The organism is Serratia sp. AS12, from assembly GCF_000214195.1.
In the GTDB taxonomy this organism is placed as follows: Bacteria; Pseudomonadota; Gammaproteobacteria; order Enterobacterales; family Enterobacteriaceae; genus Serratia; species Serratia plymuthica.
This window is the reverse complement of sequence record NC_015566.1, coordinates 5,142,144-5,371,084: the sequence shown is the minus strand read 5'-3', so window position 1 is coordinate 5,371,084 and position 228,941 is coordinate 5,142,144. Positions and strand designations below refer to the sequence as shown.

At 55.9% G+C, this 228,941-nt stretch carries 203 protein-coding genes, 4 tRNA genes, 3 rRNA genes, 2 pseudogenes and 1 riboswitch (2 of these 213 cut by a window edge); of the genes and pseudogenes, 112 read left to right on the top strand and 100 right to left on the bottom strand.

The window, feature by feature from the left end:
* From typA to fabY, 5 genes are all read left to right on the top strand, one after another.
* A protein-coding gene (gene typA, locus SERAS12_RS24835; protein WP_013815046.1) for a ribosome-dependent GTPase TypA crosses the window boundary here: on the top strand, nt 1–91 show its 3' portion. The gene continues 1,733 nt to the left of window position 1, outside the view; only the last 91 of its 1,824 coding nucleotides appear in the window; the start codon falls outside the window, past its left edge; it ends in the stop codon at nt 89–91.
* Nucleotides 92–255: 164 nt separating this feature from the next.
* Nucleotides 256–846, top strand: coding sequence for a glucose-1-phosphatase (gene yihX, locus SERAS12_RS24830; protein ID WP_013815045.1), 591 nt, complete (start codon nt 256–258; stop codon nt 844–846).
* 49 nt (nt 847–895) lie between these two features.
* Nucleotides 896–1,786 (top strand): virulence factor BrkB family protein, encoded by an 891-nt coding sequence (locus tag SERAS12_RS24825; RefSeq protein ID WP_013815044.1) that lies wholly within the window; start codon nt 896–898, stop codon nt 1,784–1,786.
* Nucleotides 1,783–2,220 (top strand): D-aminoacyl-tRNA deacylase, encoded by a 438-nt coding sequence (gene dtd / locus SERAS12_RS24820; RefSeq protein ID WP_004953406.1) that lies wholly within the window; start codon nt 1,783–1,785, stop codon nt 2,218–2,220. The genes SERAS12_RS24825 and dtd overlap by 4 nt, the downstream gene beginning before the upstream one ends.
* Before the next feature lie 23 nt (nt 2,221–2,243).
* Entirely contained in the window at nt 2,244–3,191 is a 948-nt protein-coding gene (fabY, locus tag SERAS12_RS24815; protein WP_013815043.1) for a fatty acid biosynthesis protein FabY, read from the top strand.
* A gap of 38 nt (nt 3,192–3,229) precedes the next feature.
* On the opposite strand, the gene SERAS12_RS24810 is transcribed toward fabY, so the two are convergent.
* On the bottom strand, nt 3,230–4,891 hold the full coding sequence (locus SERAS12_RS24810) for an AsmA family protein (protein ID WP_013815042.1): 1,662 nt from the start codon (nt 4,889–4,891) through the stop codon (nt 3,230–3,232).
* 131 nt (nt 4,892–5,022) lie between these two features.
* Nucleotides 5,023–6,423, bottom strand: a complete 1,401-nt coding sequence (locus SERAS12_RS24805) for an NCS2 family protein (RefSeq protein WP_013815041.1) — start codon at nt 6,421–6,423, stop codon at nt 5,023–5,025.
* Nucleotides 6,424–6,664: 241 nt separating this feature from the next.
* Here SERAS12_RS24805 and gltS point away from each other — a divergent pair, with 241 nt between their 5' ends.
* Nucleotides 6,665–7,876 carry a sodium/glutamate symporter gene (gene gltS / locus SERAS12_RS24800; RefSeq protein WP_013815040.1) on the top strand — a complete coding sequence of 404 codons (1,212 nt, stop codon included), beginning with the start codon at nt 6,665–6,667 and terminating at the stop codon, nt 7,874–7,876.
* A 57-nt stretch (nt 7,877–7,933) separates the two neighbouring features.
* Here the strand turns inward: gltS and recG are convergent, their stop codons facing one another.
* The 5 genes from recG to gmk are packed head-to-tail and all read right to left on the bottom strand — an operon-like array spanning nt 7,934 to nt 13,796.
* A complete protein-coding gene (gene recG / locus SERAS12_RS24795; RefSeq protein ID WP_013815039.1) occupies nt 7,934–10,015 on the bottom strand; it encodes an ATP-dependent DNA helicase RecG in 2,082 nt (693 codons plus the stop codon).
* A complete protein-coding gene (gene trmH, locus SERAS12_RS24790) occupies nt 10,012–10,707 on the bottom strand; it encodes a tRNA (guanosine(18)-2'-O)-methyltransferase TrmH (RefSeq protein ID WP_013815038.1) in 696 nt (231 codons plus the stop codon). The genes recG and trmH overlap by 4 nt, the downstream gene beginning before the upstream one ends.
* Nucleotides 10,708–10,712: 5 nt before the next feature.
* Nucleotides 10,713–12,824 carry a bifunctional GTP diphosphokinase/guanosine-3',5'-bis pyrophosphate 3'-pyrophosphohydrolase gene (gene spoT, locus SERAS12_RS24785; protein ID WP_006320163.1) on the bottom strand — a complete coding sequence of 704 codons (2,112 nt, stop codon included), beginning with the start codon at nt 12,822–12,824 and terminating at the stop codon, nt 10,713–10,715.
* Nucleotides 12,825–12,842: 18 nt separating this feature from the next.
* Nucleotides 12,843–13,118 carry a DNA-directed RNA polymerase subunit omega gene (gene rpoZ / locus SERAS12_RS24780; RefSeq protein ID WP_004953385.1) on the bottom strand — a complete coding sequence of 92 codons (276 nt, stop codon included), beginning with the start codon at nt 13,116–13,118 and terminating at the stop codon, nt 12,843–12,845.
* Nucleotides 13,119–13,172: 54 nt separating this feature from the next.
* On the bottom strand, nt 13,173–13,796 hold the full coding sequence (gmk, locus tag SERAS12_RS24775) for a guanylate kinase (protein ID WP_013815037.1): 624 nt from the start codon (nt 13,794–13,796) through the stop codon (nt 13,173–13,175).
* A gap of 311 nt (nt 13,797–14,107) precedes the next feature.
* Here gmk and ligB point away from each other — a divergent pair.
* Nucleotides 14,108–15,740 (top strand): annotated as a pseudogene (gene ligB, locus SERAS12_RS24770) (NAD-dependent DNA ligase LigB).
* 7 nt (nt 15,741–15,747) lie between these two features.
* Here the strand turns inward: ligB and SERAS12_RS24765 are convergent.
* The gene (locus SERAS12_RS24765) at nt 15,748–17,301 is read right to left on the bottom strand and encodes an MFS transporter (protein ID WP_013815036.1); all 1,554 of its coding nucleotides are present in this window, start codon (nt 17,299–17,301) and stop codon (nt 15,748–15,750) included.
* A 116-nt stretch (nt 17,302–17,417) separates the two neighbouring features.
* On the opposite strand from SERAS12_RS24765, the gene SERAS12_RS24760 reads away from it, so the two are divergent.
* On the top strand, nt 17,418–18,311 hold the full coding sequence (locus SERAS12_RS24760) for a LysR family transcriptional regulator (RefSeq protein ID WP_013815035.1): 894 nt from the start codon (nt 17,418–17,420) through the stop codon (nt 18,309–18,311).
* A 6-nt stretch (nt 18,312–18,317) separates the two neighbouring features.
* Here SERAS12_RS24760 and SERAS12_RS24755 read toward each other — a convergent pair whose 3' ends face one another.
* Entirely contained in the window at nt 18,318–18,935 is a 618-nt protein-coding gene (locus SERAS12_RS24755) for a trimeric intracellular cation channel family protein (RefSeq protein WP_013815034.1), read from the bottom strand.
* A gap of 286 nt (nt 18,936–19,221) precedes the next feature.
* Between SERAS12_RS24755 and SERAS12_RS24750 the strand changes: the two genes are divergently transcribed.
* Nucleotides 19,222–19,656, top strand: a complete 435-nt coding sequence (locus SERAS12_RS24750) for a DUF3574 domain-containing protein (protein WP_041416510.1) — start codon at nt 19,222–19,224, stop codon at nt 19,654–19,656.
* Nucleotides 19,657–19,686: 30 nt separating this feature from the next.
* Here SERAS12_RS24750 and SERAS12_RS24745 read toward each other — a convergent pair whose 3' ends face one another.
* Nucleotides 19,687–20,871 (bottom strand): NupC/NupG family nucleoside CNT transporter, encoded by a 1,185-nt coding sequence (locus tag SERAS12_RS24745; RefSeq protein ID WP_006328931.1) that lies wholly within the window; start codon nt 20,869–20,871, stop codon nt 19,687–19,689.
* Nucleotides 20,872–21,203: 332 nt separating this feature from the next.
* Between SERAS12_RS24745 and SERAS12_RS24740 the strand changes: the two genes are divergently transcribed.
* Nucleotides 21,204–21,593, top strand: a complete 390-nt coding sequence (locus tag SERAS12_RS24740; RefSeq protein ID WP_013815032.1) for a hypothetical protein — start codon at nt 21,204–21,206, stop codon at nt 21,591–21,593.
* Between the two features lie 53 nt (nt 21,594–21,646).
* Here the strand turns inward: SERAS12_RS24740 and SERAS12_RS24735 are convergent, their stop codons facing one another.
* Nucleotides 21,647–22,510: a YicC/YloC family endoribonuclease gene (locus tag SERAS12_RS24735; protein WP_006328929.1), complete on the bottom strand. Its 864-nt coding sequence runs from the start codon at nt 22,508–22,510 to the stop codon at nt 21,647–21,649.
* 126 nt (nt 22,511–22,636) lie between these two features.
* Here SERAS12_RS24735 and rph point away from each other — a divergent pair, with 126 nt between their 5' ends.
* Nucleotides 22,637–23,353, top strand: a complete 717-nt coding sequence (rph, locus tag SERAS12_RS24730; protein WP_004953365.1) for a ribonuclease PH — start codon at nt 22,637–22,639, stop codon at nt 23,351–23,353.
* 93 nt (nt 23,354–23,446) lie between these two features.
* The gene (gene pyrE, locus SERAS12_RS24725) at nt 23,447–24,088 is read left to right on the top strand and encodes an orotate phosphoribosyltransferase (RefSeq protein ID WP_004953362.1); all 642 of its coding nucleotides are present in this window, start codon (nt 23,447–23,449) and stop codon (nt 24,086–24,088) included.
* A 48-nt stretch (nt 24,089–24,136) separates the two neighbouring features.
* Here pyrE and slmA read toward each other — a convergent pair whose 3' ends face one another.
* From slmA to coaBC, 3 genes are all read right to left on the bottom strand, one after another.
* Nucleotides 24,137–24,733 (bottom strand): nucleoid occlusion factor SlmA, encoded by a 597-nt coding sequence (gene slmA / locus SERAS12_RS24720; protein WP_013815031.1) that lies wholly within the window; start codon nt 24,731–24,733, stop codon nt 24,137–24,139.
* A gap of 259 nt (nt 24,734–24,992) precedes the next feature.
* The gene (dut, locus tag SERAS12_RS24715; RefSeq protein ID WP_013815030.1) at nt 24,993–25,451 is read right to left on the bottom strand and encodes a dUTP diphosphatase; all 459 of its coding nucleotides are present in this window, start codon (nt 25,449–25,451) and stop codon (nt 24,993–24,995) included.
* The gene (gene coaBC, locus SERAS12_RS24710; RefSeq protein WP_013815029.1) at nt 25,429–26,646 is read right to left on the bottom strand and encodes a bifunctional phosphopantothenoylcysteine decarboxylase/phosphopantothenate--cysteine ligase CoaBC; all 1,218 of its coding nucleotides are present in this window, start codon (nt 26,644–26,646) and stop codon (nt 25,429–25,431) included. The genes dut and coaBC overlap by 23 nt, the downstream gene beginning before the upstream one ends.
* 181 nt (nt 26,647–26,827) lie before the next feature.
* On the opposite strand from coaBC, the gene radC reads away from it, so the two are divergent.
* The 4 genes from radC to mutM all read left to right on the top strand — a co-directional run bounded on the left by radC (nt 26,828) and on the right by mutM (nt 29,079).
* The gene (gene radC, locus SERAS12_RS24705) at nt 26,828–27,511 is read left to right on the top strand and encodes a DNA repair protein RadC (protein WP_013815028.1); all 684 of its coding nucleotides are present in this window, start codon (nt 26,828–26,830) and stop codon (nt 27,509–27,511) included.
* Between the two features lie 263 nt (nt 27,512–27,774).
* On the top strand, nt 27,775–28,011 hold the full coding sequence (gene rpmB / locus SERAS12_RS24700) for a 50S ribosomal protein L28 (protein WP_004953342.1): 237 nt from the start codon (nt 27,775–27,777) through the stop codon (nt 28,009–28,011).
* Between the two features lie 11 nt (nt 28,012–28,022).
* The gene (gene rpmG / locus SERAS12_RS24695; protein WP_002208990.1) at nt 28,023–28,190 is read left to right on the top strand and encodes a 50S ribosomal protein L33; all 168 of its coding nucleotides are present in this window, start codon (nt 28,023–28,025) and stop codon (nt 28,188–28,190) included.
* A 79-nt stretch (nt 28,191–28,269) separates the two neighbouring features.
* A complete protein-coding gene (gene mutM / locus SERAS12_RS24690) occupies nt 28,270–29,079 on the top strand; it encodes a bifunctional DNA-formamidopyrimidine glycosylase/DNA-(apurinic or apyrimidinic site) lyase (RefSeq protein ID WP_013815027.1) in 810 nt (269 codons plus the stop codon).
* Here mutM and coaD read toward each other — a convergent pair whose 3' ends face one another.
* Genes coaD through waaA form a run of 3 tightly spaced genes read right to left on the bottom strand, consistent with a single transcriptional unit; the run spans nt 29,080 to nt 31,620 of the window.
* Complete coding sequence (gene coaD, locus SERAS12_RS24685) at nt 29,080–29,565, bottom strand: pantetheine-phosphate adenylyltransferase (RefSeq protein ID WP_006320126.1); 486 nt, start codon at nt 29,563–29,565, stop codon at nt 29,080–29,082.
* A gap of 3 nt (nt 29,566–29,568) precedes the next feature.
* A complete protein-coding gene (locus SERAS12_RS24680) occupies nt 29,569–30,342 on the bottom strand; it encodes a glycosyltransferase family 2 protein (protein WP_013815026.1) in 774 nt (257 codons plus the stop codon).
* Complete coding sequence (waaA, locus tag SERAS12_RS24675) at nt 30,343–31,620, bottom strand: lipid IV(A) 3-deoxy-D-manno-octulosonic acid transferase (RefSeq protein WP_006328922.1); 1,278 nt, start codon at nt 31,618–31,620, stop codon at nt 30,343–30,345.
* A 125-nt stretch (nt 31,621–31,745) separates the two neighbouring features.
* Here waaA and SERAS12_RS24670 point away from each other — a divergent pair, with 125 nt between their 5' ends.
* Complete coding sequence (locus SERAS12_RS24670; protein WP_013815025.1) at nt 31,746–32,759, top strand: glycosyltransferase family 9 protein; 1,014 nt, start codon at nt 31,746–31,748, stop codon at nt 32,757–32,759.
* A 33-nt stretch (nt 32,760–32,792) separates the two neighbouring features.
* On the opposite strand, the gene SERAS12_RS24665 is transcribed toward SERAS12_RS24670, so the two are convergent.
* The 3 genes from SERAS12_RS24665 to rfaQ are packed head-to-tail and all read right to left on the bottom strand — an operon-like array spanning nt 32,793 to nt 36,099.
* A complete protein-coding gene (locus tag SERAS12_RS24665) occupies nt 32,793–33,890 on the bottom strand; it encodes a glycosyltransferase (RefSeq protein WP_013815024.1) in 1,098 nt (365 codons plus the stop codon).
* Nucleotides 33,891–33,892: 2 nt separating this feature from the next.
* Complete coding sequence (locus SERAS12_RS24660) at nt 33,893–35,020, bottom strand: glycosyltransferase family 4 protein (protein WP_013815023.1); 1,128 nt, start codon at nt 35,018–35,020, stop codon at nt 33,893–33,895.
* Nucleotides 35,017–36,099: a putative lipopolysaccharide heptosyltransferase III gene (rfaQ, locus tag SERAS12_RS24655; protein WP_013815022.1), complete on the bottom strand. Its 1,083-nt coding sequence runs from the start codon at nt 36,097–36,099 to the stop codon at nt 35,017–35,019. Before rfaQ ends, SERAS12_RS24660 begins: the two co-directional genes overlap by 4 nt.
* A 337-nt stretch (nt 36,100–36,436) precedes the next feature.
* Between rfaQ and SERAS12_RS24650 the strand changes: the two genes are divergently transcribed.
* The gene (locus SERAS12_RS24650; protein ID WP_013815021.1) at nt 36,437–37,393 is read left to right on the top strand and encodes a polysaccharide deacetylase family protein; all 957 of its coding nucleotides are present in this window, start codon (nt 36,437–36,439) and stop codon (nt 37,391–37,393) included.
* Nucleotide 37,394: 1 nt separating this feature from the next.
* Complete coding sequence (locus tag SERAS12_RS24645) at nt 37,395–38,486, top strand: glycosyltransferase family 9 protein (RefSeq protein WP_013815020.1); 1,092 nt, start codon at nt 37,395–37,397, stop codon at nt 38,484–38,486.
* Nucleotides 38,487–38,496: 10 nt separating this feature from the next.
* Here SERAS12_RS24645 and SERAS12_RS24640 read toward each other — a convergent pair whose 3' ends face one another.
* From SERAS12_RS24640 to rfaD, 6 genes are read right to left on the bottom strand one after another with little or no spacing between them, the layout of a single operon-like run.
* Nucleotides 38,497–39,480, bottom strand: coding sequence for a glycosyltransferase (locus SERAS12_RS24640; RefSeq protein ID WP_013815019.1), 984 nt, complete (start codon nt 39,478–39,480; stop codon nt 38,497–38,499).
* A gap of 5 nt (nt 39,481–39,485) precedes the next feature.
* Nucleotides 39,486–40,721, bottom strand: a complete 1,236-nt coding sequence (locus tag SERAS12_RS24635) for an O-antigen ligase (RefSeq protein WP_013815018.1) — start codon at nt 40,719–40,721, stop codon at nt 39,486–39,488.
* Between the two features lie 22 nt (nt 40,722–40,743).
* Nucleotides 40,744–41,913 carry a glycosyltransferase family 4 protein gene (locus SERAS12_RS24630; RefSeq protein ID WP_013815017.1) on the bottom strand — a complete coding sequence of 390 codons (1,170 nt, stop codon included), beginning with the start codon at nt 41,911–41,913 and terminating at the stop codon, nt 40,744–40,746.
* Nucleotides 41,913–42,875, bottom strand: coding sequence for a lipopolysaccharide heptosyltransferase RfaC (gene rfaC / locus SERAS12_RS24625; RefSeq protein WP_013815016.1), 963 nt, complete (start codon nt 42,873–42,875; stop codon nt 41,913–41,915). Before rfaC ends, SERAS12_RS24630 begins: the two co-directional genes overlap by 1 nt.
* Nucleotides 42,876–42,881: 6 nt before the next feature.
* Nucleotides 42,882–43,928, bottom strand: coding sequence for an ADP-heptose--LPS heptosyltransferase RfaF (gene rfaF / locus SERAS12_RS24620; RefSeq protein WP_013815015.1), 1,047 nt, complete (start codon nt 43,926–43,928; stop codon nt 42,882–42,884).
* A gap of 22 nt (nt 43,929–43,950) precedes the next feature.
* Entirely contained in the window at nt 43,951–44,880 is a 930-nt protein-coding gene (gene rfaD, locus SERAS12_RS24615) for an ADP-glyceromanno-heptose 6-epimerase (protein WP_013815014.1), read from the bottom strand.
* 240 nt (nt 44,881–45,120) lie between these two features.
* Here rfaD and kbl point away from each other — a divergent pair, with 240 nt between their 5' ends.
* Nucleotides 45,121–46,317 (top strand): glycine C-acetyltransferase, encoded by a 1,197-nt coding sequence (gene kbl / locus SERAS12_RS24610; protein ID WP_013815013.1) that lies wholly within the window; start codon nt 45,121–45,123, stop codon nt 46,315–46,317.
* 9 nt (nt 46,318–46,326) lie between these two features.
* Entirely contained in the window at nt 46,327–47,352 is a 1,026-nt protein-coding gene (gene tdh, locus SERAS12_RS24605; protein WP_004953275.1) for an L-threonine 3-dehydrogenase, read from the top strand.
* Between the two features lie 34 nt (nt 47,353–47,386).
* On the opposite strand, the gene SERAS12_RS24600 is transcribed toward tdh, so the two are convergent.
* The 3 genes from SERAS12_RS24600 to gpmM are packed head-to-tail and all read right to left on the bottom strand — an operon-like array spanning nt 47,387 to nt 51,243.
* Nucleotides 47,387–48,352, bottom strand: a complete 966-nt coding sequence (locus SERAS12_RS24600; protein ID WP_041416506.1) for a divergent polysaccharide deacetylase family protein — start codon at nt 48,350–48,352, stop codon at nt 47,387–47,389.
* Nucleotides 48,353–48,354: 2 nt separating this feature from the next.
* Complete coding sequence (envC, locus tag SERAS12_RS24595) at nt 48,355–49,689, bottom strand: murein hydrolase activator EnvC (RefSeq protein ID WP_013815011.1); 1,335 nt, start codon at nt 49,687–49,689, stop codon at nt 48,355–48,357.
* A 9-nt stretch (nt 49,690–49,698) separates the two neighbouring features.
* A complete protein-coding gene (gene gpmM, locus SERAS12_RS24590; protein WP_013815010.1) occupies nt 49,699–51,243 on the bottom strand; it encodes a 2,3-bisphosphoglycerate-independent phosphoglycerate mutase in 1,545 nt (514 codons plus the stop codon).
* Between the two features lie 298 nt (nt 51,244–51,541).
* On the opposite strand from gpmM, the gene SERAS12_RS24585 reads away from it, so the two are divergent.
* From SERAS12_RS24585 to cysE, 5 genes are all read left to right on the top strand, one after another.
* The gene (locus SERAS12_RS24585) at nt 51,542–51,976 is read left to right on the top strand and encodes a rhodanese-like domain-containing protein (protein ID WP_013815009.1); all 435 of its coding nucleotides are present in this window, start codon (nt 51,542–51,544) and stop codon (nt 51,974–51,976) included.
* Between the two features lie 28 nt (nt 51,977–52,004).
* A complete protein-coding gene (gene grxC / locus SERAS12_RS24580; protein ID WP_004953258.1) occupies nt 52,005–52,253 on the top strand; it encodes a glutaredoxin 3 in 249 nt (82 codons plus the stop codon).
* Nucleotides 52,254–52,312: 59 nt separating this feature from the next.
* Entirely contained in the window at nt 52,313–52,783 is a 471-nt protein-coding gene (gene secB / locus SERAS12_RS24575; RefSeq protein ID WP_004953255.1) for a protein-export chaperone SecB, read from the top strand.
* Nucleotides 52,783–53,802: an NAD(P)H-dependent glycerol-3-phosphate dehydrogenase gene (gpsA, locus tag SERAS12_RS24570; protein ID WP_013815008.1), complete on the top strand. Its 1,020-nt coding sequence runs from the start codon at nt 52,783–52,785 to the stop codon at nt 53,800–53,802. Before secB ends, gpsA begins: the two co-directional genes overlap by 1 nt.
* 166 nt (nt 53,803–53,968) lie before the next feature.
* Nucleotides 53,969–54,790, top strand: a complete 822-nt coding sequence (gene cysE, locus SERAS12_RS24565) for a serine O-acetyltransferase (protein WP_013815007.1) — start codon at nt 53,969–53,971, stop codon at nt 54,788–54,790.
* 64 nt (nt 54,791–54,854) lie between these two features.
* On the opposite strand, the gene SERAS12_RS24560 is transcribed toward cysE, so the two are convergent.
* The 5 genes from SERAS12_RS24560 to cpxR all read right to left on the bottom strand — a co-directional run bounded on the left by SERAS12_RS24560 (nt 54,855) and on the right by cpxR (nt 59,075).
* Nucleotides 54,855–55,526: a DUF3313 domain-containing protein gene (locus SERAS12_RS24560; protein ID WP_004953244.1), complete on the bottom strand. Its 672-nt coding sequence runs from the start codon at nt 55,524–55,526 to the stop codon at nt 54,855–54,857.
* 131 nt (nt 55,527–55,657) lie between these two features.
* Nucleotides 55,658–56,407 carry a CHAD domain-containing protein gene (locus tag SERAS12_RS24555; protein WP_013815006.1) on the bottom strand — a complete coding sequence of 250 codons (750 nt, stop codon included), beginning with the start codon at nt 56,405–56,407 and terminating at the stop codon, nt 55,658–55,660.
* A gap of 62 nt (nt 56,408–56,469) precedes the next feature.
* A complete protein-coding gene (gene trmL, locus SERAS12_RS24550) occupies nt 56,470–56,943 on the bottom strand; it encodes a tRNA (uridine(34)/cytosine(34)/5-carboxymethylaminomethyluridine(34)-2'-O)-methyltransferase TrmL (RefSeq protein ID WP_006317734.1) in 474 nt (157 codons plus the stop codon).
* 63 nt (nt 56,944–57,006) lie between these two features.
* Nucleotides 57,007–58,380 carry an envelope stress sensor histidine kinase CpxA gene (cpxA, locus tag SERAS12_RS24545; RefSeq protein ID WP_013815005.1) on the bottom strand — a complete coding sequence of 458 codons (1,374 nt, stop codon included), beginning with the start codon at nt 58,378–58,380 and terminating at the stop codon, nt 57,007–57,009.
* A complete protein-coding gene (gene cpxR / locus SERAS12_RS24540) occupies nt 58,377–59,075 on the bottom strand; it encodes an envelope stress response regulator transcription factor CpxR (protein ID WP_004953234.1) in 699 nt (232 codons plus the stop codon). Before cpxR ends, cpxA begins: the two co-directional genes overlap by 4 nt.
* Before the next feature lie 148 nt (nt 59,076–59,223).
* On the opposite strand from cpxR, the gene cpxP reads away from it, so the two are divergent.
* From cpxP to SERAS12_RS24520, 4 genes are all read left to right on the top strand, one after another.
* Nucleotides 59,224–59,718 (top strand): cell-envelope stress modulator CpxP, encoded by a 495-nt coding sequence (cpxP, locus tag SERAS12_RS24535; protein ID WP_004953231.1) that lies wholly within the window; start codon nt 59,224–59,226, stop codon nt 59,716–59,718.
* Nucleotides 59,719–59,834: 116 nt separating this feature from the next.
* Nucleotides 59,835–60,737, top strand: a complete 903-nt coding sequence (fieF, locus tag SERAS12_RS24530) for a CDF family cation-efflux transporter FieF (RefSeq protein ID WP_013815004.1) — start codon at nt 59,835–59,837, stop codon at nt 60,735–60,737.
* A 231-nt stretch (nt 60,738–60,968) separates the two neighbouring features.
* Complete coding sequence (pfkA, locus tag SERAS12_RS24525) at nt 60,969–61,931, top strand: 6-phosphofructokinase (RefSeq protein WP_004953227.1); 963 nt, start codon at nt 60,969–60,971, stop codon at nt 61,929–61,931.
* 184 nt (nt 61,932–62,115) lie between these two features.
* A complete protein-coding gene (locus tag SERAS12_RS24520; protein WP_004953224.1) occupies nt 62,116–63,105 on the top strand; it encodes a sulfate ABC transporter substrate-binding protein in 990 nt (329 codons plus the stop codon).
* Nucleotides 63,106–63,170: 65 nt separating this feature from the next.
* Here the strand turns inward: SERAS12_RS24520 and tpiA are convergent, their stop codons facing one another.
* Together tpiA and SERAS12_RS24510 are read right to left on the bottom strand one after the other, a co-directional pair.
* A complete protein-coding gene (gene tpiA / locus SERAS12_RS24515; protein WP_004953219.1) occupies nt 63,171–63,938 on the bottom strand; it encodes a triose-phosphate isomerase in 768 nt (255 codons plus the stop codon).
* Between the two features lie 127 nt (nt 63,939–64,065).
* On the bottom strand, nt 64,066–64,656 hold the full coding sequence (locus tag SERAS12_RS24510; protein WP_013815003.1) for a DUF1454 family protein: 591 nt from the start codon (nt 64,654–64,656) through the stop codon (nt 64,066–64,068).
* Nucleotides 64,657–64,856: 200 nt separating this feature from the next.
* Between SERAS12_RS24510 and SERAS12_RS24505 the strand changes: the two genes are divergently transcribed.
* Nucleotides 64,857–65,282, top strand: a complete 426-nt coding sequence (locus tag SERAS12_RS24505; protein WP_013815002.1) for a DUF805 domain-containing protein — start codon at nt 64,857–64,859, stop codon at nt 65,280–65,282.
* Between the two features lie 8 nt (nt 65,283–65,290).
* Here SERAS12_RS24505 and fpr read toward each other — a convergent pair whose 3' ends face one another.
* Nucleotides 65,291–66,037 (bottom strand): ferredoxin--NADP(+) reductase, encoded by a 747-nt coding sequence (gene fpr, locus SERAS12_RS24500; RefSeq protein WP_004953210.1) that lies wholly within the window; start codon nt 66,035–66,037, stop codon nt 65,291–65,293.
* A gap of 3 nt (nt 66,038–66,040) precedes the next feature.
* Nucleotides 66,041–66,664, bottom strand: coding sequence for a metalloregulator ArsR/SmtB family transcription factor (locus tag SERAS12_RS24495; RefSeq protein ID WP_013815001.1), 624 nt, complete (start codon nt 66,662–66,664; stop codon nt 66,041–66,043).
* 296 nt (nt 66,665–66,960) lie between these two features.
* Between SERAS12_RS24495 and emrD the strand changes: the two genes are divergently transcribed.
* Nucleotides 66,961–68,145, top strand: a complete 1,185-nt coding sequence (gene emrD / locus SERAS12_RS24490) for a multidrug efflux MFS transporter EmrD (protein ID WP_013815000.1) — start codon at nt 66,961–66,963, stop codon at nt 68,143–68,145.
* A 31-nt stretch (nt 68,146–68,176) separates the two neighbouring features.
* Here emrD and glpX read toward each other — a convergent pair whose 3' ends face one another.
* Nucleotides 68,177–69,187 (bottom strand): class II fructose-bisphosphatase, encoded by a 1,011-nt coding sequence (glpX, locus tag SERAS12_RS24485; protein WP_013814999.1) that lies wholly within the window; start codon nt 69,185–69,187, stop codon nt 68,177–68,179.
* On the opposite strand from glpX, the gene SERAS12_RS26505 reads away from it, so the two are divergent.
* Complete coding sequence (locus SERAS12_RS26505; RefSeq protein ID WP_158307047.1) at nt 69,168–69,320, top strand: hypothetical protein; 153 nt, start codon at nt 69,168–69,170, stop codon at nt 69,318–69,320. The two genes, glpX and SERAS12_RS26505, sit on opposite strands and share 20 nt — an antisense overlap.
* Here SERAS12_RS26505 and glpK read toward each other — a convergent pair.
* Complete coding sequence (glpK, locus tag SERAS12_RS24480; RefSeq protein ID WP_013814998.1) at nt 69,317–70,825, bottom strand: glycerol kinase GlpK; 1,509 nt, start codon at nt 70,823–70,825, stop codon at nt 69,317–69,319. The genes SERAS12_RS26505 and glpK overlap by 4 nt on opposite strands.
* 43 nt (nt 70,826–70,868) lie before the next feature.
* A complete protein-coding gene (locus SERAS12_RS24475) occupies nt 70,869–71,714 on the bottom strand; it encodes an MIP/aquaporin family protein (RefSeq protein WP_004953195.1) in 846 nt (281 codons plus the stop codon).
* Between the two features lie 540 nt (nt 71,715–72,254).
* Between SERAS12_RS24475 and zapB the strand changes: the two genes are divergently transcribed.
* Nucleotides 72,255–72,494, top strand: a complete 240-nt coding sequence (zapB, locus tag SERAS12_RS24470) for a septal ring assembly protein ZapB (protein WP_004953193.1) — start codon at nt 72,255–72,257, stop codon at nt 72,492–72,494.
* A gap of 57 nt (nt 72,495–72,551) precedes the next feature.
* On the opposite strand, the gene rraA is transcribed toward zapB, so the two are convergent.
* The 7 genes from rraA to priA form a co-directional block, all read right to left on the bottom strand.
* The gene (gene rraA, locus SERAS12_RS24465) at nt 72,552–73,037 is read right to left on the bottom strand and encodes a ribonuclease E activity regulator RraA (protein ID WP_013814997.1); all 486 of its coding nucleotides are present in this window, start codon (nt 73,035–73,037) and stop codon (nt 72,552–72,554) included.
* A gap of 75 nt (nt 73,038–73,112) precedes the next feature.
* On the bottom strand, nt 73,113–74,030 hold the full coding sequence (locus SERAS12_RS24460) for a 1,4-dihydroxy-2-naphthoate polyprenyltransferase (protein ID WP_006328846.1): 918 nt from the start codon (nt 74,028–74,030) through the stop codon (nt 73,113–73,115).
* Nucleotides 74,031–74,123: 93 nt separating this feature from the next.
* On the bottom strand, nt 74,124–75,458 hold the full coding sequence (gene hslU / locus SERAS12_RS24455; RefSeq protein ID WP_013814996.1) for an HslU--HslV peptidase ATPase subunit: 1,335 nt from the start codon (nt 75,456–75,458) through the stop codon (nt 74,124–74,126).
* Between the two features lie 12 nt (nt 75,459–75,470).
* A complete protein-coding gene (hslV, locus tag SERAS12_RS24450) occupies nt 75,471–76,001 on the bottom strand; it encodes an ATP-dependent protease subunit HslV (protein WP_004953184.1) in 531 nt (176 codons plus the stop codon).
* Between the two features lie 102 nt (nt 76,002–76,103).
* Nucleotides 76,104–77,060: a cell division protein FtsN gene (gene ftsN, locus SERAS12_RS24445; protein ID WP_013814995.1), complete on the bottom strand. Its 957-nt coding sequence runs from the start codon at nt 77,058–77,060 to the stop codon at nt 76,104–76,106.
* A gap of 65 nt (nt 77,061–77,125) precedes the next feature.
* Nucleotides 77,126–78,154, bottom strand: coding sequence for a DNA-binding transcriptional regulator CytR (gene cytR / locus SERAS12_RS24440; RefSeq protein ID WP_013814994.1), 1,029 nt, complete (start codon nt 78,152–78,154; stop codon nt 77,126–77,128).
* A 289-nt stretch (nt 78,155–78,443) separates the two neighbouring features.
* On the bottom strand, nt 78,444–80,639 hold the full coding sequence (gene priA / locus SERAS12_RS24435; protein ID WP_013814993.1) for a primosomal protein N': 2,196 nt from the start codon (nt 80,637–80,639) through the stop codon (nt 78,444–78,446).
* 201 nt (nt 80,640–80,840) lie between these two features.
* Between priA and rpmE the strand changes: the two genes are divergently transcribed.
* Complete coding sequence (gene rpmE / locus SERAS12_RS24430) at nt 80,841–81,056, top strand: 50S ribosomal protein L31 (RefSeq protein WP_004953176.1); 216 nt, start codon at nt 80,841–80,843, stop codon at nt 81,054–81,056.
* A 78-nt stretch (nt 81,057–81,134) separates the two neighbouring features.
* On the opposite strand, the gene metJ is transcribed toward rpmE, so the two are convergent.
* Nucleotides 81,135–81,452, bottom strand: coding sequence for a met regulon transcriptional regulator MetJ (gene metJ / locus SERAS12_RS24425; protein WP_006317756.1), 318 nt, complete (start codon nt 81,450–81,452; stop codon nt 81,135–81,137).
* A 317-nt stretch (nt 81,453–81,769) separates the two neighbouring features.
* On the opposite strand from metJ, the gene metB reads away from it, so the two are divergent.
* The 4 genes from metB to SERAS12_RS24405 all read left to right on the top strand — a co-directional run bounded on the left by metB (nt 81,770) and on the right by SERAS12_RS24405 (nt 87,256).
* On the top strand, nt 81,770–82,930 hold the full coding sequence (gene metB, locus SERAS12_RS24420; protein ID WP_004953172.1) for a cystathionine gamma-synthase: 1,161 nt from the start codon (nt 81,770–81,772) through the stop codon (nt 82,928–82,930).
* 2 nt (nt 82,931–82,932) lie between these two features.
* On the top strand, nt 82,933–85,368 hold the full coding sequence (locus SERAS12_RS24415) for a bifunctional aspartate kinase/homoserine dehydrogenase II (RefSeq protein ID WP_013814992.1): 2,436 nt from the start codon (nt 82,933–82,935) through the stop codon (nt 85,366–85,368).
* 233 nt (nt 85,369–85,601) lie between these two features.
* Nucleotides 85,602–86,495, top strand: a complete 894-nt coding sequence (gene metF / locus SERAS12_RS24410) for a methylenetetrahydrofolate reductase (RefSeq protein WP_013814991.1) — start codon at nt 85,602–85,604, stop codon at nt 86,493–86,495.
* A gap of 128 nt (nt 86,496–86,623) precedes the next feature.
* A complete protein-coding gene (locus SERAS12_RS24405) occupies nt 86,624–87,256 on the top strand; it encodes a LysE family transporter (RefSeq protein ID WP_013814990.1) in 633 nt (210 codons plus the stop codon).
* Here the strand turns inward: SERAS12_RS24405 and SERAS12_RS24400 are convergent.
* From SERAS12_RS24400 to argE, 3 genes are all read right to left on the bottom strand, one after another.
* Entirely contained in the window at nt 87,253–88,041 is a 789-nt protein-coding gene (locus SERAS12_RS24400; RefSeq protein ID WP_013814989.1) for an AraC family transcriptional regulator, read from the bottom strand. The two genes, SERAS12_RS24405 and SERAS12_RS24400, sit on opposite strands and share 4 nt — an antisense overlap.
* A gap of 75 nt (nt 88,042–88,116) precedes the next feature.
* Nucleotides 88,117–90,753, bottom strand: a complete 2,637-nt coding sequence (ppc, locus tag SERAS12_RS24395) for a phosphoenolpyruvate carboxylase (RefSeq protein WP_013814988.1) — start codon at nt 90,751–90,753, stop codon at nt 88,117–88,119.
* Nucleotides 90,754–91,012: 259 nt separating this feature from the next.
* Complete coding sequence (gene argE / locus SERAS12_RS24390) at nt 91,013–92,158, bottom strand: acetylornithine deacetylase (protein ID WP_013814987.1); 1,146 nt, start codon at nt 92,156–92,158, stop codon at nt 91,013–91,015.
* A 216-nt stretch (nt 92,159–92,374) separates the two neighbouring features.
* Here argE and argC point away from each other — a divergent pair, with 216 nt between their 5' ends.
* The 4 genes from argC to argH all read left to right on the top strand — a co-directional run bounded on the left by argC (nt 92,375) and on the right by argH (nt 97,000).
* On the top strand, nt 92,375–93,379 hold the full coding sequence (argC, locus tag SERAS12_RS24385) for an N-acetyl-gamma-glutamyl-phosphate reductase (RefSeq protein ID WP_013814986.1): 1,005 nt from the start codon (nt 92,375–92,377) through the stop codon (nt 93,377–93,379).
* Between the two features lie 29 nt (nt 93,380–93,408).
* Nucleotides 93,409–94,182: an acetylglutamate kinase gene (argB, locus tag SERAS12_RS24380; RefSeq protein WP_013814985.1), complete on the top strand. Its 774-nt coding sequence runs from the start codon at nt 93,409–93,411 to the stop codon at nt 94,180–94,182.
* Between the two features lie 25 nt (nt 94,183–94,207).
* The gene (locus SERAS12_RS24375; RefSeq protein WP_004953146.1) at nt 94,208–95,428 is read left to right on the top strand and encodes an argininosuccinate synthase; all 1,221 of its coding nucleotides are present in this window, start codon (nt 94,208–94,210) and stop codon (nt 95,426–95,428) included.
* Nucleotides 95,429–95,626: 198 nt separating this feature from the next.
* Nucleotides 95,627–97,000 (top strand): argininosuccinate lyase, encoded by a 1,374-nt coding sequence (argH, locus tag SERAS12_RS24370; protein ID WP_004953144.1) that lies wholly within the window; start codon nt 95,627–95,629, stop codon nt 96,998–97,000.
* A 63-nt stretch (nt 97,001–97,063) separates the two neighbouring features.
* Here argH and SERAS12_RS24365 read toward each other — a convergent pair whose 3' ends face one another.
* A complete protein-coding gene (locus SERAS12_RS24365) occupies nt 97,064–98,512 on the bottom strand; it encodes a dihydrolipoyl dehydrogenase (RefSeq protein WP_013814984.1) in 1,449 nt (482 codons plus the stop codon).
* Between the two features lie 76 nt (nt 98,513–98,588).
* Nucleotides 98,589–99,320 carry a glutathione peroxidase gene (locus tag SERAS12_RS24360; RefSeq protein WP_004953139.1) on the bottom strand — a complete coding sequence of 244 codons (732 nt, stop codon included), beginning with the start codon at nt 99,318–99,320 and terminating at the stop codon, nt 98,589–98,591.
* A 150-nt stretch (nt 99,321–99,470) separates the two neighbouring features.
* Between SERAS12_RS24360 and oxyR the strand changes: the two genes are divergently transcribed.
* Entirely contained in the window at nt 99,471–100,388 is a 918-nt protein-coding gene (gene oxyR / locus SERAS12_RS24355; protein ID WP_013814983.1) for a DNA-binding transcriptional regulator OxyR, read from the top strand.
* Here oxyR and sthA read toward each other — a convergent pair.
* Nucleotides 100,371–101,768, bottom strand: coding sequence for a Si-specific NAD(P)(+) transhydrogenase (gene sthA, locus SERAS12_RS24350; RefSeq protein WP_013814982.1), 1,398 nt, complete (start codon nt 101,766–101,768; stop codon nt 100,371–100,373). The two genes, oxyR and sthA, sit on opposite strands and share 18 nt — an antisense overlap.
* Before the next feature lie 216 nt (nt 101,769–101,984).
* Between sthA and fabR the strand changes: the two genes are divergently transcribed.
* Complete coding sequence (fabR, locus tag SERAS12_RS24345) at nt 101,985–102,617, top strand: HTH-type transcriptional repressor FabR (protein ID WP_006317771.1); 633 nt, start codon at nt 101,985–101,987, stop codon at nt 102,615–102,617.
* A 12-nt stretch (nt 102,618–102,629) separates the two neighbouring features.
* Nucleotides 102,630–102,998, top strand: a complete 369-nt coding sequence (locus tag SERAS12_RS24340; RefSeq protein ID WP_006328796.1) for a YijD family membrane protein — start codon at nt 102,630–102,632, stop codon at nt 102,996–102,998.
* 38 nt (nt 102,999–103,036) lie between these two features.
* On the opposite strand, the gene trmA is transcribed toward SERAS12_RS24340, so the two are convergent.
* Complete coding sequence (gene trmA, locus SERAS12_RS24335; RefSeq protein WP_013814980.1) at nt 103,037–104,140, bottom strand: tRNA (uridine(54)-C5)-methyltransferase TrmA; 1,104 nt, start codon at nt 104,138–104,140, stop codon at nt 103,037–103,039.
* Between the two features lie 120 nt (nt 104,141–104,260).
* Nucleotides 104,261–104,474, top strand: a riboswitch (cobalamin riboswitch).
* Nucleotides 104,475–104,541: 67 nt separating this feature from the next.
* Between trmA and btuB the strand changes: the two genes are divergently transcribed.
* The 13 genes from btuB to yjfF all read left to right on the top strand — a co-directional run bounded on the left by btuB (nt 104,542) and on the right by yjfF (nt 118,036).
* Nucleotides 104,542–106,434, top strand: coding sequence for a TonB-dependent vitamin B12 receptor BtuB (btuB, locus tag SERAS12_RS24330; protein ID WP_013814979.1), 1,893 nt, complete (start codon nt 104,542–104,544; stop codon nt 106,432–106,434).
* Nucleotides 106,379–107,242, top strand: coding sequence for a glutamate racemase (murI, locus tag SERAS12_RS24325; RefSeq protein WP_013814978.1), 864 nt, complete (start codon nt 106,379–106,381; stop codon nt 107,240–107,242). The genes btuB and murI overlap by 56 nt, the downstream gene beginning before the upstream one ends.
* Nucleotides 107,243–107,655: 413 nt before the next feature.
* Nucleotides 107,656–109,197: ribosomal RNA gene (locus tag SERAS12_RS24320) — 16S ribosomal RNA — on the top strand.
* A 103-nt stretch (nt 109,198–109,300) separates the two neighbouring features.
* A tRNA-Ile gene (locus tag SERAS12_RS24315) sits at nt 109,301–109,377 on the top strand.
* Between the two features lie 123 nt (nt 109,378–109,500).
* Nucleotides 109,501–109,576 (top strand) — tRNA-Ala (locus SERAS12_RS24310).
* Nucleotides 109,577–109,781: 205 nt separating this feature from the next.
* Nucleotides 109,782–112,691: ribosomal RNA gene (locus tag SERAS12_RS24305) — 23S ribosomal RNA — on the top strand.
* Nucleotides 112,692–112,799: 108 nt separating this feature from the next.
* A 5S ribosomal RNA gene (gene rrf / locus SERAS12_RS24300) occupies nt 112,800–112,915 on the top strand.
* The 16S, 23S and 5S rRNA genes sit together here with 4 tRNA genes alongside, the layout of an rRNA operon.
* A gap of 95 nt (nt 112,916–113,010) precedes the next feature.
* Nucleotides 113,011–113,087: transfer RNA gene (locus tag SERAS12_RS24295), tRNA-Asp, on the top strand.
* Nucleotides 113,088–113,140: 53 nt separating this feature from the next.
* A tRNA-Trp gene (locus tag SERAS12_RS24290) sits at nt 113,141–113,216 on the top strand.
* A gap of 317 nt (nt 113,217–113,533) precedes the next feature.
* Nucleotides 113,534–114,490, top strand: a complete 957-nt coding sequence (gene ytfQ, locus SERAS12_RS24285; RefSeq protein ID WP_013814977.1) for a galactofuranose ABC transporter, galactofuranose-binding protein YtfQ — start codon at nt 113,534–113,536, stop codon at nt 114,488–114,490.
* 23 nt (nt 114,491–114,513) lie between these two features.
* Nucleotides 114,514–116,028, top strand: a complete 1,515-nt coding sequence (gene ytfR, locus SERAS12_RS24280; protein WP_013814976.1) for a galactofuranose ABC transporter, ATP-binding protein YtfR — start codon at nt 114,514–114,516, stop codon at nt 116,026–116,028.
* Nucleotides 116,025–117,047 carry a galactofuranose ABC transporter, ATP-binding protein YtfT gene (gene ytfT, locus SERAS12_RS24275; protein ID WP_143760048.1) on the top strand — a complete coding sequence of 341 codons (1,023 nt, stop codon included), beginning with the start codon at nt 116,025–116,027 and terminating at the stop codon, nt 117,045–117,047. Before ytfR ends, ytfT begins: the two co-directional genes overlap by 4 nt.
* Complete coding sequence (yjfF, locus tag SERAS12_RS24270; RefSeq protein ID WP_013814974.1) at nt 117,044–118,036, top strand: galactofuranose ABC transporter, permease protein YjfF; 993 nt, start codon at nt 117,044–117,046, stop codon at nt 118,034–118,036. The genes ytfT and yjfF overlap by 4 nt, the downstream gene beginning before the upstream one ends.
* Before the next feature lie 4 nt (nt 118,037–118,040).
* Here yjfF and hdfR read toward each other — a convergent pair whose 3' ends face one another.
* On the bottom strand, nt 118,041–118,868 hold the full coding sequence (gene hdfR, locus SERAS12_RS24265) for an HTH-type transcriptional regulator HdfR (protein ID WP_013814973.1): 828 nt from the start codon (nt 118,866–118,868) through the stop codon (nt 118,041–118,043).
* Nucleotides 118,869–118,987: 119 nt separating this feature from the next.
* On the opposite strand from hdfR, the gene SERAS12_RS24260 reads away from it, so the two are divergent.
* Nucleotides 118,988–119,326, top strand: coding sequence for a DUF413 domain-containing protein (locus SERAS12_RS24260; RefSeq protein ID WP_004951725.1), 339 nt, complete (start codon nt 118,988–118,990; stop codon nt 119,324–119,326).
* Nucleotides 119,327–119,353: 27 nt separating this feature from the next.
* Here the strand turns inward: SERAS12_RS24260 and SERAS12_RS24255 are convergent, their stop codons facing one another.
* Nucleotides 119,354–120,877 carry a YifB family Mg chelatase-like AAA ATPase gene (locus tag SERAS12_RS24255; protein ID WP_013814972.1) on the bottom strand — a complete coding sequence of 508 codons (1,524 nt, stop codon included), beginning with the start codon at nt 120,875–120,877 and terminating at the stop codon, nt 119,354–119,356.
* Nucleotides 120,878–121,218: 341 nt separating this feature from the next.
* Between SERAS12_RS24255 and SERAS12_RS24250 the strand changes: the two genes are divergently transcribed.
* The 8 genes from SERAS12_RS24250 to SERAS12_RS24220 all read left to right on the top strand — a co-directional run bounded on the left by SERAS12_RS24250 (nt 121,219) and on the right by SERAS12_RS24220 (nt 129,934).
* Nucleotides 121,219–122,451 (top strand): MFS transporter, encoded by a 1,233-nt coding sequence (locus tag SERAS12_RS24250; RefSeq protein WP_013814971.1) that lies wholly within the window; start codon nt 121,219–121,221, stop codon nt 122,449–122,451.
* Between the two features lie 133 nt (nt 122,452–122,584).
* Complete coding sequence (ilvL, locus tag SERAS12_RS25985) at nt 122,585–122,683, top strand: ilv operon leader peptide (RefSeq protein WP_013814970.1); 99 nt, start codon at nt 122,585–122,587, stop codon at nt 122,681–122,683.
* 142 nt (nt 122,684–122,825) lie between these two features.
* On the top strand, nt 122,826–124,472 hold the full coding sequence (gene ilvG / locus SERAS12_RS24245) for an acetolactate synthase 2 catalytic subunit (RefSeq protein WP_013814969.1): 1,647 nt from the start codon (nt 122,826–122,828) through the stop codon (nt 124,470–124,472).
* Nucleotides 124,469–124,726 carry an acetolactate synthase 2 small subunit gene (gene ilvM / locus SERAS12_RS24240; RefSeq protein WP_004951714.1) on the top strand — a complete coding sequence of 86 codons (258 nt, stop codon included), beginning with the start codon at nt 124,469–124,471 and terminating at the stop codon, nt 124,724–124,726. Before ilvG ends, ilvM begins: the two co-directional genes overlap by 4 nt.
* A 22-nt stretch (nt 124,727–124,748) precedes the next feature.
* Nucleotides 124,749–125,675 carry a branched-chain-amino-acid transaminase gene (ilvE, locus tag SERAS12_RS24235; protein ID WP_013814968.1) on the top strand — a complete coding sequence of 309 codons (927 nt, stop codon included), beginning with the start codon at nt 124,749–124,751 and terminating at the stop codon, nt 125,673–125,675.
* A 135-nt stretch (nt 125,676–125,810) separates the two neighbouring features.
* Nucleotides 125,811–127,661, top strand: a complete 1,851-nt coding sequence (ilvD, locus tag SERAS12_RS24230; RefSeq protein WP_013814967.1) for a dihydroxy-acid dehydratase — start codon at nt 125,811–125,813, stop codon at nt 127,659–127,661.
* A gap of 5 nt (nt 127,662–127,666) precedes the next feature.
* Nucleotides 127,667–129,211, top strand: coding sequence for a threonine ammonia-lyase, biosynthetic (gene ilvA / locus SERAS12_RS24225; RefSeq protein WP_013814966.1), 1,545 nt, complete (start codon nt 127,667–127,669; stop codon nt 129,209–129,211).
* A gap of 21 nt (nt 129,212–129,232) precedes the next feature.
* Nucleotides 129,233–129,934: a DUF2461 domain-containing protein gene (locus SERAS12_RS24220; RefSeq protein WP_013814965.1), complete on the top strand. Its 702-nt coding sequence runs from the start codon at nt 129,233–129,235 to the stop codon at nt 129,932–129,934.
* Between the two features lie 125 nt (nt 129,935–130,059).
* Here SERAS12_RS24220 and ilvY read toward each other — a convergent pair whose 3' ends face one another.
* Nucleotides 130,060–130,941, bottom strand: a complete 882-nt coding sequence (ilvY, locus tag SERAS12_RS24215; protein ID WP_006328776.1) for an HTH-type transcriptional activator IlvY — start codon at nt 130,939–130,941, stop codon at nt 130,060–130,062.
* A 179-nt stretch (nt 130,942–131,120) separates the two neighbouring features.
* Between ilvY and ilvC the strand changes: the two genes are divergently transcribed.
* Nucleotides 131,121–132,596 (top strand): ketol-acid reductoisomerase, encoded by a 1,476-nt coding sequence (ilvC, locus tag SERAS12_RS24210; RefSeq protein WP_004951700.1) that lies wholly within the window; start codon nt 131,121–131,123, stop codon nt 132,594–132,596.
* Between the two features lie 197 nt (nt 132,597–132,793).
* Here the strand turns inward: ilvC and SERAS12_RS24205 are convergent, their stop codons facing one another.
* Nucleotides 132,794–133,726, bottom strand: a complete 933-nt coding sequence (locus SERAS12_RS24205; protein ID WP_013814964.1) for a sugar kinase — start codon at nt 133,724–133,726, stop codon at nt 132,794–132,796.
* 165 nt (nt 133,727–133,891) lie between these two features.
* Complete coding sequence (locus SERAS12_RS24200) at nt 133,892–134,095, bottom strand: 2-hydroxymuconate tautomerase family protein (RefSeq protein WP_004951695.1); 204 nt, start codon at nt 134,093–134,095, stop codon at nt 133,892–133,894.
* 142 nt (nt 134,096–134,237) lie between these two features.
* On the opposite strand from SERAS12_RS24200, the gene pdeH reads away from it, so the two are divergent.
* Both pdeH and SERAS12_RS24190 read left to right on the top strand, forming a co-directional pair.
* Nucleotides 134,238–135,023 carry a cyclic-guanylate-specific phosphodiesterase gene (gene pdeH / locus SERAS12_RS24195; RefSeq protein WP_013814963.1) on the top strand — a complete coding sequence of 262 codons (786 nt, stop codon included), beginning with the start codon at nt 134,238–134,240 and terminating at the stop codon, nt 135,021–135,023.
* 102 nt (nt 135,024–135,125) lie between these two features.
* Entirely contained in the window at nt 135,126–137,159 is a 2,034-nt protein-coding gene (locus tag SERAS12_RS24190; RefSeq protein ID WP_013814962.1) for an AsmA family protein, read from the top strand.
* A gap of 28 nt (nt 137,160–137,187) precedes the next feature.
* Here the strand turns inward: SERAS12_RS24190 and SERAS12_RS24185 are convergent, their stop codons facing one another.
* From SERAS12_RS24185 to yhjD, 3 genes are all read right to left on the bottom strand, one after another.
* A complete protein-coding gene (locus SERAS12_RS24185; protein WP_041416496.1) occupies nt 137,188–137,946 on the bottom strand; it encodes a CDP-diacylglycerol diphosphatase in 759 nt (252 codons plus the stop codon).
* 102 nt (nt 137,947–138,048) lie between these two features.
* The gene (locus tag SERAS12_RS24180) at nt 138,049–139,371 is read right to left on the bottom strand and encodes an MFS transporter (protein WP_013814960.1); all 1,323 of its coding nucleotides are present in this window, start codon (nt 139,369–139,371) and stop codon (nt 138,049–138,051) included.
* Nucleotides 139,372–139,699: 328 nt separating this feature from the next.
* A complete protein-coding gene (gene yhjD, locus SERAS12_RS24175; protein WP_013814959.1) occupies nt 139,700–140,719 on the bottom strand; it encodes an inner membrane protein YhjD in 1,020 nt (339 codons plus the stop codon).
* Nucleotides 140,720–141,058: 339 nt separating this feature from the next.
* Between yhjD and SERAS12_RS24170 the strand changes: the two genes are divergently transcribed.
* On the top strand, nt 141,059–141,925 hold the full coding sequence (locus SERAS12_RS24170) for a crotonase/enoyl-CoA hydratase family protein (RefSeq protein ID WP_013814958.1): 867 nt from the start codon (nt 141,059–141,061) through the stop codon (nt 141,923–141,925).
* A 16-nt stretch (nt 141,926–141,941) separates the two neighbouring features.
* Here the strand turns inward: SERAS12_RS24170 and pdeR are convergent, their stop codons facing one another.
* Nucleotides 141,942–143,936: a cyclic di-GMP phosphodiesterase gene (gene pdeR / locus SERAS12_RS24165; protein ID WP_013814957.1), complete on the bottom strand. Its 1,995-nt coding sequence runs from the start codon at nt 143,934–143,936 to the stop codon at nt 141,942–141,944.
* Between the two features lie 558 nt (nt 143,937–144,494).
* Here pdeR and spy point away from each other — a divergent pair.
* Nucleotides 144,495–144,989 (top strand): ATP-independent periplasmic protein-refolding chaperone Spy, encoded by a 495-nt coding sequence (gene spy, locus SERAS12_RS24160; protein WP_013814956.1) that lies wholly within the window; start codon nt 144,495–144,497, stop codon nt 144,987–144,989.
* Nucleotides 144,990–145,117: 128 nt separating this feature from the next.
* Here the strand turns inward: spy and SERAS12_RS24155 are convergent, their stop codons facing one another.
* Nucleotides 145,118–145,951, bottom strand: coding sequence for a phosphoenolpyruvate hydrolase family protein (locus tag SERAS12_RS24155; protein WP_013814955.1), 834 nt, complete (start codon nt 145,949–145,951; stop codon nt 145,118–145,120).
* A 12-nt stretch (nt 145,952–145,963) separates the two neighbouring features.
* Nucleotides 145,964–147,181 (bottom strand): Tm-1-like ATP-binding domain-containing protein, encoded by a 1,218-nt coding sequence (locus SERAS12_RS24150; RefSeq protein WP_013814954.1) that lies wholly within the window; start codon nt 147,179–147,181, stop codon nt 145,964–145,966.
* A gap of 317 nt (nt 147,182–147,498) precedes the next feature.
* Here SERAS12_RS24150 and SERAS12_RS24145 point away from each other — a divergent pair, with 317 nt between their 5' ends.
* The 4 genes from SERAS12_RS24145 to SERAS12_RS24130 all read left to right on the top strand — a co-directional run bounded on the left by SERAS12_RS24145 (nt 147,499) and on the right by SERAS12_RS24130 (nt 156,139).
* Entirely contained in the window at nt 147,499–148,134 is a 636-nt protein-coding gene (locus SERAS12_RS24145; protein WP_013814953.1) for a TetR/AcrR family transcriptional regulator, read from the top strand.
* Nucleotides 148,135–148,539: 405 nt separating this feature from the next.
* Entirely contained in the window at nt 148,540–151,641 is a 3,102-nt protein-coding gene (locus tag SERAS12_RS24140; protein ID WP_013814952.1) for an autotransporter outer membrane beta-barrel domain-containing protein, read from the top strand.
* Nucleotides 151,642–151,710: 69 nt separating this feature from the next.
* Complete coding sequence (locus SERAS12_RS24135; protein WP_013814951.1) at nt 151,711–154,800, top strand: autotransporter outer membrane beta-barrel domain-containing protein; 3,090 nt, start codon at nt 151,711–151,713, stop codon at nt 154,798–154,800.
* A 487-nt stretch (nt 154,801–155,287) separates the two neighbouring features.
* Nucleotides 155,288–156,139: a helix-turn-helix domain-containing protein gene (locus tag SERAS12_RS24130; RefSeq protein ID WP_013814950.1), complete on the top strand. Its 852-nt coding sequence runs from the start codon at nt 155,288–155,290 to the stop codon at nt 156,137–156,139.
* Here the strand turns inward: SERAS12_RS24130 and SERAS12_RS24125 are convergent.
* From SERAS12_RS24125 to SERAS12_RS24115, 3 genes are all read right to left on the bottom strand, one after another.
* On the bottom strand, nt 156,129–157,913 hold the full coding sequence (locus SERAS12_RS24125; RefSeq protein ID WP_013814949.1) for an ATP-binding protein: 1,785 nt from the start codon (nt 157,911–157,913) through the stop codon (nt 156,129–156,131). The two genes, SERAS12_RS24130 and SERAS12_RS24125, sit on opposite strands and share 11 nt — an antisense overlap.
* Nucleotides 157,910–158,404, bottom strand: coding sequence for a molybdopterin-dependent oxidoreductase (locus SERAS12_RS24120; protein WP_004951652.1), 495 nt, complete (start codon nt 158,402–158,404; stop codon nt 157,910–157,912). Before SERAS12_RS24120 ends, SERAS12_RS24125 begins: the two co-directional genes overlap by 4 nt.
* A 161-nt stretch (nt 158,405–158,565) precedes the next feature.
* The gene (locus tag SERAS12_RS24115) at nt 158,566–159,213 is read right to left on the bottom strand and encodes a hypothetical protein (protein ID WP_013814948.1); all 648 of its coding nucleotides are present in this window, start codon (nt 159,211–159,213) and stop codon (nt 158,566–158,568) included.
* 91 nt (nt 159,214–159,304) lie between these two features.
* Between SERAS12_RS24115 and SERAS12_RS24110 the strand changes: the two genes are divergently transcribed.
* Nucleotides 159,305–160,060 carry an AraC family transcriptional regulator gene (locus SERAS12_RS24110; RefSeq protein WP_013814947.1) on the top strand — a complete coding sequence of 252 codons (756 nt, stop codon included), beginning with the start codon at nt 159,305–159,307 and terminating at the stop codon, nt 160,058–160,060.
* Nucleotides 160,061–160,180: 120 nt separating this feature from the next.
* Nucleotides 160,181–160,753 carry a DinB family protein gene (locus tag SERAS12_RS24105; protein ID WP_013814946.1) on the top strand — a complete coding sequence of 191 codons (573 nt, stop codon included), beginning with the start codon at nt 160,181–160,183 and terminating at the stop codon, nt 160,751–160,753.
* A 77-nt stretch (nt 160,754–160,830) separates the two neighbouring features.
* Here the strand turns inward: SERAS12_RS24105 and SERAS12_RS24100 are convergent, their stop codons facing one another.
* Entirely contained in the window at nt 160,831–162,483 is a 1,653-nt protein-coding gene (locus tag SERAS12_RS24100; RefSeq protein ID WP_013814945.1) for a ShlB/FhaC/HecB family hemolysin secretion/activation protein, read from the bottom strand.
* Nucleotides 162,484–162,535: 52 nt separating this feature from the next.
* Nucleotides 162,536–163,816 carry a filamentous hemagglutinin N-terminal domain-containing protein gene (locus SERAS12_RS24095; protein WP_013814944.1) on the bottom strand — a complete coding sequence of 427 codons (1,281 nt, stop codon included), beginning with the start codon at nt 163,814–163,816 and terminating at the stop codon, nt 162,536–162,538.
* A 1,172-nt stretch (nt 163,817–164,988) separates the two neighbouring features.
* Between SERAS12_RS24095 and SERAS12_RS24090 the strand changes: the two genes are divergently transcribed.
* A complete protein-coding gene (locus SERAS12_RS24090; protein ID WP_013814943.1) occupies nt 164,989–165,759 on the top strand; it encodes a winged helix-turn-helix domain-containing protein in 771 nt (256 codons plus the stop codon).
* A complete protein-coding gene (locus tag SERAS12_RS24085) occupies nt 165,737–166,234 on the top strand; it encodes a hypothetical protein (protein WP_013814942.1) in 498 nt (165 codons plus the stop codon). Before SERAS12_RS24090 ends, SERAS12_RS24085 begins: the two co-directional genes overlap by 23 nt.
* A 194-nt stretch (nt 166,235–166,428) precedes the next feature.
* Here SERAS12_RS24085 and SERAS12_RS24080 read toward each other — a convergent pair whose 3' ends face one another.
* On the bottom strand, nt 166,429–167,199 hold the full coding sequence (locus SERAS12_RS24080; protein ID WP_013814941.1) for a winged helix-turn-helix domain-containing protein: 771 nt from the start codon (nt 167,197–167,199) through the stop codon (nt 166,429–166,431).
* A gap of 418 nt (nt 167,200–167,617) precedes the next feature.
* Here SERAS12_RS24080 and SERAS12_RS24075 point away from each other — a divergent pair, with 418 nt between their 5' ends.
* The 11 genes from SERAS12_RS24075 to SERAS12_RS24025 all read left to right on the top strand — a co-directional run bounded on the left by SERAS12_RS24075 (nt 167,618) and on the right by SERAS12_RS24025 (nt 178,308).
* Nucleotides 167,618–168,166 carry a fimbrial protein gene (locus SERAS12_RS24075; protein WP_013814940.1) on the top strand — a complete coding sequence of 183 codons (549 nt, stop codon included), beginning with the start codon at nt 167,618–167,620 and terminating at the stop codon, nt 168,164–168,166.
* Between the two features lie 89 nt (nt 168,167–168,255).
* On the top strand, nt 168,256–168,798 hold the full coding sequence (locus SERAS12_RS24070) for a fimbrial protein (protein WP_013814939.1): 543 nt from the start codon (nt 168,256–168,258) through the stop codon (nt 168,796–168,798).
* Between the two features lie 62 nt (nt 168,799–168,860).
* Entirely contained in the window at nt 168,861–171,404 is a 2,544-nt protein-coding gene (locus SERAS12_RS24065; protein ID WP_013814938.1) for an outer membrane usher protein, read from the top strand.
* A gap of 83 nt (nt 171,405–171,487) precedes the next feature.
* Complete coding sequence (locus SERAS12_RS24060; protein ID WP_013814937.1) at nt 171,488–172,243, top strand: fimbria/pilus periplasmic chaperone; 756 nt, start codon at nt 171,488–171,490, stop codon at nt 172,241–172,243.
* Nucleotides 172,244–172,294: 51 nt separating this feature from the next.
* Nucleotides 172,295–172,951: a fimbrial protein gene (locus SERAS12_RS24055; RefSeq protein WP_013814936.1), complete on the top strand. Its 657-nt coding sequence runs from the start codon at nt 172,295–172,297 to the stop codon at nt 172,949–172,951.
* A 54-nt stretch (nt 172,952–173,005) separates the two neighbouring features.
* Nucleotides 173,006–173,461 (top strand): fimbrial protein, encoded by a 456-nt coding sequence (locus tag SERAS12_RS24050; RefSeq protein ID WP_013814935.1) that lies wholly within the window; start codon nt 173,006–173,008, stop codon nt 173,459–173,461.
* 11 nt (nt 173,462–173,472) lie between these two features.
* Nucleotides 173,473–173,970: a fimbrial protein gene (locus tag SERAS12_RS24045; protein WP_013814934.1), complete on the top strand. Its 498-nt coding sequence runs from the start codon at nt 173,473–173,475 to the stop codon at nt 173,968–173,970.
* 9 nt (nt 173,971–173,979) lie between these two features.
* Nucleotides 173,980–174,528 (top strand): fimbrial protein, encoded by a 549-nt coding sequence (locus tag SERAS12_RS24040; protein ID WP_013814933.1) that lies wholly within the window; start codon nt 173,980–173,982, stop codon nt 174,526–174,528.
* Between the two features lie 431 nt (nt 174,529–174,959).
* Nucleotides 174,960–175,712, top strand: a complete 753-nt coding sequence (locus tag SERAS12_RS24035; RefSeq protein WP_239440967.1) for a hypothetical protein — start codon at nt 174,960–174,962, stop codon at nt 175,710–175,712.
* Between the two features lie 275 nt (nt 175,713–175,987).
* On the top strand, nt 175,988–177,691 hold the full coding sequence (locus SERAS12_RS24030) for a PglL family O-oligosaccharyltransferase (RefSeq protein ID WP_013814931.1): 1,704 nt from the start codon (nt 175,988–175,990) through the stop codon (nt 177,689–177,691).
* A gap of 29 nt (nt 177,692–177,720) precedes the next feature.
* Nucleotides 177,721–178,308 (top strand): response regulator transcription factor, encoded by a 588-nt coding sequence (locus tag SERAS12_RS24025; RefSeq protein ID WP_013814930.1) that lies wholly within the window; start codon nt 177,721–177,723, stop codon nt 178,306–178,308.
* Nucleotides 178,309–178,999: 691 nt separating this feature from the next.
* Here SERAS12_RS24025 and SERAS12_RS24020 read toward each other — a convergent pair.
* From SERAS12_RS24020 to SERAS12_RS24005, 4 genes are all read right to left on the bottom strand, one after another.
* A complete protein-coding gene (locus SERAS12_RS24020) occupies nt 179,000–182,833 on the bottom strand; it encodes a GLUG motif-containing protein (protein ID WP_013814928.1) in 3,834 nt (1,277 codons plus the stop codon).
* Between the two features lie 61 nt (nt 182,834–182,894).
* Nucleotides 182,895–184,469 carry a ShlB/FhaC/HecB family hemolysin secretion/activation protein gene (locus tag SERAS12_RS24015; RefSeq protein ID WP_239440966.1) on the bottom strand — a complete coding sequence of 525 codons (1,575 nt, stop codon included), beginning with the start codon at nt 184,467–184,469 and terminating at the stop codon, nt 182,895–182,897.
* A 602-nt stretch (nt 184,470–185,071) separates the two neighbouring features.
* Complete coding sequence (gene gorA, locus SERAS12_RS24010; RefSeq protein WP_013814926.1) at nt 185,072–186,424, bottom strand: glutathione-disulfide reductase; 1,353 nt, start codon at nt 186,422–186,424, stop codon at nt 185,072–185,074.
* A gap of 129 nt (nt 186,425–186,553) precedes the next feature.
* Nucleotides 186,554–187,396 carry a 23S rRNA (adenine(2030)-N(6))-methyltransferase RlmJ gene (locus SERAS12_RS24005; protein WP_013814925.1) on the bottom strand — a complete coding sequence of 281 codons (843 nt, stop codon included), beginning with the start codon at nt 187,394–187,396 and terminating at the stop codon, nt 186,554–186,556.
* A 135-nt stretch (nt 187,397–187,531) separates the two neighbouring features.
* On the opposite strand from SERAS12_RS24005, the gene SERAS12_RS24000 reads away from it, so the two are divergent.
* The 4 genes from SERAS12_RS24000 (at nt 187,532) to rsmJ (ending at nt 191,332) form a co-directional block, all read left to right on the top strand.
* Nucleotides 187,532–187,936: an ASCH domain-containing protein gene (locus SERAS12_RS24000; RefSeq protein ID WP_013814924.1), complete on the top strand. Its 405-nt coding sequence runs from the start codon at nt 187,532–187,534 to the stop codon at nt 187,934–187,936.
* Nucleotides 187,937–187,953: 17 nt separating this feature from the next.
* A complete protein-coding gene (locus SERAS12_RS23995) occupies nt 187,954–188,415 on the top strand; it encodes an HIT family protein (RefSeq protein ID WP_013814923.1) in 462 nt (153 codons plus the stop codon).
* A gap of 120 nt (nt 188,416–188,535) precedes the next feature.
* Nucleotides 188,536–190,578 (top strand): oligopeptidase A, encoded by a 2,043-nt coding sequence (gene prlC / locus SERAS12_RS23990; RefSeq protein ID WP_013814922.1) that lies wholly within the window; start codon nt 188,536–188,538, stop codon nt 190,576–190,578.
* Nucleotides 190,579–190,585: 7 nt separating this feature from the next.
* Nucleotides 190,586–191,332, top strand: coding sequence for a 16S rRNA (guanine(1516)-N(2))-methyltransferase RsmJ (gene rsmJ / locus SERAS12_RS23985; protein WP_013814921.1), 747 nt, complete (start codon nt 190,586–190,588; stop codon nt 191,330–191,332).
* 36 nt (nt 191,333–191,368) lie between these two features.
* On the opposite strand, the gene SERAS12_RS23980 is transcribed toward rsmJ, so the two are convergent.
* The 8 genes from SERAS12_RS23980 to uspA form a co-directional block, all read right to left on the bottom strand.
* Nucleotides 191,369–191,968 (bottom strand): SIS domain-containing protein, encoded by a 600-nt coding sequence (locus SERAS12_RS23980; RefSeq protein WP_013814920.1) that lies wholly within the window; start codon nt 191,966–191,968, stop codon nt 191,369–191,371.
* Entirely contained in the window at nt 191,968–193,605 is a 1,638-nt protein-coding gene (locus tag SERAS12_RS23975) for an FGGY-family carbohydrate kinase (protein WP_013814919.1), read from the bottom strand. Before SERAS12_RS23975 ends, SERAS12_RS23980 begins: the two co-directional genes overlap by 1 nt.
* Before the next feature lie 13 nt (nt 193,606–193,618).
* Nucleotides 193,619–194,572: an ABC transporter permease gene (locus tag SERAS12_RS23970; RefSeq protein ID WP_013814918.1), complete on the bottom strand. Its 954-nt coding sequence runs from the start codon at nt 194,570–194,572 to the stop codon at nt 193,619–193,621.
* 1 nt (nt 194,573) lies between these two features.
* A complete protein-coding gene (locus SERAS12_RS23965; RefSeq protein ID WP_013814917.1) occupies nt 194,574–195,563 on the bottom strand; it encodes an ABC transporter permease in 990 nt (329 codons plus the stop codon).
* A complete protein-coding gene (locus SERAS12_RS23960; protein WP_013814916.1) occupies nt 195,556–197,055 on the bottom strand; it encodes a sugar ABC transporter ATP-binding protein in 1,500 nt (499 codons plus the stop codon). Before SERAS12_RS23960 ends, SERAS12_RS23965 begins: the two co-directional genes overlap by 8 nt.
* Nucleotides 197,056–197,293: 238 nt before the next feature.
* The gene (locus SERAS12_RS23955; protein WP_013814915.1) at nt 197,294–198,280 is read right to left on the bottom strand and encodes an autoinducer 2 ABC transporter substrate-binding protein; all 987 of its coding nucleotides are present in this window, start codon (nt 198,278–198,280) and stop codon (nt 197,294–197,296) included.
* A gap of 338 nt (nt 198,281–198,618) precedes the next feature.
* Nucleotides 198,619–199,962 carry an NADP-specific glutamate dehydrogenase gene (gdhA, locus tag SERAS12_RS23950; RefSeq protein WP_013814914.1) on the bottom strand — a complete coding sequence of 448 codons (1,344 nt, stop codon included), beginning with the start codon at nt 199,960–199,962 and terminating at the stop codon, nt 198,619–198,621.
* 322 nt (nt 199,963–200,284) lie between these two features.
* Nucleotides 200,285–200,731 carry a universal stress protein UspA gene (gene uspA, locus SERAS12_RS23945; protein ID WP_004951550.1) on the bottom strand — a complete coding sequence of 149 codons (447 nt, stop codon included), beginning with the start codon at nt 200,729–200,731 and terminating at the stop codon, nt 200,285–200,287.
* A 616-nt stretch (nt 200,732–201,347) separates the two neighbouring features.
* Here uspA and uspB point away from each other — a divergent pair.
* Nucleotides 201,348–201,683, top strand: coding sequence for a universal stress protein UspB (gene uspB, locus SERAS12_RS23940; RefSeq protein WP_013814913.1), 336 nt, complete (start codon nt 201,348–201,350; stop codon nt 201,681–201,683).
* A 75-nt stretch (nt 201,684–201,758) separates the two neighbouring features.
* Here the strand turns inward: uspB and pitA are convergent, their stop codons facing one another.
* The gene (pitA, locus tag SERAS12_RS23935) at nt 201,759–203,261 is read right to left on the bottom strand and encodes an inorganic phosphate transporter PitA (protein WP_004951543.1); all 1,503 of its coding nucleotides are present in this window, start codon (nt 203,259–203,261) and stop codon (nt 201,759–201,761) included.
* A 301-nt stretch (nt 203,262–203,562) separates the two neighbouring features.
* On the opposite strand from pitA, the gene SERAS12_RS23930 reads away from it, so the two are divergent.
* The gene (locus tag SERAS12_RS23930; RefSeq protein WP_006328685.1) at nt 203,563–204,762 is read left to right on the top strand and encodes an NAD(P)/FAD-dependent oxidoreductase; all 1,200 of its coding nucleotides are present in this window, start codon (nt 203,563–203,565) and stop codon (nt 204,760–204,762) included.
* Nucleotides 204,763–205,140: 378 nt separating this feature from the next.
* Here SERAS12_RS23930 and SERAS12_RS25980 read toward each other — a convergent pair whose 3' ends face one another.
* Nucleotides 205,141–205,434 carry a hypothetical protein gene (locus tag SERAS12_RS25980; RefSeq protein ID WP_013814912.1) on the bottom strand — a complete coding sequence of 98 codons (294 nt, stop codon included), beginning with the start codon at nt 205,432–205,434 and terminating at the stop codon, nt 205,141–205,143.
* Between the two features lie 246 nt (nt 205,435–205,680).
* Here SERAS12_RS25980 and SERAS12_RS26765 point away from each other — a divergent pair.
* Nucleotides 205,681–205,862, top strand: a pseudogene (locus SERAS12_RS26765) (Tn3 family transposase); the annotation flags it as partial.
* Between the two features lie 313 nt (nt 205,863–206,175).
* On the opposite strand, the gene SERAS12_RS23920 reads toward SERAS12_RS26765, so the two are convergent.
* From SERAS12_RS23920 to SERAS12_RS23910, 3 genes are all read right to left on the bottom strand, one after another.
* Nucleotides 206,176–206,472 carry a hypothetical protein gene (locus SERAS12_RS23920; RefSeq protein ID WP_013814911.1) on the bottom strand — a complete coding sequence of 99 codons (297 nt, stop codon included), beginning with the start codon at nt 206,470–206,472 and terminating at the stop codon, nt 206,176–206,178.
* 12 nt (nt 206,473–206,484) lie between these two features.
* The gene (locus SERAS12_RS23915) at nt 206,485–207,504 is read right to left on the bottom strand and encodes a hypothetical protein (protein WP_013814910.1); all 1,020 of its coding nucleotides are present in this window, start codon (nt 207,502–207,504) and stop codon (nt 206,485–206,487) included.
* A 699-nt stretch (nt 207,505–208,203) separates the two neighbouring features.
* The gene (locus SERAS12_RS23910) at nt 208,204–208,830 is read right to left on the bottom strand and encodes a TetR/AcrR family transcriptional regulator (RefSeq protein ID WP_004951537.1); all 627 of its coding nucleotides are present in this window, start codon (nt 208,828–208,830) and stop codon (nt 208,204–208,206) included.
* A 219-nt stretch (nt 208,831–209,049) separates the two neighbouring features.
* Between SERAS12_RS23910 and SERAS12_RS23905 the strand changes: the two genes are divergently transcribed.
* The 8 genes from SERAS12_RS23905 (at nt 209,050) to SERAS12_RS23875 (ending at nt 215,148) form a co-directional block, all read left to right on the top strand.
* Nucleotides 209,050–209,712 (top strand): DUF3313 domain-containing protein, encoded by a 663-nt coding sequence (locus SERAS12_RS23905; RefSeq protein WP_013814909.1) that lies wholly within the window; start codon nt 209,050–209,052, stop codon nt 209,710–209,712.
* Between the two features lie 149 nt (nt 209,713–209,861).
* On the top strand, nt 209,862–210,494 hold the full coding sequence (locus SERAS12_RS23900) for a paraquat-inducible protein A (protein ID WP_013814908.1): 633 nt from the start codon (nt 209,862–209,864) through the stop codon (nt 210,492–210,494).
* Nucleotides 210,487–211,092 (top strand): paraquat-inducible protein A, encoded by a 606-nt coding sequence (locus SERAS12_RS23895; protein WP_013814907.1) that lies wholly within the window; start codon nt 210,487–210,489, stop codon nt 211,090–211,092. Before SERAS12_RS23900 ends, SERAS12_RS23895 begins: the two co-directional genes overlap by 8 nt.
* Entirely contained in the window at nt 211,089–212,738 is a 1,650-nt protein-coding gene (locus SERAS12_RS23890; RefSeq protein ID WP_013814906.1) for an intermembrane transport protein PqiB, read from the top strand. The genes SERAS12_RS23895 and SERAS12_RS23890 overlap by 4 nt, the downstream gene beginning before the upstream one ends.
* Nucleotides 212,735–213,328, top strand: a complete 594-nt coding sequence (locus SERAS12_RS23885; RefSeq protein ID WP_013814905.1) for a membrane integrity-associated transporter subunit PqiC — start codon at nt 212,735–212,737, stop codon at nt 213,326–213,328. Before SERAS12_RS23890 ends, SERAS12_RS23885 begins: the two co-directional genes overlap by 4 nt.
* A gap of 297 nt (nt 213,329–213,625) precedes the next feature.
* The gene (locus SERAS12_RS25975) at nt 213,626–213,805 is read left to right on the top strand and encodes a hypothetical protein (RefSeq protein ID WP_013814904.1); all 180 of its coding nucleotides are present in this window, start codon (nt 213,626–213,628) and stop codon (nt 213,803–213,805) included.
* A gap of 76 nt (nt 213,806–213,881) precedes the next feature.
* A complete protein-coding gene (locus SERAS12_RS23880) occupies nt 213,882–214,172 on the top strand; it encodes a hypothetical protein (RefSeq protein ID WP_013814903.1) in 291 nt (96 codons plus the stop codon).
* Between the two features lie 70 nt (nt 214,173–214,242).
* Nucleotides 214,243–215,148 carry an arginase family protein gene (locus tag SERAS12_RS23875; protein ID WP_013814902.1) on the top strand — a complete coding sequence of 302 codons (906 nt, stop codon included), beginning with the start codon at nt 214,243–214,245 and terminating at the stop codon, nt 215,146–215,148.
* 5 nt (nt 215,149–215,153) lie between these two features.
* Here the strand turns inward: SERAS12_RS23875 and SERAS12_RS23870 are convergent, their stop codons facing one another.
* Nucleotides 215,154–215,576 carry an Lrp/AsnC family transcriptional regulator gene (locus tag SERAS12_RS23870; protein ID WP_013814901.1) on the bottom strand — a complete coding sequence of 141 codons (423 nt, stop codon included), beginning with the start codon at nt 215,574–215,576 and terminating at the stop codon, nt 215,154–215,156.
* Between the two features lie 134 nt (nt 215,577–215,710).
* On the opposite strand from SERAS12_RS23870, the gene ctlX reads away from it, so the two are divergent.
* Nucleotides 215,711–216,637 carry a citrulline utilization hydrolase CtlX gene (ctlX, locus tag SERAS12_RS23865; RefSeq protein WP_013814900.1) on the top strand — a complete coding sequence of 309 codons (927 nt, stop codon included), beginning with the start codon at nt 215,711–215,713 and terminating at the stop codon, nt 216,635–216,637.
* Nucleotides 216,638–216,649: 12 nt separating this feature from the next.
* Here the strand turns inward: ctlX and SERAS12_RS23860 are convergent, their stop codons facing one another.
* The 9 genes from SERAS12_RS23860 to SERAS12_RS23820 all read right to left on the bottom strand — a co-directional run bounded on the left by SERAS12_RS23860 (nt 216,650) and on the right by SERAS12_RS23820 (nt 225,670).
* Entirely contained in the window at nt 216,650–217,261 is a 612-nt protein-coding gene (locus SERAS12_RS23860; RefSeq protein WP_013814899.1) for a LuxR family transcriptional regulator, read from the bottom strand.
* A 2-nt stretch (nt 217,262–217,263) separates the two neighbouring features.
* Complete coding sequence (locus SERAS12_RS23855) at nt 217,264–218,898, bottom strand: PglL family O-oligosaccharyltransferase (protein WP_013814898.1); 1,635 nt, start codon at nt 218,896–218,898, stop codon at nt 217,264–217,266.
* 24 nt (nt 218,899–218,922) lie between these two features.
* Nucleotides 218,923–219,462: a fimbrial protein gene (locus SERAS12_RS23850; protein ID WP_013814897.1), complete on the bottom strand. Its 540-nt coding sequence runs from the start codon at nt 219,460–219,462 to the stop codon at nt 218,923–218,925.
* Between the two features lie 18 nt (nt 219,463–219,480).
* Nucleotides 219,481–220,485: a fimbrial protein gene (locus SERAS12_RS23845; protein WP_013814896.1), complete on the bottom strand. Its 1,005-nt coding sequence runs from the start codon at nt 220,483–220,485 to the stop codon at nt 219,481–219,483.
* Nucleotides 220,486–220,499: 14 nt separating this feature from the next.
* Nucleotides 220,500–221,114, bottom strand: coding sequence for a fimbrial protein (locus SERAS12_RS23840; RefSeq protein ID WP_013814895.1), 615 nt, complete (start codon nt 221,112–221,114; stop codon nt 220,500–220,502).
* An 11-nt stretch (nt 221,115–221,125) separates the two neighbouring features.
* Nucleotides 221,126–221,875 (bottom strand): molecular chaperone, encoded by a 750-nt coding sequence (locus SERAS12_RS23835; RefSeq protein WP_041416484.1) that lies wholly within the window; start codon nt 221,873–221,875, stop codon nt 221,126–221,128.
* Between the two features lie 25 nt (nt 221,876–221,900).
* On the bottom strand, nt 221,901–224,402 hold the full coding sequence (locus SERAS12_RS23830; protein WP_013814893.1) for a fimbria/pilus outer membrane usher protein: 2,502 nt from the start codon (nt 224,400–224,402) through the stop codon (nt 221,901–221,903).
* Between the two features lie 98 nt (nt 224,403–224,500).
* Nucleotides 224,501–225,052, bottom strand: coding sequence for a fimbrial protein (locus tag SERAS12_RS23825; RefSeq protein ID WP_013814892.1), 552 nt, complete (start codon nt 225,050–225,052; stop codon nt 224,501–224,503).
* Between the two features lie 87 nt (nt 225,053–225,139).
* Entirely contained in the window at nt 225,140–225,670 is a 531-nt protein-coding gene (locus SERAS12_RS23820; protein WP_013814891.1) for a fimbrial protein, read from the bottom strand.
* A 765-nt stretch (nt 225,671–226,435) separates the two neighbouring features.
* Here SERAS12_RS23820 and SERAS12_RS23815 point away from each other — a divergent pair.
* The 4 genes from SERAS12_RS23815 to fetA form a co-directional block, all read left to right on the top strand.
* A complete protein-coding gene (locus tag SERAS12_RS23815) occupies nt 226,436–226,849 on the top strand; it encodes a hypothetical protein (protein ID WP_013814890.1) in 414 nt (137 codons plus the stop codon).
* Nucleotides 226,850–226,851: 2 nt separating this feature from the next.
* Nucleotides 226,852–228,018, top strand: coding sequence for an FKBP-type peptidyl-prolyl cis-trans isomerase N-terminal domain-containing protein (locus SERAS12_RS23810; RefSeq protein ID WP_013814889.1), 1,167 nt, complete (start codon nt 226,852–226,854; stop codon nt 228,016–228,018).
* A gap of 20 nt (nt 228,019–228,038) precedes the next feature.
* Nucleotides 228,039–228,320: a FaeA/PapI family transcriptional regulator gene (locus tag SERAS12_RS23805; RefSeq protein ID WP_013814888.1), complete on the top strand. Its 282-nt coding sequence runs from the start codon at nt 228,039–228,041 to the stop codon at nt 228,318–228,320.
* Nucleotides 228,321–228,527: 207 nt separating this feature from the next.
* A protein-coding gene (gene fetA, locus SERAS12_RS23800; protein ID WP_013814887.1) for an iron ABC transporter ATP-binding protein FetA crosses the window boundary here: on the top strand, nt 228,528–228,941 show its 5' portion. 264 nt of this gene lie beyond the right edge of the window; 414 of the gene's 678 nt are visible here — the first part of the coding sequence; its start codon is at nt 228,528–228,530; its stop codon lies beyond the right edge, outside the window.

Sequence of the window (228,941 nt, the reverse complement as noted above, 5' to 3'; positions counted from 1 at the left end):
AGAAGTAACGCCAACGTCCGTACGTATTCGTAAACGTCACCTGACGGAAAACGATCGTAAGCGTGCAAGCCGCGGTCCTAAAGACGCTTAATCGCTGACTTAGTCTGCAATGCTTAGGGCGCGTTCTGCGCCCTGAGTTTTTTCCTCTGCCTTTCCCTATTTCTGCCGCGCGCTATGCGCTTTTCCGCCTGCTCTCTGTTCAGCCCCCCCTTTTCCCGCTACAGTGAAATCTCACCGGCCCATCAGGAGAGGACTATGCTGTATATCTTTGATTTAGGTAATGTGATTGTCGATATCGATTTCAAACGTGTACTGGGTGTATGGAGCAATTTGAGTGGCACGCCGCTGGCGGTATTGTCCGAGCGTTTCACTCTGGGTGAGTTGTTCCAGCAGCATGAGCGCGGTGAAATCAGCGACGAAGATTTTGCCGAACAGCTAAGTGATGAAATGGGTATCGCCCTCAGTTTTGAGCAGTTCGCTACCGGCTGGCAGGCGGTGTTTGTCGCCCTGCGTCCGGAGGTGATCGATATCATGAAGCGCCTGCGCAGCGAAGGTCACCGGGTGGTGGTGTTGTCGAACACCAATCGTCTGCATTGCAACTACTGGCCGCAGCATTATCCGGAAGTGGCCGAGGCCGCCGATCATCTGTATCTGTCTCAGGACATCGGCATGCGCAAACCGGACGCCAACATCTATCTGCACGTACTCAACGCCGAAAATACGCCGCCGGAAGCCGCAGTGTTCTTCGACGATCACCCGGATAACGTCGCCGCCGCCCAGGCGCTGGGAATCAAAACGGTGCACGTGACCGACCGTAACGTGGTGCCGGCTTATTTTGCCCAATGACCGCGAAGGGTTAAGCTTAAGGCGTACAAACTGACATCAAGGAGTGACCATGTCGTTTTTCCGCCGTAAAAAGTTGTCTTCTGCGATCAAACCCAGCGTCACCTTTGGGCGGCTGTTGTTCCAACGCGTCGATAACGATGGTCTGACCATGCTGGCGGGCCATCTGGCCTATGTTTCCCTGCTGTCGCTGGTGCCGTTGATTACCGTGGTGTTCGCGCTGTTTGCCGCGTTCCCGATGTTTTCCGACATCAGCGTCCAGTTGAAAAGTTTTATCTTCTCTAATTTCATGCCTGCCGCCGGCAACGTGATCCAAAGTTATCTGGAGCAGTTTGTCGCCAACTCCAACAAAATGACCGCCGTCGGGACCTGCGGGCTGATTGTCACCGCGCTGCTGCTGATCTCCTCGGTGGACAGCGTGCTGAATACTATCTGGCGCAGCAAGAACAAACGGCCAATCGTATTTTCGTTTGCGGTGTATTGGATGGTGCTGACTCTGGGGCCGCTGTTGGTGGGGGCCAGCATGGCTATCAGCTCCTATCTGCTGTCGCTCAACTGGCTGGCGCAGGCTGGCGTGAACAGCCTGGTGGATCAAGTACTGCGAATTTTCCCGCTGATCCTGTCCTGGATATCGTTCTGGCTGCTGTATTGCATCGTGCCGACGGTGCGTGTGCCGCCCAAAGATGCGCTGATCGGCGCGCTGGTGGCCGGGGTATTGTTTGAGCTCGGCAAGAAGGGTTTTGCGCTGTATATCACCATGTTCCCGTCTTATCAGCTGATATACGGCGTGCTGGCGGTGATCCCGATTTTATTCCTGTGGGTCTACTGGAGCTGGTGTATCGTGTTACTCGGCGCGGAAATTACCGTTACCCTCGGGGAATACCGTGACTACCGCCGGCAAAAGACGGAGCAACAGGATCAGACACAAGAAGGGCAGTTATGATTGCGTTAATACAACGGGTGTTAAACGCCAGCGTCACGGTCAAGGGAGAGACGGTAGGCAAGATTGGCCCCGGTTTGTTAGTGTTATTGGGCGTGGAGCAGGACGATAACGAGCAAAAAGCCGTGCGCCTGTGTGAACGCGTGCTGGGGTATCGCATCTTTGGCGACGAGAACGACAAGATGAATCTCAATGTCCAGCAGGCGGGAGGCAGCCTGTTGGTGGTTTCGCAGTTCACGCTGGTGGCCGATACCCAAAAAGGCATGCGCCCGAGTTTCTCACGCGGTGCAGTACCGCAGGAGGCCGATCGGTTGTATCAATATTTTGTTGGCCAGTGCCGCGAACGCGGCGTAGAAACACAGACCGGGGAGTTCGCCGCCGACATGCAAGTGGCGCTGGTGAATGACGGACCGGTGACGTTTTGGCTTCAAGTCTAAGTATTTTGAGAGAGAAGGCGTCTATGTATCACCTACGAGTACCCGTAACAGAACAAGAGCTGAAGGATTATTACCAGTTTCGTTGGGAAATGCTGCGCAAGCCATTGCACCAACCGGTGGGTTCGGAAAAGGATGCCTACGACGCCATGGCGCACCATCAGATGGTGGTGGATGAGGGCGGTAAAATTGTCGCTATCGGGCGGCTGTATATCAATGCCGACAACGAGGCGGCGATCCGCTTTATGGCGGTAGACCCTACGGTACAGGACAAAGGCCTCGGCACGCTGGTGGCGATGACGCTGGAATCCGTGGCACGTCAGGAAGGGGTAAAGCGGGTGGTGTGTAGCGCCCGTGAGGATGCGGTGGAGTTCTTTGCCAAGCTGGGGTTCGTCAATCAGGGTGAGATCACCGCGCCGCAAACCACCCCGATCCGCCATTTCCTGATGATTAAGCCGGTGGCCACGCTGGACGATATTCTGCATCGCCCCGATTGGTGCGGCCAGCTGCAGCAGGCCTGGTACGATCATATCCCGCTCAGCGAGAAAATGGGGGTGCGCATCAGCCAGTATACCGGCCAGCGTTTCGTCACCACCATGCCGGAGATTGGCAACCAGAACCCGCACCATACGCTGTTTGCCGGCAGCCTGTTCTCTCTGGCCACGCTGACCGCCTGGGGGCTTATCTGGCTGCTGCTGCGTGAGCGCCATCTGGGCGGCACCATTATTCTGGCAGATGCGCATATCCGCTACAGCAAACCTATCACCGGCAGACCGCGTGCGGTGGCGGATCTCAGCTCGCTGAGCGGCGATCTGGCACGTCTGGCGCGGGGCCGCCGGGCACGGGTGCAGGCGGAGGTGCATCTGTTCGGTGACGACGATAAAGGCGCGATATTTGAAGGCACTTATATGGTGCTGCCGGCCGAGTCGGACGCGCCCCTGGACCAGGGCGGCTCTGAGGCGATAGAAAGCTGAGTTATCGGCCCTCTTCCCTGGGAAGAGGGCGTGAAAGACTAGGGTAACTGTTGGTCGACCGTACGGCCATCGCCGGCGGTGGCCTGCAGTTCGCCCTTAAGTGAAGATTTAAACGGGCCATCGCTGTTCAGCAACCCTTTCAACTGCAACTGCAGATTTCCGTCACCTTCCAGCGGAACCTGCTGCCACCCCCATTGCTGCAAAGTATTCACCGGCACCGAGCGGCCGTTCAACGACAGCGTAAACGGCTTGCCCGGCAGTTGTTCGACCGTGGCTTTGGCTTCCAGTAATCCCTTTGGCATAAAGGCGCTTAGCTCGGTGACGTTGATCTGCCCGTCGTTAGCATTTAGCGCCAGCGATGGGCGTCTAACGTCAATCTTGTTGAAGGTGGCTTCGCTGCCGTTCAGGTTCAGCGTGCCGGACCAAATGCCCCACTGGTGGTCACGCGCCAACAGCAGGTTGCCGCCGTAGCCGTCCAGCGCGGTGATCTGGAACGGGAAGTTCGGATTAATATCGATGATCAGGTTGCGATTGGTGGTCAGCTTGTTGACGTAAACCTCCGCCAGCCAGTGCGGCAGCGGTTTCAGCCACAGTGCGCGCCAATCTGACGGTAAAGTGTATTCCAGTGCGGCGACGGCCACTTCGTCCAGTTGCAGGCGATTGTTGGCGCGCAGCCAGTTGCCGGAGGTGCGCAACAATCCGCCTTCCCAGCGGCTGGTGAACTGCTGAATGGCGATACCGGCCGGTGAAAGCCGCATATTCATGATCGGGTCGATCAGGTGGAAACCCCCGTTGATCAGATCGCTGGCGTTGAAGTTCAGCGAACCGTCCTCGCTGCGCCAGTCGCCCTGCTGGAAGGTGATGTTCTGCAGCGACAGATCGAGATCGTTGAACGCCCACTCCTTGCCTTCCAGCCGCGCGTCGATCAGATCAAAGCGTTTGAGAGTGACCGGCGGCAGGGCGGTAAAGCGTTGCCAGAATTCGGCCAGCGTCAGCGGGGTTTGCATGCGTACGCCACTCAGCCGCAGGCGTTCCACCAGCCAGCTGCCGTCGGTGGCGCGGCTGGCTACCCCGGTCAGGTCACCTTGCGCCAAATCGGCGCCGAAGTTGTTGAGCTTCAGCTGGTTCTGTTTAAGTTCACCCTGTACCAGCACCTGCGAAGCCGGGATACCGTTCAGCGTCATCGAGCCGGCGCTGAACTGGAACTGATTGTTTTCTCCCAGCAGATGGCCGGCTTTGGGTTGCCAGGGCGTAATGCCGGCATTGACCTGTTGCGCATTGAGCTGCCAGGTTTCGTCGCTGGACTGCAGCGCCATATTGCTCAACTGCAACACATCGGCCTGCACCGGCAGTGTCGCGGTTTGCGGCTGAACGGTAAGCGTGCCGTCGCGCAGCGTTACGCTGTGAAAATAGCGTGGTTCGGTGATTTGGCGCAGGCTCAGGCCAAGATCTACCCGTTTGGCGATCAACGCCTGCGGCCGATTATTTTTGGCCAGTTGGACGTCTTCCAGGCTGATTTGGCCCGGCTGATTCCATGAGTGCGAGATTTTTGCCACCGACAGGCGATATTCGCTGTTATCGCTGATCCAACGGCTAAGCCAGCCCGCCGCCCAGCCGGTTTGCCCCACGACGTACAACAGCACAATGGCAAGCACTACCAGCAGCAGCAACGTCAGCAACAGTTTTCCGATAAATTTCATCGTCTACATCCGCGTCGGTCAAAAAAGATACCCTGTTTATGCCGCAATTGGCCGGGCATCTCAAGTGCAATGGTCTGATAGGCAATAAAAAACGGCCGCAAGCGGCCGTTTGTGGCAGGCAGCGCGGTGGATTATGGCTTCTCGTGTTCGTGCGGGAACACCAGGTTGAGCACTATGGCGGTGATGCCGCCGGCGGCAATGCCTGAGGAGAGCAGGGTTTTCAGCCAGTCCGGCGCGAACTGCAGGATCAGCGGTTGCTGAGAAACGCCCATACCGACGGCCAGCGACAGCGCCATGATCATGATCGCGCGGCGGTTCAGCCTTTCGCGTGACACGATACGCACGCCCGATGCGGCAATGGTACCGAACATTACCAGGGTAGCACCGCCAAGCACCGGCTCAGGAATATGTTGCACGAAATTGGCCACTGCCGGGAACAAGCCCAGCGCGATCAGCATCAGCGCCACCACAAAGCCGACGTAACGGCTGGCAACTCCGGTCAGTTGGATCACGCCGTTGTTCTGACCAAAACAGGAGTTGGGGAAGGTGTTGAACACCGCCGACAGCATCGAGTTCAGGCCGTTGGCCAGCACGCCGCCCTTCAGGCGCTTCATATACAGCGGGCCGCTGACCGGCTGTTCCGACACGTCTGAGGTGGCGGTGATGTCGCCGATGGTTTCCAGTGAGGTGACCATAAAGATCAGCATCAGCGGCAGCAGCAGGCTCCAGTCAAAGCCCAGGCCGTAATACAGCGGGATCGGAAGGGTGACAGCCGCCGTTTGCGGAGCCGGTTGGCTTGCCGGCAGCATGTCCATCGCCCAGGCTAGCAGGTAGCCGACCGCCATGGCGATCACCAGCGAGGCGACGCGCAGGTACGGGTTGCGCTGGCGATTAAGCAGAATAATCACCGCCAATACTGCGCCGGCCAGCAGCAGATTTTTCGGTGCGCCGAAGCTGCCTCCGCTCATCGCGGCATAGCCGCCGCCAATGGAGGTCAGGCCAACCTGAATCAGCGACAACCCGATAATCATCACCACAATGCCGGAGACCAGCGGGGTGATGATGCGTCGCGCCAGGTGCAGCACGCGGGAAAGCAAGATCTCGGTGCAGGAGGCGACCATCAGCGTGCCGAATAACGCGGCCATCATGGTGGGGACGTCGGCACCACCGTTTTTCAGCGCCAGCCCGCCCATAATCAGTGGCGAAACAAAGTTGAAACTGGTGCCCTGAATCGACAGCAGGCCGGAACCGACGGGTCCCCAGGTTTTAATTTGCAGAATAGAGGCCAGGCCGGAGGCAAATAGCGACATGCTGATAATGTGCTGAGTATCCTGTGCCGGCAGACCGAGTGCCTGACAGATCAACAGAGCCGGAGTGATTACCGCCACGAACATCGCCAGCAGATGCTGACCGGCGGCAAACAGCGTTTGCGGCAGCGGCGGGCGGTCTTCCAGGCGATAAATCAGTTCGCTGGCGTGGGGCGTTACGGTGGCTTTTTGCACGGGATCAAGCTCGGTGGATGGCATGGTCATGATGTGGCATTTCCAGAAACGGCAAAGCAGGCATTTTAATGATCCACCCCGCAAAAGCAAACGGTTGCGCAACAATATTACGTCAGGGTTATCAATGCCTATGTCGTATTTTTGTTCATTTTTTCTTGTCTTCTCAGCATTTTTTACTTCTAATCCCACCCTCATCAAGTTTTAAAAACTGAGTGGTTTTCTATAACTTATTATTTCTTATTGGATCTTTTCCGTTACAGGGAGTACCCGGATGTTTCATCTTGATACTTATGGCACGTTAGTCGCGGCAACGCTGGTTTTGCTCCTTGGGGGCAAATGCGTCACAAGCATCCCGCTGTTGCGAAAATACACTATTCCCGCACCTGTCGCCGGTGGTTTGCTGGTGGCGCTCTTGTTGTTAGCCCTGAAAAAGTTCGCCAACTGGGAAATCAGCTTCGATATGTCGCTGAAAGACCCGTTGATGCTGGCCTTCTTCGCCACTATCGGCCTGAATGCCAACCTGGCGCGGTTGCGCGCGGGTGGCAGAGCGCTAATGGTGTTCCTGTTTGTGGTGCTGGGCCTGCTGGTGGTGCAGAACGCCATTGGTATCGGCATGGCGAAAATACTGGGTCTGGATCCGCTGATGGGCCTGATCGCCGGTTCAATTACGCTATCTGGCGGTCATGGTACCGGCGCAGCCTGGAGCAAACTGTTTATCGAGCGCTATGGGTTTGAAAATGCTACGGAAGTGGCGATGGCCTGCGCAACTTTCGGCCTGGTGCTGGGCGGCCTGATCGGCGGCCCGGTGGCGCGTTACCTGGTGAAACACTCCTCTACACCGGAGGGCACACCGGAAGATAGCGTGCAACCTAGCGGTTTTGAAAAGCCGGAAAGCGGTCGACTTATCACGTCCTTGGTGATGATCGAAACTATCGCGATGATCGCCATCTGCTTGAGCCTGGGGCAGTTTATTGCCGGCCTGTTGAATGGCACGGTGTTTGAATTACCAAACTTTGTTTGCGTGCTGTTTGTCGGGGTGATTCTCAGCAATACGCTGGCGTTCAGCGGTTTTTACACCGTGTTCGAACGGGCGGTGTCGGTACTGGGGAACGTCAGCCTGTCGCTGTTCCTGGCCATGGCGCTGATGAGCCTGCGCCTGTGGGAGCTGGCGTCGCTGGCGCTGCCGATGCTGGCCATTCTGGCTGTGCAGACACTGGTGATGGCGCTCTACGCGATTTTCGTCACTTACCGGGTGATGGGCAAAAACTACGATGCGGCGGTACTGGCTGCGGGCCACTGTGGTTTTGGCATGGGCGCTACGCCAACGGCGATCGCCAATATGCAGGCGATTACCGATCGCTTCGGTCCATCGCATCTGGCATTTCTGGTGGTGCCGATGGTGGGGGCGTTCTTTATCGATATCGCCAACGCGATCGTGATTAAGCTGTATCTGCTGTTGCCGGTGTTCCCGGCGGTGGGCTGAATAACGTTCGAGAGGTAAAGCAAGGGCGCCATTGGCGCCCTTGTCTATGGCAGAGGGTCAGGCGTTGGAATAGCGCGCTTTCTCCGGTAGCCAGCGTTCAATCAGGGCGCGGGCATGTTCCGGGTACTGCTGATGAATATGACGGGCGACGCGTTGCACTTCCGGTATCATCGCCTGGTCGCGCAGCAAATCGGCCACCTTGAACTCCGCACTGCCGGTCTGGCGCGTCCCAAGCAGCTCGCCTGGGCCACGAATTTCCAGATCGCGCTGGGCAATCACAAAGCCATCGTTACTGTCGCGCAGAACCTGCAGACGTTTCTGCGCAGTTTTACTCAGCGGGGTTTTGTACAACAGCACGCAATGCGATGCCACTGCGCCACGGCCAACGCGGCCGCGTAGCTGATGCAGTTGCGCCAACCCAAGCCGCTCCGGGTTTTCGATGATCATCAGACTGGCGTTCGGTACGTCGACGCCTACTTCGATCACTGTGGTTGCCACCAACAGCTGCAACTCACCCTGTTTAAAGGCCTGCATTACCGCCTGCTTTTCCTGCGCCTTCATGCGGCCGTGAACCAGCGCGACTTTCAGTTCGGGCAGTGCAGTCTTCAATTCTTCCCAAGTGGCTTCCGCCGCCTGCGCTTCCAGCAACTCTGATTCCTCGATCAGCGTACAGACCCAGTACGCCTGCCGGCCTTCTTCCATACAGGCGCTTTTTACCCGCTGGATAATATCGGCACGCCGAGTGTCTGGAATGGCGACGGTGGTGACCGGCGTCCTGCCTGGCGGCAGTTCGTCTATCACCGAGGTATCGAGATCGGCATAGGCGGTCATTGCCAGCGTGCGTGGGATTGGCGTGGCGGTCATGATCAACTGGTGGGCATGGAAGCCTTGCTCCTCGCCCTTTTCCCACAGAGCCAGCCGCTGGTGCACACCAAACCGGTGCTGTTCGTCGATGATCACCAGCGCCAGGCCGGAAAACTGTACCTGTTCCTGGAATATGGCGTGCGTACCGACCACCATCGACACTTTTCCGCTGGCGATCGCTTCCTGCTGAGCAAGGCGTGCCTTGCCTTTTTGCTTACCGGCCAGCCAGCCCACTTCAAGCCCCAGCGGTTCAAACCACTGGCGGAAGTTATTGGCGTGTTGTTCGGCCAGCAGTTCGGTGGGCGCCATCAATGCCACCTGTTTGCCGTGGGCGATGGCGCGTAGCGCCGCCAGTGCGGCCACCAGCGTTTTACCTGAGCCGACATCACCTTGCACCAGCCGCATCATCGGGAAGCCTTTTTGCATATCGGCTTCGATATCGGCCACTACGCGATCTTGCGCGCCGGTCGGCGAGAACGGCAATTTGGCGAGAAATTGTTTTTTCAGACGGTCATCCGGCATCAGCGGCAGCGCCTGATAACTCTGCGCACCGGCGCGCACTGCCAGCATGCTGAGGTTATGCGCCAGCAGCTCTTCCAGGATCAGGCGTTTTTGCGCCGGATGCTTGCCCTGCTCCAAATCTTCCAACTGAATATCCGGCGGCGGGCGGTGCAGGGTGTGCAGCGCCTGCGGCAGGCTCATCAGCCCGCCACTGAGTTCCGGTGGCAGCAGTTCGGCGATGGCGCAGGTGTCCAGCAGCTCCAGCGCCTGATCGGTCAGCTTGCGCAGCGTGGCCTGCCTGATGCCTTCTGTGGTCGGATAAACCGGCGTCAGTGAGTCCTGCAGTTCAACCTCGCTGCTTTCCCCCTGAATGCGGTATTCCGGGTGGATGATTTCTGCGCCGTGGTTGCCGCGTTTGATCTCACCGTAAGCGGTTACGCGGCGGCCTGCGGCCAGGCTGTTTTTCATCGCTGCGTTGAAGTTAAAGAAACGCATGGTGAGCAGGCCGGTGCCGTCGCTGATCTGGCAGGTCAGCATACGCCGACGGCCAAAACTGATATCGCTGCGCAGCACTTCGCCTTCCACAGTGGCAAAAATGCCCGGCAGCAGGTCGTTGATCGGATAAAGGCGGGTGCGGTCTTCATAACGCAGCGGGAGGTGCAGCAGCAGGTCCTGAATGGTTTCCAGGCCAATTTTGGCCAGCTTGCCCGCTTGGCTGGCTCCAACCCCGGAAAGCGTGGTGAGAGCGACGGCGTCCAGCAGGCGGCCTTTCATCGGCGTACCGTTGCCTGCATGGTCGCCCACCATTCGGCGTCGGCGACCACCTGGCCCTGTTGGTCAATCTGCGGACGCGGCAACCCTTTGCGCTTGGCGACGTTGGCCAGCACCGGGTAGCCGCCCTCGAACAGCAGGCGTTGTTGTTCTTCTTCGTCCAGCGCACTGTGGGTGCGCAGGTACATACCGGCGTTGTGGCGTTGGCGCTGCGCTTCGTACAGGATCAAGGCTGAGGCGACCGACACGTTGAGAGATTGCACCATGCCGATCATCGGAATGATGATGTCCTGGTCGGCCAGGGCCAGCGCTTCTTCGGTGATACCGGTTTTTTCCTGGCCCAGCAGCACGCAGGTTGGGCGGGTGTAATCCACCTCGCGGAAATCAACCGCGCGGGCGGAAAGGTGGGTCGCCAGAATCTGCATGCCTTGATCTTTCAGGTGGGTCACCGCGTCAGAGATGGTGCGGTGGGTTTTTACATTGACCCAGCTGTTGCTACCGGCCGCGGAGGAAACCAGGGTACGCATGCGTGAGGTCGGCCACACGGCATGCACCTGATGCACGCCGACGGCGTCGGCGGTACGGATAATGGCGGAGACGTTATGCGGTTTGTGTACCTGTTCCAGGCAGACCGTCAGATCCGGCTGCCGGGTTGCCAGCATTTCACAAATCCGCGCATAGCGTTCAGGGCTCATAGGCGCTAATTTCGGTTACGGTTAACTTTAATCACATCCGGCATGATACGGATTTTACGCATAATATTTGCCAGATGGATGCGATCGCGGGTGGTCAGGCGGATAAAGGCGCTATAAACCCGGCCGTCTTTCTCTTCAGTGTTCAGGCTCTGAATATTGGACTCGGCCGCGTTGATGGCCGCCGTCAGGTTGGCCAGCGCGCCCTGATGGTTAAACATGTCCACTTTGATCTCGGCGATGAATTCCTGCTCGATGTCCTTATCCCACTCTACCGCCATGAATTTCTCAGGCTCTTTCTGGTAGCCGCGGATGTTTCGGCAGGATTCATGGTGGATCACCAGCCCTTTGCCCGGGCTGACGTGGGCAATGATCGGGTCGCCCGGAATAGGTCGGCAGCACTTGGCGAAGGTGATCAGCACGCCATCTGCGCCCTTGATCGCCAGGTTACGAACCCCGGAGGAGGTGCCCAGATTGGATTGGTCACCCTGCAGGTTTTTCGCCACCACCACGCTCATGGCGTTGCCGAGGCCGATTTCAGCCAGCAGATCGTCCAGGGTCGCCAGTTTCATGCGATCCAGCTCGTGCTGGATATTTTCCGGCGGAATTTCTGCCAGTTTGCGGCTGCCGCCCAACGCATGGTTCAGCAAGCGGCGGCCGAGGCCGACTGAGTCATCACGCTTGAGGTTTTTCAGCATCTGGCGGATTTTGGCGCGCGCTTTCGAGCTGACGACAAAGTTCAGCCAGGCGGCGTTTGGTCGGGCACCCGGTGCGGTGATGATTTCCACCGTCTGGCCGCTGCTCAGCGACTGCGACAGCGGATAGGGCTGGCGATCGACGCGGGCGCCAACGCAGGCGTGACCGATATCGGTATGCACCGCGTAGGCGAAATCGACCGGCGTTGCGCCTGCAGGCAGTTCAACGATGCGGCCTTCCGGGGTGAAAACGTAAATCTCATCCGGGAACAGATCGGATTTCACGCTCTCGATAAATTCAAATGAACTGCCGGCGCTTTGCTGCAACTCCAGCAAGCTTTGCATCCAGCGCTGGGCGCGGATTTGTGCAGTGGTGCCGGTTTCGCCCTGTTCTTTTTCTTTATAAGCCCAGTGCGCGGCCACCCCCATTTCTGCCATCTGATCCATATCTTCGGTACGGATCTGTACCTCAACCGGCACGCCGTGAGGGCCGATTAGGGATGTGTGCAGCGATTGGTAGCCGTTGGCCTTGGGAATGGCGATATAGTCTTTGACCCTGCCCGGGCGCGGTTTATACAGGCTGTGGGCCTGGCCCAGCACGCGGTAACAGGTATCGACTTCCTTCACGATCACCCGGAACGCGTAGATGTCCATAATCGAATGGAACCGCTGTTCTTTCAGGTGCATCTTGAGGTAGATGGAATACAGATGCTTTTCTCGCCCGCTGACGCGGCAAGGAATGCCGGCTTCGTTCAATCGGCCTTCGATCTCGGAGAGAATCTTTTGGATCATCTCCTTACGGTTACCGCGAGCGGCTTTCACCACTTCTTTGATTACACGGTAGCGGTTCGGGTACAACGCCTCAAAACCCAGCTCTTCCAGCTCGGTCTTCAGGTGGTGAATACCCAGGCGATGGGCCAAGGGGCTGTAGATTTCCAGGGTTTCACGCGCGATACGCCGCCGTTTGTCAGGGCGCAGCGAACCCAGGGTACGCATATTGTGCGTGCGGTCGGCCAGCTTGATCAGCACGACGCGGATATCCTGCACCATCGCCATGATCATTTTGCGGAAGTTTTCCGCCTGGGCTTCTTTTTTATCCTGGAACTTCAGCTTGTCGAGCTTGGATACGCCTTCAACCAGTTCAGCGACGCTCTTGCCGAACAGCTGTTCCATATCCTGGTAGGTGGCCGGGGTGTCTTCGATGACGTCATGCAGCAGCGCGGCCATCAGCGTCTCATGATCGAGACGCATTTCCGCCAGAATGCAGGCCACGGCGACCGGGTGAGTAATGTAGGGCTCACCGCTGGAGCGTGTCTGTCCCTCGTGAGCATCACGTGCAACGAGGTATGCCTGTTTGAGGCGCTTAATCTGCTCCTCAGGCAGGTAACGTTGAATCAGCAGATTCAGGCTTTCAAACAGGTACAAGGCAGACTCGCAGTCTAATTAACGACGACCTTCAGCAATTGCGGTAACCGCTTGAATTTCTGCGGCTTCCTGCTCTTGCTGCTCCTGACGATCACGAACATCGAGGATCTGGCTGGTGATCAGGCCTTCTTCGATTTCGCGCAGAGCGATAACGGTGTACTTGTCGTTCTCTTCCGGAACAAGTGCATCTTTACCGCCAGTCTGGATTTGACGTGCCCGACGAGCAGCGACCAACACCAGGTCAAAACGGTTACCAATTTTCTCTACAGCGTCTTGAACAGTTACGCGTGCCATATTTGTGCTACTCCACAGGTGACGAAAAGACTGGGCATAATACTGAAACTGTCTTCAGTCTGCCAATAGTTTGCTGATTAAAGCGTCATGCCGCAGTAATTGCCGGCCTAAACGCAGGCGCTCGGCGCGAATAATGGTTTTCAGATCGGACAGGGCCAGATCGAAATCATCGTTCACGATTAAATAATCATACTCCGCGTAGTGCGTCATCTCCGCCACGGCCTGCGCCATGCGTTTGGCGATCACCTCTTCAGAGTCTTGCCCGCGGCTACGCAGGCGGCGGCCAAGTTCATCCTTCGACGGCGGCAAAATAAAGATGCTGCGCGCCTGCGGCATTTTAGCGCGGATCTGCTGCGCACCTTGCCAATCGATATCCAGGAAGACGTCTACGCCGGTCGACAGCACCTGCTCAATGGCGGCGCGTGAGGTCCCGTAATAGTTGCCGAACACTTCGGCATGCTCAAGAAACGCATCCTGCTCAATCATCCGGCGGAATTCATCTTTTGAGACGAAGAAATAATGTTCGCCGTGATGTTCACCCAGGCGGCTGTCGCGCGTGGTGTGCGAAACCGAAACCTGCGTGTCGTACAGCGGTTGCGTCTTTAACAAAGCCTGAATCAGACTTGATTTCCCTGCGCCACTGGGGGCAGAGACAATAAAAAGCGTGCCTTGAGCCATGATGATGTTCGTTGATAGCGGTTGATGTGCCAATAACAGCGGATGTGTATTTTCTCCGCACAGTATACACGGCTAACGCGCCGGGTGCAGCGTTAGCTCGCATTTTGCCCGCTGCTTTGTGCTGAAAAAACCGCTAAACGGCGGATTTGCGCAGCGGATCGGTAAATTTCCGCGATTTCATGTAACGCAGCCTCCCTTTCTCGAGCCGCTAGGCAGTTCGGAAAACTGCCCGTTGCCGAGGCGCCGCTACCCGGTTTTACTGCCGGTTATCAGGGAGGTGCACTATGCGAACATGTGGAATACGGGTCGGGATGACGCTGTTGGGCGGGGTAATGTTCTGCGGTGTGCTGCGGGCGGAAAGTTGTCCGGCGTGGCGGCCGGAGCGGCTGCAACTGGAGATAACCACGTTAAAAAACCAGCTTGAACGCTGGGATGTGGCTTATTACCAACAGGGCGACAGTTTAATTGAGGATGAGGTCTATGACAGCCTGCGGCAAAAGCTGCAGTTGTGGCACCGTTGCGCCGGGCTGGAAAGGGGCGAGGAGGCCAGTCCGCTTTTACCGGCGGGCAAGACGCCTCACCCGGTGGCGCACACCGGGTTGCATAAATTGGCGGGGCCTACAGCCGTCGCCCAGTGGCTGCGTGGCCGCAGCGATGTCTGGGTTCAGCCTAAGGTGGACGGCGTCGCTATTACTTTGGTGTATCGCGATGGAGAACTGGCTGGAAAAAGTGCGGACTATTCCGGCGATACCGGCAGCGGTGAAGGGCGCTCCGCCGACGCTGATCCTGCAAGGCGAACTCTTTTTGATGGTGAACGATCATCAGCAAAAGATTCATGGCGGCATCAATGCCCGATCCACGGTAGCCGGTGCGCTGATGAAAAACCAGCTTTCGCCGGTCTTGCAACAGATAGGTCTGTTTGTCTGGGCATGGCCGGATGGCCCACAAGAAATGACTCAGCGTTTGCAGCAGCTTGCCGCAATGGGATTCCCTCTTGCATTGGCTTATTCACAGCCCGTGAGTTCACTGGACGATGTGCGGCAATGGCGTGAGCGTTGGTATCGCGAATCATTGCCCTTCGTCACGGATGGCGTGGTGATTCACCAGGCGCAGTCACCCCAGGGGCGCTACTGGCAGGCAAAGCCCGGCGATTGGGCGGTTGCCTGGAAGTATCCGCCGGTGCAGCAGGTCGCCAGGGTCAATGATGTCGAGTTCAGTGTAGGCCGTACCGGAAAGATTGCCGTGGTGCTGAAGCTTGATCCCCTCAGGATGGATGATAAATGGGTCTCGCGCGTTAACCTGGGATCGCTGCCCCGCTGGCGGCAGTGGGCGGTTGTACCCGGTGACCAGGTGGCTATTAGCCTGATGGGGCACGGGATCCCGCGTCTGGATAAAGTGGTCTGGCGGGCCACAGAAAGAAGAGAGCCCAGTGCGCCGGCTGCAGATCGCTACCATGCTTTGAGTTGCTTTACCTGGCTACCGGAGTGTCGCCAGCAGTTTCTGGCGCGGCTGGTGTGGTTGGGCGGCCCGCAGGGACTCGGCCTGCACGGCATCAGTGAATCTACCTGGCAGGTGCTGATTGATCAGGGACTGGTGCGACACTTGCTGGATTGGCTGGCGTTGACGCCGGAGCAACTGATGTCAGCGCCCGGCATCGGTGATAAACGCGGACGAAGCATCCACCGGCAATTTCAGCAGGCGCGACAACAGCCGTTTGCTCGCTGGCTGATAGCCTTGGGCGTGCCGCTGAGCCTGCAACAAACGCCGGCGCTGAAAAGCTGGCATCAGATACAGCAACTCCCCGTAGGAGAGTGGCGAAAAATGACCGGGATAGGCGCGAAAAAGGCCGAGCAAATCACCGGTTTTCTGCAGTATCCGCCATTTCTGACGCTGGTCAGCACGCTGGAGGCACAGGAAATAACAGGTTTTATCGGAACCCAATGATGTGCTGTTACTCCGTAGATCTCTCGGCAAGTGAGTTTGCGTCTGCCGTTTGTGGATGCGTGATTGGCGAGGGCGAGGCATGACGCAGGAAAATAAAAACGATGCCTGCTGAAATCCCCGTCATTAACGCCAGAATATACAGCAGGTTATGAAACGCGGCTTCGTAGCTTTGTTTCAAGGCCACCGTATCGACCTTCAGCAGTGCCGCCGCTTGTGGCAGGTCGCCCATTGCCAGCCGGTGGGCGCCGGCGGCAGCATTGGCCAGCGGAGAGCCCGGCAGATGCTGCTCAACCAGGGTGGCCAGCAGCGCGCCCACCACGGCGAGTGCGATACCTTCACCTGCTACGCGGACGGTGCTAAAAATGCCGGTAGCCATACCTGCACGATCCTTCGGCACCACGCTGACGGCCAGGCCGTCCATTAAACCCCAGGGCAGGCTGATGCCGCAGCCAATGGTCAACAGTGGCAGGATCAATAGCACGAAGGGTTTCCCCGGCGCATATTGCGCGAGCCATAACAGGCCGAAGGCGCAGATCAGCAGGCCCAGACTGGAAATGACACCGGCGGAAAACCGGTGCGCCAACATGCCTGCCAGCACAGGCAATATCAGCATTGGCGCTGAGAGTGCGAACATAATGATACCCGCCTCCAGGGTGCCGTAACCTTCGATGCCAATAAAGCGCAGCGGGAGTAAAACCAGCAGCACCACGTAGGAATAGGCCGGTGCGGCAGCCAGAAACTGTACGCCGACAAAGCGCGGATAGCGGAATAAAGACAGATCAAGCATCGGCCTGCGCACGCGATTCTCGATCACGACAAAGGCAATCATGAAAAGCAGCGCGCCGCTGAACAGGGCGATGACTTCACGGCTGCCCCAACCGCTGTCGGGGGCTTGCAGTACGGCATAAGTCAATAATGTCAGAACCAGCGTAAAGGTGGCCGCGCCGGGCCAGTCGAGTTTGGCCGCAGCAGGATCGCGTGATTCATGCATATAGCGTATACCGGCGAACAGGGCGATGGCACTGAACAAAGACACGCTGATAAAAATCGCACGCCAGTCAAAATGCTGTACCAAAAAACCGGCCAGCAGCGGGCCAAATGCCAGACCTATGCCAAAGGTGGTTCCCAACAGGCTGAAGGCTTTGGCGCGTTCTGCGCCATCGAATACCTGAGCCAGGCCGGCGGTTCCTCCGGCAAACGCCGCTGCGGCGGCAACACCTTGAAGCGCACGAATCACATCAAAGGCGATGATATCTTGCACCGTCAGCATAACCATTGAGCTTAGGGTAAGCACCGCCAGGCCGCTGATGAACATGCGTTTGCGGCCAAAGCGATCGGCGAGCGCGCCGGCAATCATCAGGCTGCAGCCAAAGGTCAGCATAAAGGCGTTGGTGACCCAACTGAGGGCGACTACGCTGCCGCCCAGGCTGGCGGCGATAGCGGGCAAAGAGACTGCCGGGCCGGTAAAGTTAATCGGCATGATCAACCCCGCCAGGCAGACGGAGAACAGGATAATCCAGCGCTGCGGATCGGGATCTGGAAGACGGTGAGGATGATTCATGATGAGCTCCAGCGACAGTATTGTCGGTTGGGATGGATGATAAAGTGGATTTAATTGGCTAGAAATGGGGCTATATTCCACTCTTTAAGGACAATAACGCTCTAATTGGAGATCCTATGGACAGCCTCAGTGGCTTATTGGCTTTTGTGCGCGCTGCCGAGCTACGCAGTTTTGTCGCCGCAGGTGAACGGTTGGGCGTGTCCGCCTCTGCCGTCGGGAAAAGCGTGGCCAGGCTTGAGGAATCGTTGGGCGTCAGGCTGTTTAACCGCAGCACCCGACGTATCAATCTCACCGACGAGGGGGCGTTGTTTTTTGAACGCTGCCAACGCATCGTCAGCGAAATTGAGAATGCAGAAGCCGAAATGGCGAGGATCTCCGAGGCGCCGCGCGGCAAACTGCGCGTGAGTATGCCAGCTATCGGCTATCGAATGCTGGTACCTCTGCTTGCCGATTTCAGCGCGCTTTATCCTGAGGTTGAGCTGGACGTGGACTTCAATGACCGTAGGGTGGATCTGATCGCTGAGGGAATTGACGTGGCGGTTCGCAGCGGTGAGTTGGTGGATTCCCGGCTGATGGCCCGGCGACTGGGGCCGTTCCGGTTGATACTGGCGGGTTCGCCTGAGTATTTACAGCGTCGGGGCGTGCCGCAGGGGCCGGAAGATTTGCTCGACCATGCCTGCCTGCGCTACCGCTACCCGGGGGGCCAGCAACTGCAGGAGTGGAGGTTGTTTGCTGATGGAGAGCCGGTTTCCCAACGAATCCCGGTGACGCTGAGCTGCAACAGCATTGAAGCGCTGATCCACGCCACCCAGGAAGGATTGGGTATCGCTTACCTGCCGGATTTTACGCTGTGTTCGGCCATTAACGCCGGGCAACTGGTGGCGGTGTTGGATCAACATACGCAGGAGCAGGGATTTTTCTCAGCTTTGTGGCCGTCAAGCCGGCATATGCTGCCCAAGGTGAGGGTCTTTGTAGACTACCTGGCGCAGCATATGTTGCCTCTGAGGTGAGCCGTATTAATGATCCGGATGCTGGTAGTTGAATACTGGCAGCCCCAGGCGAAAGCGCAGGGCGATCAAGCGTGCGCTCAGGCCGGCGACCAACGTGATGGTGACGACCAGATTGTGCGGCAGGCTGAAGTGTTGCAGGCCGATGTACAGCCAGGCGGCGGCGAAGGAGATACCGGCATAGATTTCCTTCTGAAAAACCAGAGGGATGCGGTTGCAGAGCATATCGCGCAGCACGCCACCGAACACGCCGGTGATGACAGCCGCAATGGCGGCGATGATAGGGCCGTGGCCCATATCCAAAGCGACCTGCGCTCCGATGATTGAAAATACAATCAGGCCAACGGCGTCCAGCACCAGGAACAGGCGGCGCAAGTGGCGCATCAGCGGCGCTACCCAGGTAGTGACAATCGCGGCAATGGCGACAATCACGATATATTCAGGATGCTTGACCCACCCCAACGGAAAGTGCCCGAGCAGCATATCGCGCACCGAGCCACCGCCAATAGCTGTGGCCGAAGCGATAATAATCACGCCAAACATATCCATCTGGCGGCGGCCGGCAGCCAGCGCGCCGGTCATGGCTTCGGCGGTGATGCCGATGATATAAAGAATGCTCAGTAACATAAGGTATTCACAGGGTGGGCGGGAGTGAGTGTAAGGCCGAAAGGGTAATCGCCGACGAGGCATATCGCTACTGAGTTTTTCTAACCAATGCCAATTCGGATTACTTTAATTAATCTGGTGGCGGTTTATCTGACTTGTTATTGGCCTTTTTTAACCTTTCAATGGCCATACAGGTATTAGATATTTCGTGTTAGTTTCTAGTGCTGACTATCTATCTTTACGCTGCGCATCGGCGATGTCTTTCAGGCTGATGAGGGGTGTGCTCACCGAGGAATATGAATATAAAATGAAAAATACTCCCATGCTGGCGGCGGCCTTGGTTACCGCCCTGTTGTTGAGCGGCTGTGTTGCAACGGCCCAGAATGCTACGCAGCAAAAGCCGAAGGTTTGCGGCACCGGCGATCCGATGGTCCAAACCACGCTTTATTTTGGTCTGAACCGCCCAACCGGGCCGGTGATTACCGCAGCAGAGTGGCAGGGTTTTGTCGATCGACAGGTGACGCCGCGCTTTAAAGACGGTCTGTCGGTGTTTGATGCCAAAGGGCAGTGGCTGGGCAATGACGGCAAGCTGACGCGCGAGAACAGCAAGGCATTGATGCTGATTCATGCGCCGGGCAAGGACAGTGAAACCGACATCGAGGCGCTGCGCAGCAGCTATAAGCAGCAGTTTGCGCAGGATTCGGTGATGCGTGTTGATGCACCGGTGTGCGTCGCGTTCTGAGATGATCCCGGCCGGGGCCGGGATATTGATTTACAGCACCAACCCTGCAATGGCTGCCGAGAGCAGGCTGACCAGCGTTGAACCGTAGACTAGTTTCAGGCCAAAGCGGGACACCACGTTGCCTTGTCGTTCATTCAGCCCTTTGATCGCCCCGGCGACTATGCCGATAGAGGCAAAGTTGGCAAAGGAGACCAGGAACACGGACAGAATACCCAGGCCGCGTGGCGACAGTTCCGCCGCAATTTTCTTCAGCTCGATCATCGCCACGAATTCATTGGCCACCAACTTGGTCGCCATGATGCTGCCGGCTCGCAACGCATCCTGCGCCGGGATGCCGATCAACCAGGCCAGCGGATAAAACACGTAGCCCAGAATTTGCTGGAAGCTGATGCCGAAAACGGCGGAGAACAGAGCATTCACCGCAGAGATCAGCGCAATAAAGCCAATCAGCATCGCGGCGATAATCATCGCAATCTTGAAGCCCGCCAGAATGTATTCACCCAGCATTTCAAAGAAGCTCTGATCTTCATGCAGCTTGTTCAGTTTCAGCTCAGGTTCATCGTCCAGTTGATAAGGGTTGATGATCGACAGAATGATAAAGGTGCTGAACATATTGAGGATCAGTGCGGCGACCACGTATTGCGCATCGATCATCGACATGTAGGCGCCAACGATGGACATGGAAACCGTCGACATGGCGGTTGCAGCCATGGTGTACATACGGCGCGGCGAAATATCGCCGATAATGCCCTTATAGGCGATAAAGTTTTCCGACTGACCGAGCACCAGCGTGCTGACGGCGTTGAAAGACTCCAGCTTGCCCATGCCGTTAACCTTTGACAGCAGGGTGCCGACCAGGCGGATAATCAGCGGCAGAATACGAAAGTGCTGCAAAATACCGATTAGCGCGGAAATAAAGATAATTGGGCACAAAACGCCCAAGAAAATGAATGCCAACCCGTCCTTGCTCATGCCACCGAAAACAAAGTCGGAGCCTTGCGCTGCGTAGGTCAGCAGCGTTTCAAAGAAGCCGGCGACGTGCCTGATTACGCTGAGGCCACTTTCTGAATGCAGAAAGAAATAGGCGAGTGCGCCTTCAATGACCAAGAGCTGAATAATATAGCGCAGGCGGATTTTTTTGCGGTCGTTGCTGACCAGCAGCGCCAGGGCGATGATCACCACCAGGGCAAAAATAAATTGCAGAATTTGCGGCATAAAGGGTCCGTACGGCTTGCGGGCATGAAAAAAACACATTTAGCCACAGCTTAGCCCGCCTTTCATTACCTTACGTGATAATTAGAACAAAATACTTCGGGCGACTGGTATGGGTTATGGATTGTCATTCTCTGGGTGATCGCCGCAGTTTTTCGTAAAAGCCTCGCTTTTACGGCGGAGATCGCCGATGGAGCGGGGGCCAACTGGAATCTGTCCCGCATAATCTGAACGTTATCCCGCTTTAATATTGATTTTTTCCTCGCTGAGAGAGAAAAAGAGTTCACTACTTCGCCGCACAAGACGGCCTACTTTCTCAGGATGAGGATGCGGATATGAAGACACAGGCAATGTTGCGGGCGCTGGCAAATGGCATTAACCCCGAGACGGGGGAGTTGCTGGGTACGGCGTCAATGACCGGTTCGCCGGAGGCGATTCGGCTACTGTTTGCATTGGCCGAGGAGTTTCAGGCTGAGCCGGAGCGCCAGAAGAAAGTAAAGCTCTCACCGGAAGAGCGGCAGCAGAAGAACATTGCCGAGGGGCGGCCGGCGAAATCGCACTTCCCATGGGCAGAGGAAGAAAAACAGCGGCTGCAGGAGAGCTATGCAGAGGGCGGAACGCTTGAGGCATTGAGCAGTGAATTTGAACGCACCACTTGGGCCATCGCCGTTCAACTGCAAAAAATGAGGCTGATTACCGAACAGCAGGCGGCCAGGTATATATAGGGTTAGTTCAGAAAAAACCCGCATAACGCGGGTTTTGGTTAGTGAAGAAAATATCACTCGATGTTCTGGATCTGCTCACGCATTTGCTCGATCAGCACTTTCAGCTCGATAGCGGAAGTGGTGACTTCGGCATTAATCGACTTGGAGGCCAGTGTGTTCGATTCGCGGTTAAACTCCTGCATCATAAAGTCGAGGCGGCGGCCCACGGCTTCTTTCTTCTTCAGGATGTTATGCGTTTCTTTTACGTGGGCTTCCAGACGGTCCAGCTCTTCGGCAACGTCAATACGTTGTGCCATCAACACCAGCTCCTGCTCCAGGCGGGTGTTTTCCAACTGCACCTGAGCTTCTTCCAGCTTGCTGACCAGGCGCTCACGCTGCCATTGCAGGATGTTTGGCATCTGGGCGCGCACTTTGATCACTTCGGCGCTGACGCCGTCGAGGCGCTGTTCGATCAGGGCTTTCAGCGCGGTGCCTTCGCTTTCGCGAGCGGTGATGAAATCATCCAATGCGCTGTCCAGAGCCTGCATCAGCTGTGCGCTGATGGCGTCCAGATCCTGCTCCTGAGCAGACATCACGCCCGGCCAACGCAAGACGTCGATAGGATCGATTTCCCCTTCGTCGCTCTGCATTTTTACCCAGTTGGCGGCTTCAACCAGCTGTTTAGCCAGTTTTTCGTTCAGGATCAGCGAGCTTTGCGCGCTCGGGTCCAGCTCGAAGCGCAGGTTGCATTCCACTTTGCCACGGGTCAGACGGCCACGGATACGTTCGCGGATCACCGGCTCCAGGCTGCGGAATTGTTCCGGTAAACGGATGTAGGTTTCTAGATAGCGTTGGTTCACGGAACGCAGCTCCCAAGCTGCGCTGCCCCATTCACCCTTGATTTCACTCCGTGCGTAGGCGGTCATGCTGCGGATCATTGATGCGTACCCGTAATAGGAAAAGATGGAACGATTATAACGTTGGACCTCCGGGCAGGATAGGCATTACGTCACGAAGCCCGTATAATGCGCAGCCAATCGTAGATTAGAAGCCGGAGAGAGCCCATGCGTCCTGCAGGCAGAGCACCACAACAAGTTCGCCCACTGACATTGACCCGTCACTATACCAAACACGCTGAAGGTTCAGTGCTGGTTGAGTTTGGCGATACCAAAGTTTTGTGCACCGCCACGGTAGAAGAGGGCGTTCCGCGCTTCCTGAAAGGTCAGGGCCAGGGTTGGATCACCGCCGAGTACGGCATGCTGCCGCGCTCCACCCACAGCCGTAACGCTCGCGAGGCTGCAAAAGGCAAGCAGGGCGGCCGTACGCTGGAAATCCAGCGCCTGATCGCCCGTTCGCTGCGTGCTGCGGTCGATCTGAAAAAACTGGGTGAGTTCACCATTACCCTGGATTGCGACGTACTGCAGGCTGATGGCGGCACCCGTACAGCCTCCATTTCCGGTGCCTGCGTTGCGCTGGCTGATGCGCTTAATGCATTGGTTGCTGCGGGCAAACTGAAGGCCAACCCAATGAAAGGGTTGGTGGCTGCAGTGTCTGTCGGCATCGTCAAGGGCGAAGCGCTGTGCGATCTGGAGTACGTTGAAGACTCTGCGGCAGAAACCGATATGAACGTGGTGATGATGGAAGACGGCCGCATGATCGAGGTGCAGGGTACCGCCGAGGGCGAACCCTTCAGCCACGACGAGCTGTTGGCGCTGTTGGCGCTGGCTCGAGGGGGCATCGAAACCATCTTCCAGGCGCAGAAAGCGGCGCTGGCGGAGTAATTTTTAAGGCGACTGAAGAGTCGCCTTTTTTACGCCCGACTATCGGGTGGCAGTAATAACAGATCTAACAGACCCAGACGAGGAGAAGCAGTAATGAAAGCCTATCAGCGCCAGTTTATCGAGTTCGCGCTTAACAAGCAGGTATTGAAATTCGGTGAGTTCACTCTGAAATCCGGCCGTACCAGCCCGTATTTCTTTAACGCCGGCCTGTTTAATACCGGGCGTGATCTCGCGTTGTTAGGACGCTTCTACGCCGAAGCGCTGATGGACTCCGGCATCGATTTTGATCTGCTGTTTGGCCCGGCATACAAAGGTATCCCGATCGCCACCACCACGGCGGTAGCGCTGGCGGAACACCATGAACGCGACGTGCCTTACTGCTTTAACCGTAAAGAAGCCAAAACCCACGGCGAAGGCGGCACTTTGGTGGGCAGCCCGCTGCAGGGCCGAGTGATGCTGGTGGACGATGTGATCACCGCCGGTACCGCAATCCGTGAGTCGATGGAAATCATCGGCGCCAGCGGTGCGACGTTGGCCGGGGTGTTGATCTCCCTGGACCGTCAGGAACGCGGGCGTGCGGAGATTTCGGCTATTCAGGAAGTCGAGCGCGACTATCACTGTAAGGTGATTTCCATTGTGACGCTGAAAGATCTGATTGCTTATCTGGAAGAGAAGCCGGAAATGGCGGCGAGTCTGGCGGCGGTGCGCGCCTATCGTGAACAGTACGGGGTTTAACACGCTATTCACTTTGCCAGGCGCGCCAAAACGCGCCTGGCAAAGGGCTTATTGCAGCTGTGCCGCCAGCAGCGGCCAGCGGCCGTCGAAGTCTTGCGTAGGACGGTAACGGAACTCGGAGCGCACGTAGCGTGACAACATGCCTTCGCAGAACGCCAGCAGTTGGCTGGCCAGTAATGTTTCATCCACGATAAAGCTTTTGCCTTCCCGCAGCTTGCGCTCTTTCAGCACTTGCCGCAGCTGCGCCTCTATACGTTCAAACAGCTGGCTGATCCTGCCCTGCAAGCGGTCCTGCTCAAACATCAACGCATGGCCGGTCATGATGCGCGTCAGGCCAGGGTTACGTTCGGCGAACCCCAAAATCAGCAACAGGATCAGGCGCAGGCGGTTAAAGGTTTCTTTTTCGTCCTGCAGGATCAGGTTGATGCGCGTTATCAGGCTGTCTTCAATAAATTCGATCAGACTGTCGAACATCCGTGTTTTGCTGGGAAAATGCCGATACAACGCAGCTTCGGAGACACCGACGTTAGCGGCCAGTTTCGCAGTGGTGATACGCTGGCTGCCGTCGCTGGATTCCAGCATCTGGGCTAACGCCTGCAGTATTTCCTCGCGCCGGTTCCTTTTGGTATTTTCTTTTTCTGCCATGTCTGATTAGACCCTTGCTAAAACTGCTTAGACTTTCGGAAACCCGCGCACCGGCCATTGCAGAGAGATCTCTGTGCGGCTTATGTGATAGCTTTTTTACGATGCTGGGGTCAGCGGCCTTAACGACCTGTGTTCTCCGCGCGACCTGGTGTGCGCTGTAATCGTTGCCGGACAAACCTTGCCATAGAAATGTCCTTTTCTCTGGGCGGCAAGGTTTCGGACGACATTTCCCTGCCGACCATCAAGTCTTGGGCTGCGCTTAGTGGCGACCCGAGTGGCCAAAGCCACCTGCGCCACGTTCGCTGCTGTCGAACTCTTCTACCAGATTGAACTCAGCTTGCACAACAGGCACAAAGACCATTTGCGCGATACGTTCGCCAGGTTCAATGGTGAAGGATTTTTGGCCGCGGTTCCAGACGGAAACCATCAGTTGGCCCTGGTAGTCGGAGTCGATCAGGCCAACCAGGTTGCCCAGCACCACGCCGTGCTTGTGGCCCAAACCTGAGCGCGGCAGGATCACCGCCGCCAGGTCGGTATCGGCAATGTGAATAGCCAGGCCGGTAGGCAGCAACGTGGTTTCACCCGGCGCCAGTTCAACCGCGGTATCCAGACAGGCGCGCAGATCGAGACCGGCTGAACCTGGGGTGGCATAGGTCGGTAAAGGGAAATCCTGTCCGATACGCGGGTCGAGGATTTTAACGTCGATTTTTTTCATCATAACGGCTGACTATCTCGTCTATTAAACGTTGGCCAAGGAGTGCCTTATCGCTCAGCGCCAGGCGCTTTTCTCCATCCTGCCAAAAAAGGTGCAAGGCATTGGTGTCACTGTTAAACCCATGCTCTGCAAGCGATACATCGTTAGCGCAAATTAAATCCAGTTTCTTACGCGCCAGTTTTTGTCGCGCGTATTCTTCCACATTCTGGGTTTCGGCGGCAAACCCCACGACAAAGGGACGATTTTTAGTCATTGCGGCGACGCCGGCAACGATGTCGGGGTTTTTTACCATTTTGAGGATGATTTCATCACCCTGTTTTTTTATTTTTTCACCGGCGATCTGCCCGGCACGGTAATCGGCTACGGCGGCACAGGAAATGAAAATGTCCTGCTGGGCGGCGCGCTGCTGCACTGCCTGCTCCATTTCCAGCGCGCTGATGACGTCTACCCGGGTTACCCACGGCGGCGTCGGCTGGTTGACCGGCCCGGTAATCAACGTGACCTGCGCACCGCGTGCGGCGGCGGCTTGGGCGATAGAGAAGCCCATCTTACCGGAACTGTGGTTGCTGATGAAACGCACCGGGTCCAGCGCTTCACGCGTTGGGCCGGCGGTGATCATAATCTTTAAATGTTGCAGATCTTGCGAAGCGGAGAAATAACTGTTCGCCAGATCGACGATGTCCAAGGGATCGAGCATGCGGCCAGGGCCAACATCACCACAAGCCTGGCTGCCGCTGTCCGGGCCCCACAGCAACATGCCGCGTGCCTGCAGCGTTTGCAGATTGGCCTGGGTGGCGGTGGCGCGATACATCTGTTGGTTCATGGCAGGCGCTGCGGCTATCGGTGCGTCGGTCGCCAGGCAAAGGGTCGTCAGCAGATCGTTGGCCATACCGGCGGCGACGCGTGCCAGCAGATCGGCGGTAGCGGGGGCAAGAATCACTAAATCCGCCCATTTTCCGAGCTCTATGTGACCCATCGCGGCTTCGGCCGCGGGATCCAGCAGATCGTCGGAGACCGGGTAGCCGGAAACCGCCTGCAGCGTCAGCGGCGTGATGAACGCTTTCGCCGCGTTGGTCATTACCACACGCACTTCCGCGCCTCTGTCACGCAGGCGGCGCACCAGTTCTGGGCATTTGTATGCAGCGATACCGCCACTAATGCCAAGCACAATATGTTTGCCGGAAAGTCCCGTCATCATGATTGTCCGATTGAAAACCGAAAGATGCGCCATTTTAGCATAACCGCCAGACAGGTGAGCGATTCCGCTGTCTCTGCAGTTCGTTACATTGCGCTTTGCGCAGCACTTCGCAATGTTATCAAACACCTGTCGTTACCCTTTGTTCTGCATGGCATGCTTGGACGCTTTCGGGAGGATGATGATGAGCAGTCAGGTAATGACCTTGTGGCCGGGAGCGCTTGCACCCCGGGAAAAGTTACTGCGGTATGGCGCGGCGGCGCTGTCCGATGCGGAGTTGCTGGCGATTTTTCTGCGTACCGGCTTTCCCGGTCTGCATGTCATGCAACTGGCGGAGCAGCTGTTGGGGCAGTTTGGCTCGCTGTATCATCTGATGTCGGCGGATCATCAGGTTTTCTGCAGCCACAAAGGATTGGGCAATTCGAGCTATGCGCAGCTGCAGGCGATTTCAGAATTGGCGTTTCGCTTCTTTTCCAGCCATCTGGCGCAGGAAAATGCCATGCTCAATCCCAAAATAACGCAGCATTATCTGCAAAGCTTACTGGCGCACCGTGAGCGGGAGGTGTTTTTGGTATTGTTTTTAGACAATCAGCACCGTGTTATTCGCCATCAGGAGATGTTTGCTGGTACCATCAGCAGCGTCGTCGTGCACCCGAGAGAAATTGTGCGTGAAGCGTTGAAGGCTAATGCGGCCGCCATTATTCTGGCGCATAATCATCCTTCGGGTAAGGCTGAACCCAGTCACGCTGACCGTTTGATAACAGAGCATGTGGTTAATGCCTGCCTGTTATTGGAGATCCGAGTGCTCGATCATTTGGTGATAGGTCGGGGTGAATGCGTCTCTTTTGCCGAGCGCGGATGGCTTTAAGCGATTTTTTCGCGATCCTTCGGGGATCTTTAGCTGTTCGGGACTTGAGCACTTACGCCTCAGAGCGTATACTACGCCACCTTTGAGAATCTTGGGTTTGGCGTAAGAGCCTATCTCAGCAGGTTTCTAACCTGATGTGTGGTTTCTGACCTGATGACGGGAGTCTCCTCAGTATGGAGTTTGCTGAGATGGGCTCTAAAAGCCTGACGAGGCGGCCATACCCTATACGAAGCTCGAGCTGATTTGATTTTTGGAGAATAGACATGTCCCGAGTCTGCCAAGTTACTGGCAAGCGCCCGGTGAGCGGTAACAACCGTTCCCACGCAATGAACGCGACCAAACGCCGTTTTCTGCCGAACCTGCACTCACACCGTTTTTGGGTTGAGGCTGAGAAGCGCTTTGTAACGCTGCGTGTATCTGCTAAAGGTATGCGTGTTATCGATAAGAAGGGTATTGAGACGGTCTTGGCCGATCTGCGTACCCGTGGTGAGAAGTATTAAGGAACTGCATCATGGCTAAAGGTGTTCGCGAGAAGATCAAGCTGGTTTCTTCTGCTGGTACTGGTCACTTCTATACCACCACGAAGAACAAGCGTACTAAGCCGGAAAAATTGGAACTGAAGAAATTCGATCCAGTTGTCCGTCAACACGTACTGTACAAAGAAGCTAAAATTAAATAATTTTAGTGGATTAATAAAAACCCGGCTTAGGCCGGGTTTTTTGTTTTATAAGGGTAGAAAACCGACGGGAGAGCGCCAGATGCCTGAATTACCAGAAGTTGAGACCAGCCGACGTGGTATTGAACCTTATCTTGTCGGCCATAGCATTCAGTATGCGGTGGTGCGCAACGCGCGGCTGCGCTGGCCTGTTTCCGAGCAAATTCTGGCGCTGAGCGACCGGCCGGTACGCAGCGTGCAACGCCGCGCCAAGTATCTGCTGATTGAACTGGACCACGGCTGGATTATCGTCCATTTGGGGATGTCCGGCAGCCTGCGTATGCTGGCCGAGGAAACCGAAGCCGGGAAGCACGACCATGTTGATCTGGTGATCAGCAACGGCATGACGCTGCGTTATACCGATCCCCGTCGTTTTGGCGCCTGGCTGTGGTGCGAAGATTTGGCGAACAGCAATGTGCTGGCCCACCTTGGGCCGGAACCGCTAAGTGAAGCCTTTACTGGCGCCTACCTGTACGAAAAGTCACGCAATAAGCGCACGTTGATCAAACCCTGGCTGATGGATAACAAGCTGGTCGTGGGGGTTGGCAATATCTACGCCAGCGAATCACTGTTTACCGCCGGGATCCTGCCCGATCGCCCGGCCGGTTCGCTGAGCAAAACGGAAGCTGAGCTGCTGGTGGAAACCATTAAAGCGGTATTGCTACGCTCGATTGAGCAAGGTGGCACCACGCTGCGCGATTTCCTGCAGTCGGACGGTAAACCGGGCTATTTCGCGCAAGAATTGCAGGTGTATGGTCGTGCGGGGGAGCCTTGCCGCGCGTGCGGCACGCCGATTGAATCAGCTAAACACGGGCAGCGCAGCACCTTCTTCTGCCGCCGCTGCCAACGCTGATTATTGTGCAGCGAGCTTTTCCATCAGTGCCTGGGTGACCACGTCCGGTAGGAAAGGTGCGATATCGCCGCCGTGACGTGCCACTTCCTTCACCAGGGAGGAAGAGATAAACGACCACTCTTCGGAAGGCATCAGGAACACGCTTTCCAGCGTCGGCATCAGGTGGCGGTTCATGTTCGCCAACTGCAATTCATATTCAAAGTCAGACACCGCACGCAGGCCGCGCACCAGAATGTTGGCATTTTGATGGGCGGCAAAATGCGCCATCAGCTCACTGAATCCCAAGACTTCGACATTATCGAGATGCGATGTTACCTGAGTGGCTAACGCCACTCGCTCTTCCAACGTGAACAACGGTTTTTTGCTTGGGCTGGCGGCAATGGCCAGAATGACGTGATCGAACATCAATGACGCGCGCGTCACCAAATCCAGGTGGCCGTTAGTCAGGGGATCGAAAGTACCGGGATAAATGGCTTTACTGGTCATGATTCACTTCTCTGAAGAGTTGCGGCCCAATGCCCACAATGCGGCATATTTATTGAAAGTATATTGCGCGTTGACCACGGCTAACAGCAACCCCTGTTTACCGTCGAGGAAGCCGGCGCGCAGCAGCCAGGTTTTGCAGAAGGCACCGAGAGTATGAGTCAGTATGGAGGAGTAACCGCAGCGCTTGCCGGCCTGATGACGCTGATTGGCCCATTCTTCGGCATAACGCAGCTGCTTGCGCTGGAAGGCGAAAAAGTCACGACAGGTCAGATGTAGCAGATCGCCGCTGAGGGGCACCACTTTCGCGGTGCCGATATTGAGCGATTCATGCACCAGATCGTCGTTATAGCGATAGCGTCGGTTGGCGTACAGCCGGTTGACGCGATCCGGATACCAGCCGCTGTGACGCATAAAACGTCCAAGGAACAGGTTGCGGCGTGCACAGCTGTAGACCTGATTGTCGTCAGGCGCGACCAAGGTCTGCTCAATCGATTGGCGCAGTTCGGGGGTGACGCGCTCGTCAGCGTCGATCATCAGAACATAGTCGTGGCTGGCGTAGCTTTGGGCCAGTTGGCGCTGTTTGCCGAAGCCCTGCCAGTCGGTATGGACGAACACTTTGGCGCCGAGGCTTTCGGCAATGGCGATGCTGTCATCCTGGCTACCTGAATCGAGAATGACGATTTCGTCCGCCCAGGCTACAGAGTTCAGGCAATCCGGCAGCAACCCGGCTTCGTTCTTGGCGATGATCACCACCGACAGGCTTTTGCGGTCGCTCATTTAATGGCTCCGTGGCGGCAGGTGCGGTTCCAACAGTTGCAGCAGGCGCTGCAGCGCTCCCTGATTCTGATACAGCACTTCCACGGCGTGGCGGCCGTAATAGCGGCGATAGTCTTCGTCGGTGAGCAGAGTGGCGACTTCCTTGACCAGCGAGTCCTCGTCGGCCACGGTAATCAGCCCTTCGGCCTGTGATAACTTGGCGCAGATATCTTTAAAGTTGAAGATATGCGGCCCCATCAGCACCGGAATGGCGTGTGCGGCGGCTTCCAGCGGGTTATGTCCGCCGCGTTCCACCAGGCTGCCGCCGACAAAGGCCAGGTCGGCAATGCCGTACAGCAGCATCAGTTCGCCCATGGTATCGCCAATCACTACCTGGGTACTGCCGGAGGGGATTTCACCGCTGCTGCGCAGGGTGTAGCTGAAACCGGCTTTCTGCACCAGTTCTTTGGCGGTAGAGAAACGTTCAGGGTGACGCGGCACCAGGATCAGCAGCAGGTCGGGATGTTTTTCCAGCAGCTTGCGGTGTGCCGCCAGCAGAATGGTTTCTTCACCTTCATGAGTGCTGGTCGCGATCCACACCGGGCGACGCGGTGCCCATTGGCGGCGTAACGTGATCGCACGTGCAGCCAGCTCGGGAGTGACGGAAATGTCGAATTTCAGGCTGCCGGTCACGGTCAGCTGTGAGCGTTTCAGGCCAAGTTCGATAAAGCGTTCGCCATCTTCCTGATTTTGCGCGGCGATTAGCGTAATGCGGCGCAGCATGTCGCGGACAAAACCGCCGATTTTTTTATAACCGGCGGCAGAGCGAGCGGAAAGGCGCGCGTTGGCGATCACCAGCGGGATCTGACGCTGATGCAGCGCGTTAATCAGATTTGGCCATAGCTCGGTCTCCATGATGATAACCAGCTTGGGGTTCACCTGATCGAGGAAACGGCGCATGGAGCCGGGCAGGTCGTAAGGCAGATAAACATGATGAACGTCTTTACCGAAAGCGGACTGAACGCGCTCTGAACCAGTTGGCGTCATCGTGGTCACAGTAATCGGTAAATAAGGATAGCGGTGGCGCAGCGCGCGGACCAACGGGATGGCTGCCAACGTTTCCCCCACGGAGACGGAGTGCAGCATGATGCCGCCCGGCACCACTTTTCCGGCGCAGAAGCCATAGCGTTCTGCCCAGCGTTTACGGTAGGCTGGAGCTTTGCGGCTGCGCAGCAGTAAGCGGAGCCAGATCAGGGGTTGGATGAGGTAGAGTAGTACCTGATATAAACGCAGCAACATTCTATCAATTTCATTTATATGGGTTAGTCAGAATAGTACCATAACTGGAAGGGAAAGGCGCTAATTTGGTAACCTTTGGTGTCAGTTTTAGACAACAGGCGAGAGATTTCGCTGATAGGCTTGGAATGAAGAATATTTTAATTATTCGCCGTGACAATATTGGCGATCTTGTTTGTACGACTCCTTTGATTGAAGGGGTGAAAATTGCCTATCCGGATGCCAAACTTTATCTGTTAATCAATAAAGTCAGCCAGGATGTCGTTAAAAACAACCCGCACCTTGAAAAGGTTTTCGTCTATAAAAAGGCAAAGCACAAGGCGAAAAATGAAACGACATTAGGCGTTTATTTTGAACGGCTGATGATTTTTCTTAAGCTGCGTAAAATAAAATTCGACGCGGCGATCCTGGCCAACCCGGTTCCTTGCAAGTACAGCCTGCGGTTGGCGAAAATGGCGGGAGTCAGCAATATTATCGGCGCAGATTTAGGTACGCCTGATATTCATCATCCTTTCCGTAAGGAAAATTTCAGCGGCAAGCATCAGGTAGAGCATACCTACAGCTACCTATCGGCGATTACCGAACAGCGCATCCCGATCCCGCCGGTCCGCGTTTTTCTGACCCCGGAAGAGCGCCAGCAGGCGGCGCAACGTTTGCAGAAACTCTTGCCGCCGGTCGGGCGAGTTTGCGCGGTCCATATCAGCAGTCGCAGCCCTAAACGTCGCTGGCCGATAGAACGCTATGCTGAAATTATCAATCGCTTAGTTGCCGATCAGAACACCGGAGTGCTGATTTTCTGGTCCCCGCAAGGCACGCTGACGCCTGATGATATCGGTGACCAAAAACGTGCAGAGCAGTTGTTGGCGCTGTGTCAGAATGAACGCGTGGCGCTTTACCCGACGGCCTCGGTGCGGGAATTACTGGCCGGTTTTGATTTATGCGACAGGGTGTTGTGCAGCGATGGCGGGCAGATGCATCTGGCTGCGGCGTTGAATAAAGATATGGTGGTCTTTTTTGGCGACACGGATAAAGAATCCTGGCATCCCTGGACGGGGCGTTATCACATTCTGCAAACCGAGTCGGGTGATTGTATTGATGTGTCCGTTGACGATGTCTGGCAAAAAATACAAACGTTCGATTAATTAAAATAATGGCAGGGAGTTCCCTGCCATTATTTATTTCTTGAGTGCCAAATAACGCTGACAAATAGATTTCAGCCCATAGCTAAGCAACTGCTGGTGATTAATCTCAGGAGGTTGGGCATAAATTCTCGCCATTTTTTCCGCCAACGATTTTTCATTGAGTTCTGCCAGTGCGTTACCCATCCCGGCTTTTTCCAGAATTTCCGCAGGCCCCCCTGGGCAACGGGTACTGACCACCGGCGTACCGCATAACAATGCTTCCACCAGCACATTGCCAAAGCCTTCGCTGTCGGAGCTGAGCACCAGCAGCGATGCGTGCCGGATAAAGGGATAAGGGTTGGCCTGGAAGCCGAGGAACAGTACGCGGTCGGCGATACCCAACTGGTTGGCCAGCTGTTTCACTTCCCCTACGTTAGCTTCGCTGCCGGCGCCAATCAGTGCCAGCGGCGCTTGTATACCCGATTGCGCATAGGCTTTCAACAGGCGATCGTGCCGTTTGTGCGGATGAAAGCGCCCGACGTGCACCAGATATTCCTGGCCTGCCAGTTCACAGGGTTCCGCCGCCTGTTGTTCGATGGCGGCAATATCAAACGGATTGTTGATGATTGCCAACCGGTTCGGACGGATAGGCAGGTTTTGTTGCAGATCGTCACCGACGGCCTGTGAGACGGCAACGATATTTTGACCCTGATAAACGCCGGCGATTTTCCGCTGTTTCAGCCAGCGATCCAGGCCCTTGCGATGACCGAGATAAGAGGTCGATAGCATGCCGTGGATGCAAAACCACAGGCGATCCGAGGAGAGCCGCTTGCTGCGGCTGACGATGCGATCGGTTTTATGCAGGTTCGAGAATACCAAATCATAGGCACCCTGCTGGCGTTCGTTGTTGGCAATCACCCGATCCAGCGCGGCGGCGCGACGTGACAGTTCGGTCAGTTTGCGCCAGGGGGTGCGGCTGTGATCCGCAACCACCTGATAATGAACGCCGGCCGGGATAGGGTAGTTACAGACGTCGCGAAGTGAAATCAGGCTGACGTCATTGCCCATTTCCTGCATGCCCTGACACAGCGTCAGCACCACTTTTTCTGCGCCGCCGCCGGGCAGGCCATCGATAATCATCAAAATACGCATAGTTAATCCAGCAGCCGGTTATAAAGGGAGATCAACTGTTCCGACAGGTGCGCCGGGGTGGCAGACATGATACGTGCTCTCGCGGCTTCACCCATGGCGGAGCCCAGCGCCTGGCGTGGCAATGCTTTGATTGCCGTGACGAGGGCGGGAACATCCAGAGCATCGGTAACGAAGCCGTTTTGCCCTTGAGCGATAAATTCCGCGCCGCCGCAGGTGGTGCTGGTGATGACCGGCAGACCGCAGGACATTGCCTCCAGAATCACGTTGGGGAACGGGTCGTACAGCGTTGGCAACAGCAGTGCATCGGCTGCCTGATAGAACGGCAGCGTCTGTTTTTGCACGCCCATGAACCGCACCCGATCGCCGCACCCTAGTGACTGTGCCAGCGCCTGATAGCGCTTTTCAGCCTTATCTTTGCCGACGACCAGCAGATAACTGTCCGTGGCCGCGACGGCGCGGATAGCGGCGGCCAGCCCTTTGCGCTCAAAACCGGAGCCGACAAAAATCAGGCAGTGCGCCTGCTCAGGGATCTGGTGTTGCCGGCGCAATTGCTGCCGCTGCTCGGTCGTGGCCGGCAGAAATTTTTGATTATCAATGGCGTTGTAGATCACCGTGATTTTATCGGCCGGGACCCCAAAGTCGTCGATGATTTCCTGTTTAATCATTTCCGCATTGCAGATGACCGCTTTCAGTTCCGGCGCGGCATACATCGCACGTTCCGCACACATTACGTAACGGTGATAGCGGTTGGAGAACAGCCATTTGCGGCGCCATTCGGGCAGCAAACGCGCTCTTTGCAGCAACCAGCGGCGGTGAACGCCATCGCCGGCGCGGTAAATATCGCAGCCGGGGATGCGTTCGTGGCTCTGCACCAGATCAAATTTCTCTTTCTGCCACAACGCTCTGGCGGCCTCGGCAAAGCCGCGCTCACGGCTGATGCGCCCAAGCTTTATCGGATTGCACAAATGAATATGCCAGTTCGGATGGGTGTCACCCTGCCATTCGCGGGTGATAACGTTCAGATCGAGGTTCTGTTGCTCCAGTGCTTCCAGAGCGCGTGAGACGAAACGCTCAGCGCCACCGTCCGGGCGGTACTTTTGACGAACGATCGCCAAACGAAATGCTTTCATGCTAGCCGGCTCCGCGCGGCTGCAATCACCGCGTCTGTAGGGATAAGGTCCAGGTAACGTTCATCAGTGCCGGTGTTGATGGCGTCCGGATCGGGTAAGGTGCCGAAGTCGCCGGCCCATATCACGCAGCCGTTAACCTGCCATGGGCGCCAAAACACCAGCTTGGAAGGACCAAACAGCGCAATGCAGGGTGTCTGCAGCGCAGCGGCCATGTGCATGGGCACCGAGTCTACACCGATAAACAGTTTAGCGTGGTCGATCAGGGCGGCAAGCTGACGCAGCGTTAACTGGCCGGCCAGCGAAACGACTCCCTGCGGCGGACAGAGCGCCAGAATGCGCTCTACCATTTCCCGTTCTTTTGTGTCCGGCCCAGAGGTGATCACCAACCGGTGGCCGTCGGCCTGCAACGCGCTGACAGTGGCGGCCATTTTTTCTTCGCTCCAGCATTTGAAGAACCAGCGGGACGTAGGTTGTACCACGATATAATCGCCGGTAATGCCCTGTTGCCGTAACAACTGCTCGCAGGTCTGCCAGTCCTGCGGCGGATAGCTCATGGTTACCTGCTGGCTGAGGGCCGGCAGACCGAGCGGTTGCAACAGAGACAGGTTCTGTTCAACGGTATGCAACCGTGCGTGATCGCTTACCGGCACCAAATGCGTGTGGCAATGGCGCCATAAGAAGCCTCGCCGTTTGGGTAAATCGAAACCCAGCCGAATGCGCGAGCCGGTCAGGCGGGCGATAATGGCGCTGCGCCACTGATCGGCCAGATTGACCACCAGATCGTAACGTTGGCCTTTGAGCTGCCGGATCAGGTTAAGTTCGTGGCGCAGATGAGCTTTCGTACCCTGTTTTTTCCACTGGCGATCGATAACGAAGACATTCGACAGCGCCGGGTGGCTGGCCAGCATATCCTGGGTTTCTTTATACAGCAGCACGTCGATCTGCGCCTGCGGATAGTTTTGCTGCAGGCTATTGATGACCGGTGTGACCAGCAACATGTCGCCATGGTGGCGAAGTTTAACGATCAGAATACGCTGTATCGAGGTATCAGGAGCTAGGGCTGGCGCGTCGTTCATCATGAGTCGCTTTCAGGGAAACCAATCTTTGATTCTAAATGACCCGATCGCATGTGGCTACTGTTGCACGGTTTTCTTGCCGCGAAGTGAAAAAATAGCGCGAAGGAGAGACAAAAGGCCTTCAACGTTGTCCAAACCAGGCAGTAAAGTCGTTTGCCCTGGCGAAACGCCCTGCGTAACATGCATACCCTATGAATTTCAAGTTGCAGCCAGGCGAGCAGCTTACTCACTCCTGGAGTTTGCTGTGGTAAGTGAGTGGGGTGCGTTAGTGCAGTTAACAACCCTGCGGCTTGAAAGGCGACGGGTATAATGCATTTTGTTGATATCAGGCTCTATATTCATGACTAAACCGGCGTTTCTGATCACCATTGATACCGAAGGCGACAATCTGTGGCAAAACCACGATCGTATTTCGACCGAAAACACGCGCTTTTTGCCGCGCTTTCAGGCGTTGTGTGAGAAATATGGCTTCAAGCCGGTGTATCTCACCAACTATGAAATGGCGGTAGATGCCGAATACGTCGAGTTTGCCCGCGATGTGATTGCGCGCGGTACCGGGGAAGTAGGAATGCACCTGCACGCCTGGAACAGCCCGCCTCTGACGCCGTTGACCGACGATGACTGGCGGCACAAACCTTATCTGATCGAATACCCGGCCGATCAAATTCGCGCCAAGGTCGATCATATGACCAAGTTGCTGGAAGATGCCTTCCAGACAAAAATGCTCAGCCACCGCGCCGGGCGCTGGGCGTTTAACGAGTACTATGCGGCGTTGTTGCTGGAATACGGCTATCAGGTAGATTGCTCGGTCACGCCACGCGTCAACTGGCAATATTCGCCGGGCAACCCGCAAGGGAACGGCGGTACCGACTACCGGCACTTCCCGTCGCAGGCCTATTTTATCGATCCGGACAATATCGCTGCAGCGGGAGCCTCAACGCTGTTGGAAGTGCCGATGAGCATCCAGTATAAGCATTCTGCGCTGATGAATACGCTCAAGCAGGGTTATGATCGGTTGCGTGGCAAGCAGCGTTCGCCGTCGGTAAACTGGTTGCGGCCAAGCGGCGGCAATCTGGAAAAAATGCAGCAGGTGGCTGAACGTTGCCTGATGCAGGGACATGACTACGTTGAATTTATGCTGCACTCTTCCGAGTTTATGCCCGGCGGCAGCCCGACGTTTAAAACCGAGCAGGATATTGAAGTGTTGTATCGCGATTTAGAGCAGCTGTTCGCCTGGCTACAGCAGCGTACGGTGGGCATGACGCTGGCCGAATATTATCAACTTAAAGTGAACTGACATGTCGAAAAAATGGAAAATTAAGGTCGCGGATTGGTTTTTGCGACGTTATACCGCAAAGTCCGGCCGTTTCCAGGATAAGGCGACTTTCGACAGTCGGCTTCAGTTTGACAATATCGTCATCTATTCGACCACGGCGTTGGGTGATTTTATGTTCAACACCCCCGCGCTGCGGGCGATGCGGGAACGCTATCCCGATGCGCACATTACGCTGGTGGTGCACAAGAAGAATCAGGAACTGGTGGAGAACGGCCGCTACTACGATCGCGTGGTGTATTGGGACAGTAAAATCAAGAGTATGCGACCGCTGCTGAAGTCACTGCGCGAGCATCAGCCGGATTTGGCGCTGATCCTGCATTCGCATCTGCCGTACGACATCATCAGCGCGGTATTATCCGGGGCGAAATATATTATCCGTGATAACTACAGCTCCGGGATTTGCGGGCTTGAACCCTGGCTGACCAATTATATCTTCCATTATTACGGTCATTTTATTCGCCGTAAGCTGGAGCTGATCTCAATTTTGGGCTGTCGCAGTGACGATCCCACCATGGAAATCCCTGCGCCTTATCAACCGGGTATCAAAAGTAGCGAGCACTGTACTGTTGGCCTTCAGCTGGGCGCTTCTACCGAATCACGCTGCTGGCCGGTCTCGCATTTCGTCCGGCTGGCGGATGAACTGGTGGCCAAACACGGCAAGGTGCGTATTGTGCTGATTGGCGGCCCTTTTGATGAGGGGAAAGCGCAGCAGTTCCTGAGCCAGGTGAACCCTGAAACCCGGGCTTGCGTGGACAATCGGATCGGCAAAACGGGATTGCAGGCGTTGCTGACGCTGATCGACAGCTTCCATGTGCTGATCACCGGCGATACCGGGCCGCTGCATCTGGCGGTCGCGCTGAAAGTAAAAACCATCAGCCTGTTCGTCACGGCGGATTCACGTTCTACCGGGCCCATTCAGGATCCGGAGCTTCATCGGATTATTCAGGTTTCCCGCACCGGTTACACTATGCCGCTGGAAGCTGAAAGCCCGATGGGCGTGATCCAGCCGCAGCGTATTTATGCTGAGGTGGTGGAGCATCTGTCATTGAATTAAGCGTGTTTTTTTAGCGCGTTTTCAGCCGCCAGCGGATTTTTGACAGCCAGGTATCGACCTGGGCATACCGCATCTGCCGGATTTTTTTTCGCGGTACGCCGCTGTTGCGGCATACCTCAGCCACGCGGTTGAAGGTGCGCAGTGTTTCCGGCTCATAATGGTAGTAGCCGTACAGCGCTTTCGACATGCTTTTCACTTCCGAGAAACAGTTGGCGAGCATTAAGGCCGCCAATTGTCGCAAAGGCTCATCATGCGGGTGCTGATCGATAAAACGCAGCGTTTTATCGATGGCAAACAGCATATCTTCAATATCTTTGGCTTTGACGTTGCGGGTGATGCCCTGGCTGTTATCCCGATAGAAATAGAGCTCATGATCGAGATGGGCGATTTTCCGGGTTTTGAAATACTGGAACGGCGTGAAGATAACGTCTTCATAGCGCCGGCCGTTCTCGAATGATTCCCCGTCCAACAGCGTACGTCGGTAGACCCGGCTCCAGAGATGCCACATTGAGCGGGCAAACAGCGGAGCGAGGCAGGACAGGCCCTGGTTGTCAAAATCATAAACGCTGCGGCGGACGGTTGTCTGGTGAGGCAGCACTGGCGGGGCATCGATAAACTTTTGATAATTAAAGTCGATCAGGTCATCTTCATCGGCCAGTAGCAACGGCCGCAGAATGGCCAGGTAGTCGCCGCTCAGCAAATCGTCCCCGTCAAGGAAGGTAATATAGCGTCCACGCGCGTGTTGTAGCCCGATGTTCCGGGCACAGGCGATGCCGCCATTTTTCTGTGAGATAAAGGTCACATGCGGATGCGGGATTTCTGCCAACAACTGGCGTACCCGATCGGCGGAAGCATCGGTTGAGCCGTCGTCAATGATGACCACTTCAATATCATCGCCGATTTGGTCGAACAGTGAACCCAGGCTGGCGACAACGAAATCCTCATTATTGTAAAAAGGCACAATAAAGCTGAGCAGCAGCGGTGATGAGTTCATATCGTTCAATCCTGGGAAACCGGCATTTTCTTCATTGAAAGCACGCTGGCAATAATCGCCAGGCAAAAAATTGCCGTACCTTCAGTACTAAAGAATATGACGTCGCTGAGCCCATACACAAACAGGCTGAAGGTCACCCCTAACAATAACGCATTACGATGTGGCTTAAGAGAACTGACGAATAAGCCAACGTAGAGCGCGAGTAAAAACAGCACACCCCAAACACCTTTGAGCGAGTAGGTTTCCAGCAGCTCGTTATGCAGATGCACATTGATATAAGGCATGACGCCGGACAGATGGGGCTCGTGGGCAACTATGGCGCGGATTTCTTCCCCGCGTTGTTCTGCGGATTGGCCCAGCGGCGCCGCCGAACCGGCGCGTATTGCGACGATCTGCATTGAGATGCGGGAAATAATCGAGTTCTCGGTCTGCGGTTGATCGATCAGCCGCATATCGGTCTGAAATGCCGCGATGCGCTGCTCTATTTGTGATTTGAAGACCAAGCCGCAGGCTAGCAACAGCAGCGGCACTGAGGCTATCAGCAGGATCTTGTGCTTATGGGATATCAGTTTTTTCGTCGCCAGTATCGACAGGCCAATCGCTACCGGATAGACCAGCATGGCCGCTCGCGTTCCGGTGAGCACCAGCGTAGAGAACGTAACCAGGAAGCCAATGATATACAAAGGGATTCTGTAATTACTGCGCAGCATCAGTATCGCCTGCAGCATCACCAGATTGATGGCGGTAATCAGGTAGGCGGCGACAGTGGCGCGATCGAAGTTGATTTCTATACGCGGAATATCCAGCCACAACCCTTGGTAAAGCGAATAACCGTTGACCGCGATGCCGGTCGCCAGCGCGACGACAACAAACGCGCGCTGTATGCAAAGACGTTCATTTAACGCAATCAACAGGATAAACGCGGTAGCGATCAGCAATTTCCCGGTCGACATATAGGAACGGTAAATATTGATGTATTCACCGGGCTGCTTGAAATGGTTCATCCAGAAAATCGTCGACATGCCTACACAGAAAAACAGGACCGGCAGAATTAAGTTTCTTTTGTTTCTAACAAAATACTTCATGTTCAGGCAGACGGCGATAAACGAGATATAGCTGGAAATATAAAACAGATTGCGCCCGGTGGCGGAGCCAAAGGGGATAGTGCAAAAAGCGATAGCGCATCCCAAATAAATAAGATAGCTGAAGGCGGGATGCGGGGTTGTTTCTTTTAGCAGCATGGGGCTGGGTTTCCTGCTCATATCACGTTTGGGCAATAAATGATTTCAGCGCATCATCAAACTCGGTCTTGAACATAGCGTAGCTGAAATGTTCGACGGGGTAACGCTGCGCATTTCGGCTCATGGTTTGGTAGGTTTCCGGCACCATCAGTTTTTCGATCGCATCGGCGCACTCCAGGTGCGACAGCAGCTTTGGCACCACCAGGGCATCGGTTGCCGGATCGTAAACATCGTGAGGGAAATCCACCTTGATGCCGGTCAGTCGGTAATGTTCTTCGATTGTCACTGCAGGCGTCAGCCCAATACCGCACTGCCCGTCCTTGATCACTTCAGGCTGGCCATCCACCTGCGGGAAAATCACCGGCACGCCAAAATACAACGCTTCCATACAGGATAAGCCGAAGGGTTCGGTAATCGGCGTGCTCATATAGATATGGGTACGGTTGAAAAAGTCGGCCACGTTATCCTGAAAGCCGCTGAAGGTGACTCGGTCGGCCAGTTCGAGTTTTTCTGCCAGTGCTTCAAACGCCGCCCGATCCGGCCCCTTGCCGGCGATTTCCAGGGTGACATCATGCCCGCGGCGCAGCAACTCTTGCAGCGTCAGCAATGAAACGCTGATGCCTTTCAGGCTCACCAGGCGAGACGCCGTACCTATCCTCACCGGCTGGCTCAGTGGCTTCAAACTATCATGGATACCGATAGGGGTTTTAAGCCGGTTAATCACCACGTGATTGGGGCAGGGCAGGTTAAACCGCAGCGCCATCACCCGCTTTGAGGCGTAAGACGCAGAGATGCAGCCGTCCAGCATGGCAAGGAATCGTAATGTCTTTGGATTTTTCGGATAGCGCCAGGAGCAGCCATGATCGTAATAAATCAGTTTGCCGCGTTTAGGTTTCGCTGCCAGGCCGGGTACAAGATCCCAGACAATCACTACGTCGGCGTTGGCTTTCTCGATTTTTCTGTTCAGCAGGTATTTGCGCAAGAATTGCGGGCAACGCAGCGGGAACGCGTTAATCAACCGGTTGGCAAAGGTGATCTTCTGGTCAGGCATTTGCCGACGGATTTCTTCACCGACCTCACCGCTGATGCAAATGACTTCGTTGCTGCCATCGGTCGTGTCGTTGATATACTGCAGGAACAGACGTTCGACACCACCCATTTTCCCTAAATTGATAATGTGCAGTTTTTTCATCAAATAACCTTTTGCAACTCTGCCCAGACTGCGTCAGCGGTGAGGGTCGCCATGCTTTTTTCCGGAGAAATCAGGGAATGCTGATTTTGCCCGTAGCCGCCGATCAATCCCGGATCGGTCGGGCCAAACAGCGTGATATTAGGCCTGTCGAGCGCAGCGGTCAGGTGGCTGAGGCCGGTATCGACCGAGACCACGCCTTTCGCGCCTGCCAGCACCTCGGCTACCTGCTGCAGGCTGAGTTTTGGCAGCACCTCTACGTGCGGGAAGCTTTCTGCCAAACGCAGCGCACGCAGGCGTTCGTGTTCCGCGCCCCATGGCAATTTGATCTTCAGCCCGCTTGGCGCCATCAGCTCAATCAATTCGCGCCAGTGCGACTCAGGCCAATGTTTCTCATCGCGGGTCGTTGCGTGCAAAAACACCAGGTATTGCCCGGCATCGGCCGGCAGGTGGCTGAGAAAGCGCGCCGCAATGGCGTAATCGCCGTAGCTTTCCGGCTTGTCGTAGCCCAGGCTTTTGGCGAACAGCTCACGGGTGCGCTCCACGGCGTGCTGCTGTTTGTCGATCTCATGACGGTGGTTGTAGAACCAGCTGGCAAAGGGTTCGCGGGCGCTCTTGGCATCCTGGCCGTGCTTGCTGCCTTTGGCGATGCGGGTGATCAATGCGGCGCTTTTGATTAGTCCCTGGGCGTCGATCACCACGTCGTAGGTGCGCTCTTGCACCAGACGTTTAAAATCGCAACGCTCCTGACGGGTCTCGCTGCCAAACCAGTTTTTGCGCCAGCGGCGGATCGCCACCGGGATCACTCGGTCTACCGCCGGATGCCAGGTGGGGATCTGGCTGAAACCTTCCTCCACCACCCAGTCGAAGCGAATGCCGGGAATGGCCTGCATGGCGTCGGTCAACGCCGGTAGCGTATGGAGCACGTCTCCCATCGAGGAGGTTTTTACAATCAACACCTGCATGCTTATTTATTCCTCGCTGGCGGCAAGTAACGGCGTCAGCGCGTCCAACACCTGCTGTGGCTGAATATCGATCAGGCTCTGATGGTAACCCTGATCGGCATCGCCTTTGCGTATCTTATGGTAACCACTGATTAAGCGGATCACTTTGGCTTTATCGGACAGCGGCGGCGTGAAATCCGGGCTGCTTGGCCCGTACAACGCTATCAGCGGCTTATTCAAGGCCGCAGCAACGTGCATCAGGCCTGAGTCGTTGCTGACCACGGCCTGGCAGGACGCCAGCAGGATCACGGCCTGCTCCAGCTGGGTTTCCCCAGCCAGATTCATGCAAAATCCTCGGGCACCGTCATCCAGCGCCGCGCGAATTTGTTCGCCCGCTTCGTGATCCTTGGCTGATCCGAACAGCGCGATTTGATAACCCTGGTCGATCAGCATCTGGGCCAGCCGGGCGTAGTGGTAGTGCGGCCAGCGTTTGGCCGGGCCAAATTCGGCCCCCGGGCAGAAACCGATAATCGGCCGATTATCGGTCAGGTTGAAGGCCGCGGTGGTTTCGGCAATTTCTTCGTCACTCACCTGCAACTGCGGCCACAGCAGCGGCTGCGGCAGATCTTCGGCGCGATGGATGCGTTGCTTGTCGTAAGCCAGCGCCACATAGCGCTGTACCATCAATGGAAAGGCGGCTTTGTCCAGGACGCGGAGATCATTGAGCAGGCCGTAGCGCATTTCGCCACGCCAGCCGGTACGCTGCGGCACCTGAGCAAAGAACGGCACCAATGCGGATTTGAACGAGTTCGGCAGCACGTAAGCGCGATCATAGCCGTTGGCGCGCAGGGCGCGCCCCAAGCGCCGGCGTTCACCGAGCGCCAGCGCGCCGTGGCCTAACGGCATCGGCAGGGCCTGATTGACCTCCGGCATACGCGCCAGCAACGGACGGCACCAGGCGGGTGCCATCACGTCAATTTCCGCTGTCGGGTGCTCGGCCTTCAGGGTGCGGTAGAGACTTTGCGACATCATCATATCGCCAACCCACGAAGGGCCGATAACCAGTATTTTCATACCCTGAGTGATTTCCTTCAGCTTAAGCGGTGCGGTTCAACCAGGCCATGTACTCTTTCACGCCTTCGGCGACCGTTTTGAACGGCGCGTCATAGCCGGCAGCGCGCAACTTGGTCAGGTCGGCCTGGGTAAACGCCTGGTAGCGGCCCTTCAGCTTTTCCGGGAACGGGATGTTTTCCACCGCGCCTTTCTGGTGGAAATCGACTACCGCGTCGGCCACCGCCTGGAAGGTTTCTGCACGGCCGGTGCCGCAGTTGAAGATGCCGGACACGCCGCTTTTCCAGAACCACAGGTTTACCGCAGCCACGTCGCCGACGTAGATAAAGTCACGCTTGAAGTCCTGGCTGCCGTCGAACAGTTTCGGGTTCTCGCCGCGGTTGATCTGGCTGTTCAGGTGGAATGCAACGCTGGCCATGCTGCCTTTGTGGCCTTCGCGCGGGCCATAAACGTTGAAGTAACGGAAGCCGCAGATTTGTGAATCCGCTTCAGGCAGGATTTCACGTACGTACTGATCGAACAGGAATTTGGAGTAACCGTACACATTCAGCGGCTCTTCAAACTGGCGCTCTTCGATAAATTCTTCACGGCCGCCGTAGGTGGCTGCCGATGAGGCGTACAGGAACGGGATTTCGCGATCCAGGCAATAATGCAGCAGGTCTTTGGAGTACTGATAGTTGTTGTCCATCATGTACTTGCCATCCCACTCGGTGGTGGATGAACAGGCACCTTCATGGAATATCGCGTCGATTTCACCCAGATCGTCACCGGCCACGATGTTGGCGATAAAATCTTCTTTATCGATATAGTCGGCGATATCCAGATCGACCAGGTTGGCGAATTTGGTGCCGTCTTTCAGGTTATCTACCACCAGGATATCGCGATACCCTGTGTCATTCAGCGCCTTAATGATATTGCTGCCGATCATGCCGGCGCCACCAGTAACGATAATCATTGGGTTACCCCTATTATTCTGCCCGGTGGGACAGGGTGCCCCACGCTCAATGCCGCTTATAATAGCATTTCATGCCGCCGCAAACATCGGACGGGCTCCGAATATCCCGCGATGTCGAGCATCAAAGCACTTTGCCGTGATATCTGCTGCAATTTTCATATTCTCTCCTGTGTATTGTCGTCAGTTTGGTTACAAATCAGTAAAATATGTGGGAAACAGACCCATCCTGGAGATAACCGAATGTCCGCGTCTTTTTATCAGCAGTTGGAACAACAGCTTGCAACCGCCCGTAGCGAAGGGTTGTTCAAGGAAGAGCGCATTATCACCACCGCTCAGCAGGCAGATATCGCCGTTGCCGACGGCCGTCATGTGATCAACTTCTGCGCCAACAACTACCTTGGCCTGGCCAACCATCCGGCGATGATCGCGGCGGCCAAGGCCGGTATGGACAGCCACGGTTTCGGCATGGCGTCGGTGCGCTTTATTTGCGGCACCCAGGACAGCCATAAGCAGCTGGAACAGAAATTGGCCGACTTCCTCGGTATGGAAGACGCTATCTTGTATTCCTCCTGCTTCGATGCCAATGGCGGGCTGTTCGAAACGCTGCTTGGACCGGAAGATGCGATTATCTCCGACGCGCTGAATCACGCGTCGATCATCGATGGTGTACGTCTGTGCAAGGCGAAGCGTTACCGCTATGCCAATAACGACATGAACGAGCTGGCCGCACAGCTGAAACAGGCCAAAGCCGATGGTGCGCGCCACATCATGATCGCTACCGACGGCGTGTTCTCCATGGACGGCGTGATCGCCAACCTGAAAGGGGTATGCGATCTGGCGGACCAGTATCAGGCGCTGGTGATGGTGGATGATTCCCATGCGGTAGGCTTCGTTGGCGCCAACGGGCGTGGCACCCACGAGTATTGTGAGGTGATGGGCCGCGTCGACATCATTACCGGCACTCTGGGCAAAGCGCTGGGCGGCGCTTCCGGCGGTTATACCGCGGCGAAAAAAGAGGTGGTGGAGTGGTTGCGCCAGCGTTCGCGGCCTTATCTGTTCTCCAACTCGCTGGCGCCGGCGATTGTCGCCGCTTCGATCAAAGTGCTGGAACTGCTGGAGCAGGGCGATGCGCTACGCGATCGTCTGTGGGCCAATGCGAGCCTGTTCCGCGAAAAAATGACCGCGGCGGGCTTTGAGCTGGCCGGGGCCGATCACGCCATCATCCCGGTGATGTTGGGTGAAGCAAAGTTGGCGCAGGAGTTCGCCAACGCGCTGCTCAAGGAAGGCATTTATGTGACCGGTTTCTTCTATCCGGTGGTGCCGAAAGGCCAGGCGCGCATCCGTACCCAGATGTCTGCTGACCACACCCCGGAGCAAATTGAACGTGCGGTCGCGGCGTTCATTCGTATCGGTAAGGATCTTGGCGTTATTGCATAAGGTAAAACCATGAAAGCATTGTCAAAACTGAAAGCGGAAGAAGGGATTTGGATGACCGATGTGCCTCAGCCGGAGCTGGGCCATAACGACATCATGATTAAAATCCGTAAAACCGCGATCTGCGGTACCGATGTTCATATTTATAACTGGGATGAATGGTCGCAGAAAACCATCCCGGTACCTATGGTGGTCGGCCACGAGTACGTGGGTGAAGTGGTTGCCATGGGTCAGGAAGTGAAAGGGTTTAACGTCGGGGACCGCGTTTCGGGCGAAGGCCATATCACCTGTGGCCACTGCCGTAACTGCCGTGGCGGCCGCACCCATCTGTGCCGCAACACCATTGGCGTGGGCGTGAACCGTCCGGGCTCCTTTGCTGAATACCTGGTGATCCCGGCGTTTAACGCTTTCAAGATCCCGGACAATATTTCCGATGAGCTGGCGTCAATCTTCGACCCGTTCGGCAACGCGGTTCATACGGCGCTGTCGTTCGATCTGGTTGGCGAAGATGTGCTGGTTTCCGGCGCCGGCCCGATAGGCATTATGGCCGCTGCGGTGTGCAAGCACGTTGGTGCCCGCCACGTGGTGATCACCGACGTGAACGAATACCGGCTGGAACTGGCGCGTAAAATGGGCGTGACCCGTGCGGTGAACGTCAGCAAAGAAAACCTGAACGACGTGATGGCCGAGCTGGGTATGACCGAAGGGTTCGACGTGGGGCTGGAAATGTCCGGCGCGCCACCGGCGTTCCGTACGCTGCTGAACGCGATGAACCATGGCGGGCGCATCGCCATGCTGGGTATTCCACCGTCGGATATGTCGATCGACTGGAATCAGGTGATCTTCAAAGGGTTGTTTATCAAAGGGATTTATGGCCGTGAGATGTTCGAGACCTGGTATAAGATGGCGGCGCTGATCCAGTCTGGTCTGGATCTGACGCCTATCATCACCCACCGTTTCTCGATCGATGAGTTCCAGCAAGGCTTTGATGCCATGCGCTCCGGGCAGTCCGGAAAAGTGGTTTTGAGCTGGGATTGACAGTAAAAAGGGCCGGAAAATTCCGGCCCTGATTTTATGCTTTCGGTTTGTCTGGCGCTGAGCCGACCCAGCGATGCCACTGACGCTTGATAAACTCTGCCGCCGGCGACTGTGTCACGCTTTCGCCGATCACGCTTATCGCCTTGCCTGCGTTGACTTTTTCCTTCGGCAACTTGACCTTGCACTGCTTGATACCGCCGGTGAACGGGTTCTTCGGCTGCGGTTTCTGCGGCTTGACCGGAGGTGGAACGTAACTCCCGCCACCGCTGTTGCTCTGCGGTTCATTCAGCAGCGAACTGGGTTTCACCAGCACGATATCGGCCGGCAACGTCGACAGCATTTGCTGCAGCACTTTCACCGTCGCCGGGCGTGGATGGCCTATCGCGATGGCAGAACCGTTGCGCCGTGCCAGCTCGACCGCACGGTTAAACTGGCGGCGAATATCGGCCTCGTTGGCGGTATCGTCCAGGAACACTTTACGCTTGATGACCTTCACCCCGGTGCCTGCAGCGGCACGGGTGGCCTGGCTATTGCCGATGGTCATGCTATCGAGAAAATACAGGCGGTAACTTTCGAGCGCCTGCATGACTTTCTGCATGCCCGGCAGGCTGGAGGTCATGGCGCTGCCCATGTGGTTGTTCATCCCGACCGCATAGGGCACATTATTCACCGCATTGCGGATGATGCGCTGGATCTCTTCGCTGCTCATGGAGGGCTGCAGCGTATCGCGCTCCAACGGCTGTTTGCTGAGCGGCGCCATTGGCATGTGAATCAATACTTCGCGGCCCTGGCTGTGGGCGCGGGTGGCCATTAAACGGGCGTGGGGGGCGTTGGGCAGCACGGCAACGGAGATCGCCGTCGGCATTTGCAGCACGGCGCCTTCCTCGTGCGGCCGATAACCCACGTCATCGATAACGATGGACAACTTCCCTGCCTGTGCGGCGTAAACCTGCAGCAGACAGCCAATCAATACGACAGTACGGGTTTTGATATAGCGCAAATCTATCTTCCCAACCACGGTAGTGGGTTAACCGCCTGACCTTGACGACGGATTTCGAAATAAAGCGATGGCGTTCCCTGGCCCCCGCTGGTGCCGACCAGGGCTATCGGCTGCCCGGCGCGGACCTGCGCCCCGACGTTGACCAGCGCGCTCTGGTTGTAGCCATACAGGCTCATATCGCCTTTACCGTGCTCGACTACGACGACCAGGCCATAGCCTTGCAGCCAGTCGGCCAGCAAGACGCGGCCGTCGGCAATGGCTTTCACTTCGCTGCCTTCGGCGGCCGAGATCACCATGCCTTTCCAGCGTAACTCACCCTGCAATTGTTCACCGAAGCTGTGCAAGGTGCGGCCACGAACCGGCCACATCGCTTGTCCGCCTGGTCTGCCAAGGCCGCCGGTACGGGCTATCAGCGAGCGATCGGCTTCGCTAGGTTTGTAACTGGTGCCGGTTTTCTTCGCCTGCTGTTCTTTGGCGCGCATTTGCTCGCGCACCTTGGCGGCTTCACGCGCTTCACGTTCGGCACGGGCGCGGGCTTCACGTTCAGCTCGGGCAATTTTATCGCGCATGCGGGTTTCGTTCTGACGCAGTTCCACCAGCCGCTGCTGATCTTTTTCCAGCGAAGCTTCCAGTGCGGTCAACGTTTGCTTACGTGCGCCACGAGCCTGCTCCAGCTTCTGCTGTTGCGTCTGCTGTTCGCCCAGCAGCGATTTCTGTTGGCCCTGTTTGGCCACCAGCGTGGTTTTTTGCTTTGCCAGCTCGGCACGGGTTTGCTTCAGTTCTTCGATAGTTTGCTGACGCGCCTCGTTCAGATAGCTGAAGTAAGCCAGAATACGCTCGCTGCGCTGGCTCTCCTCACCGCTGAGGATCAGTTGTACGGCACTGTGTTGCCCCTGCCGGAAAGCGGCGTCGAGCTGTTTGGCGAGGATCTCTTGCTGAGTAGACTGCTGCTTTTGCAGCTTGGCGATGGAGGCGTTCAGGCCGGAAATGTCTTTCCCCAGTTGGCTTAGCGTGCCCTGGGTATCACGCAGCAGGCGGCTGGCCTGCGCGATGGTTTTTTCCTGCTGTTTAAGCTGATCCTGCAATGAGCTGCGTTGCTGCTGCTGCTGTTTAACCGCCTTCTCTTTTTCGGCGATGCTTTGCTGGATGTCTTTGAGCTGGGATTTGTTGTCTTCCGCCGCCTGTCCGGCTAACGGCAACAGCAATACGCCAGCGCAAAATACGCTGGCGCACATGGCGGTCAACTTCCTTGGCGCGGTGCGTTCAGGCAGCGGCTGGCTGCCTGCGTTTGCGCTTCGGGTTACCCTTGATAGTGCAAAAAACGCCTTCTCCCTCATGGAGAAGGATTATTCCACGATGAACAGCGGCTTACCAGTCATCTCTTTCGGGATTTCCATTCCCATCAGCGTCAACATGGTCGGCGCGATATCGGAAAGCTTGCCGCCATTGACCGCGCGAGCAGGCTTGCCGACGTAAATCAGCGGCACCGGCAGGCTGGTATGGGCGGTATGCGCCTGACCGGTGGCCGGATCGCGCATTTGTTCGGCGTTGCCGTGATCGGCGGTGATCAACAGCTGCCCGTCAACGGCCTTAACGGCCTCCACGACCTGCGCGATGCAGCTATCGAGGGTTTCCACCGCTTTCACCGCCGCGTCATAGACGCCGGTATGGCCCACCATGTCGCCGTTCGGGTAGTTGCAGATAATGGCGTCGTATTTGCCGCTGCCGATGGCACTCAGCAGTTTGTCGGTCAGTTCGGCTGAACTCATTTCCGGTTGCAGATCGTAGGTGGCGACCTTCGGCGAGTTGACCAGCACGCGTTCTTCGCCTTTGAACGGCTCTTCCACGCCGCCGTTATAGAAGAAAGTGACATGCGCGTATTTTTCGGTTTCCGAGATGCGCAACTGAGTTTTGTCGTGCTTCATCAGCCATTCGCCGAAGGTGTTGCTTAACGACGCCGGCGGGTAGGCGCAAGGGGTTTTGATGTCGGCGGCATATTCGGTCAACATCACGAAATCACCGAAGTTCACCACCTTGGCGCGGGGGAATCCGCCGAAATCGGCATTCACGAAGGCGCGAACAATCTGGCGCGCGCGATCGGCGCGGAAGTTCATGAAAATCAGCGCGTCGCCATCCTGCAAAGCGGCAGAGGCTTCACCGGTGGCCTGAAGCACGGTCGGTTTCACGAACTCGTCGTTTTCGCCGCGCTCATAAGCGGCTTGCAGTGCGGTAACGGCGTTATCGGCCACGTAATCGCCCTGAGCCTCAGTCATCAGATCATAAGCCAGTTGAACACGGTCCCAGCGGTTGTCGCGGTCCATGGCGTAATAGCGGCCAATCAGCGAGGCGATGCGCCCGACACCCAGTTTGGCAAAGGCGTCGCTAAAGCGTTGCAGCGAGTTTTCTGCGCTGCGTGGCGGAGTGTCACGGCCGTCCAGGAAGGCGTGCAGGTACACGGCTTTCGCGCCGCGTTGAGCGGCCAGTTCAATCATGGCCAAAATGTGGTCTTCGTGACTGTGCACGCCGCCCGGCGACAGCAGGCCCATGATATGCACCGCTTTGCCCGCCTGTACGGCCTTGTCGACCGCCGCCGTCAGCGTCGGGTTGGCGAAGAAGTCGCCGTCTTTGATTTCTTTATCCAGTCGGGTCAAATCCTGATAAACGATGCGTCCGGCGCCCAGGTTGACGTGGCCCACTTCCGAGTTGCCCATCTGGCCATCAGGCAAGCCCACGTCCAGGCCGGAAGCGGCGATCAGGGTGTGCGGCTGCTGTTGCCACAGGCGATCCATCACCGGCGTTTTGGCGTTCAGAATGGCATTGTCCTGTTGCTCCTCCCGATGGCCGTAGCCGTCCAGGATCACCAGCACCATCGGCTTTTTGTTACTCGACATTGCATTAACCTCGTTATGAACTTTTAAGTTGTGAATAGCCATCTGCCCGCGATCGGAATGATGGCTATTCACCTTAAAACCGCCTGATTTTACAACGCGCACGATTAAAAAGAGCCCCGAGAGATCAAAGTTGCGGCGAACAAGACCGGCTTTTATGCTCTGACGTTAGGAATTTCTCAGCGTACTCCGCAGTTTCTGCAATAGCGCTTGCTTATTGGCTGTATTTGCCGCACTCGGCAGGTATACTCTGGAGCCTTGACTTATTTTATCCCTTAACTGACGGGAGTTGTTACACCCCATGCTGCAAGAAATTATGCAATTCGTTAGCAAGCATCCGATACTGAGCCTGGCTTGGATTGGCTTGCTGGTTGCCGTGATCGTCATGACGTTCAAAAGCCGTTTCTCCAAGGTGAAAGAGATCGCTCGTGGTGAAGCCACCCGCCTGATTAATAAAGAAGATGCCGTTGTGGTTGATACCCGCAGCCGTGATGATTTCCGTAAAGGCCACCTGGCCAATGCCATCAACCTGACGGCGAGCGAAATCAAAAGCGGCAGCCTGGGCGAGCTGGAAAAACACAAGGCTCAGCCGATCATCGTGGTTTGCGCCAACGGCACCGCCTCTCGCGAGCCGGCGGAAAACCTGAGCAAGGCCGGTTTCGAAAACGTGGCCACGCTGAAAGACGGTATTGCCGGCTGGAGCGGGGAAAACCTGCCGTTAGTGCGCGGTAAGTAATTCTTTAATGTATTTGAGGTGGTAATCCATGGCTAACATTGATATCTACACCAAAGCGACCTGCCCGTTCTGCCATCGCGCCAAAGCGTTGCTGAACAGTAAGGGCGCGGCGTTTAACGAAATCGCCATTGATGGCGATAATGAAAAACGCGAAGCGATGATTGCGCGCAGTGGGCGCACCACCGTGCCTCAGATTTTCATCGACGACCGGCATATCGGCGGCTGCGATGATTTATATGAACTCGATGCTCGTGGTGGTCTGGATCCGTTGCTATAAGCGGACCACTGCCGGTTACTGAGTGTCAATAAGGACGTTTAACCAAGGGTATTACACACATGTCAGAACAAAACAGCACAGAGATGGCTTTCCAGATTCAGCGCATTTACACCAAGGATATCTCCTTCGAAGCGCCAAACGCTCCGCAGGTTTTCCAGCAGGAATGGCAGCCAGAAGTTAAACTGGATCTAGATACCGCTTCCAGCCAGTTGGCTGACGAAGTGTATGAAGTTGTACTGCGCGTAACCGTGACTGCGTCTCTGGGCGAAGAAACTGCGTTCCTGTGTGAAGTGCAGCAGGCGGGCATTTTCTCCGTTGCAGGCATCGACGGCACGCAGCTGGCGCATTGCCTGGGTGCATACTGCCCGAACATTCTGTTCCCGTATGCGCGTGAGTGCATCACCAGCCTGGTTTCTCGCGGCACATTCCCGCAACTGAACCTGGCCCCGGTTAACTTCGACGCGCTGTTCATGAACTATCTGCAACAGCAGGCGGAAGGCGAAGGTGCCGCACCACATCAGGATGCCTGATGAACACCGTCAATGCTTCAATGACCGTTATCGGTGCCGGCTCGTACGGCACCGCATTAGCCATTACGCTGGCGCGTAACGGCCACCCCGTGGTGCTGTGGGGGCATAACCCAGAGCAAATTCAAAAATTGCAGCGTGACCGCTGCAATCAGGCATTTCTTCCCGACGTTGCCTTCCCCGATACGCTGCTGCTCGAAGCCGATCTGGCACGTGCGCTGGCTGCCAGTCGCGATGTGCTGGTGGTAGTGCCAAGCCATGTGTTCGGTGACGTATTGCGCCAGCTAAAGCCGCATCTGCGCCCGGATGCCCGCATCGTGTGGGCGACCAAAGGGTTGGAAGCGGAGACCGGCCGGCTGCTGCAGGACGTAGCGCGCGAAGCGCTGGGCGATGATATCCCGCTGGCGGTGGTCTCAGGGCCAACCTTTGCCAAAGAGCTGGCCGCCGGGCTGCCGACCGCGATTGCGCTGGCCTCCACTGATACTCAGTTCGCTGAAGATCTGCAACAGCTGCTGCATTGCGGTAAAAGCTTCCGCGTTTACAGCAACCCCGATTTTATCGGCGTGCAGTTGGGGGGGGCGGTGAAGAACGTGATCGCCATCGGCGCCGGGATGTCAGACGGTATCGGCTTTGGCGCCAATGCGCGTACTGCATTGATTACCCGTGGTCTGGCGGAAATGAGCCGCCTCGGCTCGGCGTTGGGTGCCGATCCCTCGACCTTCATGGGCATGGCCGGTTTGGGTGATCTGGTGCTGACCTGCACCGATAATCAATCGCGCAACCGCCGTTTCGGTATTATGCTGGGGCAGGGAAAAGGCGTGCAAGAAGCGCAAGACAGTATCGGTCAGGTGGTTGAAGGCTATCGCAATACCAAAGAGGTGTTGGCGCTGGCGCAGCGACACGGTGTGGAAATGCCGATTACCGAACAGATTTACCAGGTGCTGTACTGCCATAAAAATGCCCGGGAAGCCGCGTTGAGCCTGTTAGGGCGCACCAGAAAAGACGAAAAGCACAGCGTCTAATCCCCATACCCTGGGGATTTCAGGTTGCAGCCAACGGTGCTGCGGCTTGAAGGGTGACAAGTATAAAACCGATAGGCGGGGCAGCAAGCTGACCCCGGCAATTGATTTGGGCTGCCTGACCGTGATGCGGTGAGGCAGCCTGTTTTGCAAGGTGGAGAGGAACCTGATGTCGTCAGAAGAGTTAGAGCAGGTCTGGAAGAGCATCAAATCAGAAGCGAGAGAGCTGGCTGAGTGTGAACCGATGCTGGCTAGCTTTTTCCATGCGACATTGCTCAAGCATGAAAACCTGGGCAGTGCGCTCAGCTATATTCTGGCAAACAAGCTGGCAAACCCGATTATGCCGGCTATCGCGGTACGTGAAGTGGTGCAAGACGCCTACCTTGCCGATAAGCAGATGATCGTCTCGGCTGCGCGCGATATCCTGGCGGTGCGCCTGCGCGACCCGGCGGTAGATAAATACTCGACGCCGCTGCTGTATCTGAAAGGTTTCCATGCGCTGCAGGCTTACCGTATCGGCCACTGGCTGTGGTTGCAGGGGCGTCAGGCATTGGCGATTTACCTGCAGAATCAGATTTCGGTTGCCTTTGGCGTGGATATCCACCCAGCGGCTACCATCGGCTGCGGTATTATGCTCGACCATGCCACCGGCATCGTTATTGGTGAAACCGCAGTAGTAGAAAACGACGTGTCCATCCTGCAGTCGGTCACCCTTGGCGGTACCGGCAAAACCAGCGGCGATCGTCATCCGAAGATCCGAGAAGGCGTAATGATTGGTGCCGGGGCTAAAATTCTTGGCAATATCGAGGTGGGCAAAGGCGCAAAAATCGGTGCCGGCTCGGTAGTGTTGCAATCGATACCGCCGCATACCACCGCCGCCGGGGTGCCGGCGCGCATCGTCGGCCGGCCGGAAAGCGATACGCCTTCGATGGACATGGATCAGTACTTCAACGGCACTAATCAGGGTTTTGAGTTCGGCGACGGCATTTAAACCGGTTTGCTGATGCATAACATCGGGGGAGCTTTTGGCTCCCCCGATGTTTTCCGGCAGAGAATTAACCCTGTTTCGGGAATTTCACGATATCGGTAACCATGCTATCGATAGCCGCTTTGACCTCGTTCGCCGTCACCGGCGCGGAGTCATTGCTGACGGTCTTGCCATAGCCCTTACGCACCACTTCCATCACCGTTTTGCCGGTATCCTGATCGATCAGTTGCGCTTCGAGGAACAGCGTGGTGTTTTGCGTGCGGTGCCCGCTGGCGGCCATGGTGCTGGCGATCACTGCGGTAACCGGGGTGACTTCATAGAACTTCAGATCTTCATTTTCAGCCGACACGGCGGTGATCGCCACTTTGGCGAGCAGCACGCGCGATCCTGACGGGCTTTGCAGCACGGTCATTCGCTCGCTCAGTGCGGCGTTGATTCGCTGATTGGCGTAGTCTTTGATTTTGTTCAGCGTATCCTGGTTGACGCGTGCCGTCGGTTTGGCCGCCGGGTAATAGGTCACAGGAGAAAAATAGACGCCCCGGTAATTGGATTCTTTAAAGGTAGGATCGATCCAACGCAGCGTTTTATGGCCGGTGGCCGATTCGGTTTCCTGCAGCTTGCTGTAATCGCTCAGAAAACCTGAATACTGCTGCTTATTTGCTACTTTAGACGAACAGCCCGCCAACAACAGGCCTGTTGCCAGCACCGCCATGGCAACGCTCAAGCGTTTTTTTTTCATACGATTTCCTATGATGAATGTCTATTACCCTTACAAAACATAGCTCATTATCCTCTATTGCAGCGAATGTTTTGGGGCCAGACGTGCACTGTCTTTACATACTTTGTCAGGATCGTGATGCGTCGCGGGTTTTAGAGGTTGAGCGCACGTGAAAGCGCAAGCAATGCAGCTTCAGCCCTCTCCAGCGTCGTTTCCTGAGCTTTTTGCCATTCTGGCAGCAGCGGCCAGAGATCTTGCTGATTTTCGGCTTGTCGGCACCAGACAAAACGATCGTGCCAGTCGCCCAGTGCGTTTTGCGCCACTTTCAGGCTGGCGGCGGCTTCCGGTGTGATAAGCGAGAACTGTGGGTAGGCATCGGTAACATAGCGTACCCGCTTGATCAGCAGGCGCAGCCGGTGGCGATCGTAGTGCCCGTCGGCCAGCGCCAGACGCAGCTGTTTCACCTGCCGGGACAGGCGATGGGCAACGCGGCGTTTTGTGTGTCGGCATTTGGATTTATGGAAGCTTTTTGGCCAGTCATGCAGCAAGTTGGGGAAGCGGAACAGCAAGGGATGTGACGCAAGGGTGAGGTTGCGGCTTTGCAATTCGGTTTTGCGGACGTTGGTCTGCCACTCTAGCGGATGTCGCGCCAGCTCGGCGATCAGCACTTCCAAATCGCGTATCGGCGTGGTGAGTTTTCCCAGGCTGGCGGCGGCGTTGTCGAGTTGTGCGACGCCGGGTGTGCCGCGCAATGGCCTCAGCAAGCTCCTGATACGCCTTAGGTTGATGCGTACGTCGTGCAGAGCCTCAGTGTCCGTCGTGTCCTGTAAACGCGACAGCGCCTGATTCAGCGCGTTCTCGAGCCTGCGGAAGTGGGCGATAATACTCTCGGTGAAAGCCATGCGATGTCCCCGGAGAGGTGATCTGTTCAGATTATCCTCCCCGCAGGGCGGGTTGTCACCGCTTAAGGCTTAATCAGTGCACCGGCATAGTCCAACTGCCGCCAGGCTTCGTACACCACCACCGCGACGGCGTTCGACAGGTTCATGCTGCGGCTTTGCGCCTGCATGGGTATGCGGATTTTCTGTTGTGCAGGCAAGGCCTCGAGGATCTCGGCGGGCAAGCCGCGCGTTTCCGGCCCAAACAGCAGGTAGTCGCCGGCCTGATAGCTGACCGCGCTGTGTGCTGGGGTACCTTTGGTGGTCAGGGCAAACAGCCGCTGCGGGTTTTCGCTGGCGATAAAGGCGGCGTAATCGGCGTGACGCCGGATATTGGCGAATTCATGATAATCCAGCCCGGCGCGGCGCAGCCGTTTGTCATCCCACGGAAAACCCATCGGTTCTATCAGGTGTAACTGGAAGCCGGTATTGGCGCACAGACGGATAATATTGCCGGTATTGGGTGGAATTTCAGGTTCAAATAAAACGATGTTCAGCATGTAAAAGGCCCCTCATGAAGAGGGGCGCAGAATAACAAAATCTTGCCGATCTGTCTTAGGCGATCAACGCTGGTGCAGAGGTAGCCACAGCACCAGCCGCAGGCCGCCGAGCGGGCTGTCTTCCGCCTTCACCCAGCCGCGGTGTTGATTGACCGCCGCCTCAACGATCGCCAGGCCCAGACCGGTGCCGCCCGATGCGCGATCGCGTGCTTCGTCGGTACGGTAGAACGGCCGGAAAATCTGCTCGCGATCTTCCTCGCTGACACCAGGACCGTCGTCGTCGACCACAATAGTGATGCCCTGACTGTCGGCGCTAAACGCTACGGCAATACGCGTGTTTGAATAGCGCAGGGCGTTACGCACGATGTTTTCCAGCGCGCTGTCTAATGCGCTGGCGTTGCCGAATAGCGCCCAAGGGCCTGGAGGGGCGCTGACTTCCAGGTGTTTGCCCATTTGCTCGGCTTCGAATCCGGCGTCATCCAGCACGTCGGCCCAGAGTTCGTTGGCCAGCAGCCGCTCACGTGCCAACTCGCTTTTTTGCTGCCCGCGCGACAGCACCAGCAGATCGTTGATCATCGAGTCCAGACGTTGCGCCTCGGTTTCGATGCGCGCCAGTTCATGGCCTTCGCCGTGACGACGGCGCATTAGCGCGGTAGCCAACTGCAGGCGGGTGAGCGGTGTGCGCAGTTCATGCGAGATGTCGGAGATTAGCCGCTGCTGGGCGGTCATCATGCGCTCCAGCGCACTCACCATCTGGTTGAAGCTGGCACCGGTGGCCAGAAATTCTTGCGGCCCAGATTCCAGCTCCGGATGTTGTTTCAGGTTGCCGCGGGCGACGTCATCGGCGGCGTTTTTCAACTTACGCGCCGGTTTTGCCAGGCTCCAGGCCAGCCACAACAGTAAGGGGGCGCTGATCAGCATGGTGACGATCAGCAGCAGCAGCGGCCGGTCGAACATCAGGTTGATAAAATCGGATTGTGGGCTGTTGGCGGGACGAATGAGATATAACTGGTAGTTGTCCTCGCCATCGCGCACGGAGAACGGGCCGACCAGTTCGACGCGACCGTATTTTTTCTTCTTCGGATGATCAGAGTTATCAGACTGGCCGATAAAGTTACGCACCAGCTGCATTTCGTTGCGCTGCATGTTACCAATCACGCGGCCTTCGCTGGTGACCAGAAGCAGGCGCTGCCCTGGCGGGGCCCATTTTTCAATGGCGCGAAATAAGCGCCGCCACCACATCAGGTCGTTGGCCGGATCGTTTTGCAACTCGGCCTCGACGTGTTGTTCCAGCATTAACCCCTGCCGCTGCTCGCTGTCCAGCAGGGAGGTCATTTGGCGGGAGTCGAGCTTGGGCACCATCAACACCAGCATCAGCACCAGGGCCAATGTGAACCAAAAAATGGCGAAGATACGTGCCGTCAAACTGTTGATCATGTTGCAGATACCATTAAATAACCCCGGCCGCGCAGGGTCTTGAACCACGGATGGCCGTCTTTGCGGTTCGGCAGCTTACGTCGCAGGTTGGAGATATGCATGTCGATGGCGCGATCGAATGGCGTCAGGCGCTTGCCCAGCACTTCCTGGCTCAGCAGCTCACGCGACACGACCTGGCCAAGGTGCTGCGCCAGCAGGTACAACAGGGTAAATTCGGTGCCGGTGAGATCCAGCGTTTGGCCGTCAAAGCTGGCCTCCTGGCGGCCCGGATTGAGCTGCAGGCCGTCAACGTCCAGCGTCGGTGCGCCGGTATCGACATTTTGCTGCTGTTCGCTCCAGTTGGAACGGCGCAGGATGGCGCGGATACGCGCCACCAGTTCACGATCGTTAAAGGGTTTCGGCAGGTAGTCATCGGCACCCAGTTCCAGGCCCAGCACGCGATCCAGTTCGCTGCCGCGGGCGGTCAACATAATAACCGGCGTCTGGTGATGCTGACGCAATTCTTTCAAGGTATCGATACCGTTTTTCTTCGGCATCATGATATCGAGCAGCAGCAGATCGATGGAGCTGTCGAGCAGCGACAACGCCTGTTCGCCATCGTAAGCAACGACGATAGTAAAACCTTCCATTTCAAGCAGTTCTTTTAACAGCGAGGTCAGCTCGCGGTCGTCGTCAACTAACAGAATTTTATTCATTATGTTTTACCTCCTGACGCAAAATACGTCATCAACTGTTGGCATTCCATGACTTTACGTAGTTTTACATGCACTGACGCATGTTTGCAGGTGCAGCAGTACACTGCTCCTCGTTGATTCGCAAAGTGAGAAAGAACGAGGAGTTAGAATGCGTAAGGTAACCGCATTAGTTATGGCATCAATGCTGGCAATAGGTTCTACCGCTGCGTTTGCTGCTGACACTACTTCGGAAACTGCACCGACTCCCGGAAATGATGCGATAACCAGAGTCCCTGGCCAGCACCACATGTTTGACGGTGTCAGCCTGACTGAGCAGCAGCGTCAGCAAATGCGCGATTTAATGCGCCAGGCTCGCCACGATCTGCCTGGTGTCAATGTAGCTGAAATGGAAGCCATGCATAAACTGGTGACCGCAGACAAATTTGATGAAGCCGCCGTGTATGCTCAGGCGGAAACAATGGCCCAGCAACAGGTTAAGCGCCAGGTCGAAATGGCCCGGGTGCGTAATCAAATGTATAACCTGCTGACGCCACAGCAAAAAAGCGTTTTAGACCAGAAACATCAGCAGCGAATGCAGCAGATGGAGCAACAAATTTCTGGTTTGCAGCAAACTTCTGCCCAGAAGTTGAGTATGACTGAGTAGTCCCCTGTTTTTCCTTGCCATAGACACCATCCCTGTCTTCCCCGCCATGATGGCGGGGCTTTTTTTGCCCGTCATTCCGTTATACTGACCCTCTCATGTTTTACCCAAGGTGGGTTATGGAACCGCAATATGCGCGTCTGGTGAAGTCCGCCGCGTTAGCTGCCACCGTGTTGGCCTCCACGCTGTTACTGATAAAAATTGTCGCCTGGTATCGCACCGGTTCGGTGAGCCTGCTGGCTGCGCTGGTGGATTCCCTGGTGGATGTTGCCGCGTCGCTGACTAACCTGCTGGTGGTGCGCTACTCGTTGCAACCGGCCGATGAGGAACATACCTTCGGGCATGGTAAGGCGGAGTCGCTGGCGGCGCTGGCGCAAAGCATGTTTATTTCCGGCTCGGCGCTTTTTCTGTTTCTGACCGGTTTTCAGCATCTGTATTCGCCGGACACCTTGCGTGATCCCGGCATCGGTATTGCCGTGACAATCGTTGCGCTAGTCAGCACCCTGATCCTGGTCACCTATCAGCGTTGGGTGGTAAGAAAAACTCGCAGTCAGGCCGTACGAGCAGATATGCTTCATTATCAGTCAGATGTCATGATGAATGGTGCTATTCTTATTGCGCTTGGGCTAAGCTGGTACGGTTTTCAGCGGGCAGATGCGCTGTTTGCATTGGGAATTGGTGTCTACATTCTCTATAGCGCGCTGCGGATGGGCTATGAAGCGGTACAATCGCTGTTGGACAGGGCATTACCGGATGACGAGCGCCAGGCGATTATCGACGTAATCTCTTCCTGGCCGGGGGTGAAAGGCGCGCACGATCTGCGCACACGGCAGTCCGGCCCGACGCGTTTTATCCAGTTGCATCTGGAAATGGATGATGCGTTGCCGCTGATGCAGGCGCATATTCTGGCCGAGCAGGTGGAGCAGGCGCTGTTGCATCGTTTTCCGGGGGCGGATGTCCTCATCCACCAGGACCCTTGTTCCGTGGTGCCATCGGGCCGGCAGGGGCATTGGGAGCTATAATTCATGCAGGGCGGTCAGGATAAGTACGGCAGGCGAATAACGAGTTAGCTCAGCGTGCCATGTCGATTTTTTACCGTAATATTGCGTGACTTGAATCAATTCAGCTGGGTGTTTTTGTTATAATATCCAGCAATAAAGCCGTAACGCTGGTTTTCTGCAGCCGGAGAGGTTCCAAGGCAATCGGCGAATACAGAATTCTTAAGAAATTGCATCTACAGTTCAGAGGTAGTCATGATCAAGAAAATCGGTGTACTGACGAGTGGCGGTGATTCGCCGGGTATGAATGCTGCGATCCGTGGCGTTGTGCGTGCCGCGCTTTCGGAAGGTCTGGAAGTTTTTGGTATTTACGATGGCTACCTTGGTTTGTACGAAGATCGCATGGAACGGTTGGACCGCTATAGCGTGTCCGATATGATCAACCGCGGTGGTACTTTCCTTGGTTCAGCGCGTTTCCCTGAGTTCAGAGACGACAGCGTACGTGCCAAGGCGATTGAAAACCTGAAAAACCGCGGTATCGATGCGCTGGTGGTGATCGGCGGCGACGGTTCCTATATGGGGGCCAAGCGCCTGACGGAAGAGGGTTTCCCTTGTATCGGCCTGCCGGGCACCATTGATAACGACGTGGCCGGTACCGACTACACCATCGGTTTCTTCACCGCGCTTGAAACCGTGGTTGAAGCGATTGACCGTCTGCGCGACACCTCATCTTCGCATCAGCGTATTTCCATCGTTGAAGTGATGGGACGTTATTGCGGCGATCTGACGCTGGCTGCGGCCATCGCCGGTGGCTGTGAATTCATCGTGTTGCCTGAAACCGAATTCAACCGCGAAGACCTGGTCTGTGAAATCAAGGCCGGCATCGCCAAAGGCAAAAAACACGCGATCGTGGCGATCACCGAGCACATCTGCGATATCGATGAACTGGCGCGCCATATCGAACAAGAAACCAAGCGCGAAACCCGTGCTACCGTGCTGGGGCATATTCAGCGCGGCGGTTCGCCGGTGGCTTACGATCGTATTCTGGCTTCCCGCATGGGCGCTTACGCCATCGAACTGCTGTTGCAGGGCTACGGTGGCCGTTGCGTCGGTATCCAGAACGAGAAGATGGTGCACCACGACATCATCGATGCGATCGAAAATATGAAGCGTCCGTTTAAGGGCGACTGGTTGGATACGGCGAAAAAACTGTACTGATCCCCGCCCAGCCCAGCAGTCACAGCCTCCGCATGCGGGGGCTTTTTTTTGTCCGGCGCGTTTATATTCCATAATCGTCTAGCCCAAAATTTTTAATTCTTTAATTGGTGAGAGAGTTTCTGGCAGGCTCTGATGCTAAATCAACCGATTGAGGTTGCGATTATTTTCCTGGGAGAACGAGTCGATGCGTAAATGGGGTGTAGGTCTGACAATAATGCTGCTGGCGTCCGGTGCCATGGCGAAAGATATCCAACTGCTGAACGTTTCGTACGACCCGACGCGTGAGTTCTATCAGGAATATAACACCGCATTCGGTAAGTACTGGCAGCAGCAAACCGGCGATAAAGTGACTGTGCGTCAGTCGCATGGCGGTTCCGGCAAGCAGGCCACCTCGGTGATTAACGGTATTGAGGCCGACGTGGTAACACTGGCGCTGGCCTATGATGTGGATGCTATCGCCGAACGTGGGCGCATCGACAAAGACTGGATCAAACGTCTGCCGGACAACTCCGCGCCTTATACCTCGACCATTGTGTTCCTGGTGCGCAAAGGCAACCCAAAACAAATTCACGACTGGGCCGATTTGATTAAACCGGGTGTGTCGGTGATTACACCGAATCCGAAAACCTCCGGTGGTGCTCGCTGGAACTATCTGGCTGCCTGGGGTTACGCGCTGCACCACAACAATAACGATAAAGCCAAGGCGCAGGAGTTCGTGAAGAACCTGTATAAAAACGTTGAAGTGCTGGATTCCGGTGCGCGTGGCTCAACCAATACCTTCGTTGAACGCGGTATCGGCGACGTGCTGATTGCCTGGGAAAACGAAGCGTTGTTGGCGGAAAAAGAGCTGGGCAAAGACAAGTTTGAAATTATTACCCCGAGCGAATCGATTCTGGCTGAGCCGACTGTCTCAGTGGTAGATAAAGTGGTCGATAAGCGCGGCACTCGCGATGTGGCTACGGCTTACCTGAAGTATCTGTATACGCCGGAAGGACAGACTATCGCGGCGAAAAACTACTATCGCCCGCGTGATGCGGCAGTGGCGGCCAAGTTTGCCGACCAGTTCCCGAAACTGAAGCTGTTCACCGTGGATGATACCTTCGGCGGCTGGACCGAAGCGCAGAAGGTGCACTTTGCTACCGGCGGCGTGTTCGACGAGATCAGCAAGCGCTGATGTTTTTGTGACGGCAATAAAAAACCCCGGCATGCCGGGGTTTTTTATTTATGAGCCGAATGAAATCAGGCTTTTTTAGCGGCTGCAGCGGCTTTGACGATCACGGCGAAAGCGTCAGCTTTCAGTGATGCGCCGCCAACCAGCGCGCCGTCGATGTCCGGCTGGGTGAACAGCTCGGCAGCATTCTTATCGTTCACAGAGCCGCCGTACTGGATAATCACTTCTGCAGCTACGGCTGCGTCCTGCTTGGCGATGTGATCGCGGATAAATTTGTGTACTGCCTGTGCCTGCGCAGGAGTAGCTGATTTGCCGGTACCGATGGCCCAAACTGGCTCATAAGCGATAACGGTACCTTTGAACGCTTCCGCGCCCTGGGTTTTCAGCACGGCGTCGATCTGGCGTGCGCAAACTTCTTCGGTTTTACCCGCTTCGTTTTCTGCATCGGTTTCACCGATGCACAGCACCGGGATCAGACCAGCCGCTTTCAGCACGGCAAATTTTTCGGCGATCGCAGCGTCGGTTTCTTTGTGGTAAGTGCGACGTTCGGAGTGGCCGATGATGATGTATTGCGCGCCTACATCTTTCAGCATGTCAGCGGAAACTTCGCCGGTGAATGCACCGGACAGGTTCACGTCTACATTTTGAGCGCCCAGAGCAATGCGGCTGCCGGCCAGAGCGTGCTTGGCCTGATCCAGGTACATCACCGGCGGTGCGATAGCCACGCCACAACCGTCAACGCTGCTCAGTTCATTGCGCAGAGCGGCAATGAGTTCGTTAACCATGTGAGTGCTGCCGTTAAGCTTCCAGTTACCCATAACTAATGGATGACGCATGTTTTTTCCTCCAACAAGGGAACGCGAGAGTCGAAATAACCACTGCCGGACCGGCAGTTTACCTGCCCAACAGTATAGAGATGATTAAGCGCGAAGGCTTTGCTTTTCGTCATTAAATACCGTGCTGTTAAGGCTCGGATAGCGTCAGCTTAACCGGTTCAACAGCGAAAGTTATCCCTTTATCGCCGTTGTCCGATACCACGTAGCGGATCGCGCCGACCTGCTGTTGGTAGAAGCGTGAGCCTTTGCCCTTTTCCAACAGGCTGGCCACTTTCGCCAGGCTTTGCTCCACCGTCAACGCCGGTTCAAATTGGCGCATCAGCGCGGCCATGTAGCTGACGGCAATGCTGCGGGCGGCCTTTTCTTCGCTGCTTTGTTGCAGCGGCAGGTGAGTGATCTGCAGCGTTTTGATTTTACCGGTGCCTTTTTCCAGCGCGGTGGAGGCATAGAGGTTTTCATTCAGCTTGCTGGCGGCACGGGTCAGCAGGGGCGAGTCGTCTTCTGCGGTTGCAATGGCGCGAAATTCGCCGATCGGCAGCGTTGGATTATCGCGGTTGTATTTTTCGCGGAATATTACCACCGTCAGATCAAACGTCGGCGCACCGGCCAGCAGGTAAGGTGCGGCGGGCGACGTACTGGCGGCGGCATCCGGTGGATCGGCCCAGGCACTGCTGATACCCAGCAACAGGCAGGCGATGGCGATGGATTTTCTCAGCATGGCATACACGGCATCAAGAACAAAGATGGCTCCGATTAAAGCGATAACCGAGGGGGATTGTCAAAGATCCCGCGCCATTATCGCTCGCTGACAGGAAAGCTGTGCGTTACTCCGCGTAATGCAGGGCGTAAATCTCTGCCCGGCGGCGCCTATGTTACACTGCGCGACAGAATATGGGCAGGCTAAGAGCACAGGAATCGATGACGTTACAGCAGTGGTGTTTTTCTTTTAAGGGCCGTATCGGGCGGCGTGACTTCTGGATTTGGATGGGTGCCTGGCTGGTCTTGATGGCCGTCGCCTTTACGCTGGCGAATTACCAACTGGTGGCTATCCAGTCGATAGCGTTCTTTATCGTTGCGTTGCTGTGGCCAACCACGGCGGTGCTGATCAAGCGCCTGCACGATCGCAACAAGGCCGGCTGGTGGGCGCTGCTGTTGATTCTGGCGTGGATGCTGGCGGCGGGCAATTGGCAGATGCTGGCGCCAATCTGGCAGTGGGGCGTCGGGCGTTTTATCCCGACGCTGATTCTCGTGATGATGATGATTGATCTGGGCGCCTTTGTCGGCACCCCAGGGAACAACCGTTTCGGCCCGGAAGCCGAGCCGGTCAGGTTCCGCAGTAAATAAGCCTGCGGTTACCAGTAATGCTCGCTGGTCATATGGCCCGGCTTGCGGCGCAGGTGTTTGCGCATCTGCCGCTGATCCTTCAGCGTCTGCTGGGTATCTCGCACCATCTGCGGGTTACCGCACAGCATGACGTGGCAGGTTTCGGCATCAAGGGGCAGCCCCACCGCCGCTTCCAGCCGGCCGTCTTCGATCAGCGCCGGCACGCGTCCGGTCAGTGAACCTGCGGCGTCTTCGCGGCTGACGACAGTCTGAATGCGCAGCTTACCGTTGTAGCGCTGCTGCAATTGCTGCATCAGCGGCAGGTAGCTGAGATCGCGCGCAAAGCGGGTGGCATGCACCAGCACCAAATTTTTGAAGCGTTCCAGATCTTTGCCTTCCTGCAGGATGGACAGGTAAGGGCCGATAGCGGTGCCGGTCGCCAACATCCACAAGGTGTCGCATTCCGGCACTTCTTCCAGCACGAAGAAACCGGCGGCCTCTTTGGTCACCATCACTTCCGATCCCGGCCGCAATTGATTGAGCCGCGGGCTCAGTTTGCCTTCCGGCACGGTGACCAGGTAAAACTCCAGATTCGGATCGCTGGGCGCGTTGACGTAGGAATAGGCGCGCTGCACGCGCTCACCGTCAACTTCCAGCGCCAGTTTGGCAAATTGCCCGGCGGTAAAGGTATCAATAGGGGCATGGACGGTAATGCTGAACAGCCCGTCGGTCCATTGCTCTACCTGCGTAACCTTGCCATTAACCCAGTCAGCCATACTCTAAAGCTCCAATGGTCGAATCAAATAAGCGCAATGTCGTGAGCCGGAAATGGCATGCGCAGCGCGTTCTATTCGGTAGCCGTGGCCAAACAGGCGGTGAAACAGCCGCAGTTCCGAGTTGCACAGGTTGCTGCAGACGGTGGCCGCCACGCCGATCGGGCAGTGGTTTTCCACCAGCAGCATGCCCTGCGGATGTTCGAACAGTTCGGCCATGTAGCCATCGTGCTGCCGCAGGCGCACCAACCGGGCGAGTCTGCCCTGATGGCTGCGTTCTTCCGACAGCTCTTTGGCATAGCGCTGATAAAGCTTTTCTTCCCGTTCGCTAATCAGCTGTTCCACACCTTCGGCGCCAAACAACTGATGGGCAGACTCCAGTAACGCCGTGGCAAGCGTATCGTGGCAATCGGCGAACTCAGCGTGGCCTTGATGGGTCAGCGACCAGTAACGCGTTGGGCGGCCTACTTTGGTACGCGCCTCTTCGTAACAAACCAGCTCACGTCTTTCCAGGGATTGCAGATGCTGACGAATACCCATTGGGGTGATGTCCAGACGCTCAGCCAGCATTTTGGCGGAATGCGGCCCCAAGGTTTTCAACTGCAATAAAATCAGCTCTGGTGTTTTCATGAACCAAATCCCTATGGTGTTATTTTATTTCAAGATGATGAAAATAATTATCGATTAAATGCTAAAGCCAAATTACGGCGATCTCGCCATTTTTACCCCTTAAGCGTTAGACGTACAGTTTAATTTACGAGGTTGGTTGCCTTTGCTGCCAGTGTGACCGGGATCAATATCTGTCTGAAACTCGCTAAAAAAATCAGATTTGTTAGCTTATGCCGCCATAGAGGGCTGCTCGCCGTTCTGACTCAATCCGGAGTCATGCCGGGACGCTGTGACGAGTTAATACGCTAACGAAGACAATGAGAAAAATAGACAATTTTCACCTGCTGGTGATGCTCACCCTGTTGGTGGCCGTCGGTCAGATGGCGCAAACCATTTATGTTCCTGTCATTGCTGACATTGCCCGAGATCTGTCGGTGCGCACCGGTGCGGTGCAGCGCGTGATGGCGGCGTATCTGATGACCTATGGCTTTTCACAGCTGATTTACGGCCCGTTGTCGGATCGCATTGGCCGCCGCCCGGTGATCCTCGCCGGGATGATGATTTTCCTGATTGGCGCCCTGGGCGCGTTCTTGTCCAATAGCCTGACGATGCTGGTTGTCGCCAGCGCCATTCAGGGGATGGGCACCGGCGTGGCGGGGGTGATGGCGCGTACCATGCCGCGTGATCTGTATGCCGGGACCTCGCTGCGCTATGCCAACAGCCTGCTCAATATGGGCATTCTGGTGAGCCCGCTGCTGGCACCGATCATCGGCGGGGCATTGGCGATGATATTCGGCTGGCGCGCTTGCTACGCTTTCCTGTTGGCGCTTTGCGCCGGCGTCGCCTTCGCCATGTTCCGTTGGCTGCCGGAAACCCGGCCTCAGCAGACAGAAAAACGGCGCATGTTGGCGAGTTTCGGCAAGCTGCTGGCCGACGGCACTTTCAGCTGCTATCTGGTGATGCTGATCGGTGCGCTGGCGGGGATCGCGGTATTTGAAGCCAGCTGTGGCGTGCTGATGGGGGGCGTGTTGGGCCTGAGCGGGCTGACCGTCAGTATCCTGTTTATCCTGCCGATCCCTGCGGCGTTCTTTGGCGCCTGGTACGCCGGCCGTGACGGCAAAACCTTCCACAGCCTGATGTGGCATTCGGTTATCAGCTGTTTGCTGGCAGGCCTTATGATGTGGATCCCGGGTTGGTTCGGCGTGATGAACATCTGGACGTTGATCGTGCCGGCGGCGCTGTTCTTTTTCGGCGCAGGGATGTTGTTCCCATTGGCTACCACCGGCGCGATGGAGCCTTTCCCCTATCTGGCGGGCGCGGCGGGCGCATTGGTGGGCGGTATGCAGAATATGGGATCGGGCCTGGCGACCTGGCTCTCCGCCATGCTGCCGCAAACCGGGCAGTTCAGCCTCGGCCTGCTGATGTTTGCGATGGCGCTGCTGATTTTGCTGTGCTGGTGGCCGTTGTCAAATCGTCTCCAGCATCAGGGACATACCGCATAAACCCACAGGGCGCCAATGGCGCCCTGTTTAATTACAGCAGGAACTCGTGCAGCGCCGGATCTTTACGGTCCAGATAATGGGTTGAGCGAATGCGGCGGATAGTGCGGGACTTGCCGCGGATCAGCAAGGTTTCCGTGGTGGCCATATTGCCCTGGCGGCTAATGCCTTCCAGCAGATCACCCTTGGTGATGCCGGTGGCGGAGAAAATGACGTTGTCGTTGCGCGCCATTTGGTCCAATACCAACACCTTGCCGGCCTCAATCCCCATCTCTTTGCAACGCACCAGTTCTTCTTCGCCGATGCGGCGGTTCTCGGCGCTGTCGCCTTTCACCTGATGACGCGGCAGCAGTCGCGCCTGCATATCTCCATCCAGCGCGCGGATCACCGCAGCGGAAATCACCCCTTCAGGTGCGCCGCCGATACCGTACATCACATCGACTTCGCTTTCCGGCAAGCAGGTCAGGATGGAGGCCGCCACGTCGCCATCGGGGATAGCGAAGACCCGCACCCCGAGCTGTTGCATCTGCGCGATAACGCCGTCGTGGCGTGGCTTGGCCAGAATGACCACCGTCAGCTGCGCCAGCGGCTTGTTCAGTCGGGCTGCGACCTGGTTCAGGTTTTCTGCCAGCGGCAGGTTGAGATCGATAGCGCCGCGCGCCGCCGGGCCCACCACCAGCTTTTCCATATACATGTCCGGCGCGTGCAGGAAAGTGCCGCGATCGCCCACCGCCAGCACGGCCAGTGCGTTGGGTTGGCCCATGGCGGTCATGCGGGTGCCTTCGATGGGGTCGACGGCGATATCTACCGCATCGCCCTGGCCGCTGCCGACGTGCTCGCCGATATACAGCATGGGCGCTTCATCAATTTCGCCTTCGCCGATCACGATGCGGCCATCGATATCCACTTTATTGAGCATAATGCGCATTGCGTTGACCGCAGCGCCGTCGGCGGCATTCTTGTCGCCGCGTCCCAGCCATTTGTAGCCCGCCAGCGCGGCGGCTTCGGTAACGCGGGAAAATTCGATGGCTAATTCACGTTTCATGGCAAAACCCGTTGTGAGAAAGGAAGAAAATATCGGCAAAGTTTATCACAGCAGGGCGGCAGCGGGCGGGGCAAAAAAAACGCGCCACCCGGAGGCAGCGCGTGATTCGGTCAACAAAGCAAAAGGGGGTTAGTCGTGATCTTCCCATGCCTGGGCGCGGGCTACCGCTTTTTTCCATCCGCTGTAGCGGAAGTTACGCTCGGTGGTTTCAATGCTTGGGCGGAACTCACGCTCGATAACGGCTTTGCTCTTCACCTCATCCAGATCGTTCCAGTAGCCAATGGCCAGGCCCGCCAGGAAGGCTGCACCCAGAGCCGTCGATTCGCGCACTTCAGGACGCTCCACACGGGTACCGAGAATGTCGGACTGGAACTGCATCAGGAAGTTGTTGGCAACTGCGCCACCGTCCACACGCAGCGACTGCAGGCGGGTGTTGGAGTCGGCCTGCATGGCGTCGAGCACGTCGCGCGTCTGGTAGGCGATGGACTCCAGCGTGGCTCGGATGATGTGGTTGCTGTTCGCACCACGAGTCAGGCCGAAGATAGCGCCACGGGCATATGGGTCCCAGTAAGGGGCACCCAGGCCGGTGAAGGCCGGTACTACGTAGACGCCGTTGCTGTCTTTCACCTTGGTGGCGAAGTATTCGGAGTCGGCCGCATCGCTGATCAGTTTCAACTCATCGCGTAGCCACTGGATGGAGGCACCGCCGATAAATACCGCGCCTTCCAGCGCATAGTTCACTTCACCGCGCGGGCCGCAGGCGATGGTGGTCAGCAGGCCGTGGTTGGAACGTACCGCTTCTTTGCCGGTGTTCATCAGCAGGAAGCAGCCGGTGCCATAGGTGTTCTTCGCCATACCCGGTTGAACGCACAGTTGGCCGTACAGCGCCGCCTGCTGGTCACCGGCGATACCGGCGATAGGAATACGCGTGCCGCCTTTACCGCCGATATTGGTCTGGCCGTACACCTCAGAGGACGGGCGGACTTTCGGCAGCATGACGCGTGGAATATCCAACGCTTCCAGCATGCGATCGTCCCAGTCCAGCTCATGGATGTTAAACATCATGGTGCGCGAGGCGTTGGTGTAATCGGTCACATGCACCCGTCCCTGGGTCATTTTCCACACCAGCCAGGTGTCGACGGTACCGAACAGCAGTTCGCCGCGCTTGGCGCGTTCACGGGCACCTTCAACGTTATCGAGGATCCACTTCACCTTGGTGCCGGAGAAGTACGGGTCAACCACCAGGCCGGTGTTGTGACGAATGTACTCTTCCAGGCCATCGCGCTTGAGCTTTTCGCAGATGTCGGCGGTGCGGCGACATTGCCAGACGATGGCGTTGTAAATCGGCTTGCCGGTCTCTTTTTCCCAGACGATGGTGGTTTCACGCTGGTTGGTGATGCCGATGCCGGCAATCTGATCGGAATTGATGTCGGCTTTTGCCAGCACTTCCACCAGCGTGGAGCTTTGTGACGACCAGATCTCCATCGGATCGTGTTCAACCCAGCCGGCTTTCGGGTAAATCTGCGTGAACTCGCGCTGAGATACCGCAACAATATTGGCATCGTGATCGAGCACTACGGCACGTGAACTGGTGGTTCCCTGGTCGAGAGCGACAATGTATTTTTTTTCTACTGTCATGATCTTAATCCTGCTGTTGTTAACCGTTTTAAAACTGTGTCAATCACGCTTTGCGCTGCTGGGCCTTGGTAGCGGGTTCTTCTTCCTCTACGCAAACATCGCACGGCAGATGGCGACCAATCAGAGCGCGGTAGCCGAAGGCACCCAGACCGGCACCGAGGATGGGGCCAAAGATTGGCACCAGGAAGTACGGAATATCACGTGCACCGGTGAAGGCCACTTTGCCCCAGCCTGCCAGATAAGCGAACAGTTTCGGGCCGAAATCACGCGCCGGGTTCAAAGCAAAGCCGGTCAATGGTCCCATGGAGGCGCCGATAACGGCAATCAGAATACCGATCAACAGCGGCGCCAGCGGGCCACGTGGAATACCATTACCGTCGTCGGTCAGCGCCAGAATCAGGCACATCAGAATCGCGGTAATCACCGTTTCCACCAGGAAGGCCTGGCCGACGGAGATATGCGCGTTAGGATAAGTGGAGAAGATACCGGCCAGAGCAAGGCTCTCGTCGCTGCCGCGGACCATATGGTTGGCCGCTTCGAAATCGAAGAACAGGTTGTAATACAACCCGTAGACCAGGGCTGCTGCGCAGAAGGCTCCGGCGATCTGCGCGACAATGTAAGGGAGTACTTTGCGTCCGTCAAAGCAGGCGAACAACCACAGCGCGATAGTGACGGCCGGGTTAAGGTGCGCACCGGAGATGGCAGCAGTCAGATAGATGGCCATGGCAACGCCCAGGCCCCAAATGATACTGATTTCCCACTGGCCGAAGCTGGCACCTGCCAGTTTCAGTGCGGCAACGCAGCCTACGCCAAAAAAGATCAACAAACCTGTGCCGAGGAACTCGGCGATACACTGGCCTTTTAGGGTCGGACTGGTGGTTTGGCTCATAATGTTGTTGTCCTGCAAAACGGCGGTTATAGGTTTATAGGCTCACTGTGCTAATCCACTTGGCCTATGGGTACAGTTTTTTTCATCTCGTCCAATTATTAATTGAGGACGTGATGTAAATTTATCGTTAACGAACATAAACGAGAAATAGCGAAATCAAAATGTGTGTGCTTCGTCATAAAGTTGAGCGAATTCGCGTCGTTCGGTGTTCTTTCTGCGCCATGAAAGTGTGATCTGACCAGTGGTTTTCCCACCAATTGTTAACAAACCCTTTTTTGTCCGATGGGCATTTTCAGTTTTTGCTGATAGTGAGGGCAGGAAAATTGCAACAGACTGCGCGATGAGCCGGTATGTTGCTAGACAGTCGGGGACAGGCTACTTACAATCGTTTTTATCGAAAGAAACGTTTTATCGAGACAGGCGCGCTTTTTTCAATAAAAGCGCGTGTCACTTGGCGCGATGCATATTCGCAACGGTTGCAACCTGAGTTGCGGCTGTTAGCTATAGATGTACGCCTTGCTATCATGAGGGGACCGAAGAATGTCATTTGAAGTATTTGAGAAATTGGAAGCAAAAGTTCAGCAGGCGATCGATACCATCACCCTGCTGCAGATGGAAATTGAAGAACTGAAAGACAAAAACAATACTCTGTCTCACGAAGTTCAGGCTGCCTCAGGCAACCACGAATCTCTGGTGCGTGAAAATCAGCAACTGAAAGAAGAGCAGCACGTATGGCAAGATCGCCTGCGCGCGCTGCTGGGCAAAATGGAAGAAGTCTGATTCCCTGATGCCAGAATCGAAAAGGGCGCCTTAGGCGCCCTTTTTCATCTCTGCGGGTTACTCGATATCGAGCGGGTCCTCAGACAGAATGATCCCGGTATTGTCGGCATAGAGATGATCGCCGGAGAAGAAGGTGACGCCGCCAAAGTTAACGCGAATATCGCTTTCGCCAACGCCTTCGCTGATGGCGCCTGCCGGAATGGCCGCCATCGCCTGAATGCCGATGTCCAGCTCTTCCAGATCGTCTACCTGGCGCACAGCACCGTAAACCACGATGCCTTCCCATTCGTTCTGGGTTGCCAGACGCGCCAACTCAGCGTTGATCAGGGCGCGACGCACCGAGCCGCCACCGTCGATCAGCAAGACGCGGCCACGGCCGTTCTCCTCGAGCAGATCGAATAACAGGCCGTTATCCTCAAAGCATTTCACCGTAGTGATTTGCCCGCCAAATGAAGTACGCCCGCCAAAATTGGAGAATAGAGGCTCAACAACGTTCACCTCTTCATGATAGATGTCGCAAAGTTCGGAAGTATCGTATTTCATAGGATTTTACGTCTGTTTGCCGCTGGAATAACCAGTATATCCCTTTATTCGCCCTGTTGGCAAAATCATCAGTTTTTAACTGAGTGCCACGCCGATGGCGAACAATACGTTGGCCAGCAGCGCCGCCTTGACCATATGTTCCAGCATCGGCCGCATGCCGGCCGGGGTCGGATCGCGCAGCACGCGCAGGCCATGACGCACCAGCAGCGGGATAGCCAGCACAAACAGCCAACCCCAAAGGCTATGCAGATTAAGCAGCGTAAACAGCGCAAAACACGCCACCGCACCGATCAGCAGCAAGGCGTGGTAGTAGCGCGCCTTCTGCGGGCCGAGCCGCACCGCCAGGGTATTTTTGCCGTTGGCGCGATCGCTTTCGATATCGCGCAGGTTATTGATATTGAGTACCGCGGTTGCCAGCAGTCCGCAGGCGGTGGCCGGCAACATCACGATGCTGTCAAAAGCGTGGGTTTGCAGGTAGTAGGTACCCGCTACGCTCAACCAACCAAAGAACACCAGCACCGAAATATCGCCCAATCCCAGATAACCGTAAGGCTTGTTACCTACGGTGTAGGTAATGGCGGCGACGATAGAAAGCCCGCCCAGCACCAGGAAGCCTATGACGTCGCTGGGCTGCTCACAGGCCACGGCGATCAGCGAACAGCCGGCGATGGCAATCAATACCACCGTCACGACCAGCGCACGTTTCATCTGTGCCTGGGTGATCATGCCTTTCTGCATGCCGCGTAGCGGTCCGATACGATCTTCCTTGTCGCTGCCTTTTACCGCATCGCCATAGTCGTTCGCCAGATTGGAGAGAATTTGCAGCAGACCGGCGGTCAGCAGTGCCAGCAGTGCCACGCCGGGTTTCAGGCTGTCATGCAAGGCGGCAATGGCGGAGCCGACCACGATCGAGGCAAAGGCCAGCGGCAGGGTGCGCGGTCGTAAACTTTCAAGCCAGGCTCTGGCCGGGGAGGTGGAAGTTGATGAGCTCATTTTTCGCTTCAGAGTAAGTGGCTGTGTCCGTTAGAAATAATTGTGGGAGGCAATGCCTCCCACACAGATGACCGACAGGACATGATTGAGCGATTATAGGATAAAACGACTCAAATCTTCATCCGCTACCAGTTCATCCAGATGATTACGCACGTAATCCGCATCAATTGTAATGGATTGACCGTTAATTTCACTCGCATCGTAGGAAATATCTTCCATCAGACGCTCAAGCACGGTGTGCAGACGGCGCGCACCGATGTTTTCGGTGCTTTCGTTAACCTGCCACGCGGCTTCGGCGATACGACGGATACCTTCGGCGGTGAACTCGATATTGACGCCTTCGGTGCCCATCAACGCTTTGTACTGCTCGGTCAGCGAGGCGCTTGGCTCGGTCAGGATACGCTCGAAATCTTCGGTGGTCAGCGCCTGCAATTCAACGCGGATCGGCAGGCGACCTTGCAGTTCCGGGATCAAATCTGACGGGCTGGCGGTCTGGAATGCGCCGGAGGCGATAAACAGAATGTGATCGGTTTTCACCATGCCGTGCTTGGTGGAAACGGTACAGCCTTCCACCAGCGGCAGCAGATCGCGCTGCACGCCTTCGCGTGACACGTCCGGGCCGGAGCTTTGGCCACCGCGCTTACAGATTTTGTCGATCTCGTCGATAAACACGATACCGTGTTGCTCAACCGCTTCGATCGCCTGTTCTTTCAGCTCTTCCGGGTTCACCAGCTTGGCGGCTTCTTCTTCGATCAACAGCTTGAAGGCTTCTTTGATCTTCAGCTTGCGCGGTTTGTGCTTCTGGCCGCCCAGGTTCTGGAACATCGACTGCAGCTGATTGGTCATCTCTTCCATGCCCGGAGGCGCCATGATTTCCACGCCCATGGGCGCAGAAGCCAGATCGATTTCAATCTCTTTGTCGTCCAACTGGCCTTCACGCAGTTTTTTGCGGAATGCCTGACGCGCTGCAGACGGCTCCTGTTGCTCTTCCGGCTGGCCCCAGTTGTTTTTGGCCGGTGGGATCAGTACGTCGAGAATGCGTTCTTCCGCCATCTCTTCGGCGCGAGTGCGGTTTTTCTCGATCGATTGCAGACGCACCATTTTGATTGCGGCGTCGGTCAGATCGCGGATGATGGAATCCACTTCTTTACCGACATAGCCTACTTCGGTGAACTTGGTGGCTTCTACCTTGATGAAGGGGGCATTAGCCAGCTTCGCCAGACGACGGGCGATTTCAGTTTTACCGACGCCGGTCGGGCCGATCATCAGAATATTTTTTGGCGTGACTTCATGACGCAGCATCTCGTCGAGCTGCATGCGGCGCCAGCGGTTACGCAGGGCGATGGCAACGGCACGTTTGGCCTTGTTCTGGCCGATAATGTAGCTGTCCAGCTCGCTGACGATCTCGCGCGGGGTCATTTCAGACATAGTATTCGATCCTTACGCTTTGGAAGGCAATTCTTCGATGGTGTGGAAATGGTTGGTGTAAATACAGATGTCACCGGCGATGTTGAGTGATTTATCAACGATTTCGCGGGCGCTCAGCTCGGTATTTTCCAACATCGCGCGAGCGGCAGCCTGGGCGTATGGGCCGCCGGAACCGATCGCAATCAAATCATTTTCAGGCTGGATCACGTCACCGTTGCCGGTGATGATCAGCGAAGAGTGTTCATCCGCCACGGCCAGCAGCGCTTCAAGCTTGCGCAGCATGCGGTCGGTACGCCAGTCTTTAGCCAACTCAACGGCCGCTTTAACCAAATGGCCCTGGTGCATTTCCAGCTTGCGCTCGAACAGCTCAAACAGCGTGAAGGCATCCGCAGTGCCACCGGCGAAACCGGCAATCACTTTGTCGTTATACAGGCGACGCACTTTCTTGACGTTACCCTTCATTACCGTATTGCCCAAGGTGGCCTGGCCATCGCCACCGATCACTACCTGGCCGTTGCGGCGTACGCTTACAATTGTTGTCACGAGCAGACCCTCGTTGAAGACGGAAAGAAGCCCTCGCAGCATCTGCTTGCGCAGACACTACGAGGCATATTGAGAGTATAGATGGGGGGGGATTGACGCTTTTCAACCCCCAACGGAGAGGGGAATGCAACTTGACATGCCGGCGCCCTTCAGACGCGATAGGGTTTTGTCCGCGGTTGCGCGGCTGCTGTAGGGGCCGAGCACCACGCGATTCCAACCGCCGCCGGCGGTGATGCGGCTTTCGATACCTTCAAACGCCAGGCGCGCACGGACCGATTCCGCCTGATCGGTGGCACGGAACGAACCGCATTGCACCATCCACTTCTGTTTCTGCTCAGGCTTGGTTTCCTGCTTGGCCGTTTCCTGTTTCACTTCCGGCTTGGTTTCCGGTTTTACCTCAGGTTTTGGCTGCGCTTTAGGCTCAGGTTGCTTAACCGGCTGCGGCTGCGGCTTGGGTTTGGGTTGAGCCTGCTGGTGCTGTTGCTGTTGCACCGGCGCCGTGGTTGCACCGTTGTTAAACGGATTACGCGGCTGGGTAACCTGTGGTTGCTGCGTCTGTTGCTGAACTTGCTGCTGTATTTGTTGTTGCTGCACCTGCTGCTGACGGCTGTTGCCGCGCGCCGCAGCTTGAGAAGGGTCGTTATACGGCACTTCATTCAACTGCGTTGGGCGCTGTTGCATATCCGCCTGCATTTGTTCCAGCAGTTGGCGTTGTTCAGTGGTCAACTGAGTCTTGGAGTTGACTTCGCCGCCGGCCGTTGGCTCGGTCGGGGTCTGCACGCCAATCTGGCGGTTCTCCAGCTCTTTGATATAGCGCCAGCGCTCTTCCGGTTTCGGCGGCAGGCCATTGCCAGGGCGGTTGCTGTGCGCAGGCAACAACGGTACATCGTCCGGTTTATTGTGCGTAATGAAATAGAGGCCACCGATAAAGATCACCAGAAGTGCTACGGCTAACGCCAGCACGGTTTTGGATACTTTCGGAGAACTGCTCTTTTTACGGCTGGGGGTTTTGCGCCGCGCTCCTGTGCGCCCACGGCCTACATAGTCTTTTTGTGCCACTATTATTCCGCTGTGTCCTGATGAGGAGATAAGTCCTGCATGTTACTGAACCCTAAAATATTTGACTAGCGTTTAGGGGCAGCAGTGCTGCCTCTGATAATTAACTCACTGTCCAATAGCCGGGAGCCACTTGGTACTGCCTGTCCGTGCAGTTGTTCCAACAACAGCAGCATCGCTTGCCGGCCGATCTCATAGCGCGGTTGAGCCACCGTGGTTAACGGCGGATCGCAATACTGCGTCAGCTTGATGTCGTCAAAGCCAACGATGGAAAGGTCCTGCGGTACTCGCAGCCCCATTTTTTTCGCCTGTGACAGCACGCCGATTGCCATGACGTCACTGTGGCAGAATATTGCCGTCGGGGGTTTTGGTTGCGCCATCAGCGCTGTCAGCGCCTGCGCACCGGCTTCGTACGTGAAATCACCCCGGGTAATATAGCTGCTTTCGACGTTAATGCCATTACGACGTAGCGCCTGAATGTAGCCTTGCAGCCGATAATGGCTGAGCGGCATCTGTTCCGGTCCGGCGACACAGGCGATTTGCTTGTGTCCGAGCTGGTGCAAATAATGTACAGCCTCGAAGGCGGCGGTCAGGTTATCGATGTGTACCGTCGGCAGTTCCAGCTCCGGGGCAAACTCGTTGGCCATCACCATTGGCGGCAGATTACGCTGCTCTTCCTTGCTGGCGTCGAAGGGCAGGTTGGAGCCGAGCAGCAGCATGCCATCGATTTGCTTGGTGATAATCAGATTGACGAAGGTTCGTTCCTGCTGGTTCTGCTGAGCGCAGTCGCCAATCAGCACCAGATAGCCTTGCTGCGCCGCGGTCTGCTCGATCCCCTGGATCACGTCGGCGAAGAACGGATCGCAAATGTCGGGGACGATCACCAGAATGGTACGGGATTCATTACGCTTGATATTGCGCGAGAGGGCATGAGGAGAGTAGCCCACGGCCAAGACGGCCTGCTCCACTTTCTGACGCGTCGGCGTTGACACCTTCTCCGGGTTCATCAGCGCGCGCGACACGGTTGCCGTTGAAACGCCCGCCATCTCGGCAACGTCTTTCATGGTTGCCATGGGTAATTCTTTCTTGTGTTCCAACGCCTTTCTCCTTGCGTTAGCCCCATGCCAACGCGACTACTGCAGTTTGCTCACAAATTCTGGCGTACGGTGGTGTTGTTATCATTTAGCGCCATCCGCACTCGAACATTCTGTCACGGTGCTACTTTAGGTGCCAAAATTGCCTTGGCAGACATTCTAAACAGAATATGTCCCGCCTTTGTTACCTAATTTGCATAAAAAGTGTGACCCGGGAAGGTTTTTTAGCGTTCGCTCGCAATTTCAAGGGTAAACGTTTGCCTTGCCTGAACTGAATCAGACTTTTCCGGGTTCAGCTATCTATCGGATCGACGTCCAGCGTCCATTTCACCTTACGTGCCTGTGGCAGTGTGCCGATCAACGGCAACGAGCTTTTCATCAACTGTTGCAGCACGCGTCGCGAAGGGTGCTGCAACAGCAGTTGCCAACGGAAGCGGCCGCCGCGTTTTGACTGCAATGCCGGGACGGGCCCCATGACCCACAACGAGTCGTCTTTCAGCGGGCTGGCCTCCAGCAGATTGCGCAGCTGCTGCAGGAACAGCGGCGCCTGTTGGTTATCGTGATCTTCCGAACGCACGATGATATGGCTGGTGTAGGGTGGCAGGAAGACGCTGTTGCGTTCCGCCAGCGTCTGTTTGGAAAAGGCCTCGTAGCCCTGCTGCAACAGAATTTGCAGCAGCGGGTGTTCCGGGTGGTGAGTCTGCAAAAGGACTTCACCCTGTTTGCCGGCGCGGCCTGCACGGCCGGAGACCTGGGTATACAGTTGAGCAAAGCGTTCAGCGGAACGGAAATCAGCCGAAAACAGCGCGCCGTCGACGTCCAGCAGGGCGACCAGCGTCACGTCCGGGAAATGGTGACCTTTTGCCAACATTTGGGTGCCGATCAATATGCGTGAGCCACCACGGTGAATATCCGCCAGATGTTGCTCAAGCGAGCCCTTGCGGCTGGTGGTGTCTCGGTCAATACGGGTAATCGGCGTTTCCGGGAACAGCGGCGCCAGTTCGTTTTCCAATTGCTCGGTACCGACGCCGACCGAGACCAGGTGCGTTGAACCGCATTGCGGACACTGGTGCGGTACCGGTCGCTGGCTGTCGCAGTGGTGGCAGCGCAGTTGGCGCTGGTTCTGATGGAAGGTGTAGTAATGATCGCAGCGTTGGCATTCGGCGATCCAGCCGCATTCGTGGCACAACAACGCGGGCGCATAGCCGCGGCGGTTAAGGAATAACATCACCTGATTACCGGCTTTCAGATGGTGCTGCATGCTTTTCAGCAGCGGCTGCGACAAACCCACCTTCAGCGGCAGGCCTTTCAGGTCGATCAGGTGCTGCGCCGCCGGTTTGGCGTTGCCCGCGCGCTGGGTGAGTTTGAGCTGACGGTATTTACCCAGTTGCACGTTGTGCAGCGTTTCCAGCGCCGGCGTGGCGGAACCCATGACCATCGGGATGTTCTCTTCCCGGGCGCGGAACACCGCCAGATCGCGTGCGTGGTAGCGCCAGCCTTCTTGCTGTTTATAGGAGCTGTCGTGCTCTTCGTCGATAATGATCACGCCCAGGCGTGAGAACGGGGTAAACAGCGCCGAGCGGGTACCGATGACGATCGCCGCCTCGCCGCTGCGGGCGCGCAGCCATACCGCCAGCCGTTCGCTGTCGTTGAGGCCGGAGTGCAGTACGTCTACCGGCGCATTGAAGCGTTCGCGAAAGCGAGCGATGGTTTGCGGCGTCAGGCCGATTTCCGGCACCAGCACCAGCGCCTGTTTGCCCATGGCCAGAATGTTTTCCAGCACGCTGAGATAGACCTCTGTCTTGCCGGAGCCGGTGACCCCGGCCAGCAGCCAGGCGGCAAACTGATCGTCTTCGCTGCGGATCGCACCCACGGCGGTGGCCTGTTCGGTATTCAGCCGCAGCCGTTCGCCGAGCACTGTAAAACCCGGTCGCCAGTCCTGCGTCGCCAATGCCTGAGCCCGTAAGTCGATCAGCCCTTTGGCGCGCAATGCCTGCAGGGCGCTCTCGGTCAGTTCAAGTTCGCTGACCTGGTGGCGATACACCGGGCGCTGCAGCAGCGCAGCCAGCGCCTGCTGTTGTTTGGGGGCGCGTTTCAGGCTTTCCGGCGGCGTGGCGCGGCCCTGTTCAGTGGCGAACCATTGCCACAGCGGCGCAGCTTCCGCCGGCTTTCCCTGTCTTAGCAGGATCGGCAGCGCATGGAACAACACTTCACCGATCGGGTAATGATAATAGTCGCTGGCCCAGCGAAGAATGCGCCACAGGCTGGGGGAGAACAGGGAGGCGTTGTCGATGATACTGTCGATGGGCTTAAGCTTATCCAGCGGCAGTTCGCTGGTGTCGCTGCTGCCGGTGACGATGCCGATCGCCCGTTGCTTACCCCAGGGTACACAAACGCGCGCGCCGGCGACCGGCTGCAGGCCTTGCGGCAGCAGATAGTCGAAGGTGCGGGCGAGGGGAACCGGTAAAGCAACGTGTACAACGGGCATGTGGCGGCCATCCAGATGGAAAAAGTGTCGGGTAGTTTACACTGCGGGCCGCAAAATGTACGGATCCAATTGCGCGCCACATTGAATTTCTGTATAATTTGCCGCCTTTGGTATAATCCGATACCAAAATATATTATCAACCACGTGTGGTGTCTGGCGAAACAGGGCTGGATAGCGACACGGCCTTAACTGAGGTTTCCCATGAAACAAGGTATCCACCCAAAATACGAAGAAGTTACTGCTAACTGCTCTTGCGGTAACGTGATCAAAATCCGCTCTACCGTGGGTCACGATCTGAACCTGGACGTTTGTGGTCAATGCCACCCGTTCTACACTGGCAAGCAGCGTGACGTTGCTACCGGTGGCCGCGTTGACCGCTTCAACAAGCGTTTCAGCGTACCAGGCGCTAAGAAATAATATTTCTTACCGTCAGATGAAAAAGGCGCCTTCGGCGCCTTTTTTCGTTTCTGCCGCCTGCTTTCGCAGGCCGACGAGTCAGTATTCCCAGGTATCGGGATCCACACCCAATTCACGCATCAGCACTTTTGCGGCTTCCGGGATTTCATCGCTGCGTTCTTTGCGCAGGTCTTCATCGTTCGGCAGCGGCTGGCCGGTAAAAGCATGCAGGAATGCTTCGCACAGCAATTCGCTGTTGGTGGCGTGGCGCAGGTTATTGACCTGGCGACGTGTCCGTTCATCGGTGAGGATTTTCAGGACCTTCAGCGGAATGGATACCGTGATTTTTTTTACTTGCTCGCTTTTTTTACCGTGTTCAGCGTAAGGGCTGACATACTCGCCGTTCCACTCAGCCATGGGACACCTTAAATTTGTCAGAAAAATTACAAAATTCTAAAAACCGGCCAATTATGCCCGATCTTCACTGTTCTCACTAAATAAATGTCAATTTTACGCGACCAGGGTCACTGTATGCTCACGATCAATAGGTGTCGCCTATGCATTTCGCGTTAACATCGTATCGTCATCTCAAACCGGCATAATTTTAGCGGGTATTACCGCTTTGCTCAATCTATACGCAAAGAAGTTTAGATGTCCAGATGTATTGACGTCCATCTCCACTGCGATTAATCTTTAGCCCTCATTCATCCGAATCCTGAGAGCCGAGCGACCCTATGACGCGTAAACCAGCCACGATTGCCGTACGTAGCGGCCTGAACGATGACGAACAGTACGGCTGCGTTGTCCCGCCGATCCATCTTTCCAGCACCTATAATTTCACCGACTTCAACCAGCCTCGCGCTCATGACTACTCACGCCGCGGCAATCCGACGCGCGATGTGGTGCAACGTGCGCTGGCGGAGCTGGAAGGCGGCGCCGGTGCGGTAATGACCAGTAGCGGAATGTCGGCGATCCATCTGGTGACCACCGTATTCCTGAAACCCGGCGATCTACTGGTGGCGCCGCACGATTGCTACGGTGGCAGCTACCGTCTTTTCGATAGCCTGAGCAAGCGAGGCGCTTACCGCGTGCTGTTTGTCGATCAGAGTAATGAAGAGGCGTTGGCGCAGGCGTTGGCGCAAAAGCCAAAACTGGTGCTGATTGAAAGCCCAAGCAACCCGCTGCTGCGCGTGGTGGACATTGCGGCAATTTGCGAGGCGGCGCATGCGGCAGGCGCGCTGACGGTAGTGGATAACACCTTCCTCAGCCCGGCGCTGCAGCAACCGATTGGACTGGGTGCCGATCTGGTGGTTCACTCCTGCACCAAATACCTCAACGGCCATTCCGATGTGGTAGCCGGCGCGGTGATCGCCAAAGATAAAGATTTGGCGGTGGAGCTGGCTTGGTGGGCCAATAATATCGGCGTTACCGGCGGCGCGTTCGACAGCTATTTGCTGTTGCGCGGCATGCGCACCCTGTCGCCTCGCATCAAGGCGGCGCAACAAAACGCCGAAGCGATTGTCAGTTATTTACAGCAGCAACCGCTGGTGAAAAAGCTGTATCATCCTTCTCTGCCACAGAACCCAGGGCACGAGATTGCGCGCCGCCAGCAACGCGGCTTTGGCGCGATGCTCAGTTTTGAACTGGATGGTGATGAGGCGCTTCTTCGCCGTTTCCTCTCTGCCCTTGAGCTGTTTACTCTGGCAGAATCCCTGGGGGGCGTAGAAAGCCTGATTTCGCATGCAGCGACCATGACCCATGCCGGTATGGCAGCGGAAGCACGTGCGGCGGCCGGTATCTCCGAGAGCCTGCTGCGTATTTCCGTGGGTATTGAAGACAGTGAAGATTTGATTGCCGATCTGGAACGTGCTTTCCAGGCGGCGGCAACGAGGTAAGCATGAATGCAATTGCGGTAGCAGGGCCGGTGAGCGGGCGTCAACTGCACAAGTTTGGCGGCAGCAGCCTGGCGGACGTGAAGTGTTATCTGCGTGTGGCCGGGATCATGGCCGAATACAGCCAGCCGGGCGATATGATGGTGGTGTCGGCTGCCGGCAGCACCACCAACCAACTGATTAGCTGGCTGAAGCTCAGCCAGAGCGATCGCCTTTCTGCGCATCAGGTTCAGCAGACGCTGCGCCGTTATCACAGCGAATTGATCGGCGGTTTATTGCCGCCGGAAACCGCCGAACCGCTGATCGCCGAATTTATTCAGGATCTGGAACGTCTGGCGGTCTTGCTGGATGACAAGATTGACGACGTGACCTATGCCGAGGTCGTCGGACACGGCGAAATCTGGTCGGCGCGGCTGATGGCTGCGGTGCTGAACAAGTTGGATATGCAGGCGGCCTGGCTGGATGCGCGCGATTTCCTGCGTACGGAACGCTCTGCTCAGCCGCAGGTCGATGAAGGCCGTTCTTACCCGTTGCTGCAACAATTGCTGGCTCAACACCCAGGCAAACGCCTGGTGGTGACCGGTTTTATTTCACGCAACGACGCCGGTGAAACCGTGCTGTTGGGGCGTAACGGCAGTGACTATTCTGCGACCCAGGTCGGCGCTTTGGCCGGCGTGGAGCGCGTGACTATCTGGAGCGACGTGGCCGGGGTGTACAGCGCCGACCCACGTAAAGTGAAAGATGCCTGCCTGCTGCCGCTGCTGCGGTTGGATGAAGCCAGCGAACTGGCGCGTCTGGCGGCACCGGTGCTGCATACCCGCACCTTGCAGCCGGTTTCCGGCAGCGATATCGATCTTCAGCTGCGATGCAGTTACCAGCCGGAACAGGGTTCAACGCGCATCGAGCGCGTGCTGGCTTCCGGTACGGGCGCGAAGATTGTCACCAGCCATGATGACGTGTGCCTGATTGAGCTGCGCGTCGGCAGCCAGCATGATTTCAAGCTGGCGCAGAAAGATCTGGATCTGGTGCTGAAGCGCGCGCAGATCAAACCCTTGGCCGTCGGCATTCATCCGGACCGCAACCTGGTTCAGCTGTGCTACACCTCGGAAGTGGTGAACAGCGTGCTGCGTACCTTGCAGGATGCCGGGTTGCCGGGGGAACTGAAACTGCGCGAAGGGTTGGCGCTGGTGGCGTTGGTGGGGGCGGGGGTTTGCAAAAACCCGCTGCACAGCCATCGTTTCTACCAACAGTTGAAAGACCAGCCAGTTGAGTTTATCTGGCAGGCAGAAGACGGCATCAGCCTGGTGGCGGTGCTGCGTCAGGGGCCGACTGCCTTACTGATTCAGGGCTTGCACCAGTCATTGTTCCGTGCTGAAAAACGCATCGGTCTGGTGCTGTTCGGCAAAGGCAACATTGGCGCACGCTGGCTGGAACTGTTTGCCCGCGAGCAGAAAAATATTTCCGCCCGCAGCGGTTTTGAATTCACACTGGCCGGGGTGGTGGACAGCCGCCGCAGCCTGCTGGATTACGACGGGCTGGACGCCAGCCGCGCGCTGGCATTCTTCGAGGACGAAGCGCAGGAGTTGGACGAAGAGTCTCTGTTCCTGTGGATGCGTGCGCACCCGTTCGACGATCTGGTGGTGCTTGACGTTACCGCCAGTGAAAATCTGGCAGAGCAGTATCTGGACTTTGCCAGCTACGGTTTCCACGTGATTAGCGCCAACAAGCTGGCGGGCGCGTCGTGCGGCGATAACTATCGCCAAATCCGCGATGCTTTCGCCAAAACCGGCCGCCACTGGTTGTATAACGCGACCGTCGGCGCGGGCCTGCCCGTCAACCATACGGTGCGTGATTTGCGCGACAGCGGCGACAGCATTCTGGCGATCAGCGGTATCTTCTCCGGTACCCTTTCCTGGTTGTTCCTGCAGTTCGACGGCACGGTGCCGTTCACCGAGCTGGTGGATCAGGCCTGGCAGCAGGGGCTGACAGAACCGGATCCGCGCGTCGATCTCTCCGGTCAGGACGTAATGCGCAAGCTGGTTATTCTGGCGCGCGAAGCGGGCTATGACATCGAACCGAATCAGGTGCGGGTAGAGTCGCTGGTGCCTGCCGGTGCCGAGCAGGGCTCTGTCGATCAGTTCTTCGAGAACGGCGATGCGCTGAACCAACAGATGCTGCAGCGTTTTGAGGCTGCCAGCGAAATGGGGCTGGTGCTGCGGCACGTGGCGCGCTTCGATGCCAACGGCAAGGCGCGTGTCGGAGTAGAGGCGGTGCGGCCTGAGCACCCACTGGCGGCGCTGTTGCCATGCGACAACGTGTTTGCTATCGAAAGCCGCTGGTACCGCGATAACCCCTTGGTGATCCGCGGGCCGGGCGCCGGGCGCGACGTCACGGCCGGGGCGATCCAGTCAGACCTTAACCGTTTGGCGCAACTGCTTTAATTTTCTTGCGGGCGCGGGTTCACCGCGCCCCTCGTTTTTCCTGCCATAATTCATCTTGTTTCGAACATGAAATTCTTTCTCTTTGCGGGTGAGGATTAATCATCTTATTCCCCCAGTTTCCTGTTGACTCTTTAGCCAACATACGGCATTTTCTATTTAGACGTCTAAACGTATAGACGCTTATTAAAATAAAGCAAAATGCAAAACAGCGATCGATAAGAGGCGGACAGGGTATGAGTTTTTTTCACGCAAACCAGCGGGAAGCGCTGAATCAGAGTCTGGCGGAATTAAGCGGCCAGATTAACGTGTCGTTTGAGTTTTTCCCGCCGCGCACCAGCGAGATGGAAGATACCCTGTGGCAGTCCATTGATCGTCTGAGCAGCCTGAAACCTAAATTTGTCTCTGTGACCTATGGCGCAAACTCGGGCGAGCGTGATCGTACCCACAGCATCATCAAAGGGATTAAGGACCGCACCGGTCTGGATGCAGCCCCACACCTGACCTGCATCGACGCCAGCCCGGCGCAGTTGCGTGAAATCGCCACCGATTATTGGAACAACGGCATTCGTCATATCGTGGCGCTGCGCGGCGATCTGCCACCGGGTGGCGGCAAGCCGGACATGTATGCGACCGATTTGGTTCGGTTGTTGAAAGAGGTCGGTGATTTCGATATCTCCGTTGCCGCCTACCCTGAAGTGCATCCGGAGGCGAAAAGTCCGCAGGCGGACCTGATTAACCTGAAGCGTAAAATCGATGCCGGCGCCAACCGCGCGATCACCCAGTTTTTCTTCGACGTGGAGAGCTATCTGCGTTTCCGCGACCGTTGCGTCGCCACCGGTATTGACGTGGAAATCGTGCCGGGCATTCTGCCGGTATCCAACTTCAAGCAGCTGCAACGTTTCGCTACCATGACCAACGTGCGCGTACCGAGCTGGATGACCAGCATGTTTGAAGGGCTGGACGACGACGCCGAAACCCGCAAAATGGTCGGCGCCAATATCGCGATGGACATGGTGAAGATCCTCAGCCGCGAAGGGGTGAAAGATTTCCACTTCTATACGCTGAACCGCGCCGAGATGAGCTATGCCATCTGCCACACGCTGGGTGTGCGCCCGGCCGCTGCATAATCCATTCGCTATCGGGAGGGGCGCTGCGTAAAAACAGCGCCCTTTTTGTTGGGCGCAATTTCTTCCAATACCCCTCTTCAGCGGCATGATGAGATGACGCATCATCCCCACGAAAAGAGCTCGTCGCCATGCTGCCGTTTTCCAATGGTTTTTTACTCAGTCTGTCGCTTTGTCTGGATATTGGCATCGCCAATATCGCCATGATCACGCTGGCGATGCAGCGCGGCTATTTTCACGGTTTCTGGCTGGGGATCGGTACCTGCGTGGGTGACCTGATTTATGCGGTGCTGGCGCTGGCGGGCATGGCGGTGCTGTTGCAATACCCGGGTGTCCGCTGGGTACTGTGGGTCGGCGGTTCAATGATGCTGCTGTGGTTCGCTTACAAGATGCTGCGCGCGGCCTTCGCCCAGGCGACTGAGTTGGCGGTGGCTGAGCCGGACACGCCACGTTCGGTGCCGCGCAACTTCCTGCGCGGCGTGGTGCTGGCTATGTCTTCTCCTACGGCGATCTTGTGGTTTGCGGCGGTGGGCGGTGCGCTAATTTCACGTATGGGTCAGGGGGGGCCGGCGGCAACGTCGTGGTTCCTCTCCGGCTTTTTTATTGCCGGGGTGGTGTGGACGGCGGTGCTTTGCTCCGTTGGTAGCCTGGGCGGCAAAATGTTGGGGTCTCGCCTGCTGAAATATTCTTACTTTGCCTCGGCGGTGATTTTTGGCTACTTCGCGCTGTACGTGGTGGTGTCGGGCTACCGCGAGTTTATTTAGCGGGTGAAGGATTGCAGATAGTGATGTGGCGTGATGCCCATCGTTTTGCGAAAAGCGTTAATAAAATGACTTTGATCGTAAAAACCCAAGGCCAGCGCCACGTCCAGCGTGTGTTGATTCTGCCGCAGCAGGTTACGCGCCTCCAGCAGCCGCAGCTGCATGTGATATTGCAGCGGGGGCATGCCGATACGTTGCCGGAACAGCCGGACAAAATGATATTTACTCATGCCGCTGACCTGGGCCAGCGTGTCCAGGCTGATTTTCAGCGTCAGGTTGTCGCGCATGAACTCCAGTGCCCGGCCGACGGTTTCCGTCGGTTGCGGGTGATCCGCGGTGCGATCGTCCAGCAGGGTACCCAGCAGCCACAGCAGATTTTGCTCTTGTTCAACAGCGTCGTGCGGAGTGCAGGCATAGCGGCAAATGGCGTCGAACAACGCCGGGTTGCGCAGTACGCCTTCGGTCAGCACCGGCGCCTGACGATGGGACCCCAGGTTATGGTTGTTGGCCAGGCTGCGCAGCAGTGATTGCGGTAAGTGCACGCTACAGAATTCGACTTTCTCACTGCCAAATTGCGAGGACTGAATGCTGGCCGGGTTGTAAACGGTGATCTCGCCACCGCGCACCAACGAGGTTTTGCCGTCCAGCCAAATCTGTTCGGTACCGCTCAAATTGGCGCTGATCACGTATTCATCGTGGGTGTGACGGGGGAAGGAGGCATTGATCGCCGTCAGGCGCGAGCACTCGATATCGTTGGCAACAAACCAGTCCGAGAGGGATAACGCCATCGCGCACCTCCGCGCCCGTCAGCGACACATAGAAAAACGGCTCCTGTGAACAGGAGCCGTGCTTTGACGCGCAACCTAGCCGGTGTTGCGCATGCCGGCGGCGACGCCGGCAATGGTGACCATCAATGCCTGTTCAACGCGGGTATCAGGATGTTCCTGCTGGCGGGAGCGGTGCAGCAGCTCTGCCTGCAGCACGTTCAGCGGATCGGTATACACGTTGCGCAGCGCGATGGATTCGGCGATCCACGGCAGGTCTTCCATCAGGTGAGCGTCATTGGCAATGGTCAACACAACCTTGATGTCGCTTTCGAGCTGATCGCGCAACTGCTGACCCAGTGGCCACAGCGATTTGTCGACCAGGCGCTGATCGTAGTATTCCGCAAGCCACAGGTCGGCCTTGGCGAAGACCATTTCCAGCATGGCGATGCGGGTGGAGAAGAACGGCCAGTCGCGGCACATGGCTTCCAACTGATTCTGTTTGCCAGCTTTCACCGCTTCCTGCAAACCTGCGCCGGCGCCGAGCCAGGCCGGCAGCATCAGGCGGTTCTGCGTCCAGGCGAAGATCCACGGAATGGCGCGCAGGCTTTCTACGCCGCCGTTTGGCTTGCGCTTGGCCGGGCGTGAACCCAGCGGCAGTTTACCCAGTTCCAGCTCCGGTGTTGCGGCGCGGAAGTAAGGCACGAAGTCCGGATTCTCGCGCACGTAGCCGCGGTACATTTTGCATGATGTCTCTGACAGGTCGTCCATCAGCGAACGCCACTCTTTCTTCGGCTCCGGCGGCGGCAGCAGGTTGGCTTCGAGAACCGCGCCGGCATACAGCGCCAGGCTGCTGATGGCCACTTCCGGCAGGCCAAATTTGAAGCGAATCATCTCACCCTGTTCGGTCACGCGCAGGCCACCTTTCAGGCTGCCCGGCGGCTGCGACAGCAGCGCCGCATGTGCAGGCGCACCGCCGCGGCCAATCGAACCGCCACGGCCGTGGAACAGCGTTAACGCCACTCCGGCCTTTTCACAAGTTTTGATCAAGGCATCTTGCGCGCGGTACTGCGCCCAGGAAGCGGCCATCACCCCGGCGTCTTTCGCCGAGTCGGAATAGCCGATCATCACCATCTGCTTGCCCTGGATAAAGCCGCGATACCAGTCGATATTCAGCAACTGGGTCATAACGTCGTCGGCGTTGTTCAGGTCGTCGAGGGTTTCGAACAGCGGCGCTACCGGCAGCGCAAACGGGCAACCGGCTTCTTTCAGCAGCAGATGGACCGCCAGCACGTCAGAAGGGGTGCGTGCCATGGAGATGACGTAGGCGGCGATGGAGCCTTGCGGCGCTTCGGCGATCACGCGGCAGGTTTCCAGCACTTCCTGGGTGTCGGCGCTCGGTTCCCACTTCAGCGGCACCAGCGGGCGTTTGGAGTTCAGTTCGCGGATCAGGAATGCCTGTTTGTCGGCTTCTGACCAGCTTTCGTAGTCGCCGAGGCCCAGATAACGGGTCAGTTCGGCGATGGCTTCGGTATGGCGGTTGCTTTCCTGACGGACGTCGATACGCACCAGCGGCACGCCAAAGCAACGGACACGGCGCAGGGTATCCAGCAACTGACCGTTGGCAATGATGCCCATGCCGCAGGCCTGCAGCGACTGATAACAGGCGAACAAAGGTTCCCACAGCTGATCGTTGCTTACCAGCAGGTCGTTCGGCTTCAGCACGCGTTCGCCCTTCAGGCGGCCTTCCAGATAGGCCTGAGAACGCATCAACTGGCCGCGCAGCTGTTTCATGATTTCGCGGTACGGTTCCTGCACTTCGTCGCCACCGGCGAGGGCACGCAATTCCGGGGTACATTCGGTCATCGACAGCTCGGACACCAACACCTGGATATCGCGGGTGAACAGGTCGCAGGCTTTCCAGCGGCTGAGCAGCAGCACATGACGGGTAATTTCGGCGGTCACGTTCGGGTTACCGTCGCGGTCACCGCCCATCCAGGAGGTGAAGCGAACCGGCACGGCTTCCGCCGGCAGGCTGTAATCGATGGAGTTTTCCAACTGCTCGTTGAATTCGCGCAGGAAGGCAGGCACCCCTTCCCACAGGCTGTTTTCCACCACCGCAAAGCCCCACTTGGCTTCGTCGATAGGTGAAGGGCGGTTTTTACGGATCTCGTCGGTGTGCCATGACTGGGCAACCAACTGGCGCAGGCGGCGCATGATCTTGTTGCGCTCGTAATCGGCCAGATCGTTATGATCGAGTTGGCTCAGACAGGTGTTGACCTCAACCAGCTTGTGGATCAGGGTGCGGCGGGTGATTTCCGTCGGGTGCGCAGTCAGCACCAGCTCGATGGAGAGCTGAGAGACCGCATTTTGCAGCTCTTTGGTGCTGAGCTTTTTGTCTTTCAGCCGGGTGAACAGTTGGGCCAGCGCTTCGGGATTGCTGGCGGCTTCGCCATTGGGCGAAATGCTGTGGTACTGCTCGGCGACGTTGGTCAGATTAAGGAACTGGCTGAAGGCGCGCGCGACCGGCAGCAACTCGTCGTTGGACAGGTTCTGCAAGGTGGAAAGCAGCTCCTGACGGTGCGCCTCGTTACCGGCACGTGAAGATTTGGAAAGCTTACGGATAGTTTCAACGCGATCGAGAATATGCTCGCCCAGCGCATCTTTGATGGTATCGCCGAGCAATTTGCCGAGCATACTGACATTACTTCGCATTGCCGAATATTGTTCGTTCATATAACCCCTGGCCCAGTTCTGTATGATTTTTTATCTTGTAAGTAAATTTCACGTGTCAGGCGAAGAGCGCCTGTTTCATCTCGCCACGTTCCTGTCCAATCGTCAATTGACACTATTTTTAGCAAAAAAACATCAAAATCGGCGCATTTTCTGAAATTTAATTACGGCGCGCCGGTTATCAGTCTGGCTTATTATATTGTTTTGATACTTCTTAATAGGTAGGGCGATGATAAATCATTAACCCTACTTTATGTCAGGTTTATTGGTGGCAAAAGTGCTCGACCAACTGGCCCAGCAGCTTGCGCGTCGGCTCGATAAACGCCGTATCAATGTATTCATCCGGTTGGTGCGCCTGGTTGATTGACCCCGGGCCAAGCACCAGCGTCGGGCACACCTGCTGGACGAACGGCGCTTCGGTGCAGTAGTTGACCACCTGAGTGCGGGTGCCCAGCAGTTTCTCAATCACCGCCACCATATGATGATCGGTCGGGCACTCGTAACCCGGGACCGAGGCATGCAGTTCCTCAATGTTCAGGCGGCCCGGCCAGCACTGGCTGATCGGCTCCAGCGTCTGGTGCATCAGCTCGTTGATATTGTCGAGCGTCATGCCTGGCAGCGGGCGAATATCCAGGTGCAGTTCACAACAGGCGCAAATACGGTTGGCCGCGTCGCCGCCGCTGATATGGCCGAAGTTCATCGTCGGATAAGGCACGGCGAATGCCGGATTGTTGTAGCGCTCCTGCAACGTTTTGCGCAGTTCCATCAGGCGGCCAATGGTTTCGTGCATCAAATCGATGGCGTTGACGCCGCGCGCCGGGTCGCTCGAGTGGCCGGACTGGCCGACAATGCGGATGGCGTTGGCCATATGCCCTTTGTGCGCGCGCACCGGTTGCAGTGAGGTGGGCTCGCCGATAATGGCGAAATCCGGGCGGATGGCGGTCGAGGCGGCGAAATAACGTGCGCCGGCCATCGTCGTTTCTTCATCTGCGGTGGCCAGAATGTACAGCGGCTTGGTCAGTTTGCCGGCATCGATGTCGCGCACGGCATCCAGAATAAAGGCAAAGAAGCCTTTCATGTCCGCAGTACCCAGACCGTACAGCTTATTGTCGTGCTCGGTCAGGGTGAAGGGATCGCGTGTCCAACGGCCTTCGTCATAAGGTACGGTGTCGGTGTGGCCCGCCAAAAGCAGGCCGCCGCTGCCTTCACCGATGCTGGCGAGCAGGTTGAATTTGTTGCGGGTATCGGGCACCGGCTGTACGTCGACGCGGAAGCCCAAATCGGCAAACCATCCGGCCAGCAAGTTGATTAACGCTTCATTACTCTGATCGAGGGCGCCATCGGTGGCACTGATCGACGGAGTGGCGATCAACGCCCGGTACAGCTCAATAAATGGAGGTAATTTCATCTTCACTGTTGACAGCCTTTGGTTAGGGTAGTATCAATATTCATGCATTTATTTTGAATAAAAATACAGTAAGCTAGAGCGTAAGGGAACCCGATTCCCGGATGATTATAAAAACATCAACGCTCGACCACGTGGGTGAACGGCGAAACAACGCTGGTGAGCCCGGTTACCTGAGTCGAATATGACCACTCGTAAGCCAAGAAGGTGAAAGGCCACATGTTGAATACGCTGATCGTTGGTGCCAGCGGTTACGCCGGAGCGGAGCTCACGGCCTACCTGAATCGTCACCCACATATGAACATAACCGCATTAGCGGTTTCAGCGCAAAGTGCAGATGCAGGAAAATTGCTTTCTGATTTGCATCCCCAGTTAAAAGGCATCGTCGATCTGCCGTTACAACCGCTGGTTGACGTGGCCGCCGCCGCCGATGGTATCGACGTGGTGTTCCTGGCCACGGCGCACGAGGTCAGCCACGATATCGCGCCTTTGTTCCTGGCTGCGGGCTGTGTGGTGTTCGATCTGTCCGGTGCGTTCCGCGTGAAAGATGCCGGTTTCTATACCCAGTACTACGGTTTCGAGCATCAGCATCCTGAACTGCTGGATCAGGCGGTATATGGCCTGGCGGAGTGGCAGAGCGAAAAAATCAAACAGGCGCAACTGATCGCCGTACCGGGCTGCTACCCGACGGCGGCGCAGCTGGCGCTGAAACCCTTGATCGATCAACAGTTGCTGAACCCTGACCAATGGCCGGTCATCAACGCCACCAGCGGCGTCAGCGGCGCGGGCCGCAAAGCCAGCGTGACCACCAGCTTCTGTGAAGTGAGCTTGCAACCGTACGGCATCTTCAACCACCGTCATCACCCGGAAATCGTTGCGCATCTGGGGGTACCGGTCATCTTCACGCCACATTTGGGTAACTTCCCGCGTGGTATTCTTGAAACCATCACCTGCCGTTTGAAAGCCGGCGTTACCGCGCAGGACGTGGCCGCAGCTTATCACGCCGCCTATGACGACAAACCGCTGGTGCGGCTGTACGACAAAGGCGTGCCGGCATTGAAAGCGGTGGTGGGCCTGCCGTTCTGCGATATCGGCTTTGCCGTTCAGGGTGAACACCTGATCGCCGTAGCGGCAGAAGACAACCTGTTGAAAGGCGCGGCCGCTCAGGCGGTGCAATGCCTGAATATCCGTTTTGGGTTCCCGGAAACCCAGTCATTACTTTAATGAATAACCAGCGTGGGATGTAAACAGCGATGAACCCGTTAATTATCAAGTTAGGTGGCGTGTTATTAGACAGTGAAGAGGCGTTGGAGCGTTTATTCACCGCCCTGGACAGCTACCGTCAGCAGCATCAGCGCCCGCTGGTTATCGTTCACGGCGGCGGTTGCCTGGTGGATGAGCTGATGAAACAACTTTCTCTGCCGGTGGTGAAGAAAAACGGTCTGCGGGTAACTCCTGCTGACCAGATCGACATCATTACCGGCGCGCTGGCCGGTACTGCCAACAAGACCCTGCTGGCATGGGCCATCAAGCACCAGATCAATGCGGTGGGCTTGAGCCTGGCGGACGGCGGCAGCGTTTCCGTGACCCAACTCGATCCGGCGCTGGGCCATGTAGGCAACGCGCAGCCGGGTTCACCGGTGTTGCTCAATACCCTGCTGGGCGCCGGCTACCTGCCGGTGATCAGCTCTATCGGCATCACCGCCGAAGGGGAATTAATGAATGTGAACGCCGATCAGGCGGCGACGGCTCTGGCCGCCACGCTGGGTGCGGATTTGATCCTGCTGTCGGATGTCAGTGGCATTCTCGATGGGAAAGGGCAACGCATTGCAGAAATGACGGCACAAAAAGCGGAACAACTGATTGCCCAAGGCATTATCACCGATGGTATGGTGGTGAAGGTGAATGCGGCGCTCGACGCGGCCCGTACCCTTGGCCGGCCGGTGGATATCGCCAGCTGGCGCCATGCCGATCAGCTTCCAGCTCTGTTTAACGGCGTGTCGATTGGCACCCGGATCCTCGCTTAAATTTAGAATTAAAAAGGAAAAGACCATGCAAAACCAAGGCATCAAAAAAATCGTTCTGGCGTACTCTGGCGGCCTGGATACTTCGGCCATCATTCCTTGGCTGAAAGAAAACTACGGCGGCTGCGAAGTGGTAGCGTTCGTGGCGGATATCGGCCAGGAGCGCAGCGATCTGGAAGGCGTGGAGCAAAAAGCCCTGCAATCCGGTGCCTCTGAGTGTCACGTGGTTGATCTGCGTGAAGAATTCATCCGCGATTACGTTTATCCGGTTCTGCAGACCGGTGCGCTGTATGAAGGCAGCTATCTGCTGGGCACTTCAATGGCGCGCCCGATTATCGCTAAAGCGCAGGTTGAGCTGGCGTTGAAAGTCGGCGCCGATGCGCTGTGCCACGGTGCAACCGGCAAAGGCAATGACCAGGTGCGTTTCGAAACCACCTACACCGCGCTGGCTCCACATCTGAAAGTGGTTGCCCCTTGGCGGGAGTGGAACCTGCGTTCCCGTGAAGCGCTGCTGGACTACCTGAAAGAGCGTAATATCCCGACGACCGCGTCGCTGGAAAAAATCTACAGCCGTGACGAGAACGCCTGGCATATCTCTACCGAAGGCGGCGTGCTGGAAAGCCCGTGGAACGCACCGAACAAAGACTGCTGGGTCTGGACTGTCGATCCGCAGGAAGCACCGGATCAGCCTGAGCAAGTGACCATTACCGTAGAAAAAGGCCGTGTTGTGGCGGTTAACGGTGAAGCGCTGAGCCCGTACAAATGTCTGGAAACCCTGAACGTGCTGGGTGCCAAACATGGTGTGGGCCGTATCGATATCGTGGAAAACCGTCTGGTGGGCATCAAATCCCGCGGTTGCTACGAAACCCCGGGCGGCACCATCATGGTGGCGGCACTGCGCGGCGTTGAGCAACTGGTTCTGGATCGCGACAGCTTCAAATGGCGTGAGCAGTTGGGCCTGGAAATGTCCTACGTGGTGTACGACGGCCGCTGGTTTGCTCCGCTGCGTCGTTCTCTGCAGGCCTCTGCAGAAGCGCTGGCCGAAGAAGTGAACGGCGAAGTGGTGCTGCAGCTGTACAAAGGCCAGGTGACGGCGATTCAGAAGAAATCCGCCAACAGCCTGTACTCTGAAGAGTTTGCTACCTTTGGCGAAGATGAAGTTTACGATCACAGCCACGCTGGCGGCTTTATCCGCCTGTTCTCGCTCTCTTCACGCATTCGCGCGTTGAACGAGAAAAAGAACAAGTAATTTCATTATTCGGCGTGACTTATTAAGGGCGCAGCGTGCTGCGCCTTTTCGTATAAAATTCATACCCTAAATAATTCGAGTTGCAGGAAGGCGGCAAGAGCGAGAGTCTCGATGAGCTTACATCGGTAAGTGATTCGGGTGAGCGCTCGCAGCCAACACACCTGCGGCTCGAACTATGAAGGGTACAGGAGTAAAGGTATGGCACTTTGGGGCGGACGGTTCAGTCAGGCGGCAGATCAGCGGTTCAAACAGTTAAACGACTCTCTGCGCTTTGATTATCGCCTGGCGGAACAGGACATTGTTGGCTCTGTAGCCTGGTCGAAAGCGCTGGTCACCGTCAACGTGCTGACGGCAACCGAACAGCAACAGCTTGAGCAGGCTTTGAGCGTGTTGTTGGAAGAGGTGCAGGCCGACCCGCAGGCAATTGTCAGCAGCGATGCGGAAGATATTCACAGCTGGGTGGAGCAGAAACTGATCGACAAAGTCGGCGATCTGGGCAAGAAGCTGCATACCGGCCGTAGCCGTAACGATCAGGTCGCGACCGATCTGAAACTGTGGTGCAAACAGCAAATCGGCGAACTGCATCAGGCCATCGTGCAACTGCAGCAGGCGCTGGTGGAGACTGCCGAAGCCAATCAGGATGCGGTGATGCCGGGTTATACCCACTTGCAGCGCGCGCAACCGGTCACTTTCGCCCACTGGTGTTTGGCCTATGTGGAAATGCTGGCGCGTGATGAAAGCCGCCTGCAAGATACGCTCAAGCGCCTGGACGTCAGCCCGCTGGGCAGCGGCGCATTGGCCGGCACCGCTTATCCGATCGATCGTGAGCAGCTTGCCGGTTGGTTGGGTTTTGCCTCGGCCACCCGCAACAGCCTGGACAGCGTTTCCGACCGCGATCACGTGTTGGAGCTGCTGTCTAATGCTTCCATCAGCATGGTGCATCTGTCGCGCTTTGCCGAAGACCTGATCTTCTTCAACAGCGGCGAAGCGGCGTTTGTCGATCTGTCCGACCGTGTAACCTCCGGCTCGTCGTTGATGCCGCAGAAGAAAAACCCGGATGCGCTGGAACTGATCCGCGGCAAATGCGGCCGTGTACAGGGCGCATTGACCGGCATGATGATGACGCTGAAAGGCTTGCCACTGGCGTATAACAAAGACATGCAGGAAGACAAGGAAGGGTTGTTCGACGCGCTCGATACCTGGATGGATTGCCTGCAGATGGCGGCGCTGGTGCTGGACGGCATTCAGGTGAAACGACCACGCTGCAAAGAGGCGGCTGAGCAGGGCTACGCCAACTCGACCGAACTGGCGGACTATCTGGTCGCCAAAGGCGTGCCGTTCCGTGAGGCGCACCATATCGTCGGTGAAGCGGTGGTAGAAGCCATCCAACAGGGCAAGGCGCTTGAGGCGCTGACGCTGACCGAATTGCAGAAGTTCAGTGCGGTGATTGGCGACGACGTGTACCCGATTTTGGCGCTGCAATCTTGCCTGGACAAGCGTTCGGCCAAGGGCGGCGTTTCTCCTCAGCAGGTCGCCAGTGCGATCGCCGAAGCGAAACAGCGGTTGTTTTAAGTTAAGTTAGTCCGTTCATAAGGGCGCGGTTCACAGTGTGAGCCGCGCTTTTTTTATGGTGGTTTACTCGCCCGGGCAGCGCTGGCAGCGTTCCGCCTCGGCCTCACCCAGTTTGAGCTTGGCCTGCAGGTCGCGCAGTGCGGTGCGCAGGCCTTCTTCGATCACCGGGTGGTAGAACGGCATATCCAGCATCTGGTTGATGGTCATCTGCTGCTGATGTGCCCAGGCCAGCAGGTGAGCGATATGCTCAACGTCCGGCCCCATCATTTCCGCGCCCAGGAAACGCCCGGTGCCTTGCTCGCCGTAGACGTGCAAGAGGCCTTTATTACGCAGCATCACGCGAGAGCGCCCCTGATTCTCGAACGAAACCTCGCCGACGTCGAAGCAGCCGCAAGCGCTGAATTTCTCGCTCAGTTCGCGGAAGGTCGAACCGACCATGGCTATCTGCGGATCGGAGAATACGACTGAAATCGCGCTGCGGCGCAAGCCTGGGGTGATTTCCGGGAAGCTGCCGGCGTTGGCCCCGGCAATGCGGGCCTGATCGCTGGCCTCATGCAGCAGCGGCAACTGGTTGCTGGCGTCGCCGGCGATGAAAATATGCGGCACGTTGGTTTGCATGGTCAAACGATCGGCCTGCGGCACGCCTCGGGCGTCGAGTGTGAGGCGGGTGTTTTCCAGGCCCAGCTTATCGACGTTCGGCCTGCGGCCGGTGGCGGCCAGTACGTAATCCACCATGATTTCCTGTGGCTGACCCTGCAGATCCTGATAGCGGATAAACACCTTGTCGCCTTCGCGCTGCATCATCTCTACCTTCACGTCGGCATCAAGATAAAACTCTTCGCCCAGGGCTTTGGCGGCATAGCTGCGTACTGCACTGTCGGTTAATGGACCGACGGCGCCGCCAACGCCAAATACTTTGGTGTCGACCCCCAGACGGTGCAGCGCCTGACCCAGCTCCAGGCCAATGACACCCGGGCCAAACACCGCGACGGACTGCGGCAAATCGTCCCAGTTAAACACGTCGTCATTGACGATCAGCCGGTCGCCCAGTGCATTCCATGCTGCCGGCCAGCTTGGGCGGGAACCGGTGGCGATAACGATCCGTTGCGCCACGATGCGCGTGTGTTCATCGACCTGCAGGGTATTGTCGTCGATAAAGCGGGCGTAGCCGTGAATCTTGTCGGCGGCCGGGATCTCGTCGACGCCTTCCAGCACAAAGCCGACAAAGCGGTCACGCTCGCGTTTGACGCGATCCATCACTTCACGGCCGTTAACGGTGGTTTTACCGGCGGGATACACGCCAAAGCCGGGGGCGCGCTCGATTTGATGCACCGCTTCGGCGGCGGCGATCAGCAATTTGGATGGCATGCAGCCAACGCGTGCGCAGGTGGTGCCATAAGGCCCGCCTTCGATCATCACCACGCTGGGGGTAGAAAGTTTGGCAGCGCGATAGGCGCCCAGACCGGCGGTGCCGCCGCCGATAACCGCGACGTCAACATTCAACTGTTTCATATCCGCTCCTGAAAGGTAAAAAAAGGGCGGGCCGGGGCCCGCCAAAGTTCACGTTGGCTTCGTTATTATTGATTAATCAGGCTGACAGGAAATTTTCCAGGTCATCGCTGCCGCCGATGTGACGGCCGCCGATAAACACCTGAGGTACGGTGGCGCGGCCGCTGACGGCACGCAGGCTGACGGTGGTGGCGTCTTTGCCCAGCACGATTTCTTCATACTGGATACCGCGTTCTTGCAGCATCTGTTTGGCTTTGGCGCAGAACGGGCAGCCGGGCTTGGTGAACAGCGAAACCGATTCCTGCACTTTGAATTCCGGCGCCAGGTATTTCAGCATGGTGTCGGCATCAGAGACTTCAAACGGGTCGCCCGGCTTGTTGGGCTCGACGAACATTTTTTCGACCACGCCGTTGCGCACCAGCATCGAGTAACGCCATGAACGTGGACCGAAGCCCAGATCGGCTTTCTCGACCAGCATGTTCATGCCTTTGGTGAACTCTCCGTTGCCGTCCGGCACGAAGGTGATGTTTTCCGCGTGCTGATCGGCTTTCCAGGCGTTCATCACGAAGGTGTCGTTCACCGAAACGCAAAGGATGCTGTCAACGCCGTGCTGTTTGAATACGCTGGACAGCTCGTTGTAGCGTGGCAAATGGCTGGAAGAGCAGGTTGGGGTAAACGCGCCTGGCAGCGAAAACACGATGACGGTTTTATCTTTGAACAGGTCATTGGTGGTGACATCAATCCATTGGTCGCCCTGACGGGTGTGGAAAGTAACCTGAGGAACTTTTTTGCCTTCTTGGCTGGTAAACATGGATTAACCCCTTAATTAGGAAAATAATTTTTGGCTGTTAGCGCTGTATCGCTTCGTTGGGACACATTATTGACGTCGGGGCTTGATAGATCTAATCGCTCATTGCTATCTTATCTATCGCCATGAGCTATCATGGTCTGGAGGGAAAAAATGAATATTCGTGATTTAGAGTACCTGGTCGCCTTGGCCGAGCATCGGCATTTCCGCCGTGCCGCCGATTCATGCCATGTTAGCCAACCCACGCTAAGTGGGCAGATCCGCAAGCTGGAAGACGAACTGGGTGTGATGCTGCTCGAACGTACCAGCCGCAAGGTGTTATTCACCCAGGCGGGCCTGTTGCTGGTGGAGCAGGCGCGTACCGTGCTGCGCGAAGTCAAAGTCCTGAAAGAGATGGCCAGCCAACAAGGTGAAGCGATGTCAGGGCCGCTGCATATCGGCTTGATCCCGACCGTCGGGCCTTATTTGCTGCCACAGATCATTCCTACCTTGCACAAAACCTTTCCCAAGCTGGAAATGTACCTGCATGAAGCGCAGACCCATCAGTTGCTGGCGCAGCTCGACAGCGGCAAGCTGGACTGTGCCATTCTGGCGCTGGTGAAGGAAACGGAGGCCTTTATCGAAGTACCGCTATTTGATGAGCCGATGAAGCTGGCGGTGTATTCAGATCACCCTTGGGCGCAGCGCGATCGCGTAGCGATGCCGGATTTGGCGGGCGAAAAACTGCTGATGCTGGAAGATGGCCACTGCCTGCGCGATCAGGCGATGGGTTTTTGCTTCCAGGCGGGAGCGGACGAGGATACTCACTTCCGCGCGACCAGTCTGGAAACGCTGCGCAATATGGTGGCGGCAGGCAGCGGCATTACCCTGTTGCCAACGCTTGCGGTACCGCCGCAGCGTGAGCGAGACGGCGTCTGCTACCTCGACTGTTATAAACCGGAACCGAAGCGCACCATTGCGCTGGTGTACCGCCCCGGCTCCCCATTGCGCAGTCGTTATGAGCAATTGGCCGAGGCGATCCGCGAGCACATGCAGAACTACTTCAGTACCACGTTAAAACAGGCGGTTTAAGCCGTTTAGCGCTGCCACCCGGTAGGCTTCGGCCATGGTCGGATAGTTGAAGGTCGTATTAACGAAATATTCGATAGTATTGCCTTCACCTTTCTGTTCCATGATCGCCTGACCGATGTGGATGATCTCCGCCGCACGCTCGCCGAAGCAGTGGATCCCGAGGATCTGCAAGGTGTCGCGATGGAACAGGATCTTCAGGCTGCCGACGTTCATCCCGGCAATTTGCGCACGTGCCAGATGCTTGAACTGGGCGCGGCCCACTTCATACGGCACTTTCATTGCCGTCAGTTCCTGCTCGGTTTTACCGACGGAGCTGATTTCCGGAATGGTGTAGATACCGGTCGGAATGTCTTCGATCAAATGCCCGCTGGCTTCGCCGGAGGCGATCGCCTGTGCGGCGATTCGGCCCTGATCGTAAGCGGCGGATGCCAGGCTCGGATAACCAATCACGTCACCCACGGCGTAAATGTGCGACAGCGCGGTCTGGTACATGCTGTTCACTTTCAGCAGGCCGCGGCTGTCTGACTCCAGACCGACATTCTCCAGCCCGAGTGAATCGGTGTTACCGGTACGCCCGTTGGCGTACAGCAGGCAATCCGCTTTCACTTTCTTGCCGGATTTCAGGTGAACGATTACGCCGTCGTCGGTACCTTCGATCTTCTCGAACTCTTCGTTGTGACGGATCACCACGCCGTTATTCCAGAAGTGGTAAGACAGCGAGTCCGACATTTCCTGATCGAGGAACGCCAGCAGGCGATCGCGGGTGTTGATCAGATCCACCTTCACGTTCAGACCGCGGAAGATCGACGCATATTCGCAGCCGATGACTCCGGCACCGTAAATGATTACGTGGCGTGGTTCGTGGCTCAGTTCGAGAATAGAGTCGCTGTTATAAATGCGTGGATGGTTAAAATCTACGCTCGACGGGTTGTAAGGGCGCGAGCCGCAGGCGATCACGATATGATCGGCGCGGATGGTGTCCTGGGTGCCATCCATGTAGCTGACGCTGACGGTGTTGGCGTCGATAAAGCGCGCATCGCCGGCAAACAGTTTGCACTGGTTGCGTTCATAGAAACCCTGGCGCATTCGGGTTTGCTGATTAATGACGTTATCGGCGTGGCGTAAAATGTCAGGGAAGGTTGCACTGAGCGTGCGTGAATTATTGTAAAGCGGGTTCTGGTTGAATTCGATAATGCGGCTGACGGCGTGGCGGAGGGCTTTGGACGGGATGGTACCCCAATGAGTACATCCGCCGCCCACATTATTGTACCGTTCGATAACGGCCACGCGGGCGCCCTGTTTCACCAGCCCCATAGCGGCACCTTCACCACCAGGGCCCGAGCCAATTACAATGGCATCAAATTGATAGTGCTGTTGCATGTAGGAGAGACCTGTTTTTATACAAAATTACAACGGTATCTTAACATCATAGCGCTGAGCGCCCAATCACCATTAGGCTTTTTGAGGCAAAGCACAAATGGTACAGGCTGAAACTGTGACAGGACGCGTTTGTATAAATGCTGTTGCAATAAAATTTGCTATATTGCCGACTCCACGGCGTTAGACTCAATGAATGGATCTTATCTGGATATGCATATGGGCGTCAGAGCACAACAAAAAGAACGGACTCGTCGTTCCCTCATTGAGGCGGCATTCAGCCAGCTAAGCGCCGAACGCAGCTTTGCCAGCCTGAGTTTGCGCGAAGTCTCACGCGAGGCGGGCATCGCGCCAACGTCATTTTACCGCCACTTCCGTGACGTGGACGAGCTTGGGCTAACCATGGTCGATGAGAGTGGCCTGATGCTGCGCCAACTGATGCGGCAGGCGCGCCAGCGTATCGCCAAGGGCGGCAGTGTGATCCGCACTTCGGTCTCCACCTTTATGGAGTTTATCGGCAATAACCCCAACGCCTTTCGCCTGTTGTTACGTGAGCGTTCCGGTACTTCGGCCGCCTTCCGTGCGGCGGTGGCGCGTGAGATCCAACATTTTATCGCCGAACTGGCGGATTACCTCGAGCTGGAAAACCATATGCCGCGCAGCTTCACCGAAGCGCAGGCGGAAGCCATGGTAACTATCGTGTTCAGCGCCGGTGCCGAAGCGCTGGACATTGACATCGACCAACGGCGTCGGCTCGAGGAACGTTTAGTGTTGCAACTGCGGATGATTTCCAAGGGCGCTTATTACTGGTATCGCCGCGAGCAAGAAAAAGCTTCTGTGTCCCACGTATAAAGGTAGAAAATGATGGAAAAATCAGGCCGTGAGAATGGCACTTTACTGCTGGCGTTGATTGCCGGCCTTTCAATCAATGGTTCGTTTGCCGCGTTGTTCAGCTCGGTAGTGCCGTTTTCTATTTTCCCGATAATTGCTTTGGCTCTGGCGGTGTACTGCCTGCATCAACGCTATCAGCACCGCGCCATGCCGGATGGCATGCCGAAACTGGCCGCAGCCTGTTTCCTGCTGGGGGTGCTGTTATACAGTGCGATTGTGCGTGCGGAATACCCGCAGATTGGCTCTAACTTCTTGCCGGCGATTGTCGCTGTGGCGCTGGTGCTCTGGATTGGCGTGAAGCTGAAGGCGCGCAAGGCGCTGGAGGGGAATACGCAGGCGTAAAGGTTGGACAGGGGCGCAGCAACGGCGCCCCTGTCAGGTTAAACGCGCTTTTCCAACAGTACACCGCATTCCATATGATGGGTGTACGGGAACTGATCAAACAGCGCCAGACGACTGATTCGGTGAGTCTCCTGCAGCGTTTCCAGATTGGCGCACAGCGTTTCCGGGTTGCATGAGATATACAGAATACGCGGATAGGCTTGCACCATTTTTACCGTTTCATCGTCCAGCCCGCTGCGCGGCGGATCGACAAAAATGGTTTCGCAGTTATAGCTGCTCAGATCGATACCTTTCAGCCGGTTAAACTCCCGTACCCCGTTCATCGCCTGGGTGAAATCTTCCGCTGCCATACGGATAATCTGCACGTTATCGATCTGGTTGGCCGCAATATTGTACTGTGCCGCAGCGACCGAAGGTTTGGCGATTTCGGTAGCCAGAACCCGCTCGAAGTTACGCGCCAATGCCAAAGAGAAGTTACCGTTACCGCAATACAACTCCAGCAAATCGCCTTTAGAACCGGTGGTTACGTCCAGCGCCCATTCCAGCATCTGTATATTCAGCGCCGCATTCGGTTGGGTGAAGCTGTTTTCCACCTGGCGATAGATCATGTCGCGGCCAGCAACCGGCAGCACTTCGTCTACATAATCCTGATCCAGCATGATTTTCATTTTAGACGCGCGGCCAATCAGTTGCAGGTCAAAGCCTTGAGCGCGCAGATCATCACGCAGCTTTTCTGCCTGCTGCTGCCATTCGTCGTCCAGTTTGCGGTGATACAGCAGTGAGGCAATGATTTTGCCGCTGCGGGTCGACAGGTAGTCAATCTGGAAAAGCTTGCGGCGCAGAATCGGCTCCGGCTTGATGGCAACGATCAGGGCGCTCATCAGGCGGTTAATCAATTCGCTGGCGGCAGGAAACTTGTCGACGCGGATGCGCTGTTTGGTCTGCTGATCAAACATGATGTGGTACATCTCGTCTTCATCATGCCAGATGCGGAATTCGGCGCGCATGCGGTAGTGGCTTACCGGCGAGCGGAACACTTCCGGCTCGGGTGCCGTGAACGGTGACATCAGCGTTTTCAGCCGGGCAGTTTTCTCCGCCAGTTGGTCATCGTAACGTTCAATAGGCAAGTTCTCGGGCGTCATGTTTCTTCTCGTCAGGCAAAATTGATCAGCGGGGATTGTAGGGAATCAGTCCGTGAAGTCCAGTTTTGTCGTGTTTATTATTTGTAACACTGATAGCAGTCTAGACATCTATTTACATTGATCGTAGCATTGTCGTCCGGCCTCAAGCAGCGAGTGAAAAGGGAATCCGGTTCGAATCCGGAGCTGACGCGCAGCGGTAAGGGGAAGTCACGGCGATAGCGTTTTACGCAGACACTGTCCATTGCAGGATGGGAAGTCATCGCCCGGTGCTGGTAGCTCACAGGCCACCCGCAACTCCCAAGCCCGAAGACCTGCCGGTGTTACGTCGCAATGCCCGTGGCCGTCGCGAAATACCGGCCATGATCCTGCGGCATCCGCCAATTAAGTTTGGATGCTTTTTCATGACAATTACAAAAAATACACTGCTGGCGGTGGTTTCTTCCATCACGGCTTTTTCTGGATGGGCGCAAGACAACACCAAAGCCAATAACAGCGATGACCTGGTGGTTTCCGCCAACCGTTTTTCACAGCCGGTTTCTTCCGTGCTGGCACCCACCTCTGTCGTTACCCGTGACGAAATCGACCGCTGGCAGGCAAAAAGCCTGACCGACGTGATGCGCCGTCTGCCGGGTGTAGACGTGTCACAAAACGGTGGCCTGGGGCAAACCAGTTCGCTGTTTATTCGCGGTACCAACTCCAGCCATGTATTGGTGCTGATTGACGGTGTTCGCCTTAACCAGGCTGGCGTCAGCGGCTCCTCCGACCTTAGCCAGATCCCGATCTCGCTGGTACAGAAAATTGAATTCATCCGTGGACCGCGCTCGGCGGTCTATGGCTCCGATGCCATCGGCGGCGTGGTCAACATCATTACCACCCGTGAAAAGAACGGCACTACGCTTTCCGCCGGCATGGGGTCAAACGGCTATCAAGCCTACGATGCGTCCACTCAGCAACAGTTGGGCGACAGCACGGTTGCGACCCTCGCCGGTAACTACACCTATACCAAAGGGTATGACGTGGTGGCGAATCTGCCAGACAGCTTTGGTAACCCGGCGCAAACTGACCGCGACGGTTTCATGAGTAAGTCTCTGTATGGCAGCATAGATCATAAGTTTAATGAGGCTTTCAGCGGATTTGTTCGCGGCTACGGTTATGACAACCGTACGGCTTATGATGGTAATTACAGCTATTCCGACCCGACACATTCAGACGCACTGCCGGATACCCGTCAGCTCTATAGCCAAAGCTGGGATAGCGGCCTGCGTTACCAGGACGGTATTTATGCCACTCAGTTGATTGCCAGCTATAGCCACAGTAAGGACTATAACTACGATCCCAAGTATGGCCCTTATTCTGCTTCTGCAACTTTGGATGATTCTACACAATACAATGTGCAGTGGGGTAATACGTTCCAGGTTGCCAATGGCAACATCAGTACGGGTGTTGATTGGCAGGATCAGAAAATTGAGCCAGGTACAGCTTATATTACCGACAGCAAGAGTCAGCGTAATACCGGACTTTATCTGACGGCACAGCAACAGATCGATTCCTTTACTCTGGAAGGGGCGGTGCGCGGTGATGATAATTCGCAATATGGCTGGCATGGCACTTGGCAAACCAGTGCTGCGTGGGAGTTTGTTGAGGGCTATCGTGCAATTGCTTCCTACGGTACTGCGTTTAAAGCACCGAATCTGGGGCAACAATACGGCAGCTTTGGCGGCAACCCGGATTTGAAGCCAGAGGAAAGCAAACAGTGGGAAGGTGGCTTTGAAGGATTGACTGGGCCGGTTACCTGGCGTGTCACGGGTTACCGTAACGATATAGACAATCTTATTAGCTATGCATCCAGCGGTTCTGGTTCTGCTTATTACAACGTTAATCAGGCAACCATTAAAGGCGTTGAAGCTACGGCTTCCTTTGATACCGGGCCGTTGACCCACCAGATTGGCTATGATTATGTTGATCCACGCAATGCCAAAACCAACGAAGTTCTGCTCCGTCGGGCCAAGCAGCAGGTGAAATATGAGCTGGACTGGCAGGTCTATGATTTCGACTGGGCCGTGACCTACCATTATCTGGGGGAACGTTATGACGGCGATTACAGTGGTTACACGACACGCACTGTCAAACTTGGCGGCGTCAGCCTGTGGGATCTCGCAGTTTCGTATCCGGTCACATCTCATCTGACAGTTCGTGGTAGAATTGCCAACCTGTTTGATAAAGATTATGAGACGGCTTATGGCTACGCTACTCCAGGAAGAGAATACTACCTCACTGGAAGCTATACCTTCTAACACCACCGCGAAGACCCGTCCGACGGTGCTGGTATTTGATTCCGGCGTCGGCGGGCTGTCGGTGTATCAGGAGGTTCGGCAACTGCTGCCGGACCTCCACTATATATACGCTTTCGATAATGTGGCGTTCCCCTACGGCGAGAAATCCGAAGAGTTTATCGTTGAACGCGTGCTGGAGATTGTCGGCGCGGTGCAACAGCGGCATCCTTTGGCGATTGTCGTCATCGCCTGTAATACCGCCAGTACCGTATCCTTACCGGCCTTACGTGAACGCTTTACCTTTCCGGTCGTTGGTGTGGTACCTGCCATCAAACCTGCCGCCCGTCTGACCGCCAATGGCGTTGTCGGCCTGCTGGCTACTCGCGGTACCGTACAGCGCACTTATACCCATGAGTTGATTGCCCGCTTCGCTACCGATTGCAAGATCGAGCTATTGGGATCTTCAGAGCTGGTGGAACTGGCGGAAGCCAAGCTGCACGGTGAAGCCGTACCGCTGGCCACGCTGAAGAAAATTCTGCATCCATGGCTGAGCATGCGTGAGCCACCGGATACCGTGGTACTCGGTTGCACCCACTTCCCTCTATTAGCAGAAGAGTTAATGCAGGTGTTGCCTGAGGGAACCCGACTGGTGGATTCCGGCGCGGCTATTGCCCGTCGTACCGCTTGGCTTATTTCTTCGCAGGAAAATCTGGTATCGACTCAGGAAGATAATCTGGCGTATTGCATGGCGTTGAATGAAGACACTGACGCTTTATTGCCCGTTTTGCAGGGATATGGCTTTAAATCGTTGAAAAAACTGCCTCTTTAACAGGGTTTTGGTTAAACATTCAACGGTTGGAAAAAATATTGAAATTAGGGGTTGCGGCCTTCTGAGAACTCCCTATAATGCGCCTCCACTGACCGGGAACAACGACTCCTCTAACGAGAACCAGTCGCCCAGCCAGGAAGAAGCAAGCCGGTGAAAACACCGTTTCTTAATAAGAAAAAAGCTTGACTCTTCAGCGGGAAAGCGTAATATGCACCTCCCGCGTTACCGAGAGTTATCTCAGTAACGAACGCTCTTTAACAATTTATCAGACAATCTGTGTGGGCACTCCACAAGACGATATCCAGTACCTTCGGGTACGAAAAAATATCAAGTCTTGAAGAGTGACTACTGAAGTAAAATTCATTTAGTAACCTTTGAGCATCGCTTCACGAGTTGAAGCAAATCGAACTTTTAAATTGAAGAGTTTGATCATGGCTCAGATTGAACGCTGGCGGCAGGCCTAACACATGCAAGTCGAGCGGTAGCACAGGAGAGCTTGCTCTCTGGGTGACGAGCGGCGGACGGGTGAGTAATGTCTGGGAAACTGCCTGATGGAGGGGGATAACTACTGGAAACGGTAGCTAATACCGCATAACGTCTACGGACCAAAGTGGGGGACCTTCGGGCCTCACGCCATCAGATGTGCCCAGATGGGATTAGCTAGTAGGTGGGGTAATGGCTCACCTAGGCGACGATCCCTAGCTGGTCTGAGAGGATGACCAGCCACACTGGAACTGAGACACGGTCCAGACTCCTACGGGAGGCAGCAGTGGGGAATATTGCACAATGGGCGCAAGCCTGATGCAGCCATGCCGCGTGTGTGAAGAAGGCCTTAGGGTTGTAAAGCACTTTCAGCGAGGAGGAAGGGTTCAGTGTTAATAGCACTGTACATTGACGTTACTCGCAGAAGAAGCACCGGCTAACTCCGTGCCAGCAGCCGCGGTAATACGGAGGGTGCAAGCGTTAATCGGAATTACTGGGCGTAAAGCGCACGCAGGCGGTTTGTTAAGTCAGATGTGAAATCCCCGCGCTTAACGTGGGAACTGCATTTGAAACTGGCAAGCTAGAGTCTTGTAGAGGGGGGTAGAATTCCAGGTGTAGCGGTGAAATGCGTAGAGATCTGGAGGAATACCGGTGGCGAAGGCGGCCCCCTGGACAAAGACTGACGCTCAGGTGCGAAAGCGTGGGGAGCAAACAGGATTAGATACCCTGGTAGTCCACGCTGTAAACGATGTCGATTTGGAGGTTGTGCCCTTGAGGCGTGGCTTCCGGAGCTAACGCGTTAAATCGACCGCCTGGGGAGTACGGCCGCAAGGTTAAAACTCAAATGAATTGACGGGGGCCCGCACAAGCGGTGGAGCATGTGGTTTAATTCGATGCAACGCGAAGAACCTTACCTACTCTTGACATCCAGAGAATTCGCTAGAGATAGCTTAGTGCCTTCGGGAACTCTGAGACAGGTGCTGCATGGCTGTCGTCAGCTCGTGTTGTGAAATGTTGGGTTAAGTCCCGCAACGAGCGCAACCCTTATCCTTTGTTGCCAGCGATTCGGTCGGGAACTCAAAGGAGACTGCCGGTGATAAACCGGAGGAAGGTGGGGATGACGTCAAGTCATCATGGCCCTTACGAGTAGGGCTACACACGTGCTACAATGGCGTATACAAAGAGAAGCGAACTCGCGAGAGCAAGCGGACCTCATAAAGTACGTCGTAGTCCGGATTGGAGTCTGCAACTCGACTCCATGAAGTCGGAATCGCTAGTAATCGTAGATCAGAATGCTACGGTGAATACGTTCCCGGGCCTTGTACACACCGCCCGTCACACCATGGGAGTGGGTTGCAAAAGAAGTAGGTAGCTTAACCTTCGGGAGGGCGCTTACCACTTTGTGATTCATGACTGGGGTGAAGTCGTAACAAGGTAACCGTAGGGGAACCTGCGGTTGGATCACCTCCTTACCTAATGATATTGATTCGAGTGGCGTGCTCACACAGATTGTCTGATGAAATGAAAGAGAGCATAAGGCTTAATCTTATCGGTTAAGTCTTAAAGCACCTTGTCGGGTCTGTAGCTCAGGTGGTTAGAGCGCACCCCTGATAAGGGTGAGGTCGGTGGTTCAAGTCCACTCAGACCCACCAATTCCCTCCTATCCTGCGTTGTCGACTCACATGTTTACGTCAGTAAACGTTGTAGGCCTTCGCTTTGACGAGAAGCGAATTGGCGAAGGTAGTAGACAGGGTGTAAAAATGCTTTTCTGATATGGGGCTATAGCTCAGCTGGGAGAGCGCCTGCCTTGCACGCAGGAGGTCAGCGGTTCGATCCCGCTTAGCTCCACCATATCAAAAAATCTTAAAACTGATTCGCAAGAGTCACGTTTAAGATATTGCTCTTTAACAATCTGGAACAAGCTGAAAATTGAAACATGACAGCTGAAACTTATCCCTCCGTAGATGTATTGGGGTAAGGATTAACCTGTCATAGAGTCTCTCAAATAAACAGCACGACAGTGTTTTCTGTTTACAGAAACACCTTCGGGTTGTGAGGTTAAGTGACTAAGCGTACACGGTGGATGCCTAGGCAGTCAGAGGCGATGAAGGGCGTGCTAATCTGCGAAAAGTGTCGGTAAGGTGATATGAACCGTTATAACCGGCAATACCCGAATGGGGAAACCCAGTGCAATTCGTTGCACTATCATACGATGAATACATAGTCGTATGAGGCGAACCGGGGGAACTGAAACATCTAAGTACCCCGAGGAAAAGAAATCAACCGAGATTCCCCCAGTAGCGGCGAGCGAACGGGGAACAGCCCAGAACCTGAATCAGTTTATGTGTTAGTGGAAGCGTCTGGAAAGTCGCACAGTAAAGGGTGATAGTCCCGTACACTAAAATGCACATTCTGTGAGTTCGATGAGTAGGGCGGGACACGTGACATCCTGTCTGAATATGGGGGGACCATCCTCCAAGGCTAAATACTCCTGACTGACCGATAGTGAACCAGTACCGTGAGGGAAAGGCGAAAAGAACCCCGGCGAGGGGAGTGAAATAGAACCTGAAACCGTGTACGTACAAGCAGTGGGAGCCTACTTTGTTGGGTGACTGCGTACCTTTTGTATAATGGGTCAGCGACTTATATTTTGTAGCAAGGTTAACCGTATAGGGGAGCCGTAGGGAAACCGAGTCTTAACTGGGCGAATAGTTGCAAGGTATAGACCCGAAACCCGGTGATCTAGCCATGGGCAGGTTGAAGGTTGGGTAACACTAACTGGAGGACCGAACCGACTAATGTTGAAAAATTAGCGGATGACTTGTGGCTGGGGGTGAAAGGCCAATCAAACCGGGAGATAGCTGGTTCTCCCCGAAAGCTATTTAGGTAGCGCCTCGTGAACTCATCTTCGGGGGTAGAGCACTGTTTCGGCTAGGGGGCCATCCCGGCTTACCAAACCGATGCAAACTCCGAATACCGAAGAATGTTATCACGGGAGACACACGGCGGGTGCTAACGTCCGTCGTGAAGAGGGAAACAACCCAGACCGCCAGCTAAGGTCCCAAAGTCATGGTTAAGTGGGAAACGATGTGGGAAGGCATAGACAGCCAGGATGTTGGCTTAGAAGCAGCCATCATTTAAAGAAAGCGTAATAGCTCACTGGTCGAGTCGGCCTGCGCGGAAGATGTAACGGGGCTAAACCATGCACCGAAGCTGCGGCAGCGACGCTTAGGCGTTGTTGGGTAGGGGAGCGTTCTGTAAGCCGTTGAAGGTGGCCTGTGAGGGTTGCTGGAGGTATCAGAAGTGCGAATGCTGACATAAGTAACGATAAAGCGGGTGAAAAACCCGCTCGCCGGAAGACCAAGGGTTCCTGTCCAACGTTAATCGGGGCAGGGTGAGTCGACCCCTAAGGCGAGGCCGAAAGGCGTAGTCGATGGGAAACAGGTTAATATTCCTGTACTCGGTGTTACTGCGAAGGGGGGACGGAGAAGGCTAGGCTAGCCGGGCGACGGTTGTCCCGGTTTAAGCGTGTAGGGGGAGAGAATTGGTAAATCCGTTCTCTTATTCAACCCTGAGGCGTGATGACGATGCACTACGGTGCAGAAGTAGTTGATGCCAAGCTTCCAGGAAAAGCCTCTAAGCATCAGGTAACACAGAATCGTACCCCAAACCGACACAGGTGGTCAGGTAGAGAATACCAAGGCGCTTGAGAGAACTCGGGTGAAGGAACTAGGCAAAATGGTGCCGTAACTTCGGGAGAAGGCACGCTGGCGCGTAGGTGAAGAGACTTGCTCTCGGAGCCGAAGCCAGTCGCAGATACCAGCTGGCTGCAACTGTTTAATAAAAACACAGCACTGTGCAAACACGAAAGTGGACGTATACGGTGTGACGCCTGCCCGGTGCTGGAAGGTTAATTGATGGGGTCAGCCGCAAGGCGAAGCTCTTGATCGAAGCCCCAGTAAACGGCGGCCGTAACTATAACGGTCCTAAGGTAGCGAAATTCCTTGTCGGGTAAGTTCCGACCTGCACGAATGGCGTAATGATGGCCAGGCTGTCTCCACCCGAGACTCAGTGAAATTGAACTCGCTGTGAAGATGCAGTGTACCCGCGGCAAGACGGAAAGACCCCGTGAACCTTTACTATAGCTTGACACTGAACATTGAGCCTTGATGTGTAGGATAGGTGGGAGGCTTTGAAGCGTGGACGCCAGTCTGCGTGGAGCCAACCTTGAAATACCACCCTTTAATGTTTGATGTTCTAACTCGGCCCCGTAATCCGGGGTGAGGACAGTGTCTGGTGGGTAGTTTGACTGGGGCGGTCTCCTCCCAAAGAGTAACGGAGGAGCACGAAGGTTAGCTAATCACGGTCGGACATCGTGAGGTTAGTGCAAAGGCATAAGCTAGCTTGACTGCGAGAGTGACGGCTCGAGCAGGTACGAAAGTAGGTCTTAGTGATCCGGTGGTTCTGAATGGAAGGGCCATCGCTCAACGGATAAAAGGTACTCCGGGGATAACAGGCTGATACCGCCCAAGAGTTCATATCGACGGCGGTGTTTGGCACCTCGATGTCGGCTCATCACATCCTGGGGCTGAAGTAGGTCCCAAGGGTATGGCTGTTCGCCATTTAAAGTGGTACGCGAGCTGGGTTTAGAACGTCGTGAGACAGTTCGGTCCCTATCTGCCGTGGGCGTTGGAAGATTGAGAGGGGTTGCTCCTAGTACGAGAGGACCGGAGTGAACGCACCACTGGTGTTCGGGTTGTCATGCCAATGGCATTGCCCGGTAGCTAAGTGCGGAAAAGATAAGCGCTGAAAGCATCTAAGCGCGAAACTTGCCTCGAGATGAGTCTTCCCTGGGCCTTTAAGGCCCCTGAAGGAACGTTTAAGACTAAGACGTTGATAGGCTGGGTGTGTAAGTGCAGCGATGCATTGAGCTAACCAGTACTAATGATCCGTGAGGCTTAACCTTACAACACCGAAGGTGTTTTAGAGAGATTGGTGTAGATTTTCAGCGAAGTTCCGAGATTGGTTTCAATGGCGACACGAGAGTGAAGCGGTTGGAATGAAACAGAATTTGCCTGGCGGCAATAGCGCGGTGGTCCCACCTGACTCCATGCCGAACTCAGAAGTGAAACGCCGTAGCGCCGATGGTAGTGTGGGGTCTCCCCATGCGAGAGTAGGACACTGCCAGGCATCAAATAAACGTTATCAGCATGACACCTGGTAATGAGCAGGATCGCCAAGCGCGGTTTTGCCTGCATCGAAAGGTGCAACGTAAAAGAATCGGTGGAGCGGTAGTTCAGTTGGTTAGAATACCTGCCTGTCACGCAGGGGGTCGCGGGTTCGAGCCCCGTCCGTTCCGCCACTTATTTAAATTATGCCTGCTAATTTTAGCAGGCATAATGTTAAGCGAGATTTAGGGGCGTAGCTCAGTTGGTAGAGCACCGGTCTCCAAAACCGGGTGTCGCGAGTTCGAGTCTCTCCGCCCCTGCCATATTAAAAACCCTTCGCGAAAGCGAAGGGTTTTTTTTGCTTTCTACATTTTCTAAATTTTCGCTACTCCTCTGAAAAATTGCCTAAAAACCCCTCTGAAATCGTTCCCAATTTAGACATTTTTAGCTGAATCCATGTACAAAATGGTTGTTCTACCGCGATGTGATGCTGCTCATTATTCCTGCCTGATTTTCAACTACAACTAAGTAGCGCCCAACCTTTTGGCCGCCAACTCCACCAGAAAAATAGGCAGCATATACAACAACGACTACCCCTGTCGGAGGGAGTCACATCCCAGGGCAAAGCGAGGAGAACAACATGGTTAAACGTCTGCTGTTAGCGGCCGCCATTACTGGCGCATTGATCGGTTCTGCACAGGCAGCACCGCTGGTCGTCGGCTTTTCTCAGATTGGTTCTGAATCGGGCTGGCGCTCGGCGGAAACCAAAGTATCGAAACAAGAAGCGGAAAAGCGTGGAATTACGCTGAAAATCGCCGATGCGCAGCAAAAACAGGAAAACCAGATCAAAGCGGTAAGATCTTTTATTGCCCAGGGCGTTGACGCTATTTTCATTGCGCCAGTTGTCGCTACCGGCTGGACCCCGGTACTGCAAGAGGCGAAAGAGGCCAAAATCCCGGTATTCCTGCTCGACAGGATGATCGAAGTGAACGATCCCTCGCTGTATACCGCGGCTGTGGCATCGGACAGTGTGCATGAAGGCAAAGTTGCGGGGGAGTGGCTGGTCAAAGAGGTTGCCGGTAAGCCTTGTAACGTGGTGGAACTGCAAGGCACCGTGGGCGCCAGCGTCGCAATCAACCGCAAGAAAGGCTTTGCTGACGGCATCGCCAGCGCCGCCAACGTCAAAATTATCCGTTCGCAATCCGGCGACTTCACCCGCAGCAAGGGTAAAGAAGTGATGGAAAGCTTCATCAAGGCCGAGCAGAACGGCAAAAATATCTGCGCCGTATACGCTCACAACGACGATATGGCGATAGGTGCCATTCAGGCGATCAAAGAAGCCGGCTTGAAACCAGGCTCACAAATTAAAATCGTCTCCATCGACGGTGTTCCCGATATCTTCAAAGCGATGATCAATGGCGAGGCCAATGCGTCGGTCGAACTGACACCGAATATGGCTGGCCCTGCGTTCGACGCGCTGTTGGCGATGAAGAAAGACGGAACGCAACCCGCGAAGTTTATTCAGACCGAATCGAAACTGCTGCAGCCTGATACCGCAAAACAGGAATTCGAGCTGAAGAAAAGCATGGGTTATTAATCCACTCACCGACGGGACAAAAGATGGCCGCATCTCAGACCACGTTATTGGCGATTAAGGGACTATCCGTCGAGTTTCCTGGCGTAAAGGCGCTGGAAGAGGTTGATTTCACGCTGCAGCGCGGAGAGATCATGGCGTTGTTGGGTGAAAACGGCGCGGGGAAATCCACGCTAATCAAAGCGCTGACCGGGGTTTATCAGCGTTCCGCCGGTGAAATCCTGCTGGAGGGCAAAGCCATTGCGCCGCAAAGCACCGCGCAAGCGCAGGAGTTGGGGATTGGTACGGTTTATCAGGAAGTTAACCTGCTGGCGAATATCTCGGTGGCCGCCAATTTGTTTATCGGCCGCGAACCTACCCGTTTCGGCCTGGTCGATCAAAAAACCATGCTGCGGCGGGCCCAGCAACTTTTGCAGGGCTATGGGTTGCAGCTGGATGCCAGCCAGCCATTGGGCAATTATTCGATTGCGATCCAGCAGATTGTCGCCATCGCCCGGGCGGTCGATCTTTCAGCCAAAGTCCTGATCCTGGATGAACCCACTGCGAGCCTGGATGCTAAAGAAGTCACCATGCTGCTGGATATTCTCAGTCAGCTGCGTTCGCAGGGGATAGGCATGATCTTTGTCACTCATTTCCTCGATCAGGTTTACCGTATCAGCGATCGCATTACCGTGCTGCGCAACGGTAGGTTGGTGGGTACCAAGCCTGCCGACGACTTGCCACGGCTGGAGCTGGTCCAGATGATGCTCGGTCACGCCTTTGACGAGTCGTTGCTCAAGCGGGGCGAGCATGTACCGACGGATGCGTCTCCGCTGGTCGAATTTAACGGCTACGGGCGTCGTGGCATGGTTGAACCCTTCGATCTGAGAATAAGGCCGGGTGAGATTGTCGGATTGGCAGGCCTGCTCGGTTCGGGGCGAACCGAAACGGCCCAACTGATATTTGGCATCAAATCGCATGATAGCGGCAGTGCGAAAGTGGAGGGTCGCGCGGTGAATATTCGCACACCGCGCAAAGCTGCCAATCTCGGCTTCGGTTATTGCCCGGAGGATCGTAAAACCGACGGAATTATCGGTGCTGCGACGGTGCGAGAAAATATCATTCTGGCTCTGCAGGCTCAGCGCGGCTGGTTAAAGCCGCTCTCGCTACGAGAGCAAACCCGCATTGCCGAGAGTTTTATCCAATTATTAGGTATCCGCACGCCGGGCCCGGAGCAACAGATCCAATACCTGTCCGGAGGGAATCAGCAGAAGGTGCTGCTGTCACGTTGGTTGGCAACCAAACCCCGTTTTCTGATCCTGGATGAACCGACGCGCGGGATTGACGTTGGTGCGCATGCAGAAATTATCAGGCTGATCGAAAGGTTGTGTGATGAAGGATTAGCGCTGCTGGTGATCTCTTCTGAGTTGGAGGAACTGGCGGGATATGTCGATCGCATCGTGGTATTGCGCGACAGGAAACACATTACACAGCTTGAGCATACGGCTATTACGGTACCTGCGATTATGCAGGCTATTGCTGTGCAACAGGGGGCAGGATGAACCACAGGAGCTTCTCCATGACCGGTGGACCACGCAAAGTCAAATGGGTATTCCCGGCCGGGGCGACGCAGTTGGGAGCGTTGGCGGCGATTTTGCTGATCGACAGCCTGGTCGCCCCGAATTTCTTTTCCATTCACATTCAGGATGGCCGTCTGTTTGGCAGCGTGATCGACATCGTTAACCGCGGAGCGCCGGTGGCGTTGCTTGCCTTGGGCATGACGCTGGTGATCGCCACCGGCGGTATCGACCTCTCAGTGGGGGCCGTGATGGCAATCGCCGGTGCTACGGCGGCAACGCTGACCAGCGCGGGCTATCCACTGGGTTACGTGCTGACCGCTGCGCTGGCCGTGGGGGCGTTGTGTGGTCTGTGGAACGGATTTCTGGTCGCGGTGCTGCAGATACAACCGATTGTCGCCACACTGATGTTGATGGTGGCCGGGCGCGGTATTGCACAGCTGATCACCGAAGGGCAAATCGTCACTTTCGAACGCGAAGGTTTGGCGCAACTGGGCAGCGGCGCGCTGATGTATTTGCCGATGCCGGCGATCATTGCCGCCGCGATGCTGTTGTTGATCTGGCTGCTGACGCGCAAAACCGCGCTGGGGCTGTTCATCGAGGCGGTGGGGATTAACCTGCGCTCGGCGCGCAATGCGGGGGTGAGTACGCGTTGGGTGGTCATGGCGGTCTATGTGATCTGCGGGCTGTGCGCCGCCGTGGCGGGGATTATTGTGACTGCGGATATCCGTGGTGCAGATGCCAACAATGCCGGACTGTGGCTGGAGCTGGATGCGATTTTAGCGGTGGTGATTGGCGGAGGATCCTTGCTGGGCGGCCGTTTTAATCTTCTGTTGTCGGTAGTGGGGGCATTGATTATCCAGGGGATGAATACCGGCATTCTACTGTCCGGCTATCGGCCGGAGTTCAATCTGGTACTGAAGGCGATAGTGGTGCTGGCGGTGCTGATGATTCAATCGCCGAGCGTATCGTTGCATCGGCTGTTAAGGAGACGAAAGCCATGATCAAACGTAATCTGTCACTGTTGATTACCCTCGTGGTCTTTCTTCTGGGCTACGGATTTTGTCTAACCCAGTTCCCCAGCTTTGCGTCAACGCGGGTATGGTGCGATTTACTGACAGACAACGCGTTTCTCGGCATTGTGGCGGTGGGGATGACGTTTGTGATCCTGTCCGGCGGTATCGATCTGTCGGTTGGTTCGGTGATCGCCTTCACCGGCGTATTGTTGGCCAAGCTGATCGGCGTTTATGGCATTGCACCGGGCTATGCGTTCGTCATTGCTCTGTTGATGGGGGCGTCGTTTGGCGCTCTGATGGGCTGGATCATTGATGCGCTCAAGCTACCGGCATTTATCATCACGCTGGCTGGTATGTTCTTCGTACGCGGCATGAGTTTTATCCTTTCGGAAGAGTCGATACCCATTGATCATCCGCTGTATGCGACGCTGGCGAACTACGCCTGGAAACTGCCGGGTGGCGGCCGCTTCACGCTGTTAGCGTTGGTGATGCTGTTGGTGGTGGCGGTTGGCATGGTGCTGGCGCACCGCACGCGCTTCGGCCATAACGTCTATGCCATCGGCGGCAATCGGGTATCTGCGGCATTAATGGGTGTGCCGGTACAACGTACCACGGTGCTGATTTATATGCTTTCAGGCACGCTGGCGGCGCTGTCCGGGATTATTTTCTCGTTATATACCTCTGCGGGCTATGCGCTGGCGGCCAGCGGTGTCGAGCTGGATGCCATTGCCGCCGTGGTGATTGGTGGCACGTTGTTGACCGGCGGTGTCGGTACCGTGCTGGGCACGTTGTTTGGCGTGCTGATCCAGGGGCTGATTCAGAGCTATATCACCTTCGACGGTACGCTCAGCTCATGGTGGACCAAAATCGTCATCGGCATCCTGTTGTTCTGCTTTATCGGCCTCCAGAAGGCGATGAGCGCATTTTGGCTCAACAGACGAACCAAACCACGCCATCCCCGACTAAAGCCGCTATAGCGTCTTAGGCTGCGGTGTTTAAAGGTATTTTCAGCAATTGCCGGATGAGTGGCTGCTGGTCGCTATTTTGCAGCCACACAGCGTACAGCGGGCGGATAATCGCCGGGGTTTCGGGGGTCGCCACCAACTGCGGATAGTCCTTCTCCCACTGGCTGGGCAGGAAGGCGCAGCCGCCGGTGGTTTCCAGTAACTGGCGGGTCAGGTGTGCCGAGGTGGTGGTAAGCACCGGCAGATTATCGCTTTCCAACATGCGGCTTTCTTGCGGATGAAAGTCTGCCCCCCATTCCAGCTTGATGTACGGCATCGGCGCATGCTTATCACGTAGAGTAGAAGAGAACAGCCGCAGCGAGAAATTACCCAGCAGCTGGCTGGCCAGCTCATCCATCTTTGGCGGTTCGGTCGTGATGAGCAAATCGAGCTGTCTTTCATGCAGCTGTTTTACCAAAGAATGCCGTAGCGCAACCCTGGCTTCAAGTTGTAACGCTTCACGTTGCTGATAGAGCGATTGCAGCCACGGGGTTAGGTAGGCCTCCCACAAAGATGCGGTGGCACCGATGGATAACTCGGTGTGCTGCAGCGAACGCACCACCTCTTTTTTTGCCAACTGCCAGGTTGTCATCAGGCTCTCAGCATAGGGCAGAAGCCGCTCTCCGGCTGGCGTCAGGCGGATATTGTTACGGTGACGGGTGAATAAATTCGCGCCTAATTGGTTTTCTAACTGGCGGATGCGGAAACTGACCGCAGACTGCGTTAAGTACAAGGATTCCGCGGCTCGGCCAAAGTGACGCGTTCTACTGACCTCCAAAAAGGTTTTCAGTAATTCGGTATCCACACCTATCTCCAGAAATTTTTATCGTTAAGATTTAAATGTTTTGTTTTACACAATGTCAAGCCTATCTAATACTCCGCGCCATAAACAGCACGGCCATGAGAGAATTAGGAGCGTGTCAGATGGCGGATAGCTTCACCACGACCAATCGTTTTTTTGATAATAAACATTATCCTCGCGGGTTCTCCCGTCACGGCGATTTCACCATTAAAGAAGCGCAATTGCTAGAGCGCTTCGGGTATGCGTTCAACGAGTTGGACGCAGGCAAACGCCAGCCGGCCACTGAAGAAGAACAGCTGTTCGTCGCAGTGTGCCACGGTGAACGTGAGCCGGTAACCGAGCAGGAAAAAGTATGGGCTAAATATCTGGCGCGCACACGTCGTCCGAAAAAATTCCATACCCTGTCCGGTGGCAAGCCGCAGGCTGATGCGGTGGAAGACTACACCGAAAGCGACGATTGATAACGATGGGGCCTGCGGGCCCCATTTTTATTCCAGGCTGCGGTGCAGCTGCAGCAACAGTCGGTCCATACAGCGGTAGCCAAGCGCTTCGCTCAGGTGACGCTTATCAATATCCCGATCCCCCGCCAAATCCGCCAGCGTACGTGCCACTTTTAAAATTCGTTGCCAGGCGCGAACCGATAATCCCAACTTGTTTAACGTCGCCTCAAGAAAATCGGCATCCGGTGCGCTGAGCGTACAATCCCGTTCGACTTCGGGATTACTCAACAGGGCGTTGATTTTTCCTGCCCGGCAGAGTTGCCTTTCACGCGCCTGCAATACCCGTTCACGTACCTGAATGCTGCTTTCTCCGCCGGTGCGCTTTTTACTGAGCACGCCTGGCGGCAGCAACGGCACCTCAATCGATAAATCGAAACGATCGAGAAACGGCCCTGAAAGCCGCCCGAGATAGCGCAAGACCTGTTGCGGCGACGCGCGGTTATGCATGCCCTGGTAGTGTCCTGTCGGGCTGGGATTCATTGCGGCGATCAACTGCACCCTGGCTGGAAAGCAGACCTTGGCGCTGGCGCGTGAAATGACGATTTCGCCAGACTCCAGCGGTTCACGCAGGGCATCCAGCACGCGCCGTTCGAATTCCGGCAACTCGTCCAGAAACAGTACGCCGTTATGCGCCATGGAGATTTCCCCCGGTCGCGGCAGTGAGCCACCGCCAACCAGCGCGACCATTGAGGCGCTGTGATGCGGTGCGCGAAATGGCCGCTGGCGCCATGGCAGCGTTTCGGCAGGGTGATGCAGCAGACTGGCTACGGCCACGCTTTCCAGCGCCTCCCGGTCGGTCAGCGGCGGCAGCAGGCCGTTCAGGCGGCTGGCCAACATGGTTTTCCCGGTACCCGGCGGGCCGACCAGCAGCAGGTTATGCCCTCCTGCTGCGGCGATCTCCAGCGCACGCTTGGCCTGTTCCTGGCCCAGAATATCCTGCAGATCGGCGGGTTCCTGCCGGGTTTCGGCGGCGGCTGGGGCGCTGGCCACCGGTAAAACACCTTTGCCCAACAGAAAGGCGCACACTTCCAGCAAATGTTCCGCCACCCGGCTTTCACTCTGTGCAATCAGGCCCACTTCCTTACCATTGGCTGCCGCCAGAATCAGTTGTCTTCCGGCATCCATTGCCGCCAGCGCGGCCGGTATCGCGCCGCTTACTCCCCGCAGAGCGCCGGAGAGCGCCAGCTCCCCGAGGAACTCATAGCGCGCCAGCTGATCGGCCGGCAGCTGTTCGGAGGCGGCGAGGATTGCCAGGGCAATAGGCAGATCGTAACGGCCGCCCTCTTTGGGAAGATCGGCTGGAGCCAGGTTGACGGTGATGCGTCGGGCGGGAAAGGTGAAACCGTTGTTGATCAACGCGCTGCGTACCCGATCGCGGGCCTCTTTCACCGTGGTTTCCGGCAGGCCGACCATTGTCAGGCCGGGTAGCCCGTTACTGATATGTACTTCGACCGTCACCGAAGGGGCCTGAACGCCCATCGTTGCCCGGGTATAGATAACCGCCAGTGACATATTGCTCTCCTTTCTGAAGGCAACATGATGCGGGATTCGCGCCCCCGGAGCGCGGCAACGTTAAAGAGTTTGCGTAAAGGTTCGTAATTTAGATCTTTTATTTCAAATGGATATAAATATTTTGCGGAGCGCATCGCAAGTGATGGCAATACCCCTTAACAATTACGCGAACGCTGCAACACATTAGCGGGCTAGCCCTGTTGCAGACGGAGGTGGGATGGGTGTATTTAACAATTAGTTAAAATAAAACCCCTTTAATTAACAAACTCCGACCGCCGACGCGTTTCGCCACGGCAGCCGCTAAACCTCATGACTTCGTACGCGAGAGTAGGGATAACACTATGTTTGGTTGGACCCCGCAGCAACGCAATGCGGCTATCGCCAGCTTTTCAAGCTGGACGCTCGATGCGTTTGATTTCTTCGTGCTGGTGTTTTTGCTCAGCGATATCGCGCAATCTTTTCATGTCGGCATGGAAGAGGTGACACTGGCGATCCTGCTGACGCTGGCAGTACGTCCGATCGGCGCGCTGATCTTCGGCCGCGCGGCGGAAAAATACGGCCGCAAACCGATTTTGATGCTGAACATCGTGTTCTTCTCGGTGTTTGAGCTGCTGTCTGCAGCGGCCCCGTCGCTGACGGTATTTTTGCTGCTACGGGTATTGTACGGCGTGGCGATGGGCGGGATCTGGGGCGTGGCGTCATCGCTGGCGATGGAAACCATCCCGGACCGTTCACGCGGCCTGATGTCGGGGATTTTCCAGGCTGGTTATCCGTTTGGTTATTTGTTGGCGGCAGTGGTATACGGTCTGCTGTTTGAGGCGGTGGGTTGGCGTGGCATGTTTGTTATCGGTGCAGCGCCGATTTTGCTGTTGCCGTTTATTTACTATTGCGTACAGGAATCGCCGGTGTGGCTGGCGGCGCGTGAACGCAAGGAAAGCAGCGCGTTGCTGCCGGTGCTGAAGAGCCATTGGAAACTGTGCGGCTATCTGGTGCTGCTGATGGCCGCGTTTAATTTCTTCTCGCACGGCACCCAGGATATGTATCCGGTGTTTCTGAAAGTTCAGCATGGTTTCGATGCTAAAACCGTCAGTATCATCGCTATTAGCTACAATATCGCGTCAATTATCGGCGGGGTTTTCTTCGGTGCGCTGTCGGAAAAAATCGGCCGCAGGAAAGCGATTATCATCGCTGCGCTGCTGGCCTTGCCGGTGATCCCGCTGTGGGCGTTTTCCAGCGGTTCGCTGATGCTCGGGATTGGCGCATTTTTGATGCAATTCATGGTGCAGGGCGCCTGGGGCGTGGTTCCGAGCTATCTCACCGAGCTGGTACCGGCCAATACCCGTGCGGTGCTGCCGGGGTTCGTTTACCAGTTGGGCAATCTGATTGCGTCGGTGAACGCGACATTACAGGCAACGATTGCCGCTCACCATGGACACAACTATGGGCTGGCGATGGCGATCATTGCCGGCACGGTGGCGATTGTTATCGCACTGTTGGTGTTCTTCGGCAAGGATACGCGCGGCCAGGCAATCTCTGGCGAGGTGAAAACCCCAAGCCTGCACGCTAATGTTTGAAATCGCGGTAGTTTGCGTGAGGTATGACCAGATTGCGTCGAATAATAACGCAAAAAAAGTGTTGTCATGCCGAGCGTGACTATGGTACCTCTGTAGGCATTAGTTCGAAACGAGCACAGTGAACAAACCTATTATGAAAGCCTTTGCCCAAGTGATTAGCCTAGTCGTGATTAGCGTGGTGGTGATTATTATCCCACCGTGCGGGGCTGCACTTGGACGAAGAAAGGCTTAGAAAACAAGCCGGAATCGCAAGAGAACCCCCGCACCGTAAGGTCCGGGGGTTTTTTATTGGCATAAGAAAAGTGAAGCAAGGATAAGAGAATGAATAACAGAACAAAATCCTGTAGTTGTCGAAGTAAGGCGAGGAAATAACCATGAACGGGGCTCAGTGGGTAGTACAAGCGTTGCGTGCGCAGGGTGTTGATACGGTATTCGGCTATCCGGGCGGCGCAATCATGCCGGTTTACGATGCACTGTATGACGGCGGGGTGGAACACCTGCTGTGCCGCCACGAACAAGGCGCCGCAATGGCCGCCATCGGCTATGCCCGTTCAACCGGCAAAGTCGGCGTTTGTATCGCTACCTCCGGCCCTGGCGCCACCAATCTGATCACCGGCCTGGCCGATGCGCTGCTGGACTCTGTGCCGGTCGTGGCTATCACCGGTCAGGTAGGTTCTGCGCTGATCGGCACCGATGCCTTTCAGGAGATCGATGTTCTCGGCCTGTCTCTGGCCTGCACCAAACACAGCTTCCTGGTGGAATCACTGGACGCGCTGCCGGGCATCATGACGGAAGCCTTCGCCATCGCCGGCAGTGGTCGCCCAGGCCCAGTGCTGATCGATATCCCGAAAGACATCCAGCTGGCGCAGGGTGATCTGCACCCGCACCTGATGCCGGTAGTGGAAGAACTGAACTACCCGGCGGCAGAGCTGGTGCAAGCCGCGGAGTTGTTGGCGCAGGCGCACAAACCGATGCTGTACGTTGGCGGTGGAGTTGGCATGGCGCAGGCGGTGCCAGCGTTGCGCGAGTTTATCGCCGTGACCCAGATGCCAAGCGTCGCCACGTTGAAAGGGCTGGGCGCGCCAGACGCGGAACACGCCTATTATCTCGGCATGCTGGGCATGCATGGAACCAAGGCCGCCAACCTGGCGGTGCAGGAATGCGATTTGCTGATCGCCGTCGGCGCGCGTTTTGACGATCGCGTGACCGGCAAACTGAACGCGTTCGCACCGCACGCCAAGGTGATCCATATGGATATCGACCCGGCGGAGATGAGCAAGCTGCGTCAGGCGCACGTGGCATTGCAGGGCGATTTGAAAGCTTTGTTGCCTGCACTGCAGCAGCCGTTGAATATCAGCACCTGGCAGCAGCGGGTCGCTGAGCTGAAAGAAACCCATACCTGGCGTTACGATCACCCAGGCCAGCCGATCTACGCGCCGCTGCTGTTGAAACAGTTATCCGAGCGCAAACCGGCCAATACTGTGGTTACCACCGACGTGGGCCAGCACCAGATGTGGACCGCGCAGCACATGACCTTTGAACGCCCTGAAAACTTCATCACGTCCAGCGGCCTGGGCACCATGGGGTTCGGCGTACCGGCCGCGGTGGGGGCCCAAATGGCGCGGCCGCAGGATACGGTGATCTGCGTGTCGGGCGACGGTTCCTTCATGATGAACGTGCAAGAGCTGGGTACCATAAAACGAAAACAGCTGCCGCTGAAAATCGTTTTACTGGATAACCAGCGTTTAGGGATGGTTCGACAGTGGCAGCAGCTGTTTTTTGACGGTCGTTACAGTGAAACCAACCTGTCCGATAACCCCGATTTCCTGATGTTGGCCAATGCCTTCGGTATTCCCGGCCAGCGCATTACCCGCAAAGACCAAGTGGCAGACGCTCTCGACGCCTTACTCAACAGCGAAGGGCCTTATCTGCTGCATGTGTCCATTGATGAACTCGAAAACGTCTGGCCGCTGGTGCCGCCGGGCGCCGGCAACGAAACCATGTTGGAGAAAATGTCATGATGCAGCATCAACTCTCGATCCAGGCACGTTTTCGTCCTGAAATGTTAGAGCGCGTATTGCGCGTCGTGCGTCATCGCGGCTTTCAGGTTTGTGCTATGAATATGGTTTCAGCGGTGAATACCGACAACATCAATATTGAATTGACCGTTGCCAGCCAGCGCCCGGTGGATCTACTGTCATCACAGTTAAGCAAACTGATGGACGTCTCCTGCGTTGAGATCCAGCAACCAACATCACAACAAATACGCGCCTAAGGCGCGAGAAGGATAAAGAATAATGACGAAGAAAGCCGATTACATTTGGTTCAATGGTGAGATGGTTCCCTGGGCTGACGCCAAAGTGCACGTGATGTCGCATGCGTTGCACTACGGCACTTCGGTGTTTGAAGGAGTCCGTTGCTACGACTCCCATAAAGGCCCGGTGGTATTCCGCCACCGCGAACATATGCAGCGTCTGCACGACTCGGCAAAAATCTATCGCATGCCGGTATCGCACAGCGTCGATGAGCTGATGGAAGCCTGCCGTGCCACGCTGCGTAAAAACAATTTGGTCAGTGCTTATATTCGTCCGCTGGTGTTTGTTGGCGATGTCGGCATGGGGGTTAACCCGCCAGCCGGTTACAATACCGACGTGATTATCGCGGCGTTTCCTTGGGGCGCGTATCTGGGTGAAGAAGCGCTGGAGCAAGGCATCGATGCGATGGTTTCTTCCTGGCAGCGCGTAGCGCCCAACACCATTCCTACCGCGGCCAAGGCCGGCGGTAACTACCTTTCCTCCCTGCTGGTGGGCAGCGAAGCGCGCCGCCACGGTTATCAGGAAGGGATTGCGCTTGACGTGCACGGTTATATTTCCGAAGGGGCGGGCGAGAACCTGTTCGAAGTGAAAGACGGCGTGCTGTTTACCCCGCCGTTCACCTCTTCCGCGCTGCCTGGCATCACCCGTGACGCCATTATCAAACTGGCGAAAGACATGGGCTTCGAAGTGCGTGAGCAGGTATTGTCGCGCGAGTCGTTGTACCTGGCCGACGAAGTGTTCATGTCCGGCACCGCAGCGGAAATCACCCCGGTGCGCAGCGTTGACGGCATCCAGGTCGGTATCGGCAAATGCGGCCCGGTGACCAAACAGATCCAACAGGCGTTCTTTGGCCTGTTTACCGGCAAGACCGAAGACAAGTACGGTTGGCTGGATCCGGTAAATCCATAATTTACCCATCGCCTTTCAACCTGCAGCGTTGTTGGCTGCAGCTTGAAATCCATAGGGTAAAACGACAGACAGACAAGAATAAATATCCAGACGGTTCGTTCGCCGCCTGTAATAAATACATTTGGAGTGAAGAGCATGCCTAAGTACCGTTCCGCCACCACCACCCACGGCCGCAATATGGCGGGTGCCCGCGCATTATGGCGCGCGACCGGAATGACCGACGACGATTTCGGCAAGCCGATTATTGCGGTGGTCAACTCATTTACCCAGTTCGTGCCGGGCCACGTGCACTTGCGCGATTTGGGCAAACTGGTTGCAGAGCAGATCGAAGCCTCCGGCGGTGTCGCCAAAGAGTTCAACACCATTGCGGTGGATGACGGTATCGCCATGGGGCACGGCGGTATGCTCTATTCCCTGCCGTCGCGCGAACTGATCGCCGATTCGGTTGAATACATGGTGAATGCCCACTGCGCCGATGCGATGGTGTGTATCTCCAACTGCGACAAAATCACCCCAGGGATGTTGATGGCGTCACTGCGCCTGAACATTCCGGTGATTTTCGTTTCAGGTGGCCCAATGGAAGCCGGCAAGACCAAGCTGTCCGACAAGATCATCAAACTGGATCTGATAGATGCGATGATTCAGGGCGCCAACCCGAACGTCAGCGACGCCGACAGCGCGCAAATCGAACGTTCCGCCTGCCCGACCTGCGGCTCCTGTTCCGGCATGTTCACCGCCAACTCGATGAACTGTCTGACCGAAGCGCTGGGCCTTTCCCAGCCGGGTAACGGCTCGCTGCTGGCGACCCACGCGGACCGTAAGGATTTGTTCCTCAACGCCGGCAAGCGCATTGTTGCGCTGACCAAACGTTACTATGAGCAGGACGACGAAAGCGCGCTGCCGCGCAGCATCGCCAACAAGGCGGCATTCGAAAACGCCATGACGCTGGATATCGCCATGGGCGGTTCGACCAACACCGTACTTCACCTGCTGGCTGCGGCGCAGGAAGGCGAGATTGACTTCACCATGGAAGATATCGATCGCCTGTCGCGCAAGGTGCCGCACCTGTGCAAAGTGGCGCCAAGCACCCAGAAATACCATATGGAAGACGTGCACCGCGCCGGCGGCGTACTGGCTATCCTCGGCGAGTTGGACCGCGCGGGGCTGATGAACCGCGACGTCGATAACATCCTGGGCCTGAAGCTGCCGGAAACGCTGGAACAGTACGACATCATGCTGACCAAAGATGAAGCCGTGAAGAAAATGTTCCGCGCCGGCCCGGCGGGTATCCGCACCACTCAGGCGTTCTCGCAGGATTGCCGCTGGGATACGCTGGACGACGATCGCGCAGAGGGTTGTATCCGCTCGCTGGAAAATGCGTTCAGCCTGGAAGGCGGATTGGCCGTGCTGTACGGCAACATGGCGCTGGACGGCAGCATCGTTAAAACTGCCGGCGTCGACAAAGATAACCTGACCTTCCGTGGCCCGGCGAAAGTCTACGAAAGCCAGGATACGGCGGTGGAAGCGATTCTCGGCGGGAAAGTGGTTGCCGGCGACGTGGTGGTCATCCGTTACGAAGGGCCAAAAGGCGGGCCGGGCATGCAGGAAATGCTGTACCCGACGACCTACCTGAAATCCATGGGGCTGGGCAAAGCCTGTGCGCTGATCACCGATGGACGTTTCTCGGGCGGCACCTCGGGCCTGTCTATCGGCCACGTCTCTCCGGAAGCGGGCAGCGGTGGCCTGATTGCGCTGATCGAAGATGGCGACATGATCGACATCGACATTCCAAAACGCAGCATGGTGCTGGACGTTGCAGGCAGCGAACTGGCGGCACGCCGCGAGGTTGAGCTGGCGCGTGGCGATCGCGCCTGGACACCGAAAAATCGTGAGCGTCAGGTTTCTTACGCCCTGCGCGCCTACGCCACGCTGGCGACCAGTGCCGACAAAGGCGCAGTGCGCGACAAGAGCAAGCTGGGAGGCTAAGCATCATGGCGGAATCACAACCCCTATCCGACGCCCCCGGCGGCGCGGAGTATCTGCGAGCGGTGCTCCGCTCGCCGGTTTACGAGGTGGCACAGGTCACCCCGTTACAGGCCATGAGCAAAATCTCTTCGCGACTGGGTAATACCATTCTGGTGAAGCGTGAAGATCGTCAGCCGGTGCACAGCTTCAAGCTGCGCGGGGCCTATGCGATGATCGCCAGTCTGAACGAAGAACAAAAGGCGCGCGGCGTGGTGACGGCTTCCGCCGGTAACCATGCGCAGGGCGTAGCCTACTCCGGCAAACGGCTGGGGATCAAAACGCTGATCGTGATGCCGGTATCCACCGCAGACATCAAAGTGGATGCGGTGCGCGGTTTCGGTGGTGAGGTGTTGTTGCACGGTGCCAACTTTGATGAAGCCAAAGCGCGGGCGATTGAGCTGTCGCAGAAACAGGGCATGACCTTCGTACCGCCGTTCGATCATCCCACGGTGATTGCCGGGCAGGGCACGTTGGCGATGGAACTGCTGCAGCAGGATGCGCATCTTGACCGGGTGTTCGTGCCGGTTGGCGGTGGCGGTCTGGCGGCCGGCGTGGCGGTGCTGATTAAGCAACTGATGCCGCAAATCAAAGTGATCGGCGTGGAGGCTGAAGATTCCGCCTGCCTGCGGGCGGCGCTGGATGCCGGGCACCCGGTGGATCTGGCGCGCGTCGGGTTGTTCGCCGAGGGTGTGGCGGTGAAGCGCATCGGCGATGAAACCTTCCGCCTGTGCCGGGAATACCTGGACGATGTGATCACCGTCGACAGCGACGCTATCTGTGCGGCGGTAAAGGATTTGTTCGAAGACGTGCGTGCCATTGCCGAGCCTTCCGGCGCGCTGGCGCTGGCCGGGCTGAAAAAGTACGTGCAGCAGCACAATATTCAGGGCGAGCGCCTGGCGCACGTGCTGTCTGGCGCTAACCTGAACTTCCATGGATTACGTTACGTGTCCGAACGCTGCGAATTGGGTGAACAGCGTGAAGCCCTGCTGGCGGTGACGATTCCAGAGCAGAAAGGCAGCTTCCTGAAGTTTTGCCAACTGCTGGGCGGCCGCTCGGTGACCGAATTCAACTACCGCTATGCCGATGCGGATAACGCCTGCATTTTCGTCGGTGTTCGTCTGACGCGCGGTCATGCGGAGCGGCTGGAGATCATCGACGAGCTGAACGCCGACGGTTATCAGGTGGTAGACCTGTCCGATGACGAAATGGCCAAGCTGCACGTGCGCTACATGGTGGGCGGGCGTCCTTCGAAGCCGCTGCGCGAACGCCTGTACAGCTTTGAATTCCCGGAGTCGCCGGGCGCGCTGCTGAAGTTCCTGCAGACCTTGGGTACCCACTGGAATATTTCGCTGTTCCATTATCGCAGCCACGGCACCGATTTTGGCCGCGTGCTGGCGGGCTTCGAGCTGTCGCAGACCGAGCCCGAGTTTGAGCAACACCTGCAGGCGCTGGGCTACGATTGCCACGATGAAACCGATAACCCGGCGTTCCGCTTTTTCTTGCAGGGCTAAGGGAATCGACAAGGACGGCGTATGACAGACAGTTTTACCGGTTTCAGCCAACAGGGGCTGAATTTTCTCCAACAGGTGCGTATCGAAAACGACAAAGACTGGTTTGAAGCCAATCGTAACGTTTACGAGCGGGAGTTGCTGACGCCGTTCCGTACGCTGGTGGCCGAGCTTAGCCCGGCCATGCTGGCAATCGATCCGCAGTTTGAAACCCGGCCGGCGATCGGTAAAACGCTATCGCGGCTCCACCGCGATACGCGTTTCTCTCATGACAAATCGCGCTATCGCAGCCGCATGTGGCTGACGTTTAAACGGCCGAGTAAAGACTGGAAGGACGCGCCGGTGTATTTCTTCGAGTTGGGGCCGGACATGTTGCGCTATGGGCTGGGCTATTACAGCGCCAACAAGCCGACGATGGACCTGTTCCGCCATACGCTGCTGCGCCGGCCGCAGCCGTTTTTAGAGGTGGCGGCCTGCTGTCGGCCACCGTTCGAGCTGGTGGGGGAAAGCTACAAACGCCCGCTGGTGAAAGAGCAGGCGGCGGAGATCGCCACCTGGTACAACCGTAAATCTTTCGCGGTGATGGTCAGTGACAGCCAGGTAGAAAAGCTGTTCAGCGCCGGCCTGGTGCAGACGCTGGCACAGGGTTTCCAACAGCTTGAGCCGCTGTATCACTGGCTGATGCAGGTGGAGACGATGAAGCAAATCGATCCGGCTGATTTATGAATACCCGCCGTCTTTCAAGCCGCAGCGTTATTGGCTGTAACTTGAAATCCATAGGGTATTTCTATCTTAATATTTCAAATGTTCATGTTTGAATGCAGTGATTTCGTTTTAAAGATTTCGACCGTTCATAGCAGGCGCCAAAAAGCCTCGATCAACGGATCGCTGAGGCGCTTTTTCTGCACGCAAACGCCCAGTTCAAAGGGTTCGACCATCGAAATATTTTCCAGCTGCGAGATGCGGTTACGTACCGGCTCCGGGCTGTTGTCTACCACCACGCCGGGGATCAGCGCAATGCCGCAACCTAGCGCTACCATCGAAACGATGGCCTCGTGGCCGCCGACGGTGGCGTAAATCAGCGGATTGGCGATGCGTTGGCGGCGGAACCACAGTTCGATGCGTTTTCGCGACGGGCCGTGCTCCGGCAGGATAAACGGAATGGTGGCCCAGTCGGGTTTCGCGACAAACGCCTGGCTGCGTACCGCGCAGGGGAGCGCAGGGGCAATCAGCACCAGCGGAATTTCGCCGATTTTGGTGAATGCCACGCTGGTGGGCAGGGTTTCTGGCCGGCCGGCAATGCCGAGGTCAGCCTCGTTGGACTGCACCTTGTCGACCGCGTCGGCAGCGTCACCGGTGGTCAGTTTGATTTCCACCAGCGGATGCTGCGCCCGGAACCTGTCGAGGATCGGCGGCAGATGGCTGTAGGCGGCGGTAACCGAGCAAAACAGCCGCAATTCGCCGCTCAGCGAAGGGCCGTGCTGGCCCAGTGAATGTTTCAATTGCTGGTATTGCAACAGGGTATGCTGGGCAAACTCTTTCAGCTGTTCACCGGCATCGGTGAGCTGCACGGTGCGGTTATCGCGCAAAAACAGCGGTTGCCCGAGGATCTCCTCCAGCCGTTGGATCTGGCGGGAAAGCGTCGACGGGCTGACGTGCATCGCCTTGGCGGTACGGCCAAAATGCTGGCTTTCCGCCAGATGGAGGAACAGTTTTAAATCACGCAAATCCATATCGGTACGCTCGCAGCAAGAGTGTTGCATAAATTGCAATATCACATTCGTAATATATCAATTTAAGCAACGCGTTTCCTGTTATACATTGAGTTTAACGAATCTCCGCACAGACAGGGCGGGGAATGAAAATAACATCGATAAGCTAAATCGACACAACATCTAACTGGAGCTCTACCATGGCTAACTATTTCAACACATTGAACCTGCGTCAGCAGTTGGCGCAATTGGGTAAGTGTCGTTTCATGGCACGCGACGAATTTGCGGATGAAGCCGGCTACCTGAAAGGCAAAAAAGTGGTGATCGTCGGCTGTGGCGCACAGGGCCTGAACCAGGGGCTGAACATGCGTGACTCGGGCCTGGACGTTGCCTATGCCCTGCGCAAAGAAGCCATCGACGAGAAGCGCCCTTCATGGCGTAAAGCGACCGAGAACGGCTTTAAAGTGGGCACCTACGAAGATCTGATCCCGCAGGCGGACCTGGTGGTTAACCTGACGCCGGACAAACAGCACACCTCAGTGGTTCGCGCAGTACAGCCGCTGATGAAAGACGGCGCGGCGCTGGGCTACTCCCATGGCTTCAATATCGTTGAAGTGGGCGAACAGGTCCGTAAAGACATCACCGTAGTGATGGTGGCGCCGAAATGCCCGGGCACCGAAGTGCGCGAAGAATACAAACGCGGTTTCGGCGTGCCGACCCTGATTGCGGTTCACCCGGAAAACGATCCGAAAGGCGAAGGCATGGCGATCGCCAAGGCCTGGGCAGCAGCGACTGGCGGCCACCGTGCCGGCGTGCTGGAGTCCTCCTTCGTTGCCGAAGTGAAATCCGACCTGATGGGTGAGCAAACCATTCTGTGCGGCATGTTGCAGGCGGGTTCGCTGCTGTGCTTCGACAAACTGGTTGCTGAAGGCACCGAGCCGGCGTATGCAGAGAAACTGATTCAGTTCGGCTGGGAAACCATCACCGAAGCGCTGAAGCAGGGCGGCATTACCCTGATGATGGATCGCCTGTCCAACCCGGCCAAGCTGCGTGCTTATGCGCTGTCCGAGCAACTGAAAGAGATCATGGCGCCGCTGTTCCAGAAACACATGGACGACATCATTTCCGGCGCCTTCTCCAGCGGCATGATGGCCGACTGGGCAGAAGACGACGTAAAACTGCTGAACTGGCGTGAAGAGACCGGCAAATCGGCATTCGAGAATGCGCCGCAGTTCGAAGGCAAAATCAGTGAGCAGGAATACTTTGATAACGGCGTGCTGATGGTCGCTATGGTGAAAGCAGGCGTTGAGCTGGCGTTCGAAACCATGGTTGACGCAGGCATCATCGAAGAGTCCGCTTACTACGAATCCCTGCACGAGCTGCCGCTGATCGCCAACACCATCGCGCGTAAGCGTCTGTATGAAATGAACGTGGTTATCTCTGATACCGCCGAATACGGCAACTACCTGTTCGCTAACGCCGCAGTGCCGTTGCTGAAAGAGTTTATGACAACTCTGCAGGCAGGCGATTTGGGTAAATCCGTGGCCGGTACTTCCGTGGACAACGCGCAACTGCGTGACGTGAACGAAGCGGTGCGCAATCACCCAATCGAATCCGTTGGCCGCAAACTGCGTGGTTATATGACGGATATGAAACGTATCGCGGTGGCAGGCTAAATACCCGTCGTCTTCCAAGCTGTAGCGTTGTTACCTGCACTGTCACACCCCAGTCACTGACTAAAGTAAGTGACTGGGGATGAGATAGCTTGGCGCTTGGCTACAACTTGAAATCCATAGGGTATTAAGAGTGGTTTTCGAATCCAATAAAAAGGCCAGCATCGTTGCTGGCCTTTCGCATTTTTGGCGATCAGGCATTATTGCGGCATCGCCGCCTGAGGAATAATTGCCCCGCGATACTGAATCACCGTGCTGGCGGTCAGATGGCCGCGCTGTGCCGCCTGTACCGCGTCGCCGCCGGTTAAACGTACCGCCAGGTAACCGGCACTGAAGGAATCCCCTGCGGCGGTGGTATCCACCACCTTCTCTTTCGGCAACTGCACCGCCGGTATCTCAAGCTCGGTGCCTTCGGCGCTGAAGACCAGGCAGGCATCTGCGCCGCGTTTGATCACAATCTCCGTCACGCCCAATGCTTGCGTACGGCGGACCACCTGTTCCACCGGCTGGTTGCCCCACAGCAGGTCTTCATCGTCCAGCGTCAGGAAGGCGATGTCGGTACAGGCCAGCACATCGCGATAAACCTGTTGGGTTTCCTCACGGTTCTGCCACAGGCGCGGCCGATAGTTATTGTCGAAAATCACTTTCCCGCCGTTGGCGCGGCACTGGCGCAGCAACGCCAGCAATCGGGCGCGGCTGGCTGGGTTGAGAATGGCCACGCTGATACCGCTGAGGTACAAATAATCGAAGTGGGCCAGATGCTCGCACAGGTTCTCCGCTTGCGGCCCTTCCAGCCAGTAGCGTGCGGCGGCGTCGTTGCGCCAGTAATAGAAGGTGCGCTCGCCGGTGTCATCGGTTTCGATCACATACAACCCCGGCAGCTTGTTTTCCAGCCGCTGGATCAGATCGGTTTTAACCTTTTCTTGTTGCCAGGCCAGCAGCATTTCCTGGCTGAAGCTGTCGGTGCCGAGGGCGGTGACGTAATGCACCTGCAGCGCGGTTTCCGGTACCTGGCGGGCGATATAGACGGCGGTGTTTAAGGTATCGCCGCCAAATCCGCGGCTGAGCTCCGCGCCTTTTTGCGACAGTTCAATCATGCATTCGCCGATCACGGCAAGATTCTGGGTGGTCATAGTCAACGGCCCTGGCTGAAAGAAGAAAACGAAGGAATGCGCAATGCCTTCAGTCTCAACGCAAGGGCGGGGAGGAGTCAATGAAAATAAAACAACGTTTTAATTAATTTATGATCGCTATCGGGAAATAGAAAAGTTTCCCGATGCGAACCGAGCCGCCGGCCGTTATTTAGCTGCTGCGCGCAGGTCGGTGACGCTGTGGCCGCCGATGCCCCAATTGTCGGTTTCTACTTCATCAATGACCACCACGGTGGTCGCCGGGTTTTTCCCTAGCGTATCCACCAACAGTTGCGTCACGCCGGCGATCAGCTGTTTCTTTTGCTCCGGCGTCGCGCCTTCGCGGGTAATTTTGATATTTACGTAGGGCATGTCTTTTCCTCTGTTATTGATCTGTTATCAATGTAAAAGGCTTTCGCTATCGCTTAAAGCTTTATCGCATCTTGCCGATAAACTAAGAGCAGCACTACCGCAGCCTGAGCGTTTTCATTCTCCTTCGATGGCGATAGTACCCATGACAACCAAGACGAACTCTGGTCTGCTGGCGCCATTCCTTGCCGTCTGCATGCGCGTAAAAACGCAACGTTACTGGCGACAATGTCGGCGTTTGTACACCTTTCAGCCTATCTACCGCACCTCCGGCGCTTTGCTGGCGATAGAGTTGTTAACGGTGGTGTATCACCCCAGCGCGCCGGATAAGCCGCAGTCGCCGGAGCGCTATTTCGCCGCCCTCGACGTTCGCTCGCGCCTGCGGATCATTCAGGAACAGCTCAGCGTCCTGCAGCATTGGCAGCCGCTGCTTATCCGCCATGCGTTGATGGTGTCGGTCAATATCGACGGTATTGCGCTGCAGGCGTTGCAGCGACATGCTGCGTTGCAAAGGCAGATTACCGCGATGCCCTATCTGCGCTTTGAGCTGGTGGAGCACGCCGGGATGTCGCTGAGCTGTCCGTTGCAGCAAATTACGGGCGCGGAGCGGTTGTGGCTGGATGATTTCGGCAGCGGCTTGGCGAACTTCTGTGCCATCAGCAGCTGGCGCTACCAATACATTAAAGTGTCACGTGAGTTATTCACCCTGCTGAAGCAGACGGAAGACGGCATCGAGTTGCTTTTCACCCTGATCAAAATATTGAACCAGCTCAGCGAGGGGGTGATCGTCGAAGGGGTGGAAACCGAGCCGGAATGGTTGCTGGTGCAGCGTTCCGGCGCATTCGCTGCGCAAGGCTACTATCTTTCCCGCCCGGCCCGTTTTGAAGCGCTGCAAACCCTGCCCACGCGGTTTTCCTCGCCGACAGTCTGACTCTCTGCCCGCCTGACGCGTGAACTCTTGCCTATCCTCGGCTAGGCTTGGTAAACCTGCTTATCAATTTTACTGGCAGATTGCCGTGTTCAGGGAGCCGATATGACAAGAACGGGAAAAGCTTTCAGCTGGGTTGGCGGCATCGTGCTGCTGGTGATTGCCGCGCTGGTGATCTTTGTGATGACCTTCGACTGGAACCGCCTTAAACCGACCATCAATGACAAGGTGTCTGCCGAGTTGCAGCGGCCGTTCGCGATCCGCGGCGAGCTGGGCGTGGACTGGGCGCGTGAGAAAGATGAGGGTGGCTGGCGTGCCTGGGTGCCGTGGCCACACATTCATGCCGAAGACATTGTGCTGGGCAATCCCAAAAATATTCCCGGCGACAGCATGGTCCAACTGCAACGCGTCGATGCCAGCATCGCGCCGCTGGCGCTGCTCGGCAAAGAGGTGTTGATTCCGCGTATCTGGCTGAAACAGCCGAACGCCACCTTGCAGCGGCTGGCGAACGGCGACAATAACTGGACTTTCAACCTGGCCGGCGATCCCAAACAACCGACGTCCGACTGGTCGGTGAATATTCATGACGTCGTCTTCGATCGCGGTCAGATAGATTTTAAAGACGCCACGCTGAAGGCTGATTTCCGTGCGTTGATCGACCCGCTTGGCAAGCCGCTGCCGTTCAGCGAGGTCACCGGCAAAAAAGACGCCGGCAATGCGATCACCCCCGACTATGTTTTTGGCTGGAAGGTGAAGGGCAAATACAACGGCGAGCCGCTGTCGGGCAGCGGCAAGATGGGCGGCATGCTGTCGCTGCAGAATGCCGAGGTGCCTTTCCCGCTGCAGGCCGACGTGCGCTCCGGCGCTACCCGGGTGGTGGTAGTCGGTACGCTGTCCGATCCGATGAACCTCGGTGGGTTGGATCTGCGAGTGAAATTATCCGGTGATAGCCTGGGCAATCTGTATGGCCTGACCGGCGTGCTGCTGCCGAAAACCCCGCCGTACTCTACCGATGGGCACCTGATCGCCCGGCTGCACGAGAAAGGCGGCGCGGTGTTCCAGTACCAGAAGTTCGACGGCAAAATCGGTGACAGCGATATCCACGGCAGTTTGAAATATGTCGCCAGTAAACCGCGACCTAAACTGAGCGGTGAAGTGCTGTCGAAACAGCTGCGCCTGGCCGATTTGGCGCCGCTGATTGGTGCGGATTCCAATACGGAAAAAGCCGGCCGTGGGGAGAAGAGCCGTCAGCCTGCCGACAAGGTGTTACCGGTTGAGAAATTTGACACCAAAAGCTGGAACGTGATGGACGCGGACGTTAAATTTACCGCGAAACGCATTGAACGCGGCAATTCGCTGCCGCTGAGCGATCTCTCTACCCATTTACAGCTGGATAACGGCGTGATCCTGATGGACCCGCTGCGATTCGGCGTGGCCGGCGGTAATCTCAACGCCACCCTTCGTCTGGATGGCGGTAAAAATCCGATGCAGGGCCGGGTGGATATGCACGCGCGTAAATTCCAGCTTCAGCAGCTGTTGCCTAACGTGGCGTCGATGAAACGCAGCCTGGGGCAGATGAACGGGGATGCCAAATTGACCGGTAGCGGCAATTCGGTGGCCGATCTGTTGGCAACCAGCAGCGGTGAACTGCGCATGGTGGTTAACAATGGCGTGATCAGCCGTGGTCTGATGGAGATCCTCGGTCTGAATGTGGGCAACTATCTGGTGGCGAAGCTGTTTGGTGACGACGTCGTGGGCATCAACTGTGCGGCGGCAGATGTCGGTATTCGCAATGGCGTCGCCGCGCCCCGGCTGTTCGTGTTTGACACCGAGAACGCCATTATCAATATCAGCGGCAACACCAATTTGGCTACCGAGCGGCTGGATCTGTCCATCGATCCGGAAAGTAAGGGCATGCGCGTGCTGACGCTGCGTTCACCCTTGTATGTGAAGGGGACCTTCAAGAACCCGGATGCCGGCGTTAAAGCCGGCCCGCTGATTGCGCGCGGTGCGGCTGCGGTGGCGCTGGGTGTGGTGCTGACACCGGCAGCAGCCTTGCTGGCTTTGGTTTCCCCGAGCGAAGGCGGCGATGAAAACCAATGCGGGCAAATCCTGCAAAAGATGAAGCAAAAGAAATGATCCGTATGGCCCGTCAAGCGGGCCATCTTTAATTCAACACCCGGCAGTCGTGATCCTGAATCTCTTCCGCCGAGGCCAGAGTAAAGGGCAGCAGGCTGCGTTCGGTGGCCAGCAGCAGGAAGTCGCCACCTGGGAGTGCGGTCATCGCCAGGCCAAAGCTTCCCATGCGGCCATTAGCACGTGGGATGCCCTCGGCCAGCAGGCGGAAAGCCCCCTGTCTGGCCAGTTCGTCAGGCGCGACCCGGCGCACCAGATAATCATGACCCAGCAGGCCTCCGGGCAGCGGTTGCCATTGCTCGGTGTAATCCGTCGCAAACTGCGCCAACTGCGTTTTTACCGCCGGCAGCAGGCAGGAAATATGAATGTGCAGCTGATTCTGGCTGCGGCCATACTCTGAATTAATCGCCAGCGAAATATCAGCGTCATCAATCTCTTTGCCATACTTATCCGCCATAAAGTGGCGCGCCGCCCAGGCTTGCGCAAAGAAGTTCGGGGTGGTGGCTTCCAGCACCGTCGGGCTTTCAATACCGGTAATTTTAGCGCTTGGCATCAGCAGATACTGCAACGGCCCGTTGCGATCCTTAAACACGACAAAACCGGCCTGTGTGTCAACCTGTGCGCAGGGCGCCGGGTTATTGTGCGCCTGCTGGTTGGGCAAGCACTGTTGGCTGACGATGCGCCAAAGCGCGTCCGGGTGGGATGATTTCAGCCCGAACCAGGCACCCAATGCAAGGGCGGCAATGATCAGGGGAACAAGGTACCAATACAGCCTGCGGCGCAGAGACATCATCGATTTCCGTTCAACGGGAGGAGCGCACAGCATAGTCTGAATTTATGACAGGAGACAAAGCGGGAAGTGCGGCCCCGTGGGGGGGCCGCAACACAAGGGTTACAGCGACAGATCCCGGGTCTCTTTCATCAGCAGCAAGGCGATCAGCGTGAGGCTGGCCATCGCTGCCAGATACAGACCGACGTAGAACAGACCGTAGTGGGTTGCCAGCCAGGTGGCGATATAAGGCGCCACGGCGGCCCCGAGGATTGACGCCACGTTGTAGGAGAACGACGCGCCGGTATAACGCACTTCGGTCGGGAACAGCTCCGGCAGCAGCGCCCCCATCGGACCGAAGGTCAGGCCCATGATGCTCAGACCGCACAGCAGGAAGCCCATCACCAGCACCTGATTACCGGAGCCCAACAGGCTCGGGAACAGGAAGGCGAAAGCGATCATCAGCAGGGTAATGGCGATCATGGTCTTGCGGCGGCCAAAGGCATCCGCCAGCAGGCCGGCAATCGGCACCATCACGCCAAAACCGATCACCGCCAGCATCAGCATCCACAGGAAGGTATTGCGTGAGTAGCCTAACCCCAGCGGCTGCGCCGTGGTGCCGTAGGTCATCGAATAAACCGTCATCAGGTAGAACAGGGTATAGGTCGCCAGCATGATGAAGGTACCGAGGATGGTTGCCTTCCAATGCTTGCTCAGCAGGGTGCCGAGCGGGATTTTTACCTGTTTGCCGGCTTTCGCCACCTTGGCGAACACCGGGGTTTCATGCAGCGATACGCGGACATACAGGCCGATCAGCACCAGTGCTGCGGACAGGATAAACGGCACGCGCCAGCCCCATTCCATAAACTGCTGGTCTGTCAGCAGCCAGGAGAGCAGCAGGAAGGTCCCGTTGGCGAAGAAGAAGCCGATAGGCGCGCCCAATTGTGGGAACGAGCCGTACAGCGCGCGCTTTTTAGCTGGGGCATTCTCGGTAGCCAGCAAAGCCGCGCCGCCCCATTCACCGCCCAGACCAAGCCCCTGGCCAAAACGCGCCAGTGCCAGCAGGATCGGCGCAAAGATGCCAATGGTTTCGTAGCTCGGCAGCAGGCCGATCAGCACGGTAGAAATTCCCATGGTGAGCAGCGAGGCGACCAGCGTCACCTTGCGGCCCACGCGATCGCCGAAGTGACCGAACAGCGCCGAACCAATCGGGCGTGCAATAAAGGCGACGGCGAAGGTAGCCAATGATTGCAACGTGGCAGTCGTCGGGTCGCCCTGCGGGAAGAAGATATGCGGGAATACGATCACCGCGGCGGTGGCGTAGATATAGAAATCGAAAAACTCGATGGCGGTACCGACCAGCGAGGCGACAATCACTTTTCCGCGAGAGTTTACCGGTGTTGACGCTTCGTCGGCGTTTAGAGTTGGTGCGATGGATGCTTGCATAGTGTTTCTTATTTTTTGAATTTGTAAAAATCCATCTTAGTCATAGCAAAATGCCTTTTCAATGATGAAACTTTGTACAATACCGTCATTAACCGGTTAAAAAGCTTAATGTTTCAACGCTGCATTTCCCCGTAGGTTTTAACGTTGCAAAATGAATAATATACAGATTTAATCGCTGTAAAAATCGTAAAGAAAAGTTAGTCGGTAGTTTGTTATGCTGGTTTTGAGACAGCGGAAGGTTTGATTTTGGTGGTGTGTGCTAGGGTTTTGGCTTTATTGCCGAATAAAACACCGGCCATCGAATGATGGCCGGTATGATTGCATTGCTTCAGGGGGCTGGCTGTTCGGACGCCGGCAGGGTTTTATCTTCTTTATACTGCGCGGTAGCGATCCAGGCGGCGCAGAACAGCGTCAGGCGGGCAAAGAAATAGAAGAACGCCATCAGCCCAATTACCGAGCCAAAGGCGGCGCCGGAAGGGGATTTGGCCACCTGCGGCAGTGTCATGGTCATCACAAACTTAATCACTTCGAAGCCGATGGCGGCGAGCAGCGTCCCGCGCAGCAACGCTTTTTTCTTTGGTTTATGGCGTGGCAGCATCCAGAAGATCCACAGGAACAGCAGGTAGTTGGCGAGAATGGAGATCGACAACGCAATCAGCGTCATCGCCGGGCGCAGCCATTCTATGCCTTCCAGACCCAATGCGTTGACGATTGCCGCCTGCGCCGAACCGGCGATGGAGGTCAACGTCAGGGTAATAATCAGCGCCACCACCAGGCCGGTTAGCGAGATAAAGTCGCGGGTATATTTGAAATAGAGCTTTTCCTGATCCTGCGGATTACGTTCCCACACGTCACGCGACTGCGCCCGGATCGCCTCACGCAGATTGCCCATCCAACTGATCCCCGAATACAGCGCCAGCACCAGGCCTGTCAGCCCCACCGTAGTGCGCTGCTGAATGGCGGTGTTAACGGTATTTTTCAGCGTGCTGGCCAGCGTAGGATCGCTGATGCTGCCGACGATTTTATTGATCAACCCGGCCAGCAAGTCAGGATTGGACGCCAGCACAAAGCCGACGGCGGCGAACGACACCATCAGAATCGGAATCAGCGAGAGAAACGAAAAATAGGTGATGGCGGCGCCAAACTGGCTGCCCAGACGATCGTTAAAGCGCTCGGTGGCGCGCAGCAGATGAGCGATGCTAGGCCAGGCCTGGATGCGCTCAACCAGCCGTGAAAAGCCGGAAATGTGCCGGTCAATTTTCCCGTGGCCGGTTTTTATACCGATCAGGGGTTTTTGCGGCGTTTCATTGTGGGGCTGACGGGGTTCTTTATCTGATCCTGTAGGCATTACGTCACGATTTCCTTAACGATAAATAGGCTGTCTCAGTCTTGATTATAGCCAAAATGCTCGCCGATTGGCCGTCGGGAGCGGCAACCGGGCAATTTGTGAGCTTATCGCGTTGCCTGCCGGGTGAAATCTTATTGCTTGCCGATAGGTAAAATTCTTATATCAACCGCTCTGCCAGAGCGGCTTTTTTCATTCGTCGGCCGCCAATTTTTATCTATTTCATCACCAAGAAAGCGTTTACTCATGAGGTGGCGCTGCGGTGGTTCAACCGCAGCGTTGCTGCAGCCGTAGGGGCTGGAACGGTTTCACCTGTTATCAATAGATAAAATGGAAGGTCATATGAAATTACTTAATCATCCCACCTGTCGTCCGTTTACCGAAGCGGGCACTTTGACACAGATTTCCGCCTACTATGAGGAAGAGCGGCATATCATGTGGATGCTGCTGCGCGCCGAGCCGCGGCCTTGCTTCAATCAGGCGCTGATCGAGGACATCATGACGCTGGCGCAGGCGGCGAAAGAGTCGTCGCTGCAGTTTGATTTTTGGGTGACCGGTTCGCTGGTGCCGAACATGTTCAACGTCGGCGGCGATCTGCAATTTTTTGCCGAAGCAATTAAAAACCGCAAACGTGAAGCGATGATGGCTTATGCGCGCGCCTGCATTGATTGTGTGCACGCGGCGGCGCGCGGGTTCGATACCGGAGCGGTTAGTATAGCGATGGTGGAGGGCAGCGCGCTGGGCGGAGGGTTTGAAGCGGCGCTGGCGCACCATTTCGTTCTGGCGCAGAACAATGCGCGCATGGGCTTCCCGGAAATTGCCTTCAATCTGTTCCCTGGCATGGGCGGTTATTCGCTGGTGGCGCGCAAAGCGGGCATGCGTTTGGCTGAGGAGCTTATCTGGAGCGGCGAGTCGCACACCGCCGAATGGTTTGAAAGCCGTGGCTTGGTCGATCAACTTTTCCAGCCCGGTGACGCCTATATAGCCACCCGAACCTTTATCGATACCATCCGGCCCAAGCTGAACGGCATGCGCGCCATGTTGCGTGCCCGCCAGAGGGTCTTGCAGCTTACGCGCTCCGAGTTGATGGACATCACCGAAGATTGGGTGCATTCGGCTTTCACTATCGAGGAAAAAGACCGCGCCTATATTGAACGTTTGGTTATGCTGCAGGATCGCCATACGGTGAACCTGCGCCGTGCCGGCTAATGCAAGCCTGCCCGCATTACGCCGAGGGCGGTGACGGGCAATAAGACCGCAGCCAATGTTCCAGCTGTTCCGGGAGCATTGGCCGCGCAAACAGGAACCCCTGTTTCTCGTCCACGCCAACCTCATCCAGGAACCTGTTCTCGCTTTCTGTCTCAACGCCTTCGGCGATCACCCGGAATTTCAGCGCCTCGGCCGCCGCGACGATGGCGCGCACCAGCGATTGTGAAACCGGATTGAAATTCACGCCGCGCACAAAGCTTTTATCCAACTTAATGGCATCCAGCGGGATACGCGCCAGCTGCGCCAGCGAGGAGTAACCGGTGCCAAAATCGTCAAGATGAACTTGCGCGCCCAGTTCACGCAGCCGGGTGATGACCGCGCGTGCGCGTCTCTCATCCTCAATCAGGCTGCTTTCCGTCAATTCGAAGTCCAGCAGGCACGGCGTCAACTGGTTGTGCTGCAACACGTCGATAAGATCTTCCACGATGGAATCATCGACCAGCTGCCGTGCGGAAAGATTTACGGCGACCCGCAGCGCCAGCCCTTGCTGCTGCCACTGGGCGGCCTGTTTGGCCGCAGTCTGCAGCACCCATCGACCGAGCGGGCCGATCAGCCCGGATTCTTCAGCGTAAGAGATAAACTGTAACGGCGGGATCAGACCGCGTTCGGGCGAGTCCCAACGCACCAGGGCTTCCACGCTGTGCACCATGCCGCTGAGCGCATCGATTTTCGGTTGGTAATAAACCACCAGTTGATTTTGCTCCAGACCCTTGCGCAGGTTGGTGTCCAGCCACATATATTCAGCGACGCGTTTGTTCATTTCCGGCGAGAACACGGTAAAGGTACGTTTGCCGCGCTCTTTGGCGACGTACATGGCGGTGTCGGCGCTGCGGATCAGGCCGTCGAGATCGTTACCGTGTTCCGGGCACAGCGCGATGCCAATCGAACAACCGGTATAGACTTCGATAAGGCCGATGCGGAAGGGCGTTTTCAACCGGTCGATAATACGCTGGGCCAGCTGTTGCAGCACCTCGCGGTCGGCCTGTTGGGCCAGCACCAGGAACTCATCGCCCCCAAGACGGGCCAGAACCTGATCGGGCTCCAGGCAGCCGAGCACCGCCAGCGATACCTCAACCAGCAAGCGGTCGCCGAACATATGCCCGTAGGCGTCGTTCACCTTTTTGAAATTATCGAGATCGAGGTACACCAGCCCAACGTTGCTGTCACCGCGTGTCGCGATCGCCTGGATGATTTTGTCCTGAATGGCGTTGCGGTTGGGCAGGCCGGTGATGATATCGGTATTGGCCAGCACCCGCAGGCGTTCCTGGGCGCGGCGTTCTTCGGTGATGTCCGTACCGGAGCAAATCAGAAAGACTTCGTTTTTCCCGCTACCGCTGTGGACGAATTTATTGCGGAACAAAAACAGCCGCTCGCCTTTTACTGTTTTGACCCAGCGTTCCACCTCGTAGGACGAACCATTACGGAAAAAACCGGCGATATTTCGCCGCGAGGCCGCCGCTTCTTCCGGGCTCATAAACAGCTGAAAGACGTTTTTGCCAATGACATCATGTTCATGCAGACCGGTGTATTCTTCGCTCAGACGGTTGAAACGTTGAATGCGGCCATGCTGATCGACAATCACAATCACCGAATTGGCTTCCGATACCACCTGCTCTGCAAAGGAAAGCCCATGTACCAGATCACGGGCGACCGACTTGGTGTCACTGAAAGCGGAGGCGGTGCCGGCCCATTCCAGTTTGTTGATCCGGCGGCCCACCAGATGCAAATGTATCGGCTCGCCGACCAGTGAAATAGAGATATCCAGGCTGGCGGTAATGCCGCTCAGACGCCGTATTTTTGCCGCCTGTATGGCGCTGAGCGCCACGGCCATATGGGCTTTGCCTTTGACAGCGGACAGCTCCAGGGCATTGCTGTCGAATGCCAGTCGCCAGTAGGGGCTGCTGGTGCCAAAGTGGGCGTTCAGGAGTATAGGACCTTGGTCTGTGAACATGATGATTCCTCAAAAGGGCACGACAGCCAGGTTTCCGCAATGAGCGTAGCCGCAGTTTTCAGGCTCGGTAGCGGCCGCAGTGCACGTATCTCCATCATATAACACGTTTTTCACGGGCGGATATGGGTGATGAAACTATTATATAAGCAATAATTAGTTTTGCTGTGTAAATGTCCCGCTGTTGCCGGTTGTTTTGAGTGTAAGAGAAAAATCTTCAATCAAGGGAAGTTCGTACGATTTCTGCGCATTGGATACCGCCATATTGTTGAAGGGCGGTTGTACTGGATGAGGCTAAATTATAATAAAGGCAGCGGGTGGCAGGAATAACCCCATTGGGGTGAATTTTTTAATTTTCTCAGGTAATCAAAATTTCCGGGCCCTAGACACTATCTCCATAATTTACTCAAAGTTGTCGAATAAACCTGTTTTGGGTTTTAAAAAATTTACACAGCATCGCATTACTCTATGTTTAACGGCCTACTATTATCCCCGACGAACGAAAGAAGAGCCTGTTCATGTACAGCGCTCCTGATGAAGAATAATTTTAAGGAAATGATTATGCGTAAACTGACCGCTTTATTTGTAGCTTCTACTCTGGCGCTGGGCTCTGCTTCCATGGCCTTCGCTGCGGACACCACGGCGGCGCCGGCGACTGCGGATGCCGCGCCGATGAAAATGATGCACCATAAAGGCGAAGGTAAAGGCGGGCCGTTTGCCGGCTTGAACCTGACTGAACAGCAGCGCCAGCAAATGCGCGACATCATGAAAGAATCACACCAGAATCGCGGTGCGGGCGTAAAAGAGGAGCGTCAGGCGTTGCACAACCTGGTGGCTAGCGACAGCTTCGATGAAGCAAAAGCGAAATCCCAAATTGATACCATCAGCAAAGCGCAGTCCGAACATATGCTGGAACGCGCCAAAGCGGAAAATAAAATGTATAACCTGCTGACCCCTGAGCAGAAAAAACAATACAATGAGAATTATCAGAAACGCGAACAGAAAATGATGGACCACATGAATAAAATGAAATCGAAAATGACGACCGAGCAGTAATAGCGTCATGGGGTAAATAAAAAGGGCCAGATTATTCATCTGGCCCTTTTGCTTATCTCACTTCAACTTACCTTCCCGTTAAACAACGGGTTTCCCTTGGTATTGCGTGCGAGTGAGTGAGCTTCCTGTCAATCCCGGTTAATTTTTTTAAATTGACGAGTGGTTTCGGTTAACGCTAGTTCAGTAGGCAAACGCTCCATGGAGCTGGCACCGTAGAAGCCATCCACCAAAGGACAGTGCCGCATGATATATGAGGCGTCTTCAGGCGTAGCTATTGGACCTCCGTGACAAAGGACGATCACGTCTTCGCGGATCCGTTTGGCAGCCTGGGCCCAATCGTTAATCAGCGGGACGCAATCGGCCAGGGTCAGAGCCGTTTCCGCGCCAATATTGCCGCCGGTAGTCAGCCCCATGTGCGGTACTATGATATCGGCACCTGCCTCAGTCATCGCTACCGCATCTTGTGCATTGAAAACATAAGGTGTGGTCAGCAGATCTTTTTCATGCGCCAGACGAATCATGTCCACCTCCAGCGAATATCCCATGCCGGTCTCCTCCAGATTGGCGCGGAAGTTGCCGTCAATAAGACCCACCGTTGGAAAGTTCTGCACCCCGGCGAAGCCCGTGTTCTTAATCTCATCAAGAAACTTGTCAAAATGGCAGAAAGGATCCGTACCATTAACCCCAGCCAAAACAGGGGTATTTTTGACTACGGGCAAGACTTCTTTGGCCATATCCATGACGATTTCGTTTGCGTTGCCATAGGCCAGCAGACCCGCCAAGGAGCCTCGACCTGCCATGCGATAGCGGCCCGAGTTATAAATGACAATCAGATCGATACCGCCGGCCTCTTCGCATTTGGCTGAGAGCCCGGTGCCGGCACCTCCGCCAATGATAGGTTCACGGCGGGCAATCATTTCCCTGAATTTAGTAAGTAGCTCCTGTCGGGTATGTTTGGCCATTTTTAACTCCAATCAATAAGTTCGAGAGATCTCCCTAAACTGTTGCACGGCGATGTCGGCAAAGCGGGGATCGTTGATGTTATAAGGTGTTTTGATCAGATGGTGTTTTTTCGTGGGTCGCCATGTCATTTCCAGCGCGTTGACGAAGGCTGCCAAAGCCTCGGGATCCCAGAATGCTTGCCCAGGGGAATCGAGAGCGGAAACGCCACCTTCAGGGATCAGAAAGCGAATCTCCCCGGTGCACGTATTCAGCTTTTCACCAATCCAACGGCCCATTTGGGTATTTTCTTCTGGTGTAGTCCGCATCAGAGTCACTTGGGCATTATGGTTATAGAACTGACGCTCAGCATAACGAGCGGGGATGGTGTCTGGGTGGCCAAAGTTGATCATATCTAGGGCACCGCAAGACATGACACAAGGAATGCCAGTACGGGCTATGGCATTGAAGCGATCTTCGTTACAGGCCAGCACGCCGCCAAACAGGTAGTCGCAGATTTCAGTAGTAGTTAAATCGAATACGCCATTTAACAGGTGGCTATCAACCAGCTTTTCCATCGCCCTGCCGCCGCTGCCGGTTGCATGGAATACCAGACAATCCCATTCCTTTTCAATTGCGGCTGTCACCTCCTGAATGCAAGGAGTAGTGACACCAAACATGGTGAGCCCAACGGCAGGTTTACTGTCGGTATCCGCCGGAGTGGCAAAGCGAACGGCGCCGGCGATTTGATGGGCGGCATTTCCTAAAACGATACGGGAAATACGGTTGAGACCGGCTACGTCGGTAACCGAGTACAGCATGCCAATATCACTTGCACCAACATAGCCGGAGGTATCACCGGATGCCATGGTCGAAACCATTAGCTTTGGCAGGCCAATGGGTAATTGCTGCATGGCGGGTGTAATCAATGCAGTGCCGCCGGAACCGCCGAGGCCAAGTAAGGCCGCAACATCCTGACGCGAAAGCATAAACCGCTCAAAGGCGATGGACATAGCGGCAATCGCTTTACCGCGATCTCCGCAGAATACCGCGTTTTCGCCTTCTGGGTGGTAGCTGGCGACGGTGGCGGCAGAAATATCTGCAGGGTAGCGGGCTGGAACATGATGGGTGGATAAATCAATGGTTAGCGTGGGTAACCCGATATCGGCGATAAGGCTGCGGACATAGGCCAATTCTCGTCCTTTCGTATCCGCCGTTGTCGCGATATAGATCGTCGCCTGATTATTGTTCATTAGCCTGTTCCTGAATGATAGGTTCGGATGGCCGCCACGCTATATTAATTATAATTTAATAAGTTAACTAAATTGAATCCCTGGTGTTGACTAATATTACTGAGCGTAGTCGGTGAATTCATCATCATAATGAGACTGCCGTATCATTTGTGCAAGAGGTTTGAGCACAAAAATGAGATTAGCGTCTCATATTATGAAAGAACGGAAAAATTAACGCCTTTTCCTGCGTGGCGTAGCGCTAGCCAAGTTTGTTACAGTGGTGTTTATTCGCCTGAGCTATTGTTCTGGCAAGCGTTATCTTGGTGAAAGAGGTCGCCGTGCCATTAAATGTATCCCCAAATCTGACCCATACTCGCGCAAGAACCCGCAAGCTGTTACTTGACAGTGCGATGGTGTTGTTTGACGGTGGGACTTTTCCCTCAATTACTGAACTGGCCCTGCATGCGCAGGTTTCGCGTGCTACGGCTTATCGCTATTTTCCTACGCAGAGTGTGTTAGTCGCTGCCGTGGTTGCGGAGAGTTTGGGGCCTATTCTAGAGTGGCAACCAACGGACGATGACGCTGGGGTGCGCATTCAACAGTTGCTGAGCTTTGCGTATCCACAAATGGAGCAACATGAGGGCGCTTTGCGTGCTGCATTGCAACTTTCGCTCCAGCAATGGGCCGAGGCACGTTCCAGTACCATTAAGCCGATAGAAAAGCTGGTACGCGGCAACCGCAAACGTCTGCTGAAGCTGGCGGTAGAACCGTTACAGGATAAACTGCCGCCAGAGGCATTACAGAGGGTGATTCATTCTTTTTCACTGATTTATGGTTCGGAAGTTTTTCTGGTACTGAAAGATATTTGGGGTTTGGATCTCGGCGGCATTCAGGATGTGACGCAGTGGATGGCGAAGGCCATTATTCGACAGGCCGAAGAAGATGCGATAAACAGCAGAAAACCGTTAGCATGATAATCCAATTTTCAACGTTTTCCTCTGTCAAAACCAGCACATTTCACTGAGTAAATATTGGCAATTCTTATAATTTAAAGTGATAAGAAGAGGCCGGTAAGCTTTTTTAATAGGCCTAAGGGAAAATGGCCCTTGGCCTTTTTATTTTTATATTATCCATATTTATCATTGCATTATATTTCTATCCACGGCAGTTAAAACGCTCTCTCCGGCCATTTCTGGTCATTTGAAATCCTTATGCATCCCCTCTCCTTTACATAACGATTATTGGCCCCAATCAGGCGGTCTCGCTATTGACCCATTAGGCGTGCTTGAGATTGTTGTGCTTTATTTATTTGGTGTTACGAAACTGTTACACAAAAAAACCAATAAAACATTTGCAAACAACAATGGATGGTATCTGGGATGGAAAATAAACGTAGAGGACCCAAGCCTGTTCAGGCAGCCTTTGGCTGGCCTGAAATTGGCGTGAATCGCGCGCAATGGAGCGCAGTGCTTTTATGTCTGGCGGCGATCGGCGGAGCGCAGGCCGCACCCTATGTCGAGAGCGGCAAGCAGGGCGATCCGGCCAGTTGGCGCAGCAATGAATTCAACGCTGAATGGGGGCTGGGTGCGATCCATGCCGAGCAGGCCTACGCCGCCGGTTATACCGGAAAAGGCGTTAAGCTCGGTATTTTCGATCAGCCGGTGTATGCCCAGCATCCGGAGTTTGCCAGCCCGGGTAAGGTGATCAACCTGGTCACGACCGGCATCCGCGAGTACACCGATCCTTACATCCCGGTGAAGAAAGGCGACGCATTCCGTTATGACGGTACGCCGAGCGTGGATTCAGACGGCACGCTCGGCTCACATGGCACCCATGTGGGTGGTATCGCAGCCGGCAACCGCGATGGCGGCGAAATGCACGGCGTGGCGTTCAATGCGCAAATCATCAGCGCGGAAAACGGTGACCCGGGGCCGGAAGACGGCATCATTCTCGGCAACGACGGCGCGGTGTACCAAGCCGGTTGGGATGCGCTGATCGCCAGCGGCGCGCGCATCATCAATAACAGCTGGGGTATCGGCATCACCGAGAAGTTCGATGAAGGTGGCAAGGATCCGGCTTACCCTCACTTCACGCTCGCCGACGCGCAGAAACAGTTCGATCAAATCAAACAGATATTGGGCACCAAAGCCGGTGGTGCCTATCAGGGCGCTATCGATGCGGCGCGCAGCGGCATCGTCACCATTTTTGCCGCCGGTAATGACTACAACCTGAATAACCCGGATGCGATGGCCGGCCTGGCCTATTTCGTGCCGGAAATTGCCCCCAACTGGCTTTCCGTCGCCAGCCTGCAAGATCCGAAAAATAGCGGCGATTACAGCATCAGCACCTTCTCTTCACGCTGCGGTTATACCGCCAGCTTCTGCGTTGCCGCGCCGGGCAGCAAGGTTTACAGCTCTATCATCGAAGGCAACAGCCTGGAGAATCTGACCACGGGTTACGCCAAATACAGCGGCACCTCGATGGCGGCTCCTCACGTGGCCGGCAGCATTGCGGTGCTGATGGAGCGCTTCCCGTACATGACCGGTGCGCAGGTCGCTTCGGTACTGAAGACCACCACCGTCGATATGGGCGCTCCGGGTATCGATGCGCTGTTTGGCTGGGGGATGATCGATCTGGGCAAAGCGATTCGCGGTCCGGGCATGTTCGTCACGGAACGGGACATTCCGGAGGAATTTCGCGTCAGTGGTGCCTATGGTCCCGAGCAGTTTGTGGTGAATCTGCCGGGCATCGGCGCGGTACTGGACAAGGGCAAACCGACCGAACGGGTGTGTGACGATATTCACTGCGGGCTGGATGTCTGGAGCAATGCTATCTCCGGCCACGGTGGCCTGACCAAGCAGGGTATTGGCACCTTGGTGCTGACCGGTGCCAATACCTACGCCGGCCCGACGCTGGTTAACGAGGGTCTGCTGGCGATCAACGGTTCGGTCACCTCGGCGGTGACGGTGCAGAACGCCGGTATTCTGGGCGGTTCCGGCAGCGTCGGTTCGCTGACCGCCCGCCGTGGCGGCACCGTGGCGCCGGGCAACTCGATCGGCACGCTCAATGTGGCCAACAACGTCAGCTTCGAGCCGGGTTCGCGCTATGCGGTGGAAGTGGCGCCGAACGGCCAGAGCGATCGGATCCACAGCGGCGGATCGGCGATGATCACCGGTGGCGAGGTGGCGGTCTCGCTGGAGAGCAGCCCTAATCTGTTATCGCAAAACGAAGTGCGCAGCCTGCTTGGCCAGCAGTACAACATCCTGACGGCGGATCAGGGCGTCAGCGGACAGTTTTCTTCAACGTCAAGCTTCTCCCCCTTCCTGGACTCCGGGCTGAGCTATCAGCCTAATCAGGTGACGCTGAGCATCGAACGCAACGACACCTCCTTCGCCAGCGTGGCGCAAACGCACAACGAGCGTGCGGTGGCGGCGGCGGCGGATGCATTGGCGGCGGGTAACCCGGTGTACGAGAGCATCCTCAACGCCGGTTCGGCGGGGGAAGCACGGCAGGCGTTCCGTCAGTTGTCCGGGCAGATCCACGCGGATATCGCGTCGGCGCAGATCAACGACAGCCGCTACCTGCGTGAGGCGCTGAACGGCCGTCTGCGGCAGGCGGAAGGGCTGGCGACCTCACCGGACATCAAGGCTGATGACGAAGGCGGTGCCTGGGCGCAGCTGCTGGGGGCCTGGGACCATGCGTCGGGGGATGCCAACGCCACGGGTTATCAGGCATCAACCTACGGTGTGCTGCTGGGGCTGGACTCGGCGCTGGCGGATGAATGGCGGTTAGGGATCGCGACTGGTTACACGCGCACCTCGCTGGACGGTGGCTACGGCTCGAACGCCGACAGCGACAACTACCACCTGGCGGTGTACGGCGGCAAACAGTTCGGTGAGCTGGCGCTGCGCGCCGGCGGTGCCTACACCTGGCACCGTATCGATACCTCACGCTCGGTCAATTACGGCACGCAGTCGGATCGCGAAACCGCGAAGTACAGTGCGCGCACCGAGCAGGTGTTTGCCGAGGCGGGTTACAGCGTGAAGGCCGGTTGGGTGAATCTGGAGCCGTTCGCCAATCTGGCGTACATCAACTTCCAGAACAACGGTATCTCGGAGGACGGCGGGGCGGCGGCGTTGCACGGCGACAAACAGCATACCGACGCCACCGTCTCGACGTTGGGGCTGCGTGCCGATACCGAGTGGCAGGCGAGCAAAACGACGTCGGTAGCGCTGCGCAGCGAGCTGGGCTGGCAGCATCAGTACGGCGATCTGGATCGCGGCACCGGGTTGCGCTTCAACGGCGGCAATTCGCCGTTCGTGGTGAACAGCGTATCGGCATCGCGTGACGGCGCGGTGCTGAAGGCCAGCGCGGAAGTGGCGGTGAACAAAAACGCCACGTTGTCGCTGGGTTATGGCGGCCTGCTGTCGCAAAACCACCAGGATAACAGCGTCAACGCCGGTTTTACCTGGCATTTCTGATCTTAAAAAAACCAACGGAACAGCCGCCCCGCCTGGGGCGGTTTTACGCAAAACAAAAAGGATAAGGGAATGAAGCAATCTGCAGGAAACAATAAACCGGCATTGGCGCCAACCTGGAAACTGAACGCCTTGCTGTGCGCAATGCTGGCGGCGGGAGGGGCGCAGGCGGCCCCGCATGATGTGGGCGGCAACCCAGGCGATCCGGCCAGTTGGCGAAGCGATGAATTCAAGGCTGACTGGGGGCTGGGCGCGATCCACGCCGATGAGGCCTATGCGGCGGGGTATACCGGCAAAGGGCAAAAGGTGGGGATCTTCGATACCCCGGTAAACAAGCATCCAGAGTTTGCCGGTGACGGCAAGCTGACCAATGTGGTTACCGAAGGCTATCGTGCCTATACCGATCCGCATCGGGAGGGGATTAAGGCCGGCGATTATTTTTATTTCGACGGCGCTTTCCATTTTTACAGCGGTTCACAAGGTTTGCTGAGTAATCACGGGGTCCATGTGGCGGGTATCACTGCCGCCAATCGCGACGGTACCGGCATGCACGGCGTTGCCTTTGATTCGCAGATCATCAGTGTGGACAACGACAATGATGGCCCGGCTTACGGCGAGTTCCTCGGGTTGGACGGCAGCGTGACCAACGCAGGTTGGCAGGCGATGATCAACAACGGCGTACGGGTGATCAACAACAGTTGGGGCGTCAGTATCCCTGACTTTCTTTCGGATAATGGCGGTAAACCCGAGGCCCTGCATTTCGAGTTAAAAGATGCACAGGAACAGTTTGATCAGGTCAAACCGCTGCTCGGCAGCCTGGCCGGTGCGGGGTATCAGGGGGCGATCGACGCTGCCCGTAAAAACATTCTGGTGCTGTTTGCTGCCGGGAACGACGGTAACTACAACCAACCGGATGTGATCAGCGGCCTGGCCTATTTTGTGCCGGATATTGCGCCTAACTGGTTGTCGGTTGCCAGTATTCAGGATCCGACGAAAACCGGCGACTACAGCATCAGCACCTTCTCTTCACGCTGCGGCTATACCGCCAGTTTCTGCGTTGCTGCCCCGGGCAGTAAAATCTACAGCACCGTGGCTAACGGTTCAGATCCAAATCAATTGGTCTCGGACTACGGCATTAAAAGCGGCACCTCAATGGCGACGCCGCACGTGACCGGCGCGGTAGCGGTGCTGTTGCAGCGTTTTCCGTACATGACGTCGGCGCAGATTGCCGACGTGTTGAAGACTACCGCCACCGATATGGGCGCGCCGGGCATTGATGCGCTGTACGGCTGGGGGATGATCAACCTGGGCAAAGCGATTAACGGGCCGGGCATGTTCTATACCGTTGAAGATATTCCGCAGGAGTTCCGTATTCCCGATCCGGCCGGCGTGGCTTACGGTTCAACGCAGTTTGTCGCCAATATTCCCGGTCTGGGGGCGGAGGTCGATCAAGGCACGTTGCATGCGCGCATTTGTGATGACTTCCACTGTGGGTGGGAAGTGTACTCAAATAACATTTCCGGCCACGGCGGCCTGACCAAAGAGGGAGCGGGCGCGCTGGTGCTGACCGGGGCTAATACTTACGCCGGCCCGACGCTGGTTAATCATGGCGTGTTGGCAATCAACGGTTCGGTCACCTCGGCGGTGACGGTGCAAAATGCCGGTATTCTGGGCGGTTCCGGCAGCGTCGGTTCGCTGACCGCCCGCCGTGGCGGCACCGTGGCGCCGGGTAACTCGATCGGCACGCTCAATGTGGCCAACAACGTCAGCTTCGAGCCGGGTTCGCGCTATGCGGTGGAAGTGGCGCCGAACGGCCAGAGCGATCGGATCCACAGCGGCGGATCGGCGATGATCACCGGTGGCGAGGTGGCGGTCTCGCTGGAGAACAGCCCTAATCTGTTATCGCAAAGCGAAGTGCGCAGCCTGCTCGGCCAGCAGTACAACATCCTGACGGCGGATCAGGGCGTCAGCGGGCAGTTTGATTCGGTGGCACCGAATTATCTGTTCCTGGGCACCGGGCTGAGCTATCAGCCGAATCAGGTGACGCTGAACGTCGGTCGTAATGACACCTCCTTCGCCAGCGTGGCGCAAACGCACAACGAGCGTGCGGTGGCGGCGGCGGCGGATGCATTGGCGGCGGGTAACCCGGTGTACGAGAGCATCCTCAACGCCGGTTCGGCGGGGGAAGCACGGCAGGCGTTCCGTCAGTTGTCCGGGCAGATCCACGCGGATATCGCGTCGGCGCAGATCAACGACAGCCGCTACCTGCGTGAGGCGCTGAACGGCCGTCTGCGACAGGCTGAAGGGCTGGCGACCACGCCGGACATCAAGTCCGACGAAGACGGTGCCTGGGCGCAGCTGCTGGGGGCCTGGGACCATGCGTCGGGGGATGCCAACGCCACGGGTTATCAGGCATCAACCTACGGTGTGCTGCTGGGGCTGGACTCGGCGCTGGCGGATGAATGGCGGTTAGGGGTCGCGACTGGTTACACGCGCACCTCGCTGGACGGTGGCTACGGCTCGAATGCCGACAGCGACAACTACCACCTGGCGGTGTACGGCGGCAAACAGTTCGGTGAACTGGCGCTGCGCGCCGGTGGCGCCTACACCTGGCACCGCATCGATACCTCACGTTCGGTCAATTATGGCATGCAGTCAGATCGCGAAACCGCGAAGTACAGTGCGCGCACCGAGCAGGTGTTCGCCGAGGCGGGTTACAGCGTGAAGGCCGATTGGGTGAACCTGGAGCCGTTCGCCAATCTGGCGTACATCAACTTCCAGAACAACGGCATCTCTGAAGACGGCGGCGCCGCAGCGCTGCACGGCGACAAACAGCATACCGACGCCACCGTCTCGACGTTGGGGTTGCGCGCCGATACCGAGTGGCAGGCGAACAAAACGACGTCGGTAGCGCTGCGCAGCGAACTGGGCTGGCAGCATCAGTACGGCGATCTGGATCGCGGCACCGGGTTGCGCTTCAACGGCGGCAGTTCGCCGTTCGTGGTGAACAGCGTGTCGGCATCGCGTGACGGTGCAGTGCTGAAGGCCAGTGCGGAAGTGGCGGTGAACAAAAACGCCACGCTGTCGCTGGGTTATGGCGGCCTGCTGTCGCAAAACCATCAGGACAACAGCGTCAACGCCGGTTTTACCTGGCGTTTTTAACGCTTCTTGCCTGAAAGACACGGGGCCAGCTTGCTGGCCCCGTTTTTATTGTGGGCAACTAACGGGGCAGGTAACCGTGACGACAAGGGGAGCTACCCGTATGATGCCTCGCCCGGTTTGGCGAAAAAACGGCAATAAAAAACCGGGACCCTTGCGGATCCCGGCTCAAAAGTGGGTAAAACAGATTAGCGCTACGGCTCAAATCCCGGTTTGCTTACAGGCTGAGTGAATGCATACATCCTTCAGCAGCGGCAATCGGAACTAATTTTCCCTGGTGTTATTATGGTTATTATCAAAAGTGGTTCTAGTATTATTTTTTATAGTGTATTGCTGTATGTGTCTTTTGATACCATGTTTGACCATAGAACATGGTATGTCAAGCAACGTTTTTAAATTAAGATTGCATGGTATGCAATGTTTTGAGCGTACTTCTTCATAATTCATAATTAAAACAACTAATAAATAAGCATAAAAATCGAAGGGAAAAATGGATAACAATCACCACAAATTCGATTCGTTGTCGATTGCAAACCGGGTCAGGGAACTGTTGTTGCATTACGGCATTGGCAAGCGGCAGCATGCAAAAGAGCTTAGCCGCATTCTGGATCTGAGTTTTTCGCATGCGCATCGAAAACTGAAAGGGCAAAGCCCCTGGACGCTGGAACAGATCAACAGCGTGGCCGCTGCATTGGGGGAAACACCGGCGGCTATCGCGGACATGGGCGCGGAACAGGAGGCAGCGGCGCAAACTATGGCGCAGGATGCCATCTTTTTTGTGGCAGGTGCGGAAATTCCCTGTGTCGGTCATATCGGCGATGAGCTGCCGGCAGGGCGACAGGCGGAGTTCGTGGCGCTGAAGCCGGACCAACAATGGCAGATTTATCGGGCGGACGATGCGCCGTTGGGCAAACGCTTCTGGGTTGAATTGATCGAGATCCGCCCGAGCCATACCGATGATGAGCGTTTGAGCATTGCGGTGCTGGATGATTCGCACCAGGCGGCGGATGAGTTGGCGAAATACCTCGATGGCTGCGGCTTCACGGCGGTGGCTTTCTACGACGTCAGCAGTTTTTGCCAGGCGCTGCAACAAAGCCTGTTCGACGGTTATGTGGTCGACTGGTTGATCGGCGAGGAAACGGCGGATAAATGCATTGAAACCATTCGCAGCTCCGACAACCCGGATGCGCCGGTGTTGGTACTAACCGGCCAGTTGGGCACCGATCTGCGCGAGTCGGAAATCGCTAAAGCGATGCGTGACTATGACGTGCTCGGCCCCTATGAAAAACCGGTGCGGCTTCACGTCATCGAAGCCGCTTTGTTGCGGTGCTTTAATCTTTAGCGGTGAACAGCGAAGCCAACGCGGTGGACAGCGCGTCTAACCGCACCGGCTTCATTAAATAGTTATCGAACAGCGCCCGCTGTTCGGCAGACAGTTGTTCCGGGGTGTAGGCGCTGATGCCGATAATCGGCACCTGGCGGTTGGGGCCGCGGCGGCTGCGCAGCTGTTTGGCCAGCGCGGCGCCATCGATGCCGGGCATTTGCAGGTCCAGCAGCAGCGCGTCGTAAGGGCGCCGAAACAGCTTTTGCAGCGCCCGTTCAGGCGAGTTGCACAGCTCGTGCCGGTAACCCAGCTTGTCCAGCAGCGCCGCAAAGGCGTCACTCACCGACTTGTTGTCATCCACCACCAGAATATGCTGCTGTTTCTGCACCAGGCCGGGGCGCTGCGCCGGTATTGCACCCGGTTCTTCTTCATCGCCGATCTCGACAGGGATGCTGACGATAAAGGTGCTGCCTTTTTTGATTTCGCTGTAGACGGTAATGGTGCCGTTGAGCAGCGTCACCAGCCCGTGCACAATCGCCAGCCCCATGCCGACGCCGCCATACTGCCGGGTATGCGACTGATCAAGCTGGGTAAAGGGCCTGAATATCTGGTCGAGCATCTCTTTTTCGATGCCGATACCGGTGTCGGTGACCTCGATAATCAACGCACTGCCGGTAGGCTGCCGTCGCAGGCAACTGTGCAGCGTGATGGTGCCGCTTTCGGTGTATTTGTAGGCGTTGGTCAGCAGGTTGACGATAATCTGCCTGATACGCAGCGGATCGGAATGTATTTGCTGGTGGCCGCACTCAACCTCGCACAGTAGCGTAACCCGATCTTTCTGGCTCAGCGTGGTGATTTCATTTGCCGTTTCATCGATCAAGCGTTGGGCGTCGAACGGTACTATGCGCAATTCCATCATGCCGCTGTCCAGATGGGCATAATCGGTCAGGTCCTTCATCTGGCTCTCAACCTGCTGCGCGGCGGTTTCCAGCCGCTGGAAGGTATCCGCATGTTCGGCCGACACTTTAGTATTCACCAACACGTCAATGGCGGACATGATGCTTTGCAACGAGGTACGCAACTCGTGGCCGATGGCCCCGAGAAAGGCATTTTTGGTGCGCGTGGCTTTCTCCGCCTCAATCGCTTTGGCCTGTTGCCGGATGGTCAGACGCTGCTGGCGCAACACAATCAGGGTGATGGCAATCAGGGCGATCACCGAGAACATCACGATCACCAGACCATAAAAAATGATGTGCCGCTTTTCGATATAGTCTTCATAGGCGGCGGTACGCTGCTTCACTTCGGCGTGATCGGTCAGGTTGGCCATCTCAATCGAGTAAGGCTTGATTTGTTTCATGGCCTGAGAAATGCGGGTGAAATCAATCGTCGGGCTATTCAGCAAAGTATCGATCCGATCCATTTGCCGACGCATTTGGGTGACCACTTCAGGGTAACCCGGTTCGGCATACAGCGGCTGCGTGGATTCGGATACCGTTTCCAGCACGTAAAAGCGTGAGTATAGGATTTCAAATTTAAGTCTGAGATCTTCGCTATTCACCCGCGGCGCGTTTTTCTGTTGTTCGACCAGAGTTTCGAATTCGGCCAGCTTGATGGAGAATTTGGCGATCGACCAGGAGTAATTTTCCTGCGTGCCGGCAATGGCATACAGCCCTTTCTTTGACAGGGTGGCGCTGTAGTAATACAGCGTTACCGTGGAGGCAACCAAAAAAAGCGCGGCAAAAATTGCTGGGATCGCCAACCTGCTGCCGCTTTTAAATCCTTTAAGCTTCATTTAATTACAATCCTGTCCACTTGCCAGATAAAGCGCGAGTTGTAGAGCGGGGAATTTAACTCAGGCCCTGCGGCATCCCTTGGATAAACCAAAAACAGCGGTCCGAAGTTTCTGATCTTCAGCATTTCGCCGTCCATCTTATAGGCCAAAATTATATGGTAATTCTCGACGTCGGACAGCGGCACGTCGATGTAATAATCGTTCAGCGCATGAAACGTCAGCGTGCTGCCTTTGGCCCCCACGCGCGCCAAAATATCCGCCACGGCCACCCCTTCGAACTTTCTTTGCGGCGTCCAGGAGGTTGAGGTGGTGATGCTGTGCACCGGCATCGCCAACAGTTGTTTATCGGTAAACAGATAACTTTTTTTTGCCGGGTCGGTGGCGTTTTCGATATTGCCCGTCACTTCCAGAGTGAAACTTAGCGCGCTGGATTGAACGATGACCAGCGCAAAAAATGCCCACGCGGCGTTTTTAAAAAAAGTGAACAGCATCGGTGTTCTCCAGAAGTAGCGGAAGTCTGCATAAGGCCTGCTAATTTAACAGGCAAAATCATGGCAGAAAATACAGGGTTGTGCCGGAGGGAAGGGTAAAGGAAGTGAAATTAAGCAGGCCGGGGCATGACCCCGGTCTGATAGAGGAACGGGCGCCGGGTTTAGTCGGCAGAGGCGGCCCGGAGAATATTCAATGCGGCCGACAGGCTAACCGGGGCGCTGGACAGGGGAACCCGGTCGGTTGCGATCGTGGCTAGCGCCCCTTCCATCCACGGGTGCATCAGCACCACGTCGGTTGCTCCTTGTTGGCTGGCCTGTTCGGCGGCTAATGCGGTAAGCCGCAGGGCCGCTTGGGTATTGCCGCGTTGCAACTGCAAGCCACAGTCCGGCACAACCCGGGCTTCAACCCTTTGGGCTGCGCGCTTGCCTGCTTCTTCAAACAACCGTTGCGTATACAGCGCCGAGGTTTCTGTGGCGCACAGGGCCACAATCGAATCACTTGCCTGCAACGCCCTTTGCGCCAGCACATAGTCCGCTCTGAGTATCGGGACTGGCGAGGTTGCGGCGAGCGCTCTGGCGGCGCCGGAGAGCGTGGAGCAGGTCAGCACCACCACATCGGCAGCTTGGCTGAGTGTTTCAAGTGCGGCGCAGACCTGTTGTTCCAGGTCGGGCGCTCCCGCTTCCGCGGCGGCACGCAGATCGGCGCGAACGGCGTGCACCAGTGCATCTGCGGGCAAGCCGAGCCGGGAGGCGGCCTGAGTAAATAGCGCAATATTGGTTTCAAAGGTATGCAGTAACGCGATGCGCATGTGCGGGGCTCCATGAGGTTTTGACGGTTGCCTGCAAACTAGCGTACTTTCTGACGGATAATGTCCAAATTTCATGATGAATAGTACAAATATGCACAAGCATGACCGGCTGGCCGCCTTTCTCCGGGCCTTTGATCTGAAAGCCAGGGTGCTTTCCGGCCCGACAGACTCTGCCAACCTCTACGTCGCTGCGCGTGAGGTGGGAGAAGGGGCATCACATATCCGTTTTAACGTCGCCGGCGGGCCGCCGCCGGAAGGTGAGTTTGCAGTCATCGTCAGCGCCGGCGTCGACTTTTCCGGCGAGCTGAACCCGCTGGTCGGCACCTTGCCTGACCGAATGGATTTCTTGCTGGCGGATACGCCGGCGCTGCAGGGCGTTGCCGATTTGTTTATTGGCGAAGCGCAATCCCCCCGTTGTGGAACGGTGTCGGTGCAGGACCGGTTGTGCGAAGTCATCATTGTGCTGGTCATCCGGCGCGCTATTGCCGCCGGTGCGGTGAAAGCCGGCATGTTGGCCGGACTGGCCCATCCCGCCCTGCACCGCAGTTTGGTCGCCATGCATGACGAGCCGGCTTGCAAATGGTCGGTTGAAAGGTTGGCGCAGATCGCCGGCATGTCGCGCAGCCATTTTATCGAGCGATTCGGTTCGGTTGTGGGGGAAACGCCGGGTGCCTATCTCACGGCATGGCGTTTAACGCTGGGCAGAAAAGCACTGATGTCGGGGCGAAGCGTCAAGCAGGTGGCCTATCAGGTTGGGTTTGGCAGCGTGGAGGCGTTTTCGCGGGCATTTTCCGCCAAATATGGCGTGCCGCCGAGCTCGGTGAAAAATGGCATGGGATGGCAGTGATGAAATAAAAAAGCCAGGCGCTGATGCAACCTGGTTTTTTTGATGCACAATCAGGTGACTGGCGCAGGGTAATCAACGCTTTTAAAAAACGTTAAAATGTTGCAATCAGGAGTTCACAGCATGTCAGTGGTTACGAATAACTCGCTTCTCAGTGAAACGGCCGTTCAGACAGCGCCGACGGCCTCGGCCCTCAACACGTTGAAAATGCTGGTGCGTTACAAAGCCTGGGCGGATGCATTGACGTTCAGCAACGTCAGATCCTTGCCGGAGGGCGAAGCCCTGAAACAGCGCCCGACGCGGTTTGGCAATATGGTGCACACGTTAAACCATACGTACGTGGTGGACGATATCTTCAGGCACCATCTGCAGGGGAAAAAGCACGGCTATACCGCGCGCAATACCGAGCAGACACCGGCGCTGGAAACGTTGTGGCAGGCGGTGCAGGAAATGGACCGTTGGTATATCGATCTGGTGGATAGCTGGTCAAACGAGGATCTGACGAAAGTCGTTCATTTCGAGTTTGTCGGTGGGGGCGAAGGCGTAATGACGCAGGAGCAAATCGTGCTGCACCTGGTGAATCACGCTACCTATCACCGGGGCTTTGTCGGCGACATGATGTACCAGGTGCCCTTTACGCCGCCGTCAAACGACCTGCCGGTGTTTATCAGGGATCATTTCAACCAGGCCCGTTAAGCCGGCCCCGGTTTTTGACATCTCCGAATAGATATAAAAAGGTCAGGGTGTTGAAGCGCCTGACCTTATCTCTATCATTAATATCGCCATACCAGTGAAAAACCGATATTCATTGAGCTGGTAGCGAAGCCGTGGGGTTTATAGAGCGGTGTGCCGATAAAGGTATCGAGGCTGGTATTCCATTTTTCAATTCTTACGCCCGCGATACTGCCCGCCAGCTTATGCCCAACAGCGTTTTCGCTCTGCATAACATAGCCATAATCGATACCAACATAGGGCTGTGCGGGAACTGAACTTAGGTTCCAGGTCATCGTATTTTGCCAGTAGATGCCTTTATTGCCGAACAAGTTAAGCTCGCCATCAAATCCCCTCACGGTATTGCGGCTCCCAATGCCTAACTTGTCCTGTATAGGCAAATCATAGTTGGCGAGTTGCAGCATGACTCCACTCCTGTAGTCCATGGAAAAATTGGATAGCATGAAGGGATTAAATACGCTGGCTTCGGCTTTAATAATGTGGTTGCTTAAGTTATAGGCGCCATCGAGATGATCGGCCTGGAACCATTGCACATTTTTCAAAAGATCCAGCGATAACGAAACCCTTGCATCATCGATGTAGTGCAAGTGTTTGGCGCCAATTTTTATATTGGTTAAGCGTTTACGCTGAAGGTCTATTTCCGTGTCATTAATAAAATAATGATAATCCCGTTCCAATAGTTGCGCATTGAGCGTGGTTTTGTACCGGGCACCGCGTGATACCGTTCGGCCAATTTGCAGGCTGAGGCTTTCTGATTGCCCCTTATATTGGTAGTCAACAGCATAGCCGGGAATACCTTGATGGTATTTGCTCTTACCTGCAAACAGGTCTAATGACCAGAACCCATAGGGAAGGGAGTAAGATATTGCGTGTGAACTATTGCCCCGGGTGCTGGATCGTTGAATATTCTGCGAGCGTGATACGTAGAGGGTATCGTTAAGCGATGTCAGGTTATTCAGGAAAAGCGCGGCACCGCCCTGATAACGGCCAGTGGCTTTGGTGCCGGAATCATCAACCCAGGATGCTAACTGCCAGTATTTCGCTTGTTTGCGCAGTACTTCAATTTTGCTTTCTCCCGGTGTTTGGCTGGGCATAATGCGGATATCGGACTGGATGCCGGGGAGGGTGTTGATGTTTTCCAACCCTTGTTCAACGTTGCGGATATTGAGTATGTCCCCGGTTTTCAACGGAAAAACGCTGGCCAGATTGAAATGCCCGCTGCTGTCGTCACTCAGCTTGATGCTGTTGACGCGGCCATAAATCAGAGAAAGGGTGAGAGTCTCTTCTTTGGCATGATAGGCGGTCACCGCTGCACGTGAAGTGATCAGCCCTTCGCCAATCAACTGGTTTTGCACCGCATTTTGCAGGTTCTTTGCACCTGTAGCGCCAAGACACCGATGTTCGGCGCTGCTGGCCAGTTGTTCAATGGCTGGCGTTGTGCGCATCCCACTGCTTTCAATTTTCACCACGCGCACTTTCAGGCACGGGCTCTCCTGCGGGTAGAACAGCGCCTCTTGGCGCGTGTCGCTCGGCTGGGTGAATACGGTGGGAGCGCCAGCCTGCAGTTTATTCTGGATAGTCCGCTCTTTATTTTCCTGACTGACCGTCTGTTGTTCCAATGTGGATAACAGATTACCGGCATGGGCAACCCCTGTAAGCAGGAAGCTCAGCAGCAATGGGATGTTTTTTTTCATATTGATTTTTTGCGTCGGGGGAAAACCTCCGCCAGATGGCGGAGGAATAATGTTACCAGCGTGGGTACCACCAGGATGACCACCATGGGTTCTGCTGTGGCGGGGAGACAACAACAGGCTTATAGATATCTACACCGTTGTTGAACACTGAACCTTGGGTTGAGGCCAGTGTGCCACTATTGCTAAACACCATACCACTATGAGAAATATTATTTTTTGCCTGAATGGTGCCACTGTTGGCGAAAGTCATATCCGATACGGTTATTCCACCTTGCTGAGAGACGATTTTCCCATTGTTGGACGTAGCGGTTGATTGAATATCAATGTTGTTTTTTGCATTAATATTTTTAGCGTTGCTAAACGAGGTTGAATTGATATTTAGCGCGTTGTTCGCCGTGATATCACCTTGGTTAGACAGTGCGGTTGTTGCCAGACTTGCATTGCCCCCTGCGACAATTTTACCGTCGTTTGAAAGCGATGTGGCTGTCAGCCACATATCACCACCGCTAGTGACCAATTCACCCTTATTCTTAAGGCTGGTCGGCGTATTGTTATTGACGCCCACGCCATTTTCATTGGCGATCAAGGTGATTTTCCCTGCATACATGCCACCGAGCTGAGAGACATCAACCAGGACTTCCGGGGATTTGTCTTTGCTCTCCGGGTTGGTGTAGCGCGTCAGATCGGCGGTGACGGTTTTCTTGCCCGCCAGTACCAGTAGGCTCTTGGCTTGCACCGCAGCATTGATATTCTCAGCGCGGGCAATTACTGCCGTGTAGTCCACATCGCCTTTCTGCATCCCTTTGCCTTCGAATGCAATCGTGCCGCCGGTAACGTTGTAGCCGGTGAACTGTTTATCATTGAACTGCAGTTCACCGGTAGTCAGCACCCCGGTGCCGGTATTGATAAATCCGCAGCCGTTACAGGTAATGCCGGAGCGGTTGGCGACGATAACGTCCGCCTTTTGGCCTGCAACTTCAATCATCCCATTCAGCAGCGTTCTGTCGCTGGAATTGATTTCATTCAGGATCACTTTGGCCGCACCCGCACCCAGGTTCGGGTTAGCATTTACGGCACCGGCCAGCTGGCTTTGAACGGCGCTTTGCGCATTATTCAATACAACGCCTTGGCTACCCACGTCGAACTGGCTGTATTGGTTATGAGATACGCCATCCTGGCCTGGCTGGTTGATATTCACTACCGGCACATTATTGGCGGCGACATTAACGTTGCCGCCAACCGGTTGAATGGAAGCGTCAGCAAAGGCCGTACCGCCGCTGAGGCTCAACATCACCATTGCCGAAAGGCAGGATAATTTCCTTGAGAACTCCATTGTATGACTCCATAGATATAAGGCTTTATAATACTGGTTAGATAATTGACCTGGTTTCAGCTGTGCGCCTGTACGCCTAAAATGTTAAGTGGCGCAAATAAATTACCGAACCCAGAGGCAGCAAAATACCATGCAGGATTATCAGGTGAAATATTATGGATGCCATTATATTGCAATTGAAATATTGCTCTGGGTTGATGGTTTTTTTTGGTGTTTTTTTGTTGCACCCTGCATAAAAATACAGGTAATTATAAGTTTATTTCACCTTATATATAAAATAGGTATGTATTTTGATTGTTTTTTTGGCTTTTGATAAAAAATAACCAAGGTAACGCGTTGTTTTTATTGTTAAAAATTAATAATTCTCTGCGCGTCAACTTAATTAAGCGTGTAGATATCATTTCTTGTCACTGTTGGTTGTTGTAAAAGTGATGCTGTTAGTGACAGAAATATATGAATTTTTTACCTGCAAGATGTTTTGCTAATAACAGTCATTCCTATTTATAATGGCATTTCTCGCAGGATAGTGCCATTCCATAGCTTTGTACTGAAGAGTGTTTTGCGTATGAAAGCCAGGTCAGCGCAAAGTGTCTTCTTTTTATGCGGCGATCAGACAGGGATTGATCAAGATGGAGAACATATTCGATTTATCTTAAGAAAGTAGAGAAGCATTGCTGGCTTGATGTGCGGCCCTTGAGTTTGGTCCTGAGCCGGGCATTTGACGCAATCGACTTCGGTTATGATGTGTGGGTGATGATGAACACGATAGCGTGGCACCCCATACCGGCAGAATCCTTCTCTTGAAACCCGGCGTTAACGTAGAATTCAGGCGTGGCCCGCAACAATGTGGAAACAACGATCACTGACAGGCAATAACATAAGCAACACGTCGCCTTTAGCTATCAATGAGCGGTTTGCTTACCCTTAAAAGAGCCGCCTGAACGATAAAGTCTTTTTAATTCATGACGTAATGCTTGGTTATCACCAGGCGATTTTCGAAGCGCTTAGACGGAGCCACGTTGTGCCATCAATATCCTTGGACAGGCTTTATTGTTCTGTTGTAGCATTGTAATTTAAGAATTTTCCTAGTTTGCTTTTTAACGGTAAAGCTGGGAGGTTGGGAAGGTTTTTTTATTTGTTCGTCGTTATTTTGATGGGATATAAATGGGTAAATGAAATTTATAATCAATAAGCGGATTATCTTTCATGAAGATAAATCCACGATAGAGTTACTGGATGATACTGTCGAACCCGTTATGCTCACCGCAACGCTGTGCAGGGTATTGTCTTTATTGGTTAAGAATAACAACCTGCTGCTTACCCGCGAGTTTCTTTTATCCCATGCCTGGGATGAGTACGGGAAGTCATCGTCAAACAGTAACCTGAATAACTATATTTCGATGATCAGAAAAATATTCACCTCATTTGGCGAGAGTGAAATCATTGTCACTGTGCCAAGACAAGGGTTTATGTTTTCTGCGGACGAAGTTAACACTGTGGGTGGGGAGAGCACAGTGTCCCCGGAGAGCAGCGCTGTGCCTGCCGCCGTGGTAGAGAAAAAATGGAAACCCATGGGGTTGATCGCGCTGTCGTTACTGACTGTTGCGCTCATCATGGTAACGGCTTATCCTTTCTTTGATAAATATGATCCTGTCGTCTATCGCCCAATGGGTAAGGTCGGCAGCTGCACCATAAATTTTCTGACAGCGTCACAGTATGTCAATCATGCCGGCGGCGAGTTGGATGCAATAAAACCCTTAATTGAGTCAGCAAAATTTAACTGCAATATCCCTGCGACCATTTATTATTTTAATAGTCAGATGTTGGTCAGTAGAGCGGGCATGAAAAATGCAATATCTTTTCTGTCTTATTGCCCTTCTTCAAGGCCGAAGGGAGCAGAAACTCAGTGTGAGAATACGCATGAAATCATTAATAAAAAGTAATTATAAAAGATACTTAAGTATTGTTGTTTCGATATTATCACTGTCCGTTATCATTGGTACGGCCTGGCTATTTTTCGATTTTCATAATGTCCCTGAATGTAAATCAGTGATAAAAGTGATCCGGCCGATTGACGATGAGAAAAAAGATAGCCTTATACTGCTTAATGTGGTGCCCTCGGGATTTCGTGAGGCAACGTTTATCATCAACGGACATGCGACAGGTGAAAAAGGAAGCTATGCAGTATCACGAGTGATTGAAGCCGATTACAGTTATAAAAGTGGCTATTATTACTTTACCGTTAAAGACGTCAAAAAACAGCCTGCGGATAATATCGAGCAGGATGAAGTGAGCAAAACGATACCCATAATAAATAGCAAGTATTTTTTGTTGAAAATTGAACAGATAAGCAACAACAGTTTTGTTTTTACCGGTAACCGGGCCCCAGTGTTCATTTGTACCAAAACCGCCAAGTGAATAACGGCCCCATAATAGCACTTCGGGAGGATAGAGTGCTATTACGGGATTGCTAGGGGTTAACCGATCTGGTGATGTAATCTATTAATCTGACTTCAGTAAATTTTTTGCACGGGATTATCTTGCTAGGACGATTTTTGTGTGCATTTTTATTGTTTTTTCTTATTCACGTACTTTGCTAACCCTCTTTTTCTCTAACTTTTTACATAGCTGAGCTCGCAAGCGACGGAAACATCCAATGGGCAGTAAGCAAAAACCGACGCGTAAGATGGCAACCCCTTCTCCTTGATGTTGAAATAGTAATAAATGTTAGCCTTATCCTCGCAGGTGTAGTGCTTGGCGATCACGCTTTCAATCTCTTTGGGCTGCATGCCGTTATACTTGATTGAGTAGATGTCGCAGTTCTTGTATTTCCCCAGGTTGGTAATGTTGCTGACTGGGATTTGCTTGTAGGCCATGCTCAATAAATACGGGAAAACCAGAATAACCGCAATGAAGGCCATTTTTTTCAAAGGGGCCTTTTTCCACCAGGCAGGCGGCGACGTTAACTCCGCCATGGGGAGTTCGGGTTTTGTTTCTTCCTTATCATTATCACTGCCCTGGATAACGTTTTTTTCCAGCAGGGCGGCGTTAAGATCCTGTCGGGTTATTTTTTTTGCCACGAATTTAAACCCCTGCCTTGGATAAGTGATGATCAGCTCCTCAGTATCAATTTTTGCCAGTGACCTTCTCAGACCTGAGATATAGTTGTTTAAATTACTGTCCGTCGCCTTGAGTCCATAATCCTCCCACACTTCATCAAGCAGCTGTCTGCGTTTAATAAGCATGTCATTATTCCTCACAAAGATAGACAAGAGTCTACATGCGGGTTTTACCAGTAAAGTCGCATTGCCTGGATCGTCGATGTCCTCCAGCGTACCTTCATATTCATTGTATTTAATCTTCTTGTTTATAACGAAAATCATTTTCGCAAACCTTCCTTTTGGTTAGGGAAGCTGATTTTGCTATCACAATTTTCTTTTTTCAATAACCCGCCTGGTTTGGGTATAGGACTAATCCGGTTAGTTGTCACTAATTAATTAATATTGCGTCTATAAATATTTATGAACACGTATATGTTTATGTAAAGTTGGTCATTTTTAGAGTTTAAACATATACACTGGCATTTATTTTTTATTAAATCCCGTTTTTTTATCGATTTACACTATATTGTTTCGGAGTGCGTGTGGTTGCGGTACATTGTAGTGGCTGGCGGTGAGCTGGTGGAAAATAAGGTTGGTAAGAAAGAGCTTAGGTTAAAACCAGTTTTCTCTCCTCCTCTTCAATAAACTTTTTAATTAATTATCGATATCCTCTTCTTATAAAGGAATGTAAGGGCTTTTTATGAAACTGAACAAAATCATGATGGCAGCAGTACTGGCTTTCGGCGCAACTTCTATGATGGCTAACGCTGCGGTTAAAGATCAGGGCCACGGCACTGTGACCTTCACCGGTTCTATCATTGATGCGCCATGCTCTATTACCCCTGAGACTGTGGACCAGACCGTTGACCTGGGCCAGGTGTCCAACGTGGTCTTGAAAGACGGCGGTAAATCTACACCGCGTAATTTCCAGATCGATCTGGAAAACTGTGAGCTGACAAAGACTGGCGACGGTAAAAACAACATGGTTTCTCTGACCTTCACCGGTATGGAATCCTCGGCTAAAAACGGCCGACTGGGTATTACCGGCACCGCGCAGGGCGCCAGCATTGCTATTACCGATGGTGCAGGTTCAGTGATCAAACTGGGAACGCCAACCCAGACGCAGACCCTGCAAAACGGCAATAACACCCTGAGCTTCGCGGCTTACCTGCAGGGTGATAACGCTTCTGGCGGTGTTGTTCCTGGTGACTTCCAGTCCATTGCTGACTTTACCCTGGCTTACCAGTAATTGATTGCTCTGATGTAAATATGTCCGGCATGCGGGGGAAACCCCGCATGCTATTTCCACACGGAAGTTTCCGGATTAAGGAAAAATCAATGAAACGCTGCGTCCCTTATTTTGTGTCTCCTTTCATATTGCTCGTGCTGTTAAATACACAGGCACAGGCCGCCCATCAGACCCAGGGATGGGGGCGCGTCAATATGCAAGGATCCATTATTGATACTGCGTGTGCCATTGCGGCCGGCAGCCGGGAACAAACCATCGATATGGATACGGTGCCGGTGGGCGATATTATGCGCGACGGCCAGGGTACGACCCGGCCATTTAGCGTGGAGCTCATTCATTGCGAATTGTCACGGCCCGATCCTAAATTACCGGACTGGCGCCATTTTCAGGTGACCTTTGACGGTGAGGCTGACGGCGCCTTATTTGGCGTTAATGGCGAAGCAAAAGGCGTGGCGCTGGAAATAACCGACAGTCGCGGGAATAAAGCCGCACCCGGGGAGCCATTGCCGCTTGGGGAAATAACGCCCGGCACCATGAATCTCGATTATACGATGAGGCTGGTCTCCAATAGCCAGGTAGTAAAAGCCGGCGAGTATACCTCCGCAGTACGCTTTAAATTGGATTATTACTGACGGCCGTGAGCCTGATGATTGGCAGGTGTTGTCCCTTATAACTATTTTAAAGGTTTATGGCTATGGCGTTTTCTCTTACAGGGAAGTTGTTTCGTCTTCAGGCATTGGGATTATGTATTTCTCTGGCAGTGGGAAGTACCGCGCTTTATGCCGCTGAAGAGATTCAGTTCAATATGGATGTGCTGGATGTTAACGACAGGAAAAATATCGATCTGAGCCAGTTCTCCCGCGGCGGCTATATCATGCCGGGCGCCTATAGCATGGCGGTGCACATCAATAAAAACGAACTGCCGGAGGAGAATATCAATTTTTATGCCCCCGAGGATGACCCGAAAGGCAGCATGGCCTGCCTGTCGCCGGAATTGGTCGGGCAACTGGGATTAAAGGCAGATGCGACGAAAACGCTGACCTGGTGGCATCAGGACGCCTGCCTGAATATCGACAGCCTCAAAGGCATGGAAGTGCGGGCGGACCTGGCAACCTCGGCGCTGTACCTGAGCATTCCGCAGGTGTATCTGGAGTATTCGTCGCCGGACTGGGATCCGCCGTCGCGCTGGGACGAAGGCATTCCGGGGCTGTTGTTTGATTACAACCTCAACGGCCAGACCCAGCATCAGCAGCGAGACGGTAGCCAGAGCTACAATCTCAGCGGCAACGGCACGGCGGGGGCCAACATGGGCGCGTGGCGTTTGCGGGCAGACTGGCAGGGGAACCTGGACCACCAGACCGGCAGCGGGCAGGGCACTAACCAGAAACTGGACTGGAGCCGCTACTACCTTTACCGCGCCATCCCGGCCCTGCGCTCCAAACTGACGCTGGGGGAGGATTACCTCAACTCCGGCATGTTCGACAGCTTCCGCTTTACCGGGGCCAGCCTGGTGTCGGACGACAACATGCTGCCGCCGAACCTGCGCGGCTATGCGCCGGAAGTCGTCGGCATGGCCAAGACCAACGCCAAGGTCATCATCAGCCAGCAGGGGCGGGTGTTGTACGAGACCCAGGTGGCCGCCGGGCCGTTCCGCATTCAGGACATCAACGATGCGGTGTCCGGCGAGCTGGACGTGCGGGTGGAAGAGCAGGACGGCAGCGTGCAGGAGTTCACCATGAACACCTCCAATATTCCGTACCTGACGCGCCCGGGAGCGGTGCGCTTCAAGCTGGCGACGGGCAAGCCGTCCGATTGGCAGCATCACTCCCGCGGGCCGCTGTTCGGCACCGGGGAATTCTCCTGGGGGGTGAGCAACGGCTGGTCGTTGTACGGCGGTGCCCTGATGGGCGGCGATTATAACGCCCTGTCGCTGGGTATCGGCCGTGACCTGATGGCCTTCGGTGCGCTGTCCTTTGACGCCACCCAGTCGCGGGCGCGCATTCCGGCGGAGGATAGCACGCTGAGCGGCGGCTCGTACCGGGTGAGTTATTCGAAGACCTTCGATGAAATCGACAGCCAGGTGACCTTCGCCGGCTACCGTTTCTCGGAAGAGGACTTCATGAGCATGAGCGAATACCTGGATGCGCGTTATTACGGCAGCCGGGTAGGCGGCAGCAAGGAGATGTATACCATCACCTTCAATAAGCAGTTCCGTGAACTGGGGCTCAGTACCTACCTGAACTACAGCCACCAGACGTACTGGAGCCGGTCGGACAATGACCGTTACAACCTGACGATGTCGCGTTATTTCGATATTGGCCGCTTCAAGAACCTGAGCGTGTCGTTGTCGGCCTACCGCAACAAGTACAACGAGACCAACGACGACGGCATGTACCTGTCGCTGTCGATGCCGTGGGGCAATGGCGGCAACGTCAGCTACAACACCACGGTGAACCGTAACGACACCACCCACCGGGTGGGCTATTACGACCGGATTGACGAGAACAACAACTACCAGCTGGCCATGGGCACCTCGCGCAGCGGCGTCAACGCCAGCGGGTATTACAACCACAGCGGCGACATGGCCCGGGTGAGCGCCAACGCCAGCTATCAGGAAGGCCGTTACAGTGCGGTCGGTTTCTCCGCCCAGGGCGGGGCGACCCTGACGGCGGAAGGCGGTGCGCTGCACCGGGGCGGGGTGGCCGGCGGCACGCGCATGCTACTCGATACCGAGGGCGTGGCCGGTGTGCCGGTGCGCGGCTACGGCGCCACTTCGAAGACCAACGCCTGGGGCAAGGCGGTGGTGGCGGACGTGAACAGCTATTACCGCAACAAGGCCAGCATCGATTTGAACAAGCTGGGCGATAACGCCGAGGCCACCAAATCGGTGGTGCAGGCCACCCTGACCGAAGGGGCGATTGGTTACCGCAAGTTTGGCGTGATTGCCGGTGAAAAAGCCATGGCCATCATCAAACTGGCGGACGGCAGCACGCCGCCGTTCGGCGCCACGGTGACGAACAGCCGCAAGCAGGAAACCGGGATTGTCAACGACGGTGGCAGCGTCTACCTGAGCGGCATTAACGCCGGTGATCGGATGACGGTGCACTGGAACGGGGCGGCGCAGTGTGAAGTGAACCTGCCGACGCCGCTGCCGGCGGACATGATGAGCAGCCTGCTGCTGCCTTGCACCCCGCTTACGGGGGCTGATACCTCAACAGGACACGAGGCGACGCGGTAAAAGGAACGACATGGCCCGCCGATGCGCCGCCCCGACACGAACCGAAGACGGATAACGTCATGATGAATTATGGAGTCAAGCAAATGAAACGTAATAACACCCTGAAGACGACGGCCATCGCCGTCGCCCTGCTGGGCGCCGCGGTGGCCCAGCAGGCTCAGGCCGCGATTGCCCTGGACCGTACCCGGGTGATTTTCGACGGTGACCAGAAATCGGTCAGCCTGAACATCAGCAACCAGAACAAGCAGTTGCCGTACCTGGCGCAGGGCTGGCTGGAAGACGACAAGGGCAACAAAATCCAGAGCCCGCTGACGGTGTTGCCGCCGGTGCAGCGTGTTGAGCCGGGTAAGCCGAGCCAGGTGAAAATCCAGGCGCTGCCGGCGGCCAAGCAGTTGCCGCAGGACCGCGAGTCAATCTATTACTTCAACCTGCGTGAAATCCCGCCGAAGAGCGACAAGCCGAACACCCTGCAGATTGCCTTGCAGACGCGCATCAAGCTGTTCTACCGCCCGGCGGCGATAGCCGTGCAGAAAAATACCGACCCGGCGCAAGAGCAACTGACGCTGACCAAACAGGGCGACAAGTACGTGGTGAACAACCCGACGCCGTACTACGTGACCATCGTGGACGCGAGCAGCAAAAAAGACGGCGCCGGCGTGAAGGGCTTTGAGCCGTTTATGGTGCCGCCGAAGGGCAACGCGCCACTGACGGTGAGTGCCGCCAGCGTGGGCAGCGCCCCGGTGCTGACCTATATCAACGATTACGGCGGCCGTCCGCAGTTGACCTTCAGCTGCAGCGGCAGCAGCTGCCAGGTGGTTGTGGATAAGAAGGCATCTTAAACGGCACGCCGGGTAGGCAGTTGCAAGAGCAGAATGTCGGGAGAACAAAACATGGCAGGGAAAACACATAAACACCGGGAGTCGGCATTCTGGCTCAGTGAGTTGCGCTACTACGGCACCCTGAGTGCGCTGGCGATGATGGTGCCGGTGACGCTGGGCACGGTGCTGATGTTGCTGCCGCCGTCGCACGCCGCCGATAACTGGGCGGTGGACGGGGCCAGCGGCACGCTATATGTGCACGGCGCGCTGACCGAAAGCGCCTGCCGCCTGGAGATGAGCAGCGCCCATCAGGACATCTGGCTGGGCGAGACCGGCACGGCACGCCTGGAGGCTCTTGGCGCCCAGGGCACGCCGGTGGCGTTTGAGCTGCGGCTGAAAGATTGCCTGCGTACCCCGGCCGGCCAGCGTGACAGCCGCAGCGGCGCGCTGACCTGGGCCCCTAATCAGCCGGCGGTGAGCGTGAGCTTCCGCGCGCCGTCGGACATGGACAGCCCGCAGCTGGTGAAGGCGCAGGGCGTCTCCGGGCTGGGGCTGCGCCTGCTGGACAGCCGCGGCAAGGATGTGCGCCTGGGCAGCCGCGGCGAGCCGCTGTTTCTCACGCCGGGGCAGAGCAGCCTGACCTATACGGTGACTCCGGAGCGCACCAAAGCACCACTGGTCGCTGGCGCCTACCGCGCGGCGGTGGATTTTCAGCTGAACTATGACTGAGGTGATGGCTGTGAGGTTGATGAAGCGTGGGGTGGTCGGGGGGGGGGGCTGTTGATGGTAATGCTGCTCTCTGCGGTGAAGGCGGTTGCCGACCCCGCAGTTGTGACGATAAAGGTTACGGTGGTCGCGCCCCCTCCCTGCACCATTAACGGTGACCAGGTGATTGACGTGGATTTTGGCAGTGACGTGGTGACCAGCAGGGTGGATGGCGCCAACTACCTCAAGACGGTGGATTACAGCCTGGTGTGCAATGGCAATACCTCCAATGCCATGAAACTGCAGATACAGGGAACCCCGACGGCCTTTGACCGCAGTGCGTTGCAGACCAACGTGGCGGATTTGGGGATTGCCCTGAAGGCCAACGGCAGTGCGCTGACGGTCAATGACTGGGTGAACTTTACCTACCCGAACAAGCCGGTGTTGCAGGCGGTGCCGGTAAAACGTGCCGGCAGTACGTTGAATGGCGGGGATTTTAGTGCGGGTGCGACGTTGATGGTGGATTATCAATGAGGAAGGGCAATATGGTAAGGCAGACGGGCAGAATACTGGTTCTGGCAGGCGGCATGCTGTTGTCCCCCTGGCTGACTGCTGCGGAGAACATGACCTTTCATGGCACCCTGATTGAGAACCCACCCTGTGAAATCAACGGCGGAGAGCCGGTGGAGATTGATTTTGGCGACGTGGGGGTCAACAAGGTTGACGGCCAAAACTACGCCCAGACCTTCACGATAATCTACGACTGCGAGGGCACCAGCACCGACAAGGTGTTGCGTTACCTGGGGGCGGCCACCGCGTTCGACACGGCGGCGGTGCAGAGCAATATTGCGGACTTTGGCATTCAGTTGCGCAGCAAATCGAATGAAGGCGTTCTCACGGCGTTTGTTGTGGGCACCACAATCCCCATTCCGTCTTATCTGGGGTCATCCACCTTTGTGGCTACGCCGGTGAAGAAGGCGGGCGCTGAGTTGTCGGAAGGGGCTTTTACCTCGGCGGCAACGCTGCAGCTGGAATATCCGTAGGAGAAAGGGATGAGCATGAACAACGCGATGCGCACCGTGCTAATCGGCCTCAGCGTGGGTAGTTTACTGAATACGGCGCTGGCCGCCACAACGCCGGACGTCAGCGTGATGTACCGCGGCAATCTGGTGGCAGAGCCCTGCACCCTGCTGCCGGAGGATGAAAGCATCCTGCTGGATTTTGGCACGGTGATAGACAAGTACCTGTACCTGAACACCCGAACCCACAGCAAGCCGTTCCAGCTGCACCTGATTGATTGTGACACCCGCCTGGGCAAGACGGTGAAAATGACCTTCAGCGGCACGGAAAGCGTCGCGCTGCCGGGGCTGCTGGCGCTGGATGCCGCCAGCGAGGCCAAAGGTGTCGCCATCGGCCTGGAAACCCAGGACGGCCAGGCGCTGGCGTTAAACCAGCAAAGCCGCGGGCAGGAAATTACCGATGGCAACAACACCCTCACACTGCAGGCCTATGTCAAAGGGGAGCCGGAAGCCATAAAGAACAAGGCTATCGAGAGAGGCATGTTCACCGCGGTGGCGACCTTTGCGCTGGAGTATGAGTGAGGCGATAAAATCGCTGCATGAGTTTTTTTGACCTGGGTGGATTTGAAACACACCCGGATAAAACGCAACTCGGGAAGCGTGAAAAGGGCTTTGACTGGCGGGGTATCCGGTATTCCCCACTGGGCCCCAAATAGCCCCGAGAGCATGAGAGAACCATCGGGAACATTGCGCGCGGCTTTATGAGCAAGCTCTAAGTCGGAAACTGTCGAAGACGGAAACCGAACATAGGGTGTGTGCCTATAAGGCCCGATGGATGAACTGGGCAAACCATCATTTGAAGGCGGCTGAGTGTTTACGCCGGAAATAGAGGGGAGGCCGGATTAACTATACTATATGGTGCTGTTATGCGACTAACCACAATACTTTGCCTGCTTGGGTTGATGGTTTTATCGCCGTCATCCTCGGCTATATTATTTCCTACCATGACCTCGATGAAAATCGAATCCTGTCGTAACAACTGGTGGGGTTCATGTAATATCACTGTGATGTACAGTGGTACATCGGAAATGCGCGAAATAGGCATCCCAACTACTCGTCCTGACGATTTTGGAGGTACGGGATTGTTTTATAATGCGTTTGGGCCAGCTGGTGTTTATTGTCAGTCCGGGATGAAACGCGGCGAATTCAAGGGCTGCAGCTTCTCGATAGGTGACCCAAGATATTCGCCCAGACCAATAAAGTGCAAGCTTATCGACGGGACCTCATGGCGTCTTAAAGACGACACCTGCGATATCGGCCCTACCTGGGGGCCAGGAGTCGGTGCTGGGCCCGGTCACCAGTGCGTGATTTTTGGCATCCAATTGATTGGCTACTCTCTTTTAACTCCATGGGGGGTTGTCGACGCCGACACCGCTGCCAACAGCGGCAACCAATGGTGCCTAAAACCTACAGCGCCGGATGTCATCTGCTCAGTGTACCTACCCCCATTGATCGACCACGGCCAGCTCGTGGCGGGGTCGTCCGATAAAAAGTACATCGACGGGGCGGTCGACTGTGGGATCTCTCCGGTGGTAGAAATAGTTGGGTCTACAAGTTTGAACCTGGGTAGTGGGGTGCAGAGCAAACTGACCACCACGTTACTGTCTAATACTTCCGTGCGCGTCGAATCTGACCTGACGGTCGCAAAATCTGCTCCCCCAGGGGAATATTTCGCTTCTGTCGTCGTGGTGGTCTCGCCGAACTAATTAAGGGTGGCTCTCACTAATCGACTGTAAGTTAAGATGAGATAATAACGACTGATAATTCGCCTGGTAACGTATTTATGTGTGCGGATCTCGCGTTGCCAGTTGTCTTGCAATCGTTTTTATCAACATTTAAACGGTATTTTTGATATTAATTTTATCGTTGTGAATATCCATTTTTAAATTTTAGAGAGTGATTGTTAATCTGGCGTTTTTAGTCTGCGTCACAGTTTTTAAAACATTGCTTGTGTTTTTTTTATTTAGAACGGGTAATAACAATGCTAATGGGTAAAACACCCCTTGTTAGCCTGAGCATATTCCTGCTTTCAGGTACGGGTTACTACATCATTAATCAGGGGGCGAGCGGATTGTCGCTCCCGGTTAATACGCTGGTGTGGGGCGTGATGGCGCTGCTGGTTTTATTCATCAGCTTTCGTGTTGCTCCAGGTAAATATCGCGTTACCACCGTAGCCTTGCCGTTATTTATTAGTGGCATTGCGGTGCTGGCTATTCCGCTGCTGTATGCCGAACCGGCCGGGCTGTCTCGCGCCGGCTGGCGGGTGGCGGCCCTGATTGCCGGCGCCGTGTTTTATTTCGCCTGGCTGCAGGTGCGCCTGTCGCATGCTCAACGCCAGGGATTGTGGCTGGTGTTGCTGTTGGCGGTGGCCGCTCAGGCGGCGCTGGCGCTGGTGCAGCTGTTTGCCCCCGAGTGGGCCTGGGTGCCAATGAGAGGGGGGCGGGTGTACGGCATATTCCAGCAACCCAACGTGCTGGCGAGCTTTATGGCCACCGGGCTGGCGCTGGCGCTGATGCTGTTTCTGCTGCCGGGTTTTACCCTGCGCCAGGCGCGGTATGAGCACTGTCGCCAGGCCTTTCTGGGCGCGCTGTTGCTGGTACTGCCGGCGCTGCTGGTGTGGATACAGTCCCGCGTCGGCTGGCTGGGTGGCGCGCTGGTTGCTCTATTGTTTCTCTGGCGCTTTGGCGCGCTATTCCCTGCCCGCTGTAAACAGGCTGCCCTGCTGCTGGTTGCCGGGATGCTGATAGGTGTGGTCGGCATGCTGTGGGCCGGGCCGGAAAACGGGCTGGGTTACCTCAGCCACGACGGCTCCAACCAGGCACGCTGGACCATGCTGCGCGACACCCTGCGCATGATTGCCGAGAAGCCGCTGTTGGGTTGGGGTTATGGCGGTTTTGAATACCAGTTCCTGCATTTTCGCATCAACCAGACGCCACCGACGGTGGTGACCGAAATCGCCAACCATCCGCACAACGAGATTTTACTGTGGTGGGTAGAGGGCGGCCTGGTGGCGTTGCTGGGGATGGGGCTGATTATCGCCGGCGGTCTCCGGCTGGTGTGCCGTGCCTGGCGTCAGGACCGGCAGGCGTTTATCGACGGGAGGCGGTGTGCCGGCGAGCCGACGGCGCTGTGCATAGTGCTGCTGCCGATGGCGCTGCACACCCAGTTGGAGTACCCGTTTTACCTGTCGGCACTGCATTTCATGGTGTTTTTGCTGGTGCTGGCCACCCTGGAACGCCAGGTCAGCGGCGTGATGGAGCGCCGGCCGCTGCCGGTATCAATGGGCGTAATGCTCCGCACTCTGCTGCCTGTGGCGTCCGCTGGGTTTGTGGTGTTGATGGTGTTCGCCCTGCTGGGTGGCCTGACGCTCACCCGCGCCGAGCGTGCCGGGCTGATGGATATCACGGCGGTCAGGGCCATGCCAGGCCTGTCGGCCTGGGTACATCAGGATCGCAAGGGGTTCGATGAGCAGGTCCATGCATTGCTGTTATTCAACCAAACCCAGGATGAGGCATTGCTATCCGGCTACGCCCAGTGGGCCAACGGCTATTTGAAAAAGCATATAGATAGAAATGTGTACGCCAGTTTGTATTTGATATTGAAGCATCAGGGGAACAACACGCAGGCTGAAAGGCTACGCCGGGAAGCATTGGCATTTTTTCCTGATGATCCGCGCTTTATGTAAACAGGAGTAAGTATTTAACGGGAGAGATAATGGAAAGAAAAATAAGAATAGCAATCATGGATACCAATAGATTTTTCGTAGAGGGGCTAAAGTTTGCTTTGTTGGAGTATTTCTCTTTACGGGGGACGAATGTTGAATTTCAGGAGGGGGTAAATAACGGCAGCTCAGTTGATCTGGTTTTAAATTCTCTGACTGAACCTGAGAATGTCGCCTATTGTGATACGGCACAGCCTGAGGTGGGTTTCCGTCCGTTGTATATCTCAGTGCGGAAAAAAAAACACACTCAAGCGCGGCGCAAGAATGCTTGCGCCCGGGAAGTGGGTGTTTTAGACAGCCAGGCCAGCATTAAGACACTCTTTCACCTGCTCGATGAAAAACTGTGGAGAAAGACATACGTCAACATGATGCCTCAACCTTGTCAGTTTTGTCTGGGAAGACAACTCAGCAGCAGGGAGACCGAGGTCATCTCTTATCTTCGGTTGGGGCTTAACCAAACGCAAACCGCAAAATTTATGCATCTGAGTGTGAAAACCGTTCATTCGCACAAGCGGTCAGTAATGCAGAAGTTAAACTTTATGCGCAGGAGTGAACTGTACAGTTGGCTTCTGAGAATATGAAGTTCTTCAGTTAGATATACATTATATATAAATGGATTTTTATGTTTATTTTTTTGCTCATCTTTTTAACCGGGTTAAGTATTTTTTCATTTTGGAAACACTATAAAATCATGAAGGAAAGGAATTTTATGAGGGTTAATAAGAAGCGCGCGCTGGGCATATCTCCCAAGCGTGGGTTGCGATAAAGATTAGGCTTTATAGATAGTGCAGTATTTTTTAGGGGCTATCATGCCCCTGGTATCTTGAATGCCCATCATCTTATTTTTATTTTTCGATTTTTAACTGCACATCAATCTCATCACGGTTAAGGGTGTCGGTGTATTTACTCTCCTCCCTTTGTTCTTTTCTCCCTTTACCCCTCTCTTTTGAATCTGGCTATAAAAACTGTAATTAATTTTTTGTAGCAACCCATCGTGATTGCTTGATTGTCTATAGATGCCATTGCCGGCCGCTGGGGCATAGACAACGTATCGCTGATAGGTATTTTCGTCTGGTGCTGCTACAGAATGTTGTGGGTTAACACTGGGTATAGCGTCAGTGTTAGTCATCAATAACAGGGTATATCTCGTCTTTATTGGCAGCGAGAACACATATCTTGTGTTTTTGTAGAAGGGGGATGTTCGTACAGGCTGATTTTTATGGGTAACCCAGGGTAAAAAAACCGGCAGGCGTGTTGCCTGCCGGGTTGCTGTTACTCTTCTACTCCCGGTTTATGGTTAACACCTATCGATTGAATTTGCGCAGCAGCGCCGTACACCCAGTTATTTTGCAGATGGCCGTAGTTGTATCCCACGAAACCGCCGTAAACCTGGCCGGCATTGCTTGCGAGCCTGTCAATTCTGCCGCTGGCAGAGGACTGCAGGATTTTCCAGGTATTCAACCCCACCAAACCGCCGAGGAAGGCATTGGTACCGCCACTGACAGCGCCATAGGCAGAGGAAGAGGCGATGGTGCCATTATTTTGGCCTACCAGGCCACCGACACGGCTGCTATTGCCCCCTCTGACGTTGCCGTTTGCCCAGGATGACGTGATTTTGCCTTGTGGGGTGTTATCGCTGAGCCCAACCAGCCCGCCCACCAGGCTATTTGCGCCTGCGCTAACGTTCGCTCTGCTACTGGCGGAGACGATTTCTCCATTGTTAAACCCAACCAGGCCACCGGTGTAGCTATTATTGCCCGCAGAAACGTAGCCATTGGCATAGGAATTGCGGATCACACCGCCGTTATTGGTACCTGCCAGCCCGCCAACGCGGCCATTTGCCCCGGCGGTCACGCTTCCGGTTGAATTGGAGTTTTCAATGGTGCCTTGGTCGTTATTGCCAACCAGCCCACCGGTATGGGTGCCGTACAGATCGCTGACCATACCTGCCGCGGAAACATTGGTTAATCTTCCCGCGATGTTCTGCCCCACCAAACCACCGTTGCTTGCGCTGCCGGTAGCCACGACTTTACCGGTTGCCTGCGAGTTCATAATCGCGCCGGTATCATTAACGCCGACCAGCCCGCCAACATTGCCGGCTTTGCCTGCTGAAACCGCCCCATAGGCATAAGTATTGTTCAGCGTCCCATTGGCGTTATGGCCGACCAACCCGCCGACATTGCCGGTGCTGCCTGCAGCAACATTCCCATAGGCATAAGCATTGGTGAGCGTCCCACTGGCGTTATGGCCCACCAGGCCGCCAACGCTCGCTTTGTTTGCGCCGGTAACCTGAGCATAGGCGGTTGCATTCATAATGGTACCGCCGTCGTTGACCCCCACAATGCCGCCAACCTGGCTGTTATCCCCGCCGGTAGTGGCGCCTTTGGATTGCACGTTAGTCAGGGTGCCAAAGCTGTTCTGCCCAACCAGCCCGCCGACGGCTTTACTGCGGATATCCGTTACCTTGCCGCCTGACCAGGCATTCAGCACCTTACCGCTTAAATTCCACCCGACCAATCCGCCGGCCGCGCTTGCCCCGGTGCTGTTGACATCACCGCGGGCGTTGGAATTGATAATATCGCTCAGGTTAAGCCCCACCAATCCGCCGACATAGCTCCCCTTATTGCCTGTAACCTGGCTTTCAGAAACTGAGTTGGTGATGCTGCCGTTGCTATTGAAACCTACCAGGCCGCCCACGCTCAGGTTGGCACCGGAGGTGGCGACGGTGCCTCGGCTGGTCGAGTTGGCAATCGCGCCGCCGTCGTTAACGCCGGCTAAACCGCCCACGCCGCCCACATTGGCGCTGTCATGCATTGTCCCCTTAACAGTGACATCAGCCAGACTATTAATGACTTTAGCTTCTTGCCCAAGGTTGCTGCCGACCAGGCCGCCGATGGCCAGAGTGTTGCCATTACCGGCGATGGTGCCTGAAACCTTTGCGCCAGATATTGTGCCGTTATCGTTAACGCCCACCAGGCCGCCCACCTGCGAACCATTATTTACCTTGATGTTGTTGGCTTGAATATTGGTAATGCTGCCCTGGTTCAGGCCGACCAGAGAACCCACTTTGGCGCCGCTGCCGGTACTGTTGACCGTAAGGGAAGACAGCTTCATATTGCTGATGCTGCCCGTTGAAACGCCAAATAACCCCACATTAGGCCCGGCGTGAGTGATGGTTAAACCACTGACGGTATTCCCCAGGCCATCAAAGGTGCCGCTGAATGCGCTGTCTTTACCGATCGGCGCAAAGTTGCCATTCCCGGCGATTTTATTCCCCAGTACGTAGCGGCCTTTCAGATCGCTGTTAACGTTTTGCAACTGCGCCGCGGTTTGGATCACCTGATAAGCATTACCATTGGCGTTGAAGGCTGCATTTTTGCCCGAAAGGGTAACGGCTGCCTTGTCTGCGAGGGTATAACCTGTGCCAGAGTTCAAGGTTAAGCCACTCTTTGCGCCGCTCAGCGTGATGTTGTCGTTCAGGTTGATATTTTGCTTGGTGTCGATCACGACCCTGGCGTTGTCGCCGGTAGCGGTTAAGGCCTTATTGATATTGATCGATGAATTTTCAGCCTTCAGCGTTAATGCGTTACCGCTATTCCAGGTAACGGCATCAGACACGGACAGCGATCCCTGGGTGCTTGCCAACTCGATATTGGTGTTAGCCAGGTTATTGGCGAGGGTTGCACCTTCCACTGTCCCTGAAACGGAAGACGAGAAAGGCGAGTTGTTAATGACTATGCCGCCGTTAATGGTTCCACCGGATGCAACCGAAGAATTGATAATAACGTTGCCATTAATGGTACCGCCGGAATTGATGGATCCGCCCGGTCCCACTGAAGAGCCAATGACGGTGCCGCCATTGATTGAACCGCCCGCGCCTACCGAAGAGCCAATGACGATGCCGCCATTGATGGAGCCGCCGGAGTTGATGGAACCACCGGAACCCACTGAAGAGCCAATGACAACACCGCCGTTAATTGAACCGCCGGAGTTGATGGATCCGCCCGAGCTAATGCCGTTACCGTTATTGGAAGACGGCGTTGAGGTGACGTCAACATTGGCGGTACTGAGTTTCCAGTTTCCGGTAACGCCCTTAGCCGCACGCGTGGTAATTTGCGCCGCGTTTTGTACCTTCACCGTCGCGCCGCGGGTTTCGATCAGGCCACCGTTGCCCGCCGCCGCACTGGCGTCCATGCGCCCGTCAACATTCACTATGCCGTTATTGCCGCCATCCAACAGGATGCGCCCGGCCTGGTTGTTCAGCGTGGTGGCTTCAATGTTACCCTGATTGTTCACCACGTTCTGCAGCACATTGCTGGCCGCTTTGGCGGTCATCAGCACCTGGCCGCCGTCGGCTTTCAGCAAGCCGCCGTTTTGCACCAGCGCATTCACCGCCGCGCCGTCTACCTGCAGGTTCAGCAGCTTGTCGCCGTCGAAGTTCAGCGTGATGTCATCGCCGGCACCCAGCGCGATGCTACCCATCTTCGCCTGAATAATGCCCTGGTTGTCGACGCGGGCGCCCAGCAGCGCCACGCTGCCTGACTGGGCGGCGGTCAGGGTACCCTCGTTACGCACTTCCGCCTGGGATTGGCCGACGAAGCGGTTTTTCCCCGCCAGGAAATCGTCGTTGCTGATGTCACGCGTCGAGGCCACCAACCCACCGACGTTCACCTGGGCGTTCTTGCCGAACACCACGCCGTTCGGGTTCACCAGGAACACTTTGCCGTTGGCGTCGATTTTCCCCTGGATATCGCTGCCATTAACACCCACGACACGGTTCAGCGCCACCGAGTTGCTGCCCGGCTGGTTGAACTTCACGCCTTCATTGGCGCCGACGCTGAAACCGTCCCACTGCGTGATCAGCTTGTCGCTTTGCTGATTGATGGTCATCTGCTGGCCGTTAGTAGAGACAGAGCCCTGGCCGGCAACGATATTCTGCCCGGTCGGCAGGGCATAGGCAGGCTCCAACGCCGCCAGGCCCAGCAGCGACAGCGCCACCGCCAGCCGGCGCTTGCTGCTGCGTTTGCCGCGGCGGCTGCTGTTTTCGCTGACCACGTTCCAGCACTCTTGTGCGGGGTTCCATACCAATGCGTAGATTTTATTCATTATTATTTCCTTGTTTAATAAAGCGCTGCTTCCCGAGCAGTGCGGGTTTCAGTCCAGACAATCAAAAATTCCAGGATGTCTGGAGCCAAACTCTGGGTGTATGCGTGGGGGGGGCGGCCGTGTTTTCTTGTGCGATTGGCCATGCCGTGGTGAGGTTGATTTGCTGTTGGCGGCCAAACCACGCGATACCGGCTCCGACGGATGTCAGGCGGGCGGTGTTATTCTCGGCTGACCAAGGGTGTTTATTGATCCGGACTGCACCCTGATCGAAAAAGGTGCTCAATTGCCAGCCGGGCATTACGGCGTAGCGAAGCTCTGTGCTGAGCTGGATGCCTTCATCGCCGTTGCCGCTGCCGGCGTCATAAGCCCGGACGCCATAAGGGCCGCCCAGGCTGAATTTTTCCGAGGAGTCCAAATTGCTTGATGCCCATTGCGCATTGATTTGCGTCACCCACTGGAAACGATCCCCGAGGTTTTGCAGACGCAGCGCATTAATATTGACTTTGCTAAAGCGCCCCAACGTCTTGGCGCTGTATTCATCCCAGAGGCGATCCTGCTCATCGCCGATATTTAATCTTCCTAACCCATAGCTGATAGACAGCGCGCTTTGTCCGCCACCGAACCAGCGATCCTGATTATTGAGGTTCAGGGCTAAGGTGGTTAAACCGACATCTTTCTTACTGCGCTTTTCAAACAGGTCGATATCGTCGCGGAGCGTCTTGTCTTCATACTGCAGTTGCACCGACAGGTTAAACAGGCGCGCGCGAATGACCGGGTAGGATGCATATACGCTGGTAATCTCTGCTCGCCCATGTGCGTCAAGCACGGCAAAATCTTCCCCCAGGCGATAGCGCATCCGCGAATAGGCGGCGCCAACGCGAACCGGGCCGGCATTCACCGGAAGGTCGTAGGCTGCACGGTAATATTGTTGATGCTTGTTGCTGCCCAACAGGCGCAAGCTTGCCTGGTCACCGAGGCCAAGCGGGTTATTCAGAGAGATATTGCCCCCGAGCCGATATTCCCCGGTATAACGATCGCCGAAGTTGTCGGCCGTAAGAGAGCCGTTGAATAGGGGGGCTGGGGTGGCCTCAACCAGCAAGTCAGCCGTTCCGGGTTGGCTGCCGGGGCGCAAGGTATTGTTAACCGCAATGCCGGGAATGTCGCTTAACAGCAGTAACCCGCGCTCAAGCGCGGCATCCGAGATCACCTCACCGCTTTTTATCCCGGCGAAAGCGTTTTGCAGCAGGTTTGCGCTAACGCGCGTGCGGTTATTCAGGTGCAGCTGGCCAAAATGCCCCTCGACAATGCGGATACGGATCCAGCCCTCAGTCACGTCTTGTTTGGGTAAGTAAGCCTTGGCCAAGACATAGCCCTTCTCCTGGTAATAGTGCGTGATTACCTGAGCGGCCTCCTGGAGATCCTGCAGCGAGAGTTTTTTGTCGTTAAAATTCTTCAGCTTATTAAGCAAGTCTGATGTTTTTAAAACGCTATTGCCCTCAATGTAAAATCCATGGACGAGTATTTTAGGTGCGTTATTATCCCCGTGGTTTATATTTTCCCCACGGGTGTTTTTTAATTTAGGGGTTAACTCTGCCGGTGCCGGCAAGGTTGGGCGCTCATGTTCAATATCGCGCATAACCTGGCCGGCATTAGGGATGGCCGATAGGGATTCGTGCGATATTAAAATTATCGCCAAGGCTAAATAAATTCTTTTCATAGGGCAGGGCGCTTATTTCTAATTGTGATCGCTAATAACGTAATCATTCCGCTGGGTTGTAATGATGGCCTATACAAAATATCAGTAAGCTATTCCTTTAAAAATAGTAAGTTAAAAAGTTAGAAATAATGGGGGTTATGGCCGGGAAAGAGAGTGGTTGCAGGTTTTTATGCTACCAAACGGCTGGTGGGTAATCTTTTCGTTGATGGGATATATAAAGTATGTATTTGGATTTTGATATTAATGATGTGTATATACAGTTGAAGTGGGGTTGTTTACACGTTATTCAGTGATATTGCACTTTTCGGCATCTATTTTTAATTTCCCCGAGGTCATAAGCACGTTGTTAAGCGAGAAAGTGTGTCTCTACGTCCGCACCGGAGTCACCCTCGGGAGTACCCGCCAATCAATACAGAGGGATTATTTTGATAATCGCCAAATATAAAAAAAGGTCAGGGCCCTGAGGCACCTGACCTTTTTGTTGCCGTTTGCCCAGCGACATTGGCCGCCGGGCAGGCAAATCAACGCATGGTAACGAACTCTTCCGCAGCGGTCGGGTGGATCGCCACGGTGTTGTCGAAGTCTTGCTTGGTGGCGCCCATCTTGATGGCGACGGCGAAGCCTTGCAGGATCTCGTCCATGCCCAAGCCGATACCGTGCAGGCCGACAATCTTCTCTTCTTTACCCACGCACACCAGCTTCATGCGGCACGGTTGGCGGTGCTGCGTCACGGCGCTGTACATGGCAGTGAAGGAAGACTTATACACTTTCACGCTGTCGGCGCCGAATTTCTCGATAGCTTCCGGCTCGGTCAGGCCGATAGTGCCGATCGGCGGGTGGCTGAACACCACGGTGGCGATGTTGCTGTAATCCAGGTGTTCTTCCGGTTTGTTGTTAAACAGGCGTTCGGACAGGCGACGGCCGGCGGCGACCGCGACCGGGGTCAGTTCAACTGCACCGGTGTTGTCGCCCACCGCGTAAATGCCTTTTACGCTGGTGTTCTGGTATTTATCAACGTCGATATAACCATTTTCGTTGGTTTTCACCCCGGTCACGCTCAGGTTCAGGTTATCGGTCGCCGGTTCGCGGCCAATCGCCCACACCAGGCTGTCGACGGTGAATTCCTTGCCGTTTTCCAGTTGCAGCGTCAGGCTGCCGTCGGCGTTCTTGACGATGGCTTTCGGCACAGATTCGGTGTGCAGGCTTGGCCCTTCGGTGTTCATCACTTCCACCAGGGTCTCGACAATCATCGGATCGAAGGTGCGCAGCGGTGCGTGTTTACGCACGAACAGGTGGGTTTCGGCCCCCAGCGCGTTCATCACGCCGGCGATCTCCACCGCGATATAGCCCGCGCCGACGACCGCAACGCGTTTTGGCATCGCATCCAGCTCGAAGAAGCCGTCTGAATCGATACCGTATTCGGCGCCTGGAATATCAGGGTGGCTCGGGCGGCCGCCGGTGGCGATCAGGATATGGTCGGCGGTGATCTTCTCGCCGTTCACTTCCACCGTGTGGGCGTCGATAAAGCGCGCGAAACCTTTAATCACGTCGACTTTGTTTTTGCCCAGCACGTTGTCGTAGGAATTATGGATACGGTCGATATAAGCGGTGCGGTTGGCGACCAGTTTCTTCCAGTCAAAGGCGTTGACGGTGGTATCGAAGCCGTAATCCGGGCCGTACAGGTGGATGGCCTCGGCGATCTGCGCCGCGTGCCACATGACTTTTTTCGGTACACAACCCACGTTTACGCAGGTGCCGCCCAGTTCCTTGGCTTCAATCAGTGCGCATTTCTGGCCATACATGGCTGCCCGGTTGATCGATGCGATGCCGCCGCTGCCGCCGCCAATTGCTAGATAATCGTAATGTTTGGTCATCTGGGATTTCCATGAATTGTGTGAATCGAAGAGGGTAAGAGTTTAACGCCTGATACGGGTTTGTCGCAAAGATTGCGTCGATGGCTGCGATAGGTGGGGTGAAGGCGCGGCGTACCGCGCCCGGGGGGCTTATTCCGGCACCACCCAGTTCACCAAATGGTGGCCATTGCCCGACGGCACCAGCGTCTTGTGCAGCCACGGCAGCACGTTTTTCATTTGTTGTTCCAGCTTCCACGGCGGGTTAATCACGATCATGCCGGAGGCAGTCATGCCGCGTTGATCGCTGTCGGGTTTTACCGCCAGTTCGATCTGCAGAATATTGCGGATGCCGGTGGCTTCCAGCTCTTTGAGCATGCGTTTGATCTGCTGGCGCATCACCACCGGATACCACAGCGCGTAAGTGCCGGTGGCAAAGCGTTTATAGCCTTCCTGCAAGCCTTTGATCACGTCCTGATAATCGGTTTTCATCTCGTACGGCGGATCCATCAGGATAAATCCACGGCGCGACAGTGGCGGCAACTGGGATTTCAGCTGCTGGTAGCCGTCGGCACGTTGCACTTTGGCGCGTTCGTCTTTCTGGAACTCGTTGCGCAGCAGCGGGAAATCGCTCGGGTGCAGCTCGGTCAGGTGGATTTTATCCTGCGGGCGCAGCAACTGACGGGCAATCAGAGGGGAGCCAGGGTAGTAACGTAGCCTGTCGGTGCGATTAAAGTTGCGAATCACGCTCATGTAAGCCGCCAGCTCTTCCGGCAGATCGTCACGTTTCCACAGCAGGCCGATGCCTTCCAGGTATTCCCCGGTGCGTTCGGCGTGCTCACTGCTCAGCTGATAGCGCCCTGCGCCGGAGTGGGTATCCAGATACAGGAAAGGTTTGTCTTTTTCTTTCAGCGATTCAATGATCAGGCTCTGAACGGTGTGCTTGAGCACGTCGGCGTGGTTGCCGGCGTGGAAACTGTGGCGGTAACTTAACATGGCTGGTGGTAATTCCTTGTGCTCCTGCGGAGCGTGCTGAAGAGAATGAAGGCTTATAATCTGCACAGTATAAACTGTCTGGCAGGGAAAAACTGAACTGCGTTGCCGCAGGTCATTAAAGGGAGCGATAAGACGATGAGTGAAAACGCGATTTTGGACCGTTACCCCGACGCTGCGCGTTGGGCATTCGGCGATGGGCCCGAATTGGCCAATGAACTGCTGCAACTGGTGGTGAGCGGGGATAAAACGGCGACCTGCGGTTCTTATGCCAGTTACCGGCAAGAGAAGTCGCCTCTGCTGGGCGATTATAGCGTCATCCTTGATGGGCGTGGGGAACCCGCCTGCGTGATCAGAACGCTCTCCCTGCGGCTGATCCGCTACTGTGACGTCACCGCCGAGATGGCGGCCAAAGAGGGTGAAGGGGATAAAAGCCTGGCGTTCTGGCAGCAGGGGCACCGGGCTTTTTTCAGCCGTGAAGGCAGCTTCGCACCGGATATGTGGCTGGTGTTTGAAGAGTTTGAGTTGGTAGAGGCGATTTGATCAGATAAGGAGCGACGATGAGCTGCCTATTTTGCGACATGGTGGCAGGCAAAGTGCCGTGCCATAAAATCTGGGAGGACGACGCGCATATGGCGTTTCTCTCCATTTACCCCAATACCGAAGGTTTCAGCGTGGTGATCCCCAAGGCGCACTTTGACAGCTACGCCTTTGCGCTGCCGGACGAGGCGCTCAGCGAACTGATGCTGGCGACCAAGCGGGTGGCGCAATTGCTCGACCGGGCATTTGACGACGTCGGCCGCTGCGGCATGGTGTTCGAAGGCTTTGGCGTCGATCACGTGCATGCCAAACTGATCCCGATGCACGGCACCGCCGGGCTGGATCACTGGCAGCCGATAGAGTCCAAATCGACCAAGTTTTTCGATCGTTACGAGGGGTATCTTTCCTCGCACGACGCCGCTCGCGCCGACGATGGGCATCTGGTTGCTCTGGCGGCGAAAATCCGCCAGAGCACCCTTTAAGGCACTATCTATCAACGCCCGGCCATTGATTTTCCCGCTGCTTGGCTCCATGTTAGATATTCATTCGCATTTTAAGGCCTGCCCGCTGCGGCGGGCCCCAACGCTAATCAGGACTGCCCTATGACAAATCCGTTGCTGACACCGTTTTCCCTGCCGCCGTTTTCCGCCATTCGCCCTGAAGATATCGTGCCTGCGGTGCAATCCGCCTTGGCCGATTGCCGCGCTGCGGTAGAGCGCGTGGTCGCGCAGCCGGGGCCGTTCACCTGGGATAACCTGTGTCAGCCGCTGGCGGAGTCGGACGATCGCCTGTCGCGCATCTGGTCGCCGGTCGGGCACCTGAATTCGGTCAAAAACAGCCCGGAGCTGCGTGCCGCCTACGAACAGGCGCTGCCGCTGCTGTCTGAATACGGCACCTGGGTGGGCCAGCATGAGGGGCTGTACCAAGCGTATCGCAGCCTGAAAGAGGGCGAAGGGTTTAACCAACTGACCGCGCCACAGCGCAAATCGGTGGAAAACGCGCTGCGTGATTTCGAACTGTCGGGCATTGGCCTGTCGCCGGAAAAACAGCGGCGCTACGGCGAGATCGTCGCGCGCCTGTCCGAGCTGGGTTCTACCTACAGCAACAATGTGCTCGATGCCACCATGGGCTGGAGCAAACTGATTACCGACGAAGCCGAGCTGAGCGGCCTGCCGGAAAGCGCGCTGGCACAGGCCCAGGCGATGGCGCAGGCCAAAGGGCAGGATGGCTGGCTGCTGACGCTGGATATGCCGAGCTACCTGCCGGTGCTGACTTACGGCGACAACCGTGCGCTGCGTGAAGAAATGTACCGCGCCTTCGCTACTCGCGCTTCCGATCAGGGGCCGAACGCCGGCAAATGGGACAACAGCGAAGTGATGGCGGAAACGCTGGCGCTGCGCCACGAACTGGCTGAATTGCTGGGCTTCGCCAGCTATGCCGACAAATCGCTGGCGACCAAAATGGCGGAAAACCCGGAGCAGGTGCTCGGTTTCCTGAACGATCTGGCCAAGCGTGCCCGCCCGCAGGCCGAGAAAGAGCTGGCGCAGCTGCGCGCCTTCGCCAAACAGCATTACGGCGTGGATGAGCTGGAAGCCTGGGACATCACCTATTACGGCGAAAAACAAAAACAGCACCTGTTCTCCATCAGCGACGAACAGCTGCGGCCGTACTTCCCTGAACAGCGCGTAGTAGAAGGGCTGTTCGAAGTGGTGAAACGCATTTACGGCATCACCGCCAAAGAACGCAAGGATGTGGATACCTGGCATCCTGAAGTGCGCTTCTTTGATCTGTTCGATGCCAACGGTGAACTGCGCGGCAGCTTCTACCTTGACCTGTACGCGCGTGAAAACAAACGCGGCGGGGCGTGGATGGACGACTGCGTCGGCAGCCTGCGCAAGGCCGACGGCTCGCTGCAAAAGCCGGTTGCCTACCTGACCTGCAACTTCAACCGCCCGCTGGGCGACAAACCGGCGCTGTTCACCCATAACGAAGTGACCACGCTGTTCCACGAGTTCGGCCACGGTCTGCACCATATGCTGACCCAAATCGATACCGCCGGCGTCTCCGGCATCAGCGGCGTGCCGTGGGATGCGGTCGAGCTGCCGAGCCAGTTTATGGAAAACTGGTGCTGGGAGCCGGAAGCGCTGGCCTTTATCTCCGGCCATTATCAGAGCGGCGAGCCGCTGCCGAAAGAGATGCTCGACAAGCTGCTGGCGGCCAAAAACTACCAGGCGGCGCTGTTTATCCTGCGTCAGCTGGAGTTCGGCCTGTTCGACTTCCGCATGCACGCCGAGTACAGCCCGGAAAAAGGTGCGCAAATCCTGCCGACGCTGGCGGAAGTGAAAAAAACGGTGGCCGTGGTGCCTTCACCAAGCTGGGGCCGCTTCCCGCATGCCTTCAGCCATATCTTTGCCGGCGGTTATGCGGCGGGTTATTACAGCTATCTGTGGGCGGAAGTGCTGTCTGCCGATGCCTACTCGCGCTTTGAGGAAGAGGGGATTTTCAACGCCGAAACCGGCAAATCCTTCCTCGACAACATCCTGTCGCGCGGCGGTTCGGAAGAGCCGATGGAACTGTTCAAACGCTTCCGTGGCCGTGAGCCGCAGCTGGATGCTATGCTGCGCCATTACGGTATTAAAGGATAACCCACCGGTGAGCGTGTGTTTATTGTGTGAAGAAGGCGCCGATCCCGGCGCCTTGTCTATTCTGGCGGAGCGCTGGCAGTTAACGTCAGACGACGACGCGCTGATGGCGCTGGTGCTGACGCCGCAGCGGCTGGAGCTGCGTAAACGCGACGAGCCCAAACTGGGCGCGATTTACGTCGATTTCGTTTCCGGCACCCTGGCGCATCGGCGCCGTTTCGGCGGCGGGCGCGGCGAGGCGGTAGCGAAGGCGGTCGGCATCAAGGGCAACTACCTGCCGGATGTGGTGGATGCGACCGCCGGGCTCGGGCGTGATGCCTTTGTGCTGGCTTCGCTGGGCTGCAAGGTGCGGATGCTGGAACGCAACCCGGTGGTGGCGGCGCTGTTGGATGACGGCCTGCAACGCGGCTATCAGGATACGGAAATCGGCCCGTGGCTGCGTGAGCGTTTGACGCTGCTGCACGCCTCCAGCCTGACCGCGCTGACCGGCCTCGATCCACGGCCCGAAGTGGTGTATCTCGATCCGATGTATCCGCATAAGCAAAAAAGCGCGTTGGTGAAGAAAGAGATGCGGGTATTTCAGTCGTTGGTGGGCAGCGATGACGACGCCGACGGCCTGCTGGAGCCTGCGCGTCGGCTGGCCACCAAGCGGGTGGTGGTGAAGCGGCCGGATTACGCCCCGCCGTTGGCCAACGTGCCTGCGCACGCGGCCAGCCTGACCAAAAGTCACCGCTTCGATATTTATATGCCGCTGTAAGCTTATTCCCAGGGGGCGAACATCTTCGCCCCGTTGTTATTCCTGCTCGCGCAGACTTTTCCCCACGTCACCGCCCGGATGCACCGCCAGCAAGGTTTCTTTGCTGTAGCCGCTGCGTTCCATCAGGCAGGCGCAGGCGGCATCGAAAATCGCCAATACCAGCACGATAGACGTAGTTGCCAGCATATTCAGCGGATCTATCTCGTTTTCCACCCCGGTGCGGATCACCAGCTGCGCCGCATGGGCTATCGCCGAATCCGGGTTTTCCGTCACGCCAATCAGCGGTACGCCTTTGGCCTGCAGCGTCGGCAGCAAGCGGGTCAGTTCGTCGGAATTGCCGCCGCGCGAAATCAAAATCATCAGGTCATCGCCGCGTAGAAAGCCCAAATCGCCGTGCGCCGCATCGGTGGCGTTCAGGTAGATGGCCGGCCGTTCCACGCAGGCCAGCATATGGGCAATCTTGCGCGCCGCGATGCCGGAGGTGCCGACGCCGGTGACCACAATCTTGCCCCGGCACACCGCCAGCAGCGTCAGCAGCCGTTGCCAGGTGGGCTCGTCGATGCGTTGGCCAAGTTGCGCCAGTTCGCGGCTGTAAATGGCCCAGGCTTCCGTCGCTCGCTGCCATTCCTGCTGCATTACGCCTCCTCCTGCATCAGCCGGCGGTATTTCATATGGTCGTTATACAGCTCATGGAACACGCGGTATTTGCGGTCGTAATAGCTTTTTATTTTGTTGGTCTGCGGCGTGACGGTTTTACCTATGCGGCTCATGGCGCTCATCGCTTCCGGCAGCGTGTCGAACACGCCCGCCGCCACGGTGCCCATCATCGCGCCGCCCAGCAGCATCGCTTCGCTTTCTTCCGGCAGCAACATGGCGCAGCCGGTGGCGTTGGCGTGCTCTTGCACGAAGATCGGGTTCTTGGTGCCGCCGCCGCTGGCCATAATGGTGTCGATGCTGTAGCCGCTTTGGTTCATGGTTTCGATAATATGGCGGGTGCCGAGCGCGATCGCCTGAATGGTCGCCAGATAGTGCAGCGCCATGTCCTCCGGGGTACGCGACAGTTTCAGCCCGGTCAGGGTGCCGGTCAGCGTCGGGTTGGCGCGCGGCGAACGGTTGCCGTGGAAATACGGCAGCATGTGAATATCCTGGGTCAGGAAGGCGATATCTTCCGGTTCGCCGGCCATGCGGCGCAGCAGGGCGTTCAGCACCTCATAGATGGTTTGTCCCTGGGTTTTCGCCTGCGCCAGCAGATCCTGATAGCACGGATGAGACTGGATCACATGGTCAATCAACGCGCCGGTAGCGGATTGACCCCCTTCGTTCAGCCAGTATTCCGGCAGAATTGCCGAGTAATACGGTCCCCACACACCGCCGATAAAACGCGCGGTGCGCGACATCGCCATATGGCCGGTAGAAGTGCCGCCGATCAGCGCGACGCGGCGGTTAAAGTCCGCCACTTCACCGGAAACCCCGGTGGCCCCCAGCGTACCGAGGGTACCGGCATGCGCGTCGATGATCGACACGCTGACCGCCGTGCCGGCAATCAGGCCCATCTCGCCGGCGGCGCGCTGCGTCAGGCCGTGGCCCAGCGGTTCGCCCATCATTTTTACGTCGCTGCCGATCTTGGCGGCGTCGTGTTCCAGCACGTCTTCCAGCCCAATTTGTTTGAAATAGCTCTTGTCCCAGCGCTGTTCATGGCCGAGGTAAGTCCATTTGCACACCGTCGAACACAGCGAACGGGTAGCGTCCTGAGTAGCGCGCCAGGTGAGGAAATCCGGCAGGTCAAACAGGTAGCCGGCATTGGCCCAGGTGGTCGGCATATGCTGCTTCAGCCACAGCATTTTGGGGGTTTGCATCTCCGGCGAGATGATCCCGCCGACGAAGTCCAGCACCCGGTGCTTGGTGGCGTTGATGCGCTCGGCCTGAACGATCGCCCGGTGATCCATCCACACGATGATGTTCTGCTCGGTGCGACCTGACGGGCTGATGGTCAGCGGCTGGCCTTCTTTATCCAGCACCACCAGTGAACAGGTGGCGTCAAACCCCAGCCCTTTGACCTGAATCGGGTTGATATCGGCCTGGTTGACCGCATCGCGCACCGCGCTGCACACCGCTTGCCAGATATTGTCCGAAGACTGTTCGACAAAGTCCGCCTTCGGGCGGTACAAATCGATGGGCCGACTGGCCTGCCCGACCATGCGGCCGTTGAGATCGAATACCCCTGCGCGTGCGCTTCCGGTGCCTACATCTACGCCAATAAAATAACTCGCCATTGTTCTTCTCCAGTCAGGCTTTTCGATTCTGTAATGCGATAAACAGGATCAGCACACCGCCCCACAGGGCCATGGTCAGATAACTGCTGACGCCCAGCAGGTTGAGGCCGCTTTCCAGCATTTGCAGCACAATCAGCGCCAGCACCAGGCCAAGCACCCGGCCAAAACCGCCGTCCGGATTAATGCCGCCCAGCACCGAGGCCAGAATGGTCACCAGCAGGTAGGATTCGCCGTAACCCGCCTTGGCCGAGTTGAATTTGGCCATCATCAACAGGGCCGCGCCCCAGCCGAGCAGGGCGGACAGGATATACACCGCGATCTGCACCCGGGCGGTATTGACCCCGCTAAAACGGGTGGCCTGTTCGTTGGAGCCGATCAGGTACAAACTGCGGCCCAGCGTGGTGTGCTCCAGCAGCAGCCACAGGCCGACGGCCACCAGCAGGAACAGCAGCAGCGCCACCGGAATGCCGAGCAGGCTGCCGTTGCCGAAGTACTGAATTACCGCCGGGAAGCCGGAGATCACCGCGCCGTTGGACAGCAGGATATTCAGGCCGGTGATCAGCGTCATGGTGCCGAGCGAGGCCAGAATCGGCGAAACGCCGACCCAGGCGACCAGCACGCCGTTAAGCGCGCCGATGGCGACCGCGACCAGCAGCCCGGCCAGCAGCGCCAGCGCTAAAAACAGCGGTTGATCCGGATGGCTGACGATAATCGCCGCCATCACCAGCGAGCAGGCGTTGGCACCGGCGATGATCGACAGATTAATGCCGCCGGTCAGCATGGTAATGCCCATTCCGAGCGCCAGCATGCCGAGGATCGGCAGTTGCGAGGCGATCGACTGGAAGTTGCCGACGCTGAAGAAACGCGATCCGAGCAGCCCGGCAAACAGCAGCGCCACGGCGATGATGATCGCGCTTTGCAGGCGGATGATCCGATCGTTCGGGATCAGGCGGGTTAACGAATTCATGTCATAGCTCCTTGGCCAACTTGCGTTTTTCATTCCAGGCGGTGCTGCTGATGCTGATCAAAATGATCGCGCCGCTGAACACCTGGTGCCAGTAAGCCGACACGCTGAGCAGCGTCAGGCCGTTTTGCAGGAACGCCAGCAACACTACGCCAAGCAGCGTGCCGGTCAGAGAGCCGCGGCCGCCGGTCATGCTGGTGCCGCCGAGCACCACCGCCGCCAGCACCGTCAGCTCAAAGCCGAGCAATGAGTTGGGGGCGACCGACTGGGTGATTTGCGCCTGAACCACCGCAGCGATACCGGCCAGAATACCCATGTAGCCATAAACGTAGAAGTGCAGCCGCAGCAGGTTCAACCCCAGGCGCGACGCCGCATCGCGGTTGCCGCCCATGGCGAAGATCTGGCGGCCGAGGCGGGTAAAGTTCATCAGCACGCCGGTGACGATCACTACCGCCAGCAGGCACAGCAGCGGCAGCGTCAGGCCGTAGTCGTAGCCATCGGCGCCCTGGAACGAGAACCAGTTGATGCCGTCCATAAACCAGTCCGGGAAACCGTACAGCCAGGTGCCGTTGGTGGCGTACACCAGCAGGCCGTAGAACAGGTTCAGGGTGGCGATGGTGATGATGATGGCCGGCACTTTCAGCCAGTACACCAGAAAACCGTTCACCAGCCCGAGCAGCAAGCCGACGCCCATCGCCAGCACGAATGCCAAAGGGAAGCCGCCGCCGTGCTGGATAACCCAGGTAGCCATCACATACTGGGCGATGGCGGTGATAGCCGGGAACGAAATGTCGATGCCACCGGCAATCAGCACCACGAACAGGCCGCAGGCGAGAATGCCGAGAATGGCGTAGCTGGTGGCGACGTCGGTCAGGTTGCCGAGCGTCAGGAACTCGCTGGTGCCGACGCTCAGGCCAATGGCCAGCAGCAACACCAGCAGGCCCAGGTAAAATTCGTGCCGGCCGGCCAGGCGGGCCAGTAATGACTTATCCATTCACCACCTCGGCGATCTGTTGTTCGGTGCTGTGGTGCGGCGAAAACTCGGCGATCAGTTCGCCTTTGCGCATCACCATCACCCGATGGCTGTTGTAATAGGCTTCCGGGATCTCGTCGCAGATCATCAACACCGCCATGCCGAGCTCGGCCAGATCTTTGGCGATCTGGTAGATCCCCTCTTTGTTGGCGATATCCACCCCGACGGTGGGCGAGTCGAGGATCAGGATCTTCGGCCGGGTCGCTACCCACTTGGCGATGGCGATACGCTGGGCGTTGCCGCCGGACAGGGTTTTGACCGGCAAAGCGCTGTCGGACACCTTGATGTTCAGGTCACGGATCAGCCGGTTGACCAGCTCGGTCGCCTTGGCGTGATCCAGCAACCCAAGCGGGGTATGCAGCTGATCAAACACCGTGACGATGGTGTTGTCGTAGATCGACTGTTCCATGATCAACCCCTGGGTCAGACGATCTTCCGACACGTAGCCGATGCCGTGACGCACCGCGTCGCGGTTGTTGTGCAGCCGCACCGGTTGGCCGTCGATTTTGATTTCACCGCTGTCCGGGCGCGTCATGCCAAACAGGCTGAGGCACAGTTCGGTGCGGCCTGCGCCGAGCAGCCCGACGATCGAGACTATTTCGCCGCCGCGCAGTGAAAGATTGATGTCCCGGTATTTGCCGCGCCGGTTGAGGTTGCGGACCTCGAGCAGCGGGGCGGTATCGGCTGGCGGGCGTGCCGGCAGTTGGCTGTAGTGGAAGCGTTGGCCGGTCATCAGGAACGCCAGTTCGTGGCTGTCGAGCTGGCTTGCCGGGTAAGTGCCGACCAGCTTGCCGTCGCGCATCACGCTGATACGGTCGGCGACTTCCATCACTTCATCCAGTCGGTGGCTGACAAACACCACGCAGATGCCCCCCGCTTTCAGCTCGTTGACCACCCGCAGCAGGCCGTTGACCTCCTGACGCGTCAGTGACGCGGTAGGCTCATCCATAATCACCAGCCGCGCTTCGGCGGCTATGGCACGGCAAATCGCCACCAGTTGGCGATCGGCAATCGACAGTTTTTCGACTTTTTTATCGGGATCGATGTGCACTCCGATGCGAGCCATGGCGTCCAGCGCGGTCTGGCGCATCACCTGCTTGCGTACCCAGAAATGGCCGCCGGGCAGATAGCGATGAATGGCGATATTTTCCGCCACCGTCAGATTGGGGAATAACGACAGGTCCTGATAAATCACCTGAATACCGTAATAGCCGGAGAGCTGCGGCGTCAGGGAATGAAAGAGTTTGCCTTCCAGCGAAATATTGGCGCCTTTTTCCGGCTGATAAACCCCGGAAATAATTTTAATAATGGTGCTTTTGCCGCAGCCATTTTGTCCGGCCAGGCAATGCACTTCACCAATATTCAGCGTCAGGTTGATCTGGTCCAGTGCCAGCACGCCCGGAAACTTTTTACTGATATTTTCCAGGCTGATAAATGCGGTGGATGCTGCCATAGCGTTAACCCGTGCAGGTTTTTATACCCGTCATCTTTCAAGTTGCAGCGTTGTTATCTGCACTTGCGCACCCCAGTTACTTACTAAAGTAAGCGCCTGGGGATGAGCAAGCTGGCCGCCTAGCTGCAAGTTGAAAGCTATAGGGTATATTATAATAGTGGCTGAAATTCGGTGCGCGGTGGTTTGCGCACCGACGTTATTTAATGATTTTCCCGGTGTGGAGCAATATTACTTAAGGTTAGAAGCCTAGCGATTTGGCATTATCTTTGGTCACTTCAAGAATTTTATTAAACCGAATCACTTTTTTATCCATATCGACGTCGGCTTTACCCAGCCCTTCGATCGACAAATCTTTGGTTACTTCCTTGCCCTGCAACAGTTGGTCGGCCACCGTCACCAGTGCATAGCCGGCGTCTTTCGGATCCCACAGCAGCACTTTCTTGATATCGCCGCGCATCAGGTAAGGGGCGGCCTGAGCCGGCATGGCGATGCCCACCACGGCGATTTTGTCCTTGGCGCGCTTCTTGGCGACCGCCTGGCCGGCACCGATCGGGCCGAGGGAACCAAAACCGATAATGCCTTTCATCTGCGGATAGGTTTTCATCAAATCCAGCGTGGTGGCGTAGGATTTATCGATGCTTTCCGCCACCGGCAGGCGCGAAGTGACTTCGAACATGTCTGGGTATTTGGCTTTCTGGTATTTGATGGCGGAATCGGCCCAGGCGTTGTGCAGCGGCACGGTCAGCGAGCCGACGTAAATGGCGTAACCGCCTTTGCCGCCCATGTCTTTCGCCAGTTCATCAACGTTGGCCTGCGCATATTTCTCGCTGTCGATGGTTTCTATGTCCCACTGGCCGATCTGCTGATCCGGGGATTCATGGGTCAGCACCACAATGCCTTTCTCGCGCGCTTTTTTCAGCACCGGCTCCAGCACCTTGGCGTCGTTTGGCACCACGATGATGGCGTTAACGTTTTTGGCGATCAGGTCTTCAATCACTTTGACCTGTGCGGCCGGGTCTGGGGTGGAAGGCCCGGTTTGGTAAGCGTTGACGTCGAGCTTCTTGGCTGCGTCGTTTACGCCCACTTCCATACGGTTGAACCAGGGAATGCCGGTCACTTTGGCAACCACGGCGATTTCGTACTTTTCAGCGGCAAAAGCAGGTGTTGTCGATAACATGCACGCAGAAACCACACATGCATTTAATAATGCGAGGTTAAATTTCATTCGCTGTACCTTTTTTATCTGTAGGGGTGGATGTTTTTCCACCAGTGCAGATTACAAAGGAATGGAAGAGGGGGCGTAACCGACGTTGGAGAAATGTGATCTGCGCACATTGAGGTAAAATTATGGCGGTTTTAATGTTAATTAAATGTTTAATAATTTAGTAGTGGTAATTTTACTACGAAAAATCATCATTTATTTAACAAAATAAACCATATTAATTTACATGTAAGCAACTTTGTGAGAAAGGGAATGGCATTTTGGGGCGGTAAAAATGCCGGCAGGGGAGCCGGCATTGAAGCATTTAACGGATGTGTGAGAAAGATCACCTTAAGGACGGGTTACAGCACACCTTGTGCCAGCATGGCGTCGGCAACCTTGACGAATCCGGCGATATTGGCGCCATGCACATAGTGAGTTTGCTTTCCTTCACCGCCGTATTCGACGCAGGCTTGATGGATATCCGCCATGATATGTTGTAAACGTACATCCACTTTTTCTGCCCGCCAGCTGATGCGCGCCGCATTCTGCGCCATCTCCAGCCCGGAAGTGGCCACGCCGCCGGCGTTGGCGGCCTTGCCTGGGGCAAACAGCACGCCGGCATCCAGGAACGCATCGGTAGCCTGAATAGTCGTGGGCATATTAGCCCCCTCGGCCACAGCTTTGACCCCGTTGCGGATCAGCAACTGTGCGGCTTCCAGATCCAGTTCGTTTTGGGTCGCGCACGGCAGAGCGATATCCACCGGCACGCTCCACGGCTGCTGGCCGGCCAGGTAGGTCAGGCCGCGCTCACGGGCGTAGTCTTCCACCCGGCCATAACGCTGATTCTTGATTTCCGCCAGATGGGCCAGCTTCTCGGTGGTGAAACCGGTCTCATCGACCACGGTGCCGCCCGAGTCAGACGCGGTGATCACGCGCGCGTCCAGCTCCAGCGCCTTCTCGATGGCGTACTGTGCCACATTGCCTGAACCGGAAACGGCGACCCGCATCCCCTCAAAGCCCAGTCCGTGGCGTTGCAGCATGGCGTCGGTGAAATAGACCAGCCCATAGCCGGTGGCCTCGGGGCGGATCAGACTGCCGCTGAACGACAGCCCTTTGCCGGTAAACACGCAGGCGGTGTTGTTGGACAGTTTTTTCATCATGCCGGTCATAAAGCCGACTTCACGGCCACCAACGCCGATATCCCCAGCGGGCACATCGGTATCCGGGCCAAGATGGCGGTACAGTTCCGTCATCAGCGACTGGCAGAAACGCATGATCTCCGCCTGGCTTTTGCCTTTAGGATCGAAATCCGACCCGCCTTTACCGCCGCCCATGGGCAAGGTGGTCAGCGCATTTTTGAAGGTCTGTTCGAAGCCGAGGAATTTCAGAATCGATAAATTCACCGACGGATGAAAACGCATTCCGCCTTTATACGGCCCGATGGCGGAATTGAACTGCACGCGCCAGGCGCGGTTAACCTGCACCTGACCGCGATCGTCCACCCAGCTGACGCGGAACTGGATGGCACGCTCCGGTTCCACCAACCGCTCCAGCAACGCATGCTCGCGATAGCGCGGGTTGCGTTCGATAAACGGCCACAGCGAGGTAAACACTTCTCTTACTGCCTGCAAGTATTCAGGCTGGTGGGGGTTGTGGCGTTGTAGCGAGGACAAAAACGACTCTACCGATACGGCATTTTCCATGGATAACTCCTTTATACCCGTCGCCTTTCAAGCTGTAGCCTTGTTAGCTGAGCTCGCGGTTCCCCAGTGACTTACCTAAGTAAGCGCCTGGGGAGCCGCGAGCTGGCTGCCTGGCCACAGCCCGAAATTCATAGGGTAATACTATTAATTTCCCCCATTATTTTTATAAATATTGGTATGAATAAAGCCTGGGGGATGATGTTGTGTCTTTAGCGACTATATCACTGGAGGGCGGTTGATTAACAAGCGATTAATGATCGCGGTAGAACGAAAAACGCCCGCAAGAGGCGGGCGTTGGCAGGCTAAGTTTGCGAGCGCTTACTTAATCTTCGGCGCTGTCTTCTTCGTCACGCAGCGGCACAATCAGCATGTCGATATGCACGGTGTTGATCAGCTGGCGCGCAGAGGACATCAGCTTGCTCCAGAAATCCTGGTGGTGACCGCACAGCACCAGGTCCATGTCGTATTTCTTGATGGCATCGACCAGCACCTGCGCCAAATCGCCGCTGCCGCTCAGGGTTTCGGTAATCGGGTAACCGGCATTTTGCGAAAGCTCGGTCAGCGCGTGGTGGGTTTCCTCGGAGATACGTTTTTGCATATCGCCGAGATTAACGTCGATCAGGCCGGTATACAGGTCGGAATAGTTCACATCTACGTGGATCAGGGAAACTTTGGCGTTGTACGGTCGCGCCATAGATACGGCTTTTTCCACCAGAATTTTGCTCTCCGGGGACAGGTCTACCGCAATCAGAATGTGTTTGTAAGCCATGAGAATACTCCTTCCATATAATGCCGATTAAAGGGTTAGCAGGCATTTCAGCGTACCAGCCTGGCGCTTTAGGTTTACCTGCATTTTATCATTCAGATAACACAATGATATGTTGGGGCGATCACAGTGTGCTGCATCAAAAAATCTCTTCATCTCTACCCCGTCAGTTTTACACCCGCCGGGTTGAGAATCCTACCATTACTGGGGTTATTGGCAGTTTGACTGCTTGAAACATAAGCATTCTTAAACAGAGTATAGTCCCAAATGCTCATCTGGCCGTGGAAAATGCCGGACATGGCAGGCAGAGCGGTTATCACTTATAACCAACGGGTGGATGACAAATAGGCAGGTTGCGGTAAATTTTATCTACTGCTCAGGCCTGTTTGCGTTTCATTCACCTACAATAATGAATATGGGCCTCACCCTTTCTCCTCTGAGTCAGTCCGCGCTACGGGTTCCTTGCCGGGCGACGGCTGGTTTCAGAGGCTGTGGGTTATGCGCGGCCCGAGCGGTAAAAAGGGGATCGGAGCGGTAGGCTCCCGCAGTAATGGGCATCGAGGTAGGGCAGTTGGACCCGGCGGAGCGCCGTGGATAACAACGCCTTGAGGGGGCAATCATGATCAGTACCGTCGCGCTGTTTTGGGCTTTGTGTGTGGTGTGTGTGGTAAACATGGTGCGGTATTACTCTTCTCTGCGTGCGCTGCTGGTGGTGTTGCGCGGCTGCGATCCGCTGTTGTACCAATACGTCGACGGCGGCGGTTTCTTTACTGCCCACGGTCAGCCGAGCAAGCAGTTGCGGCTGGTGCGCTACATCTTCTCGCAGCGCTACGTCGAGCATCACGATCCGGAGTTTATCCGCCGTTGTGAGCGGGTGCGCGGGCAGTTTATGCTGACTTCCGCCCTGTGCGGGCTGGTGGCCATCAGCCTGCTGGCGCTGATGATCTGGTATTAAAACCGGGCAATTTCCCTGGATACGAGCAAAAAAAAGGCGGCCACATCGGGCCGCCTTTCTCATTGAACACGCTGCTTAGATAACCTTAAGCGCCAGCCAGTACAGTGAACCGGAAAGCAGAATCGAAATCGGCAGGGTCAGTAACCAGGCCAACAGGATGTTCTTCACGGTTTTACTTTGTACGCCGCCGCCGTCCACGATCATCGTCCCGGCTACCGCCGAAGAGAGCACGTGGGTGGTGGAAACCGGCATACCGGTGTAGCTGGCCACGCCGATCGACAAGGCCGCGGTCATCTGAGCCGACACGCCCTGAGCGTAGGTCATGCCCTTCTTACCGATTTTCTCGCCGATGGTGGTGGCAACGCGCTTCCAGCCAACCATGGTGCCGAGTGACAGCGCCAGAGCAACCGCAACGATGATCCACAGCGGTGCATACTCAACGGTTTGCAGCAGATCCTGACGCAGGTTCTTCAGGAAACGCTGGTCCGCAGCGGAGGTTTCCGGCAGTTTGGCGACCTTGTCTGCGGTATCCGTTACGCACATCAGCAGGCGGCGCAGATGGCTGCGCTGTTCTACCGTCAGTTGATCGTAACTTTGCAGATTGTTCAGCAAGCCCTGCGTCAGCTCAATCGCCGGCATGGCGCGGGAACTGTCACAGTGGAACTCGGTCGGCTTATTCGGCGAAACCTCATCTTCCGGGCTTGGCACCAGCGGCGTCAGGGACACCACGTGTGACAGGGCATCGCCATGCTGCTGGTAATATTGCTGCAGGTGGGTCACGGCATCACGCGTACGGGTGATGTCATAGCCGGTTGCATTCATATTGACCACGAAGCCGGCCGGCGCAACGCCGATCAGCACCAGCATGATAAGGCCGATGCCTTTCTGGCCGTCGTTGGCGCCGTGCGAGAAGCTGACGCCGATAGCCGACAGGATCAGAGCGATACGGGTCCAGAACGGCGGCTTGCGTTTGCCGTCGACCTTTTCACGTTCCGCAGGGGTCATGTGGATACGCTGGCGTTTCTTGTTGCCGCTCCAATAGCGGCGCAAGGCAAACACCATCAGCCCGGCGACCATCATGCCGACCAGCGGCGAGATGAGCAATGACAGGAAAATACCGATCATTTTCGGGACGTTAAGCGCATCCACCACCGACGTGTGGGTCATCAGTGCATTGGTTAAACCAACACCGATAATTGCGCCAATCAGCGTGTGGGAACTGGAGGCCGGCAGACCGAAATACCAGGTGCCGAGGTTCCAGATAATCGCCGCCAGCAGCATGGAGAAGACCATGGCTAATCCGTGCGCTGAACTGACGTTCAACAACAGATCGGTAGGCAACAGGTGAACAATGGCGTAAGCAACACTCAAACCACCGAGCATAACGCCAAGAAAGTTGAACAAGCCCGCCATCACGACCGCAAGTTGCGAGCGCATGGCACGGGTATAGATTACTGTAGCGACCGCATTGGCCGTATCATGAAAGCCGTTGATGGCTTCATAAAACAACACGAACAACAATGCGAGAATTAACATCAGGCCGGTATGGAAATCCAGGCCTGCGAACAAATGCAGCATAAGCGTTACGCCAGTTTGTGGACATGAACGCCGCGCATTATCCGTGACAACCGGGGCCGGGGAAAAGGAAAATATGACGTTTTTTTGATTTAGATATGACGAAACGATGGCGCTCGCATGACAAAGATATGAAATATCATAACCTTATGCTGATAAGCGTACTGTAATATTTTCTTACTATGGCGCTGACGGCGGCATGGCTTTACAATCTGCCGCCGTAAAGTTGTCGGTTACCGGTAGCGAAACGGCGTAATATGGCGGCCTTTTGTCGCGATTGTGGTTTTTATTCGGAGAGGCGCAGGTGGAACAGTTTGATGTCGTGGTAATAGGTGCGGGCGCAGCGGGCATGTTTTGCGCCGCGCAGGCGGGGCAACTCGGTTGCCGGGTACTGCTGCTCGATAACGGCAAAAAACCGGGACGCAAAATCCTGATGTCCGGCGGCGGACGCTGTAACTTTACTAATATGTACACCGAACCTGCCGCTTACCTGTCGAACAACCCGCATTTCTGTAAATCGGCGCTGGCGCGATATACCCAGTGGGATTTTATCGATCTGATTAACCGCTACGGCATCGCCTACCATGAGAAAACGCTGGGGCAGCTGTTTTGTGATGACTCGGCGCAGCAGGTGGTCGAACTGCTGGTTAAAGAGTGCGAACTGGGCCAGGTGACGACGCGCCTGCGCAGTGAAGTGCTGGGCGTGGAAAAAACCGAAGCCGGTTTCGAGCTGGCACTGAATGGCGAGAAAGTGAGTGCTCGCTCACTTGTGGTGGCCAGCGGCGGACTTTCCATGCCGGGGTTGGGCGCGTCGCCGTTCGGCTACAAGCTGGCGGAGCAGTTTGGTCTTAAGGTGTTGCCGACCCGCGCCGCGCTGGTGCCTTTTACCCTGCATAAACCGCTGCTGGAACACCTGCAAACGCTGTCCGGCGTCTCTGTGCCGGCGGTGATCACCGCCGAAAACGGCGTCAGCTTCCGCGAAAGCCTGCTTTTCACCCACCGTGGCCTTTCCGGCCCGGCGGTATTGCAACTTTCCAGCTACTGGCAGCCTGGTGAGTTTGTGAGCGTTAACTTACTTCCTGCGCTCGATCTGGCGGGCTTCCTTAATGAGCAACGTCAGGCGCACCCCAACCAAAGCCTGAAAAACACCCTGGCGCTGCACCTGCCAAAACGCCTGGTGGAGTGCCTGCAAACGCTGGGGCAATTGCCGGAAGCCACGCTGAAGCAACTGAATCCCACGCAACAGGCCGCGCTGGTCGAAACCTTGCAGAATTGGCGCGTGCAGCCGAACGGCACCGAAGGCTACCGCACCGCAGAAGTGACGCTCGGCGGCGTAGACACCAAAGAGCTGTCTTCCAAAACGATGGAAGCCGGCAAGGTGCCCGGCCTGTACTTTATCGGCGAAGTGGTGGATGTGACAGGGTGGCTGGGCGGTTATAACTTCCAGTGGGCCTGGAGCTCGGCCTGGGCTTGCGCTCAGGCGCTGGCGGCGCAGGGGCAGTAAGGCTGACACCCCGCACAAACTGGCGGTATCTCGACTACGACTCCGTGCTTCAGCGATATCATCAGGGTTAAGATTGGATGATTTTATTTAGTCATCGCAAAAGGCTGCATTATATTTATATTCGGCCCCGCCCATTTCTGGGCGGGTAAACAAGAAATTTAGTTTCTAATATGAGAGTTTCCGAAAAATAACTTAATCAAAAAATATAAAAACCTGACTATACACACGCTGCAAGTAATTGAAACCAATAATACGGAAATGCCACTCGGCGCGGGATACCATGATGAAAATCCCACTCCAGCCCCACTTAGCAAGGAGGCAGAGAGAAATATACCAATAACTACCGATATTAATTTAAGCGCTTTGTCATTCATGTAATCACCTGGAAATGAAGATAGACTTGCCGCCATTAAAACATCCACCGGTAACTGCATCACCAACCAATCCAACAGTCGTGCCGGCTAAGCCACTGAATGCACCTGTTGCCGCACCCAGTCCCATCCCATTGATACCGTCTTTCGAGGTATTTTTGGTGCAGTAATTACCTGAACCACTATTGTTACTGGATTTACTTCCCCTGTTACTTCTTCCGCCATTGTCGGTACGATCGTTTCCATTATTACTGCGCTCACCAGATACATACTCTAACAATGAGCAATCAATCACTTTCATAAACAACTCCGTCTGTCGAAGTAATCAATAAGATTATTAAATGTGAAACAGTGTAATTAATTAACTTATTCCTGATTCATTAGCAAGTTATATCGTTGATGAGCGTGCAGATAGGCTTGAAAATCAAATTCATTCATATGAGTAAGTAATAATTAAATTTTTAAATATAATTGTGATTTGTTTATTTTACACTTATTATCAATGAGATGAGTGGCCGCATGGCTAAAAACTCTCTTGTGCCGTTGTGCGCAGGATCTGTACGCCAGCCTGTGCAGCGGTGCTGCTGGCCGAAGTTTGCAATATTGCTCACGAGCCGCTTATCAAACACAATATTCAAGTACCAACTGAGTTGGGGAAGACGGAATTTCATCCGAGCCGAGACATTAGCCAGCACTCATGCGCGGCTGGATAATTTTCCTACATTGCTATACACACGGCAAGATTTCTCACTATATCAACAACTGTTTAATTTTCTCCTTTTCATAGCACCTGAATTGATTTTTCCTGTAGGTCCGACTTCTGTAATTCTCGGCAATGCTCAAGTCCGCAGTTCGAGTCGTCGCTATGATGCCATCGTGAACTACATTTTCACGTCGTAAAGATGAGGTTCTCACCGGATTTGCCTGGACAGTCAGGATCACTAGGATCGTGTCGACTAACAGGGTTAGAGGGTGAACAAGAACTTGCTCATCCTCCAACACCGATTCTTCGCTTGCTAAAGCATGTAAGCTCCATCAGTAATTAGGGGAATTGGTAATATAGTTTGCCAATGATAATGTTCAATGCAGGTATATCATCAGAGAGACTGGCGCTTTGAAGAGCGTCTATAGCAGAGTCGGCCCAATAAACCAGGTCACTAATAACCGCGTAACTTAATATTGAACAATCAATCTTGTCAATTCTCCCAATAAAAACGGAAAGTTTCAAACTGATATAGACAAGTATGTTCCCAATCGGGGAGCTTATCTTATTGTCGCATTCATTTTTAAGTGTATGCAGTGCATTAATGAGTTCATCTTTTTGTTCTTGAGTTGCCATTATTTTGTCCTCTTAAAGTGTCGCGACCAGAAGTGGAGTGAATTCTTTGACAATATCTTTAATGTAACCCACGGCTTCTTTTAAATTGTCTTTCTGGATTTTAATCCTCTCCTCTTTTATTTTTTCATCGGTGATTTTATCATCGATAATCGAGATTAATCCTATGTGGTATTTCTGGAATGCGTCAATGGCTCTCTCGGCGGCAGTAGGTTCCTTGATGCTTTTCTGTGTCAGATTATTGAGGGTCATTAGTTTATCAATATAGTCTGATGATTTTTCTATGTCTAAAGGATGCGGGTAATCTCTGTTTCTTTTGTTAAAGTTATCTACGGAAAAATTAAAGATGTCTCGTCTCATTATATTATCATATTTATCTTTTAACTGATGGATGTCTTTCTTAACCAAATTCAAATTGTCAGCTTGTTTTTGACCTTCGTTTTTAATCAATTTAGAAATATCACGCCCATTTTTTTCTTCTTCAGCAAGCCTTTGCAAAAATGCGGCCAAGCCATTTATGGATTTTTTTTGGTTGTCGGTAAGATTGGCCAGGGCTTTTACCGATTCGGCTTTCGATAATGCCTTATTAACGAGATCACCTATAGGGTGTTTAGGGTCCGAGGTGTACACGGTCAGGGCCGTGAGATAGTCTGAAAATGCAGAGAGGATGTCCATATCCGGTTTGAACATTTTCTCATGCAACGGCATGATACTCATTGTCATTGCATTTTTCTTTTGAATGTCGAGCGGTGTTGCACAAAGAGGTGTATTCGGATTAGGTATAGGGTCTTCCGCTATTCTTACAGTTATGTTTCCATCGATATTGAACTTACAATTAGGCTGGGTCGCATATATAACAGACGCTCGTTTTTGCTGAAGAATTAGTAATGCGGAAAAATATTTTTGCGACTCACTTATTGCCTCATGTCCCGCCGTTACTGTTTCTTGAGTGTGGTTCATAATTAATTTCCCAGAGCTACAGCCGGTAAGTAACAAGACAATGATTAGCTTAGTAATATATGTTATCATTTTCATGAATGTTCTCACTATGGTAGTTTATATGATAAAACCGTAAACTTGCTCCGGTGTACCAATAGAAAAAAGCCAATAATAATGCCATGAGGTAGAACGCAAAAATCATTCAACAGAATACTGGTTATTTTTTGGAACATCTAATTTTACATGCTATTGGTCCCATGCGTGTATAGCATGCAAACCATTATGTTGATAATATAAATTTGATTAGTGATACTATTAAATCTAATGCTTGTTTTGATTTATTCCAGTCATTTCATGACCTCTTTAGAATAACCATAATAAATTGTGTCATTCATCATCCTTGCTCCCTTATTTTTGGGGTTTTCTGCTATTAGTTTTTCCAAATGCAGAATAACCTAACGATTTACCTGGCTGTTATCCTTCTGCTCTGGCGGACAGGATCCGGGTTTCCGGTTTCTGTAATAATAGGTTTGGTTTTCTTCCTGCCTCGAACAGGGGATTCGACGCCTTTACTCCTATGCAATACCACCGAAAAGTATGCGTGAGAAATAATTTGGATTAGGTAGAAAGATGACTCGATAATTGCTTGCTTATACTATATTTCAGCTAATTGTTTATGTGTTTCATGGAAGTATAATTTTTAATTAATATTATAATAATCATTCGGTTATTTTTATTTTAACTGTATTGCCGCTACCTTTAGGCAGAGGCAATAAAGCCCAGTTAACCCGCCCGTCAAATGCCCTTTTTAAATGCCGCGCCGCCCAGGAACATGCTCACCGCGTTGCTGACCATCTCGCGAATGCGCGGCAGGCTGATCGGCTGCAATTCGCGCTGGAATACCCGCATGTCGATCTCGGCGGTGAGCAGTGAAAGGAACTGGGTTGCTTTGAGGTAAGGATCGGCCAGCCGCAGTTCCTGGCGATCCATGGCGGCGGACATCAGCACCGACAGTTTTTCCACGCTCTCGCGCGGGCCGGCCTCGTAAAACAGCGTGCCGATATCAGAATGCCCGGCCTCGGCAACCACCATGCGGTAAACCGCCATTGCGCTGTTGTCGTTGGTCAGCACCAGCAGCATCTGTTCGCCGAAGCGCGTCAGCGTTTGTTCCAGCGTCTCCTTGCCCCGTTTTTCATTCATCAACTCGGTGGCGGCTTCGGAAAGATGCTGGGTGGCGTGCTGGCGAACAACGGCGGTAAACAGCTCCTCCTTGGAAGGAAAATACCCGTACAGCGTCGCTTTGGAGCCGCCGACTCGTTTCGCCAGTTCATTCATCGATGCACGCTCATAGCCCATCTCCTGAAACAGCAGTGCCGCCTCTTCAACGATGGCATCGCGGCGCGCGTTGGTCCGTACTTTCATCATCTCTCCTGCAAGCTAACCGGGAAATCGCACAAAAAAAGACATCTTCTTGACAAGCGAAGAATATCAATGCAAAACTCAACTGTACAGTTTTGTTTTGGCGGTTTTTTATCCATTTCAATGTCTGTTTACCCCGCTGGGCGCAGCGGGTAAATATCGTCGCTGAAACAGCACGTTCTGACCAATATTGGTGGCATTTTCTTTTACAGGATCACCTAAATGTTCGCATACCTCAAGGTTTCTCGTCCGGCAATGCTGGCACTTGCCATCGCGCTGGTCGGCTGCGCCGGAACGCCGCCGGTGCGTTACGCCAGTATTGATTCATCGTCACAGTTAAAGCCTAACACTGACGATCAATCCGACCGTATTCCTTACCGCTATTCCACCCCGGTGGAGTGGAAAAAATACACCAACATCATCATTGAGCCGGTTGTCATTTATCAGGGCGCGGACAACCAGTTTGGCGAGGTCTCGCAGGAAGATCGCAAGGCGCTGGCAGACTATATGCACAGCAAATTCAGCGAAGCGCTGCGCTCCCGTTTTCGTGAGGTCAGCAGCCCGGCACCCGATGCGCTTCGCCTGAAGCTGACGCTGACCGGGGCAGAGACCACCACGCCGGTGGTCGGCACCTTCACCAAGTTTGATCTGGCGGGCGGGCCATACAACATCGTGCAATCCATTCGCGGTAAAGAAGGGATGCTCAACGGCTCGGTCAATTACGCCGTCGAGGTCTATGACGCCTCGACCCAGCGCCTGCTCAACGCTTACGTCGCCAGGCAATACCCGAACGCCATGAACGTCGGCGCCAGCATCGGCTCGTTGAGCGCCGCCGAGGTAGGGATCGATAAAGCCGCTGAAGAACTGGCTGGGATCCTGAAGTAAAGAGTGTGAAGTATAGAAAGAGTCAGTCAACACCAAGGGGAAAACAGGCGGGCAAACGCGGCCTGATAATAAAAAATGAGGCGGGTAGCAGGCACACGCCGGTTATCCGCTCTCAACATCTTGCCAGGAACCTCGTTCCCATTAACCTGATGAAAATCTTACCCAATATGGTGGTGTGTCGGCACTGCGACAGCGTCTATCGCTACCGGCCACTCACGGCGGGTGACGAAGCGCGCTGCCTGCGTTGTCGCGCCACGCTCTATCGCGCCGGGCAGATCAACACCGAACGGATGTTGGCGCTGGCGCTGACCGCAATCATCGCTTTTGTCGTGGCCAACGTCTGCCCGGTGATCGGCGTCAGCTTCCATGCGGTGCAGAATGTCGCCACCCTTTGGCAGGCCGCCGTGGCGCTGGCTCAGGGTGTCACGCTGCCGCTGGCGGTTTGCATGGTGTTCTTACTGATTGTGGCGCCTTTTCTGCAAATAACGCTCTTCGGCTGGGTACTGATGTTTGCCCATGCGGGCCGTTGCGCGCCGGGTTTTATCGGTGCTGTCAGGCTGCTGAAATGGCTGCGGCCCTGGAGCCGGGTTGAGGTCGGCATGTTGGGGTTTTTGGTGGCGGCCATCAAACTGTCCGGTTTTTTGCAGGTGGTAGCAGGCCCCGGCAGCTGGGCGATGGCGGCCCTGATGTTGCTGATTGTCATCATCGGCAGCCAGGATCTTCAACCATTGTGGGAACGGGTTCCGGTAGCACCGGATGAGGGGGCGGAAGATCATGAATAGGCCACTCTATGCCCGGCAAATTAACGTGGTGGGCTGTCCGACCTGCGGGTTGGCGTGCCGTCACCTTTCCCGCTGCCCGCGTTGCCGTACCCGGTTGCATGGTCGGCAGCCCGGTGGCCTGGCTCGCCCCTGGGCATTGCTGATCGCCGCCGTAATGTTGTATATCCCCGCCAACCTTCTGCCGGTGATGTCCACTCGTCTGTTCGGCAAGGACAGTGAAAGTACCATCATGGCCGGAGTGATCGATTTCTGGCGTGCCGGCTCCTATGGCATTGCGCTGGTGATCTTTGTCGCCAGTGTAGTGATCCCCTGCATGAAATTTCTGAGCCTCGGCCTGCTGTTGTTCGCTTCCCGGCGCCGCAGTACCTGGGCGATGGGCGAAAGAGCAAGGCTCTACCGGCTGACCGAAGGGATCGGTTATTGGTCGATGCTGGACGTGGTGGTGGTGGGCGTCGTGTCGGCGCTGGTGCAGTTCCAAACGCTGAGTGCGGCGGAACCCCGCAGCGGCATCCTGTTTTTCGGCCTGGTGGTCATCCTGACCATGTTGTCCGCCATGGCTTATGACCCCCGCCTGATCTGGGAAGGTGACGATAAGTGAACCCGATTCCACAACAACCCGGTGAGCCTGGGGTGATCCGTCGCCGCTGGCCATCGCCGATCTGGCTGGTGCCGGTCATTGCGCTGCTGATCGGCGCTTCGATGCTGCTGCATGCCTGGCTCGCGGCCGGCCCGGAGATCGCCATTACCTTCCAGACCGCCACCGGTCTGGAGCCGGGCAAAACGGCGGTGAAATATAAAGACGTGACGGTCGGCGTCGTCAAAGATATCCAGCTGCGTGGCGACGACTCGCAGGTGCTGGTGACGGTCAGCCTCAACGAAAGCGCGGAGAACCTGGCCCGTGCCGACACTCGGTTCTGGGTGGTGCGCCCGCGCGTCGGTATCGGTGGCGTCACCGGTATCGATACCCTGCTGTCGGGAGCGTACATCGGCGTGGACAAAGGAAGCTCGGCCCGCACCCGCAGCGCTTTCACCGGGCTTGAATCGCCGCCGGCCATCATCAACGACATGCCGGGCTCCCGCTTTGTGGTGCAGACCGACGACTTGGGCTCGCTGGATATCGGCTCGCCGGTCTATTACCGACGGGTGCCGGTAGGGCGGATCGCGTCCTATCAGCTTAATGCCGACGGCAAGAGCGTCAGCCTGCAAATCTTTATCGATGCGCCTTACGATCGCCTCGTGACGCCGAACTCACGTTTCTGGAACGCCAGCGGCCTGGACGTGTCGGTGGGCGCCAACGGATTCCGGCTCAGAACGCAAACGGTCGCCGCCATTATGGCGGGCGGCATCGCCTTCGCCACGCCGGAAAACGCTTCAGGGGCTTCCCCCGTCGGGCCGAAGGGCGAATACGTGCTGGCTAAAGATCAGGAATCCGCTCTGGCCGCGCCCGATGGCCCGCCGATGCGCTTCAAGCTGCGCTTTGAGCGTTCATTGCACGGTCTGGAAGTCGGTGCGGCGGTCGAGTTCTCCAGCATCAAGATTGGCCGGGTGGTCTCGGTCGATCTGGATTACAGCCCCCAAGGCTACCGCTTCCCGTCGGTGGTCGGTATCGAGGTTTACCCGAACCGGCTTGGCAACGTGTTGAGCAAGCTGCCGAAGCAAAACCGGGGCCTGGAGCAAGAGACAGCGGCCTTTACCCGCGATCTGGTGGAGCACGGCCTGCGCGCTCAGGCTACGCCGAGCAACCTGCTCACCGGGCAGCTTTATATCTCGCTGGATTTTGTACCCAATGCCGCCAGGGTGCCGTTTGATATTCATGCCCGCCCGCTGGTGCTGCCGACCATCAACGGCGGTTTCGACCGGCTGCAGGAGCAGATCGCCAGCATCGTCAGTAAGGTGGATAAAATGCCGCTGGCGTCGATTGCGCAGAACCTGAACGCCACGCTGGCCGGGGTGGATAACAGCCTTAAACAGGTCAATGGCCAGACGTTGCCGGCGGCGAATCAACTTCTCAGGCAGATGAGCCAAACGGCGCAGACCGCACAAGATCTGCTGGCGGAAGACTCGCCGCTGATGCTGACCTTTAGCCAGTCTTTACAGGAAGCGCTACGCGCCCTGCGTGCGGTACGCAACCTGGCTGACCAACTTGATCGCCACCCCGAGTCGCTGTTGCAAGGCCGAACTGAGGATCCCCCTCTGCTCAATCCAGGCAGCCATGACTCTTCTCTGCAAGGTTCGAAAAAATGATGTCACCGTCGCGGCTCTGTTTTTTGATGCTTATGGTTTCGCTGACCGCCTGTTCTTCCCCGTCGGTGCATTACCACACGCTGGTGGCGCCGGCAGCCGATCCGCCGCCGGTGCAGCCTGCACCCTTTCTGATTGCCGTACTGCCGGTCGGTATTCCGCCGCAGATTGACCTGCCGCAACTGGTGGTGCGTCAGGGGCAAAGCGGCGCGCTGGTGCTGGAAAATGAACGCTGGCTCAGCCCGCTTGGCGATGAGATCCGCACCGCGCTTTCCGCCGAGCTGGTGCAGCGTCTCGGCACGCAGGACGTTGCCGGGCTGGCTAAAGCCGGGGAGACCCCCACGGTGAGAATACAGCTTGAGATACGGCGTTTTGACGCCTGGCCGGGACGAGCCGTCGAGTTAGACGCCGGTTGGAGCCTGAATGTATCGGGGCGAAGGCTGGTGTGCCGCAGCCGCCTGACGCAGGCCGTTCAGCCGGGCTATACGGCGATGTTGCAGGGGCAGCAGCAGGTTATCGGCAATCTTGCAGGGCGGATTGCCGCCACGGCCCGGCATTGGGCGGTGGACGATCGGGGCCGCTGCGCGCCCTGACCACAGGACAACTCCGCTAATCAGGGCGACTGAGACATTGTCTTGACAGTGGGATAAAATCAGTGCAAAACTAAACTGTACAGTACCGTTATGTATTGATACGTTCATCTGCGCTGATGTCATGGGAGAAGCTATGAAAAAGTGGGTTTTACTGGGCTGCGGTATCGCTTCGGTGTTTTTACTGAGCGGCTGCCTGTCCATAGGTTGGTAATGAATTGTCTTGGATAAGCCGGTGGCCGGCACTGATGGGGCCACCGCTTTTTAATACCTTTTACCGTTGATGCCTGGGGAAAGAAAATGAAGAAAATGTTTGTTCTGAGCTGTATCGCCGCGGCGTTTTTATTAAGCGGCTGTATTTCCCTCGGGAAACATAGCCATCATAACCGCTCGTATTACGAGGAGGCGCAATATGGCCAATCGCAATACGACAGAGATAGCGTTTATCGCTACGAACGTGGTGATTATCGAAGAAATTGACCCTGATTGACATCGCCGCCTCAGAGCAGCAGGCGTCGCGAATCACGCTGATAATCCACCTCCGTAGGGCGTAATCATGAAAACTGCGCTTCCTGAATTGAATACCCTGATCGCCACCTTCGCCGAACAACCGTTCCAGGCAAACAGCGACGATACCCTGATTCGGGCGGCAAAAGCCGCACAGCAACTTCTGCCGTTTATGCAACACGCCGGCATCGTTGAACCGGAGCTCGGCATTGCCGCGTTTATCGCTGATTTACTGCATTTACAACACTATCTGCACCTCAATAATCAGAGTGAACATACGATTGACCGGGTGGTTCAGCTGGCGTTCCTGCACTTTGACGTCGATACGCGGCAGCCGTAGGCAAAACGCAGGCCCGGTGCCGCCGGATAGACTAAGCTGATTTTTAGAGGGCTTATCCGGGGTATTCACCATGCATATCATTCTTGCACCTACCAATCTGGGGCTGAGCCCCTTGCGACCGGGCCATGTTCCCGGAACCTGGCGAGCGCCGCAGGCGCTGATGGCACAGGGTTTGGCGCAAAGGTTGGGAGCGGGGGCCGTCACCGAGTTGCCGCAACTGATCTATTCGCCGGCAGCGCAGCCCGGTACCCGCATACGTAATGGTCATGCGATTCGCGCCTTCACTCTCGCGTTGGCCGCAGAGGTTGCTGCGGCGCAGGCGCACGGCGAGTTCCCGCTGGTGGTCGGCGGCGATTGTTCGATTCTGCTGGGGGCGCTAGCCGGTTCACGCAGTGCGGGGCCGCTTTCGCTGGTACACATCGACGGGCACAGCGATTTCCGTCATCCCGGCAACTATGATCCGCAGCAGATGTTGGGTGCGGTGGCGGGGATGGATTTGGCGTTGGCGACCGGGCGCGGGGAACCGCTGCTGACCGAATGGCCTGGCGTAGCAGGGCCGTTGGTGCCGGAGCGGCAGGTTTTACAGCTGGGCGAGCGTGAGTGCCGGGACGCGGATTTTGCCTGGCCGGATATCAATCAAACGGCAATTGCGCGCATTGACGTCTTCGCCGCCAACCGGATGGGCAAAGCGGAAATTGTGCGGCAAATCGAACAGATGCTGGCCACCGAGCCGGAATGGCGCTTTTGGCTGCATCTGGATGTGGACGTGCTCGATCAAACCATTATGCCGGCGGTGGATTCCCCCGGTGGCCCCGGAATCGATCGCCTCTGGCTGGAAAATATCGTGGCGCGGTTGCTGCAAAATCCGTTGTGCTGCGGCATGACGCTGTCGGTATTCGACCCCGAGCTCGATCCCGACGGCCGGTACGCGGCGCTGATAGTGGAAATGCTGGAGGCGATGTTCCGCTCCCGCTGACGGCGTTATGCCTTGTGCGTCGACAGCTGGATGCTGGTTTCGGTGTTGGAAATGCCGGCGATGCGCCGGATACGGCCCAGAATTTTATCGAAACTCTCCAGGCTGTCGGTGCGGATCTCCAGCAGAATGTCCCACTTGCCGTTGGTGGTGTGCAGGGTGAACACCGCCGGTTCGCCGCGCAGCTGTTGCAACACGCTTTGCGCCTTGGTGCCTTCCACCGCCACGCACATCCAGGCGCGAATGCGGTTATGTTCCACGCCCGGTTTCACGCGGATGGTGTAGCCGGTAATGATCCCCTGCGCTTCCAGCGCCTCAATTCTTTTTTGCACCGTAGCGCGCGAAACCCGGACCTTGTTGGCTATCTCGGTCACCGAGCTGCGGGCGTTTTCGCGCAGCAGCGCGAGGATCTGGCGATCGGTATCATTCATGGTGGCAAAGTGTCGGCTGGTGGTGGCGATTTGTAAAAATATAGAGCAATTTAGTCATTTTTTACACTGCCTGGTGTCACATTGATTTTCCATAATAGGGTCGCGTCATTCCCCCGATCCCTGTGAGAAATATCATGCAAACCACCCAATCCGTTTTGATGATCCGGCCTTCCGGCTTTGCCGCGAATAAACAGACCCAGCACAGCAATTTCTTTCAGAAGGCCATGCAGCATCATGAACATCACGCGGCCGGGGCATTAATCGCCTTTAACGGCTACGTTGACGCCTTGCAGCAGGCCGGTGTCGACGTGAGGGTAATGGATGATATCGCCGGGCAGGAAACGCCGGACGCATTGTTCCCGAATAACTGGATTGCGCTGCTGGGCGACGGCAGCCTGTTCACTTTCCCGATGGAAGCGGAAAACCGACGACGGGAACGCCGCCAGGATATTGTCGCGCAGCTCGCCAATGATTTCGTGATTGAACGGCATATCGATCTTTCCGCTCACGAACTGGCCGGGCGTTTTCTGGAAGGCACAGGTTCGCTGATCCTGGATCACCCGAACAAATTGGCTTATTCCTGCTTGTCGTCACGCAGCTCTCCAGAAGTGGGGCGCGAATTTGAGCGCCATTCCGGCTATAAAATTATCTGGTTCGACGCCGTAGATCGCCATAATCAGCCGATTTATCACACCAACGTGATGATGAGCGTCGGCGTGCGCTACGCCATTCTCTGCCTGGAAAGCCTGCGCAACCCGGAGCAAAAGCGCAGGGTGATCGCCACGTTGCAAGGTAGCGGCAAAACCCTGATTGACGTCAGCTACGCTCAGATGGAGGCGTTCGCCTGCAACGTGCTGGAACTGCGCGCCAAAGACGGCAGCCCGGTTTACGCCATGTCGACCCGCGCCTGGGCCAGTTTTACGCCGCCGCAACAGGCGCTGATTGGCGGCTACGCCCGGCTGGCGCTGGGGCCGATCGACATTATCGAAGATCTCGGCGGCGGGGGCGCGCGCTGCATGCTGGCGGAGATCTTTCTGCCAAAGAAACGCGCTCTGGCCTGATCCCGCGGCGTTTCAGTTCAACCCCATCTGATTGAGCAGCATTTTGTTCAGTTCGGTATTTTTGCGCACGTTCAATTTACGCATTGCCGAACGCTTGTGGGCGCTGATGGTCTTCTGGCTGCGGTGCAGCATCCCGGCGATGGTGCAGGCGGACATGCCGGTGCTCATCAGCTTCAGCACCTTCTTTTCGCAGCTGCTCAGGGCGGCGATGCGGCACTGCCGGCATTTCCAGAGGGTGCTGGCGTGCAGTGCCACCCAGGGTTGCTGGCAAAAGCGTTCCAGCGCCATGTGGAGCTTGTGGCGAACGGTAGCGGCATCGTCGCGTCGGTTAATACTGAACAACGCAGGGTGGGCGTGCAGATAACGGGTGTCGAGATCGTCGAGGATCAGCACGATCATTTGCCGATGGCGCGGCGTCTGGTACGGGCTTTGGTAGCAACTGGCGCAGCCGCATTGGTCTTCCAGCGTGTGGAACACGATCTCGATTGGCTCCAGATTGCGCAGTGCATGCAGATGCCCGCGGCGGCTGTGATTCAGGTCATGCAGATACTCTTCCAGCAGTTGCCGTAACCCCTGCTGATAAAAGTTATCGCTGCCCAGCAGGGTGAACCGAATATTAAGCATAGTTACTCCTTAAAACGCGCATCGTGCGGGAACAGCCGGCGAGCCTGACGGTGCAGATCCTCCGCCCGCTGCGGCTGTTGCAGCAACCGGCTGGTCACCATCAGGTTGACGTAGATATTGGCGTCCGGCCGCACGCGGATTTCATTTTCCGCCCAACGTTGGTAGCTCAGCAGCGTGGCCGGATCGCGGGTATGCGGGTATTGCAGCAGCCGTTGCAACTGGACATCGTAGTCGTAGCGCACCTGCCAGGGCGTCGGCGTCATCACCCGGTTCATGGCGGCAAATTGCTGCAGACCGGTTTTTTCCACGGCGGTCACGATCAGGGCGCTGTGCAGGCCGTTGAGCAGATACGGCAACGCCAGCGCGGCCAAGCCGGTGGTGAGCAGCCGCAGGGTGAGCTGCGGGCGCGGTGACAGGCGCAGGCGGCAACGCACATCGCCGGCGCGCAGAATCGCCAGCAGCAGTACGCCGTGTGCCGCGGAGAGATAAAGCGGGTATTCCACCATCATGTGCAGCAGGATCGGCAGCGCCGCCAGCCAAGGGGCGGGCCGCAGCGGCAGGGCGCGGGTGCGTCGCAACAGGCGCCATAACCCCCAGCAAATGAAGGCGATGCCGCTCAGGCTCAGCAGGCCGCCCTCGATGCCCCACAGCAAAATTTCGTTGTGCGGATGGCTGATGCTGACGCTTTCCATGCCGCTGCGGTGGGTGGTGTAGAAGTGATGCAGGAAGTCGTGCTGAAAGTGGCCGTAACCCCAGCCGAGCCACGGGCGTTCGGCGATCATACGCAGCGCTTCCTGCCAGTAGGCCAGCCGGTAGAAAATCGGTTCCGCCACGGTGAGCGCCCGCGTCGCGCCGTTGAGCATGACCAGCAGCAGCCCGGCGGCTATTCCGGCAAGCAACAGCAGCAGGGCGGTGGTGGCGCGGCGGCGATTAAGCCGATACAGCATAAACAGTTGCAGCGGCGACAGCACAACGGCCGCCAGCAGGCCAACGCGTGAGGCGATCACGATCAACAACAGCGGTGCCAGCACCAGCATACTGCCCGTCAGCCATTGCACGCTCCGGTGCAACGGGCGCCGGTTGCTCAGCAGATACAGCGCCAGCGCCAGCCCGGTAGCCATAAAGCTGGCCATCAGGTTCCACTGCTGGAAGATGCCGTACGGGCGGTTTTTCACGGTGTTGTAGCCTATGGCGTTACCCGGCTCCAACAGGCCGTACTGCACCAGGCCCAGCAGCGCCTCGAGCACCGTCGCCGCCAGCAGTAAAATCAGCAGCCTGCGCCGCCGCAGACGGTCGAGCGGTATCTGCAACAGCGCGAAGTAGGCGGCGACGCCCAGCGTCAGCCCCAACAGGCGTGGGAGAGCTTCACTCAGCCAGGGATTTTTCGTCCACAGCAGCGGCAATAATAAAATCAGAGCGCCCGGTGCCAGCCGGTTAAAAAAGCCGGACACGGCCAGCGGCGGACGGCTCAATAGCATCGCGCCGAGAATAAACAGGGCGATAAATAGGCCGCCGACCAGATTCCACGGCAAATAAAAACCGCTGCCGCCGCGATTGGGCCAGTAAATATGCATGGCGATCAGGCAATAGCACGCCGCCAGCCCGAATAACCCGGCCGTTTTGTTGTTGGATATCATCACTGCTTCCTGAAGCGCCTGGCCTTATTGGTAAGCCAGCACAAAATTGGCTACCGAGCTGAATTCACCCTCGGTAATGGTTTTATTCTGTATCGCGCTGGGGTGGCCCTGCACATAGGCGGTGAAATTCAGCACAGTGGCGCCGTCCTGCAATGCCACCGCGCTGGTGGCCTGATTCAACTCGATATCGGCGCCCTTGCTGTCAAACAGCGCGATGGCGGCGCCGTTGGTGCCGTTATTGATCGCCAGTTTGCCCGGCAGTTCGCTGTCTTCGGTACCGCTGAAAGTGACATTGACGGATTTGAACACCGCCGTTTTGCAGTCGGTCAGTTTGATATTGAACGGCACCGGATTGCTGTGGCCATAGCGGTACAGGGTTTTGACGATCACGGTATCCATCTCCACCACCTGATCGGCCGATTGCGGTTCAATATTGCACGGCCGGCTCACCACGGTACCGTGGAACTGCAGTGGTGAACCGACCAGTTCGGTATCCGCCAGAGCCGGCAACGCCGTAAATAATAAGGGCGTGCAACTGAGCATCGCTAAAGCGCGTAAACGCATGGTCTGTTTCTCCCTGGGTTACTCGAAGGCCGCCACAATGGTGGCCGAGGCGTTAAATTCCCCTTCCGCGATGTCCTTGCCGCCGTTGGCCAACGGCGCGGCAACCAGGTTCCAGCTGCCGCCGTTACCGATATTCGGCACCGGGTAAAACTCATTCGGGACAACCAACTGACCGTTATGTTTGATCTCGATACCGAGATCGGTTTTATCGGTTTTAAACGCGTTATTGGTGAAGGGCGCTGGGGTGCCGGAGACCGCCAGTTTGATATTCAGGGTACCGTCCTCAAAGCTGCCGCCTTCGCACTGGAAGCGCACCGGAATGCTTTGCGGATAGCTTGCGCCGTTCAGGTTGCTGCCGCTGATTTCCCCAAATTCGACGTTGATCAGTTGGCCTTCATTCACCACGCATTTATCCGGCACGTACAGAATGGCGGATTGAATAAACACCTGCGCCATAGGGTTGGGGCCGAAACCTGCGTCGGTTGAACCCAGGCGACCATACATCTCGATGATTTGCCGGTCGTTAATCTGCACGCCATTGATGATTTTTTTGCGCACCCGGAAGGTGACTTTGCCCCGGGAGCCGCTTTCGTAGTTGTTGATTTGCACGTAGGGCGGGTTGCATGAATGTTGGTTCAACTCATTGGATACATTGTAAAAAGGCACTGTGACGTAGGCCCTTTTATTGCCGGCGATCCAAACCTCGGCTTTTAAATCCAGGAAATCATTAAGTTTTAAATAACCGTTGCCGAACTCGGAGGGGGGCAGTGCCGAATCCGACTTATAAAAGTGCGGGCTGGTCGGAATACGAGTATCGCAATAGGCCTTGCCGGTATATTGGCCGCCTAATGAATAGGTAAATTCTTTGGTGAAGCCCACCCGATTGGTGATGTTGGTTTCATTCAGGTCGATATAAAATTGTTTTGCCCCGCCGTCCGGCGTCACGTAGCCATTTGCCCAGACGGCGGGCGCCGCCAGCGCGAACGCCAGCGGCAGGTAATAGTTAACGTATTGGTTTTTCATCGCGTTTGTGAACCTCACAGGTAAATCACCTGAATGTGCGCCACGCCGGAAAACCCGGCCGCCATCACCGCCCGCTGCGTTGACTCCACGCTGGCACTGAACCACAGCGTGTTGCTGCCGGGCTGCAGAATGTAGGGCCGGCTTTGCTGATTGAGCGACAGAGCGCGGCCCTGTTGGTCCTGCAAACGCAGGCCGATGCCTTGCACGCCGCCGTTGAGTTTCAGCAAGTCCGGATTATTCACATCGCTGTCGCCGAGAAACACCAGCGTTGCGGCCTGCTCACCCTGTAAATAGAGCTGCCCGGCATCGCCGTTACGTTGGCCGGCGGGGTTATCCGCCAGCGCTTTGGCCCCCAACAGGCAGTTGCGGAAGGAGAGACGAAAGCGCACCGGCGCGCTCCGATCGCCGGCATTCTGGAAGTCACGCGCGTTAACCTCGCCCAAATCGATAGCCTGATCCTGGCTGTCCGGCGTCAGGCTGCAAGGGGAACTGAGCAGGCCGCCGAAAAAGCTGACGGTGCCGGTAGTGCCTTCAATCACGTCAAGCGGCGTTGCCGCCGCCGCGCCGCCGCTAAACAGCAATGCGCCGAACAGCAAGGGCCGCAGGCGGCCGCCGGTGAATTCAGCCATGCGGTATCTCCTTATTTTTTGGTATCGGGCACGACATGGCAGACGCTGCCGTTGCAGGCGAAGCGCAGCTCGGGGTGGCCGCCGTAGTCATTGATGTAGGTGACGACAAAGCTGTTCAGGCCGTTGTCGCGCAGCTTCACGCTTTCGCTGGATTTCGGTTTCAGCATCACCGGCTGGAAGTCACCGAGCGCGCCGCCGCCCTGTTTCTGCGGTTGGCGGGTCATGCCGGTCAGGGTGATATAAAACGGCGTGGGGTTTTCGATGGTGAACCCGCCGGCGTTTTTACGGAACACCAGCTTCTCCTGCCACACCTCGCCTTTTGGCGCGACGATGGCTTTCGGCCGGTAAAACAGCTTGATCTGGGTCTGCAGCGCCAGCTGCATCACGTTGGTTTTGCTGCTCTTCGGCGGGATTTCGCGCAAGTTGAAATAGAACACCGATTCGCGATCCTGCGGCAGGCGGTCGGCCTCCGGAGTCTTGGTGATGCGCACTACGCTGCGTTCGCCGGCTTCTACCCGCTGCAACGGCGGCAGTACCACCAGCGGCGAGGTGATTTTCTGATGCTGTTCGTTTTCCAGCCAGGATTGCGCCAGAAAAGGCAGCTCCTTATTTTCGTTGACGATATTCAGGCTGATGGATTTCGCGTCGCTGAGGTAGACGGCGCGGGTACGATCCAGCGAGATCGCAGCGTTGACGGCCGGAGCCGCGCTGGCCAATACCAGGCCCAGTGCGGCCACTTTTGCTAGCGGATAGTTGTTCATAGTCATCAATTCTCTGTGTTGCGGATTACAGTTTGGCGCACGGCAGCAGCAGATGGTCCAGCGGCTTGGCGGCGCCCGGTATCACGATGCGGCACTGGCGTTGGCCTTCCCAGGCGACATCCAGTTGTTCTTGCGGCTGGACGCCGGTCAGGTAGACCGATCCTCCGTCGTTCACCACCGCCACTTCGCGGCCTCGCTCGCTCAGCACCGTAGCGCCAAACGGCGGCTCGCTGCCGTCGGCCAGCTTGATGGTGGCCAGCAGCTTGCTGCCTTTCACCACCTCAAAGTGGCGGTAACCGATGGCGCCTTCGGTCAGCGTGCCTTGCACTACCGCTCGGGTCGCTTCGACGTCGTCCGCAAGTCGGTTGACGTCAATTCGGGTATCGGTGTTGTAGTAGCTGGTGATATCGGAAATCACCGCCAGGCCGAAGTGGTTGCTGTAGGCACGACCGTTGTTGATCGGCACCCCGGCGATGCCGTCGGTGTCGAGCATCATCCGGCTGCCGCCGTTGCTGGAGTTCTGGTGCGCGGCCACGCCGTGTCGGGTGGCGGTAATGCCGCTGCGGAAAGTGCCGCCGATAGAGGAGTAGCTGTCTTGTTGGTAAGAGGCGCTGGCGTTGAGCGAGCCGAACGAGGCGTTACGGGTGTAGTAACCGCGAGCCAGCGATTTGCCGGCTTGGTTGAAGCCGCCGCTGACCTGCCAGGTATTGTTCGGATCGGTGTAGTCGTTGTAGGACGCCATCTGCGTGACGTCGCTGTTGCTGCTTTGCAGCGAGTAACCGATACGGCGACGATCGCCAATCGGTACGCTGAAGTTCAGCATCACGCTGTCATCCGTGCGGCCGTGATAGGTCGTGCGGTAGGCCGACAGCGAGGCGGTGATGTTGCTGACGTTACCGACGTTGAACAATTTGCTGGCAGACAGCCCGTAGCGATCCTGTGCCTTGGCGTCCCAATAGGTCTGGTGGGAATAGGTCAGGTAGGCGGTGATCGCTTTGGCGCTGTCTTCCGCCATAAAGGTTTTGCTGGCGGTGATGGTGTACAGCTCTTTTTGGCGCCCGTTGTAGTGTTCGTCGTAGTCGTTGTAACGCTCTTGCAGATACTGCGACATGTTCATGAACTTGCGCTGCGAGAAGCGGTAACCGGCGAAGGTGATCTGGCTGTTCAGCTCATCGAAGCGTTTGGCGTAGTTGACCTTGAACGACATGCCGCTGGCGGTCGGTTCATTGGGCAGGCGCGCGATAGACTGCGTGACGTCCAGCGACATGGCGCCAAACATGTTCAGATCACGACCCAGGCCGAGCGCCCAGGCGTTGTAATCGCCGCCGAGCAGCGCGCCGCCGTACAGCGACCAGGCGCTGGTCAGCCCCCAGGAGAAATCGCTGGCAGAGAACAGCGGCCCCTGCGTGCGGTGATCGTAAGCCGAGGGCTTACCCAGTGCGACGTTGTAGCGCACATAGCCAGGGCGGGTCAGATAAGGGATGGTGGCGGTATCGACCTGGAAGGTGGAGACGCTGCCGTCTTGTTCTTCTACCTTCACATCCAGCCGGCCACGCACCGAACTGTTGAGATCCTGAATGGCGAACGGCCCGGCAGGCACCGTGGTTTCGTACAGCGTGCGGCCTTCCTGGGAAACGGTGATTTTGGCGTTGCTCTTGGCGATGCCGCGCACTTCCGGCGCATAGCCTTGCAAGTTTGGCGGCAGCATGCGCTCGTCACTGGCCAGATTGAGGCCGGTGAAGCGGTACGAATCGAACACCCCCGAGTCGAGAAAGATTTCGCCGAGGGTAAGCTTGGCGGCCTGCATTGGCAGTGCGCGATAGGCGTAGATCTGGTTCCAGTCAAAACCGCTGTCACGCTGGCCGGCCTGCTGATTGTAATTGGCCTGATAATCGGCACGCAGGCGCCAGGCGCCCATATTGGCACCCAGCGTACCGTAGCTGCTGAGATTTTCTGAGGTGTTGTTATTGTGGCTTTGCTTGCCGACCTGGCCGCTGAGGTTGTAGTCCAACAGTAGCCCCGGAATACCGTCGTCCCATTGTTCAGGTGGGGTCCAGTCTGGATCGGAATATTTCATCCATGCCTGCGGAATGGTGATCGCCAACACGCCGCCGCCGATACGATCGGAAAGGGTCGCCCCTTTGATCCCGCTGATATCGGCACACTGGTTGTCGTGCCACAGGGTGATTTTTTTGGCGGCTTCCTCTTTCAGCGCCATTTTTTCCACCAGATCCGGCGGCAGACAGGCGCGGGAGCGGTCCTTTTTATCCGCTGACGGATAATACTGGATGCGGCGCTGCGGCAGGGTTTTCTGGTTGATCTTGATATCCAGCAGATAGGTGCCGGGCATGACGTAATCGGCGTCGGAAAAACGCGATAAATCCACTTTGCTGCGATCGCCGATATCCAATACGTCAGTATTGAATTCCGTGGCGGAAAAAGCCGAATGCGCCCAGAGGAAAGATAGAATGACGGTAAGGGGTCTTTTTTTCCGTGTCAGTAATGACGTCATAGAATAATCACTCATGGCAAATCCGCGCCCAATAGCAGGTCATCCTGTACGACCTGAATACGTAATACGTGATGTCATTCGGTACCTGATGCCGGTACCCGCCTAACGCGGCGTTACAGATAAGACAGGGTGAATTTCGCCAACGAGCTGAATCCGCCGGCTCGGGCCTTATCAGGGTGAATACGTAATCGGGCACCGAAGCGCAGCGTATTGTCGCCGGCGACGATCTGGTAATCCGCCGTGGTGGTGCCCAGCGGGATAGGGGTACCGGCTGCGGTCAGCAGTTCAATGGCCACGCCTTGCGCTTCGCCGTAAACGCCCAATAGCTCGGGATCCCGGCTGTCTGCGGTGCCGTCGAAGGTGACGGTAGCCGCGCGATAAATAAAGTCGGGCTTCACGACGCTTGCCAGTTCGCAGTTCACCAGCTTGATCTCAAAATTGCGGCGGCTGCCGATCAACACCGGCTGTTCGCCCAATGCCGCGTCGGTCATGGCGATCAGCCCGAAATCAATGGATTGGTCGAGGCTTTCGCCGGCAATCCCACAGGGGGTCTCGACGATCTCGCCGCCCAGGCTGACCGTGCCGTGGCCCTGATTTTTCGCTGTCGCCTCTACGCTGCAAACGCTGAGCGCGATAAGCAGTGCGCCCCAAATCCGGGTTGTCATGCTGGCGTCTCCCTGTAGCCGTCTGTCTCGTTACCTAATATCCGTGCAGGTAAAAGCGGGGACGCCGAAACGGCGCCCCCAGGGGGATTACAGGTAAGCCAGAGTGAAGTTCGCTACGCTGGTGAATTCGCCTGGGACCACGGCGCCAGACGCGCTGCTGCCTTGCAGATAAGCGGCGAATTTCAGGGAGTTGTTGCCTTCGTTCAGGCCCTGACCGTCAGTCGCGGTGCCCAGCTCAACGTCTTTGGAGTGCAGGTTGTCGTAGATCATGATGCCGGCGCCGGTCGCGGTGCCGCTCAGTGCCAACAGCTTGCTGTTATCAGGATCCGGGGTGCCGGTGAAGGTCACCTGGACGTTCTTCATGGTCGTCAGAGAGCAGTCTTTCAACTCAATGCTGAATGGCTGAGAGCTGGATTTCCCTTCTTTGGCCAGGATACGGCTGCTGATTTGGCCCATCGGTACCGTCTGGTCAACGGATTCTGGCGCTACGCTGCATGGCGCATCGATGATTTCACCGGTAAAAGTCACTTTACCGCTGCCCTGGTTAGATGCGGCGTGAGCAACAGATGCGGAAGCGAAAGCAATCATGGTTGCCAGCATTAATTTATTCAGTTTCATTTCTCAAGTTCCTGTAGAGAGTATTTAAATAAAAAGAAAAGCACATCTAAATCCCCCACGACGCTGGCAACATCATGTCGCCGGCCTCGAAGTTGGAGCCAGATCCTTTTGCTCTGGGCAATACGCCACCCTCCGTTATTTTCTCGGCAATAACGAAAGTTTTTGGAAGGCGTAAAAACGCATTCCATTAAAATGAAAATATGAATATCACCCTGGCGTCTTGGTGAGAATATTCTTGCAAATAATAGGTGTCGTTGGAAATAGCTTTTATTAAGTTAGGTCAAATACAGAATATAAAACCAAAAGGAAAAAGAAATATATATAATTGAAAATCAATAGATCGTATACAACTATTATCCAGAATAAATGACTATATAAGTGGCGATGTGCGAGATTTTAGATCGCCAGATATGCCGTTGACACTACAATTCACAATATTGTTTTGATAATATCGCCATCAGACAGCAGATGATGAATTGCGGCTGTTAATCGTCATTGAAAAGTTAACTCATTGTTTTAAAAGACAGGTAAAACGATATCGCCGGCTTGAAACGCGGCTTTCAGACATAACGACGGCGGTAATTTCTTTCGTTGCGTTAACAAAAAAATAACAATATCGACCTGTGCCGGATTATTATCGGCACATGCTGATATTGCGATTTTTTTTGTTATTTAACTCGTTCGGATTAATCCAAAGCGGTGAGTTCTCTCTGGGCTCCACGACATAATAATGACCTAAGTGATAATTAAGGGATGATAAACGGAATGATTACCATAATTAATGATTCAACTCGCCGCTCTGCCGTCGCTTTGGCGGTGATGATAATGACCGGTTTAATGTTGTCGGGCTGTGCGGGGAAGAATGGCGCGGGCGTTGTCGCCGTGAAAAAAGTCTCACAGAATAATCCTAACGAAAAGACTGACGAGCAGCGCATCGTACTTTGTCAGCAGCGGGTGAGTTCACTTAAGAATATTAATCCGCAAAGTTACCAGAAACGGATTGCTTATTTTAACGGGCTGCTTTCCAACGCCTCCGGATATGCCGGTATTCGCAGTCATGTCGATGAAAGTACCCGTAAGGCTATAGACGCGCTTTATAAATATAAAACTGAAAAGTTCTGTGCCGACGTCGAGCATGAGCTGATGTCCGATCTGTCCAGCCGGGTGGAGAGCCTGTAGCCATGAAAAAGTGTGCGGAAGGAGCCGCAGCCTTTCTTTTGTTACTGGTGGCAGGCAGCGTGTCGGCGGCGGGCAAAACGCCGACGGATGACGGCATTCCCGCGCTGCTGAAATTTGCCGAGCAGCAGCAGGTGGCGGCTCCAGCGGCAGAAAAGGCGCCGTCGGTTACCTCGCCGGCTACCGTCAAACCCAAACCCAGCACTGCACCGCGAGGGGATACCGCCCGGCTGACGGCGCTGAATCAGACCCTGCGTCAACAGGCCGAGGTGATTCAGCAGCAGGCCGACACTGTCCGTCGGCTGGAGCGGCAGTTGGCGATTCAAGTCGCCGAGCCGGCGGTCAGTGTGCCTGAGGTTGTCGATATCCGGCCGTTGACGGCAGCGCTGAAGGGGATCCGACGGGCCATCGCGCCGCCGCCGGATCTGATCGCCATGGCGGCATCGTTGGCGCGGCAACAACGGATAGCCGGAGAACAAGAACGACGGCTACAGCAGCTTGGCCGTCAGTTGGCGCGGTTGCAACAGCCACCGGCGCTGGTCAGCGATGCGGATAAACAGGCTTACGCTGCCGGAGTCTCGCTGGGGCGCGACATCCTGCACCTGCAGGAACAAAACCAACAACGGGGTATTGAAGCCGATCGGCCGCGTTTGCTGGCGGGCATCGCCGATACGCTGAACGGCCGACCACGGTTGGACAAGGCCGCCATCGACGGCGCGCTGCAAGCCGCAGACCGCGCTTTGCAGCAGGCTCATCGGCAACGGCAGCAGACCTTGCAGCAGGACGGTAAAGCCTATCTTGCCGATTTCGCCACAAGGCCGGGGGTTCATAAGGACGCGCTCGGGTTCTATTACCGCGTGGATTACGCCGGCAGTGGGCGGATAGGAGCGGGCGACAACGTCAGCATCGTGGTGCGTGAAAGTTTGCCCGACGGCACGGTGATTAAGGATATGGAGCCGGCCGGTACGACAATCACGCTACCGCTGGCGCAATATCCGCCGCTGTTTCGCGCAGCTATCGGCAAACTCGACAAGCACGGGTCCATTACTCTGGTGGTGCCACCGGAGCTGGCGTATGGCGAGAAGGGCAGCCCACCCGCCATCCCGCCAGGGGCCACCATGATTTACACCCTGCGCGTGGCCGACGTGCTGCCGCCGGATAAGGACAGGTAAAAGTAACCCAGGAGGACGTGATGGCGAAGGCGCCGATAACCTATGAAATCAGGAAGTCGCATATGCTAAACGTGTTACGAAAACTGTGTATGGAACGCGCGACGGGAACAGAGAGGCACCACCCGCCCCCGCCGGAACAGTGGCCTAAAACAAGGGAGCTGGCAGACAAATGCGGCGAGAATATTTACACCACACGCACGCTGTTATTGGCGTTGGAAAAAGAGGGAAAAGTGCGTTGTACCCACCGCAGCATCAATAATTCGTTACGCTGGTATATTTGTACGTCGTTCCAAAAAGCGTAATGCCTTTTCTGTCTGAAATGTTGGACTTTCTTTCACAGCGCATCATGATAAGGCTGAGGGCTTACAACCCCCTCAGCCCTGTTGTTCGTCGCCGGGTGCACCTGCCCTGACTGGGGATGAGCGAGCTGGCCGCCTGCTGCAACTTGAAATCCATAGGGTATACTTGCCGGCTGATTGAAACGCGTTTTATGGCGATGCGGATATATTATGAAGGAAAGCAAAGAAATACTTTTATTGGATGGTATTCATTATCAAATAGACGATCAGGTTATTTTGGATTCCGTCTCTTTCGGCCTAAAGCCGGGCGAATTCAAACTGATTACCGGGCCGTCCGGCTGCGGAAAAAGCACCTTGCTTAAAATTGTGTCTTCGCTGATCGATCCGACCCGCGGAAAAATTATCTTTGACGGTAAGCCCATCACCGATATGTCGCCGGAAGCATACCGTCAACAGGTTTCTTACTGCTTCCAGACTCCGGCGCTGTTTGGCGATACGGTCTATGACAATATTGCGCTGCCTTATCTGATCCGTAAGCAAAAACCGGACGAGCAAAAAATGAAGGCCGATCTGGCGCGTTTCGGGCTGGCGGAAAATAAGTTGAAAAAAAGCGTTAACGAATTA

What these genes read in the sequence shown, in the direction of transcription:
- cysE (WP_013815007.1), top strand. Translation starts at nt 53,969, where the DNA reads ATGTCGTCAGAAGAGTTAGAGCAGGTCTGGAAGAGCATCAAATCAGAA.
- rph (WP_004953365.1), top strand. Translation starts at nt 22,637, where the DNA reads ATGCGTCCTGCAGGCAGAGCACCACAACAAGTTCGCCCACTGACATTG.
- SERAS12_RS23980 (WP_013814920.1), bottom strand. Translation starts at nt 191,968, where the DNA reads ATGCAGCAGGAATGGCAGCGAGCGACGGAAGCCTGGGCCATTTACAGC.
- SERAS12_RS24475 (WP_004953195.1), bottom strand. Translation starts at nt 71,714, where the DNA reads ATGAGCCAAACCACCAGTCCGACCCTAAAAGGCCAGTGTATCGCCGAG.
- SERAS12_RS24810 (WP_013815042.1), bottom strand. Translation starts at nt 4,891, where the DNA reads ATGAAATTTATCGGAAAACTGTTGCTGACGTTGCTGCTGCTGGTAGTG.
- yihX (WP_013815045.1), top strand. Translation starts at nt 256, where the DNA reads ATGCTGTATATCTTTGATTTAGGTAATGTGATTGTCGATATCGATTTC.
- ilvG (WP_013814969.1), top strand. Translation starts at nt 122,826, where the DNA reads ATGAACGGGGCTCAGTGGGTAGTACAAGCGTTGCGTGCGCAGGGTGTT.
- SERAS12_RS24180 (WP_013814960.1), bottom strand. Translation starts at nt 139,371, where the DNA reads ATGCAAGCATCCATCGCACCAACTCTAAACGCCGACGAAGCGTCAACA.
- SERAS12_RS24510 (WP_013815003.1), bottom strand. Translation starts at nt 64,656, where the DNA reads ATGCTGAGAAAATCCATCGCCATCGCCTGCCTGTTGCTGGGTATCAGC.
- SERAS12_RS24250 (WP_013814971.1), top strand. Translation starts at nt 121,219, where the DNA reads ATGTTTGGTTGGACCCCGCAGCAACGCAATGCGGCTATCGCCAGCTTT.
- SERAS12_RS24340 (WP_006328796.1), top strand. Translation starts at nt 102,630, where the DNA reads ATGGAAAAATCAGGCCGTGAGAATGGCACTTTACTGCTGGCGTTGATT.
- rfaC (WP_013815016.1), bottom strand. Translation starts at nt 42,875, where the DNA reads ATGCAGGTGTTGATTGTAAAAACCTCCTCGATGGGAGACGTGCTCCAT.
- SERAS12_RS24020 (WP_013814928.1), bottom strand. Translation starts at nt 182,833, where the DNA reads ATGAATAAAATCTACGCATTGGTATGGAACCCCGCACAAGAGTGCTGG.
- uspB (WP_013814913.1), top strand. Translation starts at nt 201,348, where the DNA reads ATGATCAGTACCGTCGCGCTGTTTTGGGCTTTGTGTGTGGTGTGTGTG.
- SERAS12_RS24100 (WP_013814945.1), bottom strand. Translation starts at nt 162,483, where the DNA reads ATGAAAAAAAACATCCCATTGCTGCTGAGCTTCCTGCTTACAGGGGTT.
- gltS (WP_013815040.1), top strand. Translation starts at nt 6,665, where the DNA reads ATGTTTCATCTTGATACTTATGGCACGTTAGTCGCGGCAACGCTGGTT.
- rpoZ (WP_004953385.1), bottom strand. Translation starts at nt 13,118, where the DNA reads ATGGCACGCGTAACTGTTCAAGACGCTGTAGAGAAAATTGGTAACCGT.
- SERAS12_RS24630 (WP_013815017.1), bottom strand. Translation starts at nt 41,913, where the DNA reads ATGAAAAAACTGCACATTATCAATTTAGGGAAAATGGGTGGTGTCGAA.
- metJ (WP_006317756.1), bottom strand. Translation starts at nt 81,452, where the DNA reads ATGGCTGAGTGGAACGGCGAGTATGTCAGCCCTTACGCTGAACACGGT.
- trmA (WP_013814980.1), bottom strand. Translation starts at nt 104,140, where the DNA reads ATGACGCCCGAGAACTTGCCTATTGAACGTTACGATGACCAACTGGCG.
- uspA (WP_004951550.1), bottom strand. Translation starts at nt 200,731, where the DNA reads ATGGCTTACAAACACATTCTGATTGCGGTAGACCTGTCCCCGGAGAGC.
- SERAS12_RS24640 (WP_013815019.1), bottom strand. Translation starts at nt 39,480, where the DNA reads ATGAACTCATCACCGCTGCTGCTCAGCTTTATTGTGCCTTTTTACAAT.
- SERAS12_RS24505 (WP_013815002.1), top strand. Translation starts at nt 64,857, where the DNA reads ATGACGTTACAGCAGTGGTGTTTTTCTTTTAAGGGCCGTATCGGGCGG.
- SERAS12_RS24075 (WP_013814940.1), top strand. Translation starts at nt 167,618, where the DNA reads ATGAAACTGAACAAAATCATGATGGCAGCAGTACTGGCTTTCGGCGCA.
- coaBC (WP_013815029.1), bottom strand. Translation starts at nt 26,646, where the DNA reads ATGATGACGGGACTTTCCGGCAAACATATTGTGCTTGGCATTAGTGGC.
- SERAS12_RS24520 (WP_004953224.1), top strand. Translation starts at nt 62,116, where the DNA reads ATGCGTAAATGGGGTGTAGGTCTGACAATAATGCTGCTGGCGTCCGGT.
- SERAS12_RS23965 (WP_013814917.1), bottom strand. Translation starts at nt 195,563, where the DNA reads ATGGATAAGTCATTACTGGCCCGCCTGGCCGGCCGGCACGAATTTTAC.
- SERAS12_RS24070 (WP_013814939.1), top strand. Translation starts at nt 168,256, where the DNA reads ATGAAACGCTGCGTCCCTTATTTTGTGTCTCCTTTCATATTGCTCGTG.
- waaA (WP_006328922.1), bottom strand. Translation starts at nt 31,620, where the DNA reads ATGTTGCTGCGTTTATATCAGGTACTACTCTACCTCATCCAACCCCTG.
- SERAS12_RS23955 (WP_013814915.1), bottom strand. Translation starts at nt 198,280, where the DNA reads ATGAAATTTAACCTCGCATTATTAAATGCATGTGTGGTTTCTGCGTGC.
- SERAS12_RS24555 (WP_013815006.1), bottom strand. Translation starts at nt 56,407, where the DNA reads ATGGCTTTCACCGAGAGTATTATCGCCCACTTCCGCAGGCTCGAGAAC.
- pdeR (WP_013814957.1), bottom strand. Translation starts at nt 143,936, where the DNA reads ATGTTCACAGACCAAGGTCCTATACTCCTGAACGCCCACTTTGGCACC.
- pitA (WP_004951543.1), bottom strand. Translation starts at nt 203,261, where the DNA reads ATGCTGCATTTGTTCGCAGGCCTGGATTTCCATACCGGCCTGATGTTA.
- SERAS12_RS24755 (WP_013815034.1), bottom strand. Translation starts at nt 18,935, where the DNA reads ATGTTACTGAGCATTCTTTATATCATCGGCATCACCGCCGAAGCCATG.
- SERAS12_RS23805 (WP_013814888.1), top strand. Translation starts at nt 228,039, where the DNA reads ATGGCGAAGGCGCCGATAACCTATGAAATCAGGAAGTCGCATATGCTA.
- SERAS12_RS23895 (WP_013814907.1), top strand. Translation starts at nt 210,487, where the DNA reads ATGAATAGGCCACTCTATGCCCGGCAAATTAACGTGGTGGGCTGTCCG.
- SERAS12_RS23810 (WP_013814889.1), top strand. Translation starts at nt 226,852, where the DNA reads ATGAAAAAGTGTGCGGAAGGAGCCGCAGCCTTTCTTTTGTTACTGGTG.
- SERAS12_RS23815 (WP_013814890.1), top strand. Translation starts at nt 226,436, where the DNA reads ATGATTACCATAATTAATGATTCAACTCGCCGCTCTGCCGTCGCTTTG.
- ilvL (WP_013814970.1), top strand. Translation starts at nt 122,585, where the DNA reads ATGAAAGCCTTTGCCCAAGTGATTAGCCTAGTCGTGATTAGCGTGGTG.
- SERAS12_RS24150 (WP_013814954.1), bottom strand. Translation starts at nt 147,181, where the DNA reads ATGAACAATAATCAGGCGACGATCTATATCGCGACAACGGCGGATACG.
- SERAS12_RS24090 (WP_013814943.1), top strand. Translation starts at nt 164,989, where the DNA reads ATGAAATTTATAATCAATAAGCGGATTATCTTTCATGAAGATAAATCC.
- SERAS12_RS25975 (WP_013814904.1), top strand. Translation starts at nt 213,626, where the DNA reads ATGAAGAAAATGTTTGTTCTGAGCTGTATCGCCGCGGCGTTTTTATTA.
- SERAS12_RS24735 (WP_006328929.1), bottom strand. Translation starts at nt 22,510, where the DNA reads ATGATCCGCAGCATGACCGCCTACGCACGGAGTGAAATCAAGGGTGAA.
- ilvM (WP_004951714.1), top strand. Translation starts at nt 124,469, where the DNA reads ATGATGCAGCATCAACTCTCGATCCAGGCACGTTTTCGTCCTGAAATG.
- fabY (WP_013815043.1), top strand. Translation starts at nt 2,244, where the DNA reads ATGTATCACCTACGAGTACCCGTAACAGAACAAGAGCTGAAGGATTAT.
- SERAS12_RS24190 (WP_013814962.1), top strand. Translation starts at nt 135,126, where the DNA reads ATGACAAGAACGGGAAAAGCTTTCAGCTGGGTTGGCGGCATCGTGCTG.
- SERAS12_RS24000 (WP_013814924.1), top strand. Translation starts at nt 187,532, where the DNA reads ATGAGTGAAAACGCGATTTTGGACCGTTACCCCGACGCTGCGCGTTGG.
- SERAS12_RS24005 (WP_013814925.1), bottom strand. Translation starts at nt 187,396, where the DNA reads ATGTTAAGTTACCGCCACAGTTTCCACGCCGGCAACCACGCCGACGTG.
- SERAS12_RS23820 (WP_013814891.1), bottom strand. Translation starts at nt 225,670, where the DNA reads ATGAAACTGAATAAATTAATGCTGGCAACCATGATTGCTTTCGCTTCC.
- rraA (WP_013814997.1), bottom strand. Translation starts at nt 73,037, where the DNA reads ATGAAATACGATACTTCCGAACTTTGCGACATCTATCATGAAGAGGTG.
- prlC (WP_013814922.1), top strand. Translation starts at nt 188,536, where the DNA reads ATGACAAATCCGTTGCTGACACCGTTTTCCCTGCCGCCGTTTTCCGCC.
- SERAS12_RS24670 (WP_013815025.1), top strand. Translation starts at nt 31,746, where the DNA reads ATGAAGAATATTTTAATTATTCGCCGTGACAATATTGGCGATCTTGTT.
- grxC (WP_004953258.1), top strand. Translation starts at nt 52,005, where the DNA reads ATGGCTAACATTGATATCTACACCAAAGCGACCTGCCCGTTCTGCCAT.
- SERAS12_RS24585 (WP_013815009.1), top strand. Translation starts at nt 51,542, where the DNA reads ATGCTGCAAGAAATTATGCAATTCGTTAGCAAGCATCCGATACTGAGC.
- SERAS12_RS24120 (WP_004951652.1), bottom strand. Translation starts at nt 158,404, where the DNA reads ATGCTGTTCACTTTTTTTAAAAACGCCGCGTGGGCATTTTTTGCGCTG.
- SERAS12_RS24360 (WP_004953139.1), bottom strand. Translation starts at nt 99,320, where the DNA reads ATGTTTACCAGCCAAGAAGGCAAAAAAGTTCCTCAGGTTACTTTCCAC.
- fpr (WP_004953210.1), bottom strand. Translation starts at nt 66,037, where the DNA reads ATGGCTGACTGGGTTAATGGCAAGGTTACGCAGGTAGAGCAATGGACC.
- tpiA (WP_004953219.1), bottom strand. Translation starts at nt 63,938, where the DNA reads ATGCGTCATCCATTAGTTATGGGTAACTGGAAGCTTAACGGCAGCACT.
- rfaQ (WP_013815022.1), bottom strand. Translation starts at nt 36,099, where the DNA reads ATGATGAACGACGCGCCAGCCCTAGCTCCTGATACCTCGATACAGCGT.
- ppc (WP_013814988.1), bottom strand. Translation starts at nt 90,753, where the DNA reads ATGAACGAACAATATTCGGCAATGCGAAGTAATGTCAGTATGCTCGGC.
- SERAS12_RS24200 (WP_004951695.1), bottom strand. Translation starts at nt 134,095, where the DNA reads ATGCCCTACGTAAATATCAAAATTACCCGCGAAGGCGCGACGCCGGAG.
- sthA (WP_013814982.1), bottom strand. Translation starts at nt 101,768, where the DNA reads ATGCAACAGCACTATCAATTTGATGCCATTGTAATTGGCTCGGGCCCT.
- SERAS12_RS24205 (WP_013814964.1), bottom strand. Translation starts at nt 133,726, where the DNA reads ATGACCACCCAGAATCTTGCCGTGATCGGCGAATGCATGATTGAACTG.
- SERAS12_RS23870 (WP_013814901.1), bottom strand. Translation starts at nt 215,576, where the DNA reads ATGAATGATACCGATCGCCAGATCCTCGCGCTGCTGCGCGAAAACGCC.
- priA (WP_013814993.1), bottom strand. Translation starts at nt 80,639, where the DNA reads ATGCCCGTTGTACACGTTGCTTTACCGGTTCCCCTCGCCCGCACCTTC.
- pfkA (WP_004953227.1), top strand. Translation starts at nt 60,969, where the DNA reads ATGATCAAGAAAATCGGTGTACTGACGAGTGGCGGTGATTCGCCGGGT.
- yjfF (WP_013814974.1), top strand. Translation starts at nt 117,044, where the DNA reads ATGATCAAACGTAATCTGTCACTGTTGATTACCCTCGTGGTCTTTCTT.
- metB (WP_004953172.1), top strand. Translation starts at nt 81,770, where the DNA reads ATGACGCGTAAACCAGCCACGATTGCCGTACGTAGCGGCCTGAACGAT.
- emrD (WP_013815000.1), top strand. Translation starts at nt 66,961, where the DNA reads ATGAGAAAAATAGACAATTTTCACCTGCTGGTGATGCTCACCCTGTTG.
- SERAS12_RS24035 (WP_239440967.1), top strand. Translation starts at nt 174,960, where the DNA reads ATGAAAATCGAATCCTGTCGTAACAACTGGTGGGGTTCATGTAATATC.
- SERAS12_RS23920 (WP_013814911.1), bottom strand. Translation starts at nt 206,472, where the DNA reads ATGGCAACTCAAGAACAAAAAGATGAACTCATTAATGCACTGCATACA.
- SERAS12_RS24645 (WP_013815020.1), top strand. Translation starts at nt 37,395, where the DNA reads ATGTCGAAAAAATGGAAAATTAAGGTCGCGGATTGGTTTTTGCGACGT.
- SERAS12_RS24025 (WP_013814930.1), top strand. Translation starts at nt 177,721, where the DNA reads ATGGAAAGAAAAATAAGAATAGCAATCATGGATACCAATAGATTTTTC.
- SERAS12_RS23885 (WP_013814905.1), top strand. Translation starts at nt 212,735, where the DNA reads ATGATGTCACCGTCGCGGCTCTGTTTTTTGATGCTTATGGTTTCGCTG.
- SERAS12_RS24255 (WP_013814972.1), bottom strand. Translation starts at nt 120,877, where the DNA reads ATGTCACTGGCGGTTATCTATACCCGGGCAACGATGGGCGTTCAGGCC.
- SERAS12_RS24185 (WP_041416496.1), bottom strand. Translation starts at nt 137,946, where the DNA reads ATGTCTCTGCGCCGCAGGCTGTATTGGTACCTTGTTCCCCTGATCATT.
- argE (WP_013814987.1), bottom strand. Translation starts at nt 92,158, where the DNA reads ATGAAATTACCTCCATTTATTGAGCTGTACCGGGCGTTGATCGCCACT.
- SERAS12_RS24065 (WP_013814938.1), top strand. Translation starts at nt 168,861, where the DNA reads ATGGCGTTTTCTCTTACAGGGAAGTTGTTTCGTCTTCAGGCATTGGGA.
- SERAS12_RS24415 (WP_013814992.1), top strand. Translation starts at nt 82,933, where the DNA reads ATGAATGCAATTGCGGTAGCAGGGCCGGTGAGCGGGCGTCAACTGCAC.
- rfaF (WP_013815015.1), bottom strand. Translation starts at nt 43,928, where the DNA reads ATGAAAATACTGGTTATCGGCCCTTCGTGGGTTGGCGATATGATGATG.
- SERAS12_RS24460 (WP_006328846.1), bottom strand. Translation starts at nt 74,030, where the DNA reads ATGAGCTCATCAACTTCCACCTCCCCGGCCAGAGCCTGGCTTGAAAGT.
- cpxR (WP_004953234.1), bottom strand. Translation starts at nt 59,075, where the DNA reads ATGAATAAAATTCTGTTAGTTGACGACGACCGCGAGCTGACCTCGCTG.
- rpmB (WP_004953342.1), top strand. Translation starts at nt 27,775, where the DNA reads ATGTCCCGAGTCTGCCAAGTTACTGGCAAGCGCCCGGTGAGCGGTAAC.
- SERAS12_RS24085 (WP_013814942.1), top strand. Translation starts at nt 165,737, where the DNA reads ATGAAATCATTAATAAAAAGTAATTATAAAAGATACTTAAGTATTGTT.
- SERAS12_RS23835 (WP_041416484.1), bottom strand. Translation starts at nt 221,875, where the DNA reads ATGAACAACTATCCGCTAGCAAAAGTGGCCGCACTGGGCCTGGTATTG.
- SERAS12_RS24135 (WP_013814951.1), top strand. Translation starts at nt 151,711, where the DNA reads ATGAAGCAATCTGCAGGAAACAATAAACCGGCATTGGCGCCAACCTGG.
- SERAS12_RS24055 (WP_013814936.1), top strand. Translation starts at nt 172,295, where the DNA reads ATGGCAGGGAAAACACATAAACACCGGGAGTCGGCATTCTGGCTCAGT.
- SERAS12_RS24765 (WP_013815036.1), bottom strand. Translation starts at nt 17,301, where the DNA reads ATGAATCATCCTCACCGTCTTCCAGATCCCGATCCGCAGCGCTGGATT.
- SERAS12_RS24050 (WP_013814935.1), top strand. Translation starts at nt 173,006, where the DNA reads ATGGTAATGCTGCTCTCTGCGGTGAAGGCGGTTGCCGACCCCGCAGTT.
- dtd (WP_004953406.1), top strand. Translation starts at nt 1,783, where the DNA reads ATGATTGCGTTAATACAACGGGTGTTAAACGCCAGCGTCACGGTCAAG.
- SERAS12_RS23905 (WP_013814909.1), top strand. Translation starts at nt 209,050, where the DNA reads ATGTTCGCATACCTCAAGGTTTCTCGTCCGGCAATGCTGGCACTTGCC.
- SERAS12_RS24170 (WP_013814958.1), top strand. Translation starts at nt 141,059, where the DNA reads ATGAAATTACTTAATCATCCCACCTGTCGTCCGTTTACCGAAGCGGGC.
- SERAS12_RS24110 (WP_013814947.1), top strand. Translation starts at nt 159,305, where the DNA reads ATGCACAAGCATGACCGGCTGGCCGCCTTTCTCCGGGCCTTTGATCTG.
- dut (WP_013815030.1), bottom strand. Translation starts at nt 25,451, where the DNA reads ATGATGAAAAAAATCGACGTTAAAATCCTCGACCCGCGTATCGGACAG.
- SERAS12_RS23960 (WP_013814916.1), bottom strand. Translation starts at nt 197,055, where the DNA reads ATGGCAGCATCCACCGCATTTATCAGCCTGGAAAATATCAGTAAAAAG.
- SERAS12_RS24805 (WP_013815041.1), bottom strand. Translation starts at nt 6,423, where the DNA reads ATGACCATGCCATCCACCGAGCTTGATCCCGTGCAAAAAGCCACCGTA.
- argC (WP_013814986.1), top strand. Translation starts at nt 92,375, where the DNA reads ATGTTGAATACGCTGATCGTTGGTGCCAGCGGTTACGCCGGAGCGGAG.
- SERAS12_RS23840 (WP_013814895.1), bottom strand. Translation starts at nt 221,114, where the DNA reads ATGGCTGAATTCACCGGCGGCCGCCTGCGGCCCTTGCTGTTCGGCGCA.
- gorA (WP_013814926.1), bottom strand. Translation starts at nt 186,424, where the DNA reads ATGACCAAACATTACGATTATCTAGCAATTGGCGGCGGCAGCGGCGGC.
- pyrE (WP_004953362.1), top strand. Translation starts at nt 23,447, where the DNA reads ATGAAAGCCTATCAGCGCCAGTTTATCGAGTTCGCGCTTAACAAGCAG.
- ilvE (WP_013814968.1), top strand. Translation starts at nt 124,749, where the DNA reads ATGACGAAGAAAGCCGATTACATTTGGTTCAATGGTGAGATGGTTCCC.
- SERAS12_RS24495 (WP_013815001.1), bottom strand. Translation starts at nt 66,664, where the DNA reads ATGAAAACACCAGAGCTGATTTTATTGCAGTTGAAAACCTTGGGGCCG.
- SERAS12_RS23880 (WP_013814903.1), top strand. Translation starts at nt 213,882, where the DNA reads ATGAAAACTGCGCTTCCTGAATTGAATACCCTGATCGCCACCTTCGCC.
- SERAS12_RS23900 (WP_013814908.1), top strand. Translation starts at nt 209,862, where the DNA reads ATGAAAATCTTACCCAATATGGTGGTGTGTCGGCACTGCGACAGCGTC.
- rpmG (WP_002208990.1), top strand. Translation starts at nt 28,023, where the DNA reads ATGGCTAAAGGTGTTCGCGAGAAGATCAAGCTGGTTTCTTCTGCTGGT.
- envC (WP_013815011.1), bottom strand. Translation starts at nt 49,689, where the DNA reads ATGAGGGAGAAGGCGTTTTTTGCACTATCAAGGGTAACCCGAAGCGCA.
- SERAS12_RS24650 (WP_013815021.1), top strand. Translation starts at nt 36,437, where the DNA reads ATGACTAAACCGGCGTTTCTGATCACCATTGATACCGAAGGCGACAAT.
- gmk (WP_013815037.1), bottom strand. Translation starts at nt 13,796, where the DNA reads ATGGCTCAAGGCACGCTTTTTATTGTCTCTGCCCCCAGTGGCGCAGGG.
- SERAS12_RS26505 (WP_158307047.1), top strand. Translation starts at nt 69,168, where the DNA reads ATGGCTAATTCACGTTTCATGGCAAAACCCGTTGTGAGAAAGGAAGAA.
- SERAS12_RS23825 (WP_013814892.1), bottom strand. Translation starts at nt 225,052, where the DNA reads ATGACAACCCGGATTTGGGGCGCACTGCTTATCGCGCTCAGCGTTTGC.
- SERAS12_RS24095 (WP_013814944.1), bottom strand. Translation starts at nt 163,816, where the DNA reads ATGGAGTTCTCAAGGAAATTATCCTGCCTTTCGGCAATGGTGATGTTG.
- SERAS12_RS24045 (WP_013814934.1), top strand. Translation starts at nt 173,473, where the DNA reads ATGGTAAGGCAGACGGGCAGAATACTGGTTCTGGCAGGCGGCATGCTG.
- SERAS12_RS24365 (WP_013814984.1), bottom strand. Translation starts at nt 98,512, where the DNA reads ATGAAACAGTTGAATGTTGACGTCGCGGTTATCGGCGGCGGCACCGCC.
- SERAS12_RS23970 (WP_013814918.1), bottom strand. Translation starts at nt 194,572, where the DNA reads ATGAATTCGTTAACCCGCCTGATCCCGAACGATCGGATCATCCGCCTG.
- SERAS12_RS24375 (WP_004953146.1), top strand. Translation starts at nt 94,208, where the DNA reads ATGCAAAACCAAGGCATCAAAAAAATCGTTCTGGCGTACTCTGGCGGC.
- SERAS12_RS23860 (WP_013814899.1), bottom strand. Translation starts at nt 217,261, where the DNA reads ATGCTTAATATTCGGTTCACCCTGCTGGGCAGCGATAACTTTTATCAG.
- SERAS12_RS24825 (WP_013815044.1), top strand. Translation starts at nt 896, where the DNA reads ATGTCGTTTTTCCGCCGTAAAAAGTTGTCTTCTGCGATCAAACCCAGC.
- SERAS12_RS24740 (WP_013815032.1), top strand. Translation starts at nt 21,204, where the DNA reads ATGAAGACACAGGCAATGTTGCGGGCGCTGGCAAATGGCATTAACCCC.
- ytfQ (WP_013814977.1), top strand. Translation starts at nt 113,534, where the DNA reads ATGGTTAAACGTCTGCTGTTAGCGGCCGCCATTACTGGCGCATTGATC.
- SERAS12_RS24030 (WP_013814931.1), top strand. Translation starts at nt 175,988, where the DNA reads ATGCTAATGGGTAAAACACCCCTTGTTAGCCTGAGCATATTCCTGCTT.
- SERAS12_RS24155 (WP_013814955.1), bottom strand. Translation starts at nt 145,951, where the DNA reads ATGGCCAAACATACCCGACAGGAGCTACTTACTAAATTCAGGGAAATG.
- SERAS12_RS24680 (WP_013815026.1), bottom strand. Translation starts at nt 30,342, where the DNA reads ATGAGCGACCGCAAAAGCCTGTCGGTGGTGATCATCGCCAAGAACGAA.
- SERAS12_RS24130 (WP_013814950.1), top strand. Translation starts at nt 155,288, where the DNA reads ATGGATAACAATCACCACAAATTCGATTCGTTGTCGATTGCAAACCGG.
- pdeH (WP_013814963.1), top strand. Translation starts at nt 134,238, where the DNA reads ATGACAACCAAGACGAACTCTGGTCTGCTGGCGCCATTCCTTGCCGTC.
- recG (WP_013815039.1), bottom strand. Translation starts at nt 10,015, where the DNA reads ATGAAAGGCCGCCTGCTGGACGCCGTCGCTCTCACCACGCTTTCCGGG.
- SERAS12_RS24260 (WP_004951725.1), top strand. Translation starts at nt 118,988, where the DNA reads ATGGCGGATAGCTTCACCACGACCAATCGTTTTTTTGATAATAAACAT.
- rfaD (WP_013815014.1), bottom strand. Translation starts at nt 44,880, where the DNA reads ATGATTATCGTTACTGGTGGCGCCGGCATGATCGGCAGCAATATCATT.
- SERAS12_RS23910 (WP_004951537.1), bottom strand. Translation starts at nt 208,830, where the DNA reads ATGAAAGTACGGACCAACGCGCGCCGCGATGCCATCGTTGAAGAGGCG.
- tdh (WP_004953275.1), top strand. Translation starts at nt 46,327, where the DNA reads ATGAAAGCATTGTCAAAACTGAAAGCGGAAGAAGGGATTTGGATGACC.
- SERAS12_RS24400 (WP_013814989.1), bottom strand. Translation starts at nt 88,041, where the DNA reads ATGGCGTTATCCCTCTCGGACTGGTTTGTTGCCAACGATATCGAGTGC.
- ytfR (WP_013814976.1), top strand. Translation starts at nt 114,514, where the DNA reads ATGGCCGCATCTCAGACCACGTTATTGGCGATTAAGGGACTATCCGTC.
- SERAS12_RS24745 (WP_006328931.1), bottom strand. Translation starts at nt 20,871, where the DNA reads ATGCCGCAAATTCTGCAATTTATTTTTGCCCTGGTGGTGATCATCGCC.
- SERAS12_RS23915 (WP_013814910.1), bottom strand. Translation starts at nt 207,504, where the DNA reads ATGAAAATGATAACATATATTACTAAGCTAATCATTGTCTTGTTACTT.
- glpX (WP_013814999.1), bottom strand. Translation starts at nt 69,187, where the DNA reads ATGAAACGTGAATTAGCCATCGAATTTTCCCGCGTTACCGAAGCCGCC.
- secB (WP_004953255.1), top strand. Translation starts at nt 52,313, where the DNA reads ATGTCAGAACAAAACAGCACAGAGATGGCTTTCCAGATTCAGCGCATT.
- oxyR (WP_013814983.1), top strand. Translation starts at nt 99,471, where the DNA reads ATGAATATTCGTGATTTAGAGTACCTGGTCGCCTTGGCCGAGCATCGG.
- argH (WP_004953144.1), top strand. Translation starts at nt 95,627, where the DNA reads ATGGCACTTTGGGGCGGACGGTTCAGTCAGGCGGCAGATCAGCGGTTC.
- kbl (WP_013815013.1), top strand. Translation starts at nt 45,121, where the DNA reads ATGTCCGCGTCTTTTTATCAGCAGTTGGAACAACAGCTTGCAACCGCC.
- trmH (WP_013815038.1), bottom strand. Translation starts at nt 10,707, where the DNA reads ATGAGCCCTGAACGCTATGCGCGGATTTGTGAAATGCTGGCAACCCGG.
- ilvA (WP_013814966.1), top strand. Translation starts at nt 127,667, where the DNA reads ATGGCGGAATCACAACCCCTATCCGACGCCCCCGGCGGCGCGGAGTAT.
- SERAS12_RS23850 (WP_013814897.1), bottom strand. Translation starts at nt 219,462, where the DNA reads ATGCGTTTACGCGCTTTAGCGATGCTCAGTTGCACGCCCTTATTATTT.
- yhjD (WP_013814959.1), bottom strand. Translation starts at nt 140,719, where the DNA reads ATGCCTACAGGATCAGATAAAGAACCCCGTCAGCCCCACAATGAAACG.
- murI (WP_013814978.1), top strand. Translation starts at nt 106,379, where the DNA reads ATGGCTACGCTACTCCAGGAAGAGAATACTACCTCACTGGAAGCTATA.
- SERAS12_RS25980 (WP_013814912.1), bottom strand. Translation starts at nt 205,434, where the DNA reads ATGAAAGTGATTGATTGCTCATTGTTAGAGTATGTATCTGGTGAGCGC.
- cpxP (WP_004953231.1), top strand. Translation starts at nt 59,224, where the DNA reads ATGCGTAAGGTAACCGCATTAGTTATGGCATCAATGCTGGCAATAGGT.
- SERAS12_RS24220 (WP_013814965.1), top strand. Translation starts at nt 129,233, where the DNA reads ATGACAGACAGTTTTACCGGTTTCAGCCAACAGGGGCTGAATTTTCTC.
- gpmM (WP_013815010.1), bottom strand. Translation starts at nt 51,243, where the DNA reads ATGTCGAGTAACAAAAAGCCGATGGTGCTGGTGATCCTGGACGGCTAC.
- SERAS12_RS23975 (WP_013814919.1), bottom strand. Translation starts at nt 193,605, where the DNA reads ATGGCGAGTTATTTTATTGGCGTAGATGTAGGCACCGGAAGCGCACGC.
- fabR (WP_006317771.1), top strand. Translation starts at nt 101,985, where the DNA reads ATGGGCGTCAGAGCACAACAAAAAGAACGGACTCGTCGTTCCCTCATT.
- SERAS12_RS23855 (WP_013814898.1), bottom strand. Translation starts at nt 218,898, where the DNA reads ATGATATCCAACAACAAAACGGCCGGGTTATTCGGGCTGGCGGCGTGC.
- ilvC (WP_004951700.1), top strand. Translation starts at nt 131,121, where the DNA reads ATGGCTAACTATTTCAACACATTGAACCTGCGTCAGCAGTTGGCGCAA.
- ilvY (WP_006328776.1), bottom strand. Translation starts at nt 130,941, where the DNA reads ATGGATTTGCGTGATTTAAAACTGTTCCTCCATCTGGCGGAAAGCCAG.
- SERAS12_RS24115 (WP_013814948.1), bottom strand. Translation starts at nt 159,213, where the DNA reads ATGCGCATCGCGTTACTGCATACCTTTGAAACCAATATTGCGCTATTT.
- btuB (WP_013814979.1), top strand. Translation starts at nt 104,542, where the DNA reads ATGACAATTACAAAAAATACACTGCTGGCGGTGGTTTCTTCCATCACG.
- SERAS12_RS24635 (WP_013815018.1), bottom strand. Translation starts at nt 40,721, where the DNA reads ATGCTGCTAAAAGAAACAACCCCGCATCCCGCCTTCAGCTATCTTATT.
- SERAS12_RS24060 (WP_013814937.1), top strand. Translation starts at nt 171,488, where the DNA reads ATGAAACGTAATAACACCCTGAAGACGACGGCCATCGCCGTCGCCCTG.
- ilvD (WP_013814967.1), top strand. Translation starts at nt 125,811, where the DNA reads ATGCCTAAGTACCGTTCCGCCACCACCACCCACGGCCGCAATATGGCG.
- glpK (WP_013814998.1), bottom strand. Translation starts at nt 70,825, where the DNA reads ATGACAGTAGAAAAAAAATACATTGTCGCTCTCGACCAGGGAACCACC.
- ctlX (WP_013814900.1), top strand. Translation starts at nt 215,711, where the DNA reads ATGCAAACCACCCAATCCGTTTTGATGATCCGGCCTTCCGGCTTTGCC.
- SERAS12_RS24660 (WP_013815023.1), bottom strand. Translation starts at nt 35,020, where the DNA reads ATGAAAGCATTTCGTTTGGCGATCGTTCGTCAAAAGTACCGCCCGGAC.
- radC (WP_013815028.1), top strand. Translation starts at nt 26,828, where the DNA reads ATGAGCAGTCAGGTAATGACCTTGTGGCCGGGAGCGCTTGCACCCCGG.
- SERAS12_RS24040 (WP_013814933.1), top strand. Translation starts at nt 173,980, where the DNA reads ATGAGCATGAACAACGCGATGCGCACCGTGCTAATCGGCCTCAGCGTG.
- cpxA (WP_013815005.1), bottom strand. Translation starts at nt 58,380, where the DNA reads ATGATCAACAGTTTGACGGCACGTATCTTCGCCATTTTTTGGTTCACA.
- SERAS12_RS24015 (WP_239440966.1), bottom strand. Translation starts at nt 184,469, where the DNA reads ATGCGCGATATTGAACATGAGCGCCCAACCTTGCCGGCACCGGCAGAG.
- metF (WP_013814991.1), top strand. Translation starts at nt 85,602, where the DNA reads ATGAGTTTTTTTCACGCAAACCAGCGGGAAGCGCTGAATCAGAGTCTG.
- SERAS12_RS24140 (WP_013814952.1), top strand. Translation starts at nt 148,540, where the DNA reads ATGGAAAATAAACGTAGAGGACCCAAGCCTGTTCAGGCAGCCTTTGGC.
- mutM (WP_013815027.1), top strand. Translation starts at nt 28,270, where the DNA reads ATGCCTGAATTACCAGAAGTTGAGACCAGCCGACGTGGTATTGAACCT.
- SERAS12_RS24665 (WP_013815024.1), bottom strand. Translation starts at nt 33,890, where the DNA reads ATGCGTATTTTGATGATTATCGATGGCCTGCCCGGCGGCGGCGCAGAA.
- coaD (WP_006320126.1), bottom strand. Translation starts at nt 29,565, where the DNA reads ATGACCAGTAAAGCCATTTATCCCGGTACTTTCGATCCCCTGACTAAC.
- zapB (WP_004953193.1), top strand. Translation starts at nt 72,255, where the DNA reads ATGTCATTTGAAGTATTTGAGAAATTGGAAGCAAAAGTTCAGCAGGCG.
- SERAS12_RS24125 (WP_013814949.1), bottom strand. Translation starts at nt 157,913, where the DNA reads ATGAAGCTTAAAGGATTTAAAAGCGGCAGCAGGTTGGCGATCCCAGCA.
- ytfT (WP_143760048.1), top strand. Translation starts at nt 116,025, where the DNA reads ATGAACCACAGGAGCTTCTCCATGACCGGTGGACCACGCAAAGTCAAA.
- slmA (WP_013815031.1), bottom strand. Translation starts at nt 24,733, where the DNA reads ATGGCAGAAAAAGAAAATACCAAAAGGAACCGGCGCGAGGAAATACTG.
- rpmE (WP_004953176.1), top strand. Translation starts at nt 80,841, where the DNA reads ATGAAACAAGGTATCCACCCAAAATACGAAGAAGTTACTGCTAACTGC.
- gdhA (WP_013814914.1), bottom strand. Translation starts at nt 199,962, where the DNA reads ATGGAAAATGCCGTATCGGTAGAGTCGTTTTTGTCCTCGCTACAACGC.
- argB (WP_013814985.1), top strand. Translation starts at nt 93,409, where the DNA reads ATGAACCCGTTAATTATCAAGTTAGGTGGCGTGTTATTAGACAGTGAA.
- SERAS12_RS24760 (WP_013815035.1), top strand. Translation starts at nt 17,418, where the DNA reads ATGGACAGCCTCAGTGGCTTATTGGCTTTTGTGCGCGCTGCCGAGCTA.
- SERAS12_RS24105 (WP_013814946.1), top strand. Translation starts at nt 160,181, where the DNA reads ATGTCAGTGGTTACGAATAACTCGCTTCTCAGTGAAACGGCCGTTCAG.
- SERAS12_RS24560 (WP_004953244.1), bottom strand. Translation starts at nt 55,526, where the DNA reads ATGAAAAAAAAACGCTTGAGCGTTGCCATGGCGGTGCTGGCAACAGGC.
- SERAS12_RS23995 (WP_013814923.1), top strand. Translation starts at nt 187,954, where the DNA reads ATGAGCTGCCTATTTTGCGACATGGTGGCAGGCAAAGTGCCGTGCCAT.
- gpsA (WP_013815008.1), top strand. Translation starts at nt 52,783, where the DNA reads ATGAACACCGTCAATGCTTCAATGACCGTTATCGGTGCCGGCTCGTAC.
- spy (WP_013814956.1), top strand. Translation starts at nt 144,495, where the DNA reads ATGCGTAAACTGACCGCTTTATTTGTAGCTTCTACTCTGGCGCTGGGC.
- fieF (WP_013815004.1), top strand. Translation starts at nt 59,835, where the DNA reads ATGGAACCGCAATATGCGCGTCTGGTGAAGTCCGCCGCGTTAGCTGCC.
- SERAS12_RS23845 (WP_013814896.1), bottom strand. Translation starts at nt 220,485, where the DNA reads ATGAAAAACCAATACGTTAACTATTACCTGCCGCTGGCGTTCGCGCTG.
- SERAS12_RS24750 (WP_041416510.1), top strand. Translation starts at nt 19,222, where the DNA reads ATGAAAAATACTCCCATGCTGGCGGCGGCCTTGGTTACCGCCCTGTTG.
- trmL (WP_006317734.1), bottom strand. Translation starts at nt 56,943, where the DNA reads ATGCTGAACATCGTTTTATTTGAACCTGAAATTCCACCCAATACCGGC.
- SERAS12_RS24405 (WP_013814990.1), top strand. Translation starts at nt 86,624, where the DNA reads ATGCTGCCGTTTTCCAATGGTTTTTTACTCAGTCTGTCGCTTTGTCTG.
- hslU (WP_013814996.1), bottom strand. Translation starts at nt 75,458, where the DNA reads ATGTCTGAAATGACCCCGCGCGAGATCGTCAGCGAGCTGGACAGCTAC.
- SERAS12_RS23875 (WP_013814902.1), top strand. Translation starts at nt 214,243, where the DNA reads ATGCATATCATTCTTGCACCTACCAATCTGGGGCTGAGCCCCTTGCGA.
- SERAS12_RS23830 (WP_013814893.1), bottom strand. Translation starts at nt 224,402, where the DNA reads ATGAGTGATTATTCTATGACGTCATTACTGACACGGAAAAAAAGACCC.
- SERAS12_RS24080 (WP_013814941.1), bottom strand. Translation starts at nt 167,199, where the DNA reads ATGATTTTCGTTATAAACAAGAAGATTAAATACAATGAATATGAAGGT.